Genomic DNA, 224734 nt, shown 5'->3' on the forward strand with positions numbered 1-224734 from the left:
GGCGCCGCCGTCGTCGCGCGACTGAGCCGCTCGCCTCGCCGGGTAAGAGCCGCTAAGCTGCTGCATCGCCTAGCTGTTCCTCCCGCCTGACCCGATCGAGACGCACCACACTCTTGCCGACGCTCCACGCCCTCGCCAATCCCGCCCGTTTCCTGCGGATCGCGCGCCCGCTCACGCCCTGGCTGTGGTGGCTGGGGGTGGCGCTGGTGGCGTTCGGCAGCTGGGCCGGGCTGACCCAAACTCCGCCCGATTACCTCCAGGGCGAGACGGTGCGGATCCTCTACGTCCACGTGCCCTCGGCGTGGCTCGGCATGGGCGGGTGGAGCGCGATCGCGATCGCGAGCACCGCCTTCCTGGTCTGGCGGCACCCGCTCGCCGAGGTCGCCGCTCGCGCGGTCGCGGTGCCCGGCGCGACCTTCGCCGCGCTGTGCCTCGTCACCGGGGCGATCTGGGGGCGGCCGACCTGGGGAACGTGGTGGCAGTGGGACGGGCGGCTGACCTCGATGCTGCTGCTGTTCTTCGTCTATCTCGGCTTCATCGCGCTCTCCAACGCCGATCGCGAGCGCGGCGGCGACGGGCGCGTCCCCGCGATCTACGGCATCGCGGGCACCGTGCTGCTGCCGATCATCCGCTATTCGGTGGTGTGGTGGAACACGCTGCACCAGGGGCCGAGCATCGGGCTGACCTCGTCGACGATCGACCGTTCCTTGCTCTGGCCGCTGCCGATCATGCTGGTCGGCTTCTCCTGCCTGTTCGGCGCCATCGTGCTGATGCGGATGCGCGCGATCCTCGCCGCGGCCAAGGCCGAGGCGCGACTGCGGCGGAGGGCGCTGGCGTGAACCCCTGGCCCTACGTCACCGCGGCCTACGTCCTGGTCCTCGGCGCCGGCGCGCTGGTCGGCTGGCTGAGTTATCGCGCGATGCGGAAGCACGAGAAGTGACGCCCAAGTCGCAGCGGATGACGCTGGTGGTGCTCGGCCTCGTCGCGCTCGCCGCAGCGGCGCTGCTGGCGCTGTCGGGGCTGCGCGGGCAAGCCGCGTTCTTCTACGCGCCGAGCGACGTGCGCGGGGCGTTGCCCGCGCCCGACCGCGCGGTGCGGCTCGGCGGGATGGTCGAGCGCGGCTCCATCCGTCGAGCGGGTGACGGCGTCTCGATCGCCTTCACCGTCACCGACGGACAGGCGACGACGCCGGTGCGCTTCAGCGGCATCGCGCCAGACCTGTTCCGCGAGGGCTCCGGCGTGGTCGCGGAGGGACATTTCAACCCCGACGGCTCGTTCAGCGCGACCAACCTGCTCGCCAAGCACGACGAGAAATACATGCCGCCGCAGATGGCGGGGAAGATGCACGAGACCCGCACGCTGGAGAAGCAGTGATGGGCTTCGTCGCGCTGCTGCTGCTCGGCGCCGGCGCCTTCGGCGCGCTGGCGCTGCTGCGCGCGGATCGTGCCCTGTGGACGCTGCTCGCCGCCGCGCTCTGCCTCGGCGGCGCCGGCTACGCCTGGCAGGGTTCGCCGCTGCTCGGTGCCCGGCCGGCGACGCCGCGCACCGAGATCGCGCCCATCGACCCCGACGAGATCGCGCTGCGCGACAGCCTGCTCGGGCGCTACACCGCGGACACCGCCTATCTCGTCGCCGCCGATGCCATGACCCGCAGTGGCAACAGCCGTGCCGCCGCGCGGGTGGTGATGGGGGGCCTGTCGAAGCTGCCGAAGAGCTTCATCCTGTGGACCTGGGCGGGCGTGACGCTCGCGGCGGACGCGGGCGACCGGCTCTCTCCCCCGGCGCTGCTCGCCTTCCGCCAGGCGGCGCGGCTCGCGCCCGAGCATCCGGCGCCGCCTTACTATCTCGGCATGGCCTATCTGAAGGCGGGTCAGCTCGCCCAGGCGCGCGCGCTGTGGCTGCGCGCGGTGGCGCTCTCCGCGCCGCGTACCGACTACCGTCGCGAGCTGGTGCGGCGCGTGCTGGTGCTCGATCAGTTCATCGCCGCGGGCGTCGATCCCTCGCGCGGAGGGTGACGCCCGCGCGATCGAATCAGTCGGCCTTGCCGCGCCCGGTCTGCTCCTGCAGCGAGTCGATCTTCTTCGACGCGTCGGCCTTGCTCAGCGTTTCGTCGAACGATTCGCCCGCCTCCTCGCTCAGCGTCTTGAGATAGCTCGCCTGCGCGCCCGTCATCGGCTCGTCGCCGGTGGTCCAGTCGTCGGGGTCCTTCTCCGCGTTCGAGTAGGGGTGGGTCTTGGGGTTGTCGTCGCTCATCACCATCTCCTGTAGCGTGTCGACAACCCCGCCGTTCGATATCTGTTCCGCGTTGCCGGCCCTCTGCGCGCGTGCTAGGCGCGCCAGCACCATGGGTAGACACGCGGGCGACGCCTCGAGCACGGTCGGCAACGCATGAGCGTGAACACCGACGATCCGGCGGTCCGGGCGCAGGCCCAGTCGGGGCATCACCACGGCAGCGGCGACGGGCTCGCGCGGCTCGCGCTCGGCGCGATCGGCGTGGTGTACGGCGACATCGGCACCAGCCCGCTCTACGCGATGAAGGAGGTGTTCGTCGGGCACCATCCGCTCGCGGTCGATCCGCTCCATATCTTCGGCGTGATCAGCCTCGTGTTCTGGTCGCTGATGCTGATCGTCACGCTCAAATACGTGCTGATCATCCTGCGTGCCGACAACAACGGCGAGGGGGGCAGCCTCGCGCTGCTCGCGCTGATCCAGCGCCGCTCGGGCGCGGGCAAGCGCTGGGGGCCGAGCCTCGTCATCCTCGGCGTGCTCGCCACCGCTCTGTTCTTCGGCGATTGTATGATCACGCCCGCGATCTCGGTGCTGTCGGCGGTCGAGGGGCTCGCGACGGTGGAGCAGGGCTTCGACTCGTTCGTGTTACCGATCGCGGTGACGATCCTGATCGCGCTTTTCTATCTCCAGTCGATCGGGACGGAGAAGGTGGGGCGGCTGTTCGGGCCGATCATGCTGGTCTATTTCGTGGTTCTCGCGGTCATGGGCGGAATCCACATCGTCGCGCGACCCGATATCTTCTACGCGCTCAACCCGATGTACGCGGTGCGCTTCGCCGCCAACGACGGGACGCTCGCCTTCCTCGCGCTGGGTTCGGTGGTGCTGGCGGTGACCGGAGCCGAGGCGCTGTACGCCGACATGGGGCATTTCGGGCGCAAACCGATCTCCTACGCCTGGCTTGGCTTCGTGCTGCCCGCACTGATGATCAACTATCTCGGACAGGGCGCGCTGCTGCTGGAGAACCCCGCCGCGGCGGAGAATCCCTTCTTCCTGATGGCGCCGGAGAGCTGGCGTCTGTGGCTGGTGATCCTCGCGACGATGGCGACGGTGATCGCGAGCCAGGCGGTGATCACCGGTGCCTATTCGGTGGTGCAGCAGGCGGTGCAGCTCGGGCTGATGCCGCGGATCCGGATCACGCACACCAGCGCGTCGGAGGCGGGCCAGATCTACATCCCCGCCGTGAACTGGGCGCTCATGATCATGGTGCTGCTGTTGGTGTTCGGCTTCGGCGAGTCGTCCAACCTGGCCGCGGCCTACGGCATCGCGGTCACGGGGACGATGTTCATCTCGACATGCATGGTCGGCGTGCTGATCCGCCGCGTGTGGCATTGGCCGATCTGGGCGACCGCGCTGTTCGAGATCACCTTCCTGTCGATCGACGGGCTGTATTTCGCCTCGAACCTGACGAAGGTGCCGGACGGCGGCTGGTTCCCGCTGCTGGTCGCGGTGATCGTCTTCGTGCTGCTCACCACCTGGTCGCAGGGGCGCAAGCTGATGCTCGAGCGGATGCGCGAGGCGGCGATGCCGATCAAGATCTTCATCGACTCCGCCGCCACCTCCGCCACGCGCGTGCCCGGCACCGCGGTGTTCATGACCTCGACGCCCGAGGGCGTGCCGCACGCGCTGCTCCACAATCTCAAGCACAATCGCGTGCTGCACGAGCGCGTGATCCTGCTGACGGTGCGCGTCACCGACATGCCGTATTTTCCTGAGGAGGACCGCTTCCTCCACGAGGATCTCGGGCAGGGCTTCCACCGGGTGGTCCTGCGCTACGGCTTCATGGAAGAGCCCGACGTGCCGGCGCACCTGCGCTCCTATGACGGCTGCGGCGCCGAGTTCCGCATGATGGACACCAGCTTCTTCCTCAGCCGTCAGACGCTGCTCGCCTCGGACCGACCGGGCATGGCGATCTGGCGCGAGAAATTGTTCAGCTGGATGCTGCGCAACGCCGAGAGCGCGATGGAATTCTTCCGCCTGCCGACCAATCGTGTGGTCGAACTGGGCAGTCAGATCGAGATTTGAGCGAGCCCGTCCCCCCGACCCCGGCGCCGATCATCGTCACCGCTCTGTTCGGTGCGGCGGACCAGGCCTTCCTCGACGAGCAGCGCCGCGCCTACTTCCCGCCCGAGCGGAACCAGTTGGCGGCACACCTGACCATGTTCCACCATCTGCCGCCGAGCGCCGCGGCCGAGCTGCGCCAGCGCTTGGTAGCGGAGACTCGCGGCGTGGCGCCGCCGCGCGCGCGGCTCGCGGGCGTGGTCTCGCTGGGGCGCGGCGTCGCCTATCGTGTCGAGAGCCCTGAACTGGAGGCGATACGGGCGCGCCTCGCGGATTCGTTTCGCGGCTCGCTGACGCCGCAGGACCAGGCGGGCTGGCGCGCGCACGTGACGGTGCAGAACAAGGTCGAGCCGAGTGAGGCGCGCGCGCTGCTCGAGCGGCTCAAGGCGGTGTTCGTCGCGCGACCGGTGACGATCGCTGGGCTGTCGGCTTACTGGTATCGCGGCGGCCCGTGGGAGCCGCTGTCGCGCCACCTGTTCGACCGCTGACGGATAATCGGTTCCCGGGCCTGTGACGGCATGTCGCGCCGCTCTGGTGCCGCTCGGCCGTTGACCTGCGCGGCGATCATCGTCTCTATGGGTTCCGTATCGCGGAGTTGAGACCGATGCGCGTGATCCTCTTGCTTCCATTGATCGCCGCCGCCATGTTCGGCGCGGCCGAGGCACGCGAGCGGCCGAGCCGATTGTCCCGCGAGGAGCAGCAGAGGATCGTCTGTGTCCAGGAGCGCGAGGACGCCGGTGGCGCAGTACCGCGACAGGTCTGCCAGTCCGGACGAGCCTGGGAGCTCGCGGTGCAGCGCCACCGAGCCGCCGAGGCTGAGCGGCTGGCGGAGTGGCGCTCGCGATCGGCCAAGGCCTTCTATCTCGCCTCGCGTGATACCGCCCGCTAGCACGGGAAGATCCAAGCTCATCGCAGGTCAGTCGAAGGGCGCTGAGCCTGCGCGAACGACCGCGCTGATGCTTACCTTGGCCGAACGCGCCGATCACCCGTGAGGTGCAATTATGTGCACGTGACGCCGGAGGTCCGTGCCGTGCGACCGTGCCCGACGGCCAGGAGCGTGATGAAGGTGCCCAGTCTGCTGCGCGCCTCGCGCGCTGAAGCATCTTGTTGGGCGATGGTAGCGGAGGAGGGACTTGAACCCCCGACACGCGGATTATGATTCCGCTGCTCTAACCAGCTGAGCTACTCCGCCCCAAGGGCATTCGCCGAAGCGAGGGCGCCTCTTAGCAGTGGGCGCGGCGGCGTCAAGCGGCAACCGGCACGCCGTATAGATCATGCTCGTCGGCGTCCTCGACCACGACGCGGACGATGTCACCGGGCGCGAGATGGCCGGCGTCGCGCAATTGCACCTCGCCGTCGATCTCGGGCGCATCCGCCTGCGAGCGAGCGGTGGCGCCACCGCTCGCCGCGTCGACCGCATCGACGATCACCTCGAGCGTGCGCCCGACCTTGGCGGCGAGCTTGGCCGCCGAGATCGCCGCGGTCTTCTCCATGATGCGGGCATAGCGCTCCTCCTTCACCGCCTCGGGCACCGGGTCGGGCAGATCGTTCGCCGACGCGCCCGCTACGGGCTCGAAGCGGAAGGCGCCGACGCGGTCGAGCTGCGCCTCGTCGAGCCAGTCGAGCAGATACTGGAAATCGGCCTCGGTCTCGCCGGGAAAGCCGACCACGAAGGTCGAGCGGATCGCGATATCGGGGCAGATCTCGCGCCAGGCGCGGATGCGGCCGAGCACCTTGGCGTCGTTGGCCGGCCGCTTCATCCGCCGCAGCACCGCGGGCGCGGCATGCTGGAACGGTATGTCGAGATAGGGCAGCACCAGACCGTCCGCCATCAGCGGGATCACCTGGTCGACGTGCGGATAGGGATAGACATAGTGGAGCCGCACCCAGGGCGCGATCCGGCCGAGCTCGCGCGCGAGATCAGTCATGTGCGGGCGCACCTCGCGGTCCTTCCAGCGGCGTGGCTGGTCGCGGATGTCGATCCCGTAGGCGGACGTGTCCTGGCTGATCACCAGCAGCTCCCGCGTGCCCGCGGCGACCAGCTTCTCGGCCTCGCGCAGGATCGCGTCCGGGCGGCGGCTGACCAGATCGCCGCGCAGCGACGGGATGATGCAGAAGGAGCAGCGGTGGTTGCAGCCCTCCGAGATCTTCAGGTAGCTGTAATGGCGCGGGGTCAGCTTGAGCCCGGCGTCGGGTATCAGGTCGACATAGGGGCTGATCGCCGCAGGTGCGGCGGCATGGACCGCCTCGACCACCTGTTCATATTCATGCGCGCCGGTGATCGCGAGCACGTCGGGGAAGCGCTGGCGGATCGCCTCGGCTTCCTTGCCCATGCAGCCGGTGACGATCACGCGCCCGTTCTCGGCGATCGCCTCGCCGATCGCCTCGAGGCTCTCCTCCTTGGCGGAGTCGAGGAAGCCGCAGGTGTTGACCAGCACGACATCGGCACCCGCATAGTCGGGCGACATCTGATAGCCGTCGGCGCGCAGCTGCGTCAGGATCCGCTCGGAATCGACCAGATTCTTCGGACAGCCGAGCGAGACCATGCCGACGCGCGGCGGGGAGGGGAGTAAAGTTGCCATGAGACGCCGCGCACATAATGCGCGACGGCCCGATTTGCCAGCACCGCTGACGTAGCGATAGGACCGCGCGATGATGGGGCGGGAGACAGACACGATGCTGGCGATCGGGCTGATGTCGGGCACCTCGCTCGACGGCATCGACGCGGCGCTGATCGAGACCGACGGCGAGCGCGCGGCGCGGCTGGTGGCGTTTCGCGGCGAGCCCTATTCGGATCAGGCGCGGGCGCAGCTCGCCGCCGCCACCCAGCTGGCGCTCGGCTTCCAGCGCCCGCGCGCGAGCCCGCCGATCGTCGCCGCGGCCGACCTGATCACGCGCACCCACACACTGGCTGTGCAGAAGCTATTGCGCGACGCCGGGGTGACGGCCGGCGAGGTCGACGCCATCGGCTTCCACGGCCAGACCGTGGCGCATCGCCCCGATCGCGGCTGGACGTGGCAGATCGGCGACGGCCAGACGCTCGCCGACGTCACGGGCATCACTACGGTCGGCGACTTCCGCTCCGCCGATGTCGCCGCGGGGGGGCAGGGCGCGCCGCTGCTGCCGGTCTATCACGCCGCGCGCGCCGCCGCGTTCGGCGACGTGGTCGCGGTGCTCAACCTGGGCGGTGTCGCCAACATCACCCTGGTGGCGGACGGCGCGCCGCTCGCCGCCTTTGACACCGGCCCCGCCAACGGCCTGATCGACAGCTGGATGGAGCAGGAGGCGGGCGAGCGCTTCGATCGCGACGGCGCCACCGCCGCGGCCGGCCGGGTCGACGAGAGCGTGCTCGGCGCGATGCTCGACCACCCCTTCTTCGACGCGCCCTATCCCAAGTCGCTCGATCGCAGCGACTTCACGATCCAGCCCGCGCGCGGTCTGAGCCTGGCCGACGGCGCGGCGACGCTGACCGCCTTCACCGCGGCGAGCGTCGCGGTGGCGCTGCGGCTGCTGCCGCGCGCGCCGCGACGGCTGCTGGTCGGCGGCGGCGGGCGGCTCAACCCGACGCTGATGCGGATGATCGCCGAGCAGACCGGCCTCCCGGCCGAGCCGGTCGACGTGCTCGGGTGGAACGGCGACTCGCTCGAGGCGGAGGGCTTCGCCTTCATGGCGGTACGGACACTGCGCGGGCTGCCGATCAGCTTCCCCGGCACCACCGGTGCGCCGCGTCCGCTGTGCGGCGGTACCGTGTTCCGGCCAAGACTTCGCTGAGCCTCAGCGCGTGACCGTCACCGTCGCGGGGTGATGCTTGTCGAGGTAGCGCTTGATCCGCTTCACGTTGCGCGTGTTTGAGCGATACATCAGGTCGGCCGCGTCGCCGATCAGCGGAACCGCGCCGAGCAAGGTGTCGAAGCCGATCCGCGCGGTCATCCCCATCAGCGCGGCACGACTCATCCCGAGATTGCGCGCCTCCCAGACGATCCACATCCCCATCGCCGCGGTGATCAGGTCGCCCACCACGGGGACCAGCCCGATGATGGCGTCTAGCCCGACGCGACGATTGATGCCGGGGATGACGAACAGCCCCTCGAGCAGCTGTTCCATCGCCTCGACGCGGCGACGCACCGAGGCGGGGTCACTGCCGGTCGGCAGCGAGTCGAGCAGCGGCGCGGCCAGCGGGGTGGGACGAGCGTTCATGGAACTTAGTTGGTGTCGGCGCGCAGCCGGTTCAACGGGTGCCAGGCCCGCGCGTTGGGCTGCCATTGGCGCAGCCGCAGCGCCACCAGCGACCAGCGGAACGGTCGCGCCAGTGGGATGAAGGCGACGTCGTCGGTCAGCAGCCGATCGGCGGTGGCACTGGCGCGCGCGCGCGCGTCGAGCGTGTCGGCGAGCCGCGCCGCCTCGATCGCCTCATGCGCCGCGTCCGAGCAGGAGGCGCAGGCCTCAGAGAGATACCAGCGCGCGCTGTCATAGGGCGCGACCTCGTCGACCAGGCGCAAATCGGCGTCGGTCGAATCGGCGGCGACGCGGACCGGCCGCACGCCGATCCCGTAAAGGTCGCGCGCCAGCCGCGCCCACAGCGATGTCCCGCCCGCGCCGCCGGGCAGCGCGAGCCGCAGCGTCGGCGTCGCACCGTTGGCGAGCCGCCACGCGCTCACGCGCGCGCGCGCGGCGGTCTGACGCTGCTCGGGGAGGACCGTGCTCCAGCCGGGGTTGGCCGGTGGCGCGGCGGAGTCGAGCTGCTCGGGCAGCACGGTCTCGCGCGCTGCCCAGTCGCTCGAGACGCTCGCCACCAGATCGCCGCGGTCGAACGCCATAGCGATTGCGCCGCGGTTGGCAGCGTCCGCGAGGAAGCCATCGCGCCGGACTACCGCCAGGCCGAAGAGGCCGGCGGCGGGATCCAGCTTGACGTTGATCGGTGCGGGGTTGGCGGCGCGCAGCAGCGGCCAGTCGGCGATCGTGCCGCCGGTGACGAGGTCCGACTGGCGCTCGACGAAGCGCAGGATCGCGCTCGCGGCGCGTTCGCCGCGCAACAGCACGTCATCCTCGGGGGCGGGGCCGGGTTCCTCCGGGTCGCGGTCGGGATCGAGCGCGGGTGCGAGCAGCAGCCCTCCGCCGCGCTCGGCGCGCTGACGGAACGGCCCCGCGCCGCCGGGCGGGCGCGGGCGATCGCGCACCAGGGCGAGCTCCGGCTGGGCAAACAACTTCAGCAGGTCGGGGCGTGGACGCGCCAGCTCGACCTCGATCACCTCAGGGGTCATCTCGACGATGGACGAGACCGCGGTGAGATAGGGCGCGAGCCGGTTGCCCGAGCGCGCGCTGATCTCGCGCCGCAGCAGCGCCACCACCTGCGCCGCGCGCACCGGTGCACCGTCGGGCCAATGCGCGTCGCGCAGGCGGAAGATGTAGCTGCGGCCCTCGTCTGTGACGATCCAGCGTTCCGCCACGCCCGCCTCCACCTGACCCGAGGCGTCGAGCCGCACGAGACCCTCGGCGAGCGAGTCGATGAGCAACCGCTCGGGCTCGCCCAGTCGCGCTCGGCTGCGGCCGGGCAGCTGGGGCGCGCCGCCGATGACACTGACGACCACCGGGCCGACGTCGGCGCGCCGCCCGCAGCTGGCGGTGGTGATCAGCAGCGCGGCCGCGGTCGCTCGCCCGAAGATGGTGCGGACGGCGGGACTCGAACCCGCACGCCGATGGCAGAGGATTTTAAGTCCCCAGCGTCTACCGATTCCGCCACGTCCGCCCATCGTCGCCCACGAAGCGGTTGCGACGGACCGCGTCAACCCGGCGCGTCACTCGCCGACGTTGAGGCGGACGCGCATCTCCTTGCCGGGCTTGAAGAACGGCACGCGCTTAGCGTCGACCTCGACGGTCTCGCCGGTGCGCGGGTTGCGCCCGACACGCGCGTCGCGTGCGCGCGTGGAGAAGGCACCGAAGCCGCGCAGCTCGACTCGGCCGTTGCTGGCCAGCCGCGCGGTGATCTCGTCGAAGAAGGTGGCCACGATCGCCTCCACGTCGCGCTGCGCCAGCTCCGGATTACCGGCGGCCAACTGCTGCACCAACTCCGAGCGTATCATCCTGCGTCCACTTCCGGCGTATACCAAGCGAGCCGGGTTGATACAGATAAGCTTCCCCGCGCGATAGCACCGATCTGGTCGTTTTTCAGCATTATGGGTCAGTGTTGTACGGTTGAGCGCTACCATCGCACCGATCGGGAAGAACGAGGAAGGGGACCGGCCTCGCGGCCGATCCCCTCGCTCGTCACCTCGCGGTGTCGAACAGCTTACTTCTTGGTGTCGCGCGCCTTGAGCGCCTCGCCCAGGATGTCGCCCAGCGACGCGCCCGAGTCGGACGAGCCGTACTGCGCCACTGCCTGCTTCTCCTCGGAGATCTGCATCGCCTTGATCGAGAAGGTGGGCTTCTTCGAACGATCGAAGCCGGTGACCATCGCGTCGAACTTCTGGCCGACCTGGAAGCGCTCCGGACGCTGCTCGTCGCGGTCGCGGCCGAGGTCGGTGCGCTTGATGAAGCCGGTCGCGCCGTCGTCGCCCTGCTGCACTTCGAGACCTGCGTCGCGGACCTCGAGCACGGTGACGGTGACGACCTGGTTCTTGCCCAGGCGATCGCCCGCGCCCGCCGCGACCGGACCGCCGCGCTCGAGCTGCTTCATGCCGAGCGAGATGCGCTCCTTCTCCGGATCGATGTCGAGCACCACCGCCTGGACGGTCTCGCCCTTGCGGTGCAGGTTGAGCGCGTCCTCACCCGACACGCCCCACGCGATGTCGGACATGTGGACCATGCCGTCGACGTCGTTGTCCAGGCCGATGAAGAGACCGAACTCGGTCGCGTTCTTGACCTCGCCCTCGACGGTCGAGCCGATCGGGTGCGCGGCGGCGAACGCCTCCCACGGATTGGCCTGCGCCTGCTTCAGGCCCAGCGAGATGCGGCGCTTGTCCTCGTCGACCTCGAGCACCACCACGTCCACCTCCTGCGAGGTCGACACGATCTTGCCGGGATGGACGTTCTTCTTGGTCCAGGACATCTCGGACACGTGGACGAGGCCCTCGATGCCCGCCTCGAGCTCGACGAACGCACCATATTCGGTGATGTTCGTGACTCGGCCCGACAGCTTGGCGCCGACCGGGTACTTGGACGACGCGCCGTCCCACGGATCGCTCTCGAGCTGCTTCATGCCCAGCGAGATGCGCTGCGTGTCCTTGTTGATGCGGATGATCTGCACCTTCACGGTGTCGCCGATGTTGATCATCTCGCTCGGGTGGCCGACGCGCTTGTAGCTGAGGTCGGTGACGTGCAGCAGGCCGTCGATCCCGCCCAGATCGACGAAGGCGCCGTAGTCGGTGATGTTCTTCACCACGCCGTCTATGATCTGGCCCTCGTGGAGCGACTGGATCAGGCCCGAGCGCTGCTCGGCGCGGGTCTCTTCCAACACCGCGCGACGCGACACCACGATGTTGCCGCGCTTGCGGTCCATCTTGAGGATCTGGAACGGCTGCGGGATGTCCATCAGCGGCGTGACGTCACGCACCGGGCGGATGTCGACCTGCGAGCCGGGGAGGAACGCCACCGCGCCGTTGAGGTCGACGGTGAAGCCGCCCTTGACGCGGCCGAAGATCACGCCCTCGACGCGCGCGGTCTTGCTGAACTCGAGCTCGAGCTTGTCCCAGGCGGCCTCGCGGCGCGCGCGGTCGCGGCTGAGCATCGCCTCGCCGTGCATGTTCTCGACGCGGTCGACATAGACCTCGACCTCGTCGCCGACCTTGAGCTCGGCCTTCTGTCCCGGCGCCGGTGCGAACTCGCGCAGCGGCACGCGGCCCTCGCTCTTCAGACCGACGTCGATCACCGCCAGGTCGTTCTCGATGCCGGTCACGGTGCCGAGCACCACGCGGCCCTCGAAGCTGTCGGCACCGCCGAACATGTCATCGAGCAGCGCCGCGAATTCGTCGCGCGAGGGAGTTGCCGTAGAGGCCATAAATGCTTCGTCCTAGTCGTGTTTCCGGCCAAGCGGTTGGGTCCGCTGGTCTTGGCCATCACCGTCGCGGCGGCCGCATGCCGCGCGCGACATCCGTGTCGGCACGAGGTGCGAGGAGACGCCGCCCATAAGCGAAAAGGCGCGAGAGGACCTGCCTGTCGCGCCATGCCTCCGCGAGCCCCAGCCCACCGGACCTAAGTTATATAGCGGATAAGCGGAGGGTGGACAAGCGGCGGACGCACGGTCGGCCAAGGCGCTACCATTAGCGCCCTACAACCGCCGTCATCCTGAACTCGTTTCAGGATTCACGGTGTCGCTCACGCCCCCGTCGCGGCGCCTGCGGAGCGGTGGATCTTGAAACGAGTTCAGGATGAAGGTGGAAGGGGTGGGGAGACTGGTGCCAAACGCCCCCGCGCCTCGACATCATTCTCACGCCAGCCCCCTCAAACCGACGGCGCTGCCATCGCGGCGGCACGTGCCAGCCGCGCCTCGACCAGCGCGATCGCCTTGGCCACCGCCGCCTCGATCGACAGGAAGCTGGTGTCGAGCTGCGCGGCGTCGATCGCGGGCACCAGCGGGGCAGTGGCGCGCGAGCTGTCGCGGTCGTCGCGCGAGCGGATATCGGCGAGCACCTGGTCGTAGCTGGTGTCGTCGCCGCGCGCGCGCAGCTCGGCATGGCGGCGCTGCGCCCGGATCGTCGGGGTCGCGCGGATGAACAGCTTGGCGTCGGCGTCGGGGGCGATCACCGTGCCGATGTCGCGCCCGTCGAGCACCGCGCCGCCGGGCTGGTGCGCGAACCGTTTCTGCCGTTGGAGCAGCGCCGCGCGAACCAGCGGATGCGCCGAGACGATCGAGGCGATCTGCCCGGTAGCGTCGTCGCGCAATGCCGCGTCGGCGAGCAGATCCTCGTCGAAGCCACAGGCGGCGACCGCGTCGGCCTCGATCGACGGGTCGAGCTCGAGCCGCATTACGGTGAGCGCCACCGCCCGGTACAACAGGCCGGTGTCGAGATGGGGAACGTGATAATGACGCGCCAGCGCGCGCGCGATCGTGCCCTTGCCCGAGGCCGCCGGTCCGTCCACCGCGATGATCACGCCGTCTCTCCGGAAAGCTCTGCGAGTTGCTGATAGAAGGCGGGATAGCTCGTGGCGACCGGGCTCGCGTCGTCGAGCGTGATCGAGTCGCGCGCGTGCAGGGCGGCGATCGTCATGCTCATCGCGATGCGATGATCGAGCTGGGTCGCCACGGTGGCGCCCCCCGCGATCTTGTCGCCACCATTGCCATGCACGGTGAGCCCATCCTCGTGCTCGACGGTGGTGACTCCATTGGCCTCGAGCGCGACGCGCATCGCGGCGATCCGGTCGCTCTCCTTGACGCGCAGCTCCTCGGCACCGCGCGCGACGGTCGCGCCGGCGGCGAAGGCGGCGGCGACGAACAGCACCGGATATTCGTCGATCATCGACGGCGCGAGATCGGGCGGCACCTCGATCCCACTGAGCGCGGCGTGGCGCACCCGCAGGTCGGCGACGGGCTCGCCGCCCACGGTCCGCGGCGCCAGCTCGGCGATGTCGGCGCCCATCATCCGCAGCGCGGTGACGAGCCCGGCGCGCGTCGGGTTGAGCCCGACATTCTCGATCACCACGTCGCTGCCTGGCACCACCGAGGCGGCGACCATCCAAAAGGCAGCGGACGAGGGGTCGCCCGGCACCGTGATCGACTGCGGCCGCAGCTCGGCCTCGCCCTCGAGCGCGATCACGCGGCCGCGCGGCCCCTGCTCGACCGTCAGCCGCGCGCCGAAGCCGGCCAGCATGCGCTCGCTATGGTCGCGCGTCGGCACCGGCTCGATCACGCGCGTGATGCCCGGCGTGTTGAGCGCGGCGAGCAGCACCGCCGACTTCACCTGCGCCGAGGCGACCGGCAGCTCATAGTCGATCGGCACCGACGGGACGAGGCCGCGCACCGTCAGCGGCAGCCGCCCGCCCGGCGACGACGTGATGTCGGCCCCCATCCGCGCCAGCGGCGTGATCACGCGCCCCATCGGCCGGCCCGACAGCGAGGCGTCACCCACGAACGTGGCGCTGACCGCGTGGCTCGCCACCAGCCCCATCAGCAGCCGCGTCGAGGTGCCCGAATTGCCCATGTCGAGCGCCTGCGCGGGCTGGAGCAGCCCGCCGACGCCGACGCCCTGGACGCGCCACACCGCGTCGTCGCCGCGCGCGATCGTCGCGCCCATCGCGCGCATCGCCGCGGCGGTGGCGAGCACGTCCTCGCCCTCCAGCAGACCCTCGATCCGGCTCTCGCCCACCGCGAGCGCCGAGAGCATCAGCGAGCGGTGGCTGATCGACTTGTCGCCGGGGACCCGGATGCGGCCGGAGAGCCGGGCGGGCGCGCGGATCACGCGCGGGGAAGGGGAGGTGTGAGGGGAATGCGCCATCGTGCGCGGTGCTTGCCAGCCGGCTTGTGCTATGGCAAGGCGCGCCCCACTTCGACGGCCACCCATCGTCGATCCACCCATCCGAAAGGCTTTGCACGGCATGATCAAGCCGGAATGGGGCACGAAGCGTACGTGCCCGAAATGCGCGACGCGTTTCTACGACCTCGAGAAGGACGACCCCGTCACCTGCATCAACTGCGGGCACGCGTGGGAGCCCGAACCGATCCTCAAGTCCAAGCAGCCGCTGCCGTTCGAGCAGGCCAAGCCCGACAAGCAGGAGCCCGATCGCGACCTCGCCGGTGACGACGAGGATCTGGACACGAACGAGGACGAGGAGCCCTCGGCCGACGACGAGGTCGATCTGGGTGGCGACGACGATCTCGGCGTCGAGACCAGCAGCGACGACGACGAGAACAACTAAGGTCGAAAAAAATGCGAGGCAGGCGGCTCAGGCCGCTTGCCAAGCCAGCAGCCCCCGGCTAGGGGGCTGCCTCCCGGGACGGAATGGGGCCGTAGCTCAGCTGGGAGAGCGTCGCAATGGCATTGCGAAGGTCAGGGGTTCGATCCCCCTCGGCTCCACCATTCCCTCGTCCCGCCGCCCGCGCCGATGCTGCCGGGCCGCACCGCCAGCGCTGATCCTTGCGCCACCACGACCGCTGCGGGCTACCAGCCTGGCCTACTAGTCGGCTGGTACTTCAAGCTCATTTTCTCCTCCCTGCGCGCCGCCTAGTCCGGTGATCCGGCCTGATCGGCCGTGATGAGGGACGAGGCGAGCATGGCGGCCAAGAAGATCGACCGGGCGTATCTCCTGCGCCGCTCCGAGGAGCATCTCATCCGCGCCGCGCGCGCCAGCGACGATGCGGCGCGCGTGCTGCACCAGCGCTTCGCCGATCTGTACCGAGCGCGTGCCAACGGGGAGCGCCTGGTACAACAGGACTAGTCCTTAAGCGCAAAGTTACCAGGAACGCCCTAATCTGCGATAGGTTTAGCTCCCGAACCGGATGCATGTCGCCTCCGGGCCGGAGGGTCTGCCGTGCACCATGTCGTCGATCGGAGCGCTGCTGCCTCGTCGTCGCTCGACGGCGTCGACGCGGTGCGCTCCTCGTCGTGTGGGGCGCGTCACCCGCTCGGCACCGCCGCGGCAGCGTATCGCCGCGGCGGCCGCGATCCCGCCCGCGACGTCGCTGGTGCGCCGCTACCCTGCATCCGCGGCGTCGCGGGTGGGATCGATCACACCACGACGATCTGCGCGGGTGAGGGCTCGCGCCGGTCGCAGGGCGTCGCGCCGACTCTTCCGGGCACCTGACAGGAGGACCAAGATGAACAAGCACGAGCTGCACGGCGGTGCCCGCTACCTCGGCGGCAAGGTCGAGAAAGCGATCGGCGACACGGTCGACAGCCGCGACTGGCAGGTCAGCGGCGTCAAGGACCAGGTCGCCGGCGGAGCGGAGAACCTGTTCGGCCGCGCGCAGTCGATCGCCGATGACGTCGCCGACGCCACGCCCGGCCTGATCCAGGAAGCACGCGAGAAGGCCGGCGACGCCGCCGCGCGCGCGGCCGACGTGGCCCGCCGCAGGGCGCACGAGGCGCAAACCGCGGTGCCGGGGGGCGATGAGCGCATGTTGTGGGCCGCCATCGCCGCGCTCGGCGGCTTCGCGCTCGGCTGGTTCGCCAGCGGCCGGCGCGGCTGACGCGGGAGCGCGCGTGGCACCGTCGCTCAAGTCGCTGCGCGAGACCGCTGATCTGCGTCACCTGCGCCAGATCATCGCCGGTCTCGACGAGGGCGTGATCCTGATCGATCCCGACGAGACCTTGTTGTGGGCCAATGCCGCGGCGCTGGCGATGCATGGCGTCGAGCGGATCGACGAGCTTGGCGACACCGTCGACGCGTATCGCGCGCGCTTCCAGCTGCGCTACCGCAACAACCACCGGCTCGAGGCGGACGATTACCCGATCGAGCGCGTGGTGGCGGGAGACTCCTTCTCCGAGGTGGTGGTCGAGGTCACCGTCGCGGGCGAGAGCGAGCCGCGCTGGGTTCACCAGGTGCGCAGCCTCGTGCTCAACGACGGCGACGAGGATGCACCGTCGTGCGTGGTGCTGGTGATCCAGGACGTCACCGCGCGCTACGAGGCGGAAGACCGATTCGAACAATCGTTCAACGCGAACCCGGCGCCGGCGGTGATCTGTCGCCTCGCCGACCTGCGCTTCGTCAAGGTCAACCAGGGCTTCCTCGAGATGACGGGTCACGCGCGCGACCAGGTGCTGTGCAAGACCGTCTACGACATCGACGTGCTGCGCCGCGCCGACCGCCGCGAGCTGGCCAAGGAGCGGCTCGCCGAGGGGCGCACGATCCCGCAGATGGAAGCCGAGCTCGACCTGCCGGGCGGCGGCACCAAGCTGGTGATCGTCGCCGGCCAGCCGATCGACATGGGCGACCAGCCCTGCATGCTGTTCACCTTCGCCGACCTCGAGCCGCGGCGAAAGGCGGAGTCGCAGCTGCGCCACAGCGAGGAGCGCTTCACCCGCACCTTCCAGATGGCGCCGGTGCCGATGGCGATCGGCGCGCGCGACGGCCACCTGCTGTGCGAGGTGAACGCCAGCTTCACCGCGCTGACCGGCTATGCCGCGACCGAGATCATCGGCCGCTCGCTCGCCGACGCCGGCCTGTGGTCGAGCGACGCAGTGCGCGCCGACATCGAGGCCGCGATCGAGGACGGGCGCGACCTTCGCGCGCACGAGGCGCGCATCACCGCCAAGGACGGCGGCGCGATCGACTGCCTCGTCTCGACCGAGGCGATCACGCTCGGCGACGATGCCTGCCTGCTCTGGGCCTTCCAGGACATCACCCAGCGCAAGGCGACAGAACTCGAACTGGTCGAGGCGATCGAGGCGGTGATGAAGGACACCAGCTGGTTCAGCCGTTCGATCATGGACAAACTGGCGCGGCTGCGCGCGCCCCAGCCCGATCTGGGCGGGGCGGGGATCGACGATCTCACCGCGCGCGAGCGCGAGGTGCTGGCGCTGATCTGCCGTGGGCTCGACGACAAGTCGATCGCGCGTGCGCTCGGTGTCTCGGGCAACACCGTGCGCAACCATGTCGCGCGGATCTACGCCAAGATCGGGGTCAACCGCCGCACCGCGGCCGCTGCCTGGGCGCGCGCGCGCGGGTTCGAGAGCGAGGCGGTCGCGGTCGGGCCGCGGGAGGTGCCAGCATGACGAAGGATCCCGAACGGGGCGAGGCGGCGGACCGTCGCCGCGCCAAGGGCGCGGCGCGCGCGGCGATCGGCAAGCTGATCGGCGACGATGCCGCGGTGCGCGAGGGGCGCGCGCAGCAGGAGGAGGCGGGGCGCACGCCCGACCCCGCCCGCAAACCGACAAAACAGGAGTGACTATGGCGACGAATGTGACGGGCGGCTACGCGCCGCTGGACGAGGTGGCTCTCGCGCGCGCCGGCAGGCGTGTGTCCTGGGGCGCGATCTTCGCGGGCGTGGTGCTGGCGGTGGCGGTTCAGCTGCTGCTCGGCATCCTCGGCACCGGCATCGGCCTGTCGATGGTCGACCCGGTCGAGGGCACGACGCCGGGCGCGACCGGCTTCGGCATCGGCGCGGGGCTCTACTGGCTGATCACCACGGTCGTCGCGCTCGGCGCGGGCGGCTATGCCGCGGCGCGGCTGTCGGGCGTGACGGAGCGGTTCGACGCGCTCGTCCACGGGCTGGTGGTCTGGGGTGTGACGCTGATTCTCACCTTGTACCTCCTCACCTCGGCGGTGGGCGGCATCATCGGCGGCGCGTTCCGCACGGTCGGCGCCGTCGCCGGGGCGGCGGGCACGACGGTCGGCGCGGCGGCGCCGAAAGTGGCGCAGATCGCGGGCGTCGATCGGAATGATGTGCGCGACGAAGCCTCGGCCTATCTCGCCGACGCGCCCAGCGATCCGGCGCGGATGACGCCGGAGCAGGCGCAAACGGAGATCGCCAAACAGCTCCCGGCGCTGGCACGCGGCGGCACCGAGGGCGCGCGCGCCGAGGGCCGCATCGTCGACATCGTCGCGGCGCAGCGCAAGATCAGCCGCGCCGAGGCGCAGGCACAGGTCACGCGCGCGAAGCAGGACTTCGTGAAGGCGAAGAACGACGCGGTGCAGACCGCCAAGTCCGCCACCGACGCCGCCGCGGGTGCGGCCGCCGGCACTTCCTTCATCCTCGTGCTCGCGCTGCTCGCCGGCGCCGGTGCGGCCGCGTTCGGCGCGACGGCGGCGACTCGCCGCCGCCTGCGCTGATGACCGGCGCCGGGCCGGCGTACCGGGCCCGCCGCCCCCTTTCCTGCAAGGAGTCTGACATGACCAAGAAGATTGGCCTGGGCATCGGCCTCGGCGCATTGCTCGCGCTCACCGCCTGCAACACCGTGCACGGCGCCGGCAAGGACCTCGAGTCGGCGGGCAACGCCGTGTCCGACGCGTCGGGAACCAGCAAGAAGAAGTGAACGCTGCGCCCCGGTGCGGTCGGGGCGGCCGGGGCGTGTCGACGGCGCGCCCCGGCCGCTCGCATTCCAGTGGGCGCGACGCGGCAGCTTCCCGCCGCGGCCCGGCTGCGTCAAAGACGGCGGAGCGCAGCGTGACGCGCGGCGAGGGGAGAGCGGTTGATCAACGAGCATACGATCCGCGACGTGGTCATCCTCGGCGGCGGCACCGCGGGCTGGATGGCGGCGGCGGCGCTGTCGCGCTTCCTCGACAATGGCGTGACGCGGATCACGCTGGTCGAGTCGGAGGAGATCGGCACCGTCGGCGTGGGAGAGGCGACGATCCCGCCGCTCATCACCTTCAACCAGATGCTGGGCATCGACGAGAACGACTTCCTCCGCGCCACGGCGGGGACGTTCAAGCTCGGCATCGAGTTCGTCGACTGGGGCGCGCTGGGGGAGCGCTACCTGCACCCGTTCGGCGCGCACGGTCGCGACCTGCAGGGCATCCACTTCCACCAGCTCTGGCTGCGCGCGGCGCGGCGCGCGCGCGAGGCCGGCGGCACCATGCCCGATATCGCTGACTGGGCGGTCAGCGGCGTCGCCGCGCGCGCCGGCCGCTTTGCGCGGCCCGCACCGGACTCGCCCACGCCGCTGCGCGACCTGCGCTACGCCTTCCATTTCGACGCGGCCCGATACGCCGCCTTCCTGCGCCGCTACGCCGAGGCGGCGGGGGCGACGCGGGTCGAGGGGCGCGTCGTGTCGGTCCGCCGCGACGCCGCGACCGGGCAGGTCGCCGCGCTGCGCCTCGCCGACGGCCGCGAGATCGCGGGCGAGCTGTTCGTCGACTGCTCCGGCTTCCGCGGGCTGCTGATCGAGGAGACGCTGGCGACGGGCTACGAGGATTGGCGCCACTGGCTGCCGTGCGATCGCGCGGTCGCGGTGCCCTGCGCGCTGCCGGGCGACCCGGAGCCCTTCACCCGCGCGACTGCGCGGCCGTTCGGCTGGCAGTGGCGCATCCCGCTGCAGCACCGGCTCGGCAACGGCTATGTCTACGCCAGCCGCTATCTCGGCGACGACGCGGCCGAGGCGGCGCTGCTCGGCTCGCTCGAAGGGGAGCTGCAGGCGGCGCCGCGTCGGCTGTCGTTCGTCGCGGGGCGGAGGACGCTGGCATGGAACGCCAATGTCGTGTCGCTCGGACTGGCGAGCGGCTTCGTCGAGCCGCTCGAGTCGACCTCGATCCATCTCGTCCAGGCCGGCATCGCCAAGCTGATCGCGCTCTTCCCCGATCGTCGCTTCGATCCCGAGGAGCGGGACGAGTACAACCGCCATATGCGCGACCTATACGAGGACGTGCGCGACTTCATCATCCTCCACTACAAAGCGACACGGCGCGACGACACGCCGTTCTGGGATGCGGTGCGCACGATGGACGTGCCCGAGACGCTGCGGCGGCGGATGGCGCTGTTCGCGGGCAAGGGACGGGTCTTCCGCGACGCCGCCGAGCTGTTCACCACCGCGAGCTGGGTCGCGGTCGGGCTCGGTCAGGGGCTGGTGCCGGCCGATTATGAACCCGCGGTCGACGCGCTCGACGAGGCCAAGGTCGCCGCCGCGCTGCGCCAGATGCACGCCGCCGGCGCCGCCGCGGTGGCGACGCTGCCGACCCACGCGGACTATTTGCGGAGGGTGGGGAGCATGGCGAGGGTGGAATAGAGGCGGGGTGTCGTCTTCACGGCTAGATCTGGGCTCGAGACGAGACATCCCGCTTTTACGATGGCGCTAGCAGAAGGTTCAGCCGGGCGGCGCCCGCCAATCGTCTCCCCTCACTCCAGCAGCGTCAGCGGCAATCGCGGCGCGACCACCTCGCGCAGCACGAAGCCCGACTCCATCTGTGTCACCCCCGGCAACCGGGACAGCTCCTCGCGGTGGATCCGCGCGAAGTCGCCGAGGTCGCGCGCGCGCACCGTGACCAGATAGTCGTAGCTGCCCGACATCAGGTCGCAGCGCACCACCGACGGGCTCGCGGCGATCGCCTGCTCGAACGAGTCGAGCACGTCCTTGCGCTGGCTCTCGAGCGTGACCTTGATGTGGACGATCGTCGCGCAGCCCAGCTTGGCGAGATCAAGCCGCGCGGCATAGCCGGTGATCACGCCGGCCTCCTCCAGCGCGCGCTGCCGCCGCGCCACCGCGGTGGCGGAACGCCCGATCGCCTCGGCGAGCGTGAAGGCGGTCGCGCGCGCGTTGCCGAGCAGCAGCGCGATCAGGCGGCGGTCGATTCGGTCGAGACTGGTGGATTCCTGCGACATGCATCCACCTTGCGCATGAAGTCGGCGGAAAGCCACCCGCCACCCCGCCACTTCGCGCGGACTCGGCGTGGTCGCGTCGTTATCCTGCGCGCAGGATAGAGGAGCCCGGAACATGCGCGTCGGCGTACCCAAGGAGATCAAGAACCACGAGTATCGCGTCGGCCTCACGCCCGGCGCGGTGCGCGAGTATGTCGCGCGCGGCCACGAGGTGGTGGTGCAGACCGGCGCGGGGGCGGGCATCGCCGCCGACGATCAGGCCTATCGCGCCGCCGGTGCCGCGATCGTCGACACCGCCGAGGAGGTGTTCGCCACCGCGCAGATGATCGTCAAGGTGAAGGAGCCGCAGCCGAGCGAGTGGGTGCAGCTGCGCGACGACCAGATCCTCTTCACCTACCTCCACCTCGCGCCCGATCCCGAGCAGGCCAAGGGGCTGATGGCCTCGGGCGTCACCGCGGTGGCCTATGAGACGGTGACCGACCAGCGCGGCCACCTGCCGCTGCTCGCGCCGATGAGCGAGGTCGCGGGCCGGCTGTCGATCGAGGCGGCGGGCACCGCGCTCAAGGCGGTCAACGGCGGCCGCGGCGTGCTGATCGGCGGCGTGCCGGGTGTGCAGCCGGCACGGATCGTCGTGCTCGGCGGCGGCGTGGTCGGCACCCATGCGGCGCGCATGGCGGTCGGGCTCGGCGCCGAGGTGACCGTGATCGACCGTTCGATCCCGCGGCTGCGCGAGCTGGACGAGCTGTTCGGCGGGCGCGTGCGCACCCGCGTCTCGACGCTGGAAGCGATCGAGCACGAGGTGGCGGAAGCCGACGCGGTGATCGGCGCGGTGCTGATCCCGGGCGCGTCGGCGCCCAAGCTGGTGACCCGTCCGATGTTGGCGCTGATGAAGCCGCGCGCGGTGCTGGTCGACGTCGCGATCGACCAGGGCGGCTGTTTCGAGACCAGCCACGCCACGACCCATGCCGAGCCGACCTATGAGGTCGACGGCGTGATCCATTATTGCGTCGCCAACATGCCCGGCGCGGTGCCGCTCACCTCGAGCCACGCGCTCAACAATGCGACGCTGCCGTACGGTCTGGCATTGGCCGACAAGGGCTATGCCGCGGCCGAGGCCAACGCCGGGCTGATGGAGGGCGTCAACGTGCGCGGCGGGCGGATCGTCAACCGCGTCGTGGCGGAGGCGCTCGGCCAAGGGTGAGGCCAAGGCGCGCTTCGCCGCGCCACGGTGACCATCGTGCGTGCGGGGTCGGTACACCACCGACCCAACGCGCGGCCTTGTTGCGCGCTTGGCGATGACCGGCGCGCCGGCATGAGCCTCACCGCGCCCGCATGCTTCGACAAGCGCGACCCCACGCCCTATATCCTGCGGCGATGGCCGAATCCCTCGATCTCGAGACCCCGCCGCCCGCCGCGGGCGCACAGCCCTATCGCGTGCTCGCGCGCAAATACCGTCCGCAGTCGTTCAAGGCACTGATCGGTCAGGACGCGATGGTGCAGACACTCGCCAACGCGATCAGGCGCGACCGTATCGCGCACGCCTTCCTGCTCACGGGTGTCCGCGGCGTCGGCAAGACCTCGACCGCGCGGCTGATCGCCAAGGCGCTCAACTGCGTCGGCCCGGACGGGCAGGGCGGCCCGACGATCGACCCGTGCGGCGTGTGCGAGCCGTGCCGCGCCATCGCGGAGGGGCGTCATATCGACGTGATCGAGATGGATGCGGCGAGCCACACCGGCATCGACGATGTCCGCGAGATCATCGAGGCGTCGCGCTACGCCGCGGTCTCGGCGCGCTACAAGATCTACATCGTCGACGAGGTCCACATGCTGTCGAAGGCGGCCTTCAACGGGCTGCTCAAGACGCTGGAGGAGCCGCCCGCGCATGTGAAATTCCTGTTCGCCACCACCGAGGTGAACAAGGTGCCGGTCACCGTGCTGTCGCGCTGCCAGCGCTTCGACCTGCGCCGCATCCCCGCCACACTGCTCGCCGAGCATTTCGCGCGCGTGGTCGAGGCCGAGGGCGCGCAGGCCGAGCCCGAGGCGCTGGCGCTGATCGCGCGCGCCGCCGAGGGCTCGGCGCGCGACGGGCTGTCGATCCTGGACCAGGCGATCGCGCACGCCGATCTCGCCGGCGGCGGGGTGAGTGCCGACGCGGTGCGCGAGATGCTCGGCCTCTCCGATCGCAGCGCGGTGCGCGACCTGCTCGGGTTGGTGCTGGCGGGCGATGCGCCGGGCGCCCTCGCCGCCCTGCGCCGCCAGTACGACCTCGGCGTCGACCCGCTCGGCGTGATCCGCGCCTTGCTCGAGGCGGTGCACGGCGTCACCCAGGTCAAGGTCGGCGCACCAGACGATATGGCGCAGCCCGCCGAGGAGCGCGGCGCCTATCGCGACTGGGCCGACAAGCTGTCGTTCCCGCTGCTCCATCGGCTATGGCAGCTGTTCCTCAAGGGGCACGAGGAGGTGCAGCGCGCCGCGCTGCCGATCGAGACCGCCGAGATGGCGCTGCTGCGCGCGATCCACGCCTCGACGCTGCCCGATCCGGGCGAGCTGGCGCGCCGGCTCGCGAGCGGAACCATGCCCGCGCCCGCCGCCGTCGCACCGGTGCCGCCGCCCGCGCCGCCGTCCCCGGCGGACCGCGTACCGAGCGAGTTCGCGGGGGTGCTCGCGCTGCTCGACGAACTGAACAAGCTCGAGCTGCTCGTCCGGCTCAAGCGCGGCGCCAGCCTGGTCAGCTACGCGCCGCCCGAGATCGTGCTGAGCGGCGCGCGCCCGCTCTCCACCGACACGCTGACCGAACTCGCCGCGGTGCTGCGCGAGGCGACCGGCATGCCGTGGAAGATCGCGGTCGCGGACGCGCCCGGCGCGCCGACGATGTTCGAGGCGGAGCAGGACGCGGTGCAGGCGCGCCACGACGCCGCGCGCGCGCACCCGATCGTCGCGGCCGCGTTCGAGGCCTTCCCCGAGGCCGAACTGATCGACCCCAAACCAGCCAAGCGGAGTATCACGTGAAGGATCTCAACGATATCCTGGCGATGGCCCAGAACGTCCAGAACGAGCTGCAGAAGGCGCAGGAGAGCCTCGACACGATCGAGGTGGAGGGCGTCGCCGGCGGCGGCCTGGTCAAGGTGCGCGCCTCGGCCAAGGGGCGGATCATCGGCGTCGCGATCGACGACTCGCTGATCGTTCCGTCTGAGAAGCAGATGCTCGAGGATCTCGTCGCCGCCGCGTTCAACGACGCGCGCACCAAGGCGGACGCGGTCTCCTCGACCGAGATGTCGAAGATGACCAGCGGGCTGCCGTTGCCGCCGGGGTTCAAGCTGCCGTTCTGAGGCGGGACAGTCGGACCGTTGCGCGGCGGGAACAACCGCCCGCCGCTCGCATTCCTCCGCTCACTTCGGTGAGAGGAGGATGCCATGAGTGACGACCGCGTGACCCAGACCCCGCACACGACGGTGATCGAGCGCCGCGGTGGCGGCGGTGGCGTGTTGATCGGGCTGGCGGTGCTGCTGGCGGTGATCGTCGGCGCCTATCTGCTGCTCGTCCGCAACGACAGCGAGGTCGCCAAGAACAACGCGATCACCTCGGCGGCGAAGAGCGTCGGCGACACCGCCGACAAGGCGGGCGCCGCGGTGGATCGCGCCGCGAAGTAACGGAACGGTGGCGGCTCTGAGACGTGACCGCGCCTCAATTACCAGCGTCATCCTGAACTTGTTTCAGTATCCGCCGAGTCGCGGGCACCTCGGGTCCCGGGAGTGCGGCGCGGTGGATCCCGGACCAAGTCCGGGGTGACGGCGATGAGGTGGGCCAAGGCCGCGCCTAAGCGTCCAAGCCCGCCTCATCGCAGGCACGCGTCCAGCCCGTTACGGCGCACCACCCCGACGTAGCGTGCTAGCCGGTCGCCGTGGCGGCGCACGAAGCCGCTCGGGTCGATCGCGGCGCGCTTCTTGGGCAGCGGCAGCACCGCGGCGATCCGTCCCGCCTCGATCGGGCTGAGCCGCTCGGCCGAGTGGCGGAAGTAGCGGATCGAGCCGGCCTCGACGCCGTAGGTGCCGATCCCGGTCTCGGCGACGTTGAGATAGACCTCCATGATCCGGCGCTTGCCCCAGATCGTCTCGATCAGGAGCGTGAACCACGCTTCCAGCGCCTTGCGGACATAGCCGCCACCCTGGAACAGGAAGACGTTCTTGGCGGTCTGCTGGCTGATGGTGGAGCCGCCGCGAATGCGCTTGCCCTCGGCGTTGTGCATCGCCGCGCCCGCGATCGCGCCCCAGTCGAAGCCGTGGTGCGTGCAGAACTTGCTGTCCTCGCCGGCGATCGCCGCGCGGGGCATGTCAGGGTCGATGGCGGCGAGGGGACGCCACTCCTTGGTGACGCCGCGTCCGGCGAACAGGTCGCCCGCCATGGTCAGCGTGAACGGCACCGGCACGACGGCATAGAGGAGTACCCAGGCGACGGAGACCAGGACGAAGCCGAGGAGGAGCTTAAGCAGAAGCCGGAGCAGGCGGAACATGCGACGCGTGGTAGCGGGCGCGCGTGGCGGTGAGAAGCGCGGAGACGAGGCTCTCAGTTTGCGGACGGCGTCACACCTCGCCGAGGATCGCCCGCGCCGCCGCCATCCCCGTCGCATATGCCCCGTGCGCGGTAGAGAAATCGTGCGGCGAGCAGGCCTCCCCCGCGAAATACAGCCGCGCATCGATCGGCGCCGCGAGCACAACGCGCGCACCGGCGTGGCCGACCGCGGCGTGCGAGTAGCTGCCGCCGATCCACGGTTCGTGCCGCCAGCGGGTCGCGGCCACCGGATGGAGCCGCGCCCGCCACTCACCGCCGAGCAGCGCGACGAGCTCGTCGACGACGAAGGCGGCAGCGGCGTTCGAGTCCTCCAATTCGTCGGCGGTTGGGCCGCCGAGGAAGCTCTCGATCAGCGGGTAGCCGAAGGGCGACAGGCGATGGCTCGCGGTATCGGCCGAATAAGGATTGCCCATCAGGTGCGAGTCGGCAGGCCAGTCGGGCCGATCGACGCGCAGCATCACCTTGTCGGCGACGCCGAGCGGCAGCCCGGCCGCGGCGTCGACCTTCTCGGGCAGCGGTGGATCGAAGACGATCGCGCCGCGCGCCAGCACCGGTGTCGGGACCGCGACGACCACTGCCTCGGTCTCGATCGTCCCGGCCGCGCTCTCGACACGCACGCGCGTATCGCGATGGTCGATCCGCGTCACCGCGCAGCCGAGCCGCACCGGCAGCCCGCGCGCATGATCCGCGATCAGCGTGCCATAACCCTCGCGCACCGCCCAATTGTCCTCGGTCGCGGCATCCTCGTAGGCGAGCCAGTCGTGCAGCGAGACATCGTCGATCGCGGCGCCATTGGCGAAGCGTGAGATGGCGTCGAGCAGCGGCCGCCAGCGCTCGTCGGACGGCACCGCCGCGCCCAGTGCGCGATCGGGCGCCGTCGCCAAGGCGTGCGCGGCCGCGGTCATCCGCTCGCGCGCGGCGTTGGCGGCACGGTGATCGTCGCGCGGGAAGCCCAGGTCGCGCCACTGCTCCCCCCAACGCGCGGTGTCGGTGGCGACGGTGAAGCCGCGCGCGCGCGCGATCCCGGTCCACGGGTTGCGTCGGGCGGAGTGGAGCCAGCCGCAGCCGAGATCCACGTTGGCGCCTCCGATCGTGATGCTGTGCGCGCGCCCGCCGAGCCGGTCGCCCGCCTCGAGCAGCAGCACGTCGCGGCCGGCGTCGTGAAGGTGACGCGCCGCGGCGATGCCGGCGGCCCCGCCGCCGACGATCACCGCATCCGCGCCGCGCGCCACGTCAGGCGGTCAGCAGCCGCTTCTCGCCCGCCAGCCGCATCATCGCGCGCTGGAGCTTCTCGAACGCGCGCACCTCGATCTGGCGGACGCGCTCGCGGCTGACGCCATAGACCTGGCTCAGCTCCTCCAGCGTCTTCGGATCGTCGGTGAGACGCCGCTCGGTGAGGATGTGCTTCTCGCGGTCGTTGAGGTCCCCCATCGCGTTGACCAGCATGTCGTGGCGCACGTCGGCTTCCTGCTGGTCGGCGACGACCTTGTCCTGCAGCGGCGCGTCGTCCTGAAGCCAGTCCTGCCACTGGCCCTCGCCGTCCTCGCGCATCGAGACGTTGAGCGAGGTGTCGCCGCCCATCGCCATGCGGCGGTTCATGCTGACCACGTCGGCCTCGGTGACGCCGAGGTCGGTCGCGATCTTCTGCACGTCCTCGGGGCGCAGGTCGCCGTCCTCGAAAGCGTCGAGCCGCGCCTTCATGCGGCGCAGGTTGAAGAACAACTTCTTCTGCGCCGCGGTGGTGCCCATCTTCACCAGGCTCCACGAGCGCAGGATGAATTCCTGGATCGAGGCGCGGATCCACCACATCGCATAGGTGGCGAGGCGGAAGCCGCGGTCGGGCTCGAACTTCTTCACGCCCTGCATCAGCCCGATATTGCCCTCGGAGATCAGCTCGCTGACGGGAAGGCCGTAGCCGCGATAGCCCATCGCGATCTTGGCGACGAGGCGAAGGTGGCTGGTGACCAGCTGCGCCGCCGCCTCGGTGTCACCGTGCTCCTGGAAGCGCTTGGCGAGCATATACTCCTGCTCGGGCGCCAGGATCGGGAATTTCTTGATCTCGGCGAGATAGCGGTTGAGGCTCTGCTCCCCGCCGAGCGCAGGGATCGTCGCCGGGACGTTGCTGCGTGCTGCCATGATCCTTGATCTCCCTTCCTGGCGGGAAACGCGGCGATGCCCAGCCAAGTGCCGGACGATGCGCGCTTCGCACCTATACGATGAGCTGACTGAACAGTTCCTGCATGTCCCGCGGCATCGCACTGTCGAACGACAGCGCGTCGCCAGTGATCGGGTGGATGAACCCGAGGCGGGCGGCGTGCAAGGCCTGGCGGCGGAAACCGAGCGTTTCGATCACGCCGCGATGTGCTTGTTTCGTTCTACCATAGACCGGGTCGCCCAGCAAGGCATGTCCGAGCGATGCCATATGGACGCGCACCTGGTGGGTCCGTCCGGTCTCGAGCCGACACTCGACCAGCGCGGCATCCCGTAGCGGCTGAAGCAGCGTGTAGTGAGTGACCGCGCGCTTGCCGCCCGCGACGATCGCCACCTTCTTGCGGTTGGCGGCGGAGCGCGCCAGGGGCGCGTCGACGCTGCCCGCGGCGGGCATCGGCCAGCCGTTGACGATCGCGCGGTAGCGACGATCGATCGTGTGCGCGGCGAACTGCTTGGCGAGCCCTTCGTGCGCGCGGTCGGTCTTGGCCGCGACCATCAGCCCCGACGTGTCCTTGTCGATGCGGTGGACGATCCCCGGCCGCGCCACGCCGCCGATCCCGGAGAGCGAGCCACCGCAATGATGCAGCAGCGCGTTGACGAGCGTGCCGTCGAGATTGCCCGCTGCGGGATGCACGACCAAGCCGGCGGGCTTGTCGATCACGATGAAATGATCGTCCTCGTAGGCGACCACCAGCGGGATATCCTGCGCCTCGTTGTGCGCCGGGGCGGGGGCCGGGACCATGACGGCATAAGCGTCGCCGGCATGCGACTTGCGCGAGGGATCGCGCACCGCCGCCCCGTCCTGGGTCACCTGGCCGGCGTTGATCAGCACCTTGAGCCGCTCGCGCGACAGCGTCGGCACGGCGTCGGCGAGAGCGCGATCCAGCCGCCAGCCGTCGGCGGCCGGCGCGATCGTCGCTGAGATGATGGAAACCCCCCGGTCCATTGCTTCATGCTATGTGGCGACGATGATCGACATTTCAATCCGCCTGCGTGACGAACTGGTCGCCGCCGCGGCCGGCAGCGCCGACGAGGTCTGCGGCTTGCTGCTCGGCCGCGGCGAGCGGGTGGAGCGGGCGCCGCCGTGCCGCAACGTTGCCGCGACCCCGGCGGTGCGCTTCGAGCTCGATCCCGCCGCGCTGCTCGCGGCGCACCGCGCGGCGCGCGCCGGCGGCCCCGCCGTGCTCGGCCACTATCACTCGCACCCGAGCGGCGACGCGCGTCCCTCGCCGCGCGACGCCGCCGACGCCGTACCCGACGGCAGCCTGTGGCTCATCGTGGCGGGGGGCGAGGTCACGGCGTGGCGCGCGATCGAGGATGGCGTGCTCCATGGCCGCTTCGAGCCTGTGAAGATGCGCGACGGCGGTTGCGAAGGCGGCGGTGACCCGCCACAAGGCGGCGACGCCCCCCGCGCGGAGTAATCCCCCGACATGACGATCAGCCCGGTCGACTTCGCCTCCCTGTTGTGTTCGCGCCTGTGCCACGACCTGCTGTCGCCGGTCGGCGCGCTCAACAACGGGCTGGAGCTGCTCAACGACGAGACCGATCCCGAGATGCGCGCGCGCTGCCTCGAGCTGCTCAACGAGAGCGCGCGGGTGTCCGCCAACAAGCTCAAGTTCTTCCGCCTCGCGTTCGGCGCGGCGGGCGGCTTCGGCGAGCGCGTCGACGTGCGCGAGGCGCGCCAGGCGGTGGAGGGGCTGCTCGGCGACAACAAGCGGCTGCAGCTGCAATGGCTGATCGAGGAGCCCGAGCTGCCCAAGGCGGCGGTGAAGGTGCTGCTCAACCTCGCGCTGATCGCCGGCGACACGCTGGTGCGCGGCGGCACGGTGACGATCGGGGTGGAGGAGAGCGCCGAGACGACCGAGATCGTGCTGCGCGCCGAAGGCCCGCGGCTGGTGCTCGACCCCGAGCTGCGCACCACGCTGACCGACGGCGCGAACGGCGCGGCGATCACCCCGCGGGCAGCGGCGGCGTTCCTGGTCAACACGATCGCGGCCGAGGCGGGCGGCTCGGTGATGGTCAGCGACGCGGTCGACGGGACCTTACTGTTCGGCGCGGCGCTGCCGAACAGGTGAGCTGATCGGGCTGCCTCACGGTGGCGGTTCTGCTCGTCAAATCATCGAAATATCGCGTTGAAACTAACGACCCGGCGTGCCGACCGCGACGCCGGAACGAACCGGAAACGCCATGGAATGATCGTGCATCCGATCGGAGGATGTACGATTTTTTATCGGGCTATTCGATGATGCGACGGACGATGACCGCGGTGGCGCTGACGCTGACGCTGATGCTCAGCGCCTGCGGCGATGACGGCACGGGGACGAAGACGTCTGATACGGCGAGCAGCAAGAACGTCGCGCCGCCTCCCTCGCCGTCGCCCTCGCCGGCGCGGACTTACACCTACGATAAGATCGATTTCAAAGTCGACCGTAGCTTCATTGCGACCGCCTTCTACGACGATTCGAAGCAGGGCCGTGGATTTCTCTTCGGTTATCCGACGAACCCGGCGGAACTTGGCGGGGCAGACGTACGCACCTACTTGGCACTGATTGACGAGAGCGAAAACGATAAGCACGGCGTCGAGTCGGCGCCGCTGACAGTCGATTTTTCGAAGAGCACCATCAGCGGCACCATCCCGAGGGTCGGTGAGAATAAAGCCGCGAAGGTGTATCAGCTGAACGGCGCCATCGACGCGGGCAAGCATCTCACCGGTTCCCTGAAGAGCCAAGACGGAAAGATCTCCGGCGAGTTCCGCGGCCGCCTTTTCGGACCAGGCGGTAAGGAGATCGCTCTTATCGCAGACTTCAAGTTCAGCGATGGTACGGCGGAGGTGGGCTTGCTCACCGGTAAGCTCAAGTAATTCCTTCGGCGGCGCCGCTCCTCCGGGCGGTGCCGCGCACCCTCAGTAAACACCCTTTTAACCGCCGCCGTGCCATGCCCCGCTCGCCGACAGGACGCGACGGGGCCGCATGGACGATCTGCTGCAGGAATTCATCGCCGAGACGCGCGAGACGCTCGAGGCGCTCTCGGGCGAGATCGTCGGCTGGGAAGCCGATCCGAGTGATCGCGCGCGGCTCGACTCGATCTTCCGCTTCGTTCACACCATCAAGGGCAGCTGCGGCTTCCTCGACCTGCCGCGGCTCGCCCGGCTCAGCCACGCCGCCGAGGACGCGCTCGCCGCCGTCCGCAGCGGCGACCGCGTGCCCGACAGTGCGCTCGTCAGCGCCATCCTCGCTATCATCGACCGGATCGGCGACCTGGTCGAGGCGATCGACGCGGGCGAGTCGCTCGACGACGGCGGCGAGGCGCTGCTGATCGCCGCGCTCGACGCCGTGCCCGCCGCCGCCACGCCCACTCCGACGGCCCCGAGCGCGCCGACGCTGCCCGATCCCGCTGCGCTCTCCGCCACCGCGCAGCGCGCCGGGCACAAGCGCTCGGTGCGGCTCTCGGTCGACCTGCTCGACCGCATGATGAGCGGCGTGTCCGACATGGTGCTGGCGCGCAACCAGCTCGCGCGCCACCTGCGCCTGATCGAGGACCCGCGGCTGGAGGCCATGCTCGAGCGGCTAAGCCTCTCGGTCGACGAACTGCGCGACACCGTCACGCGCACCCGCATGCAGCGCGTCGAGGCGCTGTTCTCGGCGCTGCCGCGGCTGGCGCGCGACTCCGCCGCGTCGCTCGGCAAGTCGGTGACGCTCGTGATCGAGGGCGGCGACGTCGAGCTCGACCGCGAGATGATCGAGCTGCTGCGCGACCCGCTCGTCCATATCGTCCGCAACGCGGTCGACCACGGGCTGGAGGACCGCGCCGACCGCATCCTCGCGGGCAAGCCCGGCACCGGCGAGCTGCGCGTGGTCGCGCGCCAGGCGGGCAACCTCATCATCATCGACATCGTCGACGACGGCCGCGGCGTCGACACCGACCGGCTCGTCGCCAAGATCCTGCGCGACCAGCCGTCGCGCGCCGCCGAGCTGCGCGCGCTCGACGAGGAGGCTCGGCTGCGGCTGATCTTCGAGCCCGGCCTGTCGTCGCGCGACGAGGTCACCGCGCTGTCGGGCCGCGGCGTCGGCATGGACGTGGTCAAGGCCAATGTCGAACAGGCCGGCGGGCGCATCTCGCTGGTCAACCGACCGGGGCAGGGGCTCACCGTCTCACTCGAGGTGCCGCTGACGCTCGCCATCCTCAACGCGGTGCTGGTCGACGCGGCGGGCACGCGCTTCGCGGTGCCGCGCCAGTCGGTCGACGAGATCGTCGCGGTCGACGGCGGCGCGGTGCGGGTCGATCGCGTCGGTACGGGATCGGTCGTGCTGCTGCGCGGGCAGCGGCTGCCGATGGTCGAGCTGGGCGACCTGCTCGATCGCGCGCCCGCCGAGCCGCCGCGCTATCTCGCCATCGTCTCGCTGCGCGAGGGCCGCTTCGCGCTGGCGCTCGACGGCGTGCGTGATACCCAGGAGCTGGTGGTCAAGCCCGCCGCGCCCGCGGTGATGCGCGCGGGCATCTACGCCGGGCAGATGCTGCCCGACGATGGTCTGCCGATCCTGCTGCTCGACTGTTCCGGCATCGCCGCCAAGGCGGGGCTGACCTTCGAGCAGGCCCAGGCGCAGGCTTCCGCCTCCGTCGCGGTCGAGCCGGTGCGCGCCTTGCTGTTCCTCGACGTCGATGGCGAGCGCCGCCTGATCGTGTCCGACGCGGTCGACCGGATCGAGAAGGTCGCCGCCGGTGCGGTGCGCGCGCTCGCGGGCGGCACCTGGCTGACGATCGACGGCCGCTCGGTGCCAGTCTGGGCGGGGCAGGGTGTCGTCGCCGACACCGTGCGGACCGTGCTGCGGCTCCAAGCGGACGGTCTCGAGCTCGCCTATCCCGTCGAGGAGGCGGTCGAGATCGTGCCGCTGCCCAACGAGCTGGCACCTGCCGCCGATCCGCACGGGACCATCGCGGGGCTGGCGGTGATCGCGGGCGAGCCGATCGAGTTGGTCGACCCGCTCGCGCTGTTCGCCGCCTTGCCCGTCGCGGCCGAGCGCCCGCTCTGCCTGCTTCACGGCAGCGAGGGGGCGTGGATGGAAGCCTTCCTGAAGCCGACGATCGAGCAGGCCGGCTACCGGGTGGTCCGCGCGATCAACCCGGGCGAGCGCCCCGCCATCGCGCTGGCGATCGACGAGGAAGCCGACAGCGCGCCGGTGCCCGCGTTGCGGCTCAGCCGCTCGCGCGGCCAGCCACTCTACCGATATGATCGCGGCGCGCTGATCGCCGCGCTGAAGGAGCATCGCGCATGATCGGATCGCTGCAACTGGTGGCGCGGATCGGCGGCTGTGGCGTGCTGTTCGACGCGGAGCGAGTCGACTCGGTGGTCGAGGTCGGCGCGGTGGTGCCGGCGCCCGGTGCCGCCGCCGCGGTGATCGGGCTGGCGGCGATGCGAAGCCGGGTCGCCACCGTGCTGGACGTGCGCACGCTGCTCGGGGTCGCGCGCTGTCCCGAGGAGAAGCGTCGCGAGGGTGGCCGCGCCGTGGCGACGATCGTCGACGGCCATCTCTACGCCATCGCCGTCGACTCGCTCGAGGACGTCTCCACCTTCCAGCTCGGCGCTGCGCCGGCGGGGCTGGACACCGCTGGCGAGTGGGATTTCGTCACCGGCATCGGCGAGGGGCAGCAGGAGACGTTGCTGGCGCTCGACGTCGACCGGCTGGTCGCGCGCGCCAGTGCGCTGACCTGACCGGGCCTAGCAAGGGGCGAGCGTCCCCGGTTCATCCGATGAACCTTCTGAGTTCGGGAGCATGGATATCGAATCAGGTTCGGGATGGCGGATGAAAGTGGATCGGTGGGATCATCCATACGACTCCCGATGACCGTGCGCTCCCGACAAGTTTCGCCGCGCCGTTAACGTCAAACTTACCCCTCGCGCGGCACAAGCAGGCCACGCTTGGTATCGCAGGACCGCCCCATGAAGACTTGCCTGATCGTCGATGACTCCAAGGTGATCCGCAAGGTCGCCCGGCATATCCTGGAGACGCTCGACTTCACCGTCGCGGAGGCGGGCGACGGCCGCGAGGCGCTCACCGCCTGCCGCGCCTCCTGCCCCGACGTCATCCTGCTCGACTGGAACATGCCCGTGATGAGCGGCATGGAGTTCCTTCGCGCGCTCGGCGACGAGTCGCTGCCCGCGCGCCCGAAGGTGGTGTTCTGCACCACCGAGAACGGCATGGCGCACATCCGCGCGGCGATCGAGGCCGGCGCCGACGAATATGTGATGAAGCCGTTCGATCGCGAGACGCTGCAGAGCAAGCTCCAGATCGTCGGCGTCGCCTGACGCCGGCGCCCGCCGCACCCGCGCCGATCGCTGCCATGCCGCAGTTCGCGTCCTCTCTGGCCCCGCCGCGCGGCGCGCCGCCGCGCGTGCTGATCGTCGACGATTCGGCGGTCGCGCGCGCCGCGCTCGGTCGCTACGTCGAGGCGAGCGGCCGGTTCGAGCTGGCCGGCGCGGTCGGCGACGCCTCGCGCGCGCTCGCCTTCCTCGCGACGCAGCGGGTCGACGTGATCCTGCTCGACCTCGAGATGCCGCGGCAGAGCGGGATCGATGCGCTGCCGCAGCTGCTCGTCGCCGGCGCCGGCGCGCGCGTGCTGATCGTGTCGAGCACCGCGGCGGAGGGCGCCGAGGTCACGATGCGCGCGCTCGCGCTCGGCGCGGCCGACACGTTGGTCAAGCCCGTCGCGGGCGCCTTCGCCAGCCGTTTCGGGGACACGCTGCTGGCACGGCTCGACGTGCTCGCCGCCCCTATCGCGCCGGCGGGGCCACTCGCCTTGGCCGAGCCGGCGCGCCGGCTGGTCACCCCGGTGCCGCTCGTGCCGGCGGCGCCCGCCTTCGACGCGATCGCGATCGGCGCCTCCACCGGCGGCATCCACGCGCTCGCCTCGCTGCTCGCCGAGGTGCCAGCCGCGGTGACCCAGCCGATCCTGGTGACACAGCATCTGCCGCCGTCCTTCTCGCCCTATTTCGCCGCGCAGGTCGGCGTGTCGGCCAAGCGGCCGAGTGTCATCGCGCAGGACCATGGCCGCGTTCGCGCCGGCGAGGTGGTGATCGCACCGGGCAACGCGCACCTGATTGCTCACGCGCTCCACGACGGCAGCGCGGCCACGCGGCTGTCACAGGCGCCCGCGCCGACCGGCAACCTGCCCTCGGTCGATCCGATGTTCGCGAGCCTCGCCGCGGTCTACGGCCCACGCCTGCTCGCGATCGTGCTGAGCGGCATGGGCCGCGACGGGCTCGAGGGCGCGCGCGCGGTGCGCGACGCCGGCGGCACCGTGCTGGTGCAGGACCGCGGCACCTCGGTGGTGTGGGGCATGCCGGGCGCGGTCGCCAAGGCGGGCCTGGCGCAGGGTGTGATGTCGCCCGCCGAGCTCGGCGCGACGATCGCGGCGGGGGGCGGGCGGTGAGCGCGGCGGCGCAGGGACAGCCGACGATCGACGCTGGCTCGGCACAGGTCTTCGCCGCGCTGCTCGAGGCGCGCACCGGCCAGCGCATCGCCGCCGGCCGCAGCTGGAAATTCGACGCGGCGCTGAAGCCTTTGCTCCAGTCGCTCGGGCTCGATCGGGTCGAACAACTCACGGCGAGGCTGATGGAACGTCACGACACCGCACTCGCCGACCGGATCGTCGACTCGCTGCTCAACCAGGAGACCAGCTTCTACCGGGACGCGGGCGTGATCGAGGCTGCCGCCAAGTTGGTGCAGGAGCAGCCCGCGCCCGCACGCGTGTGGTGCGCCGCCTGCGCCACCGGCCAGGAGCCGCTGTCGCTCGCGATGCTGTTCGCCGAGGCGGGCGGGCCGGTGCCCGAGATCGTCGCCACCGACGTCTCCGCCGCCGCGATCGCGCGCGCGCGCGCGGGAAGCTACAGCCAGTTTGAGATCCAGCGCGGCCTGCCGATCCGGCGCATGATGCGATGGTTCGAGAGCGCTCCGAACGATCATTGGGTGGCGCAGCCCAAGCTGCTCGCAACCATCGCGTATCGCCGCCACAATCTGGTGACCGACCCGGCGCCGGCCGGTTTGTTCGACCTGATCCTGTGCCGCAACGTGCTGTTCTACCTCGCGCCGCACCTACGCGAGCAGGTGCTGGAGCGGCTCGCCGCCGCGCTCAAACCGAGCGGCGTGCTGCTGCTCGGCGCGGGCGAGACCGTCATCGGTCAGTCGGAGCGACTGCGCCCGTGCCGCCGCGCCCGCGGCTTCTATGAGCGCGTCGGTGCACCCGACACGCCGGAGCGGCTTTACACCGCTCGCTAAGTCCGCGATTCGGCGGGGCGTGAGCAGCGCCGCCCCGACCACCACCAGCACGTTCGGCGCCCGCGATCTCGCCGTGGTGGTGATGATGAACCTGCTATGGGGGCTCAACATCGTCGCGGTGAAGGAGGCGGTAGTGCTGGTTCCGCCGATCACCGCGGGCATGCTGCGCCAGCTGATCGTGCTGCTGGTTTGCGCCAGTGCGCTGCGCGTCGTGCCGGGCAAGATGGTGCCGCTGTTCGCGCTGGGCGTGCTCTCGGGCGGGCTGTTCTACGTCTTCATCAATCTCAGCCTGGCGGTGTCCGACAATGTCGGGGCGCTGGCGATCGCGGGCCAGCTCGGCGTGCCCTTCTCGCTGCTGCTCGCGATCGCGGTGCTGCGCGAGCGGATCCACGCCCCGCGCGTGATCGGCATCCTGCTCGCCTTCGCCGGCGTGGGGCTGCTGGTGTTCGATCCCGCCGCGGCGCGCGAGGGGCTGGGGCTGGCGCTGACCGCGGCGAGCAGCCTGGTCTGGGCGATCTGTTCGCTGATCCAGCGCCGGCTCGTCGGCGTGCCGGTGCTGACGATCTACGCCTGGATCGGCCTGCTCGGGACGCTGGCGCTGGCCGCGGCGTCGTGGTGGTTCGAGCCGGGCGCGATCGCGCGACTGCCGCGGACTCCGATCGCGGCGCTGCTGCCGATCGCTTTCTCCGGCATCGGCTCGACCGTGCTCGGCCACGGTTCGATGATGTGGCTGTTGCAGCGCCACCCGGTCTCGACCGTCACGCCGCTGACGCTCGCCGCGCCGGTGGTCAGCGTCGCCGCCGCATCCTATTGGTTCGGCACGCTGCTGACCTGGCCGATGGTGGCCGGTGGCGCGGTGGCGATGCTGGGGGTGGCGATCGTGACGATCCGGACGGCGGCGAAGGGTGAGCGACGAGCATGAGATGTGTCGAGGCGCCGTCGCCCAATTTTAACGAGCGCAAGCTGCCGATCTCGATGATCGTGCTCCATTACACCGGCATGCGCAACGCCGAGGCGGCGATCGCGCGGCTGCGCGACCCCGCGGCCGAGGTGTCGAGCCACTATGTCGTGGACGAGGATGGTACGATCCTGCGACTCGTCGACGACGACAAGCGCGCCTGGCACGCCGGCGCGTCGCATTGGCGCGACGTGGACGACGTCAACTCGGCCGCGATCGGGATCGAAATCGTCAACCCCGGGCATGAGTTCGGCTATCGCGCCTTCCCCGAGCCGCAGGTCGACGCGGTGATCCGGCTCGTCGCGCACCTGAAGGACCGCTACGAGATCACGCGCGGCAACATCGTCGGCCATTCCGACGTCGCGCCCGCGCGCAAGCGCGATCCGGGCGAGCTGTTCCCGTGGCACCGGCTGGCGCGGCTGCGGCTGGCGCTGCCGCGGCCGACCAAGAACCTGATGGACCCGTTCTGGAGCGAGCCCGCTTTCTGCCTCGCGCTCGAGCGCTTCGGCTATGACGTCACCGACCGGATGGCGGCGATCATGGCGTTCCAGCGACGCTTCCGCCCCGAGTTGATCGACGGCGAGATCGACGCCGAGTGCCGCATGATCCTGCTCGCGCTTCTGCTGCCGCGGCCGCGCGGCGACGACTGACGCTTCCCACGCGCCGCCGCAGCCGCTAGGGCGGCGGCGCCAGGGGGCCGGGCGGCCGCGTCACGCGTGAGCGTGCCGAGGAAAGTCCGGGCTCCACGGAACGACGGTGGCGGGTAACGCCCGCCGGCCAAGGGCGCGAGCCCGCGGTCAGGGACAGTGCAACAGAGAGCAGACGGCCACGGCTTCGGCCGGGCCAAGGTGAAAGGGTGCGGTAAGAGCGCACCGCGCGGCCGGCAACGGTCGTGGCACGGTAAACCCCACCGGGAGCAAGACCGAATAGGGGCGGCATGGGCGCGTTCGCGCGTCCGGGGCGTGTTCCCGCTCGCCGCCCGGGTTGGTTGCTGGAGCGCGTCGGCGACGGCGCGCCGAGAGGAATGGTCGCCCAGTCCCGAGAGGGATGGACAGAACCCGGCTTACAGGCTCCCTGGCATTTTCGCCGCCGCGCTCGCTTGGCGCGCGCGGCGGCGGCCCCTATGTGCCGGGGCGCATGGCACGTACTCCCACCCGCTCGAACGACTGGGGCTTCCCGCGCTGGCGCGGCTACGGCGCGGGCCGCGAGGCAGCGAACGTGCGGCTGTGCGATCGCCACGGCTGCGAGGAGCCGGGCGACTGTCCCGCGCCCAAGTCGCCCAACAGCCCCGATCGCTGGTACTTCTGCCAAGCGCACGCGGCCGAGTACAATCGCGGCTGGAACTATTTCGAGGGCCTCTCCGCGGAGGAGGCGGCGGCGCGCGAGGCCGACGAGCGCCGCGACGCCGGCGGGTATCAGCAGTCGCGCCACCAGGCCTGGGCGGGGCCGGGCGACGGCACGCGCTCGCGCGACGAGATGCGCGCGCTCGAGGTGCTGGAGCTCGAAGTCGATTCGTCCTTCGACGACGTGCGGCTGGCGTGGCGCCGGCTCGCCAAATCGAACCACCCCGACGTCCGACCTGGCGACGCCGAGGCGGCCAAGCGCTTCCAGGCGATCCAGGCAGCCTATGAGGTGCTGCGCGCCGCCGAGGACGCGCGCACCTGGAAGCCGCGGGCGGAGGCGTGAGGGACGAGGTGCGCGCGCGCTGGGGCGGCGCGCTGCTGGTCTGCGGCAAATGCTCGAAGAAGCTGGGCGGCGGCTTCGGGCGCAAGGGCAAGAGGTCGCTCGCCAGGGCGCTGCGCGACGAGCCGGGACTGGGCAAGGGCCGCAAGGCGGCGCTCGGCGTGGTCGAGGTGCGCTGTCTCGGGGTGTGCCCGCGCGGCGCGGTGACCCTGGTCGACACGCGCGCGCCGGATCGGTGGCGGCTGGTCGAGGCGGGTGCCGACGTGGCCACGCTGGCGGCGGGACTGCGCGGCGAGGGGTGAGAGCGCCGGCGGGGGAGCACGTGGTCGCCCCCTTTTTCCGTCATCCTGAACTCGTTTCAGGATCCACGTCGCCGCTCACTCGGCGGTGGCGGCGCCTGCGGGCCGATGGATCCTGAAACGAGTTCAGGATGACGGAGCCGAGGAGAAAGGCGAGGGCGGCGTCGTGGATCCAGGAACGAGTTCTGGACGACGACGGAGAGGAGGAGGGCGAGTACGGCAGGGCCGCCCGCGCCCCCCGCTCGCCTCACGCGTAGCGCCGCGCGGTCTCGCGGATGAGCGCGATCATGTTCGGTATGCCCTGAGTCCGGTTCGAACTCAGCTGTGCCTTGAGCTCGAACGGGGCCAGCGCGCCCTCGATATCGGTCGCGAGGATCTCGCCCGGCGCGCGGTCCTGCACCGTCAGCAGCACCAGCGCGATGATCCCCTTGGTGATCGCGGCATTGCTGTCGGCGAGAAAGTGGAGCGTGCCGTCCCCGGCCGCCGTCGGATAGACCCAGACCGAGGCGGAGCAGCCCCGCACCAGCGTCGCCTCGGTCTTGAGCGCGGCGGGCATCGGCTCGAGCGACCGTCCCAGTTCCACCAGCAGGCGGTAGCGGTCATCGCCCTCGACGAACTCATATTCCTCGCGGATCGCGTCGAGCGTGGGGGCGGTGTCGGTCATCGAGCGGGGGCTAGCCGCCGCGTGCGCGTGCCGCAACCGCCCAGAGCTCCACCGCTCAGAGATCCACCCCCGCCGCGATCGCCTCGAGCTTGCGGATCCTTTCCTTGAGATCGGCGATCTCGATGCGCGCGCCCGCACTGGCGGGCGCCGGGGCCTGCCCGTGGCGGTCGTGACCGAGCTGCTCGTGCTGGAGCTGGAGCCAGCCGCGCCAGCCGTTGAGCGCTGCGTAGATCAGCATCGCCAGCCCGGCGAGCCCGGTCGCGGCCATGCTGAGGTAGAAAGTGGGATCGGACATGGCTGCCGTCTCCGTGCGGGTTGAGGTCAGCGGTCGCGCAGCTGCTCGATCTGGCGTTCCAGATCGGCGCGACCGTGGTTGTCGGTGATCAGGCGCTCGAGCACGGCGACGCGCTCCTTGAGCTGACGCACCTCGTCGTGCGAGCGGGCGACGTCGACGCTCGGGTAACCGGCGCCGTCACCGTCGCGCACCCGGCCGATCGCGCGGTAGCGTTCCTGCAGCACGCGGCCGATCATCAGGATGAAGACGATGGCGACGACCATCGAGAACGGACCCATCTTACTCTCCCTCGTGGCGCGCGGCTCAGTTGAGCCGATCGTCGCGCAATTGTTCGATCTGAGCCGCGACGTCCGCGCCGCGGTCGGTGGCGATCCGTTCCAGCACGCGGACGCGTGCCTCGAGACGCTCGGTCTGCGCCGCATATTGCGCGGCCCTCTCCGCGGTCGCCTCGGTCAGCACCTGCGCCATTCGCTCCTTGTGGGTTAGCCAGCGGCGGAACATCTCGCCGCCGACCCCGAGGATCACGGGCAGGCCGATCACCACGAAGGCCAGCATGAAGAGGGTGAAACCGTTGAGCTGTTCGAACCACATGGCGTGTTCCTCCCGTTATGGCGTCAGCGGTCGCGCAGCGCCTCGATCTCGCGCGCGGTGCGCACCGCGGGATCGGTGGCGATCCGCTCCAGCACCGCGATCCGCTCCTCCAATCGGCCGATCTTGCCCGTGAGCCGCTCGTTCTCGGCCTCGAGCAGCGCGACGCTGCGGTCCGCGCCGATCGTGTCGCCGGCGAGCGCCTGCGCGCCATGGCGTCGCCGTCCGCGCCGGTCGTCGTCGAGCGGATAGCCGTGGCGCGCGCGCACCCAGGTGCGGAAGGCGTGCGAGGCGCTCACCGCGGTGACGATCCCCACCGGCACCATCCAACCCATGTCCATGTCCGTGCCTCCCTCTCGCGCCCGCGTCAGCGCAGGCTGTCGATCTCGCGCGCGAGCGCGCTGTTGCGGCTGGTATAGTGCAGCTCGATGTCGGCGAGCCGCCGGTCGATCTCGCGGAACTTGGCGCGCACCTCGGCGGTGGACCGCTTGGGGTTGGAGCGCACGCCCTGCCAGAACTTCTGGTCCTCGCGGTCCTGGTACAGGCCGGCGGGCTTGGGCTCGGCCATCCAGGCGATCAGCACATAGGCCAGGATCGTCCACCAGAAGCCGCTCGCCATCGTGAGCAGCACGGTGATCACGCGCACCCAGACGACGTCGATCCCGGTGTAATCCGCGATGCCCGAGCAGACGCCCTTCCACTGGCCGTTCTGCGGGTCGAGATAGAATTTGGTGCGACTGTCGGACATCAGTTCCTCCGATCGATCGAGCGTGCCGTCGGCTGGTCGAGGCGATAGTCGGGTTGGCTGCGATAATCGGCCATGCCCGGGCGGAAATCGGGATTGTCGGCGGCGACGATCCGCTCGACGGTGTTGACCCGATCCTCCAGTCGGCGCGCGAGATTGTACATCTCGTCGAGCAGCCGCTCGTCCTCGTCGGTCATCCGCGGTGCGGTCTTCCAGCGGGTGACGTAATGGAGGATCAGCCAGGGCAGGCCGATGAAGAGCGAGGTGATCGCGATCAGCGGTACGAACAGTTCAGCCACCTCAATTCTCCCGGTTCAGCTTGGCCTTGAGCGCCGCCAGCTCGGCATCGATCTTGTCGCTCGAGCGCAGCGCGTTGAACTCGTCCTCGAGCGTCCGCGGGGTGAGCCCCATCGCCTCGGCGCGGCCCTCGGCCTCGTCGGCGCGGCGCTCCAGCACCTCGAAGCGGCTGAACGCCTCGTGCGTCTTGGGGCCGTTCCACATCTCGCGCAGCTTGGCCTTGGTGTTGGCGCTCTCCAGCCGCGTCGCGATCGCGTTCTGCTTGGCGCGCGCCTCGCGCAGCTTGTTCTGCAGCTTGGCGATGTCCTCCTCGGACGAGCGCAGCGCCTCGTCGAGCGTGGCGACCTCGTCGCGCAGCTGCGCGCCCATCTCGGCGGCCTTGCCGCGCTCAACCAGCGCCGCCTTGGCGAGGTCCTCGCGATCCTTCGACAGGGCCAGCTCGGCCTTCTCGGTCCAGCTCGCCTCGATCTCGGCCAGCTTCTGGATGTGGCGCCGCATCTCCTTCTGATCGGCGATGGTGCGGGCGGCGGAGGCGCGCACCTCCACCAACGTCTCCTCCATCTCGAGGATGATCATGCGAACCATCTTCGCCGGGTCGTCCGCTCGCTCGAGCAGCTCGGCCATGTTGGCGGCGACGATGTCGCGGGTGCGGGAGAAAATGCCCATCTCGATAAGGACTCCTGCGTCAGTCGGTCCCTTGTAGCGGATCGCGCGGGCGGCGGGGAGGGTGCCGTGCCGCGCGGCGTGTCACGCCACCCGGTGGATCGGTGCGTTGCCGAGCGCGGTCGCCGGGCCAACGGCGCCGAGCACCATGGTGGCGCTGACGACGAGGGTGAGGGCGAGCGTGGCGAGCTTGCTGGTGCGATCGGTGCGGGTCATGGTGTGTCTCCTTCGTCCTGAGTTGCCGAGAGCTTTGCAGGAGGCGTGCCAACTGCCTGTCGCGGCTCGCAACCTCAGCTTTTCCGCCATTTTCGGCCAGGGCGCCGCGCTGGCGAGCGGATAGGAAGATTTCGACGGTTGCCAGCGCTTGGTATTCTGCGCCAGAAGTTGGCGCATGGAGCGAACCACTCAGGTCGTCGGTCAGTCGGGCGTCTTCCTCGACGCGCTGGAGCGCGCGAGCCGCGCGGCCGGGCTCGATCGGCCGGTGCTGGTGATCGGCGAGCGCGGCACCGGCAAGGAGCTGGTCGCCGAGCGGCTCCACCATCTCAGCCAGCGCTGGGACCAGCCGCTGGTGACGATGAACTGCGCCGCGCTGCCCGAGACGCTGATCGAGGCCGAGCTGTTCGGCCATGAGGCGGGCTCGTTCACTGGCGCCACCAAGGCGCGCGTCGGCCGTTTCGAGGAAGCGGACGGTGGCACGCTCTTCCTCGACGAGCTCGGTACCCTGTCGATGGGGGCGCAGGAACGCTTGCTGCGCGCGGTCGAGTACGGCGAGGTGACGCGCATCGGCGCCTCGCGCCCGCGCCGCGTCGACGTCCGCATCGTCGCCGCGACCAACGAGCATCTACCCGACCGGGTCGACGCCGGGACCTTCCGCGCCGACCTGCTCGACCGGCTCTCGTTCGAGGTGGTGACGCTGCCGCCGCTGCGCGCGCGACGCAGCGATATCGCGGTGCTCGCCGACTTCTTCGGCCGCCGCATGGCCGCCGAGCTCGGCCGCGACGAATGGGAGGGGTTCACCGACGAGGCGATGGAGCTGATGCGCTCCTATCGCTGGCCCGGCAACGTGCGCGAGCTGCGCAACGTCGTCGAGCGCGCGGTCTATCGCTGGGATCGCGGCGGCGCGATCGGCGAGATCGAGTTCGATCCCTTTGCCTCGCCTTATCGCCCGGGAACGCCGCGGCCGGCAGTGTCGAGCGCGCCGCCGTCACCCGCCGCGGCGGGGACGTCGCCCGGCGAGCCGCCGCGCGAGGCGCCCGCCGAGCCGGAGGACGAGGAGGTGGCGGCCTGCGAGGTCGGCCCGTCCGACTTCAAGAGCCGGGTCGCGCGGTTCGAGCGCGAACTGCTCGCCAAGGCGCTCGCCGATCATCGCTTCAACCAGCGCGCGACGGCCGAGGCGCTGGGGCTGAGCTACGACCAGCTGCGCCACGCGCTGCGCCGCCACGACCTGATCGGGGCGGTTGCGTAACGATCGCGCGGGAGCCATTTGGGCGGGCGTCGCGTTGCGCACGCGAACCCACAGGAGGATTCCATGGCTTTCGAACTCCCGCCGCTGCCGTACGATTATGACGCGCTGGAGCCTGTCATCTCCAAGGAGACGATGACCTTCCACCACGACAAGCACCACAAGGCCTATACCGACAAGCTCAACGAGGGCGTCGCGGCGGACCCAAAGCTGGAGGGCCAGTCGATCGAGCAGATCCTGGGTCAGATCTCGTCGCTGCCGCCGCTGCTGCGCAACAATGGTGGCGGTTATTGGAACCACGACTTCTTCTGGAAAATCATGGGCAAGCCCGGCAGCACCAGCGGGCCGAGCGGCAAGCTGGCCGAGGCGATCGACGCTTATGGCGGGCTCGACAAGCTCAAGGAGGATTTCAACACCAAGGGCGCGGGCCAGTTCGGCTCGGGCTGGGCCTGGGTGATCGTCGACCAGGGCGGCCAGCTCAAGGTCACCTCGACGCCGAACCAGGACAATCCGCTGATGGACGTGGTGAGCGACCGCGGCACGCCGATCCTGGGGAACGACGTGTGGGAGCACGCTTATTACCTCACCTACAAGAACGACCGGCCGGGCTATCTCAAGGCGTGGTGGGACGTGGTGAACTGGGACGAGGTGGGTCGCCGGTTCGACGCCGCGACCGCGTGAGGTGAATGCGCGAGGGCGCCGCGCCGGGAGACCGGGGCGGCGCCCTCGCCAAAAGTTTTCGAGCTTTGATCCGAAAGGATCCTCCCCCGGGAAAGGGAGGTGACAGGCCGGAGGCCTGATCGAGGGGTGTCGCGGCTGGCCAAGGTAGTGACATACGCCACCGGCAAAACTCCTCCGCCGCGCTGCGCGCGCCACCTCCCCTAGGAGGGGAGGACATAAGGAAGCGTCAGTCTATCGGGTCGCGCCCCGTTGCTCCGTCACCCCTCAGCGCCGCGGCGTATCCGGCGCGCGGCGCGCGAACACCACGACCATGCCGAGCGTGGCCAGAGCCCCTATACCGCCGACCGCCACTACCAGCGCGCTGGGTACGTCCATGATCCTCTCCTCGCCGTCGTGCGGCTATCGTTGTGGCAGGAGAGTGACGCGAGTCGACGAGCCGCGCAATGGTGTTGTTGCGCCGCTCGCCTGACGAACTTTGTGAATTATTCCAGATCGTTCTCGCTGACGATCACGAGCCCGGTGCCATTCCCGCGCGACAGCGCCGACAGAGCGGCCTCGCTGATCGTGTCGACGAAGCGGTTGAACATGTCGATCGCGTCGCCGTCCGGCGCGTCGCCGCTCAGCGCCTCGAGCACGTCATATTGCACCGCGAACTCCTGCTCGTCGCCGTCGACCTCGGCGGTGAACTCCACCTGGCGCTCGTCGATATTGTCGAGCAGCGAGTTGTTGTCGATCTCCAGCTCGTTCGCGGCCATAACGTCTCCCTTTGATGCGGCGGCTACAGAAGAGCGGTAAAGCCGCAGCCGGGGCGGGTGTTCCGCGCGACGCGCATGATCGGGTCAGCGCGCGAACCAGATGACGTGCGTGGCACCCTTGCCGTTGGAGCGGGCGCGTACCTTCACCTCGTCCACCGCGAAGCCGGCGCGGGCGAGCCGGCGCGCGAAGACGGGGTCGGGCGCGGCCGACCAGATCGCGAGCACGCCGCCCGGCGCCAGCGCCGCGCGCGCGTCGTCGAGGCCGCGCGCGTGATAGAGCGAGTCGTTGGCCTCGCGCGTCAGCCCGTCGGGGCCGTTGTCGACGTCGAGCAGGATCGCATCGTAGCGGCGCCGCGCGCGCCGGATCACCGCGCCGACGTCGCCGATCTCGAGCGACACGCGGGGATCGTCGAGGCACCCCGCGGTGAGCTCGGCCATCGGCCCGCGCGCCCAGTCGATGATCCCCGGCACCAGCTCGGCCACCAGGATCTCGGCGTCAGAGCCGAGCCGGGCGAGCAGCGCGCGCAGCGTGAAGCCCATGCCGTAACCGCCGACCAGCAGCCGCGGCGCCGGACGATCGCCGAGCCGGTCGCACGTCATCGTGCCGAGCGCCTCCTCCGAGCCGCTCATGCGCGTGCTCATCAGCTCGTTGCGGTCGAGCACGATCATGTGATCGGCGCCGCGCCGGAACAGACGCAGCGGTGCGCCGCCCGGGACTTCGGCGACCCCGACGAGCTCGCGCGGGATCACTGGCGCCGCATCACTTGCGCTGGCGCGCCTTGCGGGCGGCGTAGCGCGCGTCGCGTGCCGCCTTGAGCTCGGCCGCGGTCGGCAGCGACACGGCGCGCTTGGCGGCGGCCTCGGCGGCAGCCTGCTCGGCCGCGGCGGCCTCGGCCTCGGCCTGTCGACGCGCCTCTTCCTTGGCGGCCTTCTTGGCCTCGATCGCGGCGCGGTGGGCGGCGCGCTTCTCCTCCTCGGCCGCTTCCTTGGCCGCGCGCGCGGCGGCACGCGCCGCCACCTGCTCGGGGTCGGGCGCGGGGCGGTTCTTGAGCAGCTCGAGCGCCTTCTGCTTGGCCTCGCGTGCCGCCTGGGCGCGGTCGTTGAAATCGGGGGCCTTGAAGCCTGCCATGCCTGAGTCGTCTCCGTCGTGAGGGGCCGGTGATGTCCCGGCCCATAGCACAACGGCCCCGCATCGCTGCGGAGCCGTTGAAAAAACTGGTGGACGCACTTGGGCTCGAACCAAGGACCCGCTGATTAAGAGTCAGCTGCTCTACCAACTGAGCTATGCGTCCGTGACCGGCGGGAAGGAAGCGGTTGGTGCCGCCCCGCGATCGGGAAGCGCGCCTCTACCAACGCGATCCGGCTTTGCAAACCCCTTTTTTCGCGCTGCGGCGAGAAAAGCCGCTCACCAGCGCTGGCGCAGTTTGGAGGAGCGATCGATCCCCATCAGAATGCCCAGCGAGATCAGCACCGTCATCTGCGCCGAGCCGCCGAAGCTGACCAGCGGCAGCGGGATGCCGACGACGGGCGCCAACCCCATGACCATCATCAGGTTGATCGCCATGTAGAAGAACATTGTCGTCGCGAGCCCCGCGGCGGCCAGCTTGGCGAAGCGGTCCTCGGCGCGCACGCCGACATTCACGCCCCAGCGTATCACGAGCAGGAAGGCGATGATCAGGAAGGCGCCGCCCGCCAGTCCCCATTCCTCCGCCATGGTGGCGAAGACGAAGTCGGTGTGTCCCTCGGGCAGGTAATCGAGGTGGCTCTGCGTGCCGTTGAGGAAGCCCTTGCCGAAGATCCCGCCCGAGCCGATCGCGATCTTCGACTGGCTGATGTGATAGCCGGTGCCGAGCGGGTCGCTCTCCGGATCGAGGAAGATCAGCACGCGGTGGCGCTGGTAATCGTGGAGCACGTATTCGAAGGCGAGCGGGATCGCGACCGCGGCCGCCAGCGCGCCGCCGACGAACAATCGCAGCGGGATGCCGGCGAGGAACATCACGGTCGCGCCGCCGGCGCAGATCATCAGCCCGGTGCCGAGATCGGGCTGCGCCATCACGATCAGCGCGGGCAGGCCGATCAGCACCGCCGCGGGCCACAGCGCGGCGAAGCGCCGCGTCTCGGTCGCGGGCAGCAGCGCGTAGAAGCGCGCGCAGGCCAGCACGATCGCCAGCTTCATCAGCTCGGACGGCTGGATGCGGATCGGGCCGAAGCCGAGCCAGCGCTGGCTGCCGCCGCGCACCGCGCCGAGGAGCTCCACCATGATCAGCAGCACCAGCATTACCGCGTAGATCCAGAACGCCGATCGCTTCCACCAGTCGAGCGGCACGCGCGACAGCACCACGGCGCCCGCGAGAAAAACTACGAAGCGGAGACCCTGCGGCACCACCCAGGGGGTCAGGCTGCCCCCCGCGGCCGAGTAGAGCACGATCAGCCCGAATCCGCCGATCCCGGCGACCAGCAGCAGCACGCGCCACGGCAGCGCCGCGAGCGGGGCGGGGACGAAGCCGCTCACTCGCGCCCGCTTCCGCCGTCACCGCGACCACCCTCGCTGTCGGGCTCGGGCGAGCCGCTGCGGGCCGGGCCGTCGCCGCGCGCGGTGTCGGCCGCCTGCGCTTCGGCGGTGGCGTTCGAGGCGTCGGTCGCCGCGGCCACGGCGTCGGAGCCCGACGCCGCGACGTCGTCGAGGTCGGGGCGCGGCGGGGGCGGGGCGTGCGCGGCGCGATAGGCCGCTTCCTCCGCCGCCATGCGCGTGCGGATGTCGCCACCCCAGGTCGGCTCGACCTCGGCGAGGCTCTTGAGCGCGCGCTCGCGGTCGAAGAGGTAGGTCATGATGTCGCGCCCGATCATCGGCGTGTCGAGGTTGCGCACGGTATGGCCGTTGTGCTCCAGCACCACCGCCGCGGCGTAGCGCGGATTGTCATAGGGAGCGAAGCAGACGAACAGGGCGTGATCGCGCAGCTTGAACGGCAGCTGCCCGTTCTTGAGCACGCCGCTGCGCCGCTCCGCCGTGGTGATGCGGCGCACCTGCGCGGTGCCGGTCTTGGCCGCGATGGCGATGCCGGGCACCTGCATCCGCGCCGCGCCACCCGTGCCGCCGGCGTTGACCACGCCGTACATCGCCTCACGGATGAGGCGGAAATGCTCGGGGTCGATCGCCATGGGCTGCGCGCGCGGCTTGAACGGGTCGCGCAGCAGCGTCGGCTGGAGCTCCAGCCCCGAGCCCAATCGGCTCGCCATCACCGCGAGCTGCAGCGGGTTGGCGAGCACATAGCCCTGGCCGATCGAGGCGTTGATCGCGTCGGCGACCTTCCACTCGGTCTTGTACTTGCGCCGCTTCCACTCGCTGTCGGGCACGGTGCCGTAGCGCTGCGTCGCGAAGGGCAGGTCGAACTTCTGCCCGAGCCCGAGCGCGCGCGCCACCGGCGCGATCTTGTCGTAGCCGACGCGCCGCGCCATCTCGTAGAAGTAGATGTCGCAGCTCTGCATGATCGCGTTCTTGAGATCGAGCGGGCCGTGGCCGTGGCGCTTGTGGCAGTGCCACACGCCGTTGCCGACCTGGAACGCGCCCGAGCAGAACACGCGGTCGTTCGGGTCGATCCCCGCGGCGAGCAGCGCCAGCCCGTTCATCGGCTTCACCGTCGACCCCGGCGGGTAGAGCCCCTGAGTCACCTTGTTCATCAGCGGAACGTGGTCGTTCTCGCTGAGCATCTTCCACTCGAGCTGGCTGATCCCCTCGGAGAAGCTGTTGGGATCATAGGCGGGCATCGACACCATCGCGAGCATCTCGCCGTTGGTGCAGTCGAACACCACGCACGAGCCCGAGTTGGTGCCGAGCCGCCGCGCGGCATATTCCTGCAACCCGGCGTCGATCGTCAGCCGCAGCGTGCGCCCGGGCACGTCGGGACGAGTGGCGAGTTCCTTGACCAGCTTGCCGCGCGCGGTGACCTCGACTCGCTTGGCGCCCGCGGTGCCGCGCAGCAGCGGCTCCATCGTCTTCTCCAGCCCATCCTTGCCGAGCTTGAAGCCGGGGGTGAGATAGAGCGGGTCGCGCGCTTTCTTATATTGTTCGGAGGTCGCCGCGCCGACATAGCCGATCAGATGCGCCACCGCGGCGCCCTGCGGATAGTGGCGCGCGAAGCCGCGCGACGGCGCCACGCCGGGCAGCTCGGGCTGGCGCACCTGCACCGCGGCGAAGCGGTCCCAGTCGATGTTCTCGGCGATCTCGACCGGGCGGAAGCCGGGCGAGTGTTTCAGCTCGGCCTCGATCTGCGCCACCTCCTCGTCGTCGAGCTCGAGCAGCGCACGCAGCCTCGCCAGCGTGCGCTCCTTGTCCTCGAGCCGGTCGGGGATGACGTCGACGCGGAAATCGGTGCGGTTGCTCGCGATCGGCTGGCCGTTGCGGTCGACGATCCAGCCGCGCCGCGGCGGGATCATCGTCATGCTCACGCGGTTGCGCTCGGACAGCAGGTTGTAATGCTCGTTCTGCGTGATCGCGAGATAGCCCATCCGCCCGATCAGCAGCCCGCCCAGCCCGATCTGGCCCGCGCCGAGCAGCCAGGCGCGGCGCGAGAAGCTGTAGGCCTGCGCGGCCTCGGTCATGACGCGCGGCGGCCGCGCCATCAGCGTGCCCGCTTGAGGTCGATCCACGCCACCAGCCGGGCGGCGGCGGGGAAGAGCAGGACGGAGAGGAGGATCTGGATCACGAGCACGCCGTCGACATAGGCGGAGAGCGGGCTCGCGAACAGCCGTCCGCCCGCCAGCGCGAGCGCGATCGCCACCGCGGCGATCGCCCAGCTCTGCGCGAAGTCGCGCACGCCCGAGCGCGCCTCGAGCGCCTCGACCAGGAAGAAGGCCAGCGTCCACAGCAGCATCGCGCTGCCCAGCGGCTGGCCCGAGACGAGATCGTCGAAGAGCCCGAGCAGCGCCGGTGCCCAGACGCGCAGCGACAGCGGCGCGAGCAGGCGCCACGCCAGCATCATCAGCAGCCCCAGCGGCGGCAACAGCCCGAGCGAGGCGTTCCACGGCAGCGTCGTCGCCAGCGAGCCGGCGAGCACGCTCGCCCAGGGGAGCAGGCGCGCGCGGCCGGGCGGCAGCGGCTCCTTGAACAGCGGGCGCGCGGGGAGCGTCACGGCTCGGGCGTGGCGGAGGGCGAGGGCTTGGGCGCGGGAGCGGGCGGGGCGGGGGGCGGCGGCATGAAGGCACGGTGCACCAGCGCGACGTCGAGCGAGTCGGGGCGAGCGAACGGCCGCGCCGGCGCGCTGTCGGTGCCGGCGCGCAGCACCCGCGCGACCGGCACGCCGGGGACGAAGATGCCGCCCGTGCCCGAGGTCACGAACAGGTCGCCGGGGCGAAAGCGCCCGTCCGCGGTGTCGATCGTGCGCACGTCGACCAGCCCGTCGCCGCGCCCGGCCGCCAGCGCGGGACGGCCATCGCGGGTGCGGCGCACCGGCACGACGCTCTCCGGGTCGGTGATGAGCAAAACGCGCGCGGTATCGGGGCCGACGTACAGCACGCGCCCGATCAGCCCCTCCGGCCCCGTCACCGGCTGGCCGTCCGCCACGCCCTGGAAGCTGCCCGCGTTGAGCAGGCCGAAGCGGCGCGTACTCGACGCGCTGGTGCTGACGATCCGCGCCGCCGCGATCGTCTCCGGCAGCCGGTCGCGCAACGTCAGCAGCCGCCGCAGCCGCACGTTCTCGATCTGCGCCTGTCGGCCGGCGAGCAGCGCGCCGCGCGCCTGGTTCAGCCGCGCGCGCAGCTCCCGGTTCTCGCCGCGCACCTGGAAGTGGCTGGCGATCGCGTCGGGGATGGAGGCGAGCTGACTGCCGGCGCCCGCCAGCAGTGCGGCGGGCGGTGCGGTCAGCTCAGCGACCGCCGACCGCAACGCGTTGAACGCGACCGGGTTGAAGGTCGACAGCGCGAGCAGCACCGCGCCGACCACCGCCCCGGCGATGCCGAGGATGTAGGTGAGGAACAGGCTATATTGTGCGCGCCGCGAGAAGCCCGGACGCCGATCCCGTGACGGCGCCATTGCCGCCATCTCCTCGCCTCGAGCTTACCCGTTCTGAAGAACAGCGCGGAACATCGGATCCTCGAGCGCGCGGCCCGTGCCGATCGCGACGCAGATCAGCGGGTCGTCCGCGACCGTCACCGGCAGCCCGGTCTCGTCGCGCAGCACCTCGTCGAGCCCCTGCAGCAGCGCGCCGCCGCCGGTCAGGACGATGCCCTGGTCGACGATGTCGGCGGCCAGCTCGGGCGCGGTATTCTCCAGCGCGATGCGGACGCCGTCGACGATCGCGGCGACCGGCTCGCTCACCGCCTCGGCGATCTGCGCCTGGTTGATCTGGATCTCCTTGGGGACGCCGTTGACCAGGTCGCGGCCCTTGATGTGGACGGTCTTGCCAATGCCGTCGATCGGCGGCTTGGCGCAGCCCAGCTCCTGCTTGATCCGCTCGGCGGTGGCCTCGCCGATCAGCAGATTGTGGTTGCGGCGGACGTAGCTGACGATCGCGTCGTCCATCTTGTCGCCGCCGACGCGCACCGAGGTGGTGTAGGCGAGGCCGCGCAGCGACAGCACCGCCACCTCGGTGGTGCCGCCGCCGATGTCGACCACCATCGAGCCGACCGGCTCGGTGACGGGCATGTCGGCGCCGATCGCCGCCGCCATCGGCTCCTCGATCAGATAGACCGCGCTGGCGCCGGCGTTCTGCGCGGCGTCGCGGATCGCGCGGCGCTCCACCTTGGTCGAGCCCGAGGGCACGCAGATCACGATCTCGGGCCAGCGCATGAAGCGTCGGCGCCCGTGCACCTTCTCGATGAAGTATTTGATCATCTGCTCGGCGACGTCGATGTCGGCGATGACGCCGTCGCGTAAGGGGCGGATCGCCTCGATCGAGCCGGGCGTCTTGCCCATCATCAGCTTGGCGTCCTCGCCGACCGCCTTGACCCGCTTCTGGCCGTTGACCGTCTCGACCGCGACCACCGAGGGCTCGTTCAGCACGATGCCGCGCCCGCGCACGTACACCACCGTGTTCGCGGTGCCGAGATCGATCGCCATGTCGTGCGAGGTCATCTTGAACAAGCGCGAGAATACCATTGACGTTGGGGTCCGTTGCTGTGCGCGCCGGGCGGGACGACCGGCCATGTTCGTCTATATCCGATCCGCGCGCCGCCGCCGTGAATCATGCGTGCAATTCTATCTGCGGGGTCGCGGGAAGCGGCGGCTTGGGCTAGGTGCTGCGCTGTGTCAATACGCCGGCTCCCCTCGCATCTGGTCAATCGCATCGCCGCGGGCGAAGTGGTGGAAAGACCGGCCAGCGCGTTGAAGGAGCTGGTCGAGAACGCGATCGACTCCGGCGCGACGCGGGTCGCGGTGGTGCTCGCCGCGGGGGGTGTCGAGCGCATCGAGGTGGCCGACGACGGCTGCGGCATGACCCCCGGGGAGATCGCGCTCGCGCTCGAGCGCCACGCCACCTCCAAGCTGCCCGACGACGCGATCGAGGCGGTGCAGACGCTCGGCTTCCGCGGCGAGGCCTTGCCCTCGATCGCCTCGGTGGCGCGGCTGACGATTGAGAGCCGCCGGCGCGGTGCCGAGGGCTGGGCGCGCACCGTCGACAACGGCACCGTCGAGCGCGACGGCCCCGCCGCGCTGCCGCCCGGCACGCGCGTGGTGGTGGAGGGGCTGTTCGCGCGGGTGCCGGCGCGGCGCAAATTCTTGCGCTCGCCGCGCTCCGAATATGCCAGCTGCCTCGATGTGGTGAAACGGCTGGCGATGGCCCGGCCCGATATCGCCTTCGCGGTCGAGCATGATGGCCGGCGCGTGCTGGCGGTGCCCGCGGCGGAGGGCCGACCTGGGCGAGTCGCCGCGCTGACCGACCGCGCGCTCGCCGACAATTCAGTCGCGGTCGATCTGGAACGGGACGGGCACGTGCTCGGCGGGGTGGCGGGTTTGCCGACCTTCCACCGCGGCGTCGCCGATCACCAATATCTCTTCGTCAACGGGCGGCCGGTGCGCGACCGGCTGCTGATCGGCGCGATCCGCGGTGCCTATGCCGAGATGATGCCGCGCGATCGCCACGCCGTGGTCGCGCTGTTCCTCGACGTCCCCGCGAGCGAGGTCGACGTCAACGTCCACCCGGCCAAGACCGAGGTGCGCTTCCGCGACCCGGCGCTGGTGCGCGGCATGATCGTCTCGGGGCTGCGCCGCGCGCTCGACGCCGCGGGTCACCGCGTCGCGCATTCGGCGCCGGCGGACATCGGCGCGTTGTGGCGGCCCGAGCCGGTCGCTGCCGGCGCGGCGCCGGCGTTCGGCTTCGATGCCGCGCCGATGGCCGCGCCGTCGCCCGGCGGCACGCTGTTGCGCGAGCAGCGCACCACCTTCCTGACGCCGCCGCCGCAGGCGCGCGCGGAGGCGAGCTGGGCGCCGCCGCCCGAGCGCGATGATTATCCGCTCGGGGCGGCGCGCGGGCAAGTCAACAAGACCTATATCGTCGCTGAGGCGCAGGACGGGCTGGTGCTGGTCGACCAGCATGCCGCGCACGAGCGGCTGGTGCTGGAGCGGATGCGCGCCGCGCTGGCGGGCGGGCGCGTGGCGAGCCAGGCGTTGCTGATCCCCGAGGTGGTCGAGCTGGACGAGCCAGCCTGCGACCGGCTCGAGGCGCGTGCGGACGAGCTGGCGGAGTTCGGGCTCGAGCTCGAGCGGTTCGGCGCGCGCGCGATCCTGGTGCGCGCCGCCCCCGCGCTGCTCGGGAGCGGCGACCCGACCGCGCTGGTCACCGACCTCGCCGACGAGCTCGCCGCCTATGACGAGGCGCTGTCGCTGCGCGAGCGGCTCGACGCGGTGGCGGGGACGATGGCGTGCCACGGCTCGGTCCGCGCCGGGCGCGCGCTCTCGCTGGCGGAGATGAACGCGCTGCTGCGCGAGATGGAGGCGACGCCGCACTCGGGCCAGTGCAACCACGGGCGCCCGACCTGGGTGAAGCTCGACTTCCCCGACATCGAGAAGCTGTTCGCGCGACGGTGAGGGGCGTGATGACCGCTGCGATTAGTCACCGGCGTCATCCTGAACTCGTTTCAGGATCCACAGTGCCGCGTGAGTGACCCCGGCGGCGCCTGCGGGCCGGTGGATCCTGAGACAAGCTCAGGATGACGCCGTCTCATAGTGCCGGGAGGAGGGATCAACGCGCGCTGTAACGGCGTGCGACCTACTTCTCTCGCTTCGTCCCGCTCGCCGGCACCTGCGACAGTCGCGTCAGCAACAGCGGGATGTCGTGCGTGATATAGGTGTCGGTCGGCACCATCACGCTCGTGCGCAGCACCTTGCCCAGCGCGGTGAGGCGCTCTCTCCTGTCTCTGTCCGTCGCCGTCACGACCCGAATGTCCTTACGCTCATACCAAGACCACCGTCGCACCCGATCCGATGCGCGGTCGCCGTCACTGCAGATCAACCCGCCCGGATCGCGCGCGTTCCGTTCGGCAGCGTCGCTCGTCGCACGCGGAAACGCTTTGTCGCAGCGCCTTTTCGTTCAGCCCGCCGCAACCTTTGCGCGCGGCAGGCATTCTCCCCGGCGATCCAGCACAACAGGTCGCGCCATGAGCAAGATTATGCCGCTAGTTCTAGCACTTGTCCCGCTCGCCGCAGTGGTCGGCGCGGTCGTGACGGTGCCCTGAACCCACAGCCCCCCGGGCGTCGTTTCCCCCAACCCCCCCCCACGGCGCCCAACGGAAAGGCCCGCCCGGATCGCTCCGGGCGGGCCTTTCTGTACACCGGGAATGGTGGCACGGGGCTCAGCCCTGCGCCGGCTCGTCCTGCGCCTCGGCGGTCGCACCCGGCTCGGCGTTGGGATCGTAATCCTCGGTGAAGCCGCCCTGGTCGCGGCCTTCCTCGAAGACCTGCGCCATGACGTCGACGCCCTGCGCCTGCATCTCGGCCTCTTCCGGCGAGCGCGCGACATTGACCTTCACGGTCACCGCCACCTCAGGGTGGAGCTGCACGCGCACGTCGTACACGCCGATCGCCTTGATCGGGCGGTCGAGCACGATCTGGCTCTTGGTCACCTTGTGACCGTCGGCCTCGAGCGCCTCGACCAGGTCGCGCACCGCGACCGAGCCGTACAGCTGGCCGGTGTTCGACGACTGGCGGATCAGGGTGACCTGCGCGTCCTTGAACGAGCCGGCCTCCTTCTCCGCGTCCGAGCGCCGCGACGCGTTCTCGGCCTCGATGCGCGCGCGATTGGCCTCGAACACCTTGCGGTTGGCCTCGTTGGCGCGCAGCGCCTTCTTGCGCGGCAGCAGGAAGTTGCGGGCGAACCCGTCCTTCACCTTCACCACGTCGCCGATGCCGCCGAGCTTCTCGACGCGCTCAAGCAGAATGACGTCCATCTGCTCTTCTCCTTACTTCACGACGTAGGGCAGCAGGCCCAGGTGGCGGGCGCGCTTGATCGCCTGCGCCAACTCGCGCTGCTTCTTGGCGCTCACCGAGGTGATGCGCGACGGGACGATCTTGCCGCGCTCGGACACGAAGCCCTGCAGCAGACGCACGTCCTTATAGTCGATCCGCGGCGCGTCCTTGGCGCTGAACGGGCACGACTTGCGGCGGCGGAAAAACGGGCGCGCCATTATGCGTTCTCCTCTTCGCGGTCACGACGCGGACGGTCGCCCCGATCACCGCGATCCCCGCGGTCGCCACGCTCCCCGCGCTCGCCACGGCGCTCGCGGTCGCGCTCCTGCTTGCGCATCATCACGGTCGGACCCTGCTCGTGCTCGTCGACGCGCACGGTCATGTAGCGGATCACGTCCTCGTTGATGCTGGTCTGACGCTCCAGCTCGGCGACCGTGTCGCCCGGCGCGTCGATCTCGAGCATCACGTAATGCGCCTTGCGGTTCTTCGCGATGCGATAGGCGAGGCTGCGCAGGCCCCAGGTCTCGGTCTTGACGACCGTGCCGCCGTGGTCGGTGACCACCTTGGTCGCGGCTTCCGCCAGCGCGTCCACTTGCGCCTGTGCCAGATCCTGGCGCGCAAGGAACACGTGCTCGTACAGAGCCATGCATGTACCTCTATGTTGGCCGATCGCTGACGGGCACCCCATGTGCCACGCCCCTCCGGCTGTCGTGCAACAACAAGGGGCGGAAGAAGCCGTAGCTTCCCGCCCCGAGTGGGCGCGCTATGCCGCAGAACCGCTTCGCGCGCAAGGGCCTGCGGTTGACCGACCGGGAGCGCCGCCGTAGCAGCGCAGCCTTTCCAAGGAGAGGCACGATGCGCGCGTTCATCTTCCCCGGTCAGGGCAGCCAGGCGGTCGGCATGGGTGCCGCGCTGGCCGACGCCTCGGCGGTCGCGCGCGAGGTGTTCGGCGAGGTCGACGAGGCGCTCGGCCAGAACCTGCGCCGGCTGATGGCGGAGGGGCCGGCCGACGACCTCACGCTGACCGAGAACGCTCAGCCCGCGATCATGGCCAACGCGATCGCGACGCTCCGCGTGCTGACGCAGGAAGGCGGCGTCGTGCTCGCCGACAAGGCCGATTATGTCGCGGGCCACTCGCTGGGTGAATATACCGCTCTGTGCGCGGCCGAGACCTTCGACCTCGCGACGACGGCGCGGCTGCTCAAGCGGCGCGGTCAGGCGATGCAGGCGGCGGTGCCGGTGGGCGAGGGGGCTATGGCGGCGCTGCTCGGCGCCGACGTCGCTAAGGCCGAGACGATCGCGGGCGCCGCGGTCGACTCGATCCTGGCCGAGGGCGGCGAGCCTTTGGTCTGCACCGTCGCCAACGACAACGACCCGTCGCAGGTGGTGATCTCGGGGCACCGCCTCGCGGTGGAGCGCGCGATCGCGCTTGCCAAGGAACTCGGCGCCAAGCGCGCGGTGCTGCTACCCGTCTCGGCGCCGTTCCACTGCTCGCTGATGGAGGATGCCGCGCGCGCGATGGAATCGGCGCTGGCCGAGGCCGAGCTGCGCGCGCCTTTGGTGCCGGTCTTCGCCAACGTCGACGCCGCCGCGGTGGCCGACCCCGGCGCGATCCGCCGGCTGCTGGTCGAGCAGGTGACCGGGCGCGTGCGCTGGCGCGAGTCGGTGCTGGCGATGGTGGACGCGGGGGTGACCGAGTTCGTCGAGTTCGGCGGCAAGGTGCTCGCGCCGATGGTCAAGCGCATCGCGCCCGACGTCGAGGCTGTCAGCGTGGTATCGATGGACGACGTCGAGGCGCTGCTGAAGCGGCTCTGATCACACCGGGACCGCGACCGCGTCGCGATGTGACAGCCGGCGGCCGAGCGCGATCGACGGGCGCTCGACCAGCCACACCGATGCCAGCACAGCGAGGGGCAACAGCAGGAGGGACGGCGCGTCCGCCGCGTAGTGACGCGGCTGCGCCAGAAAAAGCTGCTGCCACAGGTACAGGCTGTACGAGGCCGCGCCGACCAGCTGGAGCGGCGGAGCTGCCAGGATCGTGCGCACCCAGGGCAGCGCATTGCCGCAGAAGACGACATAGGTGACGAGCGGCGGCAGGAACACCGCGACCGCGGCATCGAGCCGGGTCAGCGGCGCGACGGCCAGCAGCGCCACCGCGCCGAGCCACGGTACGGTCGCACGGGCGCGTTGGATCGTCCGGCGCAGACCGGCGCTCGAGGCGTAGAGCGCGCCAGCGGCGATACAACCGAACGACGTGGCGTTGCTGTGGAACACGCCCGGCCGCGCCGCGACCGCGATGCCGCACGCGATCACGCCGAGCGCGAGCAGGCGCACGCGCAACAGCGGCGCCACCAGCACGAAGATCATCGGCCAGGCGAGGTAGAATTGCTCCTCCACCGCGAGTGACCACGTGTGCGCTACCCACCAGTGACAGTCGACGATCCCGGTGTTGCAGGAGAAGCTGACGGAGGACACCAGGCTGGTCAGCGGCAGCGACAGCGCGCCGCTCGCGTCCAGCATGACGAGGCTGGCATAATAGACGAGCAGCGGCGGCAGGATACGGCAGCTGCGCCGGGTGTAGAAAGCGGCGAGGTCGACACGGCCGCTGGCCTGCCGCTCGCGCATCATCAGCGCGGTGATGATATAGCCGCTGATGACGAAGAAGATCTGAACGCCCGTCTGCGCCAGCGGCGTCGCCAGGCGCTGCGCGACGTGCGCGAGCGCTCCCTCCGCCGCGCCGAAGCGGAAGGTCGCGGCATGCGCGACCACGACGAACAGCGCCGCGATCGCGCGCCATCCGTCGATGGCGCGATCGCGCCCGCCGCGTGGCAGGGCGCCGTCGTCCCGCTCGACTTCGCTGCCCGCGCTCGCCCCCGCGACGCTGGCACCCGCGATGCTGGTCATCTCCCCGCTTTCCCCCGCGCCGCTCATACCTCCCTTCGGCATAAGCGACTTAGGTCGATCTTAGCGGCGCCTTCGACGCTTTGTCACGGGCCTCGTCCGTCCCAATGCGGGCTTGCCGACCAGATCGGAGGCGATAAAGCGGCAGACCAGATACGAGGAGCCACGATGTTCGATCTCACAGGCATGACCGCGCTGGTCACCGGCGCTTCCGGCGGGATCGGGTCCGCCATCGCGCGCGGGCTAGCCGCGCAGGGCGCGCGGCTCGCGCTGTCGGGCTCGAACGCCGACAAGCTGGAACGCTTCCGTGACGAGCTCGGCGGTGAGCATGTCGCGCTTGCCTGCGACCTGTCCGACGCCGCCGCGGTGGACGCGCTGGTCCCGCGCGCGGTAGAGGCGCTCGGCAAGCTCGACGTGCTCGTCAACAATGCCGGCGTCACGCGCGACAATCTCGCGATGCGGATGAAGGACGACGAGTGGGACCAGGTGATCCGGGTCAACCTCGAGGCCGCCTTCCGCCTGATCCGCGCCGCCGCCAAGCCGATGATGAAGGCGCGCTTCGGCCGCGTCGTCTCGATTACCTCCGTCGTGGGGCAGACCGGCAACCCGGGTCAGGCCAATTACGCCGCGTCCAAGGCCGGCCTCGTCGGCATGTCGAAGGCGCTGGCGCAGGAGCTCGCCAGCCGCAATATCACCGTCAACTGCGTCGCGCCGGGCTTCATCCGCTCGGCGATGACCGGCGTGCTCCCCGAGGCGCAGAAGAACGCGCTGCTCGGGCGCATCCCCGCCGGCGACCTTGGCAGCGGCGAGGACATCGCCGCGGCGGTGGTGTATCTGGCGTCGCGCGAGGCGGGGTACGTCACCGGCCAGACGCTGCACGTCAACGGCGGTATGGCGATGGTCTGAGCCGCTGGGGCGGCGAAACGCGCGGGTCGGGGGGGCGTCGCGAGCCATTCGCACCCTTGCCACGGGAGCGAGCCCGTTCTACCTGCGTTCAGCAATTCGAAACCTACCCCCCAATTGAAAGAGGGAAAGCTATGAGCGAGACCGCCGACCGCGTGAAGAAGATCGTCGTCGAGCATCTCGGCGTCGAGGCCGACAAGGTCACCGAGGACGCCAGCTTCATCGACGATCTGGGCGCGGACAGCCTCGACATCGTCGAGCTGGTGATGGCGTTCGAGGAAGAGTTCGGCGTCGAGATCCCCGACGACGCGGCCGAGAAGATCTCGACCGTGAAGGACGCGATCACCTATATCGACGAGCACAAGGGCTGAGGAACGGGGGGAGACCTCCCGCTCTAGCGAGCTGATCTGAGCGGCTCTCCGTCCTCGGCTAGGGGGTGGGGAGCCGTTTCGTTTAGAAGGACCGGCGGCGCGACGCGTGGCGCAGCGCCGGGGAAGAAGGAACGTCTATGCGCCGTGTCGTCGTCACCGGTCTCGGCCTCGTCACCCCGATCGGGGCCGACGTGGAGACCTGCTGGTCCAATCTGATCGCGGGTAAGTCGGGCGCTGGCCCGATCACGCGCTTCGACGCGTCGGACCAGAAGTGCACGATCGCGTGCGAGGTGAAGCCCGCCGACCATCCCTGGGGCTTCGATCCTGACAGGCGGGTCGATCACAAGATTCAGCGCCAGGTCGATCCCTTCATCGTCTACGGCATCGACGCGGCCGGACAGGCGCTCGAGGACGCGGGGCTCACCGAGATGAGCGAGGCGGAGCGGTTGCGCGCCGGCTGCTCGATCGGCTCGGGCATCGGCGGCCTGCCGGGCATCGAGAGCGAATCGCTCGTTCTCGCCGAGAAGGGGCCGAAGCGGGTCAGCCCGCACTTCGTCCACGGGCGGCTGATCAACCTCATCTCGGGCCAGGTCTCGATCAAATACGGGCTGATGGGGCCGAACCATGCCGTGGTGACGGCCTGCTCGACCGGCGCGCACTCGATCGGCGACGCCGCGCGGATGATCGCGCTGGACGACGCCGACGTGATGCTCGCGGGCGGGTCGGAGAGCACGGTGTGCCCGATCGGCATCGCCGGCTTCGCGGCGGCGCGCGCGCTCAACACCAGCTTCAACGACCGGCCCGAGCAGGCCAGCCGCCCGTATGACCGCGATCGAGACGGCTTCGTCATGGGCGAGGGCGCGGGCGTCGTCGTGCTCGAGGAATATGAGCGGGCCAAGGCGCGCGGCGCCAATATCTACGCCGAGGTGGTGGGCTACGGCCTGTCGGGCGACGCCTTCCACGTCACCGCGCCGGAGCCCGAGGGGTCGGGCGCGTATCGCGCGATGGAGATGGCGATGCGCAAGTCGGGCCTCGCGCTCTCGGACATCGATTACATCAACGCGCACGGCACCTCGACGATGGCGGACATGATCGAGCTGGGCGCGGTCAAGCGGCTCTTCGGCGACGCGATCGGCGGCCTGTCGATGAGCTCGACCAAGTCGGCGATCGGTCACTTGCTCGGCGGGGCCGGCGCGGTGGAGAGCATCTTCTGCATCCTGGCGATGCGCGACCAAGTCGTGCCGCCGACGCTCAACCTCGACAATCCGTCGGAGGGCGCCGAGGGGGTCGACCTCGTGCCGCATGTCGCGCGTCGGCGCGAGGTGCGCGCGGTGCTCAACAACAGCTTCGGCTTCGGCGGCACCAATGCCTCGCTGGTGATGAAGACGATCTGAGGCCACTGAATCATGCGCCGGCTCGGCTGCCTGGGACTGCTCGTCGCGCTGCTGCTGTTCGGCGCGGGGGTGTGGGTGGCGCAGGGATGGAAGGGCGCCGGTCCGCTGCGGCGTGACGCGACCGTGACCGTCGCAGAGGGCAGCTCACTGGCGGGCGCCGCCACCGCGCTCGAGCGCGCGGGGGTGATCGCCTCGGCGCACCGCTTCCGCCTGCAGGCGCGGCTGTTCGGCAGCGCGACGCCGATCCGCGCCGGCGAATATGCGATCCCCGCGCGGGCCAGCGCGTCGCAGGTGCTCGCGCTGCTCCAGAGCGGCAAGGTGGTGCAGCGGCTGGTCGTCATCCCGGAGGGCCTGCCCGCGGTGATGGTGCGCGACGTGCTGCTGCGTGCCGGCGCGCTGAGCGGCGACGTCGCGGTGCCGGCGGAGGGCTCGGTGCTGCCGGACGGCTATTCGTTCGAGCGCGGCGAGCCGCGCGCCGCGGTGTTGGCGCGAATGCAGCGCGCGATGCGCACCTATCTCGCCGCTGCCTGGGCGCGGCGCAAGCCGACCGCGGCCGTGACGACGCCGCAGCAGGCGCTGGTGCTCGCCTCGATCGTCGAGAAGGAGACCGGCAAGCCGGCGGAGCGGCGGATGGTGGCGGCGGTCTATTCCAACCGGCTGCGGCTCGGCATGCCGCTCCAGGCCGATCCGACCGTGATCTATCCGATCACCAAGGGGCGACCGCTCGGCCGCCGCATCCGCCAGAGCGAGCTACGCGCGAAGAACGGTTACAACACCTATGCCTCGACCGGCCTGCCGGTCGGGCCGATCGCCAATCCCGGGCGATTGTCGATCGACGCGGTGCTCGATCCGGCGCCGTCGCGCGCGCTGTATTTCGTGGCGGACGGCACCGGCGGGCACGTCTTCGCCGACACGCTCGAGCAGCACAACGCCAACGTGAAGCGGTGGTTCGCGATCCGGCGCGCGCGCGGCGAGATGTGAGGGCGGGGGCGTGGCGCTGGTTGGGGGTAGGAGATCGGTGACCGCTGCCTGAGGTTGCGGGTCTCCTTTGTCCTCCGCCGTTCGTCATCCCCGCGTAGGCGGGGATCCAGGCGCGCCGACGTCACGCTTCGCGCCGCAAGCTCAGCGTGTCTGGATTCCTGCCTACGCAGGAATGACGGAAGGGGTCGAAGGGGAGGCCGATCCCAACCGGCTTGCCCCTTCCGCGCTCATCACCCCGCTGCCGGGAACACCCCGTGCCGAGCGGCATAAGCGGCGAACAGCTTCGGCCATACCGATCCCGGGGCGCTGTCGGGCAGGCGCGTGCCGAAGCCGTGTCCGCCCTGATCGAAGGCGTGCAGCTCGGCCGGCCGCTTCGCGGCCAGCAGCGCCTGATACAGCACCAGGCTGTTCGCGATCGGCACCGTGTTATCGTCGCTCGCATGGACGAGGAAGACCGGCGGCGTGTCCGCGGTCACGCGGCGCTCGACCGACGCGTCGCGGCGCTGCGCGTCGCTCGACGGCGTGCCCAGCAGGTTGTCGCGCGAACCCTCGTGCGTGAAGGTCTCTGCCAGGGTGACTACCGGGTAGATCAGTCCGGCGAGATCGGGTCGCGCCGACTGCTCGTCGGCGGCGTCGACCGGCGGGTAGACCGGCTCGGCGTGGCGCGCGGCGAGGCTGCCGGCGAGATGTCCGCCCGCGGAGAAGCCCAGAACCGCGACCCGCTTGGGATCGACCCCGAAGTCGCCCGCGCGGGCGCGGATCAGCCGCACCGCTCGCTGCGCGTCCTGCAGCGGCACCAGCGCGCGGTTGCCCCAGCCCTCCGCGGGCAGGCGGTAGGAGAGGATGAAGCAGGTCACGCCCAGCTTGTTGAGCCAGCGCGCCTGCTCCTCGCCCTCATTGTCCCAGGCGATGAAGCCGTAGCCCCCGCCGGGAATCAGCAGCACCGCGGCGCCGCTGGGGCGCGCCGGACGGCGTACCGTCAGGCCCGGTCGTGCCACGCCGGTGACCCAGCGGTCGTTGAAGCCCGCGTCCTTCGATCGTTGCTCGATCTTGGGCGTAGGCAACGTCGCGGGCGCGCCGGGCGCGGCGTCGGGCCAGAGCAGGATCGTCGCGCCGGGTATATCGTCCGGCGCCGCGGGTGCGGCGGCGGCGGCGAGAGGCGCGGCGAGCGGCGCGGCGGTGAGCGCGGCGATCACGGCGCGGCGGCTGGGCAGGTTCCCGGGCAGGTCCATCGTCATGCGCCCGGACATACCGCACCCGCGGGGTCGGTGGCGAGCCGGATATCGGAGATCGCGACCGTGAACGGCGCGGTCGCGGTCAGCGCCATCGGCGTATCGACCGACTCCATGGTCGCGCCCGCCGAGCGGAAGCATTTCAGCGGCACGCGCAGCACGTGCCAGCCGGCGCTCGAGTCGAGCGCGCGCGCGACGTCGACCTTGCCGCCGCCGAGCGCCAGCGACACCGGCCCGGTCGCGGCACGGTCGATGCGGTAGCTGACCTGAAGGTTGAGGTCGGCATTGGTCTCCCGCACCAGCGACAGCGCCGGGCCGGTGATCCGCGCGCTGCCCGCGCCGCGCCAGCTCAGCTGCACCGCGCCTTCCTGCGCGGTCGCGCTGTCCACCGCGGTACGCGTCACTGTCGGGTCGAGCGCGAGCTGGAACGGCGCCGGCACGCGCCCGCGCGCGAAGAACAGGCTGGTGTTGGCGAGGCTGGCGTCGACGCCGGCTTCCTCGCTGAGCGCCGGCACGCTGGCGCGGCTGGCGTAGCTCAGCCCATAGCCGAACGGGAACAAGGGATCGTAGCCCGGTGCGCCCTTGTTGAGCGTGAACTGGCCGGCGGTCCTGGGCCAGCTGAAGGAGAGCTTGCCGGTGAAGTCGCGCTTGCCGCCGACCAGCACGTCGGCGACGCCTGCGCCCTCGGAGCCGGGGAACCAGGCCGCCACGAAGGCGTCCGACTGGTTGAGCTCGGGATTGACCCACAACGGCCGTCCCGACAGGAACACCGAGACCGTCGGCACCCCGGCCGCCTTCAGCTTCTTGAGCAAGGCCAGCGACTGTTTGTCACCCGGCTCGAACTCGAGCGTACGCACGTCGCCGCGCATCTCGGCATAGGGCTGCTCGCCGAAGACGACGATCGCGACGTCGGGCTTCGCGGTGAAGCTGCCGTCGCGCGACAGCGTCGCAGTGCCGCCGCCCGCCTTGGCCGCGGCGGCGATCCCGGCGTAGATCGAGGTTGCGCCGGGGAAGTCGGCGTTGGTGTTGCCGTCGCCCTGCCACGACAGGGTCCAGCCGCCGGCCTGGCGGCCGATGTCATCCGCCGCGTCCCCCACCACGAGGATGTTGGCGCTCGCCTTGACCGGCAGCACGCCATTGTTCTTGAGCAGCACCAAGCTCTTCGCCACCGCCTCGCGCGCCACCGCGCGATGCTCGGCCGAGCCCACCGTCGCGCCGCGCGCCTCCCACGGCCGCGCCGGGTCGAACAGCCCGAGCTTCAACTTGACGCGTAGGATGCGGCGTACCGCGTCGTCGACTCGCGTCATCGGCAGCTTGCCCGCCTTCACCGCGGCGAGCGTGGTGTCGAACATGCCCTTCCAGCTGTCCGGCGCCATCGCCATGTCGAGCCCGGCGGCGAAGGTGGCGGGGCAGTCGGTGTTGGTGCAGCCCGGCACCTGGCCATGGCCGTTCCAGTCGCCGACGACGAAGCCCTCGAACCCCATGCGGCCCTTGAGCACGTCGGTCAGCAGCGAGTGATTGCCGTGCATCTTCTGGCCGTTCCAGCTCGAGAAGCTGGCCATCACCGTCATCGCGCCGGCCTTGATCGCGGGCGGGTAGCCGGCGCCGTGAACCTTGATCAGCGTCTGTTCGTCGACCTGCGTGTCGCCCTGGTCGACGCCGTCCCTGGTGCCGCCGTCGCCGAGGAAATGCTTCGGGCTCGCGGCGACATGGCCGCGCTGGATGCCCTGCTGGCCGGGGATGCCCTGCAGCCCCTCGATCATCGCGCCGGCATAGGAGGCGACCACCGCCGGGTCCTCCGAATATCCCTCGTAGGCGCGGCCCCAGCGATCGTCCTGCGGCACCGCCAGCGTCGGCCCGAAGGCCCAGTCGATCCCCGCCGCCGCGGTCTCCTCGGCGGTGACCGCGCCGATGCGGCGGATCAGCGCAGGGTCGCGCATCGCGCCGAGCGCGCTGTTGTGCGGAAAGAGCGTGGCGCCCACCACATTGTTGTCGCCGTGCACCGCGTCGACGCCGAACATCAGCGGGATGGCTACGTGACCGGCGCGCTTCTCCAGCGCCACCGCGTTGAACGCGCGCGAGGTGGCGACCCAGGCGGCGGCGGGCGAGCGATCCGGGCTGCCGAGCGGCGGCGAGCTGCCCCCCGCCAGGATCGAGCCGAGCGGGTAGCGACGCAGATCCTCGGGCTTGATCGAGCCGATGTCGGCCTGGATCATCTGCCCGATCTTCTCCTCGAGCGTCATCTGCTTCATCAGCGCGGTGACCTTCGCCTCGGTCGCGGCGTCGACCAGGCCGACGCTCTTGGCCGCGGGCCAGCGATCCGGATGCGCCACCTGCGCGATGCCGGCAGTGGCGCTGCCGGCGAGCAGCAGCGCCAGCGAGATCTGTGAGAAACGCCCCATTCTTCCCCTCCCGAGACGGGTCGCCGGCCCCTGGCGGTGCGATCCCCTAGACGGCGTGAACATAGAAGCGGCGGCTTGAGAACGCTATCAGCATTTTCGTCGCGGCGACTAGGCGCGGCAGCTTTTACTGGTACGTATCGCAGCCATGAGTGGGGATATCCGCAGGGTCCGCGGCACCGGGTCGCGCCAGACCGGGGCACCGACGATCGCCGACGTGGCGCAGCTCGCCGGCGTCTCGACCATGACGGTATCGCGCGTCATCAACGGTGAGAACAACGTGCGCGAGGCGACCCGCGCGGCGGTACGCGAGGCGATCCAGCGGCTCGATTATGCGCCCAACCGCGCCGCGCGCAGCCTGGCGGGGGCGTCGCAGGTGCGGCTCGGGCTGCTCTACAGCAACCCCAGCGAGGCCTATCTCAGCGCCTTCCTGCTGGGCAGCCTCGACGAGGCGGGGCGCGGCGACATCCAGCTGGTGGTGCAGAAATGCGACCCCGGCGAGCATGAGGCCGAGGTCGCCGCTCGCCTGGTCGCCTCGGGTGTCGACGGCATCATCCTGCCGCCGCCCTTGTGCGACTCGCCGCTCGTCCTCGACGTGCTGCTCGCCGCACGCGTGCCGACCGTGGTGGTGGCGACGAGCAGCTCGCCCGCTGGGATCGGCCGGGTGTCGATCGACGATCGCGCCGCCGCGCGCGCGATGACCGCGCATCTGCTCGCGCTCGGGCACCAGCGCATCGGCTTCATCACCGGCAACCCAAACCTTACCGCCAGCGAGGAGCGACTGGCGGGCTATCGCGACGCGCTGGCGGCGGCCGGGCTGCCGCAGGACGAGTCGCTGGTGGCGCGCGGGCTGTTCAGTTATCGCTCTGGGCTCGACGCGACCGAGGAGTTGCTCGACATCGCGCAGCCGCCCAGCGCGATCTTCGCCAGCAACGACGACATGGCCGCCGCCAGCGTGGCGGTGGCGCATCGGCGCGGGCTCGACGTGCCGGGCGACCTCACCGTGGTCGGCTTCGACGACAGCACGCTGGCGACGACGATCTGGCCCGAGCTCACCACGATCCACCAGCCGATCGCGGACATGAGCCGCGCCGCGGTGCAGATGCTGACTCAGATGCTGCGTGCGAGACGCGACGATCCATCGGCCAGTGCGCCCGATCTCGTGCTCGATCACACGTTGGTGCGGCGTCAGTCGGACGCGGCACCGCGGCGTCGACCCGGCGCGCGGGCGCGGTAAGGATTAGCGCGACCTGTCGTCTGGCGCCATCCTGGACTCGTTCCAGGATCCACCGTTCCGCGCGCGCCGCCGTCATTGGACTCGCGGTACCATGGTTCTTGGAGCGAGTGCAGGATGACGACGCAGGATCGTGGAGCTGGCCGGAAGCCATTGTGGTAGCGGTACCTTTCGTGCCATAGCCGGCACTCGCACAAGTGATCTGATAAATCGCGCGAAAGGGAGAAGGGGTGAGGATCCGGTCGGCTGCCATGCTTCTCGCCTCGCTCATCGCGCTGTCGGTGAACGTTCTCGCCGCACCGACCCTTCCTTATGCTTGGCGCAACGTGACGGTCGGCGGCGGCGGGTTCGCGCCCGGCATCGTCTTCAGCCGTGCCGAGCGCGGGCTCGCCTATCTCCGCACCGATATGGGCGGCGCCTATCGCTGGGACGCTGCCGGCGGCCGCTGGGTGCCGTTGCAGGACGACGTCGCCGAGGCGAGCTACATGGGCGTGGAGAGCGTCGCGCCCGATCCGGTCGACGCGGACCTCGTCTATCTCGCGGTCGGGATGGGCGCGCGCGGCCCTTCGGCGATCCTGCGCTCGAGCGACCGCGGCACGCACTGGCGCACGACGCCGGTGCCGTTCGCGATGGGGGGCAACGAGGACGGCCGCGGTCTGGGTGAGCGGCTCGCGATCGACCCCGACGCGCGCGCGACGCTGTTCTTCGGTTCGCGCCACGACGGTCTGTGGCGCAGCGATGACTCCGCCGCGACGTGGCACAAGGTCGCAGCCTTCCCGCTCGCCGGTCTCGGTCGCCCCGACCGGCCGCGGACGACGCACGGCGGGCTGTCGTTCGTGTTGTTCGACCCGGCGCACCGCGGCCGCATGTTCGTCGGCAGCACAGACCCGGGCGAGCACCACCTGTTCCGCTCGGACGACGGCGGCGCGACGTGGCGCGCGGTCTCGGGCGGGCCGCGTGCCGCCTTGCTCCCGGTCAAGGCCGCGGTCGGCGGGGACGGCGTCGTCACGCTGAGTTACAGCGACGCGATCGGGCCGAACGGCGTCAAAGACGGCGCGGTGTGGCGCTACGATCCCGACGCCGGCACGTGGCGCGACCTCACCCCGCCGCGCGCGGCGGGTGAGGTGCCCGGCGGCTTCTTCGGCGTCGCGGTCTCGGCGCAGGATCCACGTGTCATCGCGGTCAGCACGGTCAACCGGTACCAGCCGGTCGACACGGTGTGGCGCTCCACCGACGCGGGCGCGCACTGGGACGAGCTGTGGCGCCGCAGCACGCGAGACGTCGGCGTCACGCCGTTCCTCGACTTCGACGGTCGGGCGAATTTTGGCCACTGGATCGCGGGGCTCGCGATCGACCCGTTTGATCCGGCGCACGCCGCCTATGTCACCGGCGCGACCGTCTACGCCACCGACGACTTCTCGCGTCCGGGCACGATGCGCTGGAGGCCCTGGACGCGCGGGATCGAGCAGACCGCGATCATCACGCTGGTGAGCCCGACCGGCGGCGCGCCGCTGGTGTCGGGCTTCGGCGATCTCGGCGGCTTCCGCCACGCCGACCTCACGCGCTCGCCCGCGCACGTCCACCGCACGCCGTTCCTCACCAACACCAACTCGCTCGACTATGCCGGCGCGGCGCCGCTGGTGCTGGTCCGCAGCGGCAACACGCACAAGCCGGTGGTGCCCGACACCTCGCTCGCCTGGTCGCAGGACGGTGGCGAAGTTTGGGCGCCGCTTCGCCTGCCCGCGAGCGAGACGATCCCGCGCGCTGACGGCACGCCCGCGCGGGCGCAGACCGGCAGCGCCGCGATCACCGTCTCGGCGGACGGCGCCACCTTCCTGGTCGAGAGCGACCGCCCGCTGCTCACCCGCGATCGCGGCGCGACGTGGCGCGCGGTCGCCGGCCTGCCCGTCGGCGCGCGCGTGACGGCGGACAAGGTGGACCCGATGCGCTTCTACGCGGTCGACGCCGGGCGTGGCCGCCTTCTCCGCAGTGACGACGGTGGTGCCAGCTTCGCGCCCGCCGCGGGGCAGGGGCTGCCGGCCGACCTGTCGGGTGCACGCGCGGTGGGACGCGAGGCGGCCAACCCGCTGGTGGCGGTGCCGGGGCGGGCTGGCGCTTTGTGGCTGCTCGCTGCGGGCACGCTCTATCACTCGGAGGACGCGGGCGAGCATTGGACGCGCGCGGACGGGGCGGCCCGGATCGACCGCTACGGCCTCGGCAAGGCGGCGCCCGGCAGCATCTGGCCGGCCCTCTACGCGATCGCGACGGTGGACGGCACGCGAGGGATCTACCGATCGACCGACGGTGGCGCGCGCTGGATCCAGATCAACGACGCGGCGCACCGCTGGGGACTGCGGCTGCGCGTGATCAGCGGCGACCCGCGGCGCTACGGCCGTGTCTATGTCGGCACCGATGGCCGCGGCATCATGTACGGCGATCCGAAGGGGGAGGGTGAATGATCACGTTGTTGGGACGAGCCGCAGTGCTCGCGGCGGCGGCAGCGGCCGCGCTGGCGGCGGCGGGCGCGGGCGCGCAGGGCGCCGCGCCGCTGCCGCGGCTGGTGAGCCAAAGCGGGCGCCACGCGCTGCTGGTCGACGGGGCGCCGTTCCTGATGCTGGGCGCGCAGGTCAACAATTCGAGCAACTATGCCGCGGCGCTGCCCGAGGTGTGGCCGGTTCTCGACCGCATCCACGCCAACACGATCGAGATCCCGATCGCCTGGCAGCAGGTCGAGCCGCGCGAAGGGCAGTTCGACCTCTCCTTCCTCCAGACGCTGCTCGATCAGGCGCGCGCGCACGACAAGCGCGTGGTGCTGCTGTGGTTCGGCACGTGGAAGAACACCAGCCCGGGCTACACGCCCGACTGGGTCAAGCTCGACAACCGCCGCTTCCCGCGCATGAAGACGCGCGACGGCAAGGATCACGGCGTGCTCACCCCGCTGTCGCAGGCGACGCTGGCGGCGGATCGGCGCGCCTTCGTCAAGGTGATGGAATATCTCCGCGACCACGACCAGCAGCACACGGTCGTGATGGTCCAGCCGGAGAATGAGACGGGCAGCTATCGCAACCCGCGCGACTATGGCGCGGAGGGCAACCGCTTGTTCGCGCAGCCTATCCCGGCCGTGCTGGCGAAGCGCACCGGCAAGCGCGGCACCTGGGCGCAGGCGTTCGGCGCGCAGGCCGACCGCGCCTTCAACACCTGGTACGTCGCCTCCTACGTCAACGCCATCGCCGAGGCGGGGAAGAAGGCCAAGCCGCTGCCGATGTACGTCAACGCGGCGCTCGCCGGGCCGTCGAACGTGCCCGATCCCGACGGCGTCGCCAGCGGGGGGCCGCAGCAGGACGTGCTCGACATCTGGAAGGCAGCGGCACCTTCGATCGATTTCGCCGCGCCCGACATCTACGATCGCAAGAGCGCCAACGTGATCCAGTATCTCGACAAATACGCGCGCCCCGACAATGCGCTGATGGTACCGGAGATCGGCAACGCGCGCGAGTTCGCGCGATTCTTCTACGCCGCGCTGGGCCGCGGGGCGATCGGCTATGCCCCGTTCGGCATGGATGCGACGGGATATTTCAACTTCCCGCTGGGCGCCAAGTCGCTCGACCCGGCGACGCTCGACGCCATCGCTCTGCCCTATGCCACGCTCGCGCCGATCGCGCGCGACTGGGCACGGATCGCGGCCTCGCGCCCTACCTGGGGTGCGGCCAAGCCCGACGACGGCGCCGCTGTCTCCACGACGCTCGGCGCGTGGAAGATCGCGGCGACCTGGGGCGAGTGGCAGTTCGGCATGCGCGAGTGGACCTGGCTCAAGGCCGACCCGGCGCCTTGGGCGAACGAGCCGGTCGGCGGCGTCGCGGTGGCGCAGCTCTCCGACGACGAGTTCCTGCTGGTGGGCGACCACGCGCGCGTCACCTTCTCCGCCGCGAGCGGCGAGGGAATGGTGGTGCGAGTAGAGGAGGGCGGCTTCAAGGCCGGCAAATGGGTCATGTCGCGCGTGTGGAACGGCGACCAGACCGATTACGGCATCAACCTGGTCGATCGCCCGCAGGTGCTGAAGGTGAAGATGGGGCGCTATCGCTGAGCGGGGAGCCGCGGGTGTCCTGCGGTGCGGGCGCGACCTTCGTTTCGACGCCCCGTCACCCCGAACAAGTCCGGGGTGACGAAGAAGGTGAGGCTGCGGCAAAGGTGCCGTTCCGCTCGCGCCGGGTGCCGGGTGCCGGGACGAGCCGTCCCGAGCCGCGCCGCGACGGGACGAGCCGAGCGCCGCCGACCTAGACGCGGCGTTGCAGGCGCATTACATACCGCGCGTTATGGAATCCACTGCCACCGCCTGTGCCGCCGTCAAGGGCCGTCCGCGCGAGTTCTGCACCGAGCAGGCGCTCGCCGCCGCGCTCGGCGTCTTCTGGACCAAGGGCTATGAGGGCGCGTCGATGGCGGACCTCACCTCGGCGATGGGGATCACCAAGCCCAGCCTCTACGCCGCCTTCGGCAACAAGGAAGCGTTGTTCCACAAGGCGCTCGACCTCTACGAGGCGGAGAAGCTCGCCTACACGCGCGAGGCGCTCAACCAGCCGACCGCGCGCGCCGTGGCCGAGCATTTCATGCGCGGCGCGATCGAGGCGCAGTGCAACAGCGGCGGTCCCAAGGGCTGCATGGGCGTGATCCACGCCACCGCCTGCGGCGACGAGCAACAGTCGATCAAGGACGACGTGATCGCGCGTCGTGCGTCGTCGCAGAAGGCGCTGGTCGAGCGGTTCGAGCAGGCGCAACAGGCCGGCGAGTTTCCCGCGCACATCACGCCCCAGGCACTCTGCCAGTATCTCTACGCGATCCTGCAGGGGATGGCGGTGCAGGCCGGTTCGGGCGCCACCCGCACCGAGCTCGAGCAGGTGGTCGACACCAGTCTCGCGATGTGGCCGACACGCTGAGCCGCTGGTAAGAAAAAACGCTACCGACCGGTACATAAAGCGTTGACGTCGTCCCGCGGGCTTTCTATACCACACAGTATAGAAACGGCGGTGACGCTCCGGCGACACCTTCACCGGAGGGACGCCGCGATGGCACGACCGCTCACCCACGATCCAGCGACCTGATCGCCGGCGCGGCGGCGCGTCCACCGCGTGGCACCCTCGCTCTAGACTGACACGGCGCTCTCGCCCCGGTTCTCCGGCGGGTGGCGTGCGCCCCGCATACTCCGAAGGGGAGAGACGACATGGCCTTCATCGATTTCACGTCCGCCATCGGCGGTGCCGCCGCGCTCACCGCCGAGCGCCACATCGCGTCGAACTCCGTCGCACCGATGGCCGAGCCCGAGGTCGCCGCCGATCGCGCCGCGCTCAGCGCGCTGGAGTGGCTGGTGGTCTCGCTCGCCCGGCGCGACCGGCTCTCGTCGCTGCGCGAGCCCGGGCGGATCGCGGTGGCAATGGGCGTGCTGTTCGGCAAGCAGCCCAACCCGCGGCTGGCCGATCCGAAGCTCGAGGCGCTGCGCCGGCTCGCGGTGCACGCGTGGCACCAAGGTTTCGCGGTGCCGGTGAGCGCGGTGAAAAACTTCCTCGCCGCCGGCTACACCAACGACCATTACGAGCTGCTGCTCGCGAGCATCAGCAGCGCGCGGCTGCGCCGGCCCGAGCGCCGCTGAGCGACTGTGTGGTAGTGAGGGCGGGCTAGCGGGAGCCGCCTAGCCGTCGACCCGACGCGTTCAGCGTCATCGCTCCCTTCCGCCGTCATCCCGGCCTTGAGCCAGGATCCATGGCGCCGCGTCCCCAGCCCGCCGCAGGCACTCGCGGACAGATGGATCCCGGGTCGGGTCCAGGATGACGAGGGGGCTGTGTCCCTCAGCGCGTCGTCGAGAACGGCCGCGCCGCGCGCGCCGCGCCCCAGGCCTTGTTGGGCCGCGCCGTCATGGTGAAGCGCAATTCGCCGCCGGCGCGCAGTTCGCCGTCCTCGATCCAGCTGCGCGTCAGCGGCTTGCCGTTGAGCGCCACCGCGCCGACGTAGCGGTTCGCGTCCGACAGGCCGTCCGCGACCACCGTGAAGCTTTTGCCGTCGGGCAGCCGCAGCGTCGCGCGCGAGACGAACGGGCGACCGATCACATATTGGTTGCTGCCCGGCGCGACGGGGTAGAAGCCGAGCGCGGTGAACACCAGCCAGGCCGACATCTGGCCGAGATCGTCGTTGCCGCTCAGGCCCTCGGGGCTCGCGTGATATTGGGTGTCGACGATCTGCTTGAGCCGCTCCTGCGTCCGCCATGGCGCGCCGGCATAATTGTAGAGATAGGCGACGTGGTGGCTGGGCTCGTTGCCATGAATGTACTGCCCGATCAGGCCGGCGATATCCTCGGCATGGCTGTAGTCGAGCTTGGAATTGTCATAGTCGAACATCGCGTCGAGCTTGGCGATGGCCTTACGGTCGCCGCCCAGCAGCCGGAACAGGCCGGCCTGGTCCTGCGGCATGAACCAGCTGTACTGCCACGCATTGCCCTCGGTGTAATCGGAGCCGTAGTTGATCGCGGTCGGGTCGAATGGCGTACGATAGCTGCCGTCGCTCTTGCGCGCGCGCAGCCAGCCGGTCCTGATGTCGAAGCTGTTGCGCCAGTTGGTCGCGCGGCGCTCGAAGCGCTGTGCCACGTCGGCGCGGCCCAAGGCGCGCGCCATCCGCGCGATCGTCCAGTCGTCATAGGCATATTCGACCGTCTTCGACGCCGCCTCGGGTTCGCGGTCGATCGGCACATAGCCGAGCTTCAAATAGTCGCCGAGCCCGCCGTACGGGGCATAGTCCGCGCTGGTGACCATGGCGTCGAGCGCGGCGTTCGCGTCGAAGCCGCGGAAGCCCTTCAGATAGGCGTCGGCGATCACCGGCACGGCGTGATAGCCGATCATCGTCCAGGTCTCGCGCCCGGCGAACTGCCAGACTGGCAGGATGCCGTGCGGGCTGTAGCGCTGGCTGTCGACCAGCGAGCGCACCACGTCGTTCGTGGTCTGCGCCGGCTGCACCAGCGTCAGCAGCGGGTGCTCGGCGCGGAACGTATCCCACAGCGAGAAGGTCGAGCGGAAGGTATAGCCCTCGGCTTGGTGGACCTGGTCGTCGGGGCCGCGGTAGCGTCCGTCGGCGTCGCTCCACACGCTCGGCGCGATCAGGCTGTGGTAGAGCGCGGTGGCGACGATCGTCCGGGTCGGCGCGGGCGCCTCCAGCTCGACCGCGCCGAGCGCCGCGTCCCAGGCGGCGCGGGTGCGCGCCTGCACCGCGTCGAAGGCGCCCGGCTCCGCGTCGAGGTTGGCAACGGCGCCCGCCTCGTCCACCCCCGACAGCGCGACTCGGACCTCGAGCGGGCGGTCGAGCGCGCCGAAGTCGAGCCGCGCCTCGAGCTGCTTGCCGAGCTTCTCGGCCAGCGCGTCGCTGCCGCGGCCGGGCGCCTGGAAGCCTTTGTAGGTGATGTCGGTGTCGCGATCGACCAGTGCATGGCCCGTCAGCGGCGCCGAGAAACGCATCGCGAAGAACAGCTTGCGCCCGGGTGCCCAGCCGCGCGTCTCGCGAAAGCCGGTCAGCGTGCCGTCGCTGCGCAGGTGGAGCCCCGACCACAGCACCTTACCCGGGTAATTGTAAAGCGAGCGGCGCAGGTCGAGCACGAGGTGCGCCGCCGTGCCTGACGGGAAGGTATACCGGTGCACGCCCACGCGCGTGCCCGCGGTCAGCTCGGCGCGCACCTGCGACGCGTCGAGCGTCACCGCATAATAGCCCGGGCGTGCCACCTCGCTGGCATGGTCGAAGCGCGAGCGGTAGCCCGGTGCCGCGGGCGTGCCCGGGTCCATCGCCACGGCGTCGCCGCTGACCGGCATCACCAGCACGTCGCCGAGGTCGGAATGGCCCGCGCCCGAGAAGTGGGTGTGGCTGAAGCCCTCGATCGTCGGGTCGTCGTGGCGATAGCCCGCGGCGTGCGCGTAGCATTCGCGAATGACGCAGCTGGTGTCGGTGTCGGGCGACAGCTGCACCATGCCGAAAGGTGCGACCGCGCCGGGAAAGGTGTGGCCTTCGCCGCCGGTGCCGATGAACGGGTCGACCGCGTCGATCGTGCGCGCGCGATCGGTGACGGGCACGGGCGGCGCCACCGCTGCCGCGGAAGCGGGGCGCTGCTGCCCCAGCGCGGGAGCGCCGAGCAGCGCGAGCGCGGCGCTGCCGGCGGCGAGACGGTGGCGGGCGGCGGGGCGGGGGTGCGCGGCGCGGCTCACAGCATCGCCTCCGCCTCGATCCGCGCGGCGACGTCGGCCGCTTCCTCCAGCGCGTCGGCCGCGAGCGCGATCGCGCCGAGCGGACCGGCGCGGTCGCCGAGCGCGGGCGGGACAATGTAACCGTCCTCGGGCAGCTCCATATAGCCCGCCAGGCTGGCCTCGAGCCGCGCCGCGATCCGCGGCAGCAGGTGCGGCTGCTTGACCGGCATGCCGCCCCCGATCGCGATCCGCAGCGGTCCGGTGCTGCCCACCAGCGCGTGGCACATCGCCGCGAGCACGTCGACGATCGGCTCCCAGACGGGGTCGTCGGGTCCGACCGTCGTGACGTCGCGGTCGCCGAGCCGCAGCCGCAGCGCGCTGCCGGAGGCGAGCCCCTCGACGCAGTCGTCGTGGTAGCGGCAGGCACTGGGCGCGTCGTCGCCGCGCGCACGGGGGACACGGATATGGCCGATCTCGCTGTGGCCGAGCCCGCGCGTCGGCCGGCCGTGCACCACCAGGCCGACGCCGACGCCGGTGCCGACGGTGACATAGGCGAAATCGTCGAGCCCGCGGCCCGCGCCCCACCGCATCTCGGCGAGCGCCGCGCCGTTGACGTCGGTGTCGAACCCGGTCGGCAGACCTAGCGGCGCGGCGACGGTGCCGAGCACGTCGGCGTCGCGCCAGCCCGGCTTGTTGGTCGCGAGGACATGGCCGTACCGCGGCGAGGCGCGGTCGAGGCACACCGGCCCGAAGGAGGCGATGCCGACCGCGGCGAGCCCGTGGCGCTCGCGCCAGCCCGCCAGCACCGCGGCGAGCGCGGGCAGCGTCTCGTCCGGGGCGAGTGTCGGCAATGTCATTTGGTCGAGGATCGCGTCGGGCGAATGCGCCAGCGTCGCGACGCACTTGGTGCCGCCCAGCTCGACCCCAGCGAGTGGCGCGCGCGCCGCCGGCCCGTCCGCCTGATATCGCATCGCCCTCTCCCCCGCCTCTTTCACCGTCGCGCGTGAAGGTCGCGCGTTGATCCTGAACAAAGGTGTTTAGAACACCAAATTGCATAATTCAAATTCGTCGTGGCGGTTGTTCTTGCTTGCGGTGCTGGGCGAAAGGCGCTGGAACGGGAGCGATAACAATCCAGGGGACGACAGGATGCGACGATCGGCGGCGGGGCGGGCGACGACGGGGCAGGTGGCGTGAGCGGGCCAGCGCCGCGCCTCTCGGGCACCAATCTCGAGCGCGCCGCCGATCACAACCAGAGGGTGACGCTGCACGCGATCCGAGTCGGCGGCTCGCTGACGCGGGTCGAGCTGGCGCAGATCACCGGGCTGACCGGCCCCGCGATCGCCAATATTACCCGGCGACTGCTTCAGGACGGGCTGATCCAGGAGGCAGGGCAGCGCCGCGGCGGTCGCGGCCAGCCGCCGACCAAGCTCGAGGTCAAGCGCGACGCCTGCTACTCCATCGGGGTCAACGTCGATCGTGACCATATCACGCTGGTGCTGGTCGATTTCGCCGGCGAGACGCTGGCGCGGCGATCGGAGGAGGTCGACTTCGCGCTGCCCGACGACGTGCGCGCTTTCTATCGCCGCTCGATCAAGCCGATGTTGCGCGGCGCCGGGGTCGATCCGGCCAAGCTGGTCGGGCTCGGCGTCGCGGTTCCCGACGATCTCGGATCGGTCGATCTGCCGGGCCGACCCCCCGCCTATGACGCATGGGAGCGAGTCGACATGGCGGCGCTGTTCGCCGAGCCGCTCGCGCTGCCGGTCTTCGTCGAGAATGACGCCGCCGCCGCGGCCACCGGCGAGATGCAGCTCGGGCGTGGGCAGCGGCTGAGCAACTTCTTCTATATCCTGATCTCCTCGGGGCTCGGCGGCGGAGTCGTGAGTGATGGCGTTTACGCGCGCGGCGCGCACGGGCGCAGCGGCGAGCTCGGCTTCATGCTCGCGCCCGGCGAGGGCGGCACGCGCGAGCAGGTGCAGAAGCTGGTGTCGCGCTCGGGGCTGCAGGAGCATCTCGCGCGTGACGGCGTCGCCATCGCCGCCGCGCTCGCCCCCGACGCGGGCGAGGGCGCGCGCGCCAGCGTCGACGCGTGGCTCGACCGCGCGGCGCGGCAGCTGTGCACCCCGCTCGACGCGATCAGCTGCCTGATCGACCCTGCCGCGGTGCTGATCGGCGGCCGGTTGCCGGCCGCCCTGGTCGAGTCGCTCGCCGAGCGGGTCAATGCGCTGCTCGGCGCGTTCACGAATGCGCCCGCCGTGGCGCCGGTCGAACGCGCCGCTTTGTCCGAGGACGCGCCCGCGGTCGGCGCCGCCATCCTGCCGTTCAGCCACTTTCTCCTGCCGAAGCCGGGTGCGCTGTGGAAGGCGGTCGAATAAGGCCGTGCCGGCTATAAAACACCTCTTCGCAAAGGTTTGCGCGAACGTTCTCAATCCTTCCATTTGACAATTTGCTTTTGCTATTGTCTGATTGACCCGTGATCGCCGCTCGGCATGAGGGGTGCGGCGCGCCGCTGGCGCGCTCGCGGCGGTCCGGTGAGGGACGCGGCGGGGCAACGAATCCCACCGCGAAGAGGAGGGATGGACTTATGCGAGGTTTTACTGCCCAAGCCCCGTCGCGCGCGCCGCTGCGCCGCCGGATGCCGCTGCTGCTGGCAGGGGTGAGTCTGGCCGCAGGCATCGTCGGCAGCGCGCAGGCGCAGCAGACCAGCCCCTCGACCGCGGCCGGCGCCCAGGCCGAGCAGGCCGACAAGGCGCCCGACCAGACGACCGTCCCGGCACCGTCGAGCAACACGGGCGAGGTCTCCGCGCCCGCCGCCAACAGCACGCTCGACAGCCCCGGCCAGCTCCAGGCCGACGCCGCCGACTCGGCCGCTGACTCGGATGCCGCGGGCGGCGACGACATCGTCGTCACCGGTTACCGCCGCTCGATCGAGCAGAGCCTCAGCCGCAAGCGCGAGGCGAACGCCTTCGTCGACGTGATCACCGCCGAGGACGTCGGCAAGTTCCCCGACAAGAACGTAGCCGACTCGCTCCAGCGCGTTCCCGGCGTGATCATCGACCGCGACGGCGGCGAGGGCAGCCGTGTCAGCATCCGCGGACTCAGCTCCGACCTGACGCTGACCGAGCTGAACGGCAACTTCATTGCCTCCGCGGACAGCGGCGATCCCTCGCGCTCGTTCAACTATCTGCTGCTGCCGTCGACGCTGATCGGCAGCGTCGAGGTGTTCAAGTCGCCGGAGGCGCGGCTCGACGAGGGCGGCGTCGGCGGCGTCATCATCAACCACACGCGCGTGCCGTTCGACCTGAACCCGTGGTCGGGCACGATCTCGGCCGAGGGCACGTATGCCGACGTCACGGAGAAGGTGGAGCCCAACGTCTCGGGCCTGCTGTCGTGGCACAATGAGGAGAAGACGCTCGGCTTCCTCGTTGGTGCGACCTACCAGGTCCGTACGAACCGTTCGCTGAGCGCCAACGGCAGCAGCTGGCAGTGGTGGACCGACGACAAGGCGGCGCAACCCGCCACCGATATCAACGGCAACACCTTCGCCAACGACTCGGCAGTGTCCTACTGGAACAGCGGCGACAACGGCGGCACGCAGACGCGCGATGGCACGCGCTACAGCGGCTACTGGGCACCGCAGTCGGTCAGCGAAACCATCCTCGACCAGAAGCGCAAGCGGCTCGGCATCCAGGCAACCATGCAGGCCAAGCCGTTCGACAATCTGGAGATTACCGCCAATTACTTCCGCTTCCAGCTCGACGGCAATTACACCAGCAGCACGATCAAGATCCCCGAGTGGGGCTACGGCAACTTCTTCACCGACGCGACCTTCGACAAGAGCGGTACGGTCCTGACGGGCGCCACCTTCCAGGTGCCGCCCGAAGGCACGCTGTGTCGCGCCCGGGCCAACCCGTGCACGATGGAGACGCCCGCACCGCAGGACACGCTGGCGCGCGAGAAGAGTGTTTCCAACACCTATGACGTCCATGCCAAGTGGAACGTCGATCATCTGAGCGTCGACGTCGTCTTCGGCAAGACACGCGCGACCGGCGGCCCGTCGTTCCAGTTCTTTGCCCAAGCCAAGCCGCGCAACGGATCGGTCAACGGCAACATGTTGAGCGCTTGGAACTTCACCGATCAGTCGATCGCGATGAACTTCTCGCCAGACGTCATCCAGAACATGCTCAACGGCGTGGCGCAGATCGATCTTGGTTCGACCGGGTCCGGCTTCACCAACAGCTCGATCTCGCAGCGCTACGCCCAGGTGGATGTGACGCGGAGCTTCGACTCGCCGGTTCTCGCGTCCATCCAGGTCGGTGCCAAGTGGCGCGACGGTCGAGTCCACCGCGAGACGGGTCGATTCGAATGGTATTCGGACGCGGCCAACACGCTCCGCTTCCAGGACACGCCCGGCGGCGCGCTGGCGCTGCCCGAGGTCTTCTACCCGAACTCGCTCGGCAACATCGCCGGCGGCTTCGAGACCAGCGCCTTCCCGGCGATCAACATCGGCAACTACATCGATTATCTGAACCGGACCTACAATGGGCCGGTGCGCGTGCCCGAGCCGCAGAACGTCTATAACATCCAGGAGAAGATCTGGGCCGGCTACGCTCAGGCCAACTTCAAGATGAACAACGTCCGAGGCAATATCGGCCTCCGCGTAGTCAATACGAAGCAGGACGGGACGTCGACCGACGCGCTGTTCTACGAGAACGAGTATTGCCAGAATGGCCCGGGCGGCGCGTTCGACCCGAACAAGCCGGTCGGCGAGGACGGTAACTGCTTGGTGATCCCGGAGGCGCAGCGGCAGGTTCGCGTGTTCAGCCCGAACTCCGAGGCGAAGAGCTACACCGATTTCCTCCCGAGCTTCAACATCTCGTGGGAAGCGGCGTCGAACCTGTTGCTGCGCGCCGCCGCGTCGAAGGTGATCGCGCGGCCGGGCTATGGCGATCTCGCCGGCGCGCGTTCGCTCACCTTCAACTCGGATCCGTTCGTGTTCGACCGTGCCGAGTTCGGTGCGCTGCCTGGCTGGTTCGGCAGCGGTGGCAATTTCGCGCTCAAGCCGTTCAACGCATGGCAATATGATGCCGGTGTCGAGTGGTACTTCCACCCCGGCTCGGTCGTCGGCTTCACGCTGTTCCGCAAGGACGTGAAGGACTTCATCGTGCCGGTCGTGATCGATCTGGCGCAGGAGGTCGCGGGCGAGACGGTGACGGTGCAGCAATATGGCACCCAGGCCAACGGGTCCAAGGCGGTGTCGCAGGGCGTCGAGGTCTATGCGCAGCACACGCTTGACTTCGGTCTCGGCGCGCAGGTCAACTTCACCTACAACGACACGTCGCAGGCCGACGTGGCGCTGAACGGGACCAAGCTGGGCACCTCCCCGCTGGTCGGCAGCGCCAAGACGCAGGTGAACGCCTCGCTCTTCTACGAGCACGGGCCGGTGCTGGCGCGCGTGTCGTACAACCGCCGCGGCGAGGTGGTGCGTGGGCTGTCGTCGGGTCTCAACATCTACGACGATCCGTACGAGCAGTTCGACCTCAACGGCGCGATCGACGTGATGAAGAACGTCCAGATCACCGCCTCGGTGATCAACCTCACCAAGTCCGAGCAGCGCCAGCATCTCGGCAACGACACCAAGGATCGCTTCATCTCGAACGTCTACGCCGGCCGCCGCTTCTACCTCGGCGCCGCCTTCAAGTTCTGATTATCGTAAAGTCTCAGGGAGAGTGAACATGGCAAGCGCGCGGCGCCGGGGCATCATCGCGGCGCTGTGCGCCTCCGCCATGATGCTCTCCCCCGCGGCGACGGTGGCGCAGGACGCGCCACCGGCGTCGGTCGACCTCGTCAACCCGCTGATGGGGACGGACAGCAGCTACGAGCTGTCCTACGGCAACACCTATCCCGCGATCGCGGTGCCGTTCGGGATGAACGCCTGGACGCCGGTCACCGGCAAGATGGGGAACGGCTGGGGCTACACGTACAGCTCCCACAAGATCAACGGGTTCAAGCAGACGCACCAGCCGAGCCCGTGGATGAACGACTATGCCGCCTTCGCGCTGCTGCCGATGACGGGCGCGGTGAAGGCGAAGGAGGAGGAGCGCGCCTCCTGGTTCAGCCACAAGGCGGAGGAGAGCCGCGCCTGGGGCTACAAGGTCTATCTCGCCGACTATGACGTCACCACCGAGATCGTGCCGACCGAGCGCGCCGCGCACTTCCGCTTCACCTTCCCCGAGACCAAGGACGCGCATGTCCTGCTCGACGGCTATGCCGGCGGCTCGATGGTGTCGGTCGACCCGGCGCGGCGCCGCATCACCGGCTATGTCAGCAACAACCACGGTGGCGTGCCGGCCAACTTCCGCAACTGGTTCGTGGTCGAGTTCGACAAACCCTTCACCGTCAGCCAGACCTTCGACGGCAGCGGCACGCTGACCGCGGGGCGCCGCGCCGAGGGCGACCACGTCGGCGCGGTGATCAGCTTCGCGACGAAGAAGGGCGAGCAGGTCGGCGCGCGCGTCGCCTCCTCGTTCATCAGCGCCGAGCAGGCGCAGCGCAACCTCGACGGCGAGATCGGCCGCGACACGTTCGACCAGACCAGGGCCAAGGCACGCGCCGCCTGGTCGGCCGAGCTCGACCGCATCAAGGTCGACGATCCCGACCTCGACAACCGCCGTACCTTCTACTCGGCGCTGTGGCGCATGCTGCAATTCCCGCGCGAGTTCCACGAGCGCGGCGCGGACGGCAAGCTGATCCACTACAGCCCGTACGACGGGAAGGTCCACGACGGCCCGCTCTACACCGACAACGGCTTCTGGGACACGTGGCGCGCGGTCTTCCCGTTCTTCGCGCTGATGTATCCCGAGCGCGACGGCGAGATCATGCAGGGGCTGGTCAACACCTACAAGGAATCGGGCTGGCTGCCGGAATGGGCCAGCCCGGGGCACCGCAGCGTGATGATCGGGTCGAACTCGGCCAATCTGATCGCCGACGCCTATCTCAACGGCGTACGCGGCTTCGACGCGAACACGCTGTACGAGGCGATGGTCAAGAACGCGACCACCTCCGAGGGGCGCCCGCGCGACAAGAGCGGCAAGGTGCTCAGCGCGGTCGGGCGCGAGGGCGTCGAGCTGTACAACCAGCTCGGCTACGTCCCCTATGACGTCGGCATCAACGAGAATGCCGCGCGCACGCTCGAATATGCCACCGCCGACTTCTCGCTGTCGCGCATGGCCGCCGCACTGGGCAAGACCGACGACGCGAAGAAATATGCCGAGCACGCGCAGAACTATCGCAAGCTGTTCGACCCGCAGAGCGGCTGGATGCGCGGCCGCAACAAGGACGGCAGCTGGTCGACGCCGTTCAGCCCGTACAAATGGGGCGATGCCTTCACCGAGGGCAATTCGATCCATTACAGCTGGTCGGTGATGCAGGACGTGCAGGGCCTGATCGACCTGATGGGCGGTGATCAGAAGTTCGTGGCACGGCTCGACTCCGTGTTCTCGACCCCGCCGATCTTCGACGACAGCTATTACGGGCAGGTCATCCACGAGATCCGCGAGATGCAGATCGTCGACATGGGCCAGTACGCGCATGGCAACCAGCCGATCCAGCATATGATCTATCTGTACGACTGGGCCGGCGCGCCGTGGAAGGCGCAGTATCACGCGCGCGAGGTGATGCGGAAACTCTACTCCGCCGCGCCCGACGGCTATCCCGGCGACGAGGACAATGGCCAGACCTCGGCCTGGTACGTCTTCTCGGCGCTCGGTTTCTATCCGGTCACGCCGACGGTCGGGCAATATGCCATCGGCAGCCCGCTGTTCCGCCGCACCAGCGTCACCATGCCGGGCGGCAAGGTGCTGACGATCGAGGCCGAGAACAACAGCCGCGACAATGTCTACATCCAGTCGGCGACGCTCAACGGCGCGCCCTACAGCAAGCCGTGGCTGTCGCGCGAGGCGCTTCAGGCCGGCGGCACGTTGCGCTTCGTGATGGGGCCGACGCCGAACAAGCAATGGGGCACCGCCAAGGCGGACCGGCCCTTCTCGATGAGCGCGCCCGGGGCGGTGAAGTGATCGCGCGGCGTGAGCTGATGGCGGGCGCGGGGGCGGCGGCGGTCGCGGCCGCGCTGCCGCGCGCCGCGGCGGCGCAGGCGTTCGCGAGCAAGCGCCCGCCCAAGGCGCAGCGCAGGTTCACCAGCGCCGCGGTCGAGGCCGAGATCGCGCGCGTGAAGCGTCGCATCGCCGACCTCGAGCTCGCCTGGCTGTTCGAGAATTGCTACCCGAGCACGCTCGACACCACGGTCACCAAGGTCGGCACGGTCGACGGCAAGCCCGACGCCTTCGTCATCACCGGCGACATCGAGGCGCTGTGGCTGCGCGACAGCTCGGCGCAGCTGCAGACCTACGTGCATCTCACGCCGAAGGACGCGCCGCTGCGCCGGCTCTTCCACGGCCTGATCCAGCGCCAGGCGCGCTGCATCCTGATCGACCCCTATGCCAACGCCTTCATGGAGGACCCGACCGCGCGCTCGAACCTGGGCGCGCGCGACGACAAGACCGAGATGAAGCCGGGCGTCGCCGAGCGGAAGTGGGAGATCGACTCGCTCTGCTACCCGATGCGGCTGGCACACGGTTATTGGACTGCGACGCGCGACAAGGCGCCATTCGACGCCACCTGGCAGCGTGCGATGGCGCTGGCGGTGGCGACGCTGCGCCAGCAGCAGCGCAAGACCGACGACGGGCCGTACCGTTTCCAGCGGCTCAACCTGTCGCCGACCGAGACGCTGATGTTCGAGGGGCGCGGCGCGCCGACCCGCAAGGTCGGGCTCATCCACTCGATGTTCCGCCCCTCGGATGACGCCTGCCTGTACCCCTTCCTGATCCCGTCCAACCTGTTCGCGGTGAGCGCGCTGCGCATGCTCGCCACCGTCCAGCGCGAGGCCGCGGGCGACGCCACCAGCGCCGCCGACGCCGAGGCGCTGGCGAGCGAGGTCGAGGCCGCGCTGGCGGCACACGGCAAGATGCCGGACGGGCAGGGCGGCGAGGTCTGGGCCTATGAGGTCGACGGCTACGGCAACGCGATCTTCATGGACGACGCCAACGTGCCGAGCCTCTCGGCGCTGCCGCTGCTCGGCGCGGCGAAGCGCGACGACCCGCTCTACCGTCGCACCCAGGCGTTGGCGTGGAGCGAGCGCAACCCGTATTTCTTCAAGGGCAGCGCGGCCGAGGGGATCGGCGGCCCGCATGTCGGGATGGACATGATCTGGCCGATGTCGATCGTCAGCCGCGCGCTCGACAGCGACGACGACGCGCAGATCCTGCAATGCCTGCGCTGGCTCAAGGCGACCCATGCCGGCACCGGCTTCATGCACGAGAGCTTCCACAAGGACGATCCGGCCAAGTTCACGCGCCCCTGGTTCGCCTGGGCCAACGGGCTGTTCGGCGACCTCATCCTCGATCTGGAGCGGCGTCGTCCCGCGCTGCTCGCCACCCGCCTTTGACTGCCCCGCCCTGACCGACCCTGAAGGACCCGAGATGACCACCACCCGCCGCGAGGCGCTCGCCTCCGCCGCCGCGCTCGGCCTGGCCGGCGCGCTCCCCGCCGTCGCGCGCGCGCAGGGCGGTGCGGCGCCCGCCGCTGCCGCGCCGGACCTGTTCATCGGCACCGGCGGCCACGGCCACACCTTCCCCGGGCCGACGATGCCGCACGGCATGGTCCAGCTCGGCCCCGACACCGACAACACGCGCTGGGATTCCTGCTCGGGCTATCACCGCACCGACACCTCGATCATGGGCTTCAGCCACACGCATCTGTCGGGCACCGGCATCGGCGACATGCTCGACGTGCTGGTGGTGCCGACGCGCGGGCCGGTCCAGCTCCAGCCCGGACCGCTCAGCGACCCCGACCAGGGCTACCGCCAGCGCTTCTCCGACGAGCACGCGGAGCCGGGTTACTACCGCGTCCGGCTCGAGAGCGGCGTGCTGTCCGAGCTGACCGTCACCGACCGCACCGGCTGGCACCGCCACAGCTTCCCCGACGGGCCCGCGCACATCCTGGTCGATTTCGCGCACATGGTGCTCGACGTGTGGGACAAGGGCGTGCTGGTCGACGAGGCGTCGCTCCAGCTCGACGCCGACGGGCTGCTCACCGGCAGCCGCCGCGTCCATCGCTGGGCCAAGGGGCGGCGGATCCACTTCGCGATGCGGCTCTCGCGCCAGCCAGACCGGGTCCAGTTCTACGGCGACGACGATCGCCCGCTGCCCGCCGGCGCGCGCGCCGCCACCGGGGCCAAGCTCAAGGTCGCCCTCTTCTACGATCAGGCGGGCGGCGCGCCGATCCTGATCAAGACCGGCATCTCCGCGGTCGACGTCGCGGGCGCCAGGCAGGCGCTGGCCGAGGAGGCACCCGGCTGGGACTTCGACGCCACCGCCACCGCGGCGCGGCGGCGCTGGGCGCGCGAGCTCGACTCGATCAAGGTGGCGGGCGCCACCCTGGCCGAGCGCACGATCATGGCGAGCGGGCTCTACCACTGCCTGGTCGGCCCGACGCTCTTCACCGACCGCGACGGCCGCTACGTCGGGCTCGACCGCCAGGTCCACCGTGTCCCCGCGGGCGAGGCGGCGTACAGCGCCTACTCGCTGTGGGACACCTATCGCGCGTTGCACCCGCTGCTCACGCTGGTGAAGCCCGAGCAGGCCGGGCTGCTCGTGCGCGATCTCGTGCGCCAGACAGTGGAGAGCCCGTACGGGCCACCGGTGTGGCCGCTCCAGGGGGTCGAGACCGGCACGATGATCGGCTGGCACGCGGTATCGGTGATGGCGGAGGCCTGCGCCAAGGGGATCAAGGCCGATTACGCCGCCGCCTGGCCCAACCTGCGGCGCCGCGCCTTCGACCGCGACTTCAAGGATTCGGACAGCTCGCTCGGGCGCGGCTGGTACATGGACCTGGGCTTCGTGCCGGCAGACAAGACCTGGGAATCGGTCAGCCGCACGCAGGAATATGCCTATGACGACTGGGCCGCGGCGGTGATCGCCGAGGCCGCCGGCGCGACGGCCGACGCCGCCGCGCTGCGCCGGCGCGCGCGCAACTGGCGCAACGTGATCGACCCGTCGATCGGCTTCGCGCGCCCGCGCTTCGCCGACGGCAGCTGGTGGAAGGACTATGACCCGATCCAGCTCGGCCACGCGCCCGAGAAGCAGCGCGACTATACCGAGGCGAACGGCTGGCAGGCGACCTTCCTCAACCAGCACGACAGCTACGGCATGATCGAGCATTTCGGCGGCGACGCCAAGTTCATCGCCAAGCTCGACGCTCTGTTCAGCGCGCCCTCGACGCTGCCCAAGAACGCGCCGCCCGATATCTCGGGGCTGGTCGGCCAGTACGCGCACGGCAACGAGCCCGACCAGCACGTCGCCTATCTCTACGCCTTCGCGGGCGCGCCGTGGAAGACGCAGGCGATGGTGCGGCGGTTGTGCGACGAGATGTACAAGGCCGACCCGGACGGTGTGATCGGCAACGACGATTGCGGCCAGACCAGCGCCTGGTTCGTGCTGAGCTCGCTCGGCTTCTACCCGGTCGATCCGGTCAGCGCGGTGTACGTGTTCGGCTCGCCGCTGTTCGACGCGGCCGAGCTGGACCTGGGTGGCGGGCGCCGACTGCGCGTGCGCGCGATCGGCAACGCGCCCGACCGGCCCTATGTCCAATCGGTGCACTGGAACGGGAAGCCGTGGACGCGCAACTGGATCGCGCACCGCGACCTGGTGAAGGGCGGCACGCTCGAGTTCACCATGGGCGCCGCGCCGTCGCGCTTCGGCACCGCGCCGGCGGACCGGCCGCCGTCGTTCGGGCGGATGGCGCGGGGGTGAGAGCCGGGGCGCGACGCTGACGGCGTGCCCCGGCGGACGCCGGGGTCCAGGTGGGTAGGTCCGCGTGAGAGCCACCGCCGTTGCACGACTGGTCCCCGCCCTACGCCGGAAAACAGGCTGGTGGCGGTCGACTTTCCCGCTTGGCGGTGCAGTGCTCCTGCGCACGCAGGAGCCTAGGGCGGCAGCCCGTTACCCTTCGTGGCCCTGGGTTCCTGCGTTCGCAGGAACACGGGAGTGCCCCCGAACGCACCGCCCCGGCGGACGCCGGGGTCCAGGTGGGAAGGTCCTCCTGAGAGCCGCACGCGTCGCCCAACTGGACCCCGGCGGCCGCCGGGGTGGCGGCGAGGAGGGCGACATTCCGCCTACCACCGTCGCCACCCTCCCGGGACCAGCACCGCCTCGCCGCGCCCTCCGCACCTACCGCGGCATCGGCGTCAGCGTCGGCGGCGCGTCGGCCGGGGCGCTCCCCCAGGCCTTGTTGGGCGTCGGCCCCATCACCAGCTCGAGCCGAGCGCCGTCCTTGACGTCGTCGTGGCGAAACCACGCCTTGGTCCAGGGGCGCCCGTTGAGCGTCGCCGACTGGATGTACGGGTTCGCCGCGCCGTTATTCGTCGCCACGATCTCCAGCACCTTGCCGTTGCCGAGCGTGACCGCGGCGCGGTCGAACACCGGACTCGCCAGCATATAGACGTCGCTCGACGGATCGACCGGGTAGAAGCCCAGCGCGGTCAGCGCGTACCACGACGAGGTCGCGCCCTGGTCGTCCATGCCGGGATAGCCGAAGCCCGAGGCGTCGCTGCCGTAGAGCCTGTCGAGGATGCGACGGGCCAGCGCCTGCGTCTTCCACGGCTGCCCGCCCCAGGCGTAGAGGAAGGGCGCGTGCTGGTCGGGCTGGTTGCCCTGGACGTACTGGCCGACCATCCCCGTGCAGTCGCGGCAGATTCCCTTGGGCGTGTAGGGCGTCGCGAAGAAACGGTCGAGCTTGGCGTTGAACGCCGCACGCCCGCCGAGCGCGCCGGCGAGCCCGCCGACGTCGTGCGGTACCAGCCACAGGGTCGACCAGCCCGACGCCTCCTTCATCATGAAGTTGTAATAGGGCTCCTGCGGGTCGAACGGCGCGATCCACTTGCCGTCCTCCGTACGCCCGCGGACGAAGCCGGTGCGCTTGTCGAACACGTTGCGCCAGTTGGCGGCGCGGCGGCGGAACATGGCGGCATCGTCGCGGCGCCCGAGCCGCTCGGCCAGCTCGGCCATGGCGTGGTCGTCCCAGGCATATTCCAGCGTGGTCGCCGCGCCTGCCTTGCCGCCCGCGTAGGGCGGGCTGGGGTTGCCCGCGGGTACCTCGTCCGAGATCCAGCCGCGGCGCATATACTCGGCGAGATAGCCGCGCGGCCCGGCGGGATCGGTCGCGTTCTTGCGCATGTAGCCGTAGGCCGCGGCATAGTCGAACGGGATGCCGCGCCGCATCGCGCCGAGATACAGGAACACCGCATTGTCGCCGTGGAACGAGGTGTTCATGAAGCCACGCTCGCGCGCCATGTCGAGCTCGGACGCCATGATGTCCTGCACGACCTGAGGCTCGAGCAGCTCCAGCAGCACGATCTGGTTGCGCCCGGTATCCCAGAACGGCACCGGGCCGTAGCGGTCGTGCGTCGCGGTCTGCACCTTGCCGTTGCTGTCTGCGAAGCGCTCCCCCTTGCGCGCGATCAGCCGCGGGCTGGCGAAGGACTGGAACAAGGTGGAGTAGAACAGCCGCCGCTGCTTCTCGCTGCCGCCGCTCACCTGCACGCGGTCGAGCAGCCCCGACCAGGCCGCGCGCGCCGCGCCGCGCATGCCGTCGAAGTCCCAGCCGGGGCTCTCGGCGCGCAGTCGCGCCTCGGCGTCGGCGTAGCTCGCGCCGTGCGCGATCTTGACGAGCACCTGCTCGCCCGCGCGGGTGGTGAAGTCGGCATAGGCGCCGGCGAAACCGCCCTCGATCGTGCGTGCGTCGGGCAACACGTCCGAGCCGCCGATGCCATAGCCCTGACCACCGCCCGCAGCCTTGCGGAACGTGCCGAAGCGCTTGAACGGCTTGGAGAAGATCGCGACGAAGTAGCGACCGTCGCGGGCGTCGTGATCGTCGTTGGCGGTGGCGGCGCCGCGCACGGTCCGATCATTGACCACCTCGATCGCGCCGCCGCGGCGGTTGAGATTGAGGATCAGGTGCGCCCGTTCGGTGGCGGGGAAGGTGAAGCGCATCAGCCCGGTGGCGCGGGTCGCGGTCAGCTCGGCCCTGACGCCGATGCTGGTGAGATCGGCGGCATAATAGCCCGGCGATGCCACCTCCTTGGCCTTGTCGTAATAGGCCTGGGTCGACGCCGGCGGCACGGTCCAGTCACCGACCACGGGCATGACGAAGGGCTGCGCGCGCCCGCCATAGGTCGGTCCGCCGCCGGCGGTGAAGCCGATCATCGTCGGGTTGCTGTAGTAATAGGGCGTCGCGACGCCGGTGGGGTAGCTGAGCGGCACGTTGACGTTGACCGGCGCCGCCTCGACCGCGCTGTGCGGCAGCCGCGCGCCCGGCGAGGTGATGCCCGAATAGGTCGGCTCGCCCGGCGGCGGCGCGTTGCCGATCAGCTCGGGGCGGTCGAGCGGCGCGGTGCCGACGCGCGGGTCGGCGAGGTCGACGCCGGAGGGGCCGGCCTGCTGGCCGTGACCGCCGCTCGCCGTCAGCGTCGCGAGCGCCACCGCGCCCGCCCATCGTGTCGCTCGCCGCATCGTCACTCTCCCGCCCGCGCCGGATGATCCGCTGCCACCCGGCTACGCTTTTGATTAGACGGATAAATCAATTTGGTTGTCAATGGTGTGTGTCGCCGCGTGCACCCGAACGCCGCGCCCGGCCGTTGCTCTCGCGCGAAGGAGTGAGCGGATGGTGGACGAGCGCGGGCGCGCGGTACCGAGCGGGCGTTGGTCGCGGCTGGGCGGATTCGGCAAGCTCGCCGGCGGCGTCGCCGGCGGGGTGATCGCCGAGGGCGCGCGGCGGCTCGCCACCGGCGAGCGGCCGCGCATGAACGAGCTGCTGCTCACCCCCGCCAATGCCGCGCGCGTCGCCGACCAGCTCTCGCAGCTGCGCGGCGCGGCGATGAAACTGGGGCAGATGATCTCGATGGACGCGGGCGACGTGCTGCCGCCCGAGCTCACCGCGATCCTGGCGCGGCTACGCGAGAATGCGCACCACATGCCCCCGGCGCAGCTCGACCGCGTGCTGGCGCAGCAATGGGGCGAGGGCTGGCGCAAGCGCTTCCGCCACTTCCAGGCGCATCCGATCGCCGCGGCCTCGATCGGCCAGGTCCACCGCGCCGAGCTGCGCGACGGGCGCGTGCTCGCGATCAAGGTGCAATATCCCGGCGTGGCGGAGAGCATCGACGCCGACGTCGACAATGTCGCCACGCTGCTGCGCGTCACCGGGCTGCTGCCGCGCGAGCTCGACCTTCGCCCGCTGCTCGAGGAAGCCAAGCGCCAGCTGCGCGAGGAGGCCGATTACGGGCGCGAGCTGGCCATGCTCGAGTGCTATCGCGACCTGCTCGGCGACGATCCCTCCTATGTGCTGCCCGCGGCCGAGCCGGCGCTGAGCACCGCGCGCGTGCTGGCGATGGATTTCGTAGCGGGCGCGCCGGTCGAGACGCTCGCCGAGGCGCCGCAGGCAACGCGCGACATCGCCGGCGCGGCACTGGTGCGGCTGGTGCTGCGCGAGCTGTTCGACTGGGGCGTGATGCAGACCGACCCGAACTTCGCCAATTATCGCTGGCAAGCGGAGACGGGGAGGCTGGTGCTGCTCGACTTCGGCGCGGCGCGGCCGGTTCGCGCCGAGACGCGCGCGGGCTATCACCGGCTGCTGATGGCGGGTCTCGACGGCGACCGCGCGCGCGTGCGCGAGGCGGCGTTGGCGGCGGGCTTCCTCGGGCAGGCGGCGGTGGAGCGCCACGGCGCGGCGGTCGACCGCATGATCGACGTGATCCTGACCGAACTCGGCCGGCCCGGGCTGTTCGACTTCGGCGACCGGGGCTTCGTGGGCGTGATCCGTGAGGAAGCGACCGCGGTGGCGAGCGACCGCTCGACCTGGCACCTGCCGCCGGTCGACACCTTGTTCGTCCAGCGCAAGGTGAGCGGCACCGCGCTGCTGTGCGCGCGGCTCGGTGCGCGAGTCGAGGTGCGCGCGATGGTGGAGCGCTACCGCGGGGTGGACCTCGCAGCGACGGGGTAGGGCGGTGCGGTCGCGAGCGCCGCCGCTTCATCTCATCCTCCGCATCTTGGACTCGTTTCAGCATTCACCCTCCCGCGTGCTTCGCCGGCGGCGAGGATCGGGGCGATGTGGATCCTGAAACGAGTTCAGGATGACGCCAAAGTAGGAGAGCGGGGAAGCGCTCGACGAGGCACGACGCCTCGGGCCGAGCGCAGCCTCCGCCTCACAGGTTCGCCTGCTCCTCCTCGGGCAGCTCGGCGTCGGGCGGGTAATAGAGCGCGGCGCATTCCTCGCGCAGGCAGCCGCCCTCGATCACGATGTCGTCGCGATAGGCGTCCGCGATGAACGACAGCGTGTCGACGTGCTGTGCCTCCCAGTACATCGCGTGGACGTCCTCGCGTCCCGCGCCATAGACGACACGACCGACCTTCGACCAGATCGAGGCCATGGTGCACATGCCGCACGGTTGCAGCGTCGAGTAGAGCGTGGCGCCGCGCAGCTCGAGCTCGCCGCTGTTCTCGCAGGCGCGGCGGATCGCCATCATCTCCGCGTGCGCGGTCGCGTCGGGCAGCTCGTGGGTCTGGTTGCGCTCGGCCGCGAGCACCTTGCCGTCGAGCACGATCACCGAGCCGAGCGGCGAGGTCGACGGGTCCGATCCCTTCGAGCGGGCCACCGCGATCGCCTCGCGCATCCAGCGTTCGTCTTCCTCGGTCATGCACACCTCCGCCGCGCTCAACGCCGAGATGCCGCGCTCGCTCCCGGCCACTGCGGGCTCATCCGCAAATAACAACGACTTAGCCGAGAGTGCCGGGCCCGGCGCGCTGACGGGGCAGAGCGCGGCGTAGGCGGCGGTTCGTCGCAGCCGCGGCACGGAAGCCGGTGAACGGTGGTCGGTGCGGCGCGAGCGGAGCGGGTGCGGGGTGTGCCGGGCTTTCTCGCAGTCGCAGCAACTTCTACCCCAGCGACGGGGTTCGAGGAGGAAGATGATGTTCGATACCGATCAGCCGCGGCAGACCAGTCGACGTGACGCGCTGCGGCTCGGTGCCGGCGCGGCGGCCACCGCGCTGGTGGCGTGCCGCGGCCACGCCGTCGAGGTGACCGGCCTGCGCCAGGACGGCATCCCGACGCGCCAGCTCGGCGCGATCACGGGCAACGATCCCGCGGCGATGCGGCAGTGGGCCCAGTGGCTCGGCCGCCCGCAGGACCATGACCTGCTCTACTTCAACCAGGACAGCTGGGAGCAGCTGGACCAGTCGATCGGCTTCATCGCCGGCGTCGGCCGCGAGGTGCTGGCGCAGGGTCGGCGGGTGCAATGGTCGGTGCCGGTCGGCGGCCCGGGCGGTTACGACAGCGTCGCCGCGGGCCAGCGCGACGAACTCTATCGGCGCGTCGCCAGCGCGATCCTCGCCGCCTATCCGCGCGGGAACAGCCGCATCTACGTGCGCCTGCCGTGGGAGTTCAACCTGCCGTCGCAATCGCTCGCCGCGCGCGACGCGGGCGGGCGCTGGGCGGCTCGGCTCTATGTCGCGGCATGGCGCCGCATCGCCGGCGTCTTCCGCCAGGTCTCGCACCGCTTCTACTTCGACTGGTGCCCCAATATCGGCGAGGGCGGGATCAACCCGGAGCAATGCTATCCCGGCGACGACGTCGTCGACGTCGTCAGCCTCGATCTCTATTATCAGGGCCAGTATGACGACCAAAACATGCGCGACGCCGGCCGCTCGATCTTCGGCTATCGGCTATCGCAGCCGTTCGGCCTGGCCTGGCTGTCGAGCTTCGGCGCGCGCCACGGCAAGCTGATCGGCCTGTCGGAATGGGGGGTCGACGACGACCGCGCCGCGGTGTTCGCGCAGCTGCTCGCCGCCTGGATCGTCGCGCAGGGACCGCGCCTGTCGCACCACAATTACTGGAACCGCTCCGACGGCGGCATCAACGCCAAGCTGACCGACGGTCACCTGCCGAGAGTGGCGCGGGTGTACCGCGCCGCCTTCGGGCGCTGACCGGCGCGGCTGGGGCTGTCCTACGCGGGGGTGGCTGCGCTAGGGCGGCGGACCGCACGTAATTCCCTCCTTGGAGGAGATCGTTGCATCATCGACGCGGCGCCACTTCTTCTCGTCATTCCGGCCCTGAGCCGGGATCCATGGTTCCGCAGAAGCAACGGCAGAGGCTCGCGCGGCGCGTTGGATTCCGGGTCCAGCCCGGGATGACGAGAGTGACAATCTTCCGACGGAAGGGAGCTCGGATCGCGCCGCGTGCACGTCAGCGTCGCACCCCATCGTTCTCATCGCCGCGGCGAGGACGGCGGGCGGCGTCGATCATCGCTCCTCCGCTATACCTCCAACATGACTCAACATTCGCACCGATGCCGAACCCAGCGGCGGGTCGCCACGGACCAAACAAAAGCTACAGATCACAGGCGCTTATGATGGGAAGGCGAGATCGGCCATCATGTCTGGCGAATGTTGAGTCCCGCGCGCGAGACCGTCCAGCGACTCAACTTTCTCAACATTCGCGCGCCAGCGAGGGCTCAGGCCCAGCCCTCCAGCACCTGGTCGGGCGGGCGATGGCCGTCGGCCCAGCTGCGGATGTTGGCTATGACCCGCTCACCCGAGGCGACGCGGCCCTCGTACGTCGCCGAGCCCATGTGCGGTGTCATGACGACGTTGGGCAGCGCGAGCAGCCGCGGGTCGATCTCGGGCTCGTGGCGCCACACGTCGAGCCCGGCGCCGGCGAGCCGCCCCGCCTCCAGCGCATCGACCAGCGCGTCCTCGTCGAGGATGCCGCCGCGGCTGGCGTTGATGACGAAGACGTGCGGGCGCAGCAGCGCGAGCCGGCGCCGGTCGATCAGGTCGCGGCTGTCGGCATTGAGCGGCGTGTGGATCGTCAGCACGTCGACCGCGCCGAGCAGATCGTCGAGCTCGGCGTGCCAGGTCGCGCCGAGCTCGCTCTCGACCGTCGCGGGCAGGCGGTGTCGATTGTGATAGTGGATCGACAGCCCGAAGGCGCGCGCGCGCCGCGCCACCGCCTGGCCGATCCGCCCCATGCCGACGATGCCCAGCTCCTTTCCGCCGATGCGATAGCCCAGCATTCCCCCCGGGCTCCAGCCGGTCCACTGGCCCGAGCGGACCAGTTTCTCGCCCTCGGCGAGGCGGCGCGGCACCGAGACGATCAGCGCCATCACCAGGTCGGCGGTGTCCTCGGTGAGGACGCCGGGCGTGTTGGTGACGATGATGCCGCGCGCGCGGGCGGCGCGCAGGTCGATGTGGTTCACCCCCGCGCCGAAATTGGCGATCAGGCGGAGCCGCTCGCCCGCGCCGGCGATCAGCGCCGCGTCGATCGTGTCGGTGACGGCGGGGACGAGCACGTCGCTGTCTGCCATCGCGGCGGCGAGCGCGTCGCGCGAGAGCGGGCGGTCGCCGCGGTTGCTGCTGGTGTCGAACAATTGCTCGAGCCGCTGCATGACGACCGCGGGCAGCTCGCGCGTGACGGTCACCTTGGGATGGGCGCAGCGTCGCGGATCGGCCATGTGCCCGGATTGGCGCAGCCCCGCGCGGGCGTCAACGGTAAGCGGTTGCTGGCGCGCCGTGCGCCTCTTACAGGTTCGCGCGTGGACAGCGGGATCTCAGCGGGACGGCGCGCCGCGATGGCGGCGGTGATGGTGGCGGCGATGGCGTGCGGCGCGGCGGCGGACGCCGCGCCCGACCTGCGTGAGCCGCCCTATTTCGCCTCGCTCAGCCCGTCGCGCGCGCGGATGCGGACCGGGCCGGGGCGCACCTTCCCGTCGAGCTGGGTCTATGTCCGCGCCGACCTGCCGGTCCGCGTCGTCGCGGTGTTCAAGGAATGGCGCAAGGTCGAGGACCCGGGCGGCACGCAGGGTTGGATGCTGGGCACTCTCGTGAGCCACATTCGCACCGCGATCGTCACCGGCGGTGAGCCCGCCGAGCTGCGCGACCGCCCCGGCGGGCCCCACGTGCTGTGGCGCGCGCAGCCGGGCGTGGTCGGGCGATTGAGCCAGTGCGGCAACGGCTGGTGCCGCTTCGACGTCCACGGCCAGGCCGGCTTCGTCCAGACCGAGCGGCTGTGGGGCGTCGCGCCCGGCGAGGTGCTGCCATGAGCTTCGTGCTGGAGGGTTTCGACACGGACGCGTTCGTCGAGTCGACGCTGGCCGAGGACCTCGGGGAGGGGGGGGACATCACCTCCGCCGCGGTGATCCCCGCGACGGCACGCTTCGCTGCGGTGATGGACAGCCGCGACGCGATCATCGTCTGCGGCGTGGCGCTGGCCGCCGCCTTCTTCCGGCGGCTCGACCCCGATGCCACGATCGAGCCGCTGGTGCGCGACGGGGAGCGGGTGTCGCCGGGCGCCAAGCTGCTGCGCGTTACCGGCGCGGCGCGCGCGGTGCTCACCGCCGAGCGCTCGGCGCTCAACACGATCCAGCATCTGTCGGGGATCGCGACGCTGACCGGCGCCTATGTCGCGGCGCTGGAAGGCACCGGGGCGACGCTGCTCGACACGCGCAAGACGCTGCCGGGGCTGCGCCGGCTCGAGAAGTACGCCACCCGCACCGGCGGGGCGCGCAACCACCGCATGGGACTGTGGGACGCGGCGATGATCAAGGACAATCACGTCGCGGTCGCGGGCGGGGTCGGCCCCGCCGCCGCGCTCGCCCGCGCCGCGGGGATCGCCGACATCATCGTCGAGGTCGACCGGCTCGACCAGATCGCGCCCGCGCTGGAGGCAGGGGCGACCCACCTGCTGCTCGACAACATGCCCCCGGCGATGCTGCGCGAGGCGGTGGCGCTGGTCGACGGTCGTGTGCCGACCGAGGCGTCGGGGGGTGTCTCGCTCGAGACGATCGCCGCGATCGGGGCGAGCGGGGTGACCTATGTCAGCGTCGGCCGCATCACCCAGTCGGCCGCCGCGGCGGATATCGGGCTCGACGTCGCCGCGGCGTGAGCCTGGCGGCTTGCGTCGGCGCGCGGGGCGGCGCAGAGCGCGCGCGCAACCATGAGAGGTCATCGTGACGCGTCCGCCCCCGATCGTCCGTTTCGAGCGGCTGTACCTGACCTCCTTCGCGCTGGGGCTGTTGATCTGGGCGTTGACCTGGGACCAGCTGTCGACGCGGCTCGCGGACGACCCGCGCACCGCCGCCTTCGGCTGGATGCTCGCCGCGGCGCTGGGGCTCAACGTCGCGATCGCGCTGTTCCAGTATTATGCGGTCGCGCGCCGCGGGGTCGCCTGGGTGCGCTGGATGGTGGTGCTGCTGACGACGCTCCACCTGCTCGGGCTGCTGCCCGGCCTGTTCAGCGCGCCGCTCGCGCCGCCGACGCTGCTCGGGTTGGTGCGCGTCGCGCTGGAGGTGGTGGCGGTGACGCAGCTGTTCGCGCCCGCGGCGCGCGACTGGTTCGGGCTGGATGACGCCGACGGCGAGGACGAGCTCGACGGCCATCGGGAGGAGCTGGCATGACGCGCTGGTTGGCCGCGGCGGCGTTGGTGGCGCTTCCCGGGAGCGCAGGCGCGCAGGCGCTCTCCTGCGCGCTGCCCGACACGATCGCGGCGCCGCGCCCCGATCTGCCCAGCGCCAGCCAGCCGACACGCCGGGTGCCGATCGGCAGCTACACGCTGGCGGTGACGTGGAGCCCGCAATATTGCCGCGATCATGGCGACGGGCGCGACGCGCGCTTCCAGTGCGGCTCGGCCAATCGCTTCGGCTTCGTGCTCCACGGCCTGTGGCCGGACGGCGAGGGCAAGGCGTGGCCGCAATATTGCCGTGCCACCCCGATCCTGCCCGCGGCGGTGCTGCGCCGCCATCTGTGCGCCACTCCCTCGGCGCAGCTGCTCCAGCACGAATGGGCCAAGCACGGTACCTGCATGGCGGGCTATTCGCCCGAGCGCTATTTCACGCAGTCGAACACGATGTATGGACGGCTGCGCTTTCCTGACATGGCGGCGCTGTCGCGCCGACCGCTGACCGCGGGCGCGATGGCCGCGGCGGTAGCGCGCGTTAACCCTGGGATGCGCGCTGACATGATGCGTGTGACCGCGACGAAGCAGGGTTGGCTCGACGAGCTCTGGTTCTGCGTCGACAAGGCTTTCCGATACACGCGCTGCCCGGCGCACCAGGGTGGGCTGAAGCCGGGCGCCCCGCTTCGGATCTGGCGCGGCTGAGTCGCGATCAGCGGCGGCGCGCCAGCGCGCGGGTGGCGGCGTCGATCCCGTCGAGCGTGAGCGGGAACATGCGCCCGTTGAGCAGGTCGCGGACAAGCGCGGTCGAGGCGGAATAATCCCAGTGCGCTTCCGGCGCGGGATTGAGCCAGGCCGCGGCGGGGTAAGCCTCAGTGAGCCGCCGCAGCCAGGCCGCGCCGGGTTCGTCATTATGGTGCTCGACCGAGCCGCCGGGATGGGTAATCTCGTACGGGCTCATCGCCGCGTCGCCGACGAATAGCAGCTTATAATCGCGGCCATAGGTGTGGAGCAGCTCGAGCGTGGGCATGCGCGCGTCGAAACGGCGGCGATTGTCCTTCCACACGCCCTCGTAGACGCAATTGTGGAAGTAGAAGAATTCGAGGTCGCGGAACTCGCTGGTGGCGGCGGAGAACAGCTCCTCGCAGGCGGTGACGAACGGATCCATCGAGCCGCCGATGTCGAGGAAGAGCAGCAGCTTCACCGCGTTACGCCGCGCGGGGCGGAGGCGCACGTCGAGCCAGCCCTGCCGCGCAGTGCCGGCGACGGTCGCGTCGAGGTCCAGTTCGTCGGCGGCGCCCTCGCGGGCGAAGCGGCGGAGCCGGCGCAACGCCAGCTTGATGTTGCGCGTGCCGAGCTCGCGGGAGGAGTCGAGGTTGCGGAAAGCGCGCTGCTCCCACACCTTGATCGCGCGCCCGTGGGTCGGTTCACCGCCGATGCGGACGCCCTCGGGGTTGTAGCCCGCGTTGCCGAACGGGCTGGTGCCGCCGGTGCCGATCCACTTGCTGCCGCCCTGGTGGCGCGCGTGCTGCTCGGCGAGCCGCTCGCGCAGCGTCCGCATGATCTCGTCCCATGAACCGAGCGACTCGATCGTCGCGCGCTGCTCCGGGGTGAGATGGCGCTGCGCCAGCGCGCGGAGCCACGCCTCGGACAGCTCGGCGGGCGCGACACCCTCGACCGGCAGCGCGCCGCGGAACACCGCGGCGAAGACCTGGTCGAAGCGATCGAGCAGCGCCTCGTCCTTCACGTAGATGGCGCGGCTGAGATAATAGAATTGCTCGGGCGAACGGTCGATCACCGCGGCGTCGAGCGCCTCGAGCAGCAGCAGATGCTCCTTGAGGCTCGCCGGGATCCCCGCGGCGCGCAGGGCGTCGAGGAAGGCGAGGAACATCGCGCCGGGCTCAGGGCCGCGGCGCGTGCCGCCGCGCCATGAAGGCGAGCCGCTCGAACAGCATCACGTCCTGCTCGTTCTTGAGCAGAGCGCCGTGCAGCGGCGGGATCGCCTTGGTCGGGTCGCGCTGCTGCAGCACCTCGAGCGGCAGGTCCTCGTGGAGCAGCAGCCGGAGCCAGTCGAGCAGCTCGCTGGTCGAGGGCTTCTTCTTGATCCCGGGAACCTCGCGCACCTCGTAGAACAGGTCGAGCGCGCGGCTGACCAGCGTCGTCTGGATGCCGGGAAAGTGGACGTCGACGATCCCCTGCATCGTCGCCCGGTCGGGAAAGCGGATGTAGTGGAAGAAGCAGCGGCGCAAGAACGCGTCGGGCAGCTCCTTCTCGTTGTTCGAGGTGATCACCACGATCGGCCGCTGGATCGCGCGCACGGTCTGTCCCGTCTCGTAGACGTGGAACTCCATGCGATCGAGTTCCTGCAACAGGTCGTTGGGGAATTCGACATCGGCCTTGTCGATCTCGTCGATCAGCAGCACCGCGGGCGTGTCGCGCTCGAACGCCTCCCACAGTTTGCCACGGCGGATGTAGTTGGCGATGTCATGGACTCGCGGGTCGCCGAGCTGGCCGTCGCGTAGCCGTGCCACCGCGTCATAGTCGTACAGGCCCTGCTGCGCCTTGGTGGTCGACTTCACCGTCCACTCGATCAGCGGATAGCCGGTCGCGCGCGCGATCTCGTGTGCGAGCACGGTCTTGCCGGTGCCGGGCTCACCCTTGACCAGCAGCGGACGCCGCAGCCGCACCGCGGCGTTGACCGCCACCTTGAGATCATCGGTGGCGACATAGTCGCCGGTGCCCTCGAACCGCTCCATGCAAGCCGTCATGCGGCGCACCGCGGCGGCTGACAAGCCGGCTCAGCCGCCCCGTGCGGCGGCGCGTGACTCCAGCAACTGCCACAGCCCACGATGCTGCGTGAGCAACTGGTCGGCGCCGAAGGTGAGCGCGCGCACGCGCGCCGGCGCCAGCGCCAGGCCGCGCAGCATCTCGATCGCCTCGCTGCCCGCCGTGGCGAAGCTGGACGTGGTCTCCTCGCCCAGCCGCACCGCGCAGCGCTCGAGCAGGCCGCGGATCGCGACCCAGTCGAGCACGAAGGCGGCGGCGGCGCCGGTGGCGCAGCCGAGCCGGTCCGAGCGCGCCAGCAGCGCCAGCGTGTCGCGCTGTTGCAGGATCGCGGCGGCCGCACTCGCCTGGCCGGGCGTCGAGGGTAGCGGGCCAGCGGCGGCGGCGAGGCGTACCAGCAGCGCGCGCTCCGCCGCCATCACGCTCGCGGCCCGCGCGAGCCACGCCGGTGCGAGCGTGTCGACGCCGTGCGCGGTGGCGTGATCGACCATGCCGGGGAAGGTGCCGTGGACGACGCACAGCGCGTGGATCGCGTCGGCGAGGTCGCGCAACGGTGAACCCGGGTCAGCGAGTGCCTGGACGTGGCGTGACGCGGCGGTGCCGTCGCGCGCGACCATCGCGAGGATCAGGTCGGCCGGACCGTCCTCGGGGCGCTGACTCGCGTCCGCCATCATTCTTGCCTCCACGCTACCGCGGCACGCCTCGGCCGCGCGCTGCGAGCTAGCTGATCGACGTAAAGGTGCGGTTTACGCGGAACGCCGAACCACTGCCGCGACCACCTCGTCGACGCGTCCATTGACCCGAATCGGCCAGAAACTGAGCGCAACGTCCAGCTCTTCGCCGTCGTTGGTCAGCAGTGCCGCTTTCACCACTTCGTCAGTCTCGCCTCCGCTCGCGCGTTCAAGCGATTGGCAGACCAGAGGTCGGTCGGTTGTGGCGACCAGGTCAAGGAAGCGCGTGGCGGCGAGGAGGGGAAGGGGCGTCTCCAGCAGTTCCGCCAAGGCGGGTCGGGGCGCGACGAGAAAGCCGCGAAGGCTTATCCGCGCGAGCGCGGCAAGTCCCGTGGTCTCGACGGCCGCGATGATCGAGTCACGCGCGGCCACGGCGGCCTGCGTCTCCATCGCCGCGGTCTCATCCTCGAACCGGAGCAGGCAGCCCTCGGGCAGCGGCTCTACCGTCACGCCCAGCGCACGCCCGGGCGCACGATCCACCGCCACCGTCACGCGCTCGCGCGCGGCACCGTCTAGCACGCGCCGCACCGCGGCGGCGAGCGTGCCGCCGTCGCGCTGCGACAGTGCCATGACACCGGCGCTCGCCGTGACCCGATCGCCGAAGCGCGCACGCGCGGCCGTGTTGGCGCGCGCGATCAGCCCCTCACCGTCGAGCAGCAGCAGCGGCAGATCGAGCGCGTCGAGAATGGGGTCGAGCAGCGCCGCGGCGGGCTGATCCGATCGACCGCCGTCGCCGAGCGTCGCCGCGAGCTCTACGCCGACGAGGATCAGGCGAGGGCGTCCGTGATGGAGCACGTACACCGGCGCGCGAGCGGCACGCTCCTGCCACTCGCCGAAGTGCCGGACCAGCGTCGACGCCGTGACGTGAAGCCGCGGAGCGTCGCGGCCGGGTGCCGGGTCAATCATAAGCAACTAATTGATGTTAATCGATCAAATGTGAATTGATCGCCATCAATCATAAGGAAAAACCGCCGCGACGATCATGCGACCGCCGCGGCTGATCAAGATCAAGCAGTGCTGCGCACCAACGCGCCGGTCATCACTGGTCGAGGAACGACCGCATCTTGCGGCTGCGGCTCGGGTGCTTGAGCTTGCGGAGCGCCTTGGCCTCGATCTGGCGGATGCGCTCGCGCGTCACCGAGAATTGCTGGCCGACCTCCTCCAGCGTATGATCGGTGTTCATGCCGATGCCGAAGCGCATGCGCAGCACGCGCTCCTCACGCGGGGTAAGAGAGGCGAGCACGCGCGTCACCGTCTCCTTGAGGTTGGCCTGGATCGCGGCGTCGACCGGAATCACCGCGTTCTTGTCCTCGATGAAGTCGCCGAGGTGCGAATCCTCCTCGTCGCCGATCGGCGTCTCGAGGCTGATCGGCTCCTTGGCGATCTTCATCACCTTGCGCACCTTCTCGAGCGGCATGCTCAGGCGCTCCGCCATCTCCTCGGGCGTGGGCTCGCGGCCCTGCTCGTGGAGGAACTGGCGGCTAGTACGGACCAGCTTGTTGATCGTCTCGATCATATGGACCGGGATGCGGATGGTGCGCGCCTGGTCCGCGATCGAGCGGGTGATCGCCTGGCGAATCCACCAGGTCGCATAGGTGCTGAACTTGTAGCCGCGGCGATACTCGAACTTGTCCACCGCCTTCATCAGGCCGATATTACCCTCCTGGATGAGGTCCAGGAACTGCAGGCCGCGGTTGGTATACTTCTTGGCGATCGAGATCACCAAGCGGAGATTGGCCTCGACCATCTCCTTCTTGGCGATCCGCGCCTCGCGCTCGCCCTTCTGCACCATGTTGACGATGCGGCGGAACTCGGCGAGCGCCATGCCGGTCTGCTGGCTGATCTCGCTGACCTCGGTGCGGATGCGGTCGATCGCGGGCGCTTCGTTGGTGGCGAAGGCGGCCCACTTCTTGTCCCGCCCGCGCACCGCGTCGAGGAAGCCCTCGTCGAGCTCGTGGCCCATGTACTGATCGAGGAAGTCCTTGCGGTTCACCTTGTGCCGCTCGGCCAGCCGCAGCATCTGCCCGCCCAGCGCGGTGAGGCGCCGGTTGTAGCTGTAGAGCTGGTCGACGAGATACTCGATCTTGCTCTGGTGGAACTGCACGCTCTCCACCTCGGCGGTGAGGTCCTCGCGCAGCTTCTGGTATTTGCGCTCCTGCGCGTCGGACAGGTCCGCGCCCGACGCCATCGCGTCCAGGCGGCTCTCCTGCATCTTCGAGAAGTTGCGGTAGATCGCGGTGATGTTGGCGAACTTCTCGAGCGCGAGCGGCTTGAGCGTCTCCTCCATCTGCGCGAGGCTGAGCGTATTGTCCTCTTCCTCGTCGTCGGACGGCCGCGGCGCGCGGCGCTCGGTCATGTCGTCCTCGTCGTCGGCGGGCGCCTCCTCGGGCTCCTCCTCCTCCTTGAACGACGGTCCGGTGCTCGACTCGCTGATCTCGCCGCTGTCGTCCTCGGCGCCCTCGACCTGCTCGGCCGACGGCCCCTTGGACAGCATCGCGTCGAGATCGACGATCTCGCGCAGCTGCATCGTGCCCTCGTTGAGCGCGGTCGACCAGTCGATGATGGCGTTGAAGGTGATCGGACTCTCGCAGAGCCCGAGGATCATCGTGTCGCGACCCGCCTCGATGCGCTTGGCGATCGCGATCTCGCCCTCGCGGCTGAGCAGCTCCACCGCGCCCATCTCGCGCAGGTACATCCGCACCGGGTCGTCGGTGCGGTCGATCGTCTCCTTCTTCTTCGCCTCGGGGGCGGGGGCGGTACCGTCGGAATCGGACTCATTGTCGACCGGCTCGGCCTCGTCGTCGTCGGCGCGCTCCTCGGGTTCGCCGTCCTCGCCGGCTTCCTCGTTCTCGACGATGTTGACGCCCATCTCGTTGAGCGCGGACATCACGTCCTCGAGCTGATCCGAGGACATCTGGTCCTGCGGCAGCGCCTCGTTGAGCTGGTCGTAGGTGATGTAGCCGCGCTTCTTGGCGCGCGCGATCAGCTTCTTGACGCTCGCGTCGTTCAGATCGATCAGCGGAGCGTCGGCCACTTCCGCGCCCTCGTCACCACCGCCACCGTTCATCTTCGCCATCAATCGTCCTCAAGTCCGAGCGCGCGGGCGTCTTCGTTTGCCTGCACCAGATTTGCAAGCCGCTCATCCAGCGCGCGTTGTTCGTTCACCAACGCCACTTGTCGTTCGAACGCCTCGGCGGTGAAGCGCGCCTTCATCGCGGAAGTTGCTTCCGCCAGCGCAGCATCGACCTCCGGCCGGGCGACCAGGATCGCGATCGCCTCGTCGAGGTCGTCGCGCGCCTGCTTCTCGTCGGCGCCGGCGCGCGTGAACGAATAGGGCATCGTATCGGCTCTCAAGAGGTCGTGCGCGACCGTATCGAAACCGGACCGCGCCAATATGGTGACGAGCCGCCCGCTATCAAGCGGATCGCCGCGACGATCCTCCAGCGCGACATCCACCACCGCCTCGAACAGTCGCCCGAGCGCACCCTCGGCGAGGCGCAGGCCGCCCAGCACCTCCATGTGGCGCGCGATCTCGGCGGGATGGCGGACCAGCCCGGCGAGCACGGCCTTGGCGAGCACGCGGTCGATCCCGCCTGCGGCGCCGACGCGCTTCGCATCCTCGGTGACGGGCGGGGGCGGGGGCGTCCACTTCTGCCCGGGGCGACGCTGCGCCATCGGGTAGAAGGGCGTGCGCTGCTGGAACGGCTGGCGGTTGCGCGCGAACTGCTCGTCGAAGCGGTGGCGGAACTCGGCCTGATATTCGGCGCGGACGCTGGGGTCGGTGATCGACTGGACGAGGTCGCCGAGACGGCGCTTGAAGCCGGCGCGCTGCTCGGGCGTGGTCAGCGGCTCGGCGGCGAGCTCGTGCTGCCACAATCGATCGACCAGCGGCTGCGCGCTCCGCACCAGCGGCTCGAACGCGCCCGGTCCCTGCGCGCGCATCAGGTCGTCGGGGTCCTGCCCCTCGGGCAGGGTGACGAAGGCGAGGCTGCGCCCCGGCGCAAGCAAGGGCAGCGCGCGCTGCGCCGCGCGGATCGCGGCTTTCTGCCCGGCCGCGTCGCCGTCGAGACAGACATAGGGCACGTCGACGACGCGCCACAGCCGCTCGAGCTGGGCCTCGGTCAGCGCGGTGCCGAGCGGCGCCACCGCCTCGCCGATGCCGTGCTGCGCCAGCGCGACCGCGTCCATATAGCCCTCGACCACGAACAGCCGCTCGGCCTTGCGCGCGGCGGCGGCGGCGCGGTCGAGATTGTAGAGCGTGCGGCCCTTGTCGAAGAGCGGGGTGTCGGGCGAGTTGAGGTATTTGGGCTCGCCCTCGCCGATGATGCGCCCGCCGAAGGCGATGACGCGCCCGCGCGGGTCGCGGATCGGGATCATCAGCCGGCCGCGGAACCGGTCATAGGGCTCCTTGCCCTCGACCTGGATCAGCAAGCCCGCCTCGACCAGCATGGCGTCTCCGAAATCCTTGAGCGCGGCGCGCAGCCGGGTGCGCGAGTCGGGCGCGTAGCCGAAGCCGAAGGTGCGCTGCGTCGCCCCGCTCACCCCGCGCCCGTCGAGCAGCGCGCGCGCCGCGGCGCCCTCGCTGCCGCCGAGTTGCTGGGTGAAGAAGTCGGCCGCCGCCTGCATCACGTCGTGGAGCGACTTGGCGCGCTCCGCGCGCTCGGCCGACTGGCGGTCCTGCGCGGGCATCTCCATCCCCGCCGCGGCGGCGAGTTCCTTGACCGCGTCGATGAAGGGCAGGCCCTGGTGATCGGTCAGCCAGCGGATCGCGTCGCCATGCGCCGAGCAGCCGAAGCAGTGATAGAAGCCCTTGTCGTCGTTGACGTAGAAGCTGGGCGTCTTCTCGTTGTGGAAAGGGCAGCAGCCCTTCGACTCGCGCCCGGCGCGGGTGAGCTTGACCGTCTTGCCGACCAGCGCGGTGAGCGAGGTGCGCGCACGCAGCTCGTCGAGGAAGGCGGGGGTGAGACTCACCAGCGCATTATACCCCTTATGACGCAGGGGCGCGCCGAGGGCAACGTGTCTCGGTGGGAGGGGGTGGTGTGGCACACCATGCCGCACGTCCTGCTACCACTCTCTACCGCCATCCCGGACTTGGTCCGGGATCCTCTGTTCCGCGGGATTACCGCCTTGTGGATGTGCGGCTCGATGGATCCCGGATCAAGTCCGGGATGACGGCAGGGAGAGGGGAGGAAGAAGGAGCGCCTTTGCGCCCCCCGAGTAAAGCCTCACTCCACCCGCGGCCTCACCCCGCCAGCGCCGCCTTCACCAGCGCGCTCGCCTTGCTCATGTCGAGCGTGGTGGCGTGACGCGCCTTCAGCTCGGCCATCACGCGACCCATGTCCTTCATGCCGCCCGCGCCCAGCTCGGCCTTGATCGACTCGATCGCGGCGCGGGTCTCGTCCTCGCCCATCTGCTCCGGCAGGAAGCGCTCGATCACCGCCACCTCGGCCTGTTCCGCCGCGGCGAGCTCGGGCCGGCCGCCCTGCTCGTACATCACGATCGACTCGCGGCGCTGCTTGACCATCTTCTGCAGCACCTCGACCACCACGGCGTCGTCGTCGGCCGGTGCCGCGCCGGTGCGCAGCTCGATGTCGCGATTCTTCACCGCCGCCTGGATCAGCCCGATGGTGGCGCGCGCCTCCTTGTCGCCCGCCTTCATCGCCGCGATCTGCGCGGCCTTGATGTCGTCCCGAATCATACCCGTGTCCTTAACCGATTGACGCGTCCGGCGCGCGTCTCTAGCGGGCGGGGCTTAGCGACATTGCCGACCCACACAAGGAGTGCCCGCCTGCCATGGCCGACGCCACGTTTCCGCACGCGCCCAGACCGGATGGAGCGACGGGCGTCCTCGTCCTCGCCAGCGGCGAGGTGGCGTGGGGCCGCGGTTTCGGCGCGACTGGCCAGGCGGTCGGCGAGGTGTGCTTCCACACCGCCATGACGGGTTACCAGGAGATCATGACCGATCCGAGCTTCGCCGGTCAGATCATCACCTTCACCTTCCCGCATATCGGCAATGTCGGCGCCAACCCCGACGACGTCGAAGCCGACAACCCGCACGCGCTCGGCATGATCGTGCGCGAGGATCCGACCGCGCCGAGCAACTTCCGCGCGATGGAGAATCTCGCCGGCTGGATGGAACGGCACGCCCGCATCGGGCTCGCTGGGGTGGACACGCGCGCGCTGACGCGCCGCATCCGCGGCGGGGGCGCGCCGACCGGCGTGGTGGCGCATGCACCCGACGGGCAGTTCGACCTCGACCTGCTGCTCAAGCTGGCGCGCGGCTGGCCCGGGCTGGAGGGCATGGACCTCGCCAAGGACGTCACGCGCGAGACGCACGGCAGCTGGGAGGGCGGCATCTGGCGGCTCGGCTTCGGCTATGACGGTGCCGGCGAGGGCGCGCGGCCGCACGTGGTCGCGGTGGATTACGGCAGCAAATCCAACATCTTCCGCAACTTGGTTCAGGCCGGGGCGAAGGTGTCGGTGGTGCCCGCGACGGCGACCTACGACGAGATCATGGCGCTCGCGCCCGACGGCATCTTCCTCTCCAACGGCCCCGGCGACCCCGCCGCGACCGGCAAATATGCGGTGCCGGTGATCCGCCAGCTGCTCGACACCGGCAAGCCGCTGTTCGGCATCTGCCTCGGCCACCAGCTGCTCGCGCTGGCGGTGGGGGCGCGGACGACCAAGATGTTCCAGGGGCATCGCGGCGCCAACCACCCGGTCAAGCGGCTCAGCGACGGCGCGGTCGAGATCACCAGCATGAACCACGGCTTCGCGGTCGAGCGCGAGACCTTGCCTGCCAACGCGCGCGAGACGCACGTGTCGCTGTTCGACGGCAGCAACGCCGGCATCGAGCTGACCGACCGTCCCGCGTTCAGCGTGCAATATCACCCCGAGGCGAGCCCGGGGCCGCAGGACAGCCTGTACCTGTTCGAGCGGTTCGTAGGGGCGCTGCGCGCGGGCTGACGCCGCGCCGAGCCGACATAGCGGGCGGACGGTGGCGCCGTCCGCCCGAGACAAGAAGCCTTGAAGGCAGGATCTGACGCATGCCCAAACGCACCGACATCTCCTCGATCCTCGTCATCGGCGCGGGGCCGATCATCATCGGCCAGGCGTGCGAGTTCGACTATTCCGGCACGCAGGCGATCAAGGCACTCAAGGAAGAGGGCTATCGCATCGTCCTGGTCAATTCGAACCCGGCGACGATCATGACCGACCCCGAGCTGGCCGACGCCACCTACGTCGAGCCGATCACCCCCGAGGTGGTCGCCACCATCATCGCCAAGGAACGCCCCGACGCGGTGCTTCCGACCATGGGCGGGCAGACCGCGCTCAACACCGCGCTGGCGCTGTTCCGCGACGGCACGCTGGCAAAGTACGGCGTCCAGATGATCGGCGCCGACGCCGAGGCGATCGACAAGGCCGAGGACCGGCTCAAGTTCCGCGACGCTATGGACAAGATCGGGCTGGAGAGCGCGCGCAGCCACATCGCCCACAGCGAGGCCGAGGCGCTCGCCGGGCTCGACAAGGTCGGGCTGCCCGCGATCATCCGCCCCAGCTTCACGCTCGGCGGCACGGGCGGCGGCGTCGCCTACAACCGCGAGGAGTTCCTCGAGATCGTTCGCAAGGGGCTCGACGCCTCGCCCACCACCGAGGTGCTGATCGAGGAGTCGCTGCTCGGTTGGAAGGAATATGAGATGGAGGTGGTCCGCGACCGCGCGGACAATTGCATCATCATCTGCTCGATCGAGAACATCGATCCGATGGGCGTCCACACCGGCGATTCCATCACCGTCGCGCCGGCGCTGACGCTGACCGACAAGGAATATCAGATCATGCGCAACGCCAGCATCGCGGTGCTGCGCGAGATCGGCGTCGAGACCGGCGGCTCCAACGTCCAGTTCGCGGTCAATCCGAAGGACGGGCGGCTCATCGTCATCGAGATGAACCCGCGCGTGTCGCGCTCCTCTGCGCTGGCGAGCAAGGCGACCGGCTTCCCGATCGCCAAGGTCGCCGCCAAGCTGGCGGTGGGCTACACACTCGACGAGATCGAGAACGACATCACCGGCGCCACCCCGGCCTCGTTCGAGCCGACGATCGACTATGTCGTCACCAAGATCCCGCGCTTCGCCTTCGAGAAGTTCAAGGGCGCGCAGGCGACGCTGGGCACCGCGATGAAGTCGGTCGGCGAGGTGATGGCGATCGGGCGCAATATTCACGAGTCGATGCAGAAGGCGCTGCGCGGGCTGGAGACCGGCCTGTCGGGCTTCAACGACGTCGAGCGGCTCGTCGGCGCGCCGCGCGCCGAGGTCGAGGCCGCGCTCGCCGCGCCGACGCCCGACCGGCTGCTCGTCGCCGCCCAGGCTCTTCGGGAAGGCTTCACCGTCGCGGAAGTGCACGCCATCGCCAAATACGACCCGTGGTTCCTCGAGCGGATCGCCGAGATCGTTGCCGCGGAGGCCGAGGTGATGACCCACGGCCTGCCGATCGACGCGCCCGGCATGCGCCGGCTCAAGGCGATGGGCTTCTCCGACAAGCGGCTCGCCTGGCTCGCGCTCCAGTCGGCCAACCTGCGCGGGATGGAACGCGGCATCGCGCGCGGCTCGGGGCTGATCCACGAGGCGGTCAAGGCGATGACCGGCGGCGTGACCGAGGAGGAGGTGCGCCAGCACCGCGTCAAGCTCGGCGTCCGCCCGGTGTTCAAGCGGATCGACACCTGCGCCGCCGAGTTCGAAGCCAAGACGCCGTACATGTACTCGACCTATGAGGCGCCGATGTTCGGCGAGCCCGAGAACGAGGCGCAGCCGAGCGACCGGCGCAAGATCGTGATCCTGGGCGGTGGGCCGAACCGGATCGGGCAGGGGATCGAGTTCGACTATTGCTGCTGCCACGCCTGCTTCGCGCTGGCGGACCAGGGCTATGAGACGATCATGGTCAACTGCAACCCGGAGACGGTGAGCACCGACTATGACACGTCGGACCGGCTCTATTTCGAGCCGCTCACCGCCGAGGACGTGCTCGAGATCCTCCACGTCGAGCAGCAGTCGGGCGAGCTGGTCGGCGTGATCGTCCAGTTCGGCGGCCAGACCCCGCTGAATCTCGCGCGCGCGCTGGAGCAGGCGGGGATCCCGATCCTCGGTACCTCGCCCGACGCGATCGACCTCGCCGAGGACCGCGAGCGCTTCGCCGCTCTGGTCAACCGGCTCAAGCTGCTCCAGCCCGCCAACGGCATCGCGCGCAGCCGCGAGGAGGCGCTCAACGTCGCCAACCGCATCGGCTATCCGGTGCTGATGCGGCCGAGCTACGTGCTCGGCGGGCGCGCGATGGAGATCGTCGACAGCGACCAGCAGCTCGAGGATTATATCCAGACCGCGGTGCAGGTGTCGGGCGACGCCCCGGTGCTGATCGACCAGTATCTGCGCGACGCGGTCGAGGTCGACGTCGACGCGATCTGCGACGGCGATCAGGTGGTGGTCGCCGGCGTACTCCAGCATATCGAGGAGGCGGGGGTCCATTCGGGCGACAGCGCCTGCTCGATCCCGCCCTATTCGCTCGCGCCCGGGATCGTCGCCGAGATCGAGCGCCAGGCCGAGGCGCTCGCCAACGGCCTGTCGGTGCGCGGGCTGATGAACATCCAGTTCGCGGTGAAGGACGGGCTGGTCTATCTCATCGAGGTCAACCCGCGCGCGAGCCGCACCGTGCCGTTCGTCGCCAAGGCGATCGGCGCGCCGATCGCCAAGATCGCGGCGCGCGTGATGGCGGGGGAGAAGCTCGCCGATTTGCCCGCGATCGACCGCGACATCGACTATTTCGCGGTGAAGGAGGCGGTGTTCCCGTTCAGCCGCTTCCCCGGGATCGATCCGGTGCTGTCGCCCGAGATGAAGAGCACCGGCGAGGTGATGGGGATCGACCGCGACTTCACCACCGCCTTCGCCAAGTCACAGCTCGGCGCGGGCACGGTGCTGCCGAGCGGCGGCGCGGTGTTCGTCAGCGTGAAACAGGGCGACAAGGAGGCGATCGTTCCCGCGGTGCGCGCTTTGGTCGAGGCCGGCTTCGCGATCGTCGCCACCGCGGGCACCGCCGACCATCTCGAGCGCGCCGGGCTACCGGTCGAGCGGATCAACAAGGTGGCGCAGGGGCGACCGCACATCGTCGACCGCATCAAGGACGGCAAGATCGACCTGATCTTCAACACCACCGAAGGGTGGCAGAGCCTCAAGGATTCACAGCCGATCCGCGCCTCGGCGGTCAACGGCAAGATCCCCTATTTCACCACCGCCTCGGCGGCGGTGCAGGCCGCGGCGGCGATCAGCGCCGGTGTGGCGGGCAATTCCGGGGGCAAGCTTGAAGTGCGTCCGCTGCAGGCCTATTATTCGCAGCCGCACAACTGATCCCCAGACAATCCGGATGGTGCGGGCGGTCGCGACGACGCGGCCGCTCGGGGGGTGTTATTCGAAGGATAGACGATGGCGACGGTCGAGAAGATGCCGATGCTGCAGGAGGGCTATGAGAAGCTGAACGCTGATCTCAAGCGCCTCAAGACCGAGCGGCCGCAGATCGTCGACGCGATCGAGGAAGCCCGCGCCCATGGCGACCTCTCCGAGAACGCCGAATATCACGCCGCCAAGGAGCGCCAGGGCCAGATCGAGGCGTCGATCGCCGACATCGAGGACAAGCTCAGCCGCGCGCAGATCATCGACCCGCGCGATCTGTCGGGCGACAAGATCGTGTTCGGCGCCACCGTCACGCTGATCGACGAGGACGACAAGCCGGTGCGCTACCAGATCGTCGGCCAGACTGAGGCCGACGCCAAGACCGGCCGCATCAGCTACAACTCGCCGCTCGGCCGCGCGCTGATCGGGCGCAGCGTCGACGACGAGGTCGAGGTCGCGGTGCCGGCGGGGGATCGTTATTACGTCGTGTCGAAGATCGAGTTCATCTGAGAGGGAGGCGGTCGTCCACCCGAACGGTGGGTTGGTGCGGCTTTCGTGAACGACACCTTATTCTCTTTCTCTCCCGTTTTCCCGGACTTCTTCCGGGATCCACCGGGCCGCGAACCTCTCGGAGCGTTGCTGCCGCGGAGCAGTGGATCCCGGAACAAGTCCGGGAGGTCGGAAGGGTTGGGAGTCTACTGGCGCCGGATCGTCGCCTGCTAGGACCGGGCGACGAGCGGGGCGCCCCGATCGCTCAGCCCCGGCCTTCATCCAGTCGCCGCGCCACGGCGACGAACTCCGCGACGCTGACCGTTTCCGCGCGCCGTGTCGGGTCGATCCCTTCCGCCTCGGTCGCCTCGATCGCGCCGGGCACGCCGCGCAGGCTCTGCCGCAGCATCTTACGCCGCTGCCCGAACGCCGCCGCGGTCAGCCGCTCGAGCGTCGCCAGCCGCACGCCCTCCGGAGCCTCTTCGGGTACGAGATGGACCACCGCCGACATGACCTTGGGCGGCGGGGTGAAGGCCGAGCGATGCACCGGCATCGCGATCCGCGCGCTCGCGCGCCACTGCGCCAGTACCGCGAGCCGACCATAAGCGTCGCCGCCGACCGGCGCGACGATGCGCTCCGCCACCTCGCGCTGGAACATCAGCGTGAGCGACTGCCACCACGGTCGCCACTCGGCCGATAGCCAGCCGACCAGCAGCGCGGTGCCGACATTATAGGGCAGGTTGGAGACGATGTGCGGCGCGCTCGTGAACAGCGCGCGCGCGTCGATCGCGGTGGCGTCGCCCTCGATCACCTCGAGCCGCCCCGGAAAGGCCGCGCCCAGCTCGGCCAGCGCGGGGATGCAGCGGCGATCGCGCTCGATCGCGGTGACGCGCGCCCCCGCGGCGAGCAGCGCGCGCGTCAACCCGCCCGGACCCGGCCCGACCTCGAGCACCTCGGCGCCGGCGAGATCGCCCGGCACGCGCGCGATGCGGGCGAGCAGCTGCGAGTCGAACAGGAAGTTCTGCCCCAGCGCCTTTGACGCGTTGAGGCCGTAGCGCGCGATGACGTCGCGCAGCGGCGGCAGCGCCGCCGGCGTGGGCACGTCACTCACGCCGCTGCTGCGCAGAGGGCACGCTGGCGCGCCGCGGCGTCCGCCATGGCTATCGCGGCGATCGTCGCGCCGGGATGCGCCACGCCCGTGCCGGCGATACCGAAGGCGGTGCCGTGGTCGGGCGAGGTGCGCACGATCGGCAGCCCCAGGGTGATATTCACGCCATCGTCGAAGTGGAGCGTCTTCAGCGGCACCAGCGCCTGGTCGTGGTAGCAGCACAAGGCCGCGTCATACTGCTCGCGGGCGCGGGCGTGGAACATCGTGTCGGCGGGGTAGGGGCCGCGCGCGTCGATGCCCTCGGCGACGAGCTGCTCGATCGCCGGGCGGATCACGTCGATCTCCTCGCGCCCCATCGTGCCGTCCTCGCCGGCGTGCGGGTTGAAGCCGGCGAAGGCGAGCCGCGGCGCGGCGATGCCGAAGTTGCGCGTCAGCCCGCGCGCGGTCACGCGCGCTTTGGCGACGATCAGCTCGACGCTCAGCAGCCCCGACACCGAGGCGAGCGCGACGTGGGTCGTGATCGGCACCACGCGCAGCCCAGGGCCAGCAAGCATCATCACCGCATTGTCGCGGGCGATGCCGCAGCGCTCGGCGACGAACTCGGTCTGGCCCGGATGCGTGAAGCCGACGCCGTAGAGCTGCGACTTGGAGACCGGGCCCGTGACCAAGGCGCGGCCCGCGCCCGAGCGCACCAGCCCGGCGGCGAGCTCCAATGCGTGGAGCGCGCAGCGCGCGCCGTCGGCGTCTGGCTGGCCCGGCACGATCTCGCCCGCGTCCTGCACGGTGAGGACGGGCAAGGCCTCGGCGAAGACGCGGTCCACCGCGGCAAGGTCGCTCACCGGCGCGATCGGCCCATCCCATACGCGTGCCACCGCTCGCCCGTCGCCGACCGCGACGAACGGCGGGAGCGCGCGCGCCTCGCGTTCCATCCACGCCTTGGCGATCGTCTCCGGCCCGATCCCCGCGGGATCCCCCATCGAAATGACGATCGGCTGGGTCACGCGGCGGTCCTCAGCGATACTCGATCACCGCGTCGCGGCGCAGGTCGCGGAGTGCCTGCTGCGCGCGCAGGTTGACGCGCTGCTGCTCGAGCTGGTTCTGCACCTGCTGCGCGCCGGGCAGCTGTCCGCCCTGCGCCTCGTCGCGCCCGCACAGCACCAACGTGCGCACGCCCTCGGTCGGCGAGCCGAACGGTGGGGTGGCCTGGCCGACCTGTAGGTTGACCATGATGTTCTGCAGCTGCGGCGGCAGGTCGCGGATGCGGATCGCGTCGTTGTTGACCACCTCGGCGTTGAGCGTCGCGGCGACCTTGTCGACCGAGCCGCAGCCCTGCAGCTTCTGGATCGCCTCGGCGAAGGCGGAGGTGCGCGCGGTCGCCTGCGCCTGGGTGGTGCCGCTGGGAAATTTGATCGTCAGCTGCTTCAGGCTGAGCCGCGAGTCACGCGGATCGGCGCTGCCGACGCGGCGCTTGTCGACGAGGTAGAGGATCGAGAAGCCGCCCGGCGTCGCCACCGGACCGGCCACCTGGCCGACCTGCATCGTCGTCGCGGTCTGGGCCAACGCATCGGGCAGCTGCGCGGCGCGCACCCAGCCGAGATCGCCGCCGACGCCGCGCGTCGATGCCTCGGAGAAGTTGCGCGCGAAATAAGCGAAGGGTGCCTTGCCCTGGCCGATCTCGGCGATCAGCTGGCGCGCGTTGGTGAACACCTGCTCCTGCCGGTCGGGTGTCGCGCCGAGATAGATCTCGTTGAGGTGGAACTCTTCCGTGCCCTTGGCCGCCTCGAGCCGGTCGAGGATCGCCTTCACCTCCTCGTCACCGACGTTGACGAACGGCTCGACCCGCTTGCTCAGATAGCGGCTCCACGCCAGCTCGCCCTCGATCTGGCGGCGGATCGAGCGATCCGACGAGCCGTTCTCGCGCAGGAAGGCGGCGAACTGCTCGGGCGTCTTGCCGAAGTTGCGCGCGACGCGGGCGAAGCTCTGATCGATCTGGTCCTTGGTGATCGTGACGTCGGCGGTCTTGGCCTGCTGGATCTCCAGCGTCTCGTCGATCAGCTGGCGCAGCACCTGGAGCTGGAGCCGGTCGCGCTCCTGATCGGACAGTTTGACGTTGTTGGCGGCGGCGATCAGCGCGACGCGCTGATCGACGTCGGTGCGCGTGATCACCGCCTCGTTGACGATCGCCGTCGCCTTGCGGACGTTCGGGTCGACGTTGCCGAACACCTGAAGGTTGGCGGGCAGACCGAGCCCGGTCGGGTCGACGCCCTGGCCCTCCTGCTCGGCACCGTCCTGATCCGCGGCGGTCTGCGCGATCGCCACGCCGGCCGTCCCCACCATCAGCAGCGCCGCCAGCAACCGGCGGGTCAGCGTCGCGCGCCTCGTCTTGATCATCACGTGTGTCTCGAAATCCCTATCGCGTCGCCGCACGTCGTCGCGTCCACCACGGCTCCCGGACAAGGGCCGCAGCGGCCGTTCCTGCCCGGAGCGAACTGAACAGGGGCTTAGCGGCCGAGGTTCTTGAAGGAAAGCGTCAACAGGTAACTGTCGCCGCGACGGGCATCGCCGACGGTGCGATAGTCGCGCTTCCAGGTCAGGCCCAGTTCGAGACAATCGTCCTGATAGGCGACGCCCAGCCGATGGCGGATCGGGGTGAAGCCGTCGGCCTGCGACAGCGGGTCCTCGGCGCGATCGGTGAGGTCGACCACCGCTGAGCCCCACAGCGACCAGAAGCGCGCGAAGGCGACGCGGCCGCCGGCGCGGACTTCTTCTCGGTCTTGCAGATCCTCCAGCTCGGTGATGTCGCGGTTGAGGCGGAGATAGCCGACACTGGCGTACGTACGGCGCGAGCCGACCGTGGCGTCGAGCTCGTTGCGGCGTACCGCGAAGTTGTCCTTGTCGAGCCGGTAGCGGTGCGTGAGCGTGACGAACTCGCCGATGCGCACGTTGGTGCGCCCGACGATGTCGGAGAAGCGGTCCGACAGGCCGGTGCCGTCGGGCAGGATGCTCGGTCGCGAGTTGAGGCGGTAGCTCTGGCCGACGTTGGTGGTGATCGCGACGCCGGGCAGGTCGAGCGACCAGTCGGCGCCATAGGTCACGCGGCTCGAATCCTCCCACCGGTCGTAACCGGGGAAGCGGTTGAGCGCGAATAGGTTGGAGTCCTCGAGGTCGACCGCGCGCGCGTCCTCGTTGGGTACCTGGATGTTACGCGTGCGCGGCGTGGCGACGACCTGGACGCGCGGCGAGAAGCGCTGCAGCCCGCCGAACAGCTCGCCGACGAAGGGCCAGCGCACGTCTGCCGCGAGCGCGCCGATCGCGCGCGTCTGGAACCCCTCGATGCCGCGATACTGGTCGACTGCGGTGGCGACCGTGTCGTCCGAGTTATAGGCGTCCCCGCGGGCATAAGCGGTCAGCGTCACTTCCTGACCCGCGACGGTGACCCCGCGCCAGTCCCAGCGCGCGCTGGCGAAGGCGCGCTGCGTGTCCTGGCCCGCCTTGCGCCCGACCGCGAGCGTGTTGAACTGGAGCTGCAGCACGCCGCCGAGCGGGGCGTCGGTGATGCGGCGGCGATAGTCCAGCTCGGGCAGCGCCACCGGTTGCATGCCCTGACGGTCGCCGACGCGCAGCGTCTGCACCGCCCAGCCGGCGAGCGAGAAATAGCTGTCTGTGTCGATCCGCTCGAGCGCGATCGTGGTGCGCAGCCGGTCGTCGTTGGAGATGTCGTAGCGGCGCAGGAAGGTGCGGTCGGTCACGATCCGCATCGAGCCCGAGATGCTCCAGTTGGGATCTAACTGGAAGCGTCCGCTGCCGTCTAGATAGCCGCGGAAGGCGCGGGTGGTGTCCGAGATGAAGCCGCTTGAGAGGTCGTCGCTGCGCCGGCTGCTGGTGGCATAGCCCGCGATCGAATAGGCGCCGAGCTCGTTGACCGCGCTGTAGCGCGCCTCGAGCATCGGCACCTCGGACGAGAAGAGGTGCGGCGCGATGACGAGCGAGCGGTTCGGGCCGAGGGCGAAGTTGACCGGCAGCACCAGCTCGGCGCCGTTGAGGCGGGTGAGGCCGATCGAGGGGGTGAGCAGGCCGCTGTCGTTGCTCTGCGCGATCGAGTGGCTGAAGCGCGGCAGCGAGGGGCTGGTCAGGCCGAAGAGGTGGAAGCGCGCGCCCTCGTACGAGACGCGTTGGCGGTCGGCGTCATAGGTCACCTTGACCGCGGTGATCTTCCACGCCGGCTCCTTCGGGCAGCCCTCCGAGTCGGTGACCGCGCAGGGAGAATAGACCGCATGGTCCAGATTGTAGATGCCGCTGGGCTCGCGCGTCCCCCGGACGGCGGCGAGCCGACCGCCCTGTTCGAGCACCACCAGCAGGTTGTCGACCATGCCGTCGCGCAGCGTATCGGTCAGCTCGATCGAGTCGCCGTAGGCGATGTCGCCCTCGGGATCGGTCACCGCGACGTTGCCGGTCGCCACCACCTTGCCGGTCTTGCGGTTCCAGACCACCCGCTCGGCGCGCAGCCGGTCGGCGCCGCGCGTCATCCGCACCTCGCCGGTGGCCGTGACGATGTCGGCCTCGGTGTCATACTCTAGCGCGGCGGCGCTGAACTGGACCTGCTCGGTCTCGGTCGCGGCGGCCGGCGCGGGGGTCGCGACGGCGGAAGTCGCCGGCGCCGCGGGCGCGTCGGGTGCCTGCGCCGCGGCCGGGACGGCGGCGAGCAGCCACAGCGCGCCGCCGGCGAGAAGATCGTTACGCGTCACGTCGCTTCCGTTGCACCCCCGCGCGCGCGGCCGGGATGGCGACGGCGCAACGCCGCCCTATCGCATCGCACAGGCGCGGCTGCAACGCTTTGCCAGTTCACGCGCTCGGCCCTATTCAACGCGCATGATCGAGAAGGACAGTCGCATGAAGATCGCGTTCGCCGCCACCCGCCCCGACACCGCCCTCGCCGCGGGCGAGGTGCTGGCGCTGCCGGTACAGAAGGGTGGCGGCACCGCCGGGCTGGTCGATGAGGCCGACCCGCTGCTCGCCGCGGCCGCCGCGGGCCAGCGCTTCGATGGCGAGGCGGGCAGCGTCGCCGAGCTGTTCGTCCCCGCGGAGGGCGGCGCACGGCGCGTTCTGCTCCTTGGGGTCGGAACTGGCGATGACGCCGGCTACGAGCGCGCCGGCGGCGCCCTGACGGCGCGGCTGCTCACCAGCGGAGTCACCGCCGCCGTGGCCGACCTCGGCGCCGCCGCGCCGCTGGCGGCGGCGCGCTTCGCGGCGGGCGCGGCGCAGCGCGCATGGCGCTTCGACGAGTATCGCACCAAGCTCGCGGACAAGCAGAAACCCAGCCTGGCCTCGCTCACGGTCGTGGGAAGCGACGCGGCGTGGCGCGACCGCGCCGCGGTGACCGACGGCGTCGCGCTCGCCCGCCTGCTCGCCACGCTGCCGCCCAACATCCTCTACCCGGAGACCTTCGTCGAGCGCGTGCTTTCCGCGGTTGACGGCCTCGGGCTGGAGGCGACGGTGCTGACTGAGGCGGAGATGCGCGACCTCGGCATGGGCGCGCTTCTCGGCGTCAGCCAGGGCTCGGCGCGCGACGCCCGCATCCTCGCGCTGCGCTGGACGGGGGCAGGCGAGGGCGCACCGCTCACCGCGCTGGTCGGGAAGGGTGTCACCTTCGACACCGGCGGCATCTCGATCAAGCCGGCCGCCGGTATGGAGGACATGAAGTGGGACATGGGCGGCGCCGCGGCGGTGGCGGGCGCGATGCTCGCGCTGGCCAAGCGCGGCGCCAAGGCCAATGTCATCGGCGTGATGGGGCTGGTCGAGAACATGCCCGACGGCAACGCGCAACGGCCGGGTGACGTCGTTACCACCATGTCGGGCCAGACCGTCGAGGTGATCAACACCGACGCGGAAGGGCGGCTGGTGCTGTGCGACTGCCTGACCTGGGTGCAGCGCGAGCACAAGCCGACGCGGATCGTCGACCTCGCGACGCTGACCGGCGCGATGATCGTCAGCCTCGGCAACGAGTATGGCGGTCTCTTCAGCAACGACGACGCGCTGGCCGACGCGCTGCTCGCCGCCGGGCGCGCCTCGGGCGACCAACTGTGGCGCTTCCCGCTCGCCGACGCCTACGACCGGCTGATCGACTCGCCGATCGCCGACGTGAAGAACGTCGGCCCGCGCGGCGCCGGCTCGATCACCGCGGCGCAGTTCCTCCAGCGCTTCGTCGAGACGGGCGTCGCCTGGGCGCACCTCGACATCGCTGGCATGGTCTGGGCCGACAAGGACGGCCCAACCTGGGCCAAGGGCGCGACCGGCTATGGCGTGCGCGTGCTTGACCGCTTCGTCGCGGACGCCTGCGAGGCGTGAGCGCGGTGGCGGGCGACCCGAGCGAGCGGACGGTGCAGGTGGACTTCTACCATCTGACCCGCATGCCGCTCGAGCGCGCGCTGCCGCAGGTGGCCGAGAAAGTGGTGGCGAACGGCGCGCGGCTGCTGATCGTCGCCGCCGAGGAGGCGCAGCGGCTGGCGCTCGATCGGCTGCTGTGGAGCTACACGCCCGCCAGTTTCCTGCCGCACGCGCGGCTGGGCGAGGGCGACGACCAGCGCCAGCCGGTGCTGATCGCGGAGACGCTCGATGCCGCCAACGGCGCGCGTCACGTCGCGCTGGTCGACGGGGAGTGGCGCGACGATGCGCTCGACTTCGATCGCGTGTTCCACTTCTTCGCCGAGGATCAGATCGCTCCCGCGCGCGCGGCATGGAAGGCGCTGGCGGAGCGCCCCGGCGTTGCGCGGCGCTACTGGAAACAGAACGAGAGCGGGCGCTGGGAGCAGGCGGCGTAGCGCTTGCCTCGCGCCGCGCCCCCGCCTAGGGGAGCGCCACTTCCCTTATCTATCAGCAGGAGCCCGTGACCGTCATGGCCGCGAACCGTACCTTCTCGATCATCAAGCCCGACGCGACGCGTCGCAACCTGACCGGCGCCGTCACCAAGATGCTGGAGGAGGCGGGGCTCCGCGTCGTCGCGTCCAAGCGCATCCAGATGACCAAGGAGCAGGCCGAGGGCTTCTACGCCGTCCACAAGGAGCGGCCTTTCTTCGGTGACCTGGTCAGCTTCATGATCTCGGGTCCGGTGGTCGTCCAGGTGCTCGAGGGCGAGAACGCCGTACAGCGCAACCGCGACATCATGGGCGCGACCAACCCCGAGAACGCCGCCCCCGGCACGATCCGCAAGGAGCTGGCCGAGTCGATCGAGGCGAACTCGGTGCACGGTTCGGACTCTGACGAGAATGCCGCGATCGAGATCGCCTATTTCTTCAAGCCCGAAGAGATCGTCGGCTGAGATGACGACGTCGGCGTGGCGTCTGCGTCGCGCCGGGGCCGAGGATACGGACGCGCTCGCGCTGGTCGCGGGCGCGACCTTCCTCGAGGCGTTCGCGGGCGTGCTCGATGGCACGGACATCGTCGCCCATGTTGGGCGCAATAGCAGCGCGGCGGCGTTCGCGCGCTATCTCGCCGCGGGCGCGATCGCGACGCTGGCCGAGATCGAGCCCGGCGCGGCGCCGGTGGGCTACACGCTGCTGACCGCACCGGACCTGCCAGTGGCGCCGGAGCAGGGTGATATCGAGCTCAAGCGGATCTACGCGCTGGCGCCGTATCATGGCACAGGATTGGGCGCGGCACTGATCGCGCGAGCGCTCGTCGACGCGCTAGACATGAAATGCGCCCGTGTGCTGCTTGGCGTGTATGGCGGCAACCGGCGCGCGCATGCCTTCTACGAGAAGCACGGCTTCTCGGTGGTGGGCGAACGCCGCTTCCTGGTCGGCGCGACCTGGCACGATGATCGCGTCTACGGGCGGGCGGTGTAGTGGGCGCTAGACCCCACGCAGGAGCGTGATCGCGGGCGTCACCCCCATCGAGTGACGTCCTCTGAACTACTCAGTATCCACCGTACCGCGAACACCTTGGCACCTGGGGGTGCGGACGGGTAAATCCTGAGACGAGCTCAGCATGACGCTAGCGAGGAGAAATGGTCGTCATCTCTCACGGCCGTCCGCGCCCCGCGCCGCTCAACCCTCCCGCCACGTTCCCTCGCGCACGAAGCGCGCCAGCACCTCGGGGTACAGCCGGTGCTCCGCCGACAGCACCCGCTCGGCGAGCGTATCGGGCGTGTCGCCCGGCTCGATCGGCACCTCCGCCTGTCCGAGCACCGCGCCGCCGTCGAGTTCCTCGGTGACGACATGGACCGAGCAGCCAGCGACCGCGTCACCCGCCGCGATCGCGCGCGCGTGCGTGTCGAGCCCCTTGTACTTGGGCAGCAGCGAGGGATGGATGTTGATGATCCTCCCGCGCCAGCGCGTGACGAGATCGTCCGACAGCAGGCGCATATACCCCGCCAGGGCGATCACCTCGACCCCTGCCTCGCGCAGCGCCGCGTCGAGCGCCGCCTCATAGGCAGGCTTGCCGATCCCGCGCGGCGACAGCGCGAAGGTCGCCAGCCCCTGCTCGCGCGCCCAGGCGAGCCCCGCCGCCTCGGGCTTGTCCGAGGCGACCAGCGCGATCTCATAGGCATCGCCCGCCGCCGCGGCGAGCGAGCGCATGTTCGACCCCCGGCCCGAGACCAGCACCGCGACCCGCACCGTTGCACTCATGCGCGGTGGGTCGCGATCCAGTCGGCGCGCGCGCTCCACGTCTCGGTCGAGCCCGAGACGGTGCAGCCGCGCTCGCCCGCCTCAATCCGTCCGATCGCGTGGACCGTCTCGCCCGCCGCGCGTAGCGCCGCGGCGACGGCGTCGGCCTGATCCGCCGCGACCACCACCGCCATGCCGATGCCGCAGTTGAAGGTGCGCGCCATCTCCTCGGGCTCGATCGCGCCCTGCGCCTGCAGGAATGCCATCAGCCGCGGCTGCTCCCAGGCGTCGGCGTCGACCATCGCGTGCGTGCCGGCGGGCAGCACGCGCGGGATGTTCTCGAGCAACCCGCCGCCGGTGATATGCGCGAGGCCCTTGATCCGGTGCGCGCGCAGCAGCGGCAGCAGGCTCGCGACGTAGATACGCGTCGGGACCATCAGGTGATCGACCAGCAGCTTGTCGGGATCGAACAAGGCCGGTCGGTCGAGCTTCCACGCCTTGTCGACGGCGAGTCGACGCACCAGCGAGAAGCCGTTGGAGTGAACGCCCGACGAAGCGAGCCCGAGGATGACGTCGCCCGACGCGATCGTGGTGCCGGTGAGCACGTCGCCGCGCTCGACCGCGCCGACGCAGAAGCCGGCGAGATCATAATCACCCTCGGCGTACATGCCCGGCATCTCCGCGGTCTCGCCGCCGATCAGCGCGCAGCCGGCGATGCGGCAGCCCTCCGCGATCGAGGCGACGACTCGCTCCGCGACCGTGGTGTCGAGCCGACCGGTCGCGTAATAGTCGAGGAAGAACAATGGCTCAGCGCCCTGCACGACGAGATCGTTGGCACACATCGCCACAAGGTCGATGCCCACGCCCTCGTGCCGCTGCCACTCGATCGCGAGCTTCAGCTTGGTGCCGACCCCGTCATTGGCAGCGACCAGCAGCGGGTCGGTGAAGCCGGCCGCGCGCAGGTCGAAGAAGCCGCCGAAGCCGCCCAGGTCGGCGTCGGCGCCCGGCCGACGGGTCGCGCGGGCGAGCGGGGCGATGGCGCGAACCAGCGCGTTGCCGGCCGCGATCGAGACGCCGGCCTGCTCGTAGGTGTAACCTTCGTTGCTCATGGCGACGCGCCTAGCCACATCGCGCTTGGATTTCCACGCCTGCTTCGCCAAAAGACGCGCGACATGCGCCGCCTCCCCGTCATCATCGCCGCCGTGGCCGCGAGCGCGCTCGGCGCCGCCGCGGTCGTCGCGCAGATCGAGGGCGGCGACCGTGGCGTCGCCGCCGTGGACAGTTCGGACGATTTCGAGGTCAGCGGCGTGCGCGTCGACGTCTCGGGGCCCAACGCCGAGGCGGCGCGGCTCGCCGGCTGGCGCGAGGCGCAGCGCAAGGGCTTCACTCAACTCGCGCAGCGGCTCGGCGCGGGCGAGCGGACGCTACCCGACGGCGCGCTCGACTCGATCGTGTCCAGCATCGTCGTCGAGCAGGAGCAGATCGGGCCCAACCGCTATCTCGCGCGACTCGGCCTGCTGTTCGACCGCGCGCGCACTGCGGCGCTGCTCGGCGTGTCGGCCTATGTCGAGCGTTCGCCGCCCTTCGTCGTCGTGCCGGTGCAATGGGCGACGGGGGTGGGCACCGCGTTCGAGCAGCGTACGCTCTGGCAGGAAGCGTGGGCGCGCTTCCGCACCGGCGGCAGCACGATCGACTATGTACGGCCGAGCGGCACGGGGCCTGACCCGCTGCTGCTCAACGTCGGCGAGACGCAGCGCCCCGACCGCGGCTGGTGGCGCGCCGTGCTCGACCAATATGGCGCGAGCGACGTGCTGATGCCGACCGCGCGGCTGACGCGGCAGTGGCCGGGCGGGCCGGTGGTGGGCAGCTTCGAGGCGCGCTACGGCCCCGATCATCGTCTGCTGCGGGGCTTCACGCTGCGCGTTGGCAGCGCGCGCGGCATACCCGCGCTACTCGACGAGGCGGTGCGGCGACTGGACACCATCTACCAGGAGGCGTTGCGCGGCGGCGCGCTCGACCCGGACAGCGGGCTCAACCCGATCATGCCCGAGGCGACGCCGACGCCGATCGATCTCACCGACACATTCGCCGACCTCACCGCGCCGACGGCGATCGCCAGCAGCATCACGGTGCAGTTCGACACGCCCGACGCGGGCGCGGTGACCGGCACCGAGGGCGCGCTGCGCGGCGTCCCCGGCGTGAGCGCGGCGGCGACGACCAGCCTCGCGCTCGGCGGCGTCTCGCTGATGGCGGTGAGCTACGCCGGCACGCCCGAGTCCTTCCGTGCCGCGATGGAGGCGCGCGGCTGGCAGGTATTCGGCAGCGGCACGACGCTGCGGATCCGGCGCGCGCCGCCCGGTGCCGCGCCAACGCCGACCGAGCCCGCCGCCGCGCCGCCGCGCGGACCGGCGGGATGAGCCAGTTCGCGCTGCCGCTGGCGTTGCCCATCGACGCGCGCGACGCCGAGTTCCTCGTCACCGATTCCAACGCCGCCGCGGTGCGGCTGCTCGACCACTGGGCCACCTGGCCGGTGCGTACCGCGATCATCGCCGGACCGCCGCGCTCGGGCCGCACGTTGCTAGGGCAGATCTTCGCCGCGCGCTCGGGCGGTCGTCTCATCGACGATGCCGAGACCCGCGACGAGGAGGCGCTGTTCCACGCCTGGAACCGCGCGCAGGACGAACGTCGCCCGCTGCTGCTGCTCGCCGCGGCGCTGCCGCCCGACTGGGCGATCGCGCTGCCCGACCTGCGCACGCGCCTCGCCGCCAGCCCGGCGGCGACGATCGGCGCGCCCGACGACGCGCTGGTGCGCGCGCTGTTCGAGCGGGGCTTCGCGCGCCGTCACCTCGACGCGCGACCCGACTTGATCGCCTGGCTCGCCGCGCGGGTCGAGCGGAGTCATGCCGCTGTCATCGATGCTATAGAGAGACTGGATCGCGCCGCACTGGCGGGTCGGCGCCGGTTGTCGATCCCGCTGGCGCGCGAAACCCTCCAGCCCGACGCGGCGTTCACCGCGCAGAGCGACCAGCAATGACCCGACCCACCACCATCGCCCGCATCGACGCCGAGGACGTGCTCGACGATCCGTTCGTCGATCGCGACGGCGGGCGCTACTTCAACCGTGAGCTGTCGTGGCTGTCGTTCAACCGTCGCGTGCTCGACGAGGCCTGCAACCGCGCGCATCCGCTGCTCGAGCGGCTCCGCTTCCTCGCCATCTCGGGCGCCAACCTCGACGAATTCTTCATGGTGCGCGTCGCCGGACTGAAGGGGCAGCAGCTCCAGGACGTCGAGGCGCGCTCGGCCGACGGGCTGACTCCGGGCCAGCAACTCGCCGCGATCGTAGAAGAGGCGGATTCGCTGATGGCGAGCCAGCAGGCGGTGTGGCGCGACATCCGCGCCGAGCTGGCCGAGGCCGGTATCGCGGTGCTCGGCAGCCATGCGCTCGCCGCCGCTCTGGACGCCGAGCAGCAGGCATGGCTCGAGACGCATTTTCACGAGCAGCTCTTCCCGGTGATCACGCCGCAGGCGCTCGACCCGGCGCACCCGTTCCCGTTCCTGCCCAATCGCGGCATGGCGGTGATGTTCGACCTGATGCGCCGCTCGGACCAGGAGCCGATCCGCGAGCTGGTGATGCTGCCGCCCGGCATGCCGCGCTTCGTCCGCGTGCCCGGCGAGGGCGCGCGCTACGTCGCCACCGAGTCGATCCTCAAGCGTTTCGCACCCGCGCTCTTCCCCGGCTACGACGTGCTCGGCGCCGCGGAATTCCGGCTGCTCCGCGACAGCGACATCGAGATCGAGGAGGAGGCGGAGGACCTCGTCCGCTACTTCGCCAACGCGATCAAACGCCGGCGCCGCGGCCGCGTGATCCGGCTCGAGCTGGAGACGGGCATGCCCGACACGCTCGCCGCGGTGCTGCGCGACGAGCTCGGCGGGGCCGACGCGATCGTCACGGAGACCGGGTCGTTCCTCGGCATCGGCGACCTGTCGCTGCTCGCCGACGAGGATCGACCCGACCTCAAGTTCGTCCCCTTCACGCCGCGCTTCCCCGAGCGGATCCGTGAGTTCGGCGGCGACTGTTTCGCCGCGATCCGCTCCAAGGACATCGTCGTCCACCACCCGTACGAGACGTTCGACGTGGTGCTCGCCTTCCTCAAGCAGGCGGCGAACGACCCCGACGTGGTCGCGATCAAGCAGACTCTGTATCGCGCGGGCAAGCAATCGGCGGTGATCAGCGCGCTGATCGCCGCGGCCGAGGCGGGCAAGTCGGTCACCGCGGTGGTGGAGCTGAAGGCGCGCTTCGACGAGGAACAGAACCTGCAATGGGCGAGCGCGCTGGAACGCGCCGGCGTGCAGGTCGTCTACGGCTTCATTGACTGGAAAACGCACGCCAAGGTGGCGATGGTGGTGCGGCGCGAGAACGGCAAGTTCCGCACCTACTGCCATTTCGGCACCGGCAACTACCATCCGGTGACGGCCCGGATCTACACCGACCTGAGCTTCTTCACCGCCGACCCGCGGGTGGGGCGCGACGCGGCGCGGCTGTTCAACTACATCACCGGCTATGTCGAGCCGGGCGACATGGAGAAAGTCGTGCTCAGCCCGCGCGACCTGCGCGAGCGGCTGATGCGCGACATCGACGGTGAGATCGCGCACGCGCGCGCCGGCCGCCCCGCCGCGGTCTGGGCCAAGATGAACTCGCTGGTCGACCCGACGATCATCGAGAAGCTGTACGAGGCGAGCAACGCCGGGGTGGAGATCGACCTGATCGTCAGGGGCATCTGCTGCCTCAAGCCGCGCGTGCCCGGCATGTCCGAGAACATCCGCGTCAAGTCAGTGGTCGGCCGCTTTCTCGAGCACAGCCGCATCGCCGCCTTCGGCAACGGCGCCGCGCTGCCCAACGACGACGCGCTGGTCTATATCTCGTCCGCCGACTGGATGCCGCGCAACTTCGATCGACGCGTCGAATATCTGCTGCCGATCGACAACGAGACGGTCCACGACCAGGTGCTCGACCAGGTCATGGTCGCCAATCTGATCGACAATGAGCAGAGCTGGGAATTACAGCCCGACGGCAGCTATGAGCGCGTCGAGCCGGGGGACAAGCCGTTCAACCTGCACCGCTATTTCATGGTCAATCCGTCACTGTCGGGGCGCGGCGCGGCGCTCGACGGTGACGAGGTGCCGGTGCTGTCGCTGAGGCGGCGGCGTTGAGGCTGTTGCCGACGCGCCGTGTGCGGCGCACGCCGGAAGTAGGCGGGGATGAGCCGCCGCGCACCGCCATCATCGACATCGGCTCGAACTCGATCCGCCTCGTGGTCTATCAGGGGCCGCCGCGGCTGCCCTCGATCCTGTTCAACGAGAAGGTCCTCGCCGGCCTCGGGCGCAGCCTGGCGCAGTCGGGCGCGATCGACGCGCAGGCGATGGCGACCGCGCGTGTCGCGCTCCAGCGCTTCGCCGGGCTGGCGCGCGAGATGGAGGTGACCCGGCTGCGCACCGTGGCCACCGCGGCGGTGCGTGACGCCGCGAACGGCGCCGAGCTGATCGCGATGGCCGAGGCGGCGGGGCTCAGCGTCGAGACATTGCCGGGCGAGAAGGAAGCCGAGGCGGCAGGCCTGGGCGTACTGTCGGGCATCCCCGACGCCGACGGGATCGTCGGCGACCTGGGCGGCGGCAGCCTCGAGCTGGTCCGCGTGCGCGCCGGCGCGCTGCACGAGCGCGCCTCTTTCCCGCTCGGCGTGCTGCGGATCGGCGCGCTACGCGAGAAGAACCAGCTCGACAAGAAGGTGGGCGCGCTGCTCGACGCGGGCGGCTGGACCGGGTCGGGGCGAGGGACGCCGCTCTATCTCGTCGGCGGCTCGTGGCGGTCGCTGGCGCGGCTCGACATGGTGGTGACGCATTACCTGCTGCCGGTGATCCATCAGTACAGCATGTCGGCGGACACGATCGCGCGGCTGCGGCGCACGCTGGCGCACGTCAACAAGGCGCGGCTGCGCGAGATCCCCGGCATCTCGGGGGGGCGCGTGCCGACCCTGGGCGACGCCGCCGCGCTGCTCGCCGCGGTGCTGCGCCATCTCGGGAGCACGCAGACGATTGTCTCGGCCTATGGGCTGCGCGAGGGATTGCTCTACGACGAGCTCAGCGTCGAGGAGCGCGCGCTCGATCCCTTGGTAGTGGCGGCGCGCGAGGAGGGACGCGTGAGCGGGCGCTTTCCCGAGCACGGCGACCTGCTCGATGCCTGGATCGCGCCGCTCTTCGCCGATGAGGAGGCCGGCGACGCGCGGTTGCGCACCGCGGCCTGCCACCTCGCCGACGTGGGCTGGCGTGCCAATCCCGATTTCCGGGCCGAGCGCGGTCTGGAGATCGCGCTTCACGGCAATTGGGTCGGGATCGACGCGCGCGGCCGCGCGATGCTGGGCCAGGCGTTGTGGACCGGCATGGGCGGCGCCGCCACCCCGCCGCCGCCGCTGACGCTGCTAGCGGACGAGCCGTCGCTGAAGCGCGCGGCGGCGTGGGGCACCGCGATGCGGCTGGGGCAGCGGCTCAGCGGCGGCGTGGCGGGACCGCTGGCGCGCTCGTCGCTGCGGGTCGAGGCCGGGGAGTTGCTAGTGACGCTGCCGGGCGACGACGCCGCGCTGTACGGCGAGACGGTGCAGAAGCGGCACAGGGCGCTGGCGCAGGCGCTGGGATTGCAGCCGCGATTGGGGTGAGGGCGGCTGTGGGCGCGTGGCGCCTTCTCCCATCACCCACTAGCGCCATTCTGAACTCGCTTCAGGATCCACCCGTCCGCGTACCCAGCGGCCACTGAGTGAGCGGCACCGTGGATCCCGGACCAAGTCCGGGATGACGGCATTAGGGAACGTGCTAGCGAGCCCTCAACCCTCAGCTATCAGCCCTCCGCCTTTGTTCCTCAGCTCTCAGCCGCAGCTCAGCTTGACGATCGCCCCGTCGGCGTCGGTCTCCACGTTCAGTCGGTCGGCGCGATAGTCCATCGTCACCGCGTCACCGGTAGCGTAGCGCCGCACCGTGCGCGCGCCGCTCAGCCGCTGCGCTTCCGCCGCCGACGCATCGGCCGCGCGCCCGACCAATGCCGCCGCGGCGCCGGCGTCACAGCGCGTGCCCGGCACCTCACCGCCCAGAACCGGCGTCGCAGCGACCGGCGCCGCCGCCCTGGGCGCGCAGCCCGCCAGCGCGACCAGCACGACCGACACGACCGCCACCCGGCTCATGCCGCCGCCTCCGTCCGCGTCATCTTGAGCTTGCCGCCCTGCACCGCGAAGCCGAGCCGTCCCTCGACCAGGTCGAGGGCGTCATGGCCGAACTGGTCGTAGCGCCAGCCCTGCAGCATCTGCAGCCCGTTGCGCTGCCCCGCCGCGAGCGCCTCGAGCTCGTCGCCGCGCGCGAGCAGCCGCGGCGCGACGTCGATGTCGCGTGCGCGGATCTTGAGCAGCAGCTTGAGCAGGTCCGCCACCAGCGCGCCCTCGCGCCCGAGCCCGGGCTTACGGTCCTCGCGCGGCGGCAGCTCGGCGTCGGGCAGCGGCCCCGCCGACTCGATCGCCGCCATCAGCCGCGCGCCGATGTCGTTGCCCGCCCAGGTCTGCGACAGGCCGCGCACCTTGGCGAGATCGACCTGCTTGCGCGGCGGGTGGCTGGCGAGATCGGCGATCGTCTCGTCCTTGACGATGCGGCCGCGCGGCAGGTCCTTGGCCTGCGCCTCCAGCTCGCGCCAGCGCGCGATCGCCTTGAGCCGGCCGAGCACCTCGGGCTTGCGGCTCGACACGCGGACGCGCTTCCACGCCACGTCGGGGTCGTTGGCATAATTGGCCGGGTCGGCGAGCCGCTCCATCTCCTGGTCGAGCCACGCCCCGCGCCCGGTCTTGCGCAGCCGCTCCAGCATCTTGGGGAAGATCTTGGCGAGATGCGTGACGTCGCCGATGGCATATTCGATCTGGCGCGCGTCGAGCGGGCGGCGTGCCCAGTCGGTGAAGCGCGCGCCCTTGTCGACCGAGATGCCGAGCCAGCTGTCGACCAGGTTGGAATAGCCGATCTGTTCGCCCTGGCCGAGCGCCATCGCCGCCACCTGCGTGTCGAACAAGGGGTGCGGGGTCTTGCCGGTGAGATTGTAGATGATCTCGATGTCCTGCCCGCCGGCGTGGAACACCTTGAGCACGTCCTCATTGTCGACCAGCAGCGCGAGCAGCGGCGCGAGGTCGATGCCCGGCGCCATCGGGTCGATCGCGGCGGCCTCCTCGGTGTCGGCGATCTGGATCAGGCAGAGCTCCGGGTAATAGGTGCTCTCGCGCATGAACTCGGTGTCGACCATCACGTACGGCGCCTCGCTGAGGCGGGTGCAGAGATTGGCCAGCGTCGCGCTGTCGGTGATCAGGGGGTGAACGTGCATAAGCGCCTGCCCATAGCCGGGCAGGCGCGGGTTGACAAAGAGGGTAATGACGCGAGAGGGCGGCGACCATCCGACAACCGCCGTCGCGGCGCGTCGCCGGCCGCCGTGCCGCCGCTCTTTGCGGCGTCGGCGCCCGGAGCGAAGCGCGGCGCCGTAGCCAGAGTTTCCGCCCCATGCACGCCTACCGCTCCCACACCTGCGCCGCGCTGACCGCCGACGACGCGGGCCAGACCGTCCGCCTCTCGGGCTGGGTGCACCGCAAGCGCGACCATGGCGGCGTGCTCTTCGTCGACCTGCGCGACCATTACGGCGTCACCCAGATCGTCGCCGACAGCGATTCGCCCGCGCTGTCGCTGCTGGAGAGCGTGCGCGTCGAGTCGGTGGTGACGATCGACGGCGAGGTGAAGCGCCGCAGCGAGGCGACGGTGAACGGCGCACTCGCGACCGGAGAGATCGAGGTCTACGCGCGCGCCGCGACGGTGCAGAGCGCCGCGGCCGAGCTGCCGATGCCCGTCTTCGGCGACGCCGAGTATCCGGAGGAGATCCGGCTGCGCAACCGCTATCTCGACCTGCGCCGCGACAAGCTCCACGCCAACATCATGCTGCGCTCGAGCGTGATCGCCTCGATCCGGCGCCGCATGGTGGAGCAGGGCTTCACCGAGTTTCAGACGCCGATCCTGACCGCCTCGTCGCCCGAGGGCGCGCGCGACTATCTCGTGCCGAGCCGTGTCCACCCGGGCAAGTTCTACGCGCTGCCGCAGGCGCCGCAGATGTTCAAGCAGCTGCTGATGGTGGCGGGCTTCGACCGCTATTTCCAGATCGCGCCCTGCTTCCGCGACGAGGACGCGCGCGCCGACCGCAGCCCCGGCGAATTCTACCAGCTCGACTTCGAGATGAGCTTCGTCACGCAGGACGACGTCTTCGCCGCGATCGAGCCGGTGCTCCACGGCGTGTTCGAGGAATTCGCGGACTGGCAGGGCAAGGGGCGCACCGTCTCGGCGCTGCCGTTCCGCCGCATCCCGTACCGCGAGTCGATGCTCAAATACGGCAACGACAAGCCCGACCTGCGCAACCCGTTGATCATCAGCGACGTCGGCGCGCAGTTCGTCGGTTCGGGCTTCGGCCGCTTCGCCTCGATCGTCGAGGCGGGTGACGTGGTGCGCGCGATCCCGGCGCCGAACACCGCGGACAAGAGCCGCAAGTTCTTCGACGACATAAACGCCTGGGCGCAGGGCGAGGGCTATGCCGGGCTCGGCTATGCCACCCGCAAGGGCGGCGAGTGGGGCGGCCCGATCGCCAAGAACCACGGCGAGGAGAAGATGAACGCGCTCGCCGACGCGCTCGGTCTCGGGCCGGACGACGGACTGTTCTTCGCCGCCGGCAAGGAGGCGCAGGCGGCCAAGCTCGCCGGGCTGGCGCGCACCCGCGTCGCCGACCAGCTCGGGCTGATCGACACGTCGCGCTTCGAGTTCTGCTGGATCGTCGACTTCCCGATGTTCGAATATGACGAGGACAGCAAGAAGGTCGATTTCAGCCACAATCCCTTCTCGATGCCGCAGGGCGAGCTGGAGGCGCTGGAAACCAAGGACCCGCTCGACATCCTGGCCTATCAGTATGACATCGTCTGCAACGGCATCGAGCTGTCGTCGGGCGCGATCCGGAACCACCGCCCCGACATCATGTACAAGGCGTTCGAGATCGCGGGCTACACCAAGGCCGACGTCGACACCAACTTCGCGGGCATGATCAACGCCTTCAAGTTCGGCGCGCCGCCGCATGGCGGGTCGGCGCCGGGGATCGACCGGATCGTGATGCTGCTCGCCGACGAGCCCAACATCCGCGAGGTGATCGTCTTCCCGATGACGCAGAAGGCCGAGGACCTGATGATGGGCGCGCCCAGCTTCGTCTCGGCCAAGCAGCTCAAGGAGCTGAACATCAAGGTGACCGCCGAGCTGCCGAAGGACAGCGACGCGCTGGTGGCGCCCAAGGCGGGGTGAGGGGACGAGGGTAGGGGGTGTTGCTCGTTCCTTGAAGCTGTTCCCCGGCGGAGGCCGGGGCCCAGTTGGGCGGACGTCGGTGAATCCCGCCACGGCCTTCCCAACTGGGCCCCGGCCTTCGCCGGGGAACGGAAGAGGGTAGGGCGCCCCGTTCCCGCGAACGCCCCAGTCACCTCACGCCGGCTCGAAGTGGCCGTCGTCCTGCAGCACGCGCAGCTTGCCGTCGGCGATCGCGAACACCGCGCCGTGCAGCCGCAGCTTGCCCGCCTCGACGCGCTCCTGCACGAACGGGAAGGTCATCAGGTTCGCCAGCGAGACCTTGACGCCCTCCTGCTCCAGCGCGGTCTGACCCTCGGCGCCCTGGCCGTGCTCGTGGATCACCTTCTCGCGCGCGTCGTCGAGCAGGTCGATCCACGCCGCGACGAAGCCGCCGTGGCCCGGCTCGGCCTGCTTGAGGTCGCCCGACAGCGCCGCCTTGACGCCGCCGCACGCGCCGTGGCCGAGCACCAGCACTTCCTCGACCTGGAGCACGGTGACCGCGAACTCGAGCGCCGCCGAGACGCCGTGGCGCCCGCCGCCGGTCTCGAACGGCGGGACCAGCGCGGCGACGTTGCGCACCACGAACACCTCGCCCGGACGGCTGCCGAAGATGGTGGCAGGATCGACCCGGCTATCCGAGCAGGCGATCACCATCACCTTGGGCGACTGCCCGCTGGCCAGCTCGGTCCAGCGCTCGCGCTCCTCCAGCCACTCGTTACCGCGAAAGCGATAATAGCCGTCAATCATATCGTGGAACTTGCTCATTCGTCAGTTACCCTTCCGTTGTTTCGAAGACCGCCAGCCGCTATCTGCGACGGCATGAACGAGATGACTCCGCTTCCGGCTCCCGCGCGCCAGCGCAAACCCGACTGGATCCGCGTCAAGGCGCCCACCAGCGAGGGTTTCGCCGCCACGCGCGCGCTGATGCGCTCGAAGAGCCTCACCACCGTGTGCGAGGAGGCCGCCTGCCCGAACATCGGGGAGTGCTGGACCAAGAAGCACGCGACGGTGATGATCCTGGGCGACACCTGCACGCGCGCCTGCGCCTTCTGCAACGTCAAGACGGGCATGCCGCGCGCGGTCGACCCGATGGAGCCGCAGAACGTCGCCGACGCCGCCGCGCAGATGGGGCTGGAGCATATCGTCGTCACCTCCGTCGACCGCGACGACCTGCCCGATGGCGGCGCGCGGCAGTTCGTACGGGTGATCGAGGCGATCCGCCGCACCAACCCGACGACGACGATCGAGATCCTCACACCCGATTTCCGCAACAAGCACGAAGCCGCGGTGGAAGCCATCGTCGCGGCGCGCCCAGACGTGTATAATCACAATCTGGAAACCGTGCCGCGGCTCTACCCGACGATCCGGCCCGGCGCGCGCTATTACGCCTCGATCCGGCTGCTCGAGAGCGTCAAGAAGCTCGACCCGTCGATCTTCACCAAGTCGGGCATCATGCTCGGGCTCGGCGAGGAGCGGCTAGAGGTCCACCAGGTGATGGACGACATGCGCTCGGCCGACATCGATTTCCTGACGATGGGCCAGTATCTCCAGCCGACGCCTCGCCACGCCAAGGTGGCCGAGTTCGTGCCCCCCAAGGCGTTCGACGCTTATGCCGCGATCGCGCGCGCCAAGGGCTTCCTGCTGGTGGCGTCTTCACCGCTGACGCGGTCGAGCTATCACGCCGGCGACGATTTCGCGAAGATGCGGGCAGCGCGCGAGGCCAAGCTTGCCCAAGCATAGCGAGACCCGCCGGCTGCCCTACAGCCCCGAGCAGATGTTCGACCTGGTCGCGGACGTGCGCCGCTATCCCGAGTTCCTGCCCTGGGTGACCGCGATGCGCGTGCGCCGCGACGGTGACACCGAGACGCTGGCGGACATGATCGTCGGCTTCAAAGGGCTGCGCGAGACCTTCACCTCGAAAGTGGCCAAGGCGCGCCCGGACACGATCCGCGTCGAATACGTCGACGGGCCGCTCAAGTATCTCCACAACGACTGGCGTTTCCGTCCCGACGGGGAGGGCGGCTCGCTGGTCGACTTCACCGTCGACTTCGCTTTCAAGAACCGAATGTTCGAGATGCTCGCGGGGCAGGTTTTCGGCGTCGCGCTGCGCCGGATGATCGGCGCCTTTGAGGAGCGCGCGCGCGCACTCTACGGCGACTCGGTCGCTGGCTCCTCGTCGGGTTCGGGCAGCAGCAGTTCCAGCGCGCACAGCGCCGCCTGAAGTCGCACCCCGGCGCGGCCGAGGTCGCCGAAGAAGCGCTTGTCGGCGACCACGTTGGCGGGATCACCCGCGCGCTCGGCGCGCGCGAACACCACCGTCCCGACCGGCTTCTTCTCGGTCCCGCCGCCCGGACCCGCGACGCCGGTGATCGCCACCGCGACGTCGGCCTCGGACTGCGCCAGCGCCCCCTGCGCCATGCTCCACGCCACCGCGATCGAGACCGCGCCGAACGTGTCGAGCACGTCGCCGCTCACCCGTAACTGGCGCTGCTTGGCCTCGTTGGAATACGTGATGAAGCCAGCGTCGAACACGTCGGACGAGCCTGCGATCTCGGTCAGCGCGGCGGAGACGAGCCCGCCGGTGCAGCTCTCCGCCACCGCGACGCGGCGCCCGGCGGCGCGATTGGCCTCGATCACGCGGCGCGCCGCGTCGACCAGCTGCTGCGGAAGAACGTCGTCGCTCACGGCGCGGTCGCCGCCGCGCAGACCGGCAGGTCGGGGATCGCGTCGCGCTTGCCCTTGCTCTTCTCGGCCTTGAGATATTGTAGCGTCGCCACGACGATGCCCGCGGTGTTGCGCGCCGGCAGCGGCTCGAGCAATGTCACCAGCCGGTCGAGCGTCCCGCAGTCGCCGCGCTGGATCCGCCCGGTGATCTGCGGCGCGAAGAGCGAGGTCAGCATCGGGCGCGCATAGTCGCTCAGCAGCAGCAGTTCCACCGCCGGGTCGCTGAGCTTGGCGATCGCGGTGCGCGCCGCGGGCCAGGCGCGGTCGGCCTCGCGGTCATATTTCTGGAGCAGGGCGCTGTCCGACTTCCGCAGCAGGCTGGAGGCGGGCAGCGCGGCACAGACGCGACCGGCGTCGCGGATGATCTCGGGCAGGGCGACCAGCGCGATCGACTCGGCGTCGGTGCTCGACAGGCAGCGGTCCTGCGCGGCGGCGGGGGGCGCGGCGAGCAACGCGACGACGGCGAGCGCCGCGGCGAGCGAGGGGAGGCGGCTCATGCGTCGAACCCGCCGGGCAGCGTGACAGTCGCGACCGCCTGCGCGGCAATCCCTTCCCCACGGCCGGTAAAGCCGAGTCGCTCGGTGGTGGTCGCTTTCACGCTCACCCGATCGGTCGAGAGGCCGAGAAGTTCCGCGATCCGCGCCTGCATCGCGGCACGGTGCGGGCCGATCTTGGGCGCCTCGCACATCAGCGTGAGGTCGACGAAGGTGACGCGCCCGCCGCGTGCCTCGACCAGCGAGCGAGCGTGCGTGAGGAACTGTCCCGATTCGGCACCGCGCCATCGCGGATCGCTCGGCGGGAAGTGCGTGCCGATATCGCCCGCCGCGATCGTGCCGAGCACCGCGTCGGTGATGGCGTGGAGTGCGACGTCGGCGTCGCTGTGGCCGGAGAGACCCTGGTGGTGCGGGATCAGCACGCCGCCGAGCCACAGCTCCTCGCCGTCCTCGAGCCGGTGCACGTCGAAGCCGCTCGCCGAGCGGGTCTCCACGCCGACGCGCGCCGCCGCGGCGGTGAAATCGGCGGGGTAGGTGATCTTGTCGAGCATCATGTCCCCTTCGACCTGCGCCACGCTCAGCCCGAGCGCGCGCACCATCTGGGCGTCATCGGTCGCGGAACCGCCCTCCCACGCCGCGTGCGCGCGCGCCAGTGTGGCGGCGTCGAACGCCTGCGGCGTCTGCACGCGCGCGAGCGTCTCCCGCGCTATCGTGGCACCGTCCGTCGCTACAAGCGTGTCGGCGACCGGCAGGACCGGAATTGCGCCGGGTGCATCCTTGAGCGTGGCGAGCAGGCGGTCGATCACCGCGTGCGGCACGAACGGTCGCGCCGCGTCGTGCACCAGCACGCGCGTCGCGCCAGCGGCGGCCTCGAGCCCCGCGCGCACCGAGTCACGCCGCTCGAAGCCGCCGATCACCCATTCGGCGCTGGGCACCGCCGCCGCGAGCAGCGCCTGCTGCCCCGCGCCGATCACGACGATCACGCGATCGATCGCCGGGTGTGCCGACAGCGCGGCATGGCTCCACGCGATCATCGGCCGGCCCGCGACGGGCGCATATTGCTTGGGCGCGGCGCTGCCGCTGCGCGAGCCGCTGCCGGCGGCGACGATGAGGGCGACCGTGGTCATGGCGGCGCGCCCTAGCCGCTCCGCGCCGACCTTGCCAGACCGGTGCGCGTCGACTACCTGCCCATTTTTCGAGCAGCAGCGATGAATCAGCCTCTTCCTCCCCGGCTCACGCCGATCCGTGTCGGCGAGGTGAGCGTCGACCAGCCGGTCGTGCTCGCGCCGATGACCGGCGTCTCCGACCAGCCGTTCCGCACCCTGGTCCGCCGCTACGGCTCGGGGCTCAACGTCACCGAGATGATCGCGAGCCAGGCGGCGATCCGCGAGACGCGCCAGTCGCTGCAGAAGGCGATGTGGCACGTGTCGGAGGAGCCGGTGTCGATGCAGCTGGTCGGCTGCACCCCGCACGAGATGGGCGAGGCGGCGCGGCTCGCGCGCGACAAGGGCGCCGCGATCATCGACATCAACATGGGCTGCCCGGTCCGCAAGGTCACCAATGGCGACGCCGGCTCGGCGCTGATGCGCGACCTCGGGCTCGCCGCGGCGATCGTCAAGGAAGTGGTGCGCGCGGTCGACGCGCCGGTGACGCTCAAGATGCGGATGGGCTGGTGCCACGACAGCCTCAACGCGCCCGAGCTGGCGCGCATCGCCGAGGACCTCGGCGTCCGCATGGTCACGGTCCACGGCCGCACCCGCAATCAGATGTACAAGGGTAGCGCCGACTGGGGCTTCGTCCGCTCGGTCAAGGAGGCCGTGTCGATCCCCGTGATCGTCAACGGCGACATCTGCGGGATCGACGACGCCGAGACCGCGCTGGCGCAGTCCGGCGCGGACGGCGTGATGATCGGCCGCGGTGCCTACGGCCGCCCGTGGCTGCTCGGCCAGGTGATGCACTGGTTCGCCACCGGCGAGCGCCGGCCCGACCCGACGCTCGACGAGCAATATGCCGTGATGTCAGAGCATTACGAAATGATGCTGAGCCACTATGGCATCGTCACCGGCGTCAATATGGCGCGCAAGCACATCGGCTGGTACACCAAGGGGATCCACGGCTCGGCCGAGTTCCGCAACGCGGTCAACCAGGAGCCCGACCCCGAGCGGGTCAAGGCGATGCTCGCCGACTTCTACGCGCCGCACCGGATGCGGGACGCCGCGTGAGATCGACGCAGCGCGGGCCGAGCGAGGCCGAGCTGCTCGCCGCGCTGCCGGTCGCGGTGTTGGTGGTCGACCCGGACGATCGCGTCGAACGCGCCAACGCCGAGGCGGAGACGCTGCTCAACCTCTCCGAGCGAGCGATGCGCGGACAGACCGTCGCCGAGCTGCTCGGGGTGGCCGACGCCGAGACGCGGCGCGCGGGACACGCCTTCGCCGCCTTCGACATCGAGCTGGAGATGCGCGGCGGTGTCCGCATACGCGTCGACCTGGTCGAGGCGGCGGTGGTCGACCAGCCCGGCTGGCGCACGATCACGCTCCACCATGCCGCGGCGTCGCGTCGGCTCGGCGTCTCGGGCGACCGAGCCGCGGCGGCACGCGCCGCGGTCGGGGCGGCGGCGATGCTGGCGCATGAGATCAAGAACCCGCTGTCGAGCATCCGCGGCGCCGCGCAGCTGATCGCCGACGGCGCGTCGCCAGACGAACTCACCGGCCTGGTCATCACCGAGGTCGACCGGATCGCCGCGCTGATCGATCACATGGAGGATTTCACCGATACACGGCCGCGCGAGGTAGCGCCGCTCAACATCTACCCGCTGCTGGCGCACGCGCGCGGCGTCGCGTTGGCGGGGTTCGCGCGCGACGTGCCGATCGAGGAACGCTACGACCCCTCGCTGCCGCCGGTGCTCGGCAACCGCGACGCGCTGCTCCAGGTGGTGCTCAACCTGCTCAAGAACGCCGCCGCGGCGCTGGGCGAGCGCGGCGAGCGGCGCATCACCCTCACCACCGCCTATCGTCACGGCATCACCGTGGCGACCGGCAAGGGGCGCGAGCGAGTCGCGCTGCCGATCGAGCTGTGCGTGATCGACACCGGGCCGGGCGCGCCCGACGACATCGCCGACCATCTCTTCGACCCGTTCGTCTCCGGGCGACCCGAGGGCAAGGGGCTGGGGCTGGCGTTGGTCGACAAGCTGGTGCGCGACATGGGCGGGATCGTGCAATATGCGCGCGAGGGCCAGCCGCACCACACCGTCTTCCGCCTGCTGCTGCCGCGCGCCGCGTGACCGGCGGCAAGGTCCTGATCGTCGACGACGACGACGCGGTGCGCACCGTGGTGGCGCACGCGCTGCGTCGCGCCGGCTATAGTGTGCGGACCGCCGCCAGCCTCGCCGACATGGCGCGCGAACTGCGCACCCACCCGCCCGACGTGTTGGTCACCGACGTGGTGCTGCCCGACGGCGACGGCATCGACCATGCCGGCCGGCTCGCGAGCGAGCGCCCCGACATGCCGGTGATCGTGCTCTCCGCGCGCAACACGCTGACCACCGCGGTGCGCGCCACCGAGGCGGGGGCGTACGACTATCTTCCCAAGCCGTTCGACCTCGACACGCTGACGCGCACCGTCGCCGCGGCGCTCAAGCGCGGCGGGGCGGCGGCGGAGGACCGCGTCGTCGAGGAGGAGCAGCTGCCGCTGATCGGCCGCTCGCCCGCGATGCAGGACGTGTATCGCGTCATCGCGCGCGTGATCTCGAACGATCTGACGGTGCTGGTCTCGGGCGAGTCGGGCACGGGCAAGGAGCTGGTGGCGCGCGCGATCCACGATCTTGGCGCGCGGCGCGGCGCGCCGTTCGTGCCGATCAACATGGCGGCGATCCCGCGCGAGCTGATCGAGGCCGAATTGTTCGGGCATGAGCGCGGCGCCTTCACCGGCGCGGCGCAGCGCAGCGCCGGCCGCTTCGAGCAGGCTGCCGGGGGCACGCTCTTCCTCGACGAGATCGGCGACATGCCGATCGAGGCGCAGACGCGGCTGCTGCGCGTGCTCCAGTCGGGCGAGTTCACCACGGTGGGCGGGGCGCGCACGATCCGCGCCGACGTCCGCATCGTCGCCGCCACCAACCGCGACCTACAGCAGGCGGTCGCGGGCGGGCAGTTCCGCGAGGACCTCTATTACCGCCTCAACGTCGTGCCGGTCGCGCTGCCCACGCTGCGCGAGCGCCGCGGCGACATCGCCGAGCTGGCGCGTCATTTCCTCGACCGCGCCGCCGAGGCGGGGCTGCCGCGCAAGACGCTCGCCGCCGAGGCGGTCGCCGCGCTCGAGGCGCACGATTGGCCCGGCAACGTGCGCGAGCTGGAGAACCTCATGCGCCGCCTCGCCGCGCTCTCGCGCGACGACCGGATCGGCGCGGCCGAGGTGGTGGCGACGATCGGTGCCGCGCCCGCGCCCAACGCCGGCCTCTCCGAGGCCTTGCCCGATCCCGGCATCGAGGCGGCGGTCCGCGCGATGATCGAGCGGTTGGCACGCGAGGAGCCGGGCGCGCTCGACGACGGCTCGCTCTACGATCGCGTGATCGGCGCGGCGGAGCGCCCGCTGATCGCGGCGATGCTGGCGCGGCACGGCGGCAACCAGCTGCGTGCCGCCCGCGCGATCGGGCTCAACCGCAATACGCTGCGCAAGCGGCTCGACGCGCTCGGGATCAGCCCGGGCGCGCGCGCGGCGGGATCGGACGAGCCATAAGCTCCCGAAATATGTGTTCTCTGTGCAACACCGATGTTGTAGCGGGGGAGCGATGATCGCGGGAGTCACTCCCTCCTCTTCCACCACGTCGTCCGCCCGTCGGCGGCCGACGGTGACGCCGGCGCTGGAGCTAGCGGTGCTCGCGGTAGCGGTCGCGATCGGCGTGGGCAGCTATTTCTCGGTACGTAGCGAGGGCGGCACCGCCGCGCTGATCGAGCCGCCGGTGGTCGCGCTGCTGCTCGTCGCCAACCTCGTCGCAGGCATCGCGCTGATGATCCTGCTGGGGCGGCGGATCGCGCTCAACCGCGCCGCGCGCTCGCCCGTCGGCGGGGAGGGGCGGCTCCATGTCCGACTGGTGCTGCTCTTCTCGCTCGTCGCCGCGGTACCCGCGCTGCTGGTGACGATCTTCGCCTCGCTGCTGTTCCAATACGGTGTCCAGTTCTGGTACTCGGACCGCGCGCGCGGCATGTTCGAGAACGCCGCCTCGGTGGCGCAGGAGAGCTATCGCAACGAATCGGACCGGGTCGGCCGCGAGACGATGACGATGGCGGGCGACCTCGCCGACTATCTCCGCGCCGACCCGATCGAGAGCAAGCGGTTCGCCGCGGGCCTCGCCTATCAGCTGTACCTCCGTAACCTGTCGGAGGCGTTGATCGTTCAGCGCGGGCAAGACGGCGAGCTTCGGACCCGCGCCCTGGTCAACCCCTACGACCGGCAGCTCGAGCGAGTCGTCACCGCGCCGATGATCGACCAGATCGAGGGCGGGGCCGCCTCGGTGGTGGTGCGCTCGGGCGACCGCGTCGGCGTGCTGACTCGTCTCGACTATCAGCCGCACACCTATCTCTACTCGGCGCGCGTGTTCGACCCGCAGCTCGCCAATCAGCTCAACCGCGGCGCGGCGGTGCTCGCCGACTATCGCCAGCTGATCGCGCGCGCGCGCTCGCTCCAGCTCCGGTTCAACGCCGCGCTGCTGATCGTCTCGCTGCTGATCGTCGGCGTCGCGGTGTGGATCGCGCTCGCGGTCGCGGACCGGCTGGTGCGCCCGGTCGGCGAGCTGGTGGACGCCGCACGCCGCGTCGAGGGTGGCGATCTCGCGGCCCGCGTGCCCGAGACGCCGGCGCGCGACGAGGTCGGCACGCTCGCCAACGCCTTCAACAGCATGACGGCGCGGCTGGAGACGCAGAACACTGCGCTGGTGACCGCCAACACCCAGCTCGAGAACCGTCGCGCGCTGATCGAGGCGGTGATGTCGGGCGTGTCGGCGGGGGTGATCTCGATCGACTCGCAGGATCGCACGATCCGACTGGTCAACAGCTCGGCGCAGACTTTGCTGGGGCTTGACGCGCCGCCGGTCGGCCGGGTGCTGCGCGCGGTCGCGCCCGAGCTCGACGCGATGCTCGACGAGGGCGCGCGCGAGGCCAACGTCCAGCACAATGTCCAGGGGGAGATGCGGACCTTCGCGGCGCGGATCGCGCGCGACGGCACCGGACCGATCATCACCTTCGACGACATCACCCAGCAGCTGACCGATCAGCGACGCGCCGCCTGGGCCGACGTGGCGCGCCGCATCGCGCACGAGATCAAGAACCCGCTCACCCCGATCCAGCTCGCCGCCGAGCGACTACAACGCCGCTACGGGAGCAAGATCGAGGCGGGCGACACCACCTTCGCGCGGCTGACCGACACGATCGTCCGCCAGGTCGGCGACCTGCGCCGCATGGTCGACGAATTCTCCTCCTTCGCGCGCATGCCCAAGCCCGTGTTCCGCGAGGAAGCGCTGGTCGACATCGCGCGCCAGACGATGTTCCTCCACGAGGTGGCGCATCCCGGCATCCGCTTCGTGCTGGAGCATGATGAGCCCGCGCCGACCCTGGTGTGCGACCGTCGCCAGATCGGCCAGGCGCTCACCAACATCGTCAAGAACGCGGTAGAGGCGGTCGAGGCCGCCGACGTCAGCGAGGGCGCGGTGACGATGGCGCTGCGTGAAGGCGAGGGCCGGGTCGTGATCGAGGTGGCCGACACCGGCGTCGGCCTGCCGCTCGAGCGCGACCGTATTGTCGAGCCCTACATGACGACGCGCGCGCGCGGCACCGGCCTGGGGCTCGCTATCGTTAAGAAGATCGTGGAGGAGCATTTCGGCACGATGACCTTCGCCGACCGCGCCGGCGGCGGCACCGTGGTGACCCTGTCGTTCGACGCGTCGCTGCTCGCCCCGCTCGCCGCCGAGGATTCTGTCCCGCCCGGTGCGGGCTCCACCGACGACGATCGCACGATCGCCGCTTTGACCAGGAATCGGATCTAGACAGCTATGGCGATCGACATCCTCGTCGTGGACGACGAACTCGACATCCGCGAACTCGTGGCCGGTGTGCTCGAGGACGAGGGCTATGAGACCCGCATGGCCGGTGACAGCGACGCCGCGCTGGAGGCGATCGCGACGCGTCGCCCCAGCCTGGTGCTGCTCGACGTGTGGCTGCAGGGCTCGCGGCTCGACGGGCTTGACCTGCTCGAGGAGATCAAGCGGCGCGATCCCTCGATCCCGGTGCTGGTGATCTCGGGCCATGGCACGCTCGACACCGCCGTCGCCGCGATCCGCAAGGGCGCCGCCGACTTCATCGAGAAGCCGTTTCAGGCCGAGCGGCTGCTGCTGATGGTCGAGCGCGCGACCGAGACCGAGCGGCTTCGCGCCGAGGTGGCGAGCCTGCGCGCGGCCTCGGGGCGCGGCACCGATCTCACCGGCAGCTCCACCGCGGTCAACGCGGTGCGCGCGACGCTCAAGCGAGTCGCGGGGACGGGCAGCCGCGTGCTGATCGTCGGCCCCGCCGGTGTCGGCAAGGAGGTGGCGGCGCGGCTGCTCCACGGCTGGAGCCAGCGCGCCCACGCCAATTTCGTCATCGTCAGCACGGCGGGCATGAGCCCCGACCGGGTCGAGGAGGAATTGTTCGGGGTAGAGGAGGGGGGCGACCTCGTCCGCACCGGGCTGCTCGAACAGGCGCATGGCGGGACATTGTTCCTCGACGAGATCGCCGACATGCCGCAGGCGACCCAGGCGCGCATCCTGCGCGTGCTGACCGACCAGAGTTTCACGCGCGTCGGCGGGACTCGCGTGGTCAAGGTCGACGTGCGGGTCGTCTCCGCCACCGCGCGCGACCTCTCGCTGGAGATCGCCGAGGGCCGCTTCCGCGAGGATCTCTACTACCGCCTCAACGTGGTGCCGGTGACGATCCCGCCGCTGGCGGAGCGGCGCGAGGACATCCCCGCCCTGGTCGAGCATTTCGTCGCGCATTACGCCGCCGAGCGTCGCGTGCCCGTGCCCGAGATCGCGACCGACGCGCTGGTCGCGCTCCAGTCCTACGACTGGCCGGGCAATGTGCGCGAGCTGCGCAACGTGGTGGAGCGGACCATCATCCTCGCCCCCGGCGACCGCATCGGCCGCATCGACCTGGATCTCCTCCCCGCCGAGGTGCTCGGCGGCCACGACGCCGGCCCGGGCGCGACCGCGATCATGGGGGCGCCGCTGCGCGAGGCGCGCGAGACTTTCGAGCGCGAGTATCTGCGCGTCCAGATACGGCGCTTCTCGGGCAATATTTCGCGCACGGCGAGCTTCATCGGCATGGAGCGCTCGGCGCTGCATCGCAAGCTCAAGCTGCTCGGGATCACCGAGACTCGGGAGGAATAAGCAGTCAGGACCTTACCTCAGCGCGCGCCGTTCGTGCTGAGGAGAGGGTGAGCTCGTCGAAGCCTCGTCTCGAAGCACCGCCACGACCGGTGTAGCTGCGCTTCGAGACGGCGCTTCGGCTTCGCTCAGCGCCTCCTCAGCGCGAACGTGGGTAAGACAGGCGCCCGTGATCACCCCACCTAGACGCGCCCGCGGCGGAACCCTATTTTACGCTCGCCGCTTACAGCGCGGCACGTCCGACGCCGGCAACGGCGCACCCCGCGGGGAACCTCCCGCCAAGAACAAGGACCCTTCAATGGCCGACAAGCAGACCTCGCTCCAGGACCTGTTCCTCAACGCGCTGCGCAAGTCCAAGACTCCCGTCACGATGTTCCTCGTCAAGGGGGTCAAGCTCCAGGGCATCGTCACCTGGTTCGACAACTTCTCGGTGCTGCTGCGGCGCGACGGCCAGTCGCAGCTGATCTACAAGCACGCGATCTCCACCATCATGCCCGCCGGCCCGATCGACGTCGCCGGCATCGTGGGGCAGCTCGGCGAGGGCGGCAAGAAGCAGCTGTTGCAGGACATCTTCCTCTCCGCGGTGCGCAAGTCGGAGGACCCGGTCACGATGTTCCTCGTCAACGGCGTGATGCTGCAGGGTGCGATCGCGGGCTTCGACCTGTTCTGCATGCTGCTCCAGCGCGACGGCATGTCGCAGCTGGTCTACAAGCACGCCGTCTCGACGATCCAGCCGTCGCGCCCGCTCAACCTCGCCGAGGAGCAGGCCGCGGGGGAGGACGAGTGAGGAAGTCCGCATGAGCGGCGGCTTCGAGCGCGACCGGGACGAATTCTCGCGCGGTGCGCGGGCGGTCGTGGTCTATCCCGACCTGGGCGGCTCGTCGCGCGACGCCGAGGCGCGGCTGGAGGAGACCGCCGGGCTCGCCGAGGCGATCGGCGTGGTGGTCGCCGATCGCGTCGCGCTGCGCATCCGTACGCCGCGGGCCGCGACGCTGATCGGCGCGGGCCAGATCGAGGAGCTCGCCGCGCGTGCGCGGATGGAGGAGGCCGGGCTGGTCGTCGTCGACGGCAGCCTCACGCCGATCCAGCAGCGCAACCTCGAGACCGCGCTCGAGACCAAGGTGATCGACCGGACCGGTCTGATCCTCGAGATCTTCGGCGAGCGCGCCGCGACCGCCGAGGGGCGGCTCCAGGTCGAGCTGGCGCACCTCGATTATCAATCGGGCCGGCTGGTGCGCAGCTGGACCCACCTCGAGCGCCAGCGCGGCGGCTTCGGCTTCCTCGGGGGCCCCGGCGAGACCCAGATCGAAGCCGACCGCCGCCTGATCCGCGACCGCATGGCGCGGCTGCGGCGCGAGCTGGAGCAGGTGACTCGCACCCGCGGGCTCCACCGCGAACGGCGCCAGCGCGCGCCCTGGCCCGTGATCGCGCTGGTCGGCTACACCAACGCGGGCAAATCGACGCTGTTCAACCGCCTCACCGGCGCGCACGTGATGGCGGAGGACCTGCTCTTCGCCACGCTCGACCCGACGCTGCGGCAGATCAGCCTGCCCGGCATCGACAAGGCGATCCTCTCCGACACGGTGGGCTTCGTCTCGGAGCTACCGACCCAGCTGGTCGCGGCGTTCCAGGCGACGCTGGAAGAGGTGGTCTCGGCCGACCTGCTGATCCACGTCCGCGACGTGGCGCATCCGGATACAGCGGCGCAGAAGGCCGACGTCGAGGGCGTGCTCGCCGATGTCGGCGTGAGCGAGACCACGCCGCGGATCGAGGCGTGGAACAAGCTCGACCTGCTCCACGGCGAGGCGCGCTCCGAACTGCTCGACGAGGCGGCGCGGCGCGACGACGTGGTGGCCTTGTCGGCGCTGAACGGGGAGGGGGTCGACGAGCTGATCCGGCACGTCGCCGACCTGCTGACCCAGGGCCACCAGCGCTATGCCATCGCGCTCGACGCGGGTGACGGCGCGGGGGCGGCCTGGCTCCACGCCAACGGCGAGGTGCTCGACCAGCAGGTCGAGGGCGACCGCGTGCGCTACGAGGTGCGCATGGCGCCCGCGGTACACGAGCGCTTCCTGTCGCGGCAGGGGTGAGGAGAGCGTTGCGCGACGGTGCTTCGAGACGGCACTTCGACGAGCTCAGTGCCTCCTCAGCACGAACGGCGCGTCGTGAAACGAGCGAGTGCCTCCGTTAGCGCTGAGGAGAGGCTGAGCCTGCCGAAGCCTCGTCTCGAAGCGTTGTCGGCCTCTTACCCCGCCTTCACCCGCTGCCATAGCGCCTCTTTCTCCTCCAGCGGCAGCGCCGCGAAGCCGGCGCCGCCAGCCGCCTCGATCGCGCGGAAGCGGCGCTCGAACTTGGCGTTGGCCGCGCGCAGCGCCTGCTCCGGATCGACCCCGAGGTGCCGCGCCCAATTCACCACCGCGAACAGCAGGTCGCCGATCTCCTCGACGCGCTCGGCCTGATCGCGCGCCTCCTCTACCTCGATCAGTTCCTCGTCGACCTTGGCACGCGATCCGCTCGCGTCGGGCCAGTCGAAGCCGGTGCGCGCCGCCCGCTTCTGCAACTTCTCCGCGCGAACCAGCGCGGGCAGCGCCACCGCGACGCCGTCGAGTGCCCCGGCCGCGCCCTTGTCGGCGCGCTCGGCCGCCTTGACCTCCTCCCAGAGGTGGTGGCCGCCCTCGGCCAGGTCGCCGAAGATATGCGGGTGGCGGCGCTCCATCTTGTCGCTGATCGCGGCGGCGACATCGGACAGGGCGAAGGCGCCTTCCTCCTCCGCGATGCGGCTGTGAAAGACAACTTGCAGCAGCAAGTCGCCGAGTTCGTCGCGCAGCTCGTCGATCGCACCGCGCTCGATCGCGTCGGCGACCTCATAGGCCTCCTCGATCGTGTAGGGCGCTATCGACGCGAAGGTCTGCGCCCGGTCCCACTCGCAGCCGCCCGGGCCGCGCAGACGCGCCATGATCGCCGCCAGCCGATCGATCTCGGCGCTCGTTCGCTGCTCGCTCATGCCGCCGCGCTAGCAGCCGACGACGCGCGCGGCCAGCGTCAGCGCGGCGGGCGGTCGGCGGCGTCGTTGACCTCGATCCAATAGCCGTCCGGGTCCTGGGTGAAGATCTGGCGGACACCGTCGGTGCGCGTGCGCTTGATCTCGCCCACCTTGCCGGCATAGTCGGTCCAGGTTCGGCCGGTCTTCTTTAGGTAGGCGATCACGGGATCGAGGTCCCTCACCGTCAGCGCGAAGTGGATGATGCGTGGGGGCGGGGTGAACGGCACCTTGATCGCCTGGATATGCAGCTCGACGCCGTTGCCCAGCCGCAGCCAGCGCGGACCGCCCGGCGCGGCGTCGAGCGCCGCGGGGATCTCGCTCAGTCCGAACGCCTCCTTGTAATAAGCAACGCTGCGCGCCTGATCGGTGACGTTGATCGCGACATGGTTCATCGTCGCCTGTGCCATCGCCGCGACCGGCACCAGCCCAGCCATCAAGACGAGCGCTGCCAAGAAAAACCGCATTATCCTCTCCACGTCGGTCCTGATATCGAGCTCCCGCGGCGCAGGAGCCCGCGACCCACTCAGCCCGGGCTCGGCTGGCCCGGCTTGAGCAGCTCGAGCACCGCCGCGGTCATCGCGGTGGCGCCAGTGGTCACCACCGCGCGCGGGTCGACCTTGAACAAGGGCGAGTGATGCGACGGCACCGGCGGCCCGCCGTTGGCCGCGGCGTCGAACGCCGCCTGCTGGGTGCCGCCGACCGCGAAATAATAGCCCTTCACGCCGAGCTCGGGCTGGACGAAGGCAGCGAAATCCTCCGCGCCCATGCCCTTCTGCTGGAACGGGATCACCTTCTCCGCACCCAGCGTCGTCGCCATCACGCCGTTGAGCCGGCGCGCCAGTGCGGCGTCGTTGATCGTGGTCGGCGTGCCCTCGATCACCTTGACCACCGGCATTTTGTCTGCGGGCATGCCGTTGAGCTCGCCGATCCCGCGTGCGACCCGCTCGATACCGACGAGCAGCTGCTTGCGCGTCGCCTCGTCGTTGGCTCGGACGGTAACCTGCAGCTTGGCCTCGTCCGAGATGATGTTGTGCTTGAGCCCGGCGTGGAAGCTGCCGACGGTGATCACGCCGGGGCGGAGCGGCTGGCGCTCGCGGCTGATCAGCCCCTGCAAGGCAATGACGAGCTGGCTCGCCATATAGACCGGGTCCTTGCCGGTGTGTGGGCTCGCGCCGTGCGCGCCGATCCCGGGAACGGTGATGTCGACGCTGTCGGACGAGCTGTACTGGATGTCCTCGGACGCCGAGACGGTGCCGGCCAGCCCTTCCGAGTTGGAGTGATAGGCTAGCGCGTACTGCGGCTTGGGGAAGCGCGTGTAGAGCCCGTCGCGCAGCATCGCCGCGGCGCCGCCGACACGCTCCTCGGCGGGCTGGACGATGAAGACGACTGTGCCCGCCCAGCGGTCTTTGAGCGCGGCGAGCCGGCGCGCGGTGGCGAGCAGGCCGACGATATGCGTGTCGTGCCCGCAGGCGTGCATCACCGGCGCCTCGACACCGTCGACGCCGACCTGGCGCGCCTTGCTCGCGTTCGGCAGCCCCGACTTCTCCTCGACCGGCAGCCCGTCCATGTCGGCGCGGACCAGCACGACCGGCCCCGTGCCGTTGCGCAGCACGCCGACCACGCCGGTGCCGCCGACCTTGTCGGTCACCTGCATCCCCGCGACCGCGCGCAGCGCCGCCGCCATCTTGGCCGCGGTGCGCACCTCCTTGAACGAGAGCTCGGGGTTGCGATGGAAGTCGTCCCACATCGCGCCGAGTGTCTTGTCATAGTCGGCGCCGATCGCCGCGGCATAATCCGGTGCGGCGAGCGCGGGCGTGGCGACGAGCGACAGCGCGGTCGCGGCGAGCAGGTAGCGCATGTGATTTCCCCTTTGGCGCCCAGCGTAGCGGCAGCGCGATGCGACGCAACGTCGCTCAGTGCTTGACCGGTCGCGGCGAGAGCCAGCCGCCGTCGGCGAGCCAGTCGTACAGCCGATCGGGCCAGTGCAGGATCGAGAGTCGCTCGGACTCGTCGAGATTGAAGGCGTGGCCGCTGTCGGCATACATGTGCAGCTCGGCCGAGACGCCGGCGCGGCGCAGTTGCTCGTACAGGGTGACGGTGGGCGCGGCGCAGCAGTCGTCGCGGCTGCCGGCGACGAGGAAGGCCGGCGGCGCGGTCGCGATCGCCGGCGCCGGCACGCCGCGCGGACCAGGAAAGACGAGCACCTGGAAGTCGGGTCGGGCGGAGAGCGAGTCGATCGCGTCGGTGCGCGGTCGCCCGATCGGCTCGGGATGGTCGGCGACCTGGGTGACGAGCTCGCCGCCCGCGGAAAAGCCCATCGCGCCGACCCGCGCAGGGTCGATGCCGTATTCGGCGGCGTGCGCGCGCACCCAGCGGATCGCGCGGCGGGCGTCGTCGGCGGCGTCGCGCTCGACCGTGTAGGTTGAGCCGGGCTCGTTCGCGAGCCGGTACTTCAGCACGAAGGAGGTGATGCCGGCGCGGTTGAGCGCGGTCGCCACCTTGGTGCCCTCGTTGGTCCAGACCAGCAGCTTGTGACCCCCGCCTGGCAGGATCACGATCGCGGCGCCGTTGCGCTTGGCGGCGGGGGCGGGGAAGGGGATCAGCGACGGGTCATGGATGTTGCGGACCCAATAGTCGCGCGCGACCTCGGCCTCGGCGCGGCGGCGCCTGACGCCCGGCGCGCCGTTCGGCCACAGCGGGATCCGGTCATAATGCGGCGGCCGCTCAGGTGCCGGATCCTGCGATGCCGCCGGCACGGCGATCAGCGACGCGAGGAGGAGCGCGAGGCCGGATCGTCTCAGCTGCACAAGGCACCCCCGTTGGCGCGGTCACGACATGAGTCACTTATGGACTGCTGCCGCAGATTCTCGCGCTCGCGCTCCCACTCCCACTTTGTCTTGCACGTGCGATAACCGGCGACCAGCGAGCCGGTCCGAACGAACCGCTTGCAAATCATCTTGTCGCGCGCGTCGGCGGCGCGCTCCGGCGCGTCCGCGGTCTTCGTCTGGCGCGCCTGCACCGCCGCTCCACTAACACTCGCGAATATGAAGAGGAGGCCGCCGAACAGCGTGCTTCCGTCGCCCACCCGCATCGCTTTTCCCCCAGGAAACAAACCCTAGTGAAGCATAGCGATGAGGCAGGGGCAATGTTCTCAGCGCATCACGCTCAGCAGATCATCGACGCTGCCGGTGGCGAACGCGGTATGTTCGTCGCCGATCGCGTAGGGCAACAGGATGCGGCGGCGATGCAGCAGCGCGCCGCAGCTATAGGTCACGTTCGGCACATAACCGCCACGCTGCTCGGCGCTGGGGAAAAGCAGCGGGGAAGGGGTGCGCGCCAGCACCTTCCTAGGATCGTCACGGTCGAGCAGGCAGGCACCGACGCAATAGCCGCGCACGAGCCCGACGCCGTGCGTGAACACCAGCCAGCCCTCGTCGATCTCGATCGGCGAGCCGCAATTGCCGATCTGGACGAACTCCCACGGATATTTCGGTCGCATGATGATATCGCCGCGCTCCCAATGATGCAGGTCGAGGGAGCGGAGCAGCCAAATATTCTCATTGTCCTGGCGGCCGAGCATCACGAAGTCGTCGCCGATCCGCCGCGGGAATAAGGCCATACCCTTGTAGCCCGCCATCGCGCCGGTGAGCGGGCGCATCTCATAGGTGCGCACGTCGATGCCGCGCAGCAGCTCGGCGCGGGCGACGCGGCCGTCGAACGCGGTGTAGGTGCCGATGACGCTCTGCGTACCGTCATGGTCAGTGAAGCGAACCAGCCGAAGGTCCTCGACGCCGTTGCGCTGGCTCGGCAGGATCGGGAAGATGACCGTCTCCGAGATGTCCTCGCTGTCGTCGGATCGCAGTCGGACCCAGCCCGCGTCGTCGTCGCGCTCGATGCGCGGCGGCACGCCCTGAGCGCTCGGCGGGTCGACGGTGAGCTGGGTGCCGCCGTCCCAGCTGCCCGAGCGGAAGGTCACCGAGGAGATATGCCCCTCGCCGACGCCGCGCAGCGAGAGCAGGAAGGAGAGGCGGTCGTCGTTCGGATCCTGGTCGGGAACCGCGACGATCGAGGGGTTGAAGAGCGCCGCGCTCTCGAAAGCATATTCCTGGCTGAAATAGGCGCCGACGAGCAGCCGATCGCACTCCGCCGTGACCTCGATCCCGATCGCCTCGCGCACCTCGTCGAAGCGGCGAAGGAAGACCTGGTCGACGCGCCGGTGGCGCGGCCGCATCGCCTCGTGCAGCAGCCGCAGCATGCGTTGGCGCATCGGTTCGTCCAGCGCCATCAGCCGCGCCGCTACCGCGCCGGCGCGGCTCGGCTTGCCCGCGGAAAACGCCTCCGGATAGTCGAAGCTGAACGGCCGGATCACGGTGCGAGCGGGATCGGGCTTGAGCTCGAGGTCGAGCGTGGTGAAGACCGAGGCGGCGTCCATGTCAGCCCTCATGATGGTTGCGCAGCCGATAGCGCGCGGGGCGACGCTAATATCCGTTAGGAAAGGTTGCCGACATCCGACGCGCCAGAGTCAGCCCCTGTTGCCGCCATTTAGAAAAGGCACATTCTCCGCCAGATAGAAACGACACCTCGTGGCAGCGGGGGCAGCGTGGAGCTCCCCAAGCAGCGCAGCGCTGCCTCCGCTGAGGCGGTCACCTCTCGAGTGTTGCGCCCTTGGACCCGCTGCTCCAGCAGCGGGCTCGGTCACGCCGGTGAGAACCGGTTGCGCAAAGGGCAGCCAGACAGGTCGGAAAACCTTCTGTTTGCGGTGTCACAACCGTTCGGTTGTGACACCTCATTGTGCTCCGCGGGCGCCGATGGCTAAAGCGGGCAGCCGGAAACGTTGCACCTGTCAATTATCGTCACAGCCTGAGGCCGAACCTAGGTCCGACGAATGTCATCGTGGAATAGAGTAGGATCGTCAGCAGGCACGCCAATCCCAGCGCCAGCCAGAAAGACAGGCCCTGCCGGAGCAGAACGGGAATGACGAGAAACATCGGTAGCGATGGCAGGACGTACCAGAACGTCGCCGCAGAGTGCGCAGCCATGTTCTCCGCGTCCGGCTTCGCGTTCCACAGCCAGATCATGCTCAGCACCGACACAAGGGGAAGTGACGCGATCAGCGCCCCGAAACCGGGATAGCGTTTCGCCAGCTCCGAGGCGACGGCGATGAGCACCCCGGAGATCGCTGCCTTGATGGCCAGATAGATCATGATTTGCTCGCCCGAGCCGGCGCGTCCGTCTGCGCCAGTTTCGTAAGTCGGCGAGGCAAATCATCCAGCACCCGGCGCGCTTCACCAGGTCGCAAGTTGCGCCAGCGCCGCACTTCCTCACGCGAGCGACCGCACCCCTGGCACCAGCCACTACGACCATCGAAGCCGCATAGCTCGACGCACGGCGATTTCATGGTTCATCGACGCTCGATGGTCAGGTGGGCGAGTTCGTGCACCGGGGCAAGCCGGCGTTCGATCAGGTCCCGGGTCATATTGTCCTCACCGATAACGCTGACGATGGCGGCATGAGCTTCCGGTCCGACGCGCCAGACGTGGAGATCGGTGATCCGTGCATCGCCAGGTGTCTCGACCAACTCGCGGATTTCGTCAGCGACATGATTGTCAGTCCGGTCGAGCAGGATGGCCGATGTGTCCCGCATCAGCGTCCATGACCAACGCGCGATGACGATCGCGCCGACGATCCCCATGATCGGGTCCATCCAGACCCAGCCCAGATATCGCCCTGCGACAAGGGCGGCGATGGCAAGCAACGAGGTCAGGGCATCGGCCAGGACGTGGATGTAGGCCGAGCGCAGATTGTTGTCGCCGCCATGGCCATGACCATGGCCGTGGTGATGCCCATGCCCATGATCGTGCCCGTGGTGGTGCCCATGGTCGTGCCCGTGCCCGCCGGAAAGCAGGAAAGCGGAGGCGATGTTCACCAGCAGGCCGATCACCGCGATCCAGATGGCTTCACCGAACGCGACGGTGATCGGCTGGAAAAGCCGGACAACGGACTCGACGCCGATCGCAAGCGATATCAGGCCCAGAACCATCGCCGAAGCAAATCCGGCAAGATCGCCCACCTTGCCAGTGCCGAAGCTGTAGGCCGGGTTGCGGGCGTGGCGCTTCGCGTAGGAATAGGCAGCCGCCGCGACGCTCAGCGCACCAGCGTGGGTCGCCATGTGAAAGCCGTCCGCAAGCAGCGCCATCGAGCCCGTCACATAGCCAGCGATGATTTCGCCGATCATCATCACGGCCGTGAGCACGACGACCCAGCGCGTGCGCCGCGCATTCTCGTCGTGCGCTGCGCCAAGGTAGACATGCTCATGGGTGTGAACGTCGAGTTCGGACAGAATAGCCATCAGCGGACCTACTTTGCGTAGCGGCGGATCACCGCCAGCAGTTCTTCGGCACCCTCGGCGCGTTCCTCGTCGCTCAGCCCGGGCCGCGCGACGTGCGCTTCCAGGTGTTCGGCGATGATCTCGTCCATCAGGCCGTTCACCGCACCACGAACGGCTGCGACGAGGTGCAGCACCTTCGTGCATGACGCGTCAGCCGTCAGTTCGCGCTCCACGGCATTCACTTGACCTGCGATGCGGCGAACGCGCGCGACGAGATCGGCATTGGTCCCGGTAACGTGTGACATAGGAGTACCCCCTATGTCTATTTTTTGCCAAGCGCAATCGGATGGGATTGATCGGATTGCCCTATCCCGCTAGGTGCTGCGTCGTTCCTTGGGGAGTAGCCACCCGCTGTGCGGGGTCCTCGTCAACATAATCGCCGGCATCTTCGGATTGCCGTCGTGGCGTGGACAGCAAGCCATTGGGCTTGCCCGGCAAGACCAACGACGTGTCGCCTCTAAGTGGCCGGAGGTAGGCTCGTCGTTGTTTGTCAGGCCCGTGAGTGATGTTGCATGACTGGTATTTTGACGCTTGGCGCCCTTGGCGCCAGCCTGTCCGTTGACGCCTTCGCGGCGTCGCTCGGCAAAGGCGCGACGGAGCAGCGGAGCCGTTGGTCGGACGCGATGCGCGTCGGCATCGTTTTCGGCTTCTTCGAGGCACTGACGCCGGCGATCGGCTACCTGCTCGGCTATTTGCTGAACGACTGGATCGCCAGCTACGACCATTGGGTGGCGTTCGGGCTTTTGCTCGCGGTCGGTGCCTATATGATCCGCGAAGCCTTTCAGAAAAACGATGCGGACGAGGCTTGCGAGCCTTCCAGTCCGGGTTTCTGGCGTCTGGCCGCGACCGCCATCGCTACCAGCATCGATGCTGCGGCCGTCGGGGTCTCCCTTGCGCTCATGGACGTGAACCTTTGGATCGCATGTGCGGTCATCGGCGGGATCACGACGGTAGTCGCGACGGGCGGCATGATTTTGGGCAAGCATGTCGGTCCCTATCTCGGTCGCTATGCTGGCATCCTTGGTGGGTTCGTTCTCGTTGCCATCGGCGGATCAATCCTGTTCCAGCATCTGTCCGGCGCGGCGTGATGGAGGGGTACAACGTGGCAGGGACGCAAACCGGAAACCGCATTACCAACCGCGTGCCAGCCATCAGCTCAGGCAACCGCCGGTGACGGGCGAGGCAGCGACGAAGCCGACGAACATCCTGAAACTGGCGGCGGGGAGCATCCTCGTCAGCCTGGTCGTTCTCGGCCTGAAATACCTCGCCTATGCCCTGACAGGCAGCGTCGCGCTCTACTCGGATGCGATCGAGAGCATCATCAACGTCGTCACGGCTGTGGCGGCATTTTTCGCGATCCGGATCAGCCTGCGGCCGGCCGATGCCGATCATCCCTATGGGCATTCCAAGGCGGAATATTTCTCCGCTGTTCTGGAAGGCGTGCTGATCCTTGTCGCCTCGCTCGCGATCCTGCGGGAAGCCTATGGCGCGTTTCGCGATCCGCATCCGTTGCAAGCCCCTGCGCTGGGCCTTGCCGTGAGTGCCGGCGCTTCGGCGCTGAACGGCCTATGGAGCTGGCTGCTAATCCGCGCCGGCCGGCAACGCCGTTCGCCGGCACTGGTGGCGGACGGCAAGCACCTGCTCACCGATGTCTACACCTCGGGGGGCGTGATAGTCGGCGTATTGCTGGTCGCGCTGACCGGGTGGGAGATCCTCGACCCCATCCTTGCTGCACTGGTGGCGCTCAACATCCTGTGGGCAGGCTGGCACCTCATCACGGAAAGCGTCGGGGGACTGATGGATACCGCGTTGCCGCCCGAGGACCTTGCGGCCGTCGAGGCGACGATCAATGCGCACATGGACGGAGCGCTGGAGGCGCACGATCTTCGCTCCCGGCATGCCGGCCGTATGACGTTCATCGACTTCCACTTGATTGTGCCCGGATCGATGACCGTCGATGCGTCGCATGCCATCTGCGATAGAATCGAGGCGGCACTGAGGGTTGAGCACCCGGACAGTGTTATCTCGATTCACGTCGAGCCGGAAGCCAAGCGGAAGCACGGCGCGATGACGATCGGCTCGACTACCTGAGAACTGGTATTCGTAAGCGATGGCCTTCCAGCACGGCCATCGTCTGCGAAAAGCGGAGTGTCACAACCGTCCAGTTGTGACACCTTCGCGCTCGCACGGTATTTCAAAGCCTTGCAGGTGTCAGAAGGCCGGTTCAAAAATGTCCGCTTCCGAGATGGGAGACGTTCCGCGGATGACTGCCTTTTGGTCGGTAGCTGTCGCTCGGGCCGGCGGGATCAATGGCAGCTATCGCTCCCGGAGCGCCCGAAAGCCGCCCTTCAGGTTTCCTGCCAATCTCGGCCATTCACCCGTCAGCACATCCGTCGCGGCGCCAAGAGCCACCAGCCGCGCAGAAAGGTTCTGGCTGGCCGTTTCCGCTTCGGGAATGCCGCGCAACGTCTGGGCGATGATCGACTGAACGACCGCGAGCACGTTCTTGAGGCGATGTGCCAACTCCCCGTTCAGCAGGCGCATATCATCGTCGGCACGTCGCCGTTCGCGGAAGTCGCGGGTGACGGTGCCGTATCCGATCAGGGCGCCGGTCGCATCGGTAACGGGGAACACCGAATAGAGGACGGGGATCGGTGCGCCGGTGCGGAAATGGCGAAAGTCCACTTCCCCCACCCACTGGCCGTCTCGCTCCACCGCGGGCAACACCTCGCGAGCGACCATCTCGGCCTGCTCCGGCGCGAAAAAGTCGGCGATGACAAGCGGCGCGCTTTGATCGTCATCCAAGCCGACAAGCCGCCTGGCCGCGTCGTTCAGGTAGAACACGCTGCCGTCCGTCCGGGCCATACCGATGAAGTCGGTGCTATTCTCGGCCAGCCGCACAAATCGGTCGCGCTCTTCCTCGCTCGCGCGCAGGTTGGTGATGTCGCGCGAGACGGACAGGATCCGATCGGGGCGCCCATCCGGTCCGGCAATCGGGCTGACGGCGACGTGCCACCATTTCGGCGTGCCGCGATAGGTATCGGCCTTGCTGATGAAGCTGCGCGCCTCGCCCTGCCGTGCGGCGGCAATCGCGGCACGAGCCTCCGCGTTGCCCGCTTCCTGCCAGAAGTCCGGCCAGGGGCAGCCGGCGACCTCGTTGAAGTCGCTGATCTCCATGACCTGCTGCCCGCCCTCGCTCATGAAGGTCAGCTTGCCATCGAGGTCGAGCACCTTGATGCAATCCGTCGAGCTGGCCAGCACGCCGGACAGGAACGCCTGTCGCTCTACCGCCTGCCGCTCGCTTTCGATCAGGTCCTGGTTCAGGCGCCGCGCGCGGCGCAGCGATGCCCGCAACTCGGCGGTCAGCATGACCAGACCGACCATGACGATCAGGAAAAGCGACGCGGCCACCCATTGCTGTCCGGGCAGCCAGGTCGGTTGATCGACGGTGCCGAGCGACGCGATGCCGGTCGCCGTCGACAAGCCGACCGCGAGAAGCCCCGATTTCTTGCCCAGGACCAAGGCGATGGCGATCGTCGCCGGTATGAAGAGCAGCCATGGCAGCGTGTCGGGTACGAACGCCACGCGGCCCAACCCCACAGCCAGGATCATGATCGCGGTCAGAACATATTGTGCGGCTCGGGACAGCTGAAGTTCGAGCGACCAGGCCACGATGCGGTCGAAGAAGCTGACAGGCTGGGTACGGATCATCAGGGCGTCCAAGAGCGGACAGGCCCTCTGGCACATCCTCGTCGGCCATTAGCAAAGCCGGACGCGAACGTGAATATGGCCGCTTCGAACGCAGATTGACTGTCACCCCTAAACGCCATCGCTTTCCAGAGAAGGCGGTGCCGCGCGGTGTCAGCTATGGCCTCGGCGTTCCCGTAAGCAGACATTCTGCATTCCTGCCAAAGCGGTCCTTCCGCTAACCTGCCAATCTCGGCCATTCACCCGCTGCGCCGGCCGGACACACCTCAAACGTCTGAGATTGGCAGGAAAGCGGACGTTCGCGTCGCCAGCAGCAGACGTTTGAACTTTCGATCACCCGAGCCGACGATTGCTGCGTCGCGATCATAGGTCGAGAGCTTCAGCCGCACATCGTTCCGTTCCGGACGGAAAGCAGGCGGGTCAGGCGGCTCTGGCGAATGCGTCGCGATGATCGCGCAGGAAGCTCGCGAAGTCCTTCGGGGGCTCGCCGGTCAGGCGTTCGACTTCGCCGGTCGGATCAATGTCGTGGTGGCCTGCCACCATGTCGCTGAATTGCGCGATGAGCCCATTGGCCATCCAACGCGAGTTGCCAGCCAGCCGCAGGACCGTGCGGAACACCGGCACAGGCAGATCGAGGTAGCGCACGTTGCGCTCCGTCACCTTCGACAGTTGCGCGGCAGCGTCCTTCATGTCGAAGGTCTGTGGCCCGGTCAGGAAATAGGTCGCGCGGCTGTGCCCGTCTTGCGTCAGCACGGTTGCGGCGACCCGCGCGATGTCGCGCGAGTCGATCCAGGACACCGACCCCTTGCCGGCACCGAGTGGCAGATAGCCCTTGGCCACCGGTTTGGTGAACCACAGGAAGTTCTGCATAAACGCTGTCGGCATCAGGATGGTCCAGTCGACGCCGGAAGCGCGCAGGTGATGATCGATCAGCGCATGGGCTCTGGCCCAGGGAATTTTCGACCGCACGTTACAGTCCGACGCGGAGATCTTCACGATCCGACCGACGCCTGCCCGCCTGGCCGCGTCGATCGCCGCCGTCTCCCGCGCGACCTGGGGCGGCTCAGGCGCGGTGACGAGGAACAGCGTGTCGATGCCGGTCATCGCGGCCGTCAACGTCTCGGGTCGGTCGAGGTCGCCGAGCGCCGCGTCCACGCCATCCTGGCGCAAGCGATCGATCTGCTCCTGCTTGCGGGCCATCGCGCGGAACGGCGCGCCTGCTTGCTTGAGCTGCCGGCAGACCTCGCCGCCGATGCCGCCGGTGGCGCCTAGAACCAAGATCATGACAGGGTTTCCTCATCGGTGTGGGAGACAGAGGCCGATGCGCCTTCGACACGATCGAGCCTCTCGGTGATGACGGCGATCATCTCGTTCAGCGTGGCGTTCGCGGCTTGCAGGCGCTCGCTCCCGATCTGGTCCGCGATGGCCTGGTCGAGCGGCGCAACTACGTTTTCCGCCTCGACGACTGCTTCCAGGCCGGCGGGCGTGAGAACGACTAGCTTGGCGCGCTGGTGGTGAGGGTTGCTCTGGAACTCGACCAGCCCTCGCGCCGCGAGCACATCGACAATGCGCTGCACCGCTTGCCGCGTCAGGCCCATGTTACGGGCAATCGAGGCGGTAGGCAGCGGCATGGGCGAGTAGCGCAGCGCCGCCAGCACCTGCCACCAGGCGCTGGTTAGGCCGAGATGCGCGACAAGCTCGTTGCCGGCACTGACAAGCCGGCCATTGGCAGCGAAGACCGCCAACGCTAGCTCGCGCACGTCATTGTTCACAATCGACATACGACAACGCGCTTCCAATATGACATCATCCTGTCAAATGAAGCTATAGGCGTTCGGTTCCGCGGGTCGCGTAAGCTGACATTCAGGACGTCACACAACCGGTCGGGGGCGACGCCGGTGCGCCCGCGCGGCTTGTGCAGGGCTAGTAGGCCTCAAATCCGTCCTAGGATGCCGCTCGTGAGATGGGCAACTTGCCTCGGCTTTGACCGGCTTCGGGTTGAAAGCTGACGTGCGGCGCCGGACAATTTGATGTCCGGTATTGGCAGGAAAGCGGACAGGCGGCTTTTGACACAAAGCGGACGTTGCGGCGAGCGCGCGAAGCGCGGAAGATGACGAATGTCTACCGCCCCATATTGCTGCGACCGGCTCGCGAGCGACCTAAGCCACGCGTGCACCATTCACGCTGACCGAACCGATTGTCCCGACGCGTTCATCGCTGAGATGAATGGCGGCTTCGGGTTAATGGTTCACGATGGCGGCTGCAGCGCTATCGAGATTGCCTTCTGCCCGTGGTGCGGCACCGCCCTGCCGCCGATGGACCGCTAATGGCAGGCCTCTGACCTAGAGGCCCTGGCTGTGTCTATCCGGCCCTCGGCCGGATCTCACCGCGGTCCAGCCGCATCAGCGTATCGAACCGGCTCACTTCGGCAGCACTCATCGTCAGCACCGTCATCGCTCACACATCCTCAATGTCCGAGGATGGTTATGGCACCGGAGGCCCGCTGCAGAACGGCTGTGCCTTTTCTAAATAGCGGGAGTGTGCCATTTGTACGTTGCGTCTACACGTCAGAGTCAGCCCCACAAAGTGATAATATGTATTATGTAAAGAGGGCGACGATCACGAACAATGCGATGAAGACCCCACCCCAGGCCAGCGCATAGCGGAAGATCGCTTGTACCGGCATGCGTCGCGCGACGAGCGCGGACACCGGCAGCACCAGCACGAGCAGCAGGATCAGCCCGGCGCCGACACGCTCGCTCACGCCGTGATCTCCCAGCCGTCATAACCTGGCGCGACGCCGCTGGGCAGCTCGGCGAGCAGACCGGCATAATCCATCGACTGATCCATATGGACCAGCACCGTCCTCGCCGGCCGCAGTTCCTCGACCCAGCCGAGCACGGTCGCGAGATCCGGATGGGTCGGGTGCGGCCGGCGGCGCAGCGCGTCGACGATCCAGACGTCGAGGCCGCGGTACAGCTCGCGCATCGGCGGTGTCATGCCGCTGATGTCGGTGGCGTAGCCGACCGAGAAGCCGGCCGCGGTGAAGCGCAGCCCGGCTGAGCTGATCGAGCCGTGCGGCTGGTCGACCACCTCGATCGTCAGGCCGCCGACGCTGAGACGATCGGGCAGCAGCGACAGCTCCACGGTGGGTGGATAGCCGCCGGCACCTTTGAACACATAGGCGAACTGCTGGCGCAGCGCCGCCGCACAGCCCTCGCGCGCATAGCCGGGCACGGGATGGCCGAGCGCGTGGTAGACCTGGCGCAGGTCGTCGATGCCGAAGACGTGATCGGCGTGCTGATGCGTCCAGATCACCGCGTCGACCTGGCCCACCCCGGCGACGAGCAGCTGCTCGCGCATGTCAGGGCTGGTGTCGACGAGGACCCGCACGCCGTCATGCTCGACCAGCAGCGAGGAGCGTGTCCGGCGATTGCGTGGCTCGGTGGGATCGCAGTCGCCCCAGTCGCCGCCGATCCGCGGCACCCCCGACGACGTGCCCGAGCCGAGGATGCGTACCCTCACGCGGCCCGCGTCTTGCTGAAGAGCGCGTGGAAGTTCTCGGCGGTATAGCGCTGAAGTTCCTCGACATCTTCGCCGCGAAGCTGGGCCAGGAAGGCGGCGGTGTCGGCGACGAAGCCGGGCTCCCCGGTCTTGCCGCGATGAGGCACCGGCGCGAGGAACGGCGCGTCGGTCTCGATCAACAGCCGCTCGCGCGGGATTCGCGCCGCAGTCGCGCGCAGCGCTTCGGCGTTGCGGAAGGTGACGATACCAGAGATCGAGATAAACATCCCGATGTCAAGCGCTTGATCGGCGAAGCTGTCGCTCGCCGTGAAGCAGTGGATCACGCCCGCATAGGCCCCCTGCTCCATCTCGTCGCGCAGGATCGCGGCGGTGTCCTCCTCGGCGTCGCGCGTGTGCACGATGATCGGCGTGCCGCTCTCGCGCGCCGCGGCGATGTGCGCGCGGAAGCTCGCCTGCTGCCGCTGGCGGTCGGAATGATCGTAGTGATAGTCGAGCCCGCTCTCGCCGATGCCGACCACGCGCGGGTGGCGCGCTCGCTCGACCAGCTTGGCCGTGTCGATGTGCGGGTGCTGGTCGGCCTCGTGCGGATGAATGCCGACGCTGGCCCAGACGTCGGGCTCGCGCTCGGCGGTGGCGAGCACCGCGTCCCACTCGCGCTCGCGCGTGGCGATGTTGAGCATCGCGGTGACGCCGCGCGCGCGCGCGCGCTCGAGCACTGCGGATTGCTGCTCGAACACGCCCTCATAGTTGAGGTGGCAGTGGCTGTCGGCGAGCATCAGGCGGGCTCCGTCTCGGCGGGCAGCTCCAGCCGCGGGAAGGCCGGCGTCGGGGGCGCGATCGTCGCGCCGGCGTCGACTTGGCGCTGGTACCAGCCATCGTCGTCGATCGCTTCATGGTCGCGCTCGTCGGCGTTGATCTGGTCGAGCACCCTGCCCGCACCCTCGGGCACCACCGGCAGGATCGCGATCGCGAGCATGCGTATCGCGCGCACCAGCGTTCGGAGCACCGCGTGCATCCGCTCGGGGTCGGTCTTGCGCAGCGACCAGGGCGCCTGCGCGTCGATATATTGGTTGCACGCGAACACGCCGCGCAGCCACGCCTCGACCCCCTGGCTGAGCAGCAGGTCGGTGAAACCGGCGCGCAGCCCGGCGCAGGCGACCACCACCTCCTCGATCAGCTGCGCGTCCGCTGCCTCGGCGCGGCCTGCGTCGGGAAAGGCGCCGCCGAGGTTCTTGGCGATGAACGACAGCGTCCGCTGCGCCAGATTGCCGAAGGCGTTGGCGAGTTCGGCGTTGACTCGCGTCACGATCGCCTCGGCCGAGTAGCTGCCGTCCTGCCCGAAGCTGACCTCGCGCAGCAGGAAGTAGCGCAACCCGTCGACCCCGAACGCCTCGGCGAGATCGAGCGGATCGACCACATTGCCGAGGCTCTTCGACATCTTCTCGCCGCGGTGGAGCAGGAAGCCATGACCGAACACCGTCTTCGGGAGCGCGATCCCGGCCGACATCAGGAAGGCGGGCCAGTAGACCGCGTGGAAGCGCACGATGTCCTTGCCGATCAGGTGCAGGTCCGCCGGCCAGTAGCGTAGCTCCCTGTCCGGATAGCCCGCTCCGGTGAGATAGTTGGTCAGCGCGTCGACCCAGACGTACATGACGTGGCCGGGGCTGCCCGGCACCGCCACGCCCCAGTCGAAGCTGGTGCGCGACACCGACAGGTCTGACAGCCCGCCCTCGACGAAGCGCAGGATCTCGTTGCGCCGTGCCTCGGGGCGGATGAAGTCGGGGTTCGCCGCGTAGAAGTCGAGCAGCGGCTGCTGGTACTTCGACAGGCGGAAAAACCACGTCTCCTCCGCGGTCCAGGTCACCGGCGTGCCCTGCGGAGAGAGCTTGGCGCCCCCTTCCCCCTCGGTCAGCTCCTTCTCGTCGTAGAAGGCCTCGTCGCGGACCGAATACCAGCCCTCGTAGCGGTCGAGGTAGAGGTCGCCAGTGTCCGCCATCGCCTGCCAGATCGCCTGGCTGGCGCGGTGATGGTCCGCGTCGGTGGTGCGGATGAAGCGATCGTAGCTGATCGCAAGTTTGTCGCACATCACCTTGAAATAACCGGACATTTCGTCTGCGAGCGCGCGCACCTCGACGCCGCGGTCGCGCGCCGTCTGCACCATCTTGAGCCCATGTTCATCGGTGCCGGTCTGGAAGCGGACGTCGCGCCCGGCCTGGCGCTGGAAGCGCGCGATCGCGTCGGCGGCGATCGCCTCATAGGCGTGGCCGATGTGCGGGCGGCCGTTGGGATAGCTGATCGCGGTGGTGATGTAGAAGGGATGGCCCATGCCGCGCCTCCTAACGCTCTCCCTCGCGCGATGCCAGCCGCGCGACGATGCCGGCGAGCTCGTAGACGGTGCCCTGCTGGTCGAGCGACAGCGCGCGTGCCGCCGCGGCGACCGAGCGCGCCTCGTCATAGGCGTCGAGCGCGGCGCGCAGGTCGGTACCGACGCGCGTCGCGGCGGCGCGCGCGATCAGCGTCGGCACGCGATCGAGGAAGGCCTCGTAACGCGGCTGCGCCGCCTTGAGCGCGAGCGACTTGGCGAGCGCGCCGCGGCGCGTCAGCGTCGGGTCGCCGTCGCGTGCGATCCCGGCGAGCGCCTGCTCGATCGCGCCGAGGTCGAGCCCGGCATAGCCGAGCGCGCGGCCGGGCGAGCCCTCGCCGGCGGCGGCGAGCGACGCGATCTCGTCCGGCTCAGCGTCGGAGAGCGCGCCGCGCAGCACCGCCGCCATATCGTCGTCGCCGAGAGGCTCGAACCGCAGCACGCGGCAGCGCGAGCGGATCGTCGCGAGCAGCCGGCCGGGCGCGTGGCTCACCAGCAGGAACACCGTTCCCGCGGGCGGCTCCTCCAGGCTCTTGAGCAAAGCATTGGAGGCGCCGGGTCGCTCGAGGTCGTCGGCGGCATCGATCACGATCGCGCGCCGCGGCGAGAGCGACGGCATCGTGCCGAGGAACGGGCCGAGCGCGCGCACCTGATCGACCGTGATCGAGCGCGCCAGCTCGTCGTCCTTGTCCTTCTTCGGCAGCCGGCGCAGCTCGCGGTAATCGGGGTGCGAGCCGGCCGCGAGCAGCGTCGCGGTGCGATGGTCGGGCGGCACGGCCAGTCCTGGGGCCAACTCGCCAGGAGTCATCGCCTCGGCGAGCAGCCGCGCCGCCGCGGCGCGCGCGAAGGTGGCCTTGCCGACGCCCTCGGGGCCGGCGAGCAGCCAGGCGTGGTGGACGTTGCCGCCGCGCAGCGCGGCGGTGAAGGCGTCGACCGCGGCGCGATGGCCGCGCAGGTCGGTCACGGCAGCCAGTCCGCCAGCGCCGCGAGCATCGCGGCGGTCACCGCCTCGGGCGGCTGAGCGGCGTCGATGCGGCGGAAGCGCTCGGGCTCGGCAGCGGCGAAGTGCGCGAAGGCGGTGGCCACCGCGGCGTGGAAGTCAGAGCCGCGCGCCGCGAAACGGTCGCTCGCCCCGCGGTCGCGCAGCGCCGAGCGCTCGGCGCCGAGCGCGAGCGACAGCGTCAGCAGGAACGTACGATCCGGAAGCAATCCCTCGCTGCCGAAGGCGTGTAGCGCCAGTACGTCGGCGTCGTCGATACCGCCGGCCACGCCCTGATAGGCGCGCGTCGAGTCGACGAAGCGGTCGCAGATCACCCAGCGGCCCTCATCGAGCGCCGGGCGGATCACCTTCTCGACATGGTCCGCGCGCGCCGCGGCGAACAGCAACGTCTCCGCGCGCGCGCTCCACCGCCCCGGCTCGCCCTCGAGCAGCAGCGCCCGGATCGCCTCAGCGCCCGCACTGCCGCCGGGTTCGCGCGTGACGACCGCCTCGACGCCGCGCTCGCGCAGCGCCGCGGCGAGCGCGCGCGCCTGGGTCGACTTGCCGGCCCCTTCCCCGCCCTCCAGGCTGAGGAAGCGCCCCCGCGACATCAGAACAGGCCGCGCAGGCCCGCCATGGCGCGCCCGAAGAAGCCCGCCTCGCCGACGTCGCGCGCCGCCACCAGCGGCATGCGCTGCTCGGGCAGGCCCGGCGCGGAGACGACGAGATCGGCGATATGCGCGCCCTGCTTGATCGGTGCCTTCACCGGACCGTCATAGACGATCTTGCCCGAGAGCTGCGGGCGCGTGCCCGAGGGGACTGTCACCGCCAGCGCTTTGGGCGCGACCAGCTCGACCTCGCTCGAGTCGCCCAGCTGCACCGCCGCGGTGCCGACGGTCTTGCCCGCCTTCACCACCGGGCGCGCCTGCCAGGCGCGGAAGCCCCATTCCATGAAGCGGATCGACTCCTGCGCGCGCTGGTTGAAGCTGGTCAGCCCCGCGACCACCATCACCAGCCGGCGCCCGTTCTGCTCGGCCGAGCCGGTGAAGCCGTAGCCGGCTTCCTCGGTGTGGCCGGTCTTCAGCCCGTCGGCGCCGGCGACGCGTCCCAGCAGCGGGTCGCGGTTGGCCTGGGTGATCGCGGCGCCCGCGCCCATGGTCTTGCCCCAGGTGAAGTCGCGGCGCGAGTAGAACTGCTTGTAGAGCTGCGGGAACTCGGTGATCGTCGCGGCCGCCAGCTTGGCGAGGTCGCGCGCGGTGACATAGGTGACGCCGCCGTCGGGCCAGCCGTTCGACGTGCCGAAATGGCTGTTGGTCAGCCCGAGCTTCTGCGCGTTCTCGTTCATCCGCTCGGTGAACGCCTGCTCGGTGCCCGAGGCACCCTCGGCGATGACGACGCAGGCGTCGTTCCCCGACAGCGTGACGATGCCGTACAGCAGGTTCGCCACCGACACGCGCTCGCCGACCGAGAGGAACATGGTCGAGCCCGCCGCGGGGCCGTGCCAGCGCTGCCACGTCTCGGGGCGCACCTCATATTCGGTCGACAGCTTGATGTCGCCCGCCTTGATCATCTGGAAGATCGTGTAGACCGTCATCATCTTCGCCATCGAGGCGGGCGGCATGCGGCGGTCGGCGTCCTTGGCGTAGAGCACCGCGCCCGAGGACAGGTCCTCCATGAAGGCGACCGGCGCGGGCGTGTCGAACTGCGGCGCCGCCGCCATGGCGGGATAGGCGACCGCGAGGACGGCGGCGGGCAGCGCGAGGACGGTCAGCAGCTTGGTCATGGGGCGGAATCCGGTTCGATGGCAGGCAAGGGAGATGCGTGGGTTCGCGTCGAGGCTCGCGCCCTAGCGCGCGATCGCGTCGGCGAGCAAGCCCACCGACAGAGCGTAGAAGTTAGAGCAATTATAGTCGAGGATGACGCGATAGTTGCTCGTCAATAGAAAGGCGGTGGCGCCAGGCCCGTCGGGCTCGATCAGCACCGCCTGCACCTGATCGCCGGGCCAGCGGCCACCGAGCGGTGCCAGCCCCAGCGCGCGCCACTCCGCCATGCTGCGCCAGCCGCTGTGCCGCTCGAACACCCGCGGGCAGCGCGGCGACACCAGGCGGTTGGCGACACTGCCGCGCGAGAAGCCCGCGGGCACGCTGACCGCGACGCCCCACGGCTCACCCGCGCGCCATCCCGCCTGCGTGAAGTAATTGCCGATCGAGGCGAGCGTGTCGGCCGAGGAGTTCCAGATGTCGATGCGCCCGTCGCCGTCGCCGTCGCGCGCGAGGCGGAGGTAGACCGAGGGCAGGAACTGCGGGTTGCCCATCGCGCCCGCCCAGCTGCCGACCAGCTGCGAGCGCGGCACGCCGCGGTCGATCATCTTGAGCGCGGCGATCAGCTCGCCCTCGAACAGCGGGCGGCGACGCCCCTCATAAGCGAGGCTGGCGAGGCTGCGCAGCAGGTCGAAATTGCCGGTGTACGAGCCGTAGTTGGTCTCGTGCCCCCAGATCGCCACCATGATCTGCTCGGGCACGCCGGTCTCCGCCTCGACGCGCGCCAGCTTGGCGCGGTTGGCAGTGTACGCGGCACGCCCGCGCGAGATGCGGGCGGTGTCGACGTGCGCGGCGCGATAGGGTGCGAACAGCGGCACCGGTGCGTTGGGGCGCGCCTCGGGCTGCTGCTGGTCGAGCGCGACGACGCGCGGGTTGAAGGTGAGCCCGGCGAGCGCGCTGTCCGCCGTGGCCGAGCGCACCCCCGCGGCGACCGCGCGCGCGCGGACCTGCGACAGATAGGTCTGGAAGCCCGAGGCCTCGGCGTCGACCGCGGACGGCGCGACGCCTTGCGCCGAGGAGGCAGGCGCGGCGAGCAGGAGGAGCGTGGCGGCGATGCCGCGGGCGAGCGTTGCGACCGCTGTCATGGTCGGGGCGTTCTGGCACAGCGGGTCGGCGCACGGAACCGCTAATCGAGCGAACCCTTGCACTCGCCCACGCGTCGCGCTTAAGCGGGTCGCCTGCGGAGAGGTGGCCGAGTGGTTTAAGGCAGCGGTCTTGAAAACCGCCGTGGGTTCACGCTCACCGTGGGTTCGAATCCCACCCTCTCCGCCACCTGATCCGACCGCGCCTGTATGTTGCGGCTCGATCGAGGTTGCCGACATAAGCTGCTGTATTCGCTTGCAACTACTCTCTTTGCGTCAACGTTTTTGGTGTGACGAAACGAGGAGACGGAGCATGGCACAGAAAGGCGCGGGCGGTAATCCAGGAGCGGTGACCGCCAAAGGCGGCGATGGCGCGCGCGGCAGCCTCGGCACCGGACGCGGCGGCGGTACCGGGACGGGCGCCAAGAAGGCGGCGACGAAGAAGAAGGATGCGTCCGAAGCCGACAACAGCGGTCAGAAGATCAGCGGTGCCTGCCGTTGGGGTAGCGCTCGCAGGGACGATGGATCACCACTGACCAGTCTCCCGCTCGCCCTCTGACGGTGAACGATGGCGCGCCCGGAACGATTCGAACGTCCGACCCTCAGATTCGTAGTCTGATGCTCTATCCAGCTGAGCTACGGGCGCATCGCGGCATGGCATGATGCCGGCCGTCTGCCCCACCTCGCGGCGGGTATCCATTGGCGCGCCCGGAACGATTCGAACGTCCGACCCTCAGATTCGTAGTCTGATGCTCTATCCAGCTGAGCTACGGGCGCGCAATGGAGCGGCGCTGTTAGACGCCACCGCGCGGGGGCGCAAGAGCGTTGCGGTAAGTTTTTCGCGCCTCTACGCAGATCGCATGCCACGCTCCCCGCGCGCCCCGTCGCCGCTCGCCACCGTCCCGCTGATCGGCGTCGCCCTGCTGTCGCTGGTGGGTTGCAGCGCCGACATGAGCGGCTATCCCTCGCTCGCGCCACGGCCCGTCGAGAAGCTCGGCTTCGAGGAACCTGCGACGCCGCCCCCCGCCCCGGTCGCCGCCGACCCGGCGCTCGACGCGCGGCTCGCCGGGATCTTGACGGCGCGTGCTACCGCGGCGCGCGAGTTCGACGCCGCGGCCGAGCGCGCCACCGCCCGGGCGTCGGCGGCGCGCGGCGCGGCTGCCGGCAGCGAGCGTTGGCTGGAGGCGCAGACGGAAATCGCCGAGCTCGACTCGCTCCGCTCGGCCCACGCCGATTCGCTCAACCAGCTCGAGGAACTCGCCGCTGCACGCGCACAGGCGCTGCAACCGGCGTATCCCGCGCTCGAGCAGGCGCTGGACGCGGCGCGCGCCACCGCCGCGACCCAGACCCGCCGCATCGACGCGCTCGCCGCGTCGCTGCCGAGCGGCTGACCCGGGCGCGAGGCGCGTAGGCAAGCCGGTTTTTCCGCGCCGCCCACGTCGTCGTTAAGCCTCGCACGCTCAGAACCGCAGGAGCGGCAGGATCGTCGCGTAGTCGTCGGTCCAGGGCGCGAAGCCCGGGCGCCGGCGCAGCACGTGCCAGTCGCCGTCGTCGCCAGCCAGCAGCGCCTGCGTCCATGGATCGCGCGTCAGCACGATCCAGGACGAGGGGGTACCCTCTTCCTCCTCGTCCATCGGAACGTGATTGAGGATCAACGCGTGCCATCCCCCGGCGCGCGCCGCCGCCGCGACGACGGGTCCAAGATCGATGAAGCGGTTGGAGATATGGACCGCCAAAACGCCATTGTGGGCCAGCACCCGAGCGTAGACCGCGAACGCCTCGCGCGTCAGCAGGTGCATTGGCACCGCGTCGGACGAGAAAGCGTCGAGCGCCAGCAGGTCGAGGCTGCCAGTCGCGGCACGTTCCAGCGACACGCGCGCGTCACCCAGCTCGATCGTCGCGTCCGGCGCACAATCGGCGAGGAAGGTGAAGCGGTGCGTGCGGCTGAGCTCGGCCATGGCGGGGTCGATCTCGTAGAAGCGCCAGCGCTGGCCCGGCCGCGCGTAGCAGGCGAGGGTCCCGGTCCCGAGCCCGACCACGCCGATCCGCGCCTTGTCGCCGAACAGCAGCGGCGCGGTGCGCATCGCGCGGCCGACCCCGGTGGCGGGAGTGTAATAGCTCGTCGGCGTGCGCTCGCGCGCGGCCGTGCCGGTGAGCTGGACGCCGTGCAGCGTCGTCCCATGGACCAGGGTGCGCCGGCGCGGCTCCTCCACCACCGTGTAGACGCCGAAATAGCTGCGCAGCCGCGCCCCCGGCTCGAGCGACAGCGACAGCGAGCGGAAGCCGCCGAACAGCAGCAGGGCGCTCGCCAGCACCAACAGATACGGCGCGCGCGCGCCGAGCGTCAGCAGACCGACGGCGGCAACCACCGCGAACGTCGCGCCGGTGTGGCGCACCGTCCGCAACCCGCCCGCCTCGTGCGCGAACACGCCCGCCACCACCGCCAGCGCGAACGCGATCGCCGCGACGGCGACCCAGCGGGCCCGAGGCCGCGCCCAGAGCACGCGTAGCCCGGCGGCGAGCGGCGCCTGCGGCACCAGCGCGCCCGCTGCCAGGATCAGGATGGGATATTCCCAGGTCCAGTCGAACAAGGTCGGCGCCACGAGCCCGGCGAAGACTCCACCCAGCGCGCCGCCGACCGACATGGCGAGGTAGAAGCCGGTCAGTCGCGCCGGCTCGGGACGCAGCCGGTACAACCGCGTGTGCAGCGCGACCGAGATCATGAAGAGCAGCAGCAGCGCCATCAGCGTGCTCGCGGTCGCCCGATCGGCGAAGCCGCCCATCATGATGCCGCCGAACAGCAGGATCGTCACCGGCGCCGCGCGCGTCAGCGAGTCTGCCGGCCAGCGGCGTGCCGCGAAGGCGATGGAGAAGCTCAGCAGGTAGAGCGCGAGTGGGATCACCCACAGCAGCGGCATCGCGACCAGGTCGGTGCTGATGAAGGTCGAGGTCGCCAGCATCATGCCCGAGGGTACCAGGCCGAGCACCACCCAGAGCAGCACGCGCGATCGCGGCGGCGGCGGCGCGCTCGGCGCGACATCGGCGGCGGTCGTCGCGCGCGGCGGCAGCCGGGTCGCGCACAGCAGCACCAGCGCCACCAGCAGCAGATAGCCTCCGCTCCACAGCCAGCGCTGCTGCGTCACGGGCAGCAGCGGCTCGACCAGCAGCGGGAAAGCGATCAGCCCGGCGAAGCTACCGAGGTTGGAGGCGGCGTAGAGCGGATATGGATCGGTGCCCGGCCGCGCCAGCTCATACCAGCGCTGCATCAGAGGCGCCTGCGACGAGACCGCGAAGAACAGCGGCCCGATCGAGAGCGCGAACAGGTACGGCACCCACAAGGCGGGCTCGGCGTCGGCGGGCAGCGCCCGGTCGCTCAGCCCGATCGGGAGGAAGGCACAGGCGGCGAGCAGCAGCGCGAGGTGGATCGCGCGCTGCCGCCGCGGCGCGAGCCGGCCGATCAGATGCGCGTAGCCATAGCCGCCGAGCAACAGCGCCTGGTAGACCAACATCGCCGAGTTCCACACCGCCGGGGCGCCGCCGAGCCGCGGCAGCGCCAGCCGCGCGATCATCGGCTGCACCAGGAACAGCAGGAACGAGCCCGTCAGCATGGTCGCGACGAACAGCGGCGCCACGCCGCCGCGTCGCGACCGTGCCTCAGCCACGCGTCGGCCGGGCGATGCGATAGAGCAGATGGCGGCGAAGCGGATCACCCGCCTCGAGTGCGGGATGGTCGAAGTCGCCGCCGATCACGCGCGTCATGCCGAGCCGCTCCATGAGCAGCCGGCTGCGCGTGTTGCCGGGCACGGTCACCGCCGCGATCGTCGGCACGTCGAGATGCTCCCACGCCCACTCGAGGCAGGCGGACGCCGCCTCTCGCGCATAGCCCCTGCCCCAGTGCGCGCGACCGAGCCGCCAGCCGATCTCCACCTCGCCCGCCACCGGCGGCTTGAGCGGCAGCAGCCCGCACAGGCCGACGAACGCCTGATCGGCGCGGCGCTCGACCACCCAGAAGCAATGGCCGTAACGCGCCTGTGCCGCCGCCATGCGCCGCCACGCACGGCGACTCTCGCGCCGCGTCTCCGACGGGCCGATGTGACGCATCACCTCAGCATCCTGCGCGATGGCGTGGAAGGACTCGACGTCCTCGGCGCGCCAGCCGCGCAGCGTGAGCCGCTCGGTCTCGATCATCGTGGCCGGTCGATCGCGTAGGTCACCGTGGCGCGGCGCGCGTCGTCCGCGGCGAAGTCGGGATGGTCGAAGTCGCCTGCGGCGAGCCGGTGCATGCCGAGCCGCATCATCAGCCGCTGGCTTGCGGCGTTGGCCGCGGCGGTGATCGCGACGACGCGCGGCTCGTCGCGGTGTGACCACGCCCAGTCGAGCCACGCCGCCGCGGCCTCCTGCGCATAGCCCTGACCCCAGGCGGCGTGCGCGAGCATCCAGCCGATCTCGAGCTCGCCGCGGATCGGGGTCGTCGGCGCGCCCGGCTTGAGCCCGCAGAAGCCGATCAGGTCACCCGAGTCGCGGCGCTCGACCGTGCCGAACCCCAGTCCATGTTCGGTGCGGTAGCCGGCGTGGCGTGCGATCGCCGCGTCGCTCGCGGCCTCGTCCTTCACCGGCCCGAGATCCGCCATCACGCGCGCGTCGGCCCACATCGCGTGGAGCGCGGCGCGGTCGCGCGGCTCGGCCGGGCGCAGGATCAGGCGCTCGGTGACGATCACGCGCCGAGCAGCCGCGCCGCGTGTACCGCGTGATAGGTGAGCACGCCCGCGCAGCCGGCGCGCTTGAAGGCCAGCAGCGTTTCCAGCACCATGGCGTCACGGTCGGCCGCGCCCGCGGCCACCGCCGCCTCGATCATCGCATACTCGCCCGACACCTGATAGGCGAACACCGGCACCGCGAAGGCGTCCTTCACCGCGCGGACGATGTCGAGATACGGCAGGCCCGGCTTGACCATCACGCTGTCCGCGCCTTCGGCGAGATCAAGGGAGACCTCGCGCAGCGCTTCCTCGCGGTTGGACGGGTCCATCTGATAGGTGGTCTTGTCGCCCTTGAGCAGCCCGCGCGTGCCGACCGCGTCGCGGAACGGGCCGTAGTAAGCCGAGGCATATTTGGCGGCATAGGCCATGATCTGGACGTTGACGTGCGAGTCCCGCTCCAGCGCGGCGCGGATCGCACCGACGCGGCCGTCCATCATGTCGCTCGGTGCGATGATGTCGGCGCCGGCGCGCGCCTGGTTGAGGCTCTGCCCGACCAGCAGCTCGACCGTGTCGTCGTTGCGGACGTAGCCGGCGGTGTCGATCACCCCGTCGTGGCCATGCGCGGTATAGGGATCGAGCGCGACGTCGGTCAGGATGCCGATGTCGGGCACCGCGTCCTTGATCGCGCGCGTCGCGCGGCAGATCAGATTGTCGGGGTTGAGCGCCTCGGCAGCGTCGTCGCTGCGGCGCTCGCGCGGCGTGTTGGGGAAGAGCGCGAGGCACGGGATGCCGAGATCGTGCGCCTCCTTGGCGCGTGCCACCGCGAGGTCGATCGACCAGCGGGACACGCCCGGCAGCGTCGCGATCGGCTCCTCCACCTGCTCGCCGTCGGTCACGAACATCGGCCAGATCAGGTCGGCCGGGGTGAGGATATGCTCGGCGTGGAGGCGGCGGCTCCAGCCGGCGGCGCGGGTGCGACGCAGGCGCAGCGCGGGATAGGCAGCGTGCATGCCAGCGGCTTTCCCGCAATCGGACGCGCCATGCAAGCGTTACGGCAGCGGAACGCCCGCTCGCGCGTTAGCCGGCGCATGAGAGAGATCCGCTCCGCCGCGCTCGTCGTCAACGCCAAGTCGCGGCGTGGGCGCAAGCTGTTCCGCCGCGCCTGCCGGCGCCTGCGCGAACTGCCGTTCAAGGTCGAGCCGCACGCGGTGAAGGATCCCAAGCACCTCGACCGCACCGTGCGCAAGGCGCTGGAGAAGAAGCCCGATCTGCTGATCCTTGGGGGTGGCGACGGCACCATCAGCGGACTGGTCGATCTCATGGTCGGCCACGACGTCGTGCTCGGCGTGCTGCCGCTCGGCACCGCCAACAGCTTCGCGCGCACGCTCGGCCTGCCGCTCGACATCGACGGCGCGATCGAGGTGTTCCGCACCGGCGCGCCGCGGCGGATCGACCTCGGCATGATCGACGACGATTATTTCGCCAACTGCGCCGCGATGGGTCTGAGTCCGCAGATCGCCGAGACCGTGCCACACCGGCTCAAGAAGGTGGCGGGGCGGCTCGGCTATCTCGGCTGGGCGGGCTATCAGCTGACGCGCTTCCGACCCTTCACGCTCTACGTCGACGCGGGCGATGGCAGGGACGAGCAGAAGCTGAAGGCGGTCGAGGTGCGGATCTCCAACGGCCCCTATCACGGTGGCACGTGGCTGGTGGACGAGGCCGCGGTCGACTCGGGCAAGATCGTCGTCCAGGTGGTGAAGGGACATTACAAGCGCCGGCTGGTGAGCAACTGGGCGGCGAGCTGGCTCGGGCGCCCGGAGCGCCACCATGAGGTGGTGACCTTCTCGGGCACGTCGATCCGGGTGCGCAGCGACCCGCCGTTGCCGATCTCGATCGACGGCGAGGTGCTGGCGCACACGCCGGTGACCGCGCACGTCGCGGCCGGGGTGATCGAGGTGATGGCGCCGCGCGCTGATTCCCAGCCGTCATCCTGAACTCGTTTCATGATCCACGGCTCTGCGCGAGCTTGCGCGTCTACGTGTGCGGCACAGTGGATCCTGAAACGAGGTCAGCATGACGCTGGTTGGTACGGCAAGTTCTGGCGAACCGTTTCGGCCTCCCGCACCATAGGGTCGACTTCGCCCGCCGCGCCCCCTAGATCGCGCGCCATGTCCGCCGTTCCCCAGCCAGAGGTCGTGACACTCGGCTGCCGCCTCAACATCGCCGAGAGCGAGGCGATCCGCCAGCTCGCTGGCGCGGGTGTGGCGGTGGTGAACGGCTGCGGCGTGACGAACCAGGCGATGCGCGACACACGCGCCGCGGTGCGCCGGCTGCGGCGGCGCCTGCCGCACGCCGAGCTGGTGGTCACCGGCTGCGCCGCCGAGATGGACCGCGCCGGCTTCGCCGCCATGCCAGAGGTCGACCGCCTGGTCCCGAACGCCGCCAAGCTGCTGCCGGCGAGCTGGGGGAGCGCGCGCGGCAATGCGCCGCGGCCGCGCGCGCAGACCCGCGCCTTCGTCGGCGTTCAGAACGGCTGCGACCATGCCTGCACCTTCTGCGCCATCCCGCAGGGCCGCGGCGTGAGCCGCAGCGATCCGATCGCCGAGATCGTCCCACGCGTCGCCGCGCTGGTCGAGGCGGGGCAGCGCGAGGTGGTGCTGAGCGGGGTCGACCTCGCCAGCTACGACGACCGCGGCGCCGGGCTCGCGGCGCTGGTCGAGCGACTGCTCGCCGGCGTGCCGGGGCTGGAGCGAATCCGCCTCTCTTCGCTCGACCCGCACGTGATCGACGACTCGCTGTTCGCGCTGCTCACCCAGGAGCCGCGGGTGATGCCGCACGTACATCTCTCGCTCCAGGCGGGCGACGACCTGATCCTCAAGCGCATGCGCCGGCGCCATCGCCGCGCTGAGGCGATCGCGCTGGTCGAGCGGCTGCGCGCCGCACGGCCCGATTTGGCGATCGGCGCGGACCTGATCGCGGGCTTCCCGACCGAGGACGAGGCGATGTTCGCCAACACGCTCGCGCTGGTCGACGAGGCCGACATCACTCACGCGCACGTCTTCCCCTATTCGCCGCGCGCGGGCACGCCGGCGGCGCGCATGCCGCAGGTCGAGCCCGAGGTGGCGCGCGCCCGTGCCGCCACCTTGCGCGCCGCCTCAACCGCGCGGCTCGCCAACCGCCTCGCGCGCCAGGTCGGCACGGTGCAGCGCGTGCTGGTCGAGCGCCCCGGCGACCGCGGCCACGCCCCCGATTTCAGCGAGGTCCGCCTCGCTGCCCCGCTCCCCATCGGCAGCGTGCACGACGTCACGATCGTCGCCGCCGCGCCCGACCATCTCACCGGAACCATCGCATGAGCACGAGCTGGCACGACAAGCTGCTGGGCGGCTTCCGCCGCACCTCCGACCGGCTGGTCGGCAACCTCGCCGGCCTGGGCGGCGCGCGGCTGGAGGAACACACGCTCGATGAAGTCGAGGAGGCGCTGATCGGCTCCGACCTCGGTCCGGAGACCGCCGGCCGCGTTCGCGCGCGGCTCGCCGAGGGCACGTTCGAGCGCAACATGGAGGAGCTCGGCATCCGTCTCGTCGTCGCCGAGGAGGTGGAGAAGGTGCTGGCGCAGGTCGCCAAGCCGCTCGGAATCGACGCCTTCCCGCGCCCGCAGGTGGTGCTGGTGATCGGCGTCAACGGCTCGGGCAAGACCACCACAATCGCCAAGCTGGCGCACCTGTTCCTCGAGCAGGACTATCAGGTGATGCTCGCCGCGGGCGACACCTTCCGCGCCGCCGCGATCGGCCAGCTGCGCACCTGGGCGGAGCGGATCGGCGTGCCGATCGTCACCGGCCCCGAGGGCGGCGACGCCGCGGGCATCGTCTGGGACGCGGTGAAGAAGGCGACCGAGATCGGCACCGACGTGCTGATCGTCGACACCGCCGGGCGGCTCCAGAACAAGCGCGAGCTGATGGACGAGCTCGCCAAGATCCGTCGCGTGCTCGGCCGGCTCAATCCCGCCGCGCCGCACGACGTGCTGCTGGTGCTCGACGCCACCACCGGCCAGAACGCGCTCAACCAGATCGAGGTGTTCAAAGAGGTGGCGGGAGTCACCGGCCTCGTCATGACCAAGCTCGACGGCACCGCGCGCGGCGGCGTGCTGGTGGCGGCGGCGGAGCGCTACGGCCTGCCGATCCACGCCATCGGCGTCGGCGAGCAGATGGACGACCTGCGCCCGTTCGACGCGCGCGAGGTCAGCCGCATCATCGCCGGGGTCGACACGGGGCCGCGCAAGTGAGCGCGACGCCGAAGGAGTCGGCGGGCGCGCGCGCTCTGGTCGATTACGGCCCGCTCGCGGTGTTCTTCGCGGTCAACTTCCTGCTGCCGGGCGAGAGTGCGCGCCGGCTCGTCGCCGCGGTGACGCCCGCGCTGTCCGATCTCACCCGCGTCGAGGCGCTGCTGCTCGCGCGCGTGATCGTCGCTACCGCGGCCTTCGTGCTGGCGAGCGTGGTCGCGCTGGTGATCGCCAAGGCCAAGCTCGGGCGCGTGCCGCCGATGCTGCTGATCTCGGCCGGGCTCGTCATCGTGTTCGGCGGGTTGACGATGTATTTCCGCGACCCGCGCTTCATCCAGACCAAGCCGACGATCGTCTACGCGCTGCTCGCCGCGACGCTGGGCTTCGGTGCCGCGACCGGGCGCCCGCTGCTCCAGCAGCTGATGGGATCGAGCTACCCCGGGCTGAGCGAGCGCGGCTGGCACCGGCTGACGCTCAACTGGGTGTGGTTCTTCGTCGCGATGGCGTTCGCCAACGAGGCGGTGTGGCGCGGCGCCGCGGCCACGTTCGGCGCGCAGCGCGGCTGGGACCTGTGGGCGATCTACAAGGTGTGGGTGGTCATCCCGGTGACCATGCTGTTCGCGGTCGCCAACGTGCCGATGCTGATGCGCCACGGGCTGACACTGGGCGACGAGACGCCGCCGGTGCCGCCCGAGGGCTGAGCCCAGCGCGGCGGCGATAAGGATCGAGGAGAGAGTACGAGCGATGAGCGAGACGTGTCACCCCGCGCCGGCGGGCCTGCCCGACAGCATCGACCGCGCCGGCTATGAGGAGGCCTATCGCCGCTCGGTCGCCGACCCCGAGGGCTATTGGCGCGGCGAGGCGGAGCGGGTCGACTGGATCACCCCCTTCACCCAGGTGAAGGACACGTCGTTCGACGAGGCCGACTTCCGCATCCGCTGGTACGCCGACGGCGAACTCAACGTCTCGGTCAATTGCGTCGACCGCCATCTCGCGACCCGCGCCGATCAGGTCGCGATCGTGTGGGAGGGCGACGAGCCCGGCGAGACCCGCACGCTCACCTATCGCGAGCTGCACCGCGACATGTGCCGCTTCGCCAACGTGCTCAAGTCGCTCGGCGTGCGCCGCGGCGACCGGGTGACTCTGTATCTGCCGATGATCGCCGATGCCGCCGCGGCGATGTTGGCGTGCACCCGCATCGGCGCGATCCACTCGATCGTGTTCGGCGGCTTCTCCCCCGACAGCCTCGCCAACCGGATCCAGGACTGCGACTCGCGGATCGTCATCACCGCCGACGAGGGCTGTCGCGGCGGCAAGCGCATCCCGCTCAAGGCCAACGTCGACAAGGCGGTGGCGCACTGCCCCGGGGTTGAGCACGTCCTGGTGATCCGCCGCACCGGCGGCGACGTGGCGATGACCGCGGGCCGGGACGTCTGGCTTCACGACGCGCTGGAGAGCGTGGACGACGATTGCGCGCCCGAGCCGATGGGGGCCGAGGACCCGCTGTTCATCCTCTACACCTCGGGCTCGACCGGCAAGCCCAAGGGCGTGCTCCACACCACCGGCGGCTATCTCGTCTGGGTCACGAAGACCTTCAAGGAGGTGTTCGACTATCGCGACGGCGAGCTCTTCTGGTGCACCGCCGACATCGGCTGGGTCACCGGGCACAGCTATGTCGTCTACGGCCCGCTCGCCAACGGCGCGACCACGGTGATGTTCGACGGCGTGCCCAACTACCCTGACCACGGTCGGCTGTGGGAGACGGTCGACCGGCTCGGGGTCAACATCCTCTACACCGCGCCCACCGCGATCCGCGCGCTGATGCGCGAGGGCGACCAGTGGGTGACGCGCCACAGCCGCGCCTCGCTGCGGCTGCTCGGCAGCGTCGGCGAGCCGATCAACCCCGAGGCGTGGAACTGGTATCACCGCGTCGTCGGCGACTCGCGCTGCCCGGTGGTGGACACGTGGTGGCAGACCGAGACCGGCGGCATCCTGATCTCGCCGCTGCCTTATGCCACCGACCTCAAGCCCGGCTCGGCGACCAGGCCGCTGCCCGGCGTCCAGCCGCAGATCGTCGACGCCGAGGGCAAGGTGCTCGAGGGCGCGACCGAGGGCAACCTCTGCCTGACCGACAGCTGGCCGGGGCAGATGCGTACCGTGTGGAACGACCACGAGCGCTTCTTCCAGACCTATTTCACGACCTACCCCGGCAAGTATTTCACCGGCGACGGCTGCCGCCGCGACGGTGACGGCTATTACTGGATCACCGGCCGGGTCGACGACGTCATCAACGTCAGCGGCCATCGCATGGGCACCGCCGAGGTGGAGAGCGCGCTCGTGGCGCACGCCAGCGTCGCCGAGGCCGCGGTGGTGGGCATGCCGCACGAGGTGAAGGGCCAGGGCATCTACGCCTTCGTCACGCTCAACGCGGGCGAGCAGCCGTCGGACGCGCTGCGCGCGGCGCTGCGGCAATGGGTGCGCGAGGAGATCGGGCCGATCGCCACGCCCGACGCGCTCCAGTTCGCACCGGGGCTGCCCAAGACGCGCTCGGGCAAGATCATGCGCCGCATCCTGCGCAAGATCGCGGAGAACGATCTCGGCGCGCTGGGCGACACCTCGACGCTGGCGGACCCGTCGGTGGTGGACGCGCTGGTGGCGGATCGAGTGGGGTGAGCGGGGGCGGGTAGCGCTGGTGGCCGCCCCGCCCTCCCCCTCGTCTTTCCTGCCGTCATCCGTAGTCGTCTCAGGATCCACGGTGCCGCGGACTCAGCGGCCGGAGCGTGCGCGGCACGGTGGATCCCGAGACAAGATCAGGATGACGGCAGCAGGACAGGCTAAGGCGGCAACCAACCCCCTCACCAGTCCGCCAGCACCTGCCCGGCGCGGATCGTGTCGCCCAGCCGCAGCCCGTCGCGCAGCCGCGCCGCGGGCGGCAGGAACAGCAGGATGGTCGAGCCGTGCTCGAACCAGCCCATCTCCTCGCCCTTCCCTATCCGCTTGTCGCACGCCACGCGCGCGCTTCCCTGCTCGCGCAGCACCGTCTCGACGTCGAGGAAGCCGAGCCGGATGCTCGCCACCAGGATCGCCGCGACGGGCACCAGCAGCAAAGGTCGCCCTGCCGAGCTCGCCTCGATCACCGCGCGCTCGTTGCGGCAGAAGAGCTGCTCGACCCGCTTGAGCGCGATCGGGTTGACGTTCCAGCAATCGCCCGAGAGGTACGTGACGCCCTCCACCGTCAGGTCGGCCGGCGCGTGGAAGCGATGGTACATCGCCGCGGTGAGCCGCAGCGTCACGTACCAGCCGTCGCGGAAGCGCTCCGCCAGCGCGGGATCGGGCACCAGCTCGCCGAGCCGATAGGGGAAGCCCTTCACCTGATAGACCCGGTCGCCCTCGATCCGGCCGTGCGCCCCGAGGATCGCGTCGCACGGGCTCGCCAGCGTCGCCGGATCGCGGTCATAGGCGCGCGCGCCCGGGCGCAGCCGGCGGATGAAGCCGTCGCGCAGCGAACGGAACTCGGTGGTCGCGGCGTCGGACAGGTCGACGTCGGAGAAGAAGCGCCATGCCGCCAGCGCGGGCCGCGCCACCAGAGGATGCTCCACCGCGGCGATGCGCCCGACCAGCCCGGTCGCCCAGCGTCGCGGTATGCGGTTGGTCAGCAGGAAGTTGAGATCCTCCTGCAGCAGCAGGCGGAGGAAAGCCGAGCGCATTGTCACACCTGCGTCATCGTGAGGGTCTGTGGGGAGGCATGGAGAAAAGGACGTTCGTTGCGGTGGCCGGCGCGGTCGCCACCACCCTGTTCGCGGTCAGCAAGGGACGCGAGCGGCTGCGCCTGTCGCGCGCCAAACATCCCTCGCTCGGCGGGCACGTCCGCATGGCCAAGCGCGTGGCGGGGCAGATCTCGTTCTACAGCCACCCGGAGGAGCGTTTCTTCCGCGCCGACGGCTGCGATCACGCGGTCGCGGCGCGACGGCGCGACGGCTTTCGCGGGCTGAGCGAGCTCTTCGCCGAGCGTTTCCCGCGGACGCTCGCGCTCACCGCCGAGACGCGCGCGGGGCTGTCCGACCTGCAATTCACCGGCCGCTACCGCGTCCCCTTCCCCTTCGCCGAGGTGGTGCGCGCCAAGCTGCCGACCGGCGCCTTCGTCGAGCGAACGGAAGGCGCGTGGCTGATCGACCTGGACGGGAACCGGCTGATCGACTGCACCGGCTCGTACGGGGTCAACCTGTTCGGCAGCGACTTCTACAAGGAGACGCTGCGCGAGGCGGTCGCCACCGCCGAGCCGCTCGGCGCACTGCTCGGCGCCTATCACCCGGTGGTGGCCGACAACGTCCGCCGGCTGTGCGCGCTGTCGGGACACGACGAGGTGTCGTTCCATATGTCGGGCACCGAGGCGGTGATGCAGGCGGTGCGACTGGCGCGCTACCACACCGGCAAGCGCCGGCTGGTGCGCTTCGCGGGCGCCTATCACGGCTGGTGGGGCGACGTGCAGCCCGGCATCGGCAATCCCGTCCCGGCCGATCACACGCTCACGCTCGCCGAGATGAGCGAGGAGACGCTGCGCGTGCTCGCCACCCGCCAGGACATCGCGTGCGTGCTGGTCAACCCGCTCCAGGCGCTCCACCCCAATGCGTCGGCGCCCTCGGACGGCCAATTGGTCGACAGCGCGCGCCGCGCCGGCGCCGATCTCGACGGCTACGCGCGCTGGCTCCACCGCCTCGCCGAGACCTGCCGCGCCAACGGCATCGTGCTGATCGCGGACGAGGTGTTCGTCGGCTTCCGGCTCGCGCCGGGCAGCCTGCTCCGCCGGGTCGGGGTCGAGCCCGACCTGATCACCTGGGGCAAGACGCTGGGCGGCGGGCTGCCGGTCGGCGTGCTCACCGGGCGCGCCGCGCTGATGAAGCGCTGGCGCGACGACCGCCCGGTCGACATCTGCTTCGCGCGCGGCACCTTCAACGCGCATCCCTATGTGATGGCGGCGATGGACTCGTTCCTGCGCCGGCTCGAGACCCGCCCGGTACAGGCGCTGTACGACGGACTCGACGCCCGGTGGGACGCGCGCGCGGCGCAGCTCAACGCCGCGCTCGCCGACGCGGGGTTGCCGGTGTCGGTCGCCAACCTCTCGACGATCTGGACCGTCCTGTACACGCGGCCGTCGCGCTACAATTGGATGCTGCAATACTACCTCCGCGCCGAGGGGCTGGCGCTCAGCTGGGTCGGCACCGGGCGGCTGATCTTCAGCCTCGACATGGATGACGCGCTCTTCGACGAGATCGTCCGCCGCTTCGTCACCGCCGCGCGCGCGATGCACGCGGACGGCTGGTGGAGCGGACCGGCGGTCAGCGATAAGCAGCTGCGTCGGATGGCGCTGCGCGAGTCGCTGCGGGCGCGGCTAATGCGGTGAGACTCAGCCCTCCCCCGTCGCTGTTCCCCGGCGAAGGGCCGGGGTCCAGCTGGGGGACGGCCATGGTGGCTCTCACCAGCGTCCCCCAACTGGACCCCGGCTTTCGCCGGGGAACGATCAGGGGAGCGGAAGTCGCCCCTGACAGCCTCACGCCGCGGCGTGGTGATCCCCGCTGCGCTCGCCCTTGAGCAGCCGCGCGGGCGCGGTGCGGTAGAGGCGGAAGTCGCTGAACGGATCGGTGACGATCTTGGTCGCCCACACGATACCCGTCTCGAGGTCGCGCTCGATCCACAGCTGGGTGACGCGGAACAGGATCGCGACCACCCCGAAGCACAGCCAGCCGAAGCCGACGTGTCGGAGGAAGTCGAGCGCCGTATCGGGTCGCTGGAGCAGCCCGAACAGCGTCGGCTCGGCCGCGAGCACCAGCGGGATCGCCAGCCACAGCCCCATCAGGACGTACTTCCGCGTGAGATTGTAGCCGACCTTGACCTCTTCCTTATACTCGTGGCTGACCCCGTTCTCGTGGTCATAGTCCTTGGGCTCGAAGAAGAAATGGCCGGCCTGACGGCTCGTCATCGCCACACCCCAGGCGAGCAGGCTCGCCAGCGCGGCGTCGACGAACAGCAAAGCATAGGCCACCAGGAAGGTGCAGGCGCTGACGAAGTGCAGGCTCTGATTGACCAGATTGTGATGGTAGAAGCGGTGGTCGTCCCAGCGCTGCTCCTTGAGCTGCGCGCGGAAGCCGGGATTGCCCTGCTCGTCCTCGAAGCGGAGCTTGCGGATCGTCGGCATCACTGGTCCTCCCGGTCGAGCTTGGCGATGCGCACCAGCGAGAAATGGCCGAGCGGCGGGATCTCGCGGCGCTCGATCAGCGCGACGTCGTCGCGCCCGGCGATCCAGTCGGCGTAGAGCGCGAAGGGGAAGTCGGTGCGGAAGCCGAGCCGGCTGGTCACCGGCATCAGCGTCTTCTCGATCGTGCCGCGCACGCCCTTCTCGGCGCCGACGCGCGTGGTGATGACGATCTCGCCGCCCGGCCGGCAGACGCGCGCGAACTCGTCGAGCGCGCGCGCCGGGTTGGCCACCGCGCTGACGACATATTGCGCTACCACGACGTCGAAGCTCTCGTCGGCGAAGTCGAGCGCCTCGGCGTCACCGACGCGGATCGCGTCGACGTTGTGCAGGTTCTGCCGGCGTACGCGAGCGCGCGCCTTGTCGAGCATGTCCTCGGAGATGTCGATGCCGGTCACCCGACTGGTCCGCGCATAGCCCGGCAGCGAGATGCCGGTGCCTACGCCCACCTCGAGGATCCGGCCGCCGATCCGGTCCGCGGCGCGGATCGCGCTGGCGCGACCCTGGCGGAAGACGGGCCCGAACACGAGGTCGTAGATCGGAGCCCAGCGATCATAGGCCTGGGCGACCCCGGCCGTCGTCATCACTGCTGTCATGTCAGCGCATTACCTTCGTTGGACCCGATAGCGGGCGACGGTGATGTCCGACCTCTCTCCACTCGTTGCGTGTCAGCTTCACGACGGATCGGTGACGCGCGCTGTCACGGCGCTGTTACCGAAGTGACATGCGCCAGATGCGAGAAGGGCGGCCCGTCGCCGGACCGCCCTCTCTGGGTTCTCCCCGTCGCGCCGTGTTCCTGCGCACGCAGAATTCCAGAGCGACGAAGGCTGGTGCTTGTGGCTCTGAGCTCCTGCGTTCGCAGGAGCTCAGGCAATATCCGCTTAGCGCTTCGAGAACTGGAAGCTGCGACGCGCCTTGGCGCGGCCGTACTTCTTGCGCTCGACGACACGGCTGTCGCGGGTAAGGAAGCCCGCCGCCTTCACCGGCGCGCGCAGCACCGGCTCATACTTGGTGATCGCCTGGCTGATGCCGTGCTTCACCGCGCCGGCCTGGCCCGAGAGACCGCCGCCCTTGACGGTGCAGACGACGTCATACTGACCCTCGCGCTCGGTAATCCCGAACACCTGGTTGATGACGAGCCGCAGCGTCGGACGCGCGAAATAGATCTCCTGGTCGCGACCGTTGATCGTGATCTTGCCCGAGCCCGGCTTGAGCCACACGCGGGCGACCGCGTCCTTGCGGCGGCCGGTGGCATAGGCGCGGCCCTGCTTGTCGAGCTCCTGCGCACGCAGCGGGGCGCGCTGGACCGGCTCGTCGATGCTGCCGGCGAGATAGGCCTCGGCCGAGGCGTCGGCGGCGTCGGTCTGGACCTCGCGCTGCTGCTGGAGCGCCGCACCGAGGTCAGAGAGGGACTGGCGGTTGTCGGACATTATGCGCCCACCTTGTTCTTGCGGTTCATGCCGGCGATGTCGAGCACCGCGGGGCTCTGCGCCTCATGCGGGTGCTCGGTGCCCTTGTAGATGCGCAGGTTGCGCATCTGCTGGCGACCCAGCGGGCCGCGCGGGATCATCCGCTCGACCGCCTTCTCGAGCACGCGCTCGGGGAAGCGACCCTCGAGCACCTTGGCCGCGGTGACGCCCTTGATGCCGCCGGCATAGCCGGTGTGCTTGTAATAGACCTTGTCGCCCAGCTTGTTGCCGGTGAAGCGCACCTTGTCGGCGTTGATCACGATGACATTGTCACCGCAGTCGACGTGCGGGGTGAAGCTGGTCTTGTGCTTGCCGCGCAGCACGTTGGCAATCACCACCGCAGCGCGACCGACCACCAGGCCGTCGGCGTCGACGATGTGCCACTTCTTCTCCACCTCGTGCGGCTTGGCCGCCTTGGTGGTCTTCATCAGCGCCTTCATGGTGCCTGTGACCTCGTTTCGCGTTCGAATAGAAAAGACGCGCCGCCCCGCCGGGCCTGCGCGTCGATGGCGGTGCATTGCCGCCGCGAGCCTACGAAGTCAAGGTTTCCGCGGCTTTGTCGACGGGTATTGTAATACCATGACGCCAATCAGGCGCGATTGCGGCTCACGGCATGCGCCGCCGCGACTGCGCCGATCAGCAGCAGCGCGGCGTTGGCCTGGTGCGCCACCGCGATCGGCAGGTCGACGCCGCTGAGCAAGGTCGCGATGCCGAGCGCGATCTGCGTCGCCACCAGCAGCGCCACCGCCGCCGCGGCACGGTGCGCGCGCACCTGCCGCGCGCGATGCGTCAGCAGCAGCAGCCCCGCCGCCGCGACGAAGGCGAACCAGCGGTGGATGAACTGAACCACGATCGGGTTGTCGACCGCGTTGCGCCACGCCGGCGCGACCATCGGCGTGCTCGCGGGGAACAAAGCGTCTCCCATCAGCGGCCAACTGGCGAAGGCATAGCCCGCGTCAAGCCCAGCGGTGAAGGCGCCGAACACGATCTGCACCGCGAGCAGCGCGAGCGCCAGCGCCGGCATCGCGCGTAGCGGCGCCGGACGCGCCAGCGGGTTGTCGGAGAGCGCGACGAGGTCGCGCGCGGTCCAGACGATGCCGGAGAGGATGAACAGCGCGGTGCCGAGATGCACCGCGAGCCGAACGTGGCTGACGTCGGTGCGAACCGAAAGACCCGAGGCGACCATCCACCAGCCGATCGCGCCCTGCAGTCCGCCGAGCGCGAGCAGCGCGCCGAGCCGCCAGCCATAGCCGCGCGGCACCTGGCGCTTCACCGCGAACCACAGCAGGGGGAGCGCGAAGGCCAAGCCGATCACGCGGCCGAGCAGCCGGTGCGCATATTCCCAGAAGAAGATCGCCTTGAAGCCGTCGAGCGTCATGCCGCGGTTGAGCTGCTGATACTCGGGGATGCGCTGGTAATTAGCGAACTCGGCCTGCCATTGCGCGGTGGTGAGCGGCGGGATCACGCCCGAGATCGGCTTCCACTCGGTGATCGACAGCCCGGACTCGGTCAGCCGGGTGACCCCGCCGACCACCACCATCGCGACGATCAGCGCGGCGACGCAGTAGAGCCAGCGCGCGATCGCGCGCGGGCGGGTGCTGAGCGAGAAACCGGGGCTGGCCTGAAGCATGTCACCGCTTAGCAGAGGCGGGCGCGCCCGTCGACGCCGCGGCCGCGGCAGCCTCCGCCGCCGCGCGTGCGGCACGCCCCCAGGGCTCCTCGCGGAACCACTTGGTGACGACGTACTTGGTGCCCTCCACCACCGCCATGCCCTCGTGCAGCGTCGCGGTGTTGGGGCTGCCGTCCGGGTTCATATTGTCCCAGGCGAGCAGCATCCCGCGCCGCGGCGCGACGCGTAGCCCGCCCTGCGGGAACCAGGTCGCGCCGCCCTCCTCCACCGCGTTGAGATAGACCATCGCGGTGAAGGTGCGCTGCCCGCCATTCTCGCGCATGCGCGGCCAGTAGCTCTCGCCCTCGTGGAAATAATCGTGGTGCGTGCGGAACAGCTGGCCCGGCGCGTAGCGCTGCCCCTGCATCGTCTCGCCATATTCGGGAGCGATGCCCAGCAAGGCGGCGATCGATTCGTCGACCTGGCGGATGCCGTCGGCGAAACGGTCCATGTCGCAGCTCTCGCTGGTGCGGTTGTTGGGATCGCCGCGGTCGCTCAGCAGCGAGGATGGGCGGCGGTTCGAGTCGATCACCTGGATGAGCCAGTCGCACCAGGGATGGTCGAGGAAGTCGAGGCAGCGCCATGCCGCGATCTGGTCACTGGGCAGACGCTGCATCCGGGGATCGGCATCGAGCTTGGCGGCCACCGCCGCGCCGATCGCGGCGCGCGCGGCGGAGGGGCCGCCCGGGGGAAGGGTCGTCAGGGCCATGCCGGCTCCATCGCGCGGCCCGGGGCGACACGCAAGCTGCCCGCGGCCGCGCTCGGCTCACCAGAAGATGTCGTAGATCACGTCGACCACCTGGCCGCTGTCGAGATCGACCAGCAGCGCGTCGTCATAATAGCGTACCCAGCGGTACGGGCCGTAGGCGTCGGGCAAGCGATACGCGTAGGGATCATCGATCCAGTAGCTGCGCGCGAACAACGTCGGCGCGATCCGGACGCCGATGCCGAAGCGCGTGTAGCCGCCACCCCAACCGTAGGGCGCGTAATAGCGCGGCAGGCGATAGGCATAGCGGTTGCTGCTGCGATAGCCGCTCCAGTCGTAGCGCTGATCGCGCCGCCAGTCGCGATCCCAGCGCGCGCGGTCGTCGCGACCGCCCCAGCGTCCGTTACCGCCATTGCTCCAGGCGTAGCTGCCGCGGTCGCGCCGCTGCCAGGCGTCGTCGTCGCGGTCGCGCCGCTGCCAGCCATCGCCGGATCGCGCGCTGCGCCAGTCGCCGTCGACGCGGGTGCGTGCGTCATCTCGGCCGTCCCAACCGGGCGAGCGGTCGCGCCCGCTGCGCCATTCTGCCCGCGAGCGATCGCTCTCACCGCGCACCGCCGGCGCGGCGCCATAGCCCCAGCCGCCCGGCCGCGCGTCGGGACGCGGCGCCGGTGCCGGAGCGGGCACCGGCGGCGCCCGCCAGCCGGCACGGCCGCCGCGTCCGCCGTTGCCTGGGTCGCGTCGCGCCCAGCCGCCGGTGTCGACCCGCTCCGGACGGTCAGGACGGTTCCAGTCGCCGCGCGGCACCGGCGCCGCGGCCTGCGGACCGGGCCCTCGCGGCGCATCACCGCGCGCCTCGACCCGCGCTTGCATGCGCGCGCGCATCGCGTCGCGCAGCGTACCCTGCTGCGCCGACGCCGCTGGCACCAGACCGGCGCCCACCAGCAGTCCAACCACCAACGCCTTGATCATGGCCGTCACTCTCACTCGCCGGCGCACCCCCGGCCCCATCATGCGCACGGTCTAGCGCGAGATGATAGAATGATGGCTGAACCGGCGAGTCAGCCTTGGGACAGCTCCGCCGGCGCGAGCAGAGCGGCGAGCCGCTCGACGAGCTGAACGCGCGTATAGGGTTTGCGGATCACCTGCGGCGCGGGCACGTCGGCGAGTTCGTCGGCGTCGGCATAGCCGGTGACGAACAGCACCGGTAGCGTCGGCCGGCGCCGGCGCGCGCGGCGCGCGAACTCCACCCCGGTCATCACGGGCATAGCGACGTCCGCCACCACCGCCTCGATCGCGGGATCGGCGTCGAGCGCGTCGAGCGCGGCGGCGCCGTCCGCCGCCTCGACCACGCCGCAGCCGGCGTCGCGCAGCGCGTCGGCGGTGATCTCGCGCACGCGGTCCTCGTCGTCGAGCACCAAGACGCGCCGTCCCGCCACCGAGCCGACGTCGTCGCGCCGCTCGCCCGCCGTGGCCTCGCCCGGTGCCGCGGTGGCGCGCGGCAGATAGACCGAGACTCGCGTGCCCTCGCCCGGCCGGGTGTCGATCCGCACGCCCCCGCCCGATTGCTTGGCGAAGCCGAACACCTGTGCGAGGCCCAGCCCCGACCCCTTGCCCACCTCCTTGGTAGTGAAGAAGGGCTCGAGCGCGCGCGCCAGTACCTCGGGCGTCATGCCCGTGCCGGTGTCGCTCACCGCGACCCGGACGTAATCGCCCGCGCACGGCTCCTCCGGCCGCATCGGGGTGCCGAGCGCGACGTTGGCGGTGCTCACCCGCAGCGTCCCCCCGCCGGGCATGGCGTCGCGCGCGTTGATCGCGAGGTTGAGCAGGATCAGCTCGAGCTGAGTCGGATCGACCATCGCGGGCCAGGGCTGGTCGCACACCGCCGCCTCGATCGCGATCGAGCGCCCCAGCGTGCTCTCCAGTAGCGGGACGAGCCCGGTCACCGCGGCGTTGAGGTCGACCACCTTGGCCTCGAGGCGCTGGCGGCGCGAGAAGGCGAGCAACTGCGCGGTCAGCGTCGCCCCGCGCTCGGCGGCCGCACGAACATGATCGAGCTGCTCCAGCGCGCGCGGCGTCAGCGGCCCCCGCGCCGCGGCGCGCGACACCATCTCGACGTTGCCGAGCACCACGGTGAGCAGGTTGTTGAAGTCGTGCGCCACGCCCGAGGTGAGCTGGCCGATCGCCTCGAGCCGCTGAAGCTGGTGGAGCGTCTCCTCCACCTTCTCGCGCTCGGCGATCTGGCGGGTGAGCTCGGCGGTGCGCTCTTCCACCCGCGCCTCGAGGCGCTCGCCGGCGAGGTGCGCCTCGGTCACGTCGATCGCGCAGCCGACATAGCCGAGGAAGGTGCCGCCGAGGAAGCGCGCGCGCGCCTCGGCGTGGACCCAGCGCTCGCCGCCCGCGCGCGTGAGCAGGCGATAGTCGCCGCTCAGCGGGTCGCGTGCGCGCTGCCGCTCGACCAGCCGCCGCGCCGCCGCCGCGCGCAGCTCGCTCGGCAGCAGCGAGAGCCAGCCGCTGGCCACTACCTCGTCGGGCGCGACGCCCAGGATCGCGCGGAAGCCCTCGCTGGCGAAGGTGAGGTTCAGCTCGGCGTCGGTCAGCCACACCAGGGCGGGCAGGCTGTCGGCGAGCATGCGGAAGCGCGCCTCGCTCTCGCGCAGCGCGTCGGCCTCGCGTTTGCGCGCGGTGACGTCGATCACGGTGCCGATCGCGCGCACGCAGCGCTCGTCCTCGAACAGCCCGCGTCCGCGCACCGCGAGCCAGCGGGTCGAGCCGTCGGGCGCCGGGCAGGTGCGATACTCGATGTCGTAGCGCGCGCGGCGCGCGGGATCGATCGTGGCGAGAAAGGCCTGGCGCACGCGCGGCCGGTCCTCTGGGTGGAGCAAGGCCGCGAACTCGGCGAGCGACTGCGCCGGCCCCGGCTCGATCCCGTACATCGCCCAGGTCCGCGGCGAGCAGGAGAAGCGGTCGGCGGCGAGGTCATAGTCCCAGGTGCCGATCTCGCCCGCCTCGGTGGCGAGTTCGAGTGAGTCGCGGCTCAGCGCCAGCGCGCTCTCGGCGCGGTGGCGCTCGGTGACGTCGGTGCCCTCGACGAACACCGCGGTGACAGCCCCGTTCGCGTCGGTGACTGGCTGGAGGATGAAGTCGAGCCGGCGCTCCTCGCTGCCACCGTCGTCGCGCGGCAGCAGCAGCGGCACCTCGGTCCCGCGATACGGTCGCCCGGTCGCCACCACGCCGTCGAGCTTGTCGATCAGCCCGCGCTGCGCCACCTCGGGCACCGCCTCCGCCAAAGCGCGGCCGACCACGTCGCGCCCGCCGACCAGCCGGCGGTAGGAAGCGTTGGCGAGCTCGACCACATGGCCGGGCTGGCGCAGCACCGCGATGAAACCCGGCGCCTGATCGAACATCTCGCGCAGCCGCTCACGGTCCTCCGCCATCGCGCGCGCGGCGCGCACCCGAGCGGTGGTCTCGGAGACGATGCACAGCACGCCGCCGACGCTGCCGTCCGCCAGCGGCACCGGCGAGTAGCTGACGTCGAAATAGACCGTCTCGCCCTGCCCGGTGCGCTCGATGTAGAAGGGACGGTCCTTGGCGGCGAAGGTCTCGCCGCTGGTGCGCACGTGCGCGAGCAGCGGCTCGAGATCGTCCCACAGCTCGCTCCACGACTCATGCGCCGGCCGGCCCAGTGCGCGCGGATGCTTGGCGCCGATCGTCGGGGCGTAGGCGTCGTTGTAGAGCGCGACGTAATCCGGGCCCCAGAACAGCACGATCTCGACTCGCGCGGGCAGCGCCAGCGCCAGCGCGTTGCGCAGCTCCGCGGGCCAGCCGGCGATCGGGCCGAGCGGCGAGGCCGACCAGTCGTGCGCCAGGATCCGCTGGCCCATCTCGCCGCCATGCACGAACAGCAGCGTCGGATCGCTCGGCGAGGTCAACGGTTGGTTCATCGCGTTCGGGAGCCTAGCGCGGTGCTGCGACTGAGAGAAGTTAAGATACGCCGGGTGGTGAGGCGGCGCGCAGGCGGGTAGGTCAGTGACATGAACCCGGCCTTCCGCTCGATCCACCACCACGGCCTGCTGCGTGTCGCCGCGGCCACCCCGACCGCCAGTGTCGGTGACCCCGCCTTCAACGCCGAGGCGACGATCGCGCTGGCGCGACGCGCACACGAGAAGGCCGTCGACCTTGTCGTCTTCCCCGAGCTCAACCTCAGCAGCTACGCGATCGACGACCTCCACCTCCAGTCGGCGTCGCAGCGCGCCACGCGCGACGCGATCGCGCGCGTGGTGGCAGCCTCCGCCGACCTGCGCCCCGTGCTGCTGGTCGGCGCCGCGCTCGAGCGAGAGGGTCGGCTCTACAATTCCGCGCTGGCGGTCGCGCGCGGGCGCGTGCTCGGCGTGGTGCCCAAGACCTTCCTCCCCAACTACCGCGAATATTACGAGAAGCGCTGGTTCGCGAGCGGCGGCGGCCTCGCCGGGCTGTCGATCCGTATCGGCGAAGAGGAGGTGCCGTTCGGCACCGACCTGCTGTTCGCCGCGGACGACCTGCCGCGCTTCGTCGTCCACGCTGAGATCTGCGAGGATTACTGGTCCCCCACACCGCCCTCGACGCTCGGCGCGCTCGCCGGGGCTTTGGTGTGCGCCAACCTTTCCGCCTCGAATGTGGTGATCGGCAAGTCGCGCGAGCGGATGATGCTGTCGGCTTCGCAGTCGGCGCGCGCGATGTGCGCCTACGTCTATTCGGCCGCCGGGCCCGGCGAGAGCACCACCGATCTCGCCTGGGACGGCCAGGGCACGGTGCACGAGCTCGGCGAGCTGCTCGCGGAGTCGACCCGCTTCGCGCACGAGCCCGAGCTGGTCGTCGCCGACGTCGACCTCGAGCGGCTCGCGCAGGAGCGGCTGCGCAACGGCACGTTCAACGACAGCGCCGCGCTGCTCGGCCATCCCGAGACGCGCTTCCGCCGCGTCGGCTTCGCGCACCGGCCCGATGTCGCCGACGTCGGGCTGGAGCGCGACCTGCGCCGTTTCCCGTTCGTGCCCAACGATCCCGCCAAGCTCGACGAGGATTGCTACGAGGCGTTCAACATCCAGGTCGAGGGCATCGCCAAGCGGCTCGTCGCCGCGAACGCGAAGCGGCTCGTGATCGGCGTGTCGGGCGGGCTCGACAGCACGCACGCGCTGATCGTCGCGGCCAAGGCGCTCGACCGGCTCGGGCGGCCGCGCGCGGACATCCTCGGGATCACCCTTCCCGGCTTCGCCACCAGCGAGGGCACCAAGAGCAACGCCTGGAAGCTGATGGACGCGCTCGGCATCACCGCGGAGGAGATCGACATCCGCCCCGCCGCGACGCGGATGCTCGCCGACATGGGCCATCCGTTCGGCCGGGGCGAGCCGGTGTATGACGTCACCTTCGAGAACGTCCAGGCGGGGCTGCGCACCGACTATCTCTTCCGCATCGCCAACCAGCGCGACGGGCTGGTGGTCGGCACGGGCGACCTCAGCGAGCTGGCGCTGGGCTGGTGCACCTATGGGGTCGGCGACCAGATGAGCCATTATGCGGTCAACGCCGGTGTGCCCAAGACGCTGATCCAGTTCCTGATCCGCTGGGCGATCGCGACCGGTCAATATGACGCACCGACCAACGCGGTGCTCGACGCCATCCTGTCGCAGGAGATCTCGCCCGAGCTGGTGCCGGGCGAGGAGCTGCAGAGCACCGAGAGCAAGATCGGGCCGTACGCGCTCAACGACTTCTTCGCGCACTACGTGATCCGCCACGGGCTCGCGCCATCCAAGATCGCGTTCCTGGCGTGGCACGCCTGGCGCGACCTGGAGCAGGGGCGCTGGCCGATCGGTTACCCCGAGGCGGCGCGCACCGCCTATGACCTCGACACGGTGCGGCTGTGGCTCGAGCGCTTCCTCGTCCGCTTCTTCCAGACGAGCCAGTTCAAGCGCTCGGCGATCCCCAACGGACCCAAGGTGTCGGCGGGGGGCGCTCTGTCGCCGCGCGGCGACTGGCGCGCGCCGTCGGATGGCACGGCCAAGGCGTGGCTCGCGGAGCTGGCGGCGAACGGGCCGTGAGGTGGGCCTAAATCCTCCCCGCTCGCGGGGAGCGAGACCAGCCGCAGGCTGGTGGAGGGGGGCGTCCGCATACGACCCAGCCTGTGTGTGGACAGCCCCCTCCACCACCGGCTTCGCCGCGGTCCCCCTTCCCGCAAGCGGGGAGGATCTCGGGGCTGTCCTACTTGGCGGGGATCGAGCTAGCCTGGCGGCCGCGCTTTGACATCGTACCCCCAGCAAAACGCCCCGCACCCAAACGCGCCCGCGACTCAACATTCGCAACATTCGCGCGCCGTCGCGCTACCCCCTGAACCTCTGCCCTTCTCACCCGTTCGGCGCAAATCCTTCTTGGAGATCAGCGACATGGACGATCAGGGCACGACGCGCCGTACCATCCTGGGCGGCGCTGCCGCCGGCCTCGCCTTAACCGCTACCACCGCCGCGGCGCAGGGCAGCGGCGCACAGCCGTCCGGCCCGGCCAAGCTCAGCGACCCGCGCAGCAAATACACTAGCCAGCCCTTCCCCGAGCAGCGCCAGCCCTGGCCCGCGCTGCAGTCGAAGATGAACCCGCGTCCCGACAGCGGCGAGACCAGCTATCGCGGCTCGGGTCGGCTCACGGGCCGTAAGGCGCTCGTCACCGGCGGCGACAGCGGGATCGGGCGAGCCGCCGCGATCGCCTTCGCGCGCGAGGGTGCGGACGTCGCGATCAATTACTACCCGACCGAGGAGCCCGACGCGCAGGAGGTCAAGGCGCTGATCGAGCAGGCCGGGCGCAAGGCGGTGCTGCTGCCGGCCGACATCCGTACCGAGCGCGCCTGCACCAAGCTGGTCGCCGACGCGGTGCGCGGGCTCGGCGGGCTCGACCTGCTCGTCAACAACGCCGCCTATCAGCAGAGCAAGTCGGACATCGCCGAGATCAGCGACGAGCAGATGGTGCGCACCTTCGAGACCAACATTTTCGCGATGTTCCGCATCGCCAAAGCGGCGATCCCGTCGATGCCGCCGGGCTCGGTGATCATCAACACCGGCTCGGTCAACAGCTACGATCCCGGCGAGGAGCTGCTCGATTACGCCTCGACCAAGGGCGCGATCCTCATCTTCACCAAGGGGCTGGCCAAGCAGCTCGCCAAGAAAGGCATCCGCGTCAACATGGTGGCGCCGGGGCCGATCTGGACCCCGCTCCAGGTCGCCGGCGGCCAGCTACCCGGCAAGATGGGCGAGTTCGGCCAAGACACGCCGATGGGCCGCGCCGGTCAGCCGGCCGAGCTCGCCCCACTTTACGTCGCCCTGGCGGAGGACGGGACCAGCTTCTCCACCGGCACCGCGGTGGGCGCGCACGGCGGCAAGGGCAATCCATGAGACGAGCTGATTGAGTTAGATCAAGTCGTTGATTTTAGCGAGGAACACAACGCGATAGCGCGCGCTTGGTGGGGCAGCAGATACGAAGGAGCCCGTGATGGCCGACCAGCTGCTCCACCAGCAGTCCGACGATGCCCCCCTCGCCACCTCGAAACAGCGCGACGCGGTCGAGCGCGCCAAGGCGTCGATCCCCGAGGCGAGCGGTACGCAGATCACCGCGCGCGCGGTGACGATCAACCGCCCGGTCGAGGAGGTTTATGCCTACTTCCGCGACTTCGCGAACTTGCCCAGCTTCATGGAGAATGTCGAGCGTATCGACGTGCTCGACCGGCAACGCTCGCACTGGGTCGTGAAGGCGCCGGCAGGCGGCACGGTCGAGTGGGACGCGCGGCTCACCGCGGAGGAGGAGAACAAGCTCCTCGCCTGGACGAGCGAGGGCGGCGCGGAGGTGCCCAACTCGGGCCGGGTCGAGTTCCACGACGCCGGCACCCGGGGCACCGTGTTGGTCGCGACGATCCTCTACGACCCGCCCGGCGGCGTGATCGGCAAGGTGATCGCCAAGATGTTCCAGCGCGAGCCCGCGATCCAGGCACGCCGCGACCTGCGCCGGCTCAAGCAGCTGCTCGAGACCGGGGAGATCGCCACGCCCGCGATGAACCGCCAGCAATATGAGGAGATGGGGCTGTGAAGGCGATCGCCTGGCATGGCAAGCATGACGTCCGCGTCGACACGGTCGACGATCCCGGCATCGTCAACCCGCGCGACTGCGTCATCAAGGTGACCTCCACCGCGATCTGCGGCTCGGACCTCCACCTCTACGACGGCTATATCCCGACGATGCAGTCGGGCGACGTGCTCGGCCACGAGTTCATGGGCGAGGTGGTCGAGGTAGGCCCCAAGTCGACGCTGAAGAAGGGGCAGCGCGTGGTGGTGCCCTTCACCATCTCGTGTGGCAGCTGCTATCACTGCTCGAAGCATCAATATTCCGCCTGCGACAACGGTCTGCCCGCCGACAATCAGGACATCGCGCAGGAGCTGTACGGCCAGCCCATGGCCGGGCTGTTCGGCTACAGCCACATGACCGGCGGCTATGCCGGCGGCCAGGCGGAATATGTCCGCGTGCCGTTCAGCGACGTTGGCCCGATCGTCATTCCTGACGGCGTGGAGGACGATAAAGTCCTGTTCCTCTCGGACATCCTCCCCACCGGCTGGATGGCCGCAGAGAACGCCGACATCGAGCCGGGCGACACGGTGGCGGTGTGGGGCTGCGGCCCGGTCGGGCTGTTCGCGGTGCAGTCGGCCTTCCTGATGGGCGCGGAGCGCGTGATCGCGATCGATCATTTCCCCAACCGGCTCGCGCTCGCCAAGCGCTTCGGCGCGGAGACGATCAACTTCGAGGAGACCGCGGTCTACGAGGCGCTGATGGTGATGACCGGCGGGATCGGCCCCGACGCGGTGATCGACTCGGTCGGGCTCGAGGCGCACGGTTTCTTCGTCGACAACGTGCTCGACCAGATCAAGGCCTCGACCTTCCTCGGCACCGACCGCGCGCACGCCAACCGTCAGGCGATCATCGCCTGCCGCAAGGGCGGTCGCGTCTCGATGCCGGCAGTGTACGGCGGGTTCGTCGACAAATGGCCGCTCGGCGCCTTCATGGAGAAGGGGCTGACGCTCAAGACCGGTCAGACCCACGTCCAGCATTACATGCCCGCGCTGCTTCAGGCGATCCTCGAGGACAAGATCGACACCGAGTTCCTGATCTCGCACCGGATGCCGCTGAGCGAAGGGCCGAAGGGCTACAAGATGTTCCACGACCAGCAGAACGAGGTCACCAAGATCGTGCTCAAGCCCGGTCTGGACTGAGGAGAGACAGACATGGCGGACAAATTCGCGATCATCACCGGCGCTTCCACCGGCATCGGTTTCGAGCTGGCAACACTCGCGGCGCAGGACGGCTACGACATCCTCGTCGTCGCCGACGAGCCGCTGATCGATGCCGCCGCGGCCGACTTCGAACAGTTCGGCACGCACGTCAGCTCGGTCGAGGCCGATCTCGCGACGATCGGCGGCGTCGACCAGTTGCTTGCCGCGGCGAGCGGACGGCCGATCGACCTGCTCTGCGCCAACGCGGGCGTGGGGCTTGGCCGCGCCTTCCTCGACCAGGACGTCGCCGACTGGAAGCGTGTGGTCGACACCAACATCACCGGCACCACCTATCTGCTTCAGAAAGTGTTGCGGCAGATGGTCGCGCGCGGCGACGGCAAGGTGCTGGTGACCGGCTCGATCGCCGGCTTCATCCCGGGCAGCTTTCAGGCGGTCTACAACGGCACCAAGGCGTTCGTCGACCATTTCACCGACGCGCTGCGCGACGAGCTCAAGGACCATCAGGGCGTCACCCTCACCACGCTGATGCCGGGACCGGTCGACACCGAGTTCTTCGATCGCGCCGACATGATGGACACCGACGTCGGCACCTCGGACAGCAAGTCCGATCCGGCCAAGGTGGCGCGCGACGGCTGGGACGCGCTGATGGCGGGCAAGCACTCGATCGTATCGGGCTGGAAGAACAAGCTCCAGGCCGCGGCGGCGCACGTCCTTCCCGCCGAGGTTACCGCGCACATGCACCGCAACATGGCGGAACCCGGCACCGCGAAGGAGTGAGCGGGATCGATCGCGGGCCTGTCGCGCCACGTGGCCGCTCGACGTCATCGACCCGTCGCGTTTTGGGTCAGTTCAGAATTGCCTTCTGAGCGATGACATGGAAAACGACCAACTCCTTCCGGGGAGATAAGTAATGAAGTTCGGTAAGTATCTGGTCGCGGCCGCTGCCGCCTCGCTCGCGGTCGCTCCGGCGGTCGCGGCGCCGGCGAACCCGGCGGCGAGCCTGTCGGTCGCCAAGTCGGCTCGCGCCGGCACGACGACCTCGAAGGACAGCAAGGCGCTCGCGGGCGGCGGGCTGATCGTGGCGGCCGTGGCCGCCGCGGCGGTCGTCGCCGGCATCATCATCATCGCCGACGATGGCGACGACTCGGACAGCAACTGAGCTGACCGATCGCGTGATGCGGAAGGGGAGTGCCCAGCCGGGCGCTCCCCTTTTTCGTGGCACGTTCAGGTGCCGCGACCGGCCCTACCCTCGAGGATCGGCAGCGGCTGCGGCTCGGGCACACCGACGTCGGTCAGGAAAAGACGACCCGCGCCGGCGCGCCGCCCCCAGCGCTCGCTCGCGGTCCACTGCACGATAAGCGGCGACAGCAGCAGCCCGAGCGTGACCGGCGCGAGCCACAAGGCGGTGAGCGGCATCAGCGGCGTCAGCGCGAGCAGCAGCACGCCCAGCCCGAGATGCCAGCGGTAGCGCGGCAGGATCGCCGCCATGGCGAGCGAGTCGCCGCGACGGTTCTGCGGCTGCCACTCCGCGCGGCGCTGTCGCGTGATGCCGATCAGGTCGATCGTCTGGGTCAGCGCGATCGCGGGGGCCGCCAGCGTCGAGAGCGGCACGTCGAGCGCGACCGAGCGCAGGATCGCGCCCGTCCCGCCCATCGATCGCCGCAGCCGGACGTCGGCGATGGCGTTGAGCACGCCGAGCAGCTTGGGGCCGAACAGCAGCGCCAGCGTGACGAACAGAACGGTGCCGGTCGAATCGCCTGACATCAGCCCGCGCTCGCCGCGCACCGCCTGCACCACGCTCACCGTGATCAGCAGCAGCCACAGCGGCGAAGCGAGATAGCCCGCCGCGCCGAGCAGCAGTTGCAGCCGGTTGATCCAATGGAAGCCCGATGCGTGCAGCAGCGCGAGGTGCTGGAGGTTACCTTGCGCCCACCGCCGGTCTCGCACCGCGGCATCGATCATCGTCGGCGGATATTCCTCGAACGTGTCCTCCGTCATCACCATGTGCACGCGCCAGCCGCGCCGCCGCAGCAGCGCCGCCTCGACGACGTCGTGGCTCATGATCGTGCCGCCGAAGGGGGGCTGGCCCGGCAGCACCGGTAGGCCGCAGCTCTCGGCGAAGGCGCGGACCCGGATCAGCGCGTTGTGGCCCCAGAAGGTCGCCTCGGGACCGGACCACCAGACCAGCCCCGCCGTCGCGATCGGGCCGTAGATGCGGCTGGCGAACTGCATCCAGCGCTGAAACAGCGTCCGCGCCCCGATTACCTGCGGCACGGTCTGGAGCAGGCCCACGGCGGGGCGACGGTCCATGATCTGCGCCATGCCGAGGATCGTCTCGCCGCCCATCAGACTGTCGGCGTCGAGCATCAGCATATAGTCGTAGCTGGCGCCGAAGCGGCGGAGCCACTCGGCGATATTGCCCGGCTTGCGTCCCACATTCTCCGTGCGCCGACGATAATAGATCGCGCAGGCGCTGCGTCGCGACAGGATCTCCCAGGCGGCGAGTTCCTCCGCCTCATTGTCGGCGGCGGAGTCGCTCAACACGAAGAAGTCGAACGACCCCGCCGCGCTGGCGCGCTCTAGCGCGTCCGCCATATGCGCGAGCCGACCGAACACGTCGGCGACGTCCTCGTTGTGGACGGGCATCAGCACCGCGGTGCGCCCCTGCAGCGGCTCGGACCAGCGCGGTACCGGGCGGAAGCCGGGGTGCAGACCGGTGGTCAGCACGACATAGCCGACGGTCGCGTTGATGAAGCCGAAGGCGAGCAGCGCGAAGAGCGGGAAGAAGATCGCGAGCAACATCGCGTCGGTCACGCCGATCCCGTCGCTCAGCACCGATTCCTTGAGCGAGGTGGAGGCGAACAGCGCCAGCACCAGCGTCAGCAGCACCAGGATGGCGCGGCGCGCGAGCACGTCGGTCGGCGAGCCGATCGCGCCGACGATAGGCGGCGGGGCCGACGGCACGGGTGGCGGACCGTCGAAACGCTGCTCGGGCATCGCGAGCGGCGCCTCGGGGGGCAGCCGCGGCGGCAGCGCACTCACGCCGGGTAGATCGGCACGAGCAAGGTCTCGCTCAGCGCCGCCTCGCCGCGCTTGAGATACAGCCGCACGTCGACCGGGCCTGCGCTGGCGCCTGCCGCCGCGGGGCGGAGGTCGGCGGTGACACGCCAGCGGTTGCGCTGACCGACGACGGGATAGACCGCGCTGTGCAGCAGCGTACCGCGGGTGACGCCGATCTCGGCGGTGACCTTGCTGTCGCGATCGAGACCGGCGAGTGAGTCACCGACGAAGTCGACCACCAGCTTGCTCGCCCCCGCCAGCGCCGGCAGTCCCGGCCGGCCCGCGGCGCCGACCCACACGTCCGTGGCGTGCGCGGCGCGGTCGAGGCTCGGGTCGTCCGAGGTCCAGGTCAGGCGATAGTCGAACTGGAGCCGCTGGCCCGCGCGCACCGGCGCCGTCGGGGTCCAGAAGGCGACGACATTGTCGACCGTCTCGCTGTCGGTCGGGAAGGCGTAGAGCATCACGCGCCCCTGCCCCCACGACCCGCGCGGCTCGACCCACAAGTTGGGCCGCTTGTCGTAGAAGGCGCCGTCGTCCTGATAATGGTCGAAGTTGCGGTCGCGCTGCAGCAGGCCGAAGCCGCGCACGTCGTCGGCGGCGAAGCTGTCGGTGGCGGGCTGCGGCGGGTTGCGCAGCGGCCGCCAGACGCGCTCGCCCTCGCGGCTGATCAGCGCGAGCCCGTCCGAGTCATGGATCTCAGGACGCCAGTCGGTCGCGCCGCGACGCGTGCGGTCGTCGTACCAGAACATGCTCGTCACCGGCGCGACGCCGAGCCGCTCGACCGCGCGGCGCAGGAACAGCACTGACGAGACGTCCTGCACCACCGCCTTCGGATGGCGACTGACGAAGCGATAGGCACCGGTGAGGCTCTCGCCGTCCATCAGCGCGTAGATGGTAAAGCTCTGGTCACCCCCGCGCTCGATCCAGAACTCGGTGAAATTCGGAAATTGCTCGCGCGCCAGCCCGGTATCGACCGCGATGCCGCGCGCCGACAGGCCATATTGGTCCTGCGACCCCGCGCTGCGGAAGTAGGACGCACCGAGGAAGGCGAGCCAGTCGCTCTCGCGCCCCGTCTCCATCGCGCGGAAGCCCGCGAAGCCGGGCGGCGGCGAGACCTTGCCGCCCTCGAACAACTCGGGCGAGAAGACGATCGGGCGTGCGCGGCCGTTCTCGACCAGGTTGATCGCCACCGGCGTGACCGCCCCGTTGCCGAGCGGGAACAGCCGGATGCCGCCCGCGACGGTGCGATCGGGCTTGAACCGGATGGTACCGACGTCGTCGAAGTCGAGCGCCTTGGCCGCGGCGCTCTCGCGCGGCGGCTGATAGCGACGCTTAGCCAGCGCGGCGGCGCGCTGCTGCAGGATCGCCCAGGAGAACGGCGTCTCGCCACCCCCGCTCTGGGTGAGGCCGGGCACGGCCCAGGTGAGGCTGGAGACCAGCGAAGCGCCGCCGGCCGTGCTGATCAGGTCGCGTCGGGAGAAGTTTCGCATGCGTAGCGAAACAGGCGACGCCCCGCTTTGTTGCAACGCCGCAGCGATGTGTCGACCCGGTAGGGTGACGACCGGAGTGGCGAACCGCGATGGTGGCGAAGGTGGGAGCCGGAACGACCCGCGGCGAAATCGTTGTGGCTGCTTCCGTCAGGACCTGACCAGGTTGGCGACGACCACGTCCGCCCGACTCCCGCGCGCCATATGGCGGAGCCGGGCGGCGCAATCAAGCCCGCGTCAGCCGCGGACGCGGAAACACCGCTTAACCGGGCCGTAGCGCCCGTCCTGCCAGCGACAGACGGTGCGGCCCCGATCCCAGCCGCGGTCGCGGCCGTAGCCGTTCCAGCCGTAGCGCCGGCCGTCGCCGCGCCAGTGGCGGTCGTCGCGCCAGCGTCGCTCGCGATCCCAGCGGCGGTGGTCGCCGCGGTCCCAGCCGCGATGGCGGCCATTGTCGTGCCAGCCGCGATCGTCGCGCCAGCGCTGCGCCTCTGCCGCGATCGGTGCCAGCGAGGTCGCCGCGAGTACGCCGGCGAGGCCCATCATCATCCATCTCATGTGCAACACTCCTCACATGTCCCTGTGCGAGGACCATCGCGGAGTCGCGCTGCACTCATGCTGAACTTGTTGGTAATCGAACCGAAAGCTTATCCAGTGCGGGGGTCAGCACGATCTGGCAGGCGAGCCGGCTGGTGCGCCGCGCGTCGGGGGCGAGATCGAGCATGTCCTCCTCCTCCTCGCTGGCGGGGGGCAGCCGATCGAAGTCCTCGGCGGCGACGATGACGTGGCAGGTCGCGCACGCCAGCTCGCCGTTGCAGGTCCCCTCCAGCGGCTGGCCGTCGCGCCGCGCGACGTCGAGCAGCCGCTCGCCCGGCACCGCCTCGACCTCGCGCACCGCGCCGCCATCGGTGAACCGCACCCTCATGCCGCGATCCGCTGCGCGCTGGCGGCGGCGTCGAGCCGGTCAAGCGCCGCCGCGAGCTCATCCTCCCGCGTGTAGCGGCCGAAGCCGAGCCGGATCGTGCTGCGCGCCTCGGCCTCGCTCAGCCCGAGCGCGCGCAGCACGTGGCTGCTCCGCCCCGAGCCGCTGGCACAGGCGGAGCCGGCCGAGAAGGCCACGTCGCGCACGTCGCTCATCAGCCGCGCCACGTCGACACCATCGCGTCGCACGCTGAGGTTGCCGCGATAGCGCGCCTCGGTCGTGCCGTTGATCGTCCAGCCGGGGAGCCGCTCACGCGCCACCTGCCAGAGCCGCTCGACATGGGCGGCGTCGGCCTCGCGCCGCTCGGCGAGCAGCAGCGCCGCCGCGCCGAAGCCGGCGCACAACGCGGGCGAGAGCGTGCCCGAGCGACCGCCCTCCTGGTCGCCGCCGTGGAGCAGCGGCGCGAGCGTCACGCCGTCGCGGATCCACAAGGCGCCGATGCCCTTGGGGCCGTACACCTTGTGCGCCGACACCGCGACCAGGTCGGCGTCGGCGGGGATCGGCACGCGGCCGTAACCCTGTACCGCGTCGCAGAGCAGCAGCGCGCCCGCACGCTTCGCCATCGCTGCCAGCGCGTCGAGCGGCTGGATCACGCCGATCTCGTTGTTGACCAGCATCGCCGCGACCAGCGCCACTCCGGGCACGATCGCGCGCTCGGCCGCGGCGAGGTCGACCGACCCGTCCGCGCCGACCGGCAGCACGAGCGAGTCATCGCGCGCCGCGACGCTGTCGAGCACCGCGGCGTGTTCGGTCGCGATCGTCACCACCCGGCCGGTCGGCGCGCCCTTGATCGCCCAGTTGAGCGCCTCGGTCGCGCCCGCGGTGAAGGCGACCCGCCCCCTGCTGGGCAGCAGTGCCGCGACCCGGTCGCGTGCGAGCTCCACCGCCCCGCGCGCGGCGCGGCCGGGGCGGTGCGGCGAGTGCGGGTTGGCATGCTGATCGCGCAGCCACGGCAGCATCGCTTCCAGTGCCTCGGGCGCGAGCGGCGTGGTCGCCTGATAGTCGAGATAGGTCACGCCGCGAACCGCCGCGTCCGCGCCACCGCGCGCCAGGCCGCGGCGAAACGCTCCACCTCGGCGGCGGTGGTGGTGCGCCCGAAGCTCACGCGCACCACCTCGCGCGCGGCGTCCTCGCCCCAGCCCATCGCGCGCAGCACGTGGCTGGGCTTGAGGCTGCCGCTGGCGCAGGCGCTGCCCGCCGACACCGCGATACGGTCCAGGTCGAAGCGGATCAGCTGCGCCGCCGCGGCGACCCCGGGCATGCGATAGGAGCCGATCGCCGCGTGGCGCTCGGCGCCCTCACCGACCACCTCGCCGCCCGAGCGGCGGATCAGGTCGTCGAGCCGTGCGCGCAGCTCGTCGTGGTCGGGCTCGGGCTCGGCGAGCGCGGCGGCATAGCCGAGCGCGCCCGGCAGGTTCTCGGTACCGGGGCGATAGCCGCGCTCCTGTCCGCCGCTGGGGTGGAGGAGCGAGAGATCGCGCACCAGCAGCGCGCCGACGCCCGGCGGGCCGCCGCGCTTGTGCGCCGAAAGCGCGACCATGTCGGCGTGCGCGGCGAGCTCGTCCGAGGCGGGCATCTGCGCCGCGTCGACGACCAGGATGCCGCCGCGCCCGCGGACCGCCGTTGCGATCTCCGCGATCGGCTGGCGTACCCCGGTCTCGCTGTTGCACCATTGCACCGCCACCACCGCCCCCGCGACGTCGCCGATCCGCGCCGGGTCGACGCGGCCGAGCGGGTCGACCGGCAGCACCTCCGCCGCACCGGCCGCGCGCAGTGCCGCGTCATGCTCCACCGCGCTGACCACGCGCCGCCCCGCCACCGCCCGGCCCAGCGCGATCGTGAGCGACTCGCTGGCGCCGCTGGTGAACAGCGCCTCGTGCCGCCAGCCATAGGCCGCAGCCACCTGCGTGCGCGCGCGCTCCAGCGCGGCGCGCGCGGCGCGACCGGCGGCGTGCGGCGACGACGGGTTGGCCCAATGCGTCATCCCCTCGATCATGGCCGCGCGCGCGGCGGCGGTGAGCGGCGCGGTCGCGGCGTGATCGAGGTAGACCGACGCATCCGCGGGAGGAGCGTCAGGCGGGGCCGTGTCGTCGAGGGATCGGAGTTCGGTCAACCAATCGTTCCATTATCGGGCGCGCGGCCTATATAGCGCGCTTCTCGCCGGGCCCAACGCCCCGCCTCCAGACGAGTGACCATGCCCGAAGTCATCTTTCCCGGACCCGAAGGCCGCATCGAGGGCCGCTTCGCTCCAGCGCCGCGCCCGCGCGCGCCCGTCGCGATGATCCTCCACCCGCACCCCAACGCGGGCGGCACGATGAACAACCGCATCGTGCAGGAGCTCTACAAGACCTTTCAGCGCCGTGGTTTCGCCACGCTGCGCTTCAACTTTCGCGGCGTCGGCAAGAGCCAGGGCGTGTTCGACAACGGCGTGGGCGAGCTCTCCGACGCGGCCGCCGCGCTCGACTGGGTGCAGAGCTTCCACGCCGAGGCGCAGACCACCTGGGTGGCGGGCTTCGGCTTCGGCGCGTGGATCGGGATGCAGCTGCTGATGCGCCGGCCCGAGATCCGCGGTTTCATCTCGATCGCGCCGCCGGCCAACATGTTCGACTTCAGCTTCCTGGCGCCCTGCCCCTCGTCGGGCATCATCATCCAGGGCGCAGAGGACGAGGTCGTGACTCCGCTCGCTTCGCAGAAGCTGGTCGACAAGCTGCGGACGCAGAAGCACATCACGATCCACCACGACGTGATCCCGCGCGCCAACCACTTCTTCGAGCACGAGATGGACGACCTGATGCGCTCGGTCGACACTTACCTCGACATGCGGCTGGACCCGAACTCGCCGATCAAGTGAGGTGACGCACTTCTAACATCCTCCCCGGCGCGGGGAGAGGGGATCATGCGGAGCATGGTAGAGCGGGCGTCCGCTGGCGCTGCGCTATGAGGAGGGCTCCCTCCACCACTCGCCTTCGGCGAGTGATCTCCCTCCCGTGCCGTGGAGGAGCTGGGTGGCCCCTCAGCGCTGTCCTACGTGACTACTGCGGCGATAGGTTGCGCCGATGCGCCCGGCCCTCAGCTCACTCCCGTGCCGACTCAAGATACGCTTCGCGCTCCCACGCGCAGCGACTCAACATTCGCAACGTTCGCGCCGCGGTGCCGCGCTCACGCCACCCAGATCAAGACGTTGCCGGCCAGCACCGCGGCCATCACCAGCATCAGCACGCCCTTCGTTAGGTCGCGTCGCGTCGCGATCAGATAGCCCCCGCCGATCAGGCAGGCGAGCGCGCCCAGCATCGCCAAGGCCGGCGCCGCCGCGGCGATGCTGCCGAACGCGGGGGTCATACTGGCTCCGCCGACTCGTGCGCCGCCGCGACCGCGAGCCGCTCGCCGGCGAGGACCGCGGCATAGGCCGCCGCGTCGACGTTGCCGCCCGAGAGAATCGCGAGCGTGCCCGGCTCGGCGGCGACCTGCCCGGTCAGCAGCGCCGCCAGCGCCACCGCCCCGCCGGGCTCGACGACCAGCCGCAGCTGCGCCGCCGCCCAGCGCTGCGCCTCGCGGACCGCACGCTCGCTCACCGCCACGCCGGTCGCGTCACGGCGCGACAGCACGTCGAAGGTCAGCGGCGAGACCTCCTTGGTCTGGAGCGAGTCGCACGCGGTTGGCGGCGGGTTGGCGCCGACGGGCTCGATCCAGCTCGCCTCGAGGCTGCGGCGCATGTCGTCCCAGCCCTCGGGCTCGACCACGGTGATCGCCGCCTCGGGCAGCGCCAGCGCGACTCCCGCGGCCAGCCCGCCCCCGCCGCACGGCACCACCACGCGCCGCACCGCGCCGAGCCCGAGCGCGTCCACCTGCCGCGCCGCCTCAATGCCGGCGCTGCCCTGCCCCTCGATCACCCACGGATCGTCGAAGCTCGGCACCAGCGTAGCGCCGCGCGCCTCGGCGAGCCGCGCCGCGATCGCCTCGCGGCTCTGCGTCGCACGGTCATAGTCGACCACCTCGGCGCCGAGCGCGAGCGTCGACTCGCGCTTCGCCCGCGGCGCGTCGGCGGGCATCACGATCGTCGCGGCGATGCCGAGCCGGCGCGCCGCCCAGGCGATCCCCTGCGCGTGATTGCCCGAGGAGAACGCCACGACGCCTCTACGCCTCGCTTCGTCGTCCAGAGCCGTCAGCCGATGCCACGCGCCGCGCACCTTGAAGGCACCGATCGGCTGCAGCGACTCGGCCTTGAGTACTATGTCTACGCCGTTGATTTCGCGTACAAAAACCGGGGTCGGCGGCAGGATGGCGGCGACCTTGGCGGCGGCGTCGCGCACACCCGCCCGCGTCGGTTGTCGCAGAACAGTCACATTTGAACCTTTCGTCCACCGAACCACTTTACAAGGCGATCGAGCGATCCTAATTCGCGCCTCCGCTGCCCCATGGGACTTCCAACCGCAAGGCAGCTTTTTGTCACCGTATGCCGCAAGGCAATTGGAGGTCCCTTGAGTTGCACCAGCATCATCGCGCGCTGGGGCTAGCGCCCCTCTCGACCGTTCCCGCCGATTGCGTCGCCGGGGCCATCGACATTGCCGCCCGTCACCCGGTTCAGCCGGTGACGATCGTTCGTCCGCACGCCGCGGCACGGGCCGCCCGCTTCTTCACGCAGAAGTTTCCGGGCCGGACCATGTATGCGGTCAAGGCGAACCCGAGCCCGGAGCTGCTACGGACGCTGTATGACAACGGCGTGACGACCTACGACGTCGCCTCGATCGCCGAGGTGCGTCTGGTCGCCCGCACGCTGCCGCAGGCGACCTTGTGCTTCATGCACCCGGTGAAGGCCGAAGAGGCAATCGCCGAGGCGTATTTCACGCACGGCGTTCGCACCTTCTCGCTCGACAGCATGGAAGAGCTGGCGAAGATCGTTCGTGGCACCCGCGGCGCGGCGGACCTCACGCTCTGCGTGCGGCTGCGCGTGTCGTCGGAGCATTCGAAGCTCAGCCTCGCGTCGAAGTTCGGCGTGGCGCCGGACGAGTCGCGCGAGCTGCTGCTGGCGACCCGCCAGGTGGCGGATGCGCTCGGCATCTGCTTCCACGTCGGCTCGCAGGCGATGACGCCGGACGCTTATGGCAATGCGATGGAGCGCGTGCGCCAGGCGATCGTCGGCGCCGCGGTGACGGTCGACGTCATCGACGTCGGCGGCGGCTTCCCCTCGGCCTATCCGGGCATGACCCCGCCGCCGCTGGAGCGCTATTTCGAGACGATCCACCGCGCGTTCGAGAGCCTGCCGATCAGCTATTCGGCGGAGCTCTGGGCCGAGCCGGGCCGCGCGCTCTGCGCCGAGTACAGCTCGGTGGTGGTGCGCGTGGAGCGGCGCCGCGGCGAGGAGCTGTACATCAACGACGGCGCCTATGGCGCGCTGTTCGACGCGGCGCACATCGGCTGGCGCTACCCGGTCGCACTGCTGCGCGAGCCGGAGTCGAACGTCCGCGATCATCCGTTCAGCTTTTGGGGTCCGACCTGCGACGACCTCGACCATATGCCCGGCCCCTTCCCGCTCCCCGCGGACATCACGGTCGGCGACTATGTCGAGATCGGCATGCTGGGCGCCTATGGCTCGGCGATGCGCACCGCGTTCAACGGCTTCGGCTCGGACGAGACGGTGATCGCGACCGACGAGCCGATGGAATCGCTCTACACCGTGGTGGAACCCACGGTCGCGAGCAACGTCGTCAAGCTGTAACCTTACGACGACAAGGAATTGGCGGCGGCGCGCAGTGGCGTGCCGCCGTCAGATGGGTTTCCGCGTCCCCGTGAACGACGTGTACCCCAGTGGGAGCACCCCATGACCGATACCCTCGCCCCCTCGCACGACCAGGCGACGATCAACGACACGCGCAAGGCGGAGCTGCTGTCGAAGCAGGTCAAGCACGTCGACATCAAGAGCTTCGACGCGCGCCCGATCGTCGACGCGATGAGCGACATGAGCTTCACCAGCCGCGACCTCGGACGCGCCACCAAGATCTACAACCAGATGCTGGCCGACAAGGACTGCACGGTGTGTCTGGTGATCGCGGGCTCGACCTCGGCCGGCGGCTGCATGGACCTGTACGCCGAGCTGGTGCGCAACAACATGGTCGACGTGATCGTCGCCACCGGCGCGACCATCGTCGACATGGATTTCTTCGAGGGCCTCGGCCACAAGCACTATCAGGCGCTCGAGATCCCCGACGACGACACGCTGCGCTCGCTCTACATCGACCGCATCTACGACACGTACATCGACGAGGAGGCGCTCCAGAACGTCGACCACACGATCTTCGAGATCGCGGAGTCGCTGGAGCCCAAGGCCTATTCGAGCCGCGCCTTCATCCGCGAGATGGGCAAGTATCTCGTCGAGCACGGCAAGAAGGAGAACAGCCTGGTCAAGCTCGCCTATGAGCATGACGTGCCGATCTTCTGCCCGGCGTTCGTCGATTCCTCGGCGGGCTTCGGGCTGGTCAAGCACCAGGTCGACTCGGCCAAGGCGGGCAAGCCCTATCTGATGATCGACGCGGTGGCGGACTTCCGCGAGCTCACCGAGATCAAGATCAAGGCGGGCACCACCGGCCTGCTGATGATCGGCGGCGGCGTGCCGAAGAACTTCATCCAGGACACGGTGGTGTGCGCCGAGATCCTCGGCCACGACGACGTCGCGGTGCACAAATACGCGGTGCAGATCACCGTGGCGGACGTGCGCGACGGCGCCTGCTCCTCCTCGACGCTGCAGGAGGCGGCGAGCTGGGGCAAGGTCAACACCGGGATCGAGCAGATGGTGTTCGCCGAGGCGGGCTCGGTGATGCCGCTGCTGGCGTCGGACGCCTATCACCGCGGGCTGTGGAAGGATCGCCCGACCCGCGCCTGGGCCAAGCTGTTCGCCTGAGGCGGTAACGTACGCGCAGAACGAGGCCCCCGTCGGAGCGATCCGGCGGGGGCCTTGTCGTGTCGGGATCGCTGGGAGGGTTCCGGTGAGACGCTTACCTGGGCGCGACGGCCGCTTGCCTACACGCTCCGCCATCCCATAGACCCGATCTGGCACCGACAATGACGATGGGAGCGGTCATGCGGATCGATCGACGCACGATGATGGGCGCATCCGCGGGGCTGGCGACACTCGCCGCCGCGCCCCGCGCGCTCGCGCAGGAGGCGGCGCGCGACACCGCCTGGCCGCCCGCCGAGAGCTTCCGGCTCTGGCCCCAACAGCCGCCCAACGCGCCGCGCCGCCTGCCCACCCCCGACAACCGCATGGAAGGCGCCGCCCCGCGCCGCGAGCTGCACCTGCGCGGTGTCGCCGAGCCGGTCGTCGGCGTCTATCGCGCCGCGCAGCCCGACGGGCGCGCCTTATTGTCGATGCCCGGCGGCGGCTATCGTTTCCTCTCGGTCGAGAATGAGGGGATCAACGTCGCCAAGGTCTTCACCCCGCTCGGCGTCACCGTCTTCGTGCTGGCCTATCGCCTGCCCGGCGAGGGCTGGTTGGAGAGCGAGGACGTGCCCTTGCAGGACGCGCAGCGCGCGATGCGGCTGATCCGCGCCGGCGCCGCGCGCTACGGCGTGGATCCGGCGAAGCTGGGGACGATCGGCTTTTCCGCGGGCGGGCTGCTCGCCGCCAGCCTCGCCACCGCGTCGATGGACCCGGTGTACGATCGCGTCGACGCCGCCGACGCGGGCGACGCACGCCCCGCCTTCGCTGGGCTGGTCTATCCCGTGATCACGGGCGACCGGATGCGGGTGGGTGCGCGCGCGGCGGCGCGGTTCGACACGAACCGGCGGGTGCGTCGCGACACGCCCCCCATCTTCATCGCGCACGCGCTCGACGATACCACCGTGCCGGTGAGCGAGCCGCTGGCGATGCTGACCGCCTGCCAGGCCGCGCAGGTGCCGGTGGAGGCGCATTTCTTTCAGGAAGGCGGTCATGGCTTCGGTCCGGCCTATCTGCCGCCCGCGCTACCGGGGTCGCACTGGCCGCAGCTGTTCGACGCCTGGACCAGCCGGGTGCTGACGAGAGGGTGATCGACGCGACACAGCTCGGCACGAGCACCTCTGCCGCTCAGCCGACCACGACCTCCGCCGGCGCCGGGTGGCCGAGGAACGCGCTCGGGCTCGCCGTCAGCCCGTAGGCACCCGCGAGGAACACCGCGATCTCGTCGCCCTCCGCCGTTCGCGGCAGCAGCACGCGATCGCCCAGCCGGTCGAGCGGGGTGCAGAGGCAGCCGACGACGCTCACCTCCTCCTCGCCCACCGCGCCCATCCGCCCTGCCACGGCGAGCGGATAGTTGCGCCGCACCACGGTGCCGAAATTGCCCGAGGCGGCGAGCTGGTGGTGCAGCCCGCCGTCGACCACGAGGAAGGTCTCGCCGCGACTCACCTTCCTGTCGACGACGCGGGTGAGATACACCCCCGCTTCCGCCACCAGCCAGCGCCCCAATTCGAGCGCGATGCCGCTGTCCGCGAGCACGTCGGCGCGGCGCTCAAGCGACTCCGTCAGCGCCGCGCCGACCCGCTCGACATCGAGCGCCACGTCACCGGCGAAATAGGGCACGCCGAAGCCGCCGCCCAGATTGACCAGCGGGGGTGCGACGCCGGCCGCGTCGGCCAGCCGCGCGGCGAGCGCGAGCGTCGCCGCCTGGGTCTCGATCAGCGCGCCCGCGTCGAGCGCCTGGCTGCCCGCGAAGATGTGAAAGCCGCGCCACGTCGCGCCGCCCGCGATCAGCGCGCGCACCACCGCGACGGCCTCTTCGGCGTCGATCCCGAACGGCGAGGCGCGCCCGCCCATCTTCATCCCCGAGCCGCGCAGCTCGAGGTCAGGGTTGACCCGCACCGCCGCGCGCGGCGCGATGCCGAGCCGCTCGCCGACCGCCAGCGCGCGCCGCGCCTCCCCCGCCGACTCGATGTTGAGCGTCGCCCCCGCCGCGATCGCCGCGGCCAGTTCGTCGTCGCGCTTGCCCGGCCCGGCGAAGCTTACCGCGCCGGCCGGCTTGACCGCGAGCGCGCGCTCGAGCTCGCCGCCCGAGGCGACGTCGAGCCCGTCGACCAGCGGCGCCATCGCCGCCAGCAGCGGCGCGTACGGATTGGCCTTGATGGCGTAGTGAAGCCCGATCGCCACGGGCATCGCCGCACGGAAACGCGCCACCTGTGCCGCGACGCCGGCGAGGTCGTAGACGAACAGCGGCGAGCCATGGGCCGCCACCAGCGCAGCGGCATCCTCACCCGCGATCGTCAGCGCACCCTGCTGGCGCGCGAAGGCGGGCGGCAGCGGACCCATCGGCCTCACGCGAGCTCCTCCCGAAGCGCGGCGCGGTCGAGCTTGCCGTTGGCGTTGCGCGGCAGCTCGGCGCGCCACACGAAGTGCGCCGGCTGCATGAAGCCGGGCAGGTCGCGCTTCAGCCGGTCGCGCAACCCTGCCTCGGCGCTGCCATCGCCCCGCGCGACCACCAGGATCGCCTGGCCGAGCCGCGGATCGGGCACACCGATCGCGACCGCCTCGCTCGTCTCGCTGCCCGCGGTCACTGCTTCCTCCACCTCCTGCGGGCTGACGCGGTTGCCAGCGGTCTTGATCATCTCGTCGGCGCGCGCGACGAAGCGGAGCAGCCCGTCGGCGCCCTCCACCACCGTGTCGCCCGACCAGACCGCCGTGCCGCCCGCGCGCGCGAAAGACGGCGCGGGGCGGAAGCGCGCGGCGGTGCGCTCGGCATCCTGCCAATAGCCCTGCGCCACCAGCGGCCCCGCGTGGACCAGCTCGCCGGGTTCGTCCGTCGTGGCGCGTGTGCCGTCCGGGCGCACCACGAGCACTTCGGCGAAGGGGATCGCGCGGCCGATCGACTCGGGGTACTCATCCACCAGTGCCGGGTCGAGATAGGTCGAACGGAACGCCTCGGTCAGCCCGTACATCGGGAAGAGGCGGGCGTCGGGGAAGCGCGCGCGCAGAACGCGCACGAAAGCCGGCGTGAGCGCCCCGCCCGAGTTGGTCAGCCGTCTCAGCTGCGCCGCGGTCGCCTCCGGCCACTCCGCCTCTAGCAACTGCACCCACAGCGGCGGTACGCCGGCGAGCGTGGTGGCGCCGACGCGCTCCACCGCCTTCACCACGTCGCGCGGCGCGAGATAGTCGAGCGGGGCGACACTGGCTCCCGCCGCCCAGGTCGAGAGCAATTGGTTCTGGCCGTAGTCGAAGCTCAGCGGCAGCACGCCGAGCACGCGATCGTCCGGGGTGAGCGCCAGGTAATGCGCCACGCTGATCGCGCCGAGCCACAGATTGGCATGGCTCAGCATCACGCCCTTCGGCCGACCGGTCGAGCCGGACGTATAGAGCAGCGCCGCGAGCAAGTCCGGGTCGGCGCGCGAGCGCGGCAAGGCGTCGCCCTGCCCCACGTCGACGTGGAGCACGCAGCCGTCGGGCAGGTCGCCGTCCTCCAGCGTGGTGGCGCGCGGGGCGTGCGTGAGCAGCAGCGCGGCCCCGCTGTCGGCGAGGATGTGCGCGACCTGCGCGCGCTTGAGCAGCGGGTTGATCGGCACGTGGACCAGCCCCGCACGCGCCGCGGCGAGCGGCATCCAGCACGCCTCACGCGTCTTCGGCAGCCAGGTGGCGACGCGGGTGCCGGGCGGTACCCGTTGCGCGGCGAGCCAGCCGGCGAGCCGCGCCACCGTCTCCTCCGCCGCGGTATAATCGAGCGCGCCGGTGCGATCGACCAGCGCGATCGTATCCGGCTCGCCGCGCAGGACGTGATCGATCGGCGACGGGACGGGATCGAGCGGAACCATGACGTCAGCCTTTAGAGCGGATCGCGCGCGGACAGTAGCGCCCGCGTCGTCGCGCGTGGTGGTATGCGACCCGGTTGCGCTCCACCGCGTCGCCGCCTAACGCCGCGCGCATCGCCGCTCGCCGCGGCGCGAGCGAGGAGGCAGCGTGATCCCGGAAGGCATGAGTGAGGTCGAGACCACGGTACGGGCGGTGCTCGCCGACGTGCTGGCGCTGTCCCCCGAGCGGGTCGACGCCTTTCGCGCCGACACGCCGCTGTTCGGTGCGCTCCCGGAGCTCGATTCGATGGCGGTCGCGGGCGTGCTCACCGAGCTGGAGGATCGGCTCGGCATCGTCATCGAGGACGACGAGGTCGACGGCGAGATGCTCGAGACGTTCGGTGCGCTGACCCGCTTCGCCGCGAGCAAGGCGCTGGTCTGAGCCTTACTCCGCCGCCTCGCTGACCTCGGCGAATTCCGCGGCGGCGAGGAAGCGCTCGGCGTCGAGCGCGGCCATGCAGCCGGTGCCCGCGGCGGTGACCGCCTGACGATACACCTTGTCCATCACGTCGCCGCACGCGAACACGCCGGGCACGCTGGTGCGCGTCGAGCCGGTCTCGACCGCGATATACCCGTCCTCGTCGAGTGCGAGATGGCCGCGGAACAGCTCGGTCGCGGGATGGTGGCCGATCGCGACGAAGCCGCCGTCGACATCGAGCCGCGACTGCTCGCCCGTCCGCGTGTCTTCCAGCTCGAGCGCGACGAGGCCGGCATTCCCGCCGCCGTCGACGAATTCGCGCACTTCCTTGTTCCAGAGCACCGTCACATTGGGGTGCGCAAACAGGCGCTGCTGCAGGATGCGCTCGGCGCGCAGCGAGTCGCGGCGGTGGATCAGCGTGACGTCGTCCGAGTGGTTGGTGAGGTACAACGCCTCCTCGACCGCGGTGTTGCCCCCGCCGATCACCGCGACCTTCTTGCCGCGATAGAAGAAGCCGTCGCAGGTGGCGCAGGCGCTGACGCCCTTGCCCTTCATCGCGTCCTCGCTGTCGAGCCCGAGCCACTTGGCCTGCGCGCCGGTGGCGATCACCAGCACCTCGCCCTCATAGACGTCGCCGCCGTCGCCGATCAGGCGGAACGGGCGGCGGGTCAGGTCGACCTCGACGATCGTGTCCCACATCAGCCGCGTGCCGACGTGCTCGGCCTGCGCCTGCATCTGCTCCATCAGCCAGGGGCCCTGAATGACCTCGCGGAAGCCGGGATAATTCTCGACGTCGGTGGTGGTGGTGAGCTGGCCGCCGGGCTGGATGCCCTGGACGACGATCGGCGCCATGCCGGCGCGCGCGCCGTAGATGGCTGCCGAGAGCCCGGCCGGGCCCGAACCGAGGATCAGCATGCGAGTCGTGTGCGTGGTCATGGCGGCGATGTAAGGTGCCGGTCGCGCGAAGGGAACCGCGCGTTGCGCGCGCGAACAAGTCCTGCTTTGGTCGCGCGATGACCGACTTCTCCGCGCTCCTCCAGCCCGATCGCGGCCAGCCCGCGCGGCTGCTCCACGTCGTCCACCCAGATGGCTATGACGCCTGGTTCGCCGCCCAGCCGGCGCGGGCGCGCACCGCCGCGGCAGCGGCGCGCGTGACCGGCAAGGCGGGCGACCGCGCGCTATTGCCCGGCGACGGCGCCGAGGACTGGGCCGCGCTGCTGGTGTGCGACGAGGAGCCGTCCTCGCCGTGGCGGATCGCCTCACTGGGCGACGCGCTGCCCGAGGGCAGCTATCGACTCGTTGGCGAGGCCCCGCTCGGCGCCGCCGGGCTCGGCTGGCTGCTCGCGCAGCATCGCTTCACGCGCTATCGCAAACTCGAGCCGGCGCGGCCGCGCGTGCTGCTGACCGGCGATGTCGGGTCGATCGACGACACGGTGCGCCTCGCCGCCGCGACCGCGCGCGTGCGCGACCTGGTCGACACCGGCGCGAGCGACCTCGGTCCCGCCGAGCTGGAGGCCGAGGCGGACGCGCTCGCGCAGGCGCATGGCGCCACGGTTACCGTGACCCGGGGCGATGCACTGGCGACCGGCTATCCGATGATCCACGCGGTCGGCCAGGCGGCGAGCCGCGAGCGAGCGCCGCGACTGATCGAGCTGCTGTGGGGCGATCCGGCGCACCCGCGCGTGGCGCTGGTCGGCAAGGGCGTGTGCTTCGACTCGGGCGGGCTCGACATCAAGCCATCGGCGGGCATGCGGCTGATGAAGAAGGACATGGGCGGCGCCGCGCACGCGCTGGCGCTGGCCGGGCTGGTGATGCAGGCGCGGCTCAAGGTGCGGCTTCACGTGCTGATCCCGGCGGTGGAGAATGCGATCTCGGGCAGCGCCTTCCGCCCCGGCGACGTGCTCCAGACGCGGCTGGGACTGACGGTCGAGAACACCAACACCGACGCCGAGGGCCGGCTGATCCTGGGGGACGCGCTGGCGCGCGCGGTCGAGGATGCGCCCGACCTGCTGATCGACTTCGCGACACTGACCGGCGCCGCGCGCGTCGCGCTGGGCCCCGATCTGCCCGCGACCTTCGTGCAGGACGAGACGCTCGCCGCCGAACTTCTCGGCGCGGCGGAGACGGTGCGCGACCCGCTGTGGCGGCTTCCGCTGTGGGGGGGGTATGAGGAGATGCTCAAGTCGGACGTCGCCGACCTGGTCAACGCGCCCGACGGCGGCTTCGCGGGGGCGATCACCGCGGCGCTGTTCCTGCGCCGCTTCGTGCCCGCGACACTGCCCTGGGCGCATCTCGACACTTTCGCCTGGCGCCCGACGGCCAAGCCGGCTCGACCGCGCGGCGGCGAGGCCTATGGCCTGCGCGCGGCCTACGCGCTGCTGAAGGCGCGGTTCGGCTGAGGTGAGCGGTTGCGCGGGCGGAGCAGTTTCACGGCTCGCTTCCCCGTCCTTCGTCATCCCGGACCAAGTCCGGGATGACGGAAGTGGAGGTGGCGTCTCGGGCTTGTCGCGCCACTTTCCTGGAAACTAGGTCGGAGCGGCCCTCCCCCCGCCCGCGCGCCCCCCCCCGCTACTCCGCGGCCGCGGCGGCGATGATCGGCACGAACTTGGCCGCGGTGAGGCTCGCGCCGCCCACCAGCGCGCCGTCGACGTCGGGAGTTGCCATGATCGCGCGCGCGTTGTCTCCCGTGACCGAGCCGCCGTAGAGGATCCGCACACCGCTCGCCGCGTCGCCGATCAGCTTGCGCATCTTGGCACGCGCGATCGCGTGGATCGCGGCGATGTCCTCGAGCGTCGGGGTCGCGCCAGTGCCGATCGCCCAGCGCGGCTCATAGGCCAGCGTGAGCCAGTCACCCGCGGCATTCTCGGGCAGCGACTTCTCGATCTGCGCCTGCACCACGCGCTCGGCGCGACCGGCGTCGCGCTCGGCCCCGGTCTCGCCGCAGCACAGGATCACCTGCAAGCCGTGGCGATGCGCCGCGGCGGCCTTGGCCCAGGCGTCCTGGCTGGTCTCATGCTGGTCGTGGCGCCGCTCGGAATGACCCACGATGGTGAAGCGCGCCCCCGCCTCGCGCACCATCGCGGCCGAGACGCAGCCGGTGTGCGCGCCGCTGTCCGCCTCGTGCACGTCCTCGGCACCGATCATGAGCGCGGGCACACGCTCCGCCGCCGGCGCGATCAGCGTGAACGGCACCGCCACCATCACGTCCACCGCCGGACTGGCGGCCGCCGCGGCGGCGATCGCCTCGAGCTCGCCCAGCGCGGCGCGGCTGCCGTTCATCTTCCAGTTGCCGGCGACCAGCTTGCGACGCGTCATCCCGCTCCCCCTTCTCGTTTCGGATCCGCGATAACCGGCCTCGCGGCTTGATGCCACCTCGGCTTGTCCCTAGGACGCGGCGTTCTCCTCCATCCGGTCCCCGCTCGCATATGCTCACCTTCTTCCGCGGTATCATCCATTCCAAGGTCGGCATGATCGTCACCTTCGGTGTCCTGATCGTCATCGCGCTCGCGTTCGCCGCGGGCGACGTGACCGGGCTGGCGAGCAGCACCGGGCTGGTCGGCCACCCGATCGCGAGCGTCGGCGGCGAGAGCGTCACCGCGGCTGACGTCCGCCAGCAGGCGCGTGACGAGCTCACTCAGGCGCGGCAGGAGCAGCCGACGCTCGACATGGCGCAGTTCGTCCAGCTCGGCGGGCTCGACGCGGTGATCAACCGCAACGTCAGCGCGCTCGCGCTCGAGACGTTCGGGCGCGACCAGGGCATGCGCGTCAGCCGCGCGCTGATCGGCAGCGAGCTCAAGGCGATCCCCGCCTTCGCGGGTGCGACGGGGCAGTTCGACCAGCAGGCCTATGAGCGGCTGATCGCGCAGCGCGGCTTCACCGACGCGCAGGTGCAGGCCCAGTTCGCGCGCCAGATCATGGTGCAGTTCCTCACCCAGCCGACGATCGGCGCGCATCAGGTGCCGCAGCAGCTGGCGCTCACCTACGCCTCGCTGCTGCTCGAGCGCCGCACCGGCCAGGTGGCGTTCGTACCCGCCGCGCCCAGCGGCGTCGCACCCAGCGACGCCGAGGTGCAGCAATGGTATCAGCGCAATATCGCGCGCTACACCACGCCCGAGCGGCGCGTCATCCGCTACGCCGTCGTCGGACCGCAGCAGGTCGCCGGCCAGGTGACGCCGAGCGACGCCGAGGTGCAGAAGGCCTATGACGCCGCCAAGGCGACCTACGCGCCCAAGACGCTACGCGACGTCACGCTGGTGACCGTGCTCGACGAGAAGGCCGCTGGCGCGCTCGCCGCGAGGGTCAAGGCCGGCACGCCGCTCGCCGCCGCGGCGCGCGCCGCCGGACTGGAGCCGCGCACGATCTCGGGTCTCGACCAGGGCGCGCTCGCCACGCAGACCTCGCCCGCGGTCGCGCAGGCGATCGCGGCCGCGGCGAGCGGCGCCGTGGTCGGTCCCCTGCGCGGTGCGATCGGCTTCGTCGTCGCGCGGGTCGACAAGGTCACTCAGGATCCCGGCAAGACGCTGGCACAGGCGCGCGACGAGCTGGTGACCCAGCTGCGCGCGAGCAAGACCAAGGCGGCGATCGGCGCGATCCGCGACAAGGTCGATGACTCGCTCGCCGACAACGCCAATATCAGCGAGGTGGTGAACGACCAGAAGCTCAGCGCGCAGACCACGCCGGCGTTGCTGCAGAATGGCACCAACCCCGACCAGCCGCAGACGCCGGCTGACCCGGGCATGACGCCGATCGTCGCCGCCGCCTTCGCCGCCGAGGAGGGCGACACGCCGACCACGGTCAACCTCGGCGAGGACGGCAGCTTCGCGGTAGTCGCGCTCGACCGCGTGGTGCAGCCGGCCCCGGTGCCGCTCGCCGCGGCGCGCGCGCGCGTCGTCGCCGACCTCACCGCCGATCGTGCCGCAAAGGCGGCGCAGCAGGCGGCCAGCGCGCTGGTGGCCAAGGTCAACGGCGGCGCCGCGCTGCCGGCGGCGCTGTCGTCCGCCGGAGTGAAGGCGCCGCCGGTGCAGCCGATCAGCGCCTCGCGCGGCGAGATCACCGCGCGCGGCCAGGTCAACCCGGTGCTCGCCGCCCTGTTCAGCATGGCGCCGGGCAGCGCGCGCGCAGTGCCGTCGCCCGACGGCAAGGGCTGGCTGGTGCTTAAGCTCGATCAGGTCGTGCCGGGAGACGCGCGCAAGCAGCCGCCGCTGATCCAGGCCACCCGCGCCGACCTCGGCCGCGCGATCGGTCCGGAATATGCCCAACAGTTCGCCAACGCGGTGGCCAAGCTGCAGGGCGCCAAGCGCTTCGACGACGCGATCGCGCAGCTCAAGCAGGACCTGGTCGGTGGCGGGGCGCAGTAGCGCCGCGGCGGCACGCGCCGCCCTGGCCGCGGGCCGCCCCGCGTTGGTGTGGCGCCGTCGCATCGCCGACACCGAGACTCCGGTCGCTGCCGCGCTCAAGCTGATCGAGCCGGGCCGCGGCGACTTCCTGCTCGAGTCGGTCGAGGGCGGCGCAGTGCGCGGGCGCTACAGCCTGATCGGGCTCGCCCCGGACCTGGTGCTACGCGCCCAGGGCGAGCGTGCCGAGATCAACCGCGACTGGCTCAACGATCGCGCCGCCTTCTTGCCCTGCGCCGAGCCGACGCTGGCGGCGCTGCGCACGCTGGTGGCGAGCATTCGCATGGACGTGCCGGCCGAGCTGCCGGGGGCGCTCGCCTGTCTGGTCGGCTATTTCGGCTATGAGACGGTCGGGCTGGTCGAGAAGCTGCCCGCCGCACCGGTCGACTCGCTCGGCCTGCCCGACCTGATGTTCGTGCGCCCAACGGTGGTTCTGGTGTTCGACCGGCTCGCCGACGCGCTCTTCCTCGTCGCGCCGGTGTGGCCCGGGGCGGACGACCCGGCGGCTGTGGTAGCGCGCGCCGAGGAGCGGCTCGACGCGGCCGAGGCGCGGCTGGCGCATGCCGCGCTGCCCGCGCCGGCGCGGATCGACGCGACCGACCTGGCGCTCGCGCCCGTCCTGCCGGCGGGACGCTACGGCGAGATGGTGGCCGCGGCGAAGGATTATATCGCCGCGGGCGACATCTTCCAGGTGGTGCTGGCGCAGCGCTTCACCGCGCCCTTCCCGCTCCCGGCGTTCGAGCTGTACCGCGCGCTGCGGCGGATCAACCCGTCGCCCTTCCTATACCATCTCGACCTGCCCGGCTTCGCGCTCACGGGATCCAGCCCCGAGATTCTGGTGCGCGCGCGCGACGGTGAGGTGACGATCCGCCCGATCGCGGGCACGCGCCCGCGCGGCCGTACCGCGGCGGAGGACGCCGCCAACCGCGACAGCCTGCTCGCCGACCCGAAGGAGCGCGCCGAACATCTCATGTTGCTCGACCTCGGTCGCAACGATGTCGGTCGCGTCGCCGCGGCCGGTACGGTGCAGGTCACCGACAGCTACGGGATCGAATTCTACAGCCACGTCATGCACATTGTCTCGAACGTGGTGGGCCGGCTTGATCCCAAGCACGACGCGATCGACGCACTGTTCGCGGGCTTCCCGGCCGGTACGGTGAGCGGTGCGCCTAAGGTCCGCGCGTGCCAGATCATCGCCGAGCTCGAGCCGGAGAAGCGCGGGGCCTACGCCGGCGGGGTCGGCTATTTCTCACCCGACGGCTCGATGGACTCCTGCATCGTGCTGCGCACTGCGGTGGTGAAGGATGGCATGATCCACGTCCAAGCAGGCGCGGGTATCGTCGCCGATAGCGATGCCGCCTCCGAGCAGCGCGAGTGCGAGGCCAAGTCGGGCGCGCTGCTCGCCGCCGCACGCGAGGCGATCCGCCAGGCAAGCGAGCCCGGGTTCGGGCAATAATAGACTCACCAGCGGTGACGCGCGTGTCTGACGCGTGTCGCTACTTCGCTGAAGTTGTCCGAGGACGCCGTCACCCCGGCCTCTAGCCGGGATGACGGGCATAGGCACAGTGAGCAGCGCCTCAGGCTGGCGTCACCGCCCGCCTGGGATCATCGAGTCGTTCTTCTCGGCCGCCCGCTTCTCGGCGGCGAAGGCGTTGTTGATCGCCAGCGCGCAGCCCGACTGACCCGCGGCGCCGACGGGCGAGCAGCTGTCGGGCACGCCACCATTGACCCGGCTGGCGCGGTCCGCGACCGCGACGCGATTGGTCCAGGCCTGGTTCTTCGCCGCTGGCTCGGCGGTGTTGCGCAGCTCCTTGGGAATGCGGAACTGTTCGTCGGGGTTGATGCGGCTGCACACCACCACCTCGTCGCCCTGCGACTTGGGGCATTGCTCGTTGCCCGAGAGCGTCACGCTGCGCACGCGCTGCGGCGTTCGCCCGGTATCTCCCGCGCTCTCGGTCTGCGCCGCGGCGGTGAGCGGCAGCGCGAGACCGGCGACCATCACGACTAGCGTACGCAGCATCGACCTTCTCCTCGCTGACCACAACGCGTGCGATAGCCGCTGGCTCCGCGCGGGTGATGGCCCCGCTATGTCGATTGTTTGCCGCCGCGCAAGAATCCTTTCGCCACCGCGGCGCAGCGGCGTGTTGCGATGCGCCCCGCATCGGTTATGGCATGCGGCATGATCCTGGTGGTCGACAATTACGATAGCTTCACCTGGAACCTGGTCCATTACGTCATGGAACTGGGTGCCGAGGTGCGCGTGGTGCGCAACGACGAACTGACCGCCGCCGATGTACTGGCGAGCGGCGCGCGCGCGATCCTGATCTCGCCGGGGCCGTGCACCCCCAACGAGGCGGGCATCAGCCTCGAGTTGGTCGCCGCCTGCGCGGAGGCGCGCCGGCCCTTGTTCGGTGTCTGCCTCGGCCACCAGGCGATCGGTCAGCATTTCGGCGGTCGTGTCGTTCGCGGCGGCCTGATGCACGGCAAGACCTGCCCGGTAGAGCATGACGGCACCGGCGTGTTCGCCGACCTGCCCTCGCCCTTTGCCGCGACGCGCTACCACTCGCTGATCGTCACCGACGTGCCCGAAGCGCTCGCGGTCAACGCCACCGCGGCGGACGCCTCGGTGATGGGGCTGCGCCACCGCGAGCTGCCGATCCACGGCGTGCAATTCCACCCCGAGAGCATCGCCACCGAGCACGGTCATGCGCTCATCGCCAATTTCCTACGGCTCGCCGGCATTGACCACGTCACACGGGCTGCGGCGTGACCACCGTCACCCTGATGCCCGACCCGGCCTCGCCGCTGTCGCGCGAGAGTGCGGCGCAGGCCTTCGCCGACATCCTGGACGCACGCGCGAGCGAGGAGGCGATCGCCGATTTCCTGCTCCGGCTGGCGCTGCGCGGCGAGACCAGCGTCGAGATCGCCGAGGCGGCGCGCGCGCTGCGTGACCGGATGATCCCGATCACCGCGCCGGCGGGCGCGATCGACGTCTGCGGCACCGGCGGCGACGGCCAGCACACGCTCAATGTGTCGACCGCGGTGAGCCTCGTCGTCGCGGCGTGCGGCGTGCCCGTCGCCAAGCACGGCAATCGCGCGGCCTCGTCCAAGGCGGGCGCGGCCGACACGCTCGAGGCGCTAGGGCTGGACATGGAGCGCGCAGGCGCACAGGCGGAGGCGACGCTGCGCGACCTCGGCATCTGCTTCCTCTTCGCCGGCAACCACCACCCGGCGATGCGCCGCATCACGCCGATCCGCCGCAAGGTTGGACGGCGCACGATCTTCAACCTGATGGGCCCGCTCGCCAATCCGGCGCACGTCACGCGCCAGCTGATCGGCATCGCGCGGCCGGATTACGCCTCGATCTACGCCGAGGCGCTGGAACAGCTCGGGAGCGAGGCGGCGCTGGTCGTCGCGGGCGAGGAGGGACTCGACGAGATCTCCGGCGCCGGGCCGACGCACGTCGTATCGATCGGCGCGGTGGCGTTGCCGGCGCGGATCACCCCCGAGGACGCGGGAGTCGCACGCCACCCGACGCTGGCGATCCGCGGCGGCGACCCGGCATATAACGCGCTCGCGCTGCGCCAGCTGTTGGGCGGCGAGCGCGGTGCCTATCGCGACGCGGTGCTCGTCAACGCCGCCGCGGCGCTGGTGCTCGCCGGCCGCGACTCTTCCCTCCCCGATGGCGCGGCGCGCGCCGCCGAGGCGCTCGACCGCGGCAACGCGGGCGCGTTGCTCGACCGCTGGATCGCCTACGCATGACCATCCTCGCCGATATCTGCGCTACCAAGCGTGACGAGGTGCGCGCGCGCCGTGCCGCCGTGAGCGACAGTGAGTTAGAAGCACGCGCAGCCGCGCAGGCGGCCCCGCGCGGCTTTCGCGCGGCGCTGGAGCGGAGCGTCGCCGTGGGTCGGCACGCGCTGATCGCCGAGATCAAGAAAGCCAGTCCGTCGAAAGGGCTGATCCGCGAGGACTTCGATCCGCCGGCGCACGCACGTGCTTATGCCGCGGGGGGCGCCTCGTGCCTGTCGGTGCTGACCGATGCGCCGTACTTTCAGGGGCATGAAGAGTATCTGATGGCGGCGCGGGCGGCCTGCGATCTACCCGTGCTGCGCAAAGACTTCACCGTCGACCCGTGGCAGGCGCTGGAGGCGCGCAGCATCGGCGCCGACGCGATCCTGCTGATCGTCGCCGCGCTCGACGACGCGCTCCTCGCCGAGTGCGAGGCGGCCGCGATCGAGCACGGGCTCGACGTATTGGTCGAGGTGCATGACGCCGCCGAGCTGGAGCGCGCGGCGCGACTGCGCTCGCGGCTGATCGGGGTGAACAATCGCGACCTGCGCAGCTTCAAGGTCGACGTGCGGCGGAGCTGGGAGCTGGCGGAGCGCGCGCCCGCGGGCACGCTGTTGGTCGCGGAGAGCGGGCTGAGCTCCCGCGCGGACCTGGACTCGCTGGCGGCACACGGCGTCCACTGCTTCCTGATCGGCGAGGCGCTGATGCGCCAGGCCGATGTCACGGCAGCGACGCACGCGCTGGTCGGCTGAGATGACGAGGCTCACCCATCTCGACGACTCGGGTGCGGCGCACATGGTCGACGTCGGCGGCAAGCAGGTGACGCGACGCGAGGCGGTGGCGAGCGGCCGGATCGATATGGTGGCGGAGGCGGCCGCCGCGATTCGTGACGGCGCGATCGCCAAGGGTGACGTGCTCGCCGTGGCGCGTGTCGCCGGGATCATGGCGGCCAAGCGCACCAGCGAGCTCGTCCCGCTCTGCCACCCGCTGCCGATCAGCCGCGTCGCGCTCGACCTGACCGTCGACGAGCATGGGGTGACGGCTTCGGCCACGGTCGCGACCGACGGCAAGACCGGGGTCGAGATGGAGGCGCTCACCGCGGTGTCGGTCGCGCTACTCACCGTCTACGACATGGCCAAAGCGCTCGACAAAGCCATGGTCATCGGCGGCGTGCGCCTGCTCGCCAAGAGCGGCGGACGCTCGGGCGACTGGCGCGCCTGATGGCGTCGCCGTCACGGCCGGGGTTGCTGCCCGTCGCCGAGGCGCAGGCCCGCGTGCTGGCGCTGGGCACGCCCGTCCCGCCGGTCGAGGTGTCGCTGCCCGAGGCGCTCGGGCGCTGGGCCGCCGCGCCGGTCGTGGCGCGGCGTACCCAGCCCGCGCGCGACGTCTCGGCGATGGACGGCTATGCGCTGCGCTACGCCGACCTACCCGGTCCCCTGCGCGTCGTCGGCGAGAGCGCGGCGGGCGCTCCGCATGCGGGCGCGCTGTCGCCGGGCGAGGCGGTGCGGATCTTCACCGGCGCCATCATGCCCGCGGGCAGTGACACCGTCCTCGTCCAGGAAGAGGCGCGGCGCGAGGGCGACGAGGTCGAGCTCGACGGCGAGGGGCCGGCGTATCAGGGTCGTAACGTGCGCGCGCGCGGGCTCGACTTCGCCGCGGGAGACGTGCTGGTCGCGCGCGGCGAGCGCTTCACCCCCGCGCGGCTCGCGGTCGCGGCCACCGGCGGGGTCGGCCGGGTCGCGGTCGCTCGACCGGTGCGCGTCGCGCTCGCCGCGACCGGCAATGAGCTGGTGGAGCCCGGCACGCCGGGCGAGGCGTTGCCCGAGTCAAACCGGCTGCTGCTGCGCGCGCTGCTGGCCGAGAGCGGCGCGGAGATCGTCGATCTCGGCATCCTGCCCGATCGGCTCGACACACTCACCCAGTCTTTCGCCGCGGTCGACGCCGACGTGCTCGTCACCACCGGCGGCGCGTCGGTCGGCGACCACGACCTGGTACGGCCGGCGCTTGAAGCAGCGGGGGTGACGCTCGACTTCTGGCGGATCGCGCTGCGCCCGGGAAAGCCGATGCTGGCGGGGCAACGCGATGGATTGGCAGTGGTCGGGCTGCCCGGCAACCCGGTGTCGGCGTTCGTCACGGCGCTGCTGTTCGTCCGGCCTTTGGTGGCGCACCTCGCCGGCGCGGCTGAACCCTTTCCCGCGGCGACCAGCGCGACGCTCGGCGAGGACCTGCCCGCCAACGCCGAGCGCAGCGACTATCTGCGCGCCGAGTTGCGCGACGGACGTGCCTATGCCTCGACGATCCAGGACAGTTCGATGCTGCGCACGCTGGCGCGCTCGACCTGCCTGATCGTGCGTCCGCCGCACGCCCCGATGGCGCGCGCCGGCGACTCGGCGGAAATCCTCGTGATCGCTTGACGAGGCCTGTCGTGTTCCATAAAGGTTCCGCATCCGTTCGCGAATGGGGAGTGTGGACATGCTGACGCGCAAACAGCACGAGCTGATCTGCTTCATCGAGGATCGGCTCGCCGAGAGCGGCGTGTCGCCCTCGTTCGAGGAGATGAAGGACGCACTCGAGCTGAAGAGCAAGTCGGGTGTCCATCGTCTGATCAGCGCGCTCGAGGAGCGCGGCTATCTCCGCCGCCTGCCGAACCGCGCGCGCGCGCTGGAGGTGCTCAAGGCGCCCGAGCGCGGCGAGCCCAAGCGCGCCGCCGCCCCGGCCAAGCGGGCCCCGGTCGAACCGGCGGTGCCCGCCAACGATGTCGTCGAGATCCCGCTCCACGGGCGCATCGCCGCCGGTGTGCCGATCGAGGCGTTCGAGGGCGCGACCACCCTTCCCGTTCCCGCCGCGCTGCTCGGCAGCGGCGAGCATTTCGCGCTCGAGGTGGCGGGTGACTCGATGGTCGACGCCGCCATCCTCGACGGCGATTATGCGCTGATCCGCCGCCAGGAAGTGGCGCGCGACGGCGAGATCGTGGTGGCGCTGATCGACGAGAGCGAGGCCACCCTCAAATACTTTCGTCGCGAGGGTGCGATGATCCGGCTCGATCCGGCGAACCGCTCCTACGACCCGCAACGCTATGCGCCGACCCAGGTGCGCGTCCAGGGCAAGCTGGCGGGGATCCTGCGTCGCTACGATTGAGCGGGGGAAAGGGTGGCCGAGCAGACGATTCCTGCACACGCTCCGGTCGCTCGCCGGTCTATCGATCTCGCCATGCTCCTGCGCACGCAGGAGCCCATGACCGCAGGCGACATCGCTCGTAGTGCTCGGCGCGGCCGTGTGCTGGAGAACGGCGCGGTTCCTCCCCCGCCGTCACCCACGGGTGTTCATCCCCCTCTCTCCGTACCCGAACCACGCGCTCATCCTTGAAGGTGATCGCGATCCCGCCACTATGTGCCAGTGCGTCACGGTCGAGGGTCAACCAGCGCGCGCGACAGCGGCGCGGCAGCCGGCGCTCGCTCACCACGACGTCTGCCGACGTGCAGAGCGTCGCCAGCCGCTCCACCGGTACGGTGTAACCGCTGCGCGTCCCCAGCACGCGCCGCCAGCGCCCGTCGACGCGGCGTTGCCACCAGCACAGGTCGCGGTTGCAGCGCGCCTCGGGCGAGTCGCTGAGCAGACCCGGCACGCCGTCGATCCCGCCGTTCTGCGCGAGCACGTCGCGGACGTAGCCGCCGGCACGGTCGCGCAGCAGCGCCAAGCCGCCGTCCGCCTGGCGCACCGCCAGATGGCGCCCATCGCCGGTGATGAGCAGGTCCGGTGCGGAGGGCACCAGCGTCCACGCCGCCCCGATCGCCAGCAGTGCCAGCCCAAGATAGCGCGCTCGCGTGCGCCACAAGGCGAGCCACACCCCGCCCGCCACCATCGTCGCGAAAGCACCCAGCGGCATCGCCGGGATCGCGCGCACCGCGCCGGGGAGCGCGGCGACGCCGTGCGCGATCCATAGCAACAGCGCGATCGCTCGTCCGGCCACCCACCAGGCCGGCGCGCCCCAGCCGACGGCGTCGAGCAGCAGCGCCACCGCGACGGCTGGCATGATCGCGAAGGTGGTCAGCGGGATGGCGACGATGTTGGCGATCGCGCCATAGGCGC

At 70.3% G+C, this 224734-nt stretch carries 218 protein-coding genes, 7 tRNA genes and 2 other RNA genes (2 of these 227 only partly in view); 112 read left to right on the forward strand and 115 right to left on the reverse strand.

The features are described 5' to 3' along the window. From KZ820_RS00285 to KZ820_RS00300, 4 genes are all read left to right on the forward strand, one after another. Nucleotides 1-25, forward strand: the 3' portion of a protein-coding gene (locus KZ820_RS00285; RefSeq protein WP_219746757.1) for a tetratricopeptide repeat protein. Its footprint begins 497 nt before the window's first position; the window shows 25 of its 522 coding nt (coding positions 498-522); its start codon lies off the left edge, out of view; the stop codon is at nucleotides 23-25. 88 nt (nucleotides 26-113) lie between these two features. Next, complete coding sequence (ccmC, locus tag KZ820_RS00290; protein ID WP_219746758.1) at nucleotides 114-839, forward strand: heme ABC transporter permease CcmC; 726 nt, start codon at nucleotides 114-116, stop codon at nucleotides 837-839. Nucleotides 840-936: 97 nt separating this feature from the next. After that, complete coding sequence (gene ccmE / locus KZ820_RS00295) at nucleotides 937-1374, forward strand: cytochrome c maturation protein CcmE (RefSeq protein WP_219746759.1); 438 nt, start codon at nucleotides 937-939, stop codon at nucleotides 1372-1374. Then, a complete protein-coding gene (locus KZ820_RS00300) occupies nucleotides 1374-2015 on the forward strand; it encodes a tetratricopeptide repeat protein (RefSeq protein ID WP_219746760.1) in 642 nt (213 codons plus the stop codon). The genes ccmE and KZ820_RS00300 overlap by 1 nt, the downstream gene beginning before the upstream one ends. A 16-nt stretch (nucleotides 2016-2031) precedes the next feature. Here KZ820_RS00300 and KZ820_RS00305 read toward each other — a convergent pair whose 3' ends face one another. Beyond that, nucleotides 2032-2253: a DUF3072 domain-containing protein gene (locus KZ820_RS00305; protein WP_219746761.1), complete on the reverse strand. Its 222-nt coding sequence runs from the start codon at nucleotides 2251-2253 to the stop codon at nucleotides 2032-2034. Between the two features lie 135 nt (nucleotides 2254-2388). Between KZ820_RS00305 and KZ820_RS00310 the strand changes: the two genes are divergently transcribed. From KZ820_RS00310 to KZ820_RS00320, 3 genes are all read left to right on the forward strand, one after another. Continuing rightward, a complete protein-coding gene (locus tag KZ820_RS00310; RefSeq protein WP_219746762.1) occupies nucleotides 2389-4311 on the forward strand; it encodes a potassium transporter Kup in 1923 nt (640 codons plus the stop codon). After that, nucleotides 4308-4835, forward strand: coding sequence for a 2'-5' RNA ligase family protein (locus tag KZ820_RS00315; RefSeq protein ID WP_219746763.1), 528 nt, complete (start codon nucleotides 4308-4310; stop codon nucleotides 4833-4835). Before KZ820_RS00310 ends, KZ820_RS00315 begins: the two co-directional genes overlap by 4 nt. A 116-nt stretch (nucleotides 4836-4951) precedes the next feature. Next, complete coding sequence (locus tag KZ820_RS00320; protein WP_219746764.1) at nucleotides 4952-5236, forward strand: hypothetical protein; 285 nt, start codon at nucleotides 4952-4954, stop codon at nucleotides 5234-5236. Nucleotides 5237-5462: 226 nt separating this feature from the next. Here KZ820_RS00320 and KZ820_RS00325 read toward each other — a convergent pair. Together KZ820_RS00325 and rimO are read right to left on the reverse strand one after the other, a co-directional pair. Further along, a tRNA-Met gene (locus KZ820_RS00325) sits at nucleotides 5463-5539 on the reverse strand. A 52-nt stretch (nucleotides 5540-5591) separates the two neighbouring features. Continuing rightward, nucleotides 5592-6929: a 30S ribosomal protein S12 methylthiotransferase RimO gene (rimO, locus tag KZ820_RS00330; RefSeq protein ID WP_219746765.1), complete on the reverse strand. Its 1338-nt coding sequence runs from the start codon at nucleotides 6927-6929 to the stop codon at nucleotides 5592-5594. A gap of 94 nt (nucleotides 6930-7023) precedes the next feature. On the opposite strand from rimO, the gene KZ820_RS00335 reads away from it, so the two are divergent. Beyond that, nucleotides 7024-8118, forward strand: a complete 1095-nt coding sequence (locus tag KZ820_RS00335; protein WP_219748023.1) for an anhydro-N-acetylmuramic acid kinase — start codon at nucleotides 7024-7026, stop codon at nucleotides 8116-8118. Nucleotides 8119-8121: 3 nt separating this feature from the next. Here KZ820_RS00335 and KZ820_RS00340 read toward each other — a convergent pair whose 3' ends face one another. The 7 genes from KZ820_RS00340 to aroA all read right to left on the reverse strand — a co-directional run bounded on the left by KZ820_RS00340 (nucleotide 8122) and on the right by aroA (nucleotide 14774). After that, nucleotides 8122-8544, reverse strand: coding sequence for a DUF4112 domain-containing protein (locus tag KZ820_RS00340; protein WP_219746766.1), 423 nt, complete (start codon nucleotides 8542-8544; stop codon nucleotides 8122-8124). A gap of 5 nt (nucleotides 8545-8549) precedes the next feature. Then, nucleotides 8550-9935, reverse strand: a complete 1386-nt coding sequence (locus KZ820_RS00345) for an ABC transporter substrate-binding protein (protein WP_308462077.1) — start codon at nucleotides 9933-9935, stop codon at nucleotides 8550-8552. A gap of 74 nt (nucleotides 9936-10009) precedes the next feature. Next, nucleotides 10010-10093 (reverse strand) — tRNA-Leu (locus KZ820_RS00350). A gap of 49 nt (nucleotides 10094-10142) precedes the next feature. Beyond that, a complete protein-coding gene (locus tag KZ820_RS00355; RefSeq protein ID WP_219746767.1) occupies nucleotides 10143-10427 on the reverse strand; it encodes an integration host factor subunit beta in 285 nt (94 codons plus the stop codon). A gap of 206 nt (nucleotides 10428-10633) precedes the next feature. Continuing rightward, the gene (rpsA, locus tag KZ820_RS00360) at nucleotides 10634-12340 is read right to left on the reverse strand and encodes a 30S ribosomal protein S1 (RefSeq protein ID WP_219746768.1); all 1707 of its coding nucleotides are present in this window, start codon (nucleotides 12338-12340) and stop codon (nucleotides 10634-10636) included. A gap of 443 nt (nucleotides 12341-12783) precedes the next feature. Continuing rightward, nucleotides 12784-13434, reverse strand: a complete 651-nt coding sequence (gene cmk / locus KZ820_RS00365) for a (d)CMP kinase (protein ID WP_219746769.1) — start codon at nucleotides 13432-13434, stop codon at nucleotides 12784-12786. After that, the gene (gene aroA / locus KZ820_RS00370) at nucleotides 13431-14774 is read right to left on the reverse strand and encodes a 3-phosphoshikimate 1-carboxyvinyltransferase (RefSeq protein WP_219746770.1); all 1344 of its coding nucleotides are present in this window, start codon (nucleotides 14772-14774) and stop codon (nucleotides 13431-13433) included. The genes cmk and aroA overlap by 4 nt, the downstream gene beginning before the upstream one ends. 100 nt (nucleotides 14775-14874) lie before the next feature. Here aroA and KZ820_RS00375 point away from each other — a divergent pair, with 100 nt between their 5' ends. From KZ820_RS00375 to KZ820_RS00420, 10 genes are all read left to right on the forward strand, one after another. Next, complete coding sequence (locus tag KZ820_RS00375) at nucleotides 14875-15195, forward strand: TIGR02300 family protein (protein ID WP_219746771.1); 321 nt, start codon at nucleotides 14875-14877, stop codon at nucleotides 15193-15195. A gap of 85 nt (nucleotides 15196-15280) precedes the next feature. Beyond that, nucleotides 15281-15356, forward strand: a tRNA-Ala gene (locus KZ820_RS00380). A gap of 193 nt (nucleotides 15357-15549) precedes the next feature. After that, nucleotides 15550-15714, forward strand: a complete 165-nt coding sequence (locus tag KZ820_RS00385; protein ID WP_219746772.1) for a hypothetical protein — start codon at nucleotides 15550-15552, stop codon at nucleotides 15712-15714. A gap of 93 nt (nucleotides 15715-15807) precedes the next feature. Continuing rightward, nucleotides 15808-16080, forward strand: a complete 273-nt coding sequence (locus tag KZ820_RS00390) for a hypothetical protein (RefSeq protein ID WP_219746773.1) — start codon at nucleotides 15808-15810, stop codon at nucleotides 16078-16080. Nucleotides 16081-16093: 13 nt separating this feature from the next. Then, nucleotides 16094-16465, forward strand: coding sequence for a CsbD family protein (locus KZ820_RS00395; protein ID WP_219746774.1), 372 nt, complete (start codon nucleotides 16094-16096; stop codon nucleotides 16463-16465). Nucleotides 16466-16478: 13 nt separating this feature from the next. Continuing rightward, the gene (locus KZ820_RS00400) at nucleotides 16479-17990 is read left to right on the forward strand and encodes a PAS domain S-box protein (protein ID WP_308462079.1); all 1512 of its coding nucleotides are present in this window, start codon (nucleotides 16479-16481) and stop codon (nucleotides 17988-17990) included. Beyond that, nucleotides 17987-18163 carry a hypothetical protein gene (locus KZ820_RS00405; RefSeq protein WP_219746776.1) on the forward strand — a complete coding sequence of 59 codons (177 nt, stop codon included), beginning with the start codon at nucleotides 17987-17989 and terminating at the stop codon, nucleotides 18161-18163. The genes KZ820_RS00400 and KZ820_RS00405 overlap by 4 nt, the downstream gene beginning before the upstream one ends. A gap of 2 nt (nucleotides 18164-18165) precedes the next feature. Further along, the gene (locus tag KZ820_RS00410; RefSeq protein ID WP_219746777.1) at nucleotides 18166-19047 is read left to right on the forward strand and encodes a hypothetical protein; all 882 of its coding nucleotides are present in this window, start codon (nucleotides 18166-18168) and stop codon (nucleotides 19045-19047) included. Nucleotides 19048-19106: 59 nt separating this feature from the next. Beyond that, nucleotides 19107-19250 carry an entericidin A/B family lipoprotein gene (locus tag KZ820_RS00415; protein ID WP_219746778.1) on the forward strand — a complete coding sequence of 48 codons (144 nt, stop codon included), beginning with the start codon at nucleotides 19107-19109 and terminating at the stop codon, nucleotides 19248-19250. A gap of 159 nt (nucleotides 19251-19409) precedes the next feature. After that, on the forward strand, nucleotides 19410-20939 hold the full coding sequence (locus KZ820_RS00420) for a tryptophan halogenase family protein (RefSeq protein WP_219748025.1): 1530 nt from the start codon (nucleotides 19410-19412) through the stop codon (nucleotides 20937-20939). Nucleotides 20940-21049: 110 nt separating this feature from the next. Here KZ820_RS00420 and KZ820_RS00425 read toward each other — a convergent pair whose 3' ends face one another. Further along, a complete protein-coding gene (locus KZ820_RS00425) occupies nucleotides 21050-21532 on the reverse strand; it encodes an Lrp/AsnC family transcriptional regulator (protein WP_219746779.1) in 483 nt (160 codons plus the stop codon). Nucleotides 21533-21644: 112 nt separating this feature from the next. On the opposite strand from KZ820_RS00425, the gene ald reads away from it, so the two are divergent. The 4 genes from ald (at nucleotide 21645) to KZ820_RS00445 (ending at nucleotide 25179) form a co-directional block, all read left to right on the forward strand. After that, entirely contained in the window at nucleotides 21645-22730 is a 1086-nt protein-coding gene (gene ald, locus KZ820_RS00430; RefSeq protein ID WP_219746780.1) for an alanine dehydrogenase, read from the forward strand. Between the two features lie 173 nt (nucleotides 22731-22903). Then, the gene (locus KZ820_RS00435; protein ID WP_219746781.1) at nucleotides 22904-24538 is read left to right on the forward strand and encodes a DNA polymerase III subunit gamma/tau; all 1635 of its coding nucleotides are present in this window, start codon (nucleotides 22904-22906) and stop codon (nucleotides 24536-24538) included. Next, nucleotides 24535-24858: a YbaB/EbfC family nucleoid-associated protein gene (locus tag KZ820_RS00440; RefSeq protein WP_132907833.1), complete on the forward strand. Its 324-nt coding sequence runs from the start codon at nucleotides 24535-24537 to the stop codon at nucleotides 24856-24858. The genes KZ820_RS00435 and KZ820_RS00440 overlap by 4 nt, the downstream gene beginning before the upstream one ends. Before the next feature lie 84 nt (nucleotides 24859-24942). Continuing rightward, complete coding sequence (locus tag KZ820_RS00445; RefSeq protein WP_132907834.1) at nucleotides 24943-25179, forward strand: hypothetical protein; 237 nt, start codon at nucleotides 24943-24945, stop codon at nucleotides 25177-25179. Nucleotides 25180-25364: 185 nt separating this feature from the next. On the opposite strand, the gene mtgA is transcribed toward KZ820_RS00445, so the two are convergent. The 4 genes from mtgA to KZ820_RS00465 form a co-directional block, all read right to left on the reverse strand. Continuing rightward, nucleotides 25365-26039, reverse strand: a complete 675-nt coding sequence (gene mtgA, locus KZ820_RS00450; protein ID WP_219746782.1) for a monofunctional biosynthetic peptidoglycan transglycosylase — start codon at nucleotides 26037-26039, stop codon at nucleotides 25365-25367. Between the two features lie 70 nt (nucleotides 26040-26109). Continuing rightward, entirely contained in the window at nucleotides 26110-27330 is a 1221-nt protein-coding gene (locus KZ820_RS00455) for a flavin monoamine oxidase family protein (RefSeq protein WP_219746783.1), read from the reverse strand. Between the two features lies 1 nt (nucleotide 27331). Further along, nucleotides 27332-28234: an RNA polymerase sigma factor RpoH gene (gene rpoH / locus KZ820_RS00460; protein ID WP_219746784.1), complete on the reverse strand. Its 903-nt coding sequence runs from the start codon at nucleotides 28232-28234 to the stop codon at nucleotides 27332-27334. A 73-nt stretch (nucleotides 28235-28307) separates the two neighbouring features. Beyond that, the gene (locus KZ820_RS00465) at nucleotides 28308-29255 is read right to left on the reverse strand and encodes an RluA family pseudouridine synthase (protein WP_219746785.1); all 948 of its coding nucleotides are present in this window, start codon (nucleotides 29253-29255) and stop codon (nucleotides 28308-28310) included. Nucleotides 29256-29277: 22 nt separating this feature from the next. On the opposite strand from KZ820_RS00465, the gene KZ820_RS00470 reads away from it, so the two are divergent. The 13 genes from KZ820_RS00470 (at nucleotide 29278) to KZ820_RS00530 (ending at nucleotide 39525) form a co-directional block, all read left to right on the forward strand. Next, the gene (locus tag KZ820_RS00470; RefSeq protein WP_219746786.1) at nucleotides 29278-29730 is read left to right on the forward strand and encodes a M67 family metallopeptidase; all 453 of its coding nucleotides are present in this window, start codon (nucleotides 29278-29280) and stop codon (nucleotides 29728-29730) included. 9 nt (nucleotides 29731-29739) lie between these two features. Next, on the forward strand, nucleotides 29740-30384 hold the full coding sequence (locus tag KZ820_RS00475) for a histidine phosphotransferase family protein (RefSeq protein ID WP_219746787.1): 645 nt from the start codon (nucleotides 29740-29742) through the stop codon (nucleotides 30382-30384). 20 nt (nucleotides 30385-30404) lie between these two features. Continuing rightward, nucleotides 30405-31169, forward strand: a complete 765-nt coding sequence (locus KZ820_RS00480; RefSeq protein ID WP_219746788.1) for a transferrin-binding protein-like solute binding protein — start codon at nucleotides 30405-30407, stop codon at nucleotides 31167-31169. 109 nt (nucleotides 31170-31278) lie between these two features. Continuing rightward, complete coding sequence (locus KZ820_RS00485; RefSeq protein WP_219746789.1) at nucleotides 31279-33582, forward strand: chemotaxis protein CheA; 2304 nt, start codon at nucleotides 31279-31281, stop codon at nucleotides 33580-33582. Continuing rightward, entirely contained in the window at nucleotides 33579-34019 is a 441-nt protein-coding gene (locus KZ820_RS00490) for a chemotaxis protein CheW (RefSeq protein WP_219746790.1), read from the forward strand. Before KZ820_RS00485 ends, KZ820_RS00490 begins: the two co-directional genes overlap by 4 nt. A gap of 228 nt (nucleotides 34020-34247) precedes the next feature. After that, nucleotides 34248-34613: a response regulator gene (locus KZ820_RS00495; RefSeq protein ID WP_219746791.1), complete on the forward strand. Its 366-nt coding sequence runs from the start codon at nucleotides 34248-34250 to the stop codon at nucleotides 34611-34613. A 35-nt stretch (nucleotides 34614-34648) separates the two neighbouring features. Then, the gene (locus KZ820_RS00500; protein WP_219746792.1) at nucleotides 34649-35737 is read left to right on the forward strand and encodes a chemotaxis protein CheB; all 1089 of its coding nucleotides are present in this window, start codon (nucleotides 34649-34651) and stop codon (nucleotides 35735-35737) included. Beyond that, entirely contained in the window at nucleotides 35734-36582 is an 849-nt protein-coding gene (locus KZ820_RS00505) for a CheR family methyltransferase (protein WP_219746793.1), read from the forward strand. Before KZ820_RS00500 ends, KZ820_RS00505 begins: the two co-directional genes overlap by 4 nt. A gap of 19 nt (nucleotides 36583-36601) precedes the next feature. Next, nucleotides 36602-37504, forward strand: coding sequence for a DMT family transporter (locus tag KZ820_RS00510; RefSeq protein WP_308462080.1), 903 nt, complete (start codon nucleotides 36602-36604; stop codon nucleotides 37502-37504). Beyond that, nucleotides 37501-38190: an N-acetylmuramoyl-L-alanine amidase gene (locus KZ820_RS00515; protein WP_219746795.1), complete on the forward strand. Its 690-nt coding sequence runs from the start codon at nucleotides 37501-37503 to the stop codon at nucleotides 38188-38190. Before KZ820_RS00510 ends, KZ820_RS00515 begins: the two co-directional genes overlap by 4 nt. A 39-nt stretch (nucleotides 38191-38229) precedes the next feature. Continuing rightward, nucleotides 38230-38622: RNase P RNA component class A (rnpB, locus tag KZ820_RS00520), an RNA gene on the forward strand. A gap of 55 nt (nucleotides 38623-38677) precedes the next feature. Continuing rightward, a complete protein-coding gene (locus tag KZ820_RS00525; RefSeq protein WP_219746796.1) occupies nucleotides 38678-39226 on the forward strand; it encodes a J domain-containing protein in 549 nt (182 codons plus the stop codon). Next, entirely contained in the window at nucleotides 39223-39525 is a 303-nt protein-coding gene (locus KZ820_RS00530; protein WP_219746797.1) for a thioredoxin domain-containing protein, read from the forward strand. Before KZ820_RS00525 ends, KZ820_RS00530 begins: the two co-directional genes overlap by 4 nt. Nucleotides 39526-39769: 244 nt before the next feature. On the opposite strand, the gene KZ820_RS00535 is transcribed toward KZ820_RS00530, so the two are convergent. From KZ820_RS00535 to KZ820_RS21700, 9 genes are all read right to left on the reverse strand, one after another. Next, the gene (locus KZ820_RS00535; RefSeq protein WP_219746798.1) at nucleotides 39770-40186 is read right to left on the reverse strand and encodes a SufE family protein; all 417 of its coding nucleotides are present in this window, start codon (nucleotides 40184-40186) and stop codon (nucleotides 39770-39772) included. A 55-nt stretch (nucleotides 40187-40241) separates the two neighbouring features. Continuing rightward, entirely contained in the window at nucleotides 40242-40481 is a 240-nt protein-coding gene (locus KZ820_RS00540) for a hypothetical protein (protein WP_219746799.1), read from the reverse strand. Nucleotides 40482-40507: 26 nt separating this feature from the next. After that, nucleotides 40508-40759, reverse strand: a complete 252-nt coding sequence (locus tag KZ820_RS00545; protein ID WP_219746800.1) for a hypothetical protein — start codon at nucleotides 40757-40759, stop codon at nucleotides 40508-40510. A 25-nt stretch (nucleotides 40760-40784) separates the two neighbouring features. Next, entirely contained in the window at nucleotides 40785-41072 is a 288-nt protein-coding gene (locus KZ820_RS00550; RefSeq protein WP_258047658.1) for a hypothetical protein, read from the reverse strand. 23 nt (nucleotides 41073-41095) lie between these two features. After that, nucleotides 41096-41404, reverse strand: coding sequence for a hypothetical protein (locus tag KZ820_RS00555; protein ID WP_219748026.1), 309 nt, complete (start codon nucleotides 41402-41404; stop codon nucleotides 41096-41098). Between the two features lie 32 nt (nucleotides 41405-41436). Then, entirely contained in the window at nucleotides 41437-41817 is a 381-nt protein-coding gene (gene pspC, locus KZ820_RS00560; RefSeq protein ID WP_219746801.1) for an envelope stress response membrane protein PspC, read from the reverse strand. Further along, nucleotides 41817-42113, reverse strand: coding sequence for an envelope stress response membrane protein PspB (gene pspB, locus KZ820_RS00565; RefSeq protein ID WP_219746802.1), 297 nt, complete (start codon nucleotides 42111-42113; stop codon nucleotides 41817-41819). Before pspB ends, pspC begins: the two co-directional genes overlap by 1 nt. Nucleotide 42114: 1 nt before the next feature. After that, nucleotides 42115-42777, reverse strand: coding sequence for a phage shock protein PspA (pspA, locus tag KZ820_RS00570; protein ID WP_183943436.1), 663 nt, complete (start codon nucleotides 42775-42777; stop codon nucleotides 42115-42117). Between the two features lie 81 nt (nucleotides 42778-42858). Further along, complete coding sequence (locus KZ820_RS21700) at nucleotides 42859-42990, reverse strand: hypothetical protein (RefSeq protein ID WP_258047659.1); 132 nt, start codon at nucleotides 42988-42990, stop codon at nucleotides 42859-42861. A 175-nt stretch (nucleotides 42991-43165) separates the two neighbouring features. On the opposite strand from KZ820_RS21700, the gene pspF reads away from it, so the two are divergent. Continuing rightward, nucleotides 43166-44239 carry a phage shock protein operon transcriptional activator gene (gene pspF / locus KZ820_RS00575; protein WP_219746803.1) on the forward strand — a complete coding sequence of 358 codons (1074 nt, stop codon included), beginning with the start codon at nucleotides 43166-43168 and terminating at the stop codon, nucleotides 44237-44239. Nucleotides 44240-44302: 63 nt separating this feature from the next. Beyond that, complete coding sequence (locus tag KZ820_RS00580) at nucleotides 44303-44917, forward strand: superoxide dismutase (RefSeq protein ID WP_219746804.1); 615 nt, start codon at nucleotides 44303-44305, stop codon at nucleotides 44915-44917. 482 nt (nucleotides 44918-45399) lie between these two features. On the opposite strand, the gene KZ820_RS00585 is transcribed toward KZ820_RS00580, so the two are convergent. From KZ820_RS00585 to KZ820_RS00625, 9 genes are all read right to left on the reverse strand, one after another. Beyond that, the gene (locus tag KZ820_RS00585; protein WP_219746805.1) at nucleotides 45400-45672 is read right to left on the reverse strand and encodes a DUF1488 family protein; all 273 of its coding nucleotides are present in this window, start codon (nucleotides 45670-45672) and stop codon (nucleotides 45400-45402) included. 84 nt (nucleotides 45673-45756) lie between these two features. After that, on the reverse strand, nucleotides 45757-46422 hold the full coding sequence (locus KZ820_RS00590) for a spermidine synthase (protein ID WP_219746806.1): 666 nt from the start codon (nucleotides 46420-46422) through the stop codon (nucleotides 45757-45759). A 10-nt stretch (nucleotides 46423-46432) separates the two neighbouring features. After that, entirely contained in the window at nucleotides 46433-46801 is a 369-nt protein-coding gene (locus KZ820_RS00595; protein ID WP_219746807.1) for a DUF6481 family protein, read from the reverse strand. 87 nt (nucleotides 46802-46888) lie between these two features. After that, nucleotides 46889-46964, reverse strand: a tRNA-Lys gene (locus tag KZ820_RS00600). Between the two features lie 113 nt (nucleotides 46965-47077). Further along, nucleotides 47078-48184, reverse strand: coding sequence for a rod shape-determining protein RodA (gene rodA / locus KZ820_RS00605; protein ID WP_219746808.1), 1107 nt, complete (start codon nucleotides 48182-48184; stop codon nucleotides 47078-47080). After that, the gene (gene mrdA / locus KZ820_RS00610; RefSeq protein ID WP_219746809.1) at nucleotides 48181-50292 is read right to left on the reverse strand and encodes a penicillin-binding protein 2; all 2112 of its coding nucleotides are present in this window, start codon (nucleotides 50290-50292) and stop codon (nucleotides 48181-48183) included. The genes rodA and mrdA overlap by 4 nt, the downstream gene beginning before the upstream one ends. Further along, complete coding sequence (gene mreD, locus KZ820_RS00615; RefSeq protein ID WP_219746810.1) at nucleotides 50292-50801, reverse strand: rod shape-determining protein MreD; 510 nt, start codon at nucleotides 50799-50801, stop codon at nucleotides 50292-50294. The genes mrdA and mreD overlap by 1 nt, the downstream gene beginning before the upstream one ends. Beyond that, nucleotides 50798-51700: a rod shape-determining protein MreC gene (gene mreC, locus KZ820_RS00620; RefSeq protein WP_219746811.1), complete on the reverse strand. Its 903-nt coding sequence runs from the start codon at nucleotides 51698-51700 to the stop codon at nucleotides 50798-50800. The genes mreD and mreC overlap by 4 nt, the downstream gene beginning before the upstream one ends. 24 nt (nucleotides 51701-51724) lie before the next feature. Continuing rightward, nucleotides 51725-52765 carry a rod shape-determining protein gene (locus tag KZ820_RS00625; protein WP_132907502.1) on the reverse strand — a complete coding sequence of 347 codons (1041 nt, stop codon included), beginning with the start codon at nucleotides 52763-52765 and terminating at the stop codon, nucleotides 51725-51727. 147 nt (nucleotides 52766-52912) lie between these two features. Here KZ820_RS00625 and mutL point away from each other — a divergent pair, with 147 nt between their 5' ends. Then, a complete protein-coding gene (gene mutL, locus KZ820_RS00630) occupies nucleotides 52913-54691 on the forward strand; it encodes a DNA mismatch repair endonuclease MutL (protein ID WP_219746812.1) in 1779 nt (592 codons plus the stop codon). Between the two features lie 181 nt (nucleotides 54692-54872). Here the strand turns inward: mutL and KZ820_RS00635 are convergent, their stop codons facing one another. From KZ820_RS00635 to rpsF, 4 genes are all read right to left on the reverse strand, one after another. Further along, on the reverse strand, nucleotides 54873-55037 hold the full coding sequence (locus KZ820_RS00635) for a hypothetical protein (RefSeq protein ID WP_219746813.1): 165 nt from the start codon (nucleotides 55035-55037) through the stop codon (nucleotides 54873-54875). 418 nt (nucleotides 55038-55455) lie between these two features. Next, complete coding sequence (rplI, locus tag KZ820_RS00640; RefSeq protein ID WP_132907504.1) at nucleotides 55456-56049, reverse strand: 50S ribosomal protein L9; 594 nt, start codon at nucleotides 56047-56049, stop codon at nucleotides 55456-55458. Nucleotides 56050-56061: 12 nt separating this feature from the next. Further along, entirely contained in the window at nucleotides 56062-56286 is a 225-nt protein-coding gene (gene rpsR / locus KZ820_RS00645) for a 30S ribosomal protein S18 (RefSeq protein WP_007403456.1), read from the reverse strand. Beyond that, the gene (gene rpsF / locus KZ820_RS00650) at nucleotides 56286-56714 is read right to left on the reverse strand and encodes a 30S ribosomal protein S6 (RefSeq protein ID WP_132907505.1); all 429 of its coding nucleotides are present in this window, start codon (nucleotides 56712-56714) and stop codon (nucleotides 56286-56288) included. Before rpsF ends, rpsR begins: the two co-directional genes overlap by 1 nt. A gap of 209 nt (nucleotides 56715-56923) precedes the next feature. Here rpsF and fabD point away from each other — a divergent pair, with 209 nt between their 5' ends. Further along, nucleotides 56924-57883, forward strand: a complete 960-nt coding sequence (fabD, locus tag KZ820_RS00655; protein WP_219746814.1) for an ACP S-malonyltransferase — start codon at nucleotides 56924-56926, stop codon at nucleotides 57881-57883. Here the strand turns inward: fabD and KZ820_RS00660 are convergent, their stop codons facing one another. Then, entirely contained in the window at nucleotides 57884-58972 is a 1089-nt protein-coding gene (locus KZ820_RS00660) for an acyltransferase family protein (RefSeq protein WP_219746815.1), read from the reverse strand. Between the two features lie 165 nt (nucleotides 58973-59137). Between KZ820_RS00660 and fabG the strand changes: the two genes are divergently transcribed. The 4 genes from fabG (at nucleotide 59138) to mltG (ending at nucleotide 62618) form a co-directional block, all read left to right on the forward strand. Next, complete coding sequence (gene fabG / locus KZ820_RS00665; RefSeq protein ID WP_219746816.1) at nucleotides 59138-59875, forward strand: 3-oxoacyl-[acyl-carrier-protein] reductase; 738 nt, start codon at nucleotides 59138-59140, stop codon at nucleotides 59873-59875. A 131-nt stretch (nucleotides 59876-60006) separates the two neighbouring features. Then, the gene (locus KZ820_RS00670; RefSeq protein WP_028056834.1) at nucleotides 60007-60243 is read left to right on the forward strand and encodes an acyl carrier protein; all 237 of its coding nucleotides are present in this window, start codon (nucleotides 60007-60009) and stop codon (nucleotides 60241-60243) included. A 137-nt stretch (nucleotides 60244-60380) separates the two neighbouring features. Further along, nucleotides 60381-61637, forward strand: a complete 1257-nt coding sequence (gene fabF / locus KZ820_RS00675; RefSeq protein WP_219746817.1) for a beta-ketoacyl-ACP synthase II — start codon at nucleotides 60381-60383, stop codon at nucleotides 61635-61637. A 12-nt stretch (nucleotides 61638-61649) separates the two neighbouring features. Beyond that, nucleotides 61650-62618 (forward strand): endolytic transglycosylase MltG, encoded by a 969-nt coding sequence (gene mltG, locus KZ820_RS00680; RefSeq protein ID WP_219746818.1) that lies wholly within the window; start codon nucleotides 61650-61652, stop codon nucleotides 62616-62618. 230 nt (nucleotides 62619-62848) lie between these two features. Here mltG and KZ820_RS00685 read toward each other — a convergent pair whose 3' ends face one another. Further along, a complete protein-coding gene (locus KZ820_RS00685) occupies nucleotides 62849-63856 on the reverse strand; it encodes an alpha/beta hydrolase (RefSeq protein WP_373368986.1) in 1008 nt (335 codons plus the stop codon). After that, nucleotides 63853-66252: a glycoside hydrolase family 3 protein gene (locus KZ820_RS00690; RefSeq protein ID WP_219746820.1), complete on the reverse strand. Its 2400-nt coding sequence runs from the start codon at nucleotides 66250-66252 to the stop codon at nucleotides 63853-63855. The genes KZ820_RS00685 and KZ820_RS00690 overlap by 4 nt, the downstream gene beginning before the upstream one ends. A 145-nt stretch (nucleotides 66253-66397) precedes the next feature. Between KZ820_RS00690 and KZ820_RS00695 the strand changes: the two genes are divergently transcribed. The 5 genes from KZ820_RS00695 to KZ820_RS00715 all read left to right on the forward strand — a co-directional run bounded on the left by KZ820_RS00695 (nucleotide 66398) and on the right by KZ820_RS00715 (nucleotide 73124). Further along, entirely contained in the window at nucleotides 66398-67486 is a 1089-nt protein-coding gene (locus KZ820_RS00695) for a LacI family DNA-binding transcriptional regulator (protein WP_219746821.1), read from the forward strand. A 227-nt stretch (nucleotides 67487-67713) separates the two neighbouring features. After that, the gene (locus tag KZ820_RS00700; RefSeq protein WP_308462082.1) at nucleotides 67714-69942 is read left to right on the forward strand and encodes a WD40/YVTN/BNR-like repeat-containing protein; all 2229 of its coding nucleotides are present in this window, start codon (nucleotides 67714-67716) and stop codon (nucleotides 69940-69942) included. After that, nucleotides 69939-71567: a DUF5597 domain-containing protein gene (locus tag KZ820_RS00705; protein WP_219746822.1), complete on the forward strand. Its 1629-nt coding sequence runs from the start codon at nucleotides 69939-69941 to the stop codon at nucleotides 71565-71567. Before KZ820_RS00700 ends, KZ820_RS00705 begins: the two co-directional genes overlap by 4 nt. Nucleotides 71568-71796: 229 nt before the next feature. Continuing rightward, nucleotides 71797-72414: a TetR/AcrR family transcriptional regulator gene (locus KZ820_RS00710; RefSeq protein WP_219746823.1), complete on the forward strand. Its 618-nt coding sequence runs from the start codon at nucleotides 71797-71799 to the stop codon at nucleotides 72412-72414. A 284-nt stretch (nucleotides 72415-72698) separates the two neighbouring features. Next, on the forward strand, nucleotides 72699-73124 hold the full coding sequence (locus tag KZ820_RS00715; RefSeq protein WP_219746824.1) for a hypothetical protein: 426 nt from the start codon (nucleotides 72699-72701) through the stop codon (nucleotides 73122-73124). 196 nt (nucleotides 73125-73320) lie between these two features. Here the strand turns inward: KZ820_RS00715 and KZ820_RS00720 are convergent, their stop codons facing one another. Both KZ820_RS00720 and KZ820_RS00725 read right to left on the reverse strand, forming a co-directional pair. Continuing rightward, nucleotides 73321-75642 (reverse strand): GH92 family glycosyl hydrolase, encoded by a 2322-nt coding sequence (locus KZ820_RS00720; protein ID WP_373369009.1) that lies wholly within the window; start codon nucleotides 75640-75642, stop codon nucleotides 73321-73323. Between the two features lie 65 nt (nucleotides 75643-75707). Then, on the reverse strand, nucleotides 75708-76661 hold the full coding sequence (locus KZ820_RS00725) for an ROK family protein (RefSeq protein WP_219746825.1): 954 nt from the start codon (nucleotides 76659-76661) through the stop codon (nucleotides 75708-75710). 219 nt (nucleotides 76662-76880) lie between these two features. Between KZ820_RS00725 and KZ820_RS00730 the strand changes: the two genes are divergently transcribed. The 5 genes from KZ820_RS00730 (at nucleotide 76881) to KZ820_RS00750 (ending at nucleotide 87554) form a co-directional block, all read left to right on the forward strand. Then, complete coding sequence (locus KZ820_RS00730; protein WP_219746826.1) at nucleotides 76881-78062, forward strand: ROK family transcriptional regulator; 1182 nt, start codon at nucleotides 76881-76883, stop codon at nucleotides 78060-78062. Between the two features lie 209 nt (nucleotides 78063-78271). Then, nucleotides 78272-81394 carry a TonB-dependent receptor gene (locus KZ820_RS00735; RefSeq protein WP_219746827.1) on the forward strand — a complete coding sequence of 1041 codons (3123 nt, stop codon included), beginning with the start codon at nucleotides 78272-78274 and terminating at the stop codon, nucleotides 81392-81394. 28 nt (nucleotides 81395-81422) lie between these two features. After that, a complete protein-coding gene (locus KZ820_RS00740) occupies nucleotides 81423-83762 on the forward strand; it encodes a GH92 family glycosyl hydrolase (RefSeq protein WP_219746828.1) in 2340 nt (779 codons plus the stop codon). Nucleotides 83763-83779: 17 nt separating this feature from the next. Next, complete coding sequence (locus KZ820_RS00745; protein WP_258047803.1) at nucleotides 83780-85189, forward strand: glycoside hydrolase family 125 protein; 1410 nt, start codon at nucleotides 83780-83782, stop codon at nucleotides 85187-85189. Between the two features lie 34 nt (nucleotides 85190-85223). Beyond that, nucleotides 85224-87554: a GH92 family glycosyl hydrolase gene (locus KZ820_RS00750; RefSeq protein WP_219746830.1), complete on the forward strand. Its 2331-nt coding sequence runs from the start codon at nucleotides 85224-85226 to the stop codon at nucleotides 87552-87554. A 417-nt stretch (nucleotides 87555-87971) separates the two neighbouring features. Here the strand turns inward: KZ820_RS00750 and KZ820_RS00755 are convergent, their stop codons facing one another. Continuing rightward, entirely contained in the window at nucleotides 87972-90311 is a 2340-nt protein-coding gene (locus KZ820_RS00755) for a GH92 family glycosyl hydrolase (RefSeq protein ID WP_219746831.1), read from the reverse strand. A gap of 151 nt (nucleotides 90312-90462) precedes the next feature. Here KZ820_RS00755 and KZ820_RS00760 point away from each other — a divergent pair, with 151 nt between their 5' ends. Next, complete coding sequence (locus tag KZ820_RS00760; RefSeq protein ID WP_219746832.1) at nucleotides 90463-91797, forward strand: ABC1 kinase family protein; 1335 nt, start codon at nucleotides 90463-90465, stop codon at nucleotides 91795-91797. Nucleotides 91798-91999: 202 nt separating this feature from the next. Here the strand turns inward: KZ820_RS00760 and KZ820_RS00765 are convergent, their stop codons facing one another. Next, nucleotides 92000-92491, reverse strand: a complete 492-nt coding sequence (locus KZ820_RS00765) for a nucleoside deaminase (RefSeq protein WP_219746833.1) — start codon at nucleotides 92489-92491, stop codon at nucleotides 92000-92002. Between the two features lie 271 nt (nucleotides 92492-92762). Between KZ820_RS00765 and KZ820_RS00770 the strand changes: the two genes are divergently transcribed. Next, the gene (locus KZ820_RS00770; RefSeq protein WP_219746834.1) at nucleotides 92763-93776 is read left to right on the forward strand and encodes a glycoside hydrolase family 26 protein; all 1014 of its coding nucleotides are present in this window, start codon (nucleotides 92763-92765) and stop codon (nucleotides 93774-93776) included. Between the two features lie 527 nt (nucleotides 93777-94303). On the opposite strand, the gene KZ820_RS00775 is transcribed toward KZ820_RS00770, so the two are convergent. Then, nucleotides 94304-95302, reverse strand: a complete 999-nt coding sequence (locus tag KZ820_RS00775; protein WP_219746835.1) for a 2-hydroxyacid dehydrogenase — start codon at nucleotides 95300-95302, stop codon at nucleotides 94304-94306. An 81-nt stretch (nucleotides 95303-95383) separates the two neighbouring features. On the opposite strand from KZ820_RS00775, the gene KZ820_RS00780 reads away from it, so the two are divergent. The 4 genes from KZ820_RS00780 to KZ820_RS00795 all read left to right on the forward strand — a co-directional run bounded on the left by KZ820_RS00780 (nucleotide 95384) and on the right by KZ820_RS00795 (nucleotide 97944). Next, a complete protein-coding gene (locus KZ820_RS00780) occupies nucleotides 95384-95890 on the forward strand; it encodes an SH3 domain-containing protein (RefSeq protein WP_373368987.1) in 507 nt (168 codons plus the stop codon). Next, entirely contained in the window at nucleotides 95887-96732 is an 846-nt protein-coding gene (gene nadC / locus KZ820_RS00785) for a carboxylating nicotinate-nucleotide diphosphorylase (RefSeq protein WP_219746836.1), read from the forward strand. The genes KZ820_RS00780 and nadC overlap by 4 nt, the downstream gene beginning before the upstream one ends. Nucleotides 96733-96796: 64 nt before the next feature. After that, nucleotides 96797-97243 carry a hypothetical protein gene (locus tag KZ820_RS00790; RefSeq protein ID WP_219746837.1) on the forward strand — a complete coding sequence of 149 codons (447 nt, stop codon included), beginning with the start codon at nucleotides 96797-96799 and terminating at the stop codon, nucleotides 97241-97243. Then, entirely contained in the window at nucleotides 97240-97944 is a 705-nt protein-coding gene (locus KZ820_RS00795; RefSeq protein WP_219746838.1) for a ribonuclease T2 family protein, read from the forward strand. The genes KZ820_RS00790 and KZ820_RS00795 overlap by 4 nt, the downstream gene beginning before the upstream one ends. 7 nt (nucleotides 97945-97951) lie before the next feature. Here KZ820_RS00795 and KZ820_RS00800 read toward each other — a convergent pair whose 3' ends face one another. The 7 genes from KZ820_RS00800 to KZ820_RS00830 all read right to left on the reverse strand — a co-directional run bounded on the left by KZ820_RS00800 (nucleotide 97952) and on the right by KZ820_RS00830 (nucleotide 106452). Next, complete coding sequence (locus KZ820_RS00800) at nucleotides 97952-99130, reverse strand: vWA domain-containing protein (RefSeq protein WP_219746839.1); 1179 nt, start codon at nucleotides 99128-99130, stop codon at nucleotides 97952-97954. Nucleotides 99131-99140: 10 nt separating this feature from the next. After that, nucleotides 99141-99995: an AAA family ATPase gene (locus KZ820_RS00805; RefSeq protein WP_219746840.1), complete on the reverse strand. Its 855-nt coding sequence runs from the start codon at nucleotides 99993-99995 to the stop codon at nucleotides 99141-99143. A 42-nt stretch (nucleotides 99996-100037) separates the two neighbouring features. Then, a complete protein-coding gene (locus KZ820_RS00810) occupies nucleotides 100038-100697 on the reverse strand; it encodes a DUF6975 family protein (protein WP_219746841.1) in 660 nt (219 codons plus the stop codon). A 72-nt stretch (nucleotides 100698-100769) separates the two neighbouring features. Beyond that, entirely contained in the window at nucleotides 100770-101660 is an 891-nt protein-coding gene (locus KZ820_RS00815; protein ID WP_219746842.1) for a hypothetical protein, read from the reverse strand. 133 nt (nucleotides 101661-101793) lie between these two features. After that, on the reverse strand, nucleotides 101794-103830 hold the full coding sequence (rpoD, locus tag KZ820_RS00820) for an RNA polymerase sigma factor RpoD (protein ID WP_219746843.1): 2037 nt from the start codon (nucleotides 103828-103830) through the stop codon (nucleotides 101794-101796). After that, nucleotides 103830-105725, reverse strand: a complete 1896-nt coding sequence (dnaG, locus tag KZ820_RS00825; RefSeq protein ID WP_219746844.1) for a DNA primase — start codon at nucleotides 105723-105725, stop codon at nucleotides 103830-103832. Before dnaG ends, rpoD begins: the two co-directional genes overlap by 1 nt. A 271-nt stretch (nucleotides 105726-105996) precedes the next feature. Then, entirely contained in the window at nucleotides 105997-106452 is a 456-nt protein-coding gene (locus KZ820_RS00830) for a GatB/YqeY domain-containing protein (protein ID WP_219746845.1), read from the reverse strand. A 95-nt stretch (nucleotides 106453-106547) separates the two neighbouring features. On the opposite strand from KZ820_RS00830, the gene carA reads away from it, so the two are divergent. From carA to greA, 3 genes are all read left to right on the forward strand, one after another. Beyond that, complete coding sequence (carA, locus tag KZ820_RS00835) at nucleotides 106548-107720, forward strand: glutamine-hydrolyzing carbamoyl-phosphate synthase small subunit (RefSeq protein WP_219746846.1); 1173 nt, start codon at nucleotides 106548-106550, stop codon at nucleotides 107718-107720. A gap of 80 nt (nucleotides 107721-107800) precedes the next feature. Further along, complete coding sequence (gene carB, locus KZ820_RS00840) at nucleotides 107801-111145, forward strand: carbamoyl-phosphate synthase large subunit (protein WP_219746847.1); 3345 nt, start codon at nucleotides 107801-107803, stop codon at nucleotides 111143-111145. Nucleotides 111146-111220: 75 nt separating this feature from the next. Beyond that, entirely contained in the window at nucleotides 111221-111697 is a 477-nt protein-coding gene (gene greA, locus KZ820_RS00845; protein ID WP_132907901.1) for a transcription elongation factor GreA, read from the forward strand. 244 nt (nucleotides 111698-111941) lie between these two features. Here greA and rsmA read toward each other — a convergent pair whose 3' ends face one another. From rsmA to KZ820_RS00865, 4 genes are all read right to left on the reverse strand, one after another. Further along, nucleotides 111942-112778, reverse strand: a complete 837-nt coding sequence (gene rsmA / locus KZ820_RS00850) for a 16S rRNA (adenine(1518)-N(6)/adenine(1519)-N(6))-dimethyltransferase RsmA (RefSeq protein ID WP_308462164.1) — start codon at nucleotides 112776-112778, stop codon at nucleotides 111942-111944. A gap of 5 nt (nucleotides 112779-112783) precedes the next feature. Further along, nucleotides 112784-113785, reverse strand: coding sequence for a 4-hydroxythreonine-4-phosphate dehydrogenase PdxA (gene pdxA / locus KZ820_RS00855; RefSeq protein WP_219746848.1), 1002 nt, complete (start codon nucleotides 113783-113785; stop codon nucleotides 112784-112786). A gap of 10 nt (nucleotides 113786-113795) precedes the next feature. Continuing rightward, nucleotides 113796-115175, reverse strand: a complete 1380-nt coding sequence (locus tag KZ820_RS00860; RefSeq protein WP_219746849.1) for a peptidylprolyl isomerase — start codon at nucleotides 115173-115175, stop codon at nucleotides 113796-113798. Between the two features lie 110 nt (nucleotides 115176-115285). Then, nucleotides 115286-117529 (reverse strand): LPS-assembly protein LptD, encoded by a 2244-nt coding sequence (locus KZ820_RS00865; RefSeq protein ID WP_219746850.1) that lies wholly within the window; start codon nucleotides 117527-117529, stop codon nucleotides 115286-115288. A 145-nt stretch (nucleotides 117530-117674) separates the two neighbouring features. Between KZ820_RS00865 and KZ820_RS00870 the strand changes: the two genes are divergently transcribed. The 4 genes from KZ820_RS00870 to KZ820_RS00885 all read left to right on the forward strand — a co-directional run bounded on the left by KZ820_RS00870 (nucleotide 117675) and on the right by KZ820_RS00885 (nucleotide 120625). Continuing rightward, complete coding sequence (locus tag KZ820_RS00870) at nucleotides 117675-119129, forward strand: leucyl aminopeptidase (protein WP_219746851.1); 1455 nt, start codon at nucleotides 117675-117677, stop codon at nucleotides 119127-119129. A 32-nt stretch (nucleotides 119130-119161) separates the two neighbouring features. Next, entirely contained in the window at nucleotides 119162-119602 is a 441-nt protein-coding gene (locus tag KZ820_RS00875; protein ID WP_219748031.1) for a DNA polymerase III subunit chi, read from the forward strand. 74 nt (nucleotides 119603-119676) lie between these two features. Beyond that, nucleotides 119677-120099: a nucleoside-diphosphate kinase gene (ndk, locus tag KZ820_RS00880; protein WP_132907906.1), complete on the forward strand. Its 423-nt coding sequence runs from the start codon at nucleotides 119677-119679 to the stop codon at nucleotides 120097-120099. 1 nt (nucleotide 120100) lies between these two features. Next, nucleotides 120101-120625 carry a GNAT family N-acetyltransferase gene (locus tag KZ820_RS00885; protein ID WP_219746852.1) on the forward strand — a complete coding sequence of 175 codons (525 nt, stop codon included), beginning with the start codon at nucleotides 120101-120103 and terminating at the stop codon, nucleotides 120623-120625. Nucleotides 120626-120826: 201 nt separating this feature from the next. On the opposite strand, the gene purN is transcribed toward KZ820_RS00885, so the two are convergent. Then, nucleotides 120827-121408 (reverse strand): phosphoribosylglycinamide formyltransferase, encoded by a 582-nt coding sequence (purN, locus tag KZ820_RS00890; RefSeq protein ID WP_219746853.1) that lies wholly within the window; start codon nucleotides 121406-121408, stop codon nucleotides 120827-120829. Next, nucleotides 121405-122496, reverse strand: coding sequence for a phosphoribosylformylglycinamidine cyclo-ligase (gene purM / locus KZ820_RS00895; RefSeq protein WP_219746854.1), 1092 nt, complete (start codon nucleotides 122494-122496; stop codon nucleotides 121405-121407). Before purM ends, purN begins: the two co-directional genes overlap by 4 nt. Before the next feature lie 63 nt (nucleotides 122497-122559). Between purM and KZ820_RS00900 the strand changes: the two genes are divergently transcribed. Genes KZ820_RS00900 through KZ820_RS00915 form a run of 4 tightly spaced genes read left to right on the forward strand, consistent with a single transcriptional unit; the run spans nucleotide 122560 to nucleotide 128094 of the window. After that, on the forward strand, nucleotides 122560-123804 hold the full coding sequence (locus tag KZ820_RS00900) for a heavy-metal-associated domain-containing protein (protein ID WP_219746855.1): 1245 nt from the start codon (nucleotides 122560-122562) through the stop codon (nucleotides 123802-123804). Further along, the gene (locus tag KZ820_RS00905; RefSeq protein ID WP_219746856.1) at nucleotides 123801-124421 is read left to right on the forward strand and encodes an HdaA/DnaA family protein; all 621 of its coding nucleotides are present in this window, start codon (nucleotides 123801-123803) and stop codon (nucleotides 124419-124421) included. The genes KZ820_RS00900 and KZ820_RS00905 overlap by 4 nt, the downstream gene beginning before the upstream one ends. Then, on the forward strand, nucleotides 124418-126598 hold the full coding sequence (locus tag KZ820_RS00910) for an RNA degradosome polyphosphate kinase (RefSeq protein WP_219746857.1): 2181 nt from the start codon (nucleotides 124418-124420) through the stop codon (nucleotides 126596-126598). Before KZ820_RS00905 ends, KZ820_RS00910 begins: the two co-directional genes overlap by 4 nt. Before the next feature lie 5 nt (nucleotides 126599-126603). Then, nucleotides 126604-128094, forward strand: a complete 1491-nt coding sequence (locus tag KZ820_RS00915; protein WP_258047807.1) for a Ppx/GppA family phosphatase — start codon at nucleotides 126604-126606, stop codon at nucleotides 128092-128094. Between the two features lie 207 nt (nucleotides 128095-128301). Here KZ820_RS00915 and KZ820_RS00920 read toward each other — a convergent pair whose 3' ends face one another. Both KZ820_RS00920 and rnd read right to left on the reverse strand, forming a co-directional pair. Further along, nucleotides 128302-128613, reverse strand: a complete 312-nt coding sequence (locus KZ820_RS00920; protein WP_219746858.1) for an I78 family peptidase inhibitor — start codon at nucleotides 128611-128613, stop codon at nucleotides 128302-128304. Continuing rightward, nucleotides 128610-129785, reverse strand: coding sequence for a ribonuclease D (gene rnd / locus KZ820_RS00925; protein WP_219746859.1), 1176 nt, complete (start codon nucleotides 129783-129785; stop codon nucleotides 128610-128612). The genes KZ820_RS00920 and rnd overlap by 4 nt, the downstream gene beginning before the upstream one ends. Before the next feature lie 173 nt (nucleotides 129786-129958). Between rnd and aspS the strand changes: the two genes are divergently transcribed. Continuing rightward, on the forward strand, nucleotides 129959-131782 hold the full coding sequence (gene aspS / locus KZ820_RS00930; RefSeq protein WP_219746860.1) for an aspartate--tRNA ligase: 1824 nt from the start codon (nucleotides 129959-129961) through the stop codon (nucleotides 131780-131782). Between the two features lie 174 nt (nucleotides 131783-131956). On the opposite strand, the gene KZ820_RS00935 is transcribed toward aspS, so the two are convergent. Next, nucleotides 131957-132586 carry a carbonic anhydrase gene (locus KZ820_RS00935; RefSeq protein ID WP_219746861.1) on the reverse strand — a complete coding sequence of 210 codons (630 nt, stop codon included), beginning with the start codon at nucleotides 132584-132586 and terminating at the stop codon, nucleotides 131957-131959. 54 nt (nucleotides 132587-132640) lie between these two features. Between KZ820_RS00935 and lipA the strand changes: the two genes are divergently transcribed. Together lipA and KZ820_RS00945 are read left to right on the forward strand one after the other, a co-directional pair. Further along, complete coding sequence (gene lipA, locus KZ820_RS00940; RefSeq protein WP_183920357.1) at nucleotides 132641-133561, forward strand: lipoyl synthase; 921 nt, start codon at nucleotides 132641-132643, stop codon at nucleotides 133559-133561. Further along, nucleotides 133548-134042: a type II toxin-antitoxin system RatA family toxin gene (locus KZ820_RS00945; protein ID WP_219746862.1), complete on the forward strand. Its 495-nt coding sequence runs from the start codon at nucleotides 133548-133550 to the stop codon at nucleotides 134040-134042. The genes lipA and KZ820_RS00945 overlap by 14 nt, the downstream gene beginning before the upstream one ends. On the opposite strand, the gene KZ820_RS00950 is transcribed toward KZ820_RS00945, so the two are convergent. From KZ820_RS00950 to KZ820_RS00960, 3 genes are read right to left on the reverse strand one after another with little or no spacing between them, the layout of a single operon-like run. Continuing rightward, nucleotides 133970-134506, reverse strand: coding sequence for a CinA family protein (locus tag KZ820_RS00950; protein WP_132907992.1), 537 nt, complete (start codon nucleotides 134504-134506; stop codon nucleotides 133970-133972). The genes KZ820_RS00945 and KZ820_RS00950 overlap by 73 nt on opposite strands. Then, a complete protein-coding gene (locus tag KZ820_RS00955; protein WP_219746863.1) occupies nucleotides 134503-135042 on the reverse strand; it encodes a hypothetical protein in 540 nt (179 codons plus the stop codon). The genes KZ820_RS00950 and KZ820_RS00955 overlap by 4 nt, the downstream gene beginning before the upstream one ends. Next, nucleotides 135039-136166: a bifunctional 2-C-methyl-D-erythritol 4-phosphate cytidylyltransferase/2-C-methyl-D-erythritol 2,4-cyclodiphosphate synthase gene (locus KZ820_RS00960; RefSeq protein WP_219746864.1), complete on the reverse strand. Its 1128-nt coding sequence runs from the start codon at nucleotides 136164-136166 to the stop codon at nucleotides 135039-135041. The genes KZ820_RS00955 and KZ820_RS00960 overlap by 4 nt, the downstream gene beginning before the upstream one ends. Before the next feature lie 81 nt (nucleotides 136167-136247). On the opposite strand from KZ820_RS00960, the gene dusB reads away from it, so the two are divergent. The 7 genes from dusB (at nucleotide 136248) to hflX (ending at nucleotide 145536) form a co-directional block, all read left to right on the forward strand. Beyond that, entirely contained in the window at nucleotides 136248-137261 is a 1014-nt protein-coding gene (gene dusB, locus KZ820_RS00965) for a tRNA dihydrouridine synthase DusB (RefSeq protein ID WP_219746865.1), read from the forward strand. After that, a complete protein-coding gene (locus KZ820_RS00970; protein ID WP_219746866.1) occupies nucleotides 137258-138319 on the forward strand; it encodes a two-component system sensor histidine kinase NtrB in 1062 nt (353 codons plus the stop codon). The genes dusB and KZ820_RS00970 overlap by 4 nt, the downstream gene beginning before the upstream one ends. Next, nucleotides 138316-139770, forward strand: coding sequence for a nitrogen regulation protein NR(I) (gene ntrC / locus KZ820_RS00975; protein WP_219746867.1), 1455 nt, complete (start codon nucleotides 138316-138318; stop codon nucleotides 139768-139770). The genes KZ820_RS00970 and ntrC overlap by 4 nt, the downstream gene beginning before the upstream one ends. Before the next feature lie 52 nt (nucleotides 139771-139822). Beyond that, a complete protein-coding gene (locus KZ820_RS00980; RefSeq protein ID WP_219746868.1) occupies nucleotides 139823-142072 on the forward strand; it encodes a sensor histidine kinase in 2250 nt (749 codons plus the stop codon). A gap of 6 nt (nucleotides 142073-142078) precedes the next feature. Then, nucleotides 142079-143449, forward strand: a complete 1371-nt coding sequence (ntrX, locus tag KZ820_RS00985; protein WP_183920375.1) for a nitrogen assimilation response regulator NtrX — start codon at nucleotides 142079-142081, stop codon at nucleotides 143447-143449. Nucleotides 143450-143744: 295 nt separating this feature from the next. Continuing rightward, entirely contained in the window at nucleotides 143745-144233 is a 489-nt protein-coding gene (gene hfq / locus KZ820_RS00990; RefSeq protein WP_183943501.1) for an RNA chaperone Hfq, read from the forward strand. Nucleotides 144234-144243: 10 nt separating this feature from the next. Next, a complete protein-coding gene (hflX, locus tag KZ820_RS00995) occupies nucleotides 144244-145536 on the forward strand; it encodes a GTPase HflX (RefSeq protein ID WP_219746869.1) in 1293 nt (430 codons plus the stop codon). A gap of 155 nt (nucleotides 145537-145691) precedes the next feature. Here hflX and mazG read toward each other — a convergent pair whose 3' ends face one another. From mazG to KZ820_RS01045, 10 genes are all read right to left on the reverse strand, one after another. Next, nucleotides 145692-146450, reverse strand: a complete 759-nt coding sequence (mazG, locus tag KZ820_RS01000; protein ID WP_219746870.1) for a nucleoside triphosphate pyrophosphohydrolase — start codon at nucleotides 146448-146450, stop codon at nucleotides 145692-145694. Between the two features lie 38 nt (nucleotides 146451-146488). Then, nucleotides 146489-146941 carry a VOC family protein gene (locus tag KZ820_RS01005; RefSeq protein ID WP_219746871.1) on the reverse strand — a complete coding sequence of 151 codons (453 nt, stop codon included), beginning with the start codon at nucleotides 146939-146941 and terminating at the stop codon, nucleotides 146489-146491. Nucleotides 146942-147012: 71 nt separating this feature from the next. After that, entirely contained in the window at nucleotides 147013-148347 is a 1335-nt protein-coding gene (locus KZ820_RS01010) for an amidohydrolase (protein ID WP_219746872.1), read from the reverse strand. A gap of 55 nt (nucleotides 148348-148402) precedes the next feature. After that, nucleotides 148403-149296 carry an alpha/beta hydrolase gene (locus KZ820_RS01015; RefSeq protein ID WP_219746873.1) on the reverse strand — a complete coding sequence of 298 codons (894 nt, stop codon included), beginning with the start codon at nucleotides 149294-149296 and terminating at the stop codon, nucleotides 148403-148405. Beyond that, nucleotides 149287-149574, reverse strand: a complete 288-nt coding sequence (locus tag KZ820_RS01020) for a hypothetical protein (RefSeq protein ID WP_219746874.1) — start codon at nucleotides 149572-149574, stop codon at nucleotides 149287-149289. Before KZ820_RS01020 ends, KZ820_RS01015 begins: the two co-directional genes overlap by 10 nt. Before the next feature lie 66 nt (nucleotides 149575-149640). Then, nucleotides 149641-150921, reverse strand: coding sequence for a glycoside hydrolase family 130 protein (locus KZ820_RS01025; protein WP_219746875.1), 1281 nt, complete (start codon nucleotides 150919-150921; stop codon nucleotides 149641-149643). Between the two features lie 421 nt (nucleotides 150922-151342). Continuing rightward, the gene (locus tag KZ820_RS01030; protein ID WP_219746876.1) at nucleotides 151343-151693 is read right to left on the reverse strand and encodes a DUF3147 family protein; all 351 of its coding nucleotides are present in this window, start codon (nucleotides 151691-151693) and stop codon (nucleotides 151343-151345) included. Further along, nucleotides 151690-151887, reverse strand: coding sequence for a DUF1289 domain-containing protein (locus KZ820_RS01035; protein WP_219746877.1), 198 nt, complete (start codon nucleotides 151885-151887; stop codon nucleotides 151690-151692). Before KZ820_RS01035 ends, KZ820_RS01030 begins: the two co-directional genes overlap by 4 nt. A gap of 3 nt (nucleotides 151888-151890) precedes the next feature. Further along, nucleotides 151891-152838: a CDF family Co(II)/Ni(II) efflux transporter DmeF gene (dmeF, locus tag KZ820_RS01040; RefSeq protein WP_219746878.1), complete on the reverse strand. Its 948-nt coding sequence runs from the start codon at nucleotides 152836-152838 to the stop codon at nucleotides 151891-151893. 8 nt (nucleotides 152839-152846) lie between these two features. Continuing rightward, nucleotides 152847-153122: a metal/formaldehyde-sensitive transcriptional repressor gene (locus tag KZ820_RS01045; RefSeq protein ID WP_219746879.1), complete on the reverse strand. Its 276-nt coding sequence runs from the start codon at nucleotides 153120-153122 to the stop codon at nucleotides 152847-152849. 267 nt (nucleotides 153123-153389) lie between these two features. Here KZ820_RS01045 and KZ820_RS01050 point away from each other — a divergent pair, with 267 nt between their 5' ends. After that, nucleotides 153390-153965 carry a manganese efflux pump MntP gene (locus KZ820_RS01050; RefSeq protein WP_219746880.1) on the forward strand — a complete coding sequence of 192 codons (576 nt, stop codon included), beginning with the start codon at nucleotides 153390-153392 and terminating at the stop codon, nucleotides 153963-153965. Nucleotides 153966-154047: 82 nt separating this feature from the next. Beyond that, complete coding sequence (locus KZ820_RS01055) at nucleotides 154048-154968, forward strand: cation diffusion facilitator family transporter (RefSeq protein ID WP_308462085.1); 921 nt, start codon at nucleotides 154048-154050, stop codon at nucleotides 154966-154968. Nucleotides 154969-155193: 225 nt separating this feature from the next. Here the strand turns inward: KZ820_RS01055 and KZ820_RS01060 are convergent, their stop codons facing one another. The 3 genes from KZ820_RS01060 to KZ820_RS01070 form a co-directional block, all read right to left on the reverse strand. Beyond that, nucleotides 155194-156588 carry a PAS domain-containing protein gene (locus KZ820_RS01060; RefSeq protein ID WP_258047667.1) on the reverse strand — a complete coding sequence of 465 codons (1395 nt, stop codon included), beginning with the start codon at nucleotides 156586-156588 and terminating at the stop codon, nucleotides 155194-155196. A 417-nt stretch (nucleotides 156589-157005) separates the two neighbouring features. Next, nucleotides 157006-157869: an SDR family oxidoreductase gene (locus KZ820_RS01065; protein ID WP_132911493.1), complete on the reverse strand. Its 864-nt coding sequence runs from the start codon at nucleotides 157867-157869 to the stop codon at nucleotides 157006-157008. Continuing rightward, the gene (locus KZ820_RS01070; RefSeq protein ID WP_219746882.1) at nucleotides 157866-158366 is read right to left on the reverse strand and encodes a MarR family winged helix-turn-helix transcriptional regulator; all 501 of its coding nucleotides are present in this window, start codon (nucleotides 158364-158366) and stop codon (nucleotides 157866-157868) included. Before KZ820_RS01070 ends, KZ820_RS01065 begins: the two co-directional genes overlap by 4 nt. 336 nt (nucleotides 158367-158702) lie before the next feature. Between KZ820_RS01070 and KZ820_RS22280 the strand changes: the two genes are divergently transcribed. Beyond that, a complete protein-coding gene (locus tag KZ820_RS22280; protein WP_373368989.1) occupies nucleotides 158703-158912 on the forward strand; it encodes a DUF6980 family protein in 210 nt (69 codons plus the stop codon). 272 nt (nucleotides 158913-159184) lie between these two features. Here the strand turns inward: KZ820_RS22280 and KZ820_RS01075 are convergent, their stop codons facing one another. The 8 genes from KZ820_RS01075 to KZ820_RS01110 all read right to left on the reverse strand — a co-directional run bounded on the left by KZ820_RS01075 (nucleotide 159185) and on the right by KZ820_RS01110 (nucleotide 166356). Next, nucleotides 159185-159349: a hypothetical protein gene (locus KZ820_RS01075; RefSeq protein ID WP_219746883.1), complete on the reverse strand. Its 165-nt coding sequence runs from the start codon at nucleotides 159347-159349 to the stop codon at nucleotides 159185-159187. After that, complete coding sequence (locus KZ820_RS01080; RefSeq protein WP_219746884.1) at nucleotides 159346-160110, reverse strand: MBL fold metallo-hydrolase; 765 nt, start codon at nucleotides 160108-160110, stop codon at nucleotides 159346-159348. Before KZ820_RS01080 ends, KZ820_RS01075 begins: the two co-directional genes overlap by 4 nt. Continuing rightward, complete coding sequence (locus KZ820_RS01085) at nucleotides 160107-160886, reverse strand: TatD family hydrolase (protein WP_219746885.1); 780 nt, start codon at nucleotides 160884-160886, stop codon at nucleotides 160107-160109. Before KZ820_RS01085 ends, KZ820_RS01080 begins: the two co-directional genes overlap by 4 nt. Then, nucleotides 160886-162436, reverse strand: coding sequence for a methionine--tRNA ligase (gene metG, locus KZ820_RS01090; protein ID WP_219746886.1), 1551 nt, complete (start codon nucleotides 162434-162436; stop codon nucleotides 160886-160888). The genes KZ820_RS01085 and metG overlap by 1 nt, the downstream gene beginning before the upstream one ends. A gap of 10 nt (nucleotides 162437-162446) precedes the next feature. Further along, entirely contained in the window at nucleotides 162447-163436 is a 990-nt protein-coding gene (locus KZ820_RS01095; protein ID WP_219746887.1) for a DNA polymerase III delta subunit-related protein, read from the reverse strand. Continuing rightward, nucleotides 163433-164062: a dTMP kinase gene (gene tmk / locus KZ820_RS01100; RefSeq protein WP_219746888.1), complete on the reverse strand. Its 630-nt coding sequence runs from the start codon at nucleotides 164060-164062 to the stop codon at nucleotides 163433-163435. The genes KZ820_RS01095 and tmk overlap by 4 nt, the downstream gene beginning before the upstream one ends. Continuing rightward, nucleotides 164062-165234, reverse strand: coding sequence for a D-alanyl-D-alanine carboxypeptidase family protein (locus tag KZ820_RS01105; RefSeq protein ID WP_219746889.1), 1173 nt, complete (start codon nucleotides 165232-165234; stop codon nucleotides 164062-164064). The genes tmk and KZ820_RS01105 overlap by 1 nt, the downstream gene beginning before the upstream one ends. Before the next feature lie 63 nt (nucleotides 165235-165297). Beyond that, a complete protein-coding gene (locus KZ820_RS01110; protein ID WP_219746890.1) occupies nucleotides 165298-166356 on the reverse strand; it encodes a lytic murein transglycosylase in 1059 nt (352 codons plus the stop codon). A 97-nt stretch (nucleotides 166357-166453) separates the two neighbouring features. On the opposite strand from KZ820_RS01110, the gene KZ820_RS01115 reads away from it, so the two are divergent. Together KZ820_RS01115 and KZ820_RS01120 are read left to right on the forward strand one after the other, a co-directional pair. Further along, a tRNA-Ser gene (locus tag KZ820_RS01115) sits at nucleotides 166454-166543 on the forward strand. 123 nt (nucleotides 166544-166666) lie between these two features. Next, nucleotides 166667-166912 carry a hypothetical protein gene (locus KZ820_RS01120; protein ID WP_219746891.1) on the forward strand — a complete coding sequence of 82 codons (246 nt, stop codon included), beginning with the start codon at nucleotides 166667-166669 and terminating at the stop codon, nucleotides 166910-166912. 10 nt (nucleotides 166913-166922) lie between these two features. On the opposite strand, the gene KZ820_RS01125 is transcribed toward KZ820_RS01120, so the two are convergent. Both KZ820_RS01125 and KZ820_RS01130 read right to left on the reverse strand, forming a co-directional pair. Beyond that, nucleotides 166923-166999: transfer RNA gene (locus KZ820_RS01125), tRNA-Arg, on the reverse strand. A gap of 54 nt (nucleotides 167000-167053) precedes the next feature. After that, a tRNA-Arg gene (locus tag KZ820_RS01130) sits at nucleotides 167054-167130 on the reverse strand. An 83-nt stretch (nucleotides 167131-167213) separates the two neighbouring features. Here KZ820_RS01130 and KZ820_RS01135 point away from each other — a divergent pair. Further along, nucleotides 167214-167744, forward strand: a complete 531-nt coding sequence (locus KZ820_RS01135) for a hypothetical protein (protein ID WP_219746892.1) — start codon at nucleotides 167214-167216, stop codon at nucleotides 167742-167744. Nucleotides 167745-167813: 69 nt separating this feature from the next. On the opposite strand, the gene KZ820_RS01140 is transcribed toward KZ820_RS01135, so the two are convergent. The 4 genes from KZ820_RS01140 to hemB are packed head-to-tail and all read right to left on the reverse strand — an operon-like array spanning nucleotide 167814 to nucleotide 172060. Continuing rightward, nucleotides 167814-169961 carry a spermidine synthase gene (locus KZ820_RS01140; protein WP_219748034.1) on the reverse strand — a complete coding sequence of 716 codons (2148 nt, stop codon included), beginning with the start codon at nucleotides 169959-169961 and terminating at the stop codon, nucleotides 167814-167816. 46 nt (nucleotides 169962-170007) lie between these two features. After that, nucleotides 170008-170541, reverse strand: coding sequence for a GNAT family N-acetyltransferase (locus tag KZ820_RS01145; protein WP_219746893.1), 534 nt, complete (start codon nucleotides 170539-170541; stop codon nucleotides 170008-170010). After that, a complete protein-coding gene (locus KZ820_RS01150; RefSeq protein ID WP_219746894.1) occupies nucleotides 170538-171071 on the reverse strand; it encodes a GNAT family N-acetyltransferase in 534 nt (177 codons plus the stop codon). The genes KZ820_RS01145 and KZ820_RS01150 overlap by 4 nt, the downstream gene beginning before the upstream one ends. Continuing rightward, on the reverse strand, nucleotides 171068-172060 hold the full coding sequence (hemB, locus tag KZ820_RS01155; protein WP_219746895.1) for a porphobilinogen synthase: 993 nt from the start codon (nucleotides 172058-172060) through the stop codon (nucleotides 171068-171070). The genes KZ820_RS01150 and hemB overlap by 4 nt, the downstream gene beginning before the upstream one ends. 78 nt (nucleotides 172061-172138) lie before the next feature. Between hemB and KZ820_RS01160 the strand changes: the two genes are divergently transcribed. The 5 genes from KZ820_RS01160 (at nucleotide 172139) to acs (ending at nucleotide 178002) form a co-directional block, all read left to right on the forward strand. Next, nucleotides 172139-173044, forward strand: a complete 906-nt coding sequence (locus KZ820_RS01160) for a diacylglycerol/lipid kinase family protein (protein WP_219746896.1) — start codon at nucleotides 172139-172141, stop codon at nucleotides 173042-173044. Nucleotides 173045-173218: 174 nt separating this feature from the next. Next, nucleotides 173219-174403 carry a MiaB/RimO family radical SAM methylthiotransferase gene (locus tag KZ820_RS01165; protein ID WP_219746897.1) on the forward strand — a complete coding sequence of 395 codons (1185 nt, stop codon included), beginning with the start codon at nucleotides 173219-173221 and terminating at the stop codon, nucleotides 174401-174403. After that, nucleotides 174400-175332 (forward strand): signal recognition particle-docking protein FtsY, encoded by a 933-nt coding sequence (gene ftsY / locus KZ820_RS01170; RefSeq protein WP_132907957.1) that lies wholly within the window; start codon nucleotides 174400-174402, stop codon nucleotides 175330-175332. The genes KZ820_RS01165 and ftsY overlap by 4 nt, the downstream gene beginning before the upstream one ends. Beyond that, entirely contained in the window at nucleotides 175329-176030 is a 702-nt protein-coding gene (locus tag KZ820_RS01175) for an inner membrane-spanning protein YciB (RefSeq protein ID WP_219746898.1), read from the forward strand. Before ftsY ends, KZ820_RS01175 begins: the two co-directional genes overlap by 4 nt. A gap of 43 nt (nucleotides 176031-176073) precedes the next feature. Further along, the gene (gene acs / locus KZ820_RS01180; protein ID WP_219746899.1) at nucleotides 176074-178002 is read left to right on the forward strand and encodes an acetate--CoA ligase; all 1929 of its coding nucleotides are present in this window, start codon (nucleotides 176074-176076) and stop codon (nucleotides 178000-178002) included. Between the two features lie 182 nt (nucleotides 178003-178184). Here acs and asd read toward each other — a convergent pair whose 3' ends face one another. Further along, complete coding sequence (asd, locus tag KZ820_RS01185; RefSeq protein WP_219746900.1) at nucleotides 178185-179036, reverse strand: archaetidylserine decarboxylase; 852 nt, start codon at nucleotides 179034-179036, stop codon at nucleotides 178185-178187. Nucleotides 179037-179098: 62 nt separating this feature from the next. Between asd and KZ820_RS01190 the strand changes: the two genes are divergently transcribed. Next, on the forward strand, nucleotides 179099-180730 hold the full coding sequence (locus KZ820_RS01190) for an aminotransferase class III-fold pyridoxal phosphate-dependent enzyme (RefSeq protein WP_308462086.1): 1632 nt from the start codon (nucleotides 179099-179101) through the stop codon (nucleotides 180728-180730). Between the two features lie 147 nt (nucleotides 180731-180877). Here KZ820_RS01190 and KZ820_RS01195 read toward each other — a convergent pair whose 3' ends face one another. From KZ820_RS01195 to KZ820_RS01230, 8 genes are all read right to left on the reverse strand, one after another. After that, complete coding sequence (locus KZ820_RS01195; RefSeq protein WP_219746902.1) at nucleotides 180878-181522, reverse strand: DUF962 domain-containing protein; 645 nt, start codon at nucleotides 181520-181522, stop codon at nucleotides 180878-180880. After that, nucleotides 181522-182163: a class I SAM-dependent methyltransferase gene (locus tag KZ820_RS01200; protein WP_243693595.1), complete on the reverse strand. Its 642-nt coding sequence runs from the start codon at nucleotides 182161-182163 to the stop codon at nucleotides 181522-181524. The genes KZ820_RS01195 and KZ820_RS01200 overlap by 1 nt, the downstream gene beginning before the upstream one ends. Nucleotides 182164-182460: 297 nt before the next feature. Then, nucleotides 182461-183009: a 30S ribosomal protein S9 gene (gene rpsI / locus KZ820_RS01205; protein ID WP_132907964.1), complete on the reverse strand. Its 549-nt coding sequence runs from the start codon at nucleotides 183007-183009 to the stop codon at nucleotides 182461-182463. After that, nucleotides 183009-183488, reverse strand: a complete 480-nt coding sequence (rplM, locus tag KZ820_RS01210; protein ID WP_219746903.1) for a 50S ribosomal protein L13 — start codon at nucleotides 183486-183488, stop codon at nucleotides 183009-183011. The genes rpsI and rplM overlap by 1 nt, the downstream gene beginning before the upstream one ends. 149 nt (nucleotides 183489-183637) lie before the next feature. Continuing rightward, complete coding sequence (locus KZ820_RS01215; RefSeq protein ID WP_219746904.1) at nucleotides 183638-184678, reverse strand: COX15/CtaA family protein; 1041 nt, start codon at nucleotides 184676-184678, stop codon at nucleotides 183638-183640. Between the two features lies 1 nt (nucleotide 184679). Then, entirely contained in the window at nucleotides 184680-185426 is a 747-nt protein-coding gene (locus tag KZ820_RS01220) for a prolyl hydroxylase family protein (RefSeq protein ID WP_219746905.1), read from the reverse strand. A 57-nt stretch (nucleotides 185427-185483) separates the two neighbouring features. Beyond that, a complete protein-coding gene (locus KZ820_RS01225; protein ID WP_258047669.1) occupies nucleotides 185484-186392 on the reverse strand; it encodes an RcnB family protein in 909 nt (302 codons plus the stop codon). Nucleotides 186393-186481: 89 nt separating this feature from the next. Further along, nucleotides 186482-189364, reverse strand: a complete 2883-nt coding sequence (locus tag KZ820_RS01230; protein ID WP_219746906.1) for a PAS domain S-box protein — start codon at nucleotides 189362-189364, stop codon at nucleotides 186482-186484. A 90-nt stretch (nucleotides 189365-189454) separates the two neighbouring features. On the opposite strand from KZ820_RS01230, the gene KZ820_RS01235 reads away from it, so the two are divergent. The 6 genes from KZ820_RS01235 (at nucleotide 189455) to KZ820_RS01260 (ending at nucleotide 195872) form a co-directional block, all read left to right on the forward strand. Next, nucleotides 189455-191491, forward strand: coding sequence for an NAD(+) synthase (locus tag KZ820_RS01235; protein WP_219746907.1), 2037 nt, complete (start codon nucleotides 189455-189457; stop codon nucleotides 191489-191491). 342 nt (nucleotides 191492-191833) lie between these two features. Beyond that, on the forward strand, nucleotides 191834-192829 hold the full coding sequence (locus tag KZ820_RS01240) for an SDR family oxidoreductase (RefSeq protein ID WP_219746908.1): 996 nt from the start codon (nucleotides 191834-191836) through the stop codon (nucleotides 192827-192829). Nucleotides 192830-192926: 97 nt separating this feature from the next. Beyond that, nucleotides 192927-193517 (forward strand): SRPBCC family protein, encoded by a 591-nt coding sequence (locus tag KZ820_RS01245; RefSeq protein ID WP_219746909.1) that lies wholly within the window; start codon nucleotides 192927-192929, stop codon nucleotides 193515-193517. Beyond that, nucleotides 193514-194692, forward strand: a complete 1179-nt coding sequence (locus tag KZ820_RS01250; RefSeq protein WP_183943611.1) for a zinc-dependent alcohol dehydrogenase — start codon at nucleotides 193514-193516, stop codon at nucleotides 194690-194692. The genes KZ820_RS01245 and KZ820_RS01250 overlap by 4 nt, the downstream gene beginning before the upstream one ends. Nucleotides 194693-194704: 12 nt before the next feature. Next, nucleotides 194705-195490: an SDR family NAD(P)-dependent oxidoreductase gene (locus KZ820_RS01255; RefSeq protein WP_219746910.1), complete on the forward strand. Its 786-nt coding sequence runs from the start codon at nucleotides 194705-194707 to the stop codon at nucleotides 195488-195490. Nucleotides 195491-195623: 133 nt separating this feature from the next. Continuing rightward, nucleotides 195624-195872: a hypothetical protein gene (locus tag KZ820_RS01260; RefSeq protein WP_219746911.1), complete on the forward strand. Its 249-nt coding sequence runs from the start codon at nucleotides 195624-195626 to the stop codon at nucleotides 195870-195872. A 65-nt stretch (nucleotides 195873-195937) separates the two neighbouring features. Here the strand turns inward: KZ820_RS01260 and mdoH are convergent, their stop codons facing one another. The 7 genes from mdoH to KZ820_RS01295 form a co-directional block, all read right to left on the reverse strand. After that, entirely contained in the window at nucleotides 195938-197755 is a 1818-nt protein-coding gene (mdoH, locus tag KZ820_RS01265; RefSeq protein WP_308462087.1) for a glucans biosynthesis glucosyltransferase MdoH, read from the reverse strand. Next, nucleotides 197752-199263 (reverse strand): OpgD/OpgG family glucan biosynthesis protein, encoded by a 1512-nt coding sequence (locus KZ820_RS01270; protein ID WP_219746912.1) that lies wholly within the window; start codon nucleotides 199261-199263, stop codon nucleotides 197752-197754. Before KZ820_RS01270 ends, mdoH begins: the two co-directional genes overlap by 4 nt. A 97-nt stretch (nucleotides 199264-199360) precedes the next feature. Beyond that, an RNA gene (gene ffs, locus KZ820_RS01275) (signal recognition particle sRNA small type) lies at nucleotides 199361-199458 on the reverse strand. A gap of 39 nt (nucleotides 199459-199497) precedes the next feature. After that, nucleotides 199498-199815, reverse strand: coding sequence for a hypothetical protein (locus KZ820_RS01280; protein WP_219746913.1), 318 nt, complete (start codon nucleotides 199813-199815; stop codon nucleotides 199498-199500). Between the two features lie 55 nt (nucleotides 199816-199870). Beyond that, nucleotides 199871-200182, reverse strand: coding sequence for a 2Fe-2S iron-sulfur cluster-binding protein (locus tag KZ820_RS01285; RefSeq protein ID WP_183930008.1), 312 nt, complete (start codon nucleotides 200180-200182; stop codon nucleotides 199871-199873). Further along, the gene (locus KZ820_RS01290; RefSeq protein ID WP_219746914.1) at nucleotides 200179-201255 is read right to left on the reverse strand and encodes a cysteine desulfurase family protein; all 1077 of its coding nucleotides are present in this window, start codon (nucleotides 201253-201255) and stop codon (nucleotides 200179-200181) included. Before KZ820_RS01290 ends, KZ820_RS01285 begins: the two co-directional genes overlap by 4 nt. Further along, nucleotides 201252-202235: a cysteine desulfurase family protein gene (locus tag KZ820_RS01295; protein ID WP_373369010.1), complete on the reverse strand. Its 984-nt coding sequence runs from the start codon at nucleotides 202233-202235 to the stop codon at nucleotides 201252-201254. The genes KZ820_RS01290 and KZ820_RS01295 overlap by 4 nt, the downstream gene beginning before the upstream one ends. 198 nt (nucleotides 202236-202433) lie before the next feature. Between KZ820_RS01295 and KZ820_RS01300 the strand changes: the two genes are divergently transcribed. Then, nucleotides 202434-203090 carry an alpha/beta hydrolase gene (locus tag KZ820_RS01300; protein ID WP_132907843.1) on the forward strand — a complete coding sequence of 219 codons (657 nt, stop codon included), beginning with the start codon at nucleotides 202434-202436 and terminating at the stop codon, nucleotides 203088-203090. A gap of 308 nt (nucleotides 203091-203398) precedes the next feature. Here the strand turns inward: KZ820_RS01300 and KZ820_RS01305 are convergent, their stop codons facing one another. After that, the gene (locus KZ820_RS01305; RefSeq protein WP_219746916.1) at nucleotides 203399-203578 is read right to left on the reverse strand and encodes a hypothetical protein; all 180 of its coding nucleotides are present in this window, start codon (nucleotides 203576-203578) and stop codon (nucleotides 203399-203401) included. Continuing rightward, nucleotides 203575-204549, reverse strand: a complete 975-nt coding sequence (locus tag KZ820_RS01310; RefSeq protein WP_308462088.1) for a threonine ammonia-lyase — start codon at nucleotides 204547-204549, stop codon at nucleotides 203575-203577. Before KZ820_RS01310 ends, KZ820_RS01305 begins: the two co-directional genes overlap by 4 nt. A 173-nt stretch (nucleotides 204550-204722) precedes the next feature. Between KZ820_RS01310 and KZ820_RS01315 the strand changes: the two genes are divergently transcribed. The 3 genes from KZ820_RS01315 to KZ820_RS01325 all read left to right on the forward strand — a co-directional run bounded on the left by KZ820_RS01315 (nucleotide 204723) and on the right by KZ820_RS01325 (nucleotide 208261). Continuing rightward, on the forward strand, nucleotides 204723-205955 hold the full coding sequence (locus KZ820_RS01315) for a type III PLP-dependent enzyme (RefSeq protein WP_219746918.1): 1233 nt from the start codon (nucleotides 204723-204725) through the stop codon (nucleotides 205953-205955). A gap of 102 nt (nucleotides 205956-206057) precedes the next feature. Next, nucleotides 206058-207134 carry a 1,9-bis(guanidino)-5-aza-nonane synthase gene (locus KZ820_RS01320; protein ID WP_219746919.1) on the forward strand — a complete coding sequence of 359 codons (1077 nt, stop codon included), beginning with the start codon at nucleotides 206058-206060 and terminating at the stop codon, nucleotides 207132-207134. Nucleotides 207135-207313: 179 nt separating this feature from the next. Further along, nucleotides 207314-208261, forward strand: coding sequence for an alpha/beta hydrolase (locus tag KZ820_RS01325; RefSeq protein ID WP_219746920.1), 948 nt, complete (start codon nucleotides 207314-207316; stop codon nucleotides 208259-208261). Nucleotides 208262-208298: 37 nt separating this feature from the next. Here KZ820_RS01325 and KZ820_RS01330 read toward each other — a convergent pair whose 3' ends face one another. Both KZ820_RS01330 and KZ820_RS01335 read right to left on the reverse strand, forming a co-directional pair. Further along, a complete protein-coding gene (locus tag KZ820_RS01330; protein ID WP_308462089.1) occupies nucleotides 208299-209522 on the reverse strand; it encodes a pyridoxal-dependent decarboxylase, exosortase A system-associated in 1224 nt (407 codons plus the stop codon). After that, nucleotides 209519-211006 (reverse strand): acyl-CoA ligase (AMP-forming), exosortase A system-associated, encoded by a 1488-nt coding sequence (locus tag KZ820_RS01335; protein ID WP_219746921.1) that lies wholly within the window; start codon nucleotides 211004-211006, stop codon nucleotides 209519-209521. The genes KZ820_RS01330 and KZ820_RS01335 overlap by 4 nt, the downstream gene beginning before the upstream one ends. A gap of 160 nt (nucleotides 211007-211166) precedes the next feature. On the opposite strand from KZ820_RS01335, the gene KZ820_RS01340 reads away from it, so the two are divergent. Continuing rightward, nucleotides 211167-211424: an acyl carrier protein gene (locus KZ820_RS01340; protein WP_219748038.1), complete on the forward strand. Its 258-nt coding sequence runs from the start codon at nucleotides 211167-211169 to the stop codon at nucleotides 211422-211424. 3 nt (nucleotides 211425-211427) lie between these two features. Here the strand turns inward: KZ820_RS01340 and trxB are convergent, their stop codons facing one another. Further along, nucleotides 211428-212396, reverse strand: coding sequence for a thioredoxin-disulfide reductase (trxB, locus tag KZ820_RS01345; protein ID WP_219746922.1), 969 nt, complete (start codon nucleotides 212394-212396; stop codon nucleotides 211428-211430). Nucleotides 212397-212473: 77 nt separating this feature from the next. On the opposite strand from trxB, the gene KZ820_RS01350 reads away from it, so the two are divergent. Continuing rightward, complete coding sequence (locus tag KZ820_RS01350) at nucleotides 212474-213859, forward strand: leucyl aminopeptidase family protein (RefSeq protein ID WP_219746923.1); 1386 nt, start codon at nucleotides 212474-212476, stop codon at nucleotides 213857-213859. A 169-nt stretch (nucleotides 213860-214028) separates the two neighbouring features. On the opposite strand, the gene tpiA is transcribed toward KZ820_RS01350, so the two are convergent. Continuing rightward, nucleotides 214029-214775, reverse strand: a complete 747-nt coding sequence (tpiA, locus tag KZ820_RS01355; RefSeq protein ID WP_219746924.1) for a triose-phosphate isomerase — start codon at nucleotides 214773-214775, stop codon at nucleotides 214029-214031. Nucleotides 214776-214885: 110 nt separating this feature from the next. On the opposite strand from tpiA, the gene KZ820_RS01360 reads away from it, so the two are divergent. Further along, nucleotides 214886-216817 (forward strand): peptidylprolyl isomerase, encoded by a 1932-nt coding sequence (locus KZ820_RS01360; RefSeq protein ID WP_219746925.1) that lies wholly within the window; start codon nucleotides 214886-214888, stop codon nucleotides 216815-216817. After that, nucleotides 216801-218309 carry an anthranilate synthase component I family protein gene (locus KZ820_RS01365; protein ID WP_308462090.1) on the forward strand — a complete coding sequence of 503 codons (1509 nt, stop codon included), beginning with the start codon at nucleotides 216801-216803 and terminating at the stop codon, nucleotides 218307-218309. Before KZ820_RS01360 ends, KZ820_RS01365 begins: the two co-directional genes overlap by 17 nt. Nucleotides 218310-218441: 132 nt before the next feature. Here KZ820_RS01365 and KZ820_RS01370 read toward each other — a convergent pair whose 3' ends face one another. Then, on the reverse strand, nucleotides 218442-218873 hold the full coding sequence (locus tag KZ820_RS01370) for a hypothetical protein (protein ID WP_183920488.1): 432 nt from the start codon (nucleotides 218871-218873) through the stop codon (nucleotides 218442-218444). Nucleotides 218874-219032: 159 nt separating this feature from the next. On the opposite strand from KZ820_RS01370, the gene KZ820_RS01375 reads away from it, so the two are divergent. From KZ820_RS01375 to lexA, 6 genes are read left to right on the forward strand one after another with little or no spacing between them, the layout of a single operon-like run. Continuing rightward, nucleotides 219033-219623: an anthranilate synthase component II gene (locus KZ820_RS01375; RefSeq protein ID WP_219746927.1), complete on the forward strand. Its 591-nt coding sequence runs from the start codon at nucleotides 219033-219035 to the stop codon at nucleotides 219621-219623. 14 nt (nucleotides 219624-219637) lie between these two features. After that, nucleotides 219638-220615 (forward strand): anthranilate phosphoribosyltransferase, encoded by a 978-nt coding sequence (trpD, locus tag KZ820_RS01380; RefSeq protein ID WP_258047820.1) that lies wholly within the window; start codon nucleotides 219638-219640, stop codon nucleotides 220613-220615. After that, nucleotides 220612-221397: an indole-3-glycerol phosphate synthase TrpC gene (gene trpC / locus KZ820_RS01385; protein ID WP_219746929.1), complete on the forward strand. Its 786-nt coding sequence runs from the start codon at nucleotides 220612-220614 to the stop codon at nucleotides 221395-221397. The genes trpD and trpC overlap by 4 nt, the downstream gene beginning before the upstream one ends. 1 nt (nucleotide 221398) lies before the next feature. After that, a complete protein-coding gene (moaC, locus tag KZ820_RS01390) occupies nucleotides 221399-221866 on the forward strand; it encodes a cyclic pyranopterin monophosphate synthase MoaC (protein WP_219746930.1) in 468 nt (155 codons plus the stop codon). Further along, on the forward strand, nucleotides 221866-223059 hold the full coding sequence (locus KZ820_RS01395) for a molybdopterin molybdotransferase MoeA (RefSeq protein WP_219746931.1): 1194 nt from the start codon (nucleotides 221866-221868) through the stop codon (nucleotides 223057-223059). Before moaC ends, KZ820_RS01395 begins: the two co-directional genes overlap by 1 nt. A gap of 58 nt (nucleotides 223060-223117) precedes the next feature. Then, nucleotides 223118-223783 (forward strand): transcriptional repressor LexA, encoded by a 666-nt coding sequence (gene lexA / locus KZ820_RS01400; protein WP_219746932.1) that lies wholly within the window; start codon nucleotides 223118-223120, stop codon nucleotides 223781-223783. Nucleotides 223784-223841: 58 nt separating this feature from the next. On the opposite strand, the gene KZ820_RS01405 is transcribed toward lexA, so the two are convergent. Then, nucleotides 223842-224734: the final stretch of a ComEC/Rec2 family competence protein gene (locus KZ820_RS01405; protein WP_258047670.1), read on the reverse strand. It continues 1252 nt past the right edge of the window; only the last 893 of its 2145 coding nucleotides appear in the window; its start codon lies beyond the right edge, outside the window; it ends in the stop codon at nucleotides 223842-223844.

The sequence above is a fragment of the Sphingomonas citri genome, assembly GCF_019429485.1.
GTDB lineage: Bacteria > Pseudomonadota > Alphaproteobacteria > Sphingomonadales > Sphingomonadaceae > Sphingomonas > Sphingomonas citri.

Coding starts and splice junctions, on each gene's coding strand:
- nadC (WP_219746836.1), top strand. CDS start 95,887: ATGAGCTTCGTGCTGGAGGGTTTCGACACGGACGCGTTCGTCGAGTCG.
- acs (WP_219746899.1), top strand. CDS start 176,074: ATGAGCGAGACGTGTCACCCCGCGCCGGCGGGCCTGCCCGACAGCATC.
- moaC (WP_219746930.1), top strand. CDS start 221,399: ATGACGAGGCTCACCCATCTCGACGACTCGGGTGCGGCGCACATGGTC.
- KZ820_RS01325 (WP_219746920.1), top strand. CDS start 207,314: ATGCGGATCGATCGACGCACGATGATGGGCGCATCCGCGGGGCTGGCG.
- hemB (WP_219746895.1), bottom strand. CDS start 172,060: ATGCACGCTGCCTATCCCGCGCTGCGCCTGCGTCGCACCCGCGCCGCC.
- pspA (WP_183943436.1), bottom strand. CDS start 42,777: ATGGGCATTTTCTCCCGCACCCGCGACATCGTCGCCGCCAACATGGCC.
- KZ820_RS00355 (WP_219746767.1), bottom strand. CDS start 10,427: ATGATACGCTCGGAGTTGGTGCAGCAGTTGGCCGCCGGTAATCCGGAG.
- lipA (WP_183920357.1), top strand. CDS start 132,641: ATGAACGAGATGACTCCGCTTCCGGCTCCCGCGCGCCAGCGCAAACCC.
- tpiA (WP_219746924.1), bottom strand. CDS start 214,775: ATGACGCGTCGCAAGCTGGTCGCCGGCAACTGGAAGATGAACGGCAGC.
- dusB (WP_219746865.1), top strand. CDS start 136,248: ATGAATCAGCCTCTTCCTCCCCGGCTCACGCCGATCCGTGTCGGCGAG.
- KZ820_RS00555 (WP_219748026.1), bottom strand. CDS start 41,404: ATGGGTTGGATGGTGCCGGTGGGGATCGTCACCGCGGTGAGCGCCTCG.
- pspF (WP_219746803.1), top strand. CDS start 43,166: ATGGAGCGAACCACTCAGGTCGTCGGTCAGTCGGGCGTCTTCCTCGAC.
- KZ820_RS00695 (WP_219746821.1), top strand. CDS start 66,398: ATGAGTGGGGATATCCGCAGGGTCCGCGGCACCGGGTCGCGCCAGACC.
- KZ820_RS00300 (WP_219746760.1), top strand. CDS start 1,374: ATGGGCTTCGTCGCGCTGCTGCTGCTCGGCGCCGGCGCCTTCGGCGCG.
- KZ820_RS00490 (WP_219746790.1), top strand. CDS start 33,579: ATGATCGGATCGCTGCAACTGGTGGCGCGGATCGGCGGCTGTGGCGTG.
- KZ820_RS00385 (WP_219746772.1), top strand. CDS start 15,550: ATGGCGGCCAAGAAGATCGACCGGGCGTATCTCCTGCGCCGCTCCGAG.
- KZ820_RS01270 (WP_219746912.1), bottom strand. CDS start 199,263: ATGCGAAACTTCTCCCGACGCGACCTGATCAGCACGGCCGGCGGCGCT.
- KZ820_RS00535 (WP_219746798.1), bottom strand. CDS start 40,186: ATGACCGACACCGCCCCCACGCTCGACGCGATCCGCGAGGAATATGAG.
- KZ820_RS00425 (WP_219746779.1), bottom strand. CDS start 21,532: ATGTCGCAGGAATCCACCAGTCTCGACCGAATCGACCGCCGCCTGATC.
- KZ820_RS00860 (WP_219746849.1), bottom strand. CDS start 115,175: ATGATCAAGACGAGGCGCGCGACGCTGACCCGCCGGTTGCTGGCGGCG.
- KZ820_RS01360 (WP_219746925.1), top strand. CDS start 214,886: ATGCTCACCTTCTTCCGCGGTATCATCCATTCCAAGGTCGGCATGATC.
- KZ820_RS00415 (WP_219746778.1), top strand. CDS start 19,107: ATGACCAAGAAGATTGGCCTGGGCATCGGCCTCGGCGCATTGCTCGCG.
- KZ820_RS01135 (WP_219746892.1), top strand. CDS start 167,214: ATGCCACGCTCCCCGCGCGCCCCGTCGCCGCTCGCCACCGTCCCGCTG.
- KZ820_RS00580 (WP_219746804.1), top strand. CDS start 44,303: ATGGCTTTCGAACTCCCGCCGCTGCCGTACGATTATGACGCGCTGGAG.
- KZ820_RS00775 (WP_219746835.1), bottom strand. CDS start 95,302: ATGGCCGATCCGCGACGCTGCGCCCATCCCAAGGTGACCGTCACGCGC.
- greA (WP_132907901.1), top strand. CDS start 111,221: ATGGCGACGGTCGAGAAGATGCCGATGCTGCAGGAGGGCTATGAGAAG.
- KZ820_RS00545 (WP_219746800.1), bottom strand. CDS start 40,759: ATGGGTCCGTTCTCGATGGTCGTCGCCATCGTCTTCATCCTGATGATC.
- KZ820_RS01035 (WP_219746877.1), bottom strand. CDS start 151,887: ATGAAATCGCCGTGCGTCGAGCTATGCGGCTTCGATGGTCGTAGTGGC.
- ndk (WP_132907906.1), top strand. CDS start 119,677: ATGGCCGCGAACCGTACCTTCTCGATCATCAAGCCCGACGCGACGCGT.
- KZ820_RS00585 (WP_219746805.1), bottom strand. CDS start 45,672: ATGGCCGCGAACGAGCTGGAGATCGACAACAACTCGCTGCTCGACAAT.
- KZ820_RS00475 (WP_219746787.1), top strand. CDS start 29,740: ATGACGATCAGCCCGGTCGACTTCGCCTCCCTGTTGTGTTCGCGCCTG.
- KZ820_RS00755 (WP_219746831.1), bottom strand. CDS start 90,311: ATGCGGCGAGCGACACGATGGGCGGGCGCGGTGGCGCTCGCGACGCTG.
- KZ820_RS21700 (WP_258047659.1), bottom strand. CDS start 42,990: ATGACCCGCACCGATCGCACCAGCAAGCTCGCCACGCTCGCCCTCACC.
- KZ820_RS00770 (WP_219746834.1), top strand. CDS start 92,763: ATGTTCGATACCGATCAGCCGCGGCAGACCAGTCGACGTGACGCGCTG.
- KZ820_RS00465 (WP_219746785.1), bottom strand. CDS start 29,255: ATGGACCGGGGGGTTTCCATCATCTCAGCGACGATCGCGCCGGCCGCC.
- KZ820_RS00410 (WP_219746777.1), top strand. CDS start 18,166: ATGGCGACGAATGTGACGGGCGGCTACGCGCCGCTGGACGAGGTGGCT.
- KZ820_RS01305 (WP_219746916.1), bottom strand. CDS start 203,578: ATGACCCCCGCGTTCGGCAGCATCGCCGCGGCGGCGCCGGCCTTGGCG.
- rpsI (WP_132907964.1), bottom strand. CDS start 183,009: ATGTCCGACAACCGCCAGTCCCTCTCTGACCTCGGTGCGGCGCTCCAG.
- KZ820_RS00760 (WP_219746832.1), top strand. CDS start 90,463: ATGGTGGACGAGCGCGGGCGCGCGGTACCGAGCGGGCGTTGGTCGCGG.
- KZ820_RS00550 (WP_258047658.1), bottom strand. CDS start 41,072: ATGTGGTTCGAACAGCTCAACGGTTTCACCCTCTTCATGCTGGCCTTC.
- KZ820_RS00500 (WP_219746792.1), top strand. CDS start 34,649: ATGCCGCAGTTCGCGTCCTCTCTGGCCCCGCCGCGCGGCGCGCCGCCG.
- KZ820_RS01070 (WP_219746882.1), bottom strand. CDS start 158,366: ATGTCGATTGTGAACAATGACGTGCGCGAGCTAGCGTTGGCGGTCTTC.
- KZ820_RS01370 (WP_183920488.1), bottom strand. CDS start 218,873: ATGCTGCGTACGCTAGTCGTGATGGTCGCCGGTCTCGCGCTGCCGCTC.
- KZ820_RS00905 (WP_219746856.1), top strand. CDS start 123,801: ATGAGCCAGTTCGCGCTGCCGCTGGCGTTGCCCATCGACGCGCGCGAC.
- KZ820_RS00340 (WP_219746766.1), bottom strand. CDS start 8,544: ATGAACGCTCGTCCCACCCCGCTGGCCGCGCCGCTGCTCGACTCGCTG.
- rpsF (WP_132907505.1), bottom strand. CDS start 56,714: ATGGCTCTGTACGAGCACGTGTTCCTTGCGCGCCAGGATCTGGCACAG.
- KZ820_RS00725 (WP_219746825.1), bottom strand. CDS start 76,661: ATGCGATATCAGGCGGACGGGCCGGCGGCGCGCGCGCCACTCGCTGGG.
- KZ820_RS00705 (WP_219746822.1), top strand. CDS start 69,939: ATGATCACGTTGTTGGGACGAGCCGCAGTGCTCGCGGCGGCGGCAGCG.
- fabG (WP_219746816.1), top strand. CDS start 59,138: ATGTTCGATCTCACAGGCATGACCGCGCTGGTCACCGGCGCTTCCGGC.
- KZ820_RS00495 (WP_219746791.1), top strand. CDS start 34,248: ATGAAGACTTGCCTGATCGTCGATGACTCCAAGGTGATCCGCAAGGTC.
- rplM (WP_219746903.1), bottom strand. CDS start 183,488: ATGAAGGCGCTGATGAAGACCACCAAGGCGGCCAAGCCGCACGAGGTG.
- KZ820_RS01230 (WP_219746906.1), bottom strand. CDS start 189,364: ATGAACCAACCGTTGACCTCGCCGAGCGATCCGACGCTGCTGTTCGTG.
- KZ820_RS01300 (WP_132907843.1), top strand. CDS start 202,434: ATGCCCGAAGTCATCTTTCCCGGACCCGAAGGCCGCATCGAGGGCCGC.
- KZ820_RS01245 (WP_219746909.1), top strand. CDS start 192,927: ATGGCCGACCAGCTGCTCCACCAGCAGTCCGACGATGCCCCCCTCGCC.
- rpoH (WP_219746784.1), bottom strand. CDS start 28,234: ATGGCAGCACGCAGCAACGTCCCGGCGACGATCCCTGCGCTCGGCGGG.
- KZ820_RS00395 (WP_219746774.1), top strand. CDS start 16,094: ATGAACAAGCACGAGCTGCACGGCGGTGCCCGCTACCTCGGCGGCAAG.
- KZ820_RS00670 (WP_028056834.1), top strand. CDS start 60,007: ATGAGCGAGACCGCCGACCGCGTGAAGAAGATCGTCGTCGAGCATCTC.
- KZ820_RS01195 (WP_219746902.1), bottom strand. CDS start 181,522: ATGCCGACGATCCGCAAGCTCCGCTTCGAGGACGAGCAGGGCAATCCC.
- KZ820_RS01255 (WP_219746910.1), top strand. CDS start 194,705: ATGGCGGACAAATTCGCGATCATCACCGGCGCTTCCACCGGCATCGGT.
- hfq (WP_183943501.1), top strand. CDS start 143,745: ATGGCCGACAAGCAGACCTCGCTCCAGGACCTGTTCCTCAACGCGCTG.
- purM (WP_219746854.1), bottom strand. CDS start 122,496: ATGAGCAACGAAGGTTACACCTACGAGCAGGCCGGCGTCTCGATCGCG.
- KZ820_RS00920 (WP_219746858.1), bottom strand. CDS start 128,613: ATGAGCCGGGTGGCGGTCGTGTCGGTCGTGCTGGTCGCGCTGGCGGGC.
- KZ820_RS01200 (WP_243693595.1), bottom strand. CDS start 182,163: ATGACGACGGCCGGGGTCGCCCAGGCCTATGATCGCTGGGCTCCGATC.
- mltG (WP_219746818.1), top strand. CDS start 61,650: ATGCGCCGGCTCGGCTGCCTGGGACTGCTCGTCGCGCTGCTGCTGTTC.
- KZ820_RS01320 (WP_219746919.1), top strand. CDS start 206,058: ATGACCGATACCCTCGCCCCCTCGCACGACCAGGCGACGATCAACGAC.
- KZ820_RS00735 (WP_219746827.1), top strand. CDS start 78,272: ATGCGAGGTTTTACTGCCCAAGCCCCGTCGCGCGCGCCGCTGCGCCGC.
- KZ820_RS01145 (WP_219746893.1), bottom strand. CDS start 170,541: ATGATCGAGACCGAGCGGCTCACGCTGCGCGGCTGGCGCGCCGAGGAC.
- KZ820_RS01060 (WP_258047667.1), bottom strand. CDS start 156,588: ATGATCCGTACCCAGCCTGTCAGCTTCTTCGACCGCATCGTGGCCTGG.
- KZ820_RS01025 (WP_219746875.1), bottom strand. CDS start 150,921: ATGGACGCCGCCTCGGTCTTCACCACGCTCGACCTCGAGCTCAAGCCC.
- ftsY (WP_132907957.1), top strand. CDS start 174,400: ATGAGCACGAGCTGGCACGACAAGCTGCTGGGCGGCTTCCGCCGCACC.
- KZ820_RS01140 (WP_219748034.1), bottom strand. CDS start 169,961: ATGCTGACGGGCTCGTTCCTGCTGTTCCTGGTGCAGCCGATGATCGCG.
- KZ820_RS00470 (WP_219746786.1), top strand. CDS start 29,278: ATGATCGACATTTCAATCCGCCTGCGTGACGAACTGGTCGCCGCCGCG.
- KZ820_RS01240 (WP_219746908.1), top strand. CDS start 191,834: ATGGACGATCAGGGCACGACGCGCCGTACCATCCTGGGCGGCGCTGCC.
- KZ820_RS00935 (WP_219746861.1), bottom strand. CDS start 132,586: ATGAGCAAGTTCCACGATATGATTGACGGCTATTATCGCTTTCGCGGT.
- KZ820_RS01375 (WP_219746927.1), top strand. CDS start 219,033: ATGATCCTGGTGGTCGACAATTACGATAGCTTCACCTGGAACCTGGTC.
- ntrX (WP_183920375.1), top strand. CDS start 142,079: ATGGCGATCGACATCCTCGTCGTGGACGACGAACTCGACATCCGCGAA.
- KZ820_RS00715 (WP_219746824.1), top strand. CDS start 72,699: ATGGCCTTCATCGATTTCACGTCCGCCATCGGCGGTGCCGCCGCGCTC.
- KZ820_RS01295 (WP_373369010.1), bottom strand. CDS start 202,235: ATGATCGAGGGGATGACGCATTGGGCCAACCCGTCGTCGCCGCACGCC.
- KZ820_RS00740 (WP_219746828.1), top strand. CDS start 81,423: ATGGCAAGCGCGCGGCGCCGGGGCATCATCGCGGCGCTGTGCGCCTCC.
- KZ820_RS00745 (WP_258047803.1), top strand. CDS start 83,780: ATGGCGGGCGCGGGGGCGGCGGCGGTCGCGGCCGCGCTGCCGCGCGCC.
- KZ820_RS22280 (WP_373368989.1), top strand. CDS start 158,703: ATGTCTACCGCCCCATATTGCTGCGACCGGCTCGCGAGCGACCTAAGC.
- KZ820_RS01335 (WP_219746921.1), bottom strand. CDS start 211,006: ATGGTTCCGCTCGATCCCGTCCCGTCGCCGATCGATCACGTCCTGCGC.
- KZ820_RS00900 (WP_219746855.1), top strand. CDS start 122,560: ATGCGCCGCCTCCCCGTCATCATCGCCGCCGTGGCCGCGAGCGCGCTC.
- fabF (WP_219746817.1), top strand. CDS start 60,381: ATGCGCCGTGTCGTCGTCACCGGTCTCGGCCTCGTCACCCCGATCGGG.
- KZ820_RS00815 (WP_219746842.1), bottom strand. CDS start 101,660: ATGATTGACCCGGCACCCGGCCGCGACGCTCCGCGGCTTCACGTCACG.
- KZ820_RS01045 (WP_219746879.1), bottom strand. CDS start 153,122: ATGTCACACGTTACCGGGACCAATGCCGATCTCGTCGCGCGCGTTCGC.
- KZ820_RS00765 (WP_219746833.1), bottom strand. CDS start 92,491: ATGACCGAGGAAGACGAACGCTGGATGCGCGAGGCGATCGCGGTGGCC.
- KZ820_RS00870 (WP_219746851.1), top strand. CDS start 117,675: ATGAAGATCGCGTTCGCCGCCACCCGCCCCGACACCGCCCTCGCCGCG.
- KZ820_RS01120 (WP_219746891.1), top strand. CDS start 166,667: ATGGCACAGAAAGGCGCGGGCGGTAATCCAGGAGCGGTGACCGCCAAA.
- mazG (WP_219746870.1), bottom strand. CDS start 146,450: ATGAGCGAGCAGCGAACGAGCGCCGAGATCGATCGGCTGGCGGCGATC.
- KZ820_RS01010 (WP_219746872.1), bottom strand. CDS start 148,347: ATGCGCTACCTGCTCGCCGCGACCGCGCTGTCGCTCGTCGCCACGCCC.
- trpC (WP_219746929.1), top strand. CDS start 220,612: ATGACCATCCTCGCCGATATCTGCGCTACCAAGCGTGACGAGGTGCGC.
- KZ820_RS01220 (WP_219746905.1), bottom strand. CDS start 185,426: ATGGCCCTGACGACCCTTCCCCCGGGCGGCCCCTCCGCCGCGCGCGCC.
- KZ820_RS00335 (WP_219748023.1), top strand. CDS start 7,024: ATGCTGGCGATCGGGCTGATGTCGGGCACCTCGCTCGACGGCATCGAC.
- KZ820_RS00320 (WP_219746764.1), top strand. CDS start 4,952: ATGCGCGTGATCCTCTTGCTTCCATTGATCGCCGCCGCCATGTTCGGC.
- KZ820_RS00980 (WP_219746868.1), top strand. CDS start 139,823: ATGATCGCGGGAGTCACTCCCTCCTCTTCCACCACGTCGTCCGCCCGT.
- KZ820_RS01215 (WP_219746904.1), bottom strand. CDS start 184,678: ATGCTTCAGGCCAGCCCCGGTTTCTCGCTCAGCACCCGCCCGCGCGCG.
- KZ820_RS00540 (WP_219746799.1), bottom strand. CDS start 40,481: ATGTCCGATCCCACTTTCTACCTCAGCATGGCCGCGACCGGGCTCGCC.
- rpsA (WP_219746768.1), bottom strand. CDS start 12,340: ATGGCCTCTACGGCAACTCCCTCGCGCGACGAATTCGCGGCGCTGCTC.
- mtgA (WP_219746782.1), bottom strand. CDS start 26,039: ATGTTCCGCCTGCTCCGGCTTCTGCTTAAGCTCCTCCTCGGCTTCGTC.
- KZ820_RS01110 (WP_219746890.1), bottom strand. CDS start 166,356: ATGACAGCGGTCGCAACGCTCGCCCGCGGCATCGCCGCCACGCTCCTC.
- asd (WP_219746900.1), bottom strand. CDS start 179,036: ATGCGCTCGGCTTTCCTCCGCCTGCTGCTGCAGGAGGATCTCAACTTC.
- rpoD (WP_219746843.1), bottom strand. CDS start 103,830: ATGGCGAAGATGAACGGTGGCGGTGGTGACGAGGGCGCGGAAGTGGCC.
- KZ820_RS00660 (WP_219746815.1), bottom strand. CDS start 58,972: ATGACCAGCATCGCGGGTGCCAGCGTCGCGGGGGCGAGCGCGGGCAGC.
- KZ820_RS00690 (WP_219746820.1), bottom strand. CDS start 66,252: ATGGGGCGTTTCTCACAGATCTCGCTGGCGCTGCTGCTCGCCGGCAGC.
- KZ820_RS00485 (WP_219746789.1), top strand. CDS start 31,279: ATGGACGATCTGCTGCAGGAATTCATCGCCGAGACGCGCGAGACGCTC.
- KZ820_RS01225 (WP_258047669.1), bottom strand. CDS start 186,392: ATGATCAAGGCGTTGGTGGTTGGACTGCTGGTGGGCGCCGGTCTGGTG.
- KZ820_RS01165 (WP_219746897.1), top strand. CDS start 173,219: ATGTCCGCCGTTCCCCAGCCAGAGGTCGTGACACTCGGCTGCCGCCTC.
- carA (WP_219746846.1), top strand. CDS start 106,548: ATGGCCGACGCCACGTTTCCGCACGCGCCCAGACCGGATGGAGCGACG.
- KZ820_RS01160 (WP_219746896.1), top strand. CDS start 172,139: ATGAGAGAGATCCGCTCCGCCGCGCTCGTCGTCAACGCCAAGTCGCGG.
- KZ820_RS00955 (WP_219746863.1), bottom strand. CDS start 135,042: ATGAGCCGCCTCCCCTCGCTCGCCGCGGCGCTCGCCGTCGTCGCGTTG.
- KZ820_RS01340 (WP_219748038.1), top strand. CDS start 211,167: ATGAGTGAGGTCGAGACCACGGTACGGGCGGTGCTCGCCGACGTGCTG.
- KZ820_RS00515 (WP_219746795.1), top strand. CDS start 37,501: ATGAGATGTGTCGAGGCGCCGTCGCCCAATTTTAACGAGCGCAAGCTG.
- KZ820_RS01285 (WP_183930008.1), bottom strand. CDS start 200,182: ATGAGGGTGCGGTTCACCGATGGCGGCGCGGTGCGCGAGGTCGAGGCG.
- carB (WP_219746847.1), top strand. CDS start 107,801: ATGCCCAAACGCACCGACATCTCCTCGATCCTCGTCATCGGCGCGGGG.
- KZ820_RS01260 (WP_219746911.1), top strand. CDS start 195,624: ATGAAGTTCGGTAAGTATCTGGTCGCGGCCGCTGCCGCCTCGCTCGCG.
- purN (WP_219746853.1), bottom strand. CDS start 121,408: ATGAGTGCAACGGTGCGGGTCGCGGTGCTGGTCTCGGGCCGGGGGTCG.
- KZ820_RS00795 (WP_219746838.1), top strand. CDS start 97,240: ATGACGCGCTGGTTGGCCGCGGCGGCGTTGGTGGCGCTTCCCGGGAGC.
- KZ820_RS00910 (WP_219746857.1), top strand. CDS start 124,418: ATGACCCGACCCACCACCATCGCCCGCATCGACGCCGAGGACGTGCTC.
- trxB (WP_219746922.1), bottom strand. CDS start 212,396: ATGACCACGCACACGACTCGCATGCTGATCCTCGGTTCGGGCCCGGCC.
- KZ820_RS00625 (WP_132907502.1), bottom strand. CDS start 52,765: ATGGTATTCTCGCGCTTGTTCAAGATGACCTCGCACGACATGGCGATC.
- KZ820_RS00685 (WP_373368986.1), bottom strand. CDS start 63,856: ATGACGATGGACCTGCCCGGGAACCTGCCCAGCCGCCGCGCCGTGATC.
- KZ820_RS01105 (WP_219746889.1), bottom strand. CDS start 165,234: ATGACCAAGCTGCTGACCGTCCTCGCGCTGCCCGCCGCCGTCCTCGCG.
- rpsR (WP_007403456.1), bottom strand. CDS start 56,286: ATGGCGCGCCCGTTTTTCCGCCGCCGCAAGTCGTGCCCGTTCAGCGCC.
- KZ820_RS00800 (WP_219746839.1), bottom strand. CDS start 99,130: ATGTTCCTCGCCTTCCTCGACGCCCTGCGCGCCGCGGGGATCCCGGCG.
- KZ820_RS00305 (WP_219746761.1), bottom strand. CDS start 2,253: ATGAGCGACGACAACCCCAAGACCCACCCCTACTCGAACGCGGAGAAG.
- KZ820_RS01235 (WP_219746907.1), top strand. CDS start 189,455: ATGAACCCGGCCTTCCGCTCGATCCACCACCACGGCCTGCTGCGTGTC.
- KZ820_RS01030 (WP_219746876.1), bottom strand. CDS start 151,693: ATGATCTATCTGGCCATCAAGGCAGCGATCTCCGGGGTGCTCATCGCC.
- KZ820_RS01350 (WP_219746923.1), top strand. CDS start 212,474: ATGACCGACTTCTCCGCGCTCCTCCAGCCCGATCGCGGCCAGCCCGCG.
- KZ820_RS01085 (WP_219746885.1), bottom strand. CDS start 160,886: ATGCTCGCCGACAGCCACTGCCACCTCAACTATGAGGGCGTGTTCGAG.
- KZ820_RS01050 (WP_219746880.1), top strand. CDS start 153,390: ATGACTGGTATTTTGACGCTTGGCGCCCTTGGCGCCAGCCTGTCCGTT.
- rimO (WP_219746765.1), bottom strand. CDS start 6,929: ATGGCAACTTTACTCCCCTCCCCGCCGCGCGTCGGCATGGTCTCGCTC.
- KZ820_RS00595 (WP_219746807.1), bottom strand. CDS start 46,801: ATGGCAGGCTTCAAGGCCCCCGATTTCAACGACCGCGCCCAGGCGGCA.
- hflX (WP_219746869.1), top strand. CDS start 144,244: ATGAGCGGCGGCTTCGAGCGCGACCGGGACGAATTCTCGCGCGGTGCG.
- lexA (WP_219746932.1), top strand. CDS start 223,118: ATGCTGACGCGCAAACAGCACGAGCTGATCTGCTTCATCGAGGATCGG.
- KZ820_RS00885 (WP_219746852.1), top strand. CDS start 120,101: ATGACGACGTCGGCGTGGCGTCTGCGTCGCGCCGGGGCCGAGGATACG.
- KZ820_RS00375 (WP_219746771.1), top strand. CDS start 14,875: ATGATCAAGCCGGAATGGGGCACGAAGCGTACGTGCCCGAAATGCGCG.
- dmeF (WP_219746878.1), bottom strand. CDS start 152,838: ATGGCTATTCTGTCCGAACTCGACGTTCACACCCATGAGCATGTCTAC.
- KZ820_RS00830 (WP_219746845.1), bottom strand. CDS start 106,452: ATGATTCGGGACGACATCAAGGCCGCGCAGATCGCGGCGATGAAGGCG.
- KZ820_RS00960 (WP_219746864.1), bottom strand. CDS start 136,166: ATGACCACGGTCGCCCTCATCGTCGCCGCCGGCAGCGGCTCGCGCAGC.
- KZ820_RS00710 (WP_219746823.1), top strand. CDS start 71,797: ATGGAATCCACTGCCACCGCCTGTGCCGCCGTCAAGGGCCGTCCGCGC.
- rplI (WP_132907504.1), bottom strand. CDS start 56,049: ATGGACGTCATTCTGCTTGAGCGCGTCGAGAAGCTCGGCGGCATCGGC.
- KZ820_RS00405 (WP_219746776.1), top strand. CDS start 17,987: ATGACGAAGGATCCCGAACGGGGCGAGGCGGCGGACCGTCGCCGCGCC.
- KZ820_RS00525 (WP_219746796.1), top strand. CDS start 38,678: ATGGCACGTACTCCCACCCGCTCGAACGACTGGGGCTTCCCGCGCTGG.
- mreC (WP_219746811.1), bottom strand. CDS start 51,700: ATGGCGCCGTCACGGGATCGGCGTCCGGGCTTCTCGCGGCGCGCACAA.
- KZ820_RS00805 (WP_219746840.1), bottom strand. CDS start 99,995: ATGGAGCGGTTCGAGGGCACCGGCGACTATGTCGCCACCGATGATCTC.
- KZ820_RS00310 (WP_219746762.1), top strand. CDS start 2,389: ATGAGCGTGAACACCGACGATCCGGCGGTCCGGGCGCAGGCCCAGTCG.
- pspC (WP_219746801.1), bottom strand. CDS start 41,817: ATGTCCGACAGTCGCACCAAATTCTATCTCGACCCGCAGAACGGCCAG.
- rnd (WP_219746859.1), bottom strand. CDS start 129,785: ATGCACGTTCACCCCCTGATCACCGACAGCGCGACGCTGGCCAATCTC.
- fabD (WP_219746814.1), top strand. CDS start 56,924: ATGCGCGCGTTCATCTTCCCCGGTCAGGGCAGCCAGGCGGTCGGCATG.
- KZ820_RS00435 (WP_219746781.1), top strand. CDS start 22,904: ATGGCCGAATCCCTCGATCTCGAGACCCCGCCGCCCGCCGCGGGCGCA.
- KZ820_RS00445 (WP_132907834.1), top strand. CDS start 24,943: ATGAGTGACGACCGCGTGACCCAGACCCCGCACACGACGGTGATCGAG.
- KZ820_RS00750 (WP_219746830.1), top strand. CDS start 85,224: ATGACCACCACCCGCCGCGAGGCGCTCGCCTCCGCCGCCGCGCTCGGC.
- mrdA (WP_219746809.1), bottom strand. CDS start 50,292: ATGGCGCGGCCGCCGCGCGTCATGACCGAGGCCGCGCAGGCCTACAGC.
- KZ820_RS00810 (WP_219746841.1), bottom strand. CDS start 100,697: ATGATGGCGGACGCGAGTCAGCGCCCCGAGGACGGTCCGGCCGACCTG.
- KZ820_RS01280 (WP_219746913.1), bottom strand. CDS start 199,815: ATGAGATGGATGATGATGGGCCTCGCCGGCGTACTCGCGGCGACCTCG.
- ald (WP_219746780.1), top strand. CDS start 21,645: ATGCGCGTCGGCGTACCCAAGGAGATCAAGAACCACGAGTATCGCGTC.
- trpD (WP_258047820.1), top strand. CDS start 219,638: ATGCCCGACCCGGCCTCGCCGCTGTCGCGCGAGAGTGCGGCGCAGGCC.
- aroA (WP_219746770.1), bottom strand. CDS start 14,774: ATGGCGCATTCCCCTCACACCTCCCCTTCCCCGCGCGTGATCCGCGCG.
- aspS (WP_219746860.1), top strand. CDS start 129,959: ATGCACGCCTACCGCTCCCACACCTGCGCCGCGCTGACCGCCGACGAC.
- KZ820_RS01395 (WP_219746931.1), top strand. CDS start 221,866: ATGGCGTCGCCGTCACGGCCGGGGTTGCTGCCCGTCGCCGAGGCGCAG.
- KZ820_RS01065 (WP_132911493.1), bottom strand. CDS start 157,869: ATGATCTTGGTTCTAGGCGCCACCGGCGGCATCGGCGGCGAGGTCTGC.
- tmk (WP_219746888.1), bottom strand. CDS start 164,062: ATGTCGCGGGGGCGCTTCCTCAGCCTGGAGGGCGGGGAAGGGGCCGGC.
- metG (WP_219746886.1), bottom strand. CDS start 162,436: ATGGGCCATCCCTTCTACATCACCACCGCGATCAGCTATCCCAACGGC.